General features: G+C 63.9%; 223 protein-coding genes, 2 tRNA genes and 1 pseudogene. 123 read left to right on the forward strand and 103 right to left on the reverse strand.

What is annotated here, in order from left to right; all coding sequences use genetic code 11:
• The first annotated feature begins 101 nt into the window (after positions 1-101).
• The 13 genes from AMS69_RS06090 (at position 102) to flaJ (ending at position 13,114) form a co-directional block, all read left to right on the forward strand.
• Positions 102-707, forward strand: coding sequence for an archaellin/type IV pilin N-terminal domain-containing protein (locus AMS69_RS06090; RefSeq protein WP_053967191.1), 606 nt, complete (start codon positions 102-104; stop codon positions 705-707).
• 90 nt (positions 708-797) lie between these two features.
• The gene (locus tag AMS69_RS06095; RefSeq protein WP_053967192.1) at positions 798-1,373 is read left to right on the forward strand and encodes a DUF7500 family protein; all 576 of its coding nucleotides are present in this window, start codon (positions 798-800) and stop codon (positions 1,371-1,373) included.
• A gap of 128 nt (positions 1,374-1,501) precedes the next feature.
• Complete coding sequence (locus tag AMS69_RS06100) at positions 1,502-1,984, forward strand: hypothetical protein (RefSeq protein ID WP_053967193.1); 483 nt, start codon at positions 1,502-1,504, stop codon at positions 1,982-1,984.
• On the forward strand, positions 1,981-3,975 hold the full coding sequence (locus AMS69_RS06105; RefSeq protein ID WP_053967194.1) for a hypothetical protein: 1,995 nt from the start codon (positions 1,981-1,983) through the stop codon (positions 3,973-3,975). Before AMS69_RS06100 ends, AMS69_RS06105 begins: the two co-directional genes overlap by 4 nt.
• Before the next feature lie 86 nt (positions 3,976-4,061).
• Complete coding sequence (gene cheY, locus AMS69_RS06110) at positions 4,062-4,421, forward strand: chemotaxis protein CheY (RefSeq protein WP_004515265.1); 360 nt, start codon at positions 4,062-4,064, stop codon at positions 4,419-4,421.
• Positions 4,422-5,639 carry a chemotaxis protein CheC gene (locus AMS69_RS06115; RefSeq protein WP_053967195.1) on the forward strand — a complete coding sequence of 406 codons (1,218 nt, stop codon included), beginning with the start codon at positions 4,422-4,424 and terminating at the stop codon, positions 5,637-5,639.
• Positions 5,639-6,160 (forward strand): chemotaxis protein CheD, encoded by a 522-nt coding sequence (locus AMS69_RS06120; RefSeq protein WP_053967196.1) that lies wholly within the window; start codon positions 5,639-5,641, stop codon positions 6,158-6,160. Before AMS69_RS06115 ends, AMS69_RS06120 begins: the two co-directional genes overlap by 1 nt.
• 241 nt (positions 6,161-6,401) lie before the next feature.
• A complete protein-coding gene (locus AMS69_RS06125; protein ID WP_053967197.1) occupies positions 6,402-8,042 on the forward strand; it encodes a FlaD/FlaE family flagellar protein in 1,641 nt (546 codons plus the stop codon).
• Positions 8,026-8,463, forward strand: coding sequence for a flagellin (locus tag AMS69_RS06130; RefSeq protein ID WP_053967198.1), 438 nt, complete (start codon positions 8,026-8,028; stop codon positions 8,461-8,463). Before AMS69_RS06125 ends, AMS69_RS06130 begins: the two co-directional genes overlap by 17 nt.
• A 1-nt stretch (position 8,464) precedes the next feature.
• Positions 8,465-8,917 (forward strand): CARDB domain-containing protein, encoded by a 453-nt coding sequence (locus AMS69_RS06135; protein ID WP_053967199.1) that lies wholly within the window; start codon positions 8,465-8,467, stop codon positions 8,915-8,917.
• Positions 8,914-9,675 (forward strand): ATPase domain-containing protein, encoded by a 762-nt coding sequence (locus tag AMS69_RS06140; protein ID WP_053967200.1) that lies wholly within the window; start codon positions 8,914-8,916, stop codon positions 9,673-9,675. Before AMS69_RS06135 ends, AMS69_RS06140 begins: the two co-directional genes overlap by 4 nt.
• Before the next feature lie 14 nt (positions 9,676-9,689).
• Positions 9,690-11,363 carry a type II/IV secretion system ATPase subunit gene (locus AMS69_RS06145; RefSeq protein ID WP_053967201.1) on the forward strand — a complete coding sequence of 558 codons (1,674 nt, stop codon included), beginning with the start codon at positions 9,690-9,692 and terminating at the stop codon, positions 11,361-11,363.
• 2 nt (positions 11,364-11,365) lie between these two features.
• On the forward strand, positions 11,366-13,114 hold the full coding sequence (gene flaJ / locus AMS69_RS06150; RefSeq protein WP_053967202.1) for an archaellar assembly protein FlaJ: 1,749 nt from the start codon (positions 11,366-11,368) through the stop codon (positions 13,112-13,114).
• 263 nt (positions 13,115-13,377) lie between these two features.
• Here flaJ and AMS69_RS06160 read toward each other — a convergent pair whose 3' ends face one another.
• Positions 13,378-14,475, reverse strand: coding sequence for an aminopeptidase (locus AMS69_RS06160; RefSeq protein WP_053967204.1), 1,098 nt, complete (start codon positions 14,473-14,475; stop codon positions 13,378-13,380).
• Between the two features lie 271 nt (positions 14,476-14,746).
• Here AMS69_RS06160 and gnd point away from each other — a divergent pair, with 271 nt between their 5' ends.
• Positions 14,747-15,646, forward strand: a complete 900-nt coding sequence (gene gnd / locus AMS69_RS06165) for a phosphogluconate dehydrogenase (NAD(+)-dependent, decarboxylating) (protein ID WP_053967205.1) — start codon at positions 14,747-14,749, stop codon at positions 15,644-15,646.
• An 18-nt stretch (positions 15,647-15,664) separates the two neighbouring features.
• Here the strand turns inward: gnd and AMS69_RS06170 are convergent, their stop codons facing one another.
• Entirely contained in the window at positions 15,665-16,114 is a 450-nt protein-coding gene (locus AMS69_RS06170; protein ID WP_053967842.1) for a type IV pilin, read from the reverse strand.
• 143 nt (positions 16,115-16,257) lie between these two features.
• Here AMS69_RS06170 and AMS69_RS21040 point away from each other — a divergent pair, with 143 nt between their 5' ends.
• From AMS69_RS21040 to AMS69_RS06200, 6 genes are all read left to right on the forward strand, one after another.
• Positions 16,258-16,842 carry a 2Fe-2S iron-sulfur cluster-binding protein gene (locus AMS69_RS21040; RefSeq protein ID WP_053967206.1) on the forward strand — a complete coding sequence of 195 codons (585 nt, stop codon included), beginning with the start codon at positions 16,258-16,260 and terminating at the stop codon, positions 16,840-16,842.
• A 45-nt stretch (positions 16,843-16,887) separates the two neighbouring features.
• Positions 16,888-16,960 (forward strand) — tRNA-Arg (locus AMS69_RS06180).
• A gap of 269 nt (positions 16,961-17,229) precedes the next feature.
• The gene (locus AMS69_RS06185) at positions 17,230-18,114 is read left to right on the forward strand and encodes an NAD(P)H-binding protein (RefSeq protein ID WP_053967207.1); all 885 of its coding nucleotides are present in this window, start codon (positions 17,230-17,232) and stop codon (positions 18,112-18,114) included.
• Between the two features lie 58 nt (positions 18,115-18,172).
• The gene (locus AMS69_RS06190) at positions 18,173-19,075 is read left to right on the forward strand and encodes an NAD-dependent epimerase/dehydratase family protein (protein WP_053967208.1); all 903 of its coding nucleotides are present in this window, start codon (positions 18,173-18,175) and stop codon (positions 19,073-19,075) included.
• 112 nt (positions 19,076-19,187) lie between these two features.
• Positions 19,188-20,582, forward strand: coding sequence for a selenium-binding family protein (locus AMS69_RS06195; protein ID WP_053967209.1), 1,395 nt, complete (start codon positions 19,188-19,190; stop codon positions 20,580-20,582).
• 22 nt (positions 20,583-20,604) lie between these two features.
• A complete protein-coding gene (locus AMS69_RS06200; protein ID WP_053967210.1) occupies positions 20,605-20,922 on the forward strand; it encodes a 2Fe-2S iron-sulfur cluster-binding protein in 318 nt (105 codons plus the stop codon).
• Between the two features lie 11 nt (positions 20,923-20,933).
• Here AMS69_RS06200 and AMS69_RS06205 read toward each other — a convergent pair whose 3' ends face one another.
• Positions 20,934-21,170, reverse strand: a complete 237-nt coding sequence (locus AMS69_RS06205; RefSeq protein ID WP_053967211.1) for a hypothetical protein — start codon at positions 21,168-21,170, stop codon at positions 20,934-20,936.
• A 38-nt stretch (positions 21,171-21,208) separates the two neighbouring features.
• Complete coding sequence (locus AMS69_RS06210; RefSeq protein WP_053967212.1) at positions 21,209-22,276, reverse strand: zinc-dependent alcohol dehydrogenase family protein; 1,068 nt, start codon at positions 22,274-22,276, stop codon at positions 21,209-21,211.
• Between the two features lie 87 nt (positions 22,277-22,363).
• Between AMS69_RS06210 and AMS69_RS06215 the strand changes: the two genes are divergently transcribed.
• Both AMS69_RS06215 and AMS69_RS06220 read left to right on the forward strand, forming a co-directional pair.
• Positions 22,364-22,696: a hypothetical protein gene (locus tag AMS69_RS06215; protein ID WP_053967213.1), complete on the forward strand. Its 333-nt coding sequence runs from the start codon at positions 22,364-22,366 to the stop codon at positions 22,694-22,696.
• A gap of 51 nt (positions 22,697-22,747) precedes the next feature.
• Positions 22,748-24,076, forward strand: a complete 1,329-nt coding sequence (locus AMS69_RS06220; protein ID WP_053967214.1) for a M28 family peptidase — start codon at positions 22,748-22,750, stop codon at positions 24,074-24,076.
• A gap of 466 nt (positions 24,077-24,542) precedes the next feature.
• On the opposite strand, the gene AMS69_RS06225 is transcribed toward AMS69_RS06220, so the two are convergent.
• Positions 24,543-25,232: a hypothetical protein gene (locus AMS69_RS06225; RefSeq protein ID WP_053967215.1), complete on the reverse strand. Its 690-nt coding sequence runs from the start codon at positions 25,230-25,232 to the stop codon at positions 24,543-24,545.
• A gap of 135 nt (positions 25,233-25,367) precedes the next feature.
• Between AMS69_RS06225 and AMS69_RS06230 the strand changes: the two genes are divergently transcribed.
• The 4 genes from AMS69_RS06230 (at position 25,368) to queC (ending at position 27,839) form a co-directional block, all read left to right on the forward strand.
• A complete protein-coding gene (locus tag AMS69_RS06230; protein ID WP_053967216.1) occupies positions 25,368-25,658 on the forward strand; it encodes a hypothetical protein in 291 nt (96 codons plus the stop codon).
• A 229-nt stretch (positions 25,659-25,887) separates the two neighbouring features.
• On the forward strand, positions 25,888-26,337 hold the full coding sequence (locus AMS69_RS06235; protein ID WP_053967217.1) for a 6-pyruvoyl trahydropterin synthase family protein: 450 nt from the start codon (positions 25,888-25,890) through the stop codon (positions 26,335-26,337).
• On the forward strand, positions 26,337-27,119 hold the full coding sequence (locus AMS69_RS06240; protein ID WP_053967218.1) for a 7-carboxy-7-deazaguanine synthase QueE: 783 nt from the start codon (positions 26,337-26,339) through the stop codon (positions 27,117-27,119). Before AMS69_RS06235 ends, AMS69_RS06240 begins: the two co-directional genes overlap by 1 nt.
• A 21-nt stretch (positions 27,120-27,140) precedes the next feature.
• Complete coding sequence (gene queC, locus AMS69_RS06245; protein WP_053967219.1) at positions 27,141-27,839, forward strand: 7-cyano-7-deazaguanine synthase QueC; 699 nt, start codon at positions 27,141-27,143, stop codon at positions 27,837-27,839.
• Positions 27,840-27,872: 33 nt separating this feature from the next.
• Here queC and AMS69_RS06250 read toward each other — a convergent pair whose 3' ends face one another.
• From AMS69_RS06250 to AMS69_RS06260, 3 genes are all read right to left on the reverse strand, one after another.
• The gene (locus tag AMS69_RS06250; protein ID WP_053967220.1) at positions 27,873-28,256 is read right to left on the reverse strand and encodes a methylglyoxal synthase; all 384 of its coding nucleotides are present in this window, start codon (positions 28,254-28,256) and stop codon (positions 27,873-27,875) included.
• 58 nt (positions 28,257-28,314) lie between these two features.
• Positions 28,315-28,593: a HalOD1 output domain-containing protein gene (locus tag AMS69_RS06255; RefSeq protein ID WP_053967221.1), complete on the reverse strand. Its 279-nt coding sequence runs from the start codon at positions 28,591-28,593 to the stop codon at positions 28,315-28,317.
• Positions 28,594-28,800: 207 nt separating this feature from the next.
• Entirely contained in the window at positions 28,801-29,460 is a 660-nt protein-coding gene (locus tag AMS69_RS06260; protein ID WP_053967222.1) for a helix-turn-helix domain-containing protein, read from the reverse strand.
• 301 nt (positions 29,461-29,761) lie between these two features.
• Here AMS69_RS06260 and AMS69_RS06265 point away from each other — a divergent pair, with 301 nt between their 5' ends.
• Entirely contained in the window at positions 29,762-31,639 is a 1,878-nt protein-coding gene (locus tag AMS69_RS06265; protein WP_053967223.1) for a type IV pilin N-terminal domain-containing protein, read from the forward strand.
• A gap of 14 nt (positions 31,640-31,653) precedes the next feature.
• Here AMS69_RS06265 and AMS69_RS06270 read toward each other — a convergent pair.
• Positions 31,654-32,136, reverse strand: a pseudogene (locus tag AMS69_RS06270) (deoxyuridine 5'-triphosphate nucleotidohydrolase); the annotation flags it as partial.
• 141 nt (positions 32,137-32,277) lie between these two features.
• Between AMS69_RS06270 and AMS69_RS06275 the strand changes: the two are divergent.
• From AMS69_RS06275 to AMS69_RS06310, 8 genes are all read left to right on the forward strand, one after another.
• Positions 32,278-34,251, forward strand: coding sequence for an aconitate hydratase (locus AMS69_RS06275; protein ID WP_053967225.1), 1,974 nt, complete (start codon positions 32,278-32,280; stop codon positions 34,249-34,251).
• 429 nt (positions 34,252-34,680) lie between these two features.
• On the forward strand, positions 34,681-35,178 hold the full coding sequence (rimI, locus tag AMS69_RS06280) for a ribosomal protein S18-alanine N-acetyltransferase (protein ID WP_053967226.1): 498 nt from the start codon (positions 34,681-34,683) through the stop codon (positions 35,176-35,178).
• Positions 35,179-35,244: 66 nt separating this feature from the next.
• Positions 35,245-35,709 carry a DUF5810 domain-containing protein gene (locus AMS69_RS06285; protein WP_053967227.1) on the forward strand — a complete coding sequence of 155 codons (465 nt, stop codon included), beginning with the start codon at positions 35,245-35,247 and terminating at the stop codon, positions 35,707-35,709.
• 23 nt (positions 35,710-35,732) lie between these two features.
• Positions 35,733-36,146, forward strand: coding sequence for a DUF5809 family protein (locus AMS69_RS06290; RefSeq protein ID WP_053967228.1), 414 nt, complete (start codon positions 35,733-35,735; stop codon positions 36,144-36,146).
• Positions 36,146-36,559: a hypothetical protein gene (locus tag AMS69_RS06295; RefSeq protein ID WP_053967229.1), complete on the forward strand. Its 414-nt coding sequence runs from the start codon at positions 36,146-36,148 to the stop codon at positions 36,557-36,559. Before AMS69_RS06290 ends, AMS69_RS06295 begins: the two co-directional genes overlap by 1 nt.
• Complete coding sequence (locus tag AMS69_RS06300) at positions 36,556-37,098, forward strand: NUDIX hydrolase (RefSeq protein WP_053967230.1); 543 nt, start codon at positions 36,556-36,558, stop codon at positions 37,096-37,098. The genes AMS69_RS06295 and AMS69_RS06300 overlap by 4 nt, the downstream gene beginning before the upstream one ends.
• A gap of 38 nt (positions 37,099-37,136) precedes the next feature.
• On the forward strand, positions 37,137-37,523 hold the full coding sequence (locus tag AMS69_RS06305) for a rhodanese-like domain-containing protein (RefSeq protein WP_053967231.1): 387 nt from the start codon (positions 37,137-37,139) through the stop codon (positions 37,521-37,523).
• A gap of 289 nt (positions 37,524-37,812) precedes the next feature.
• Positions 37,813-38,598 (forward strand): DUF7260 family protein, encoded by a 786-nt coding sequence (locus AMS69_RS06310; protein WP_053967232.1) that lies wholly within the window; start codon positions 37,813-37,815, stop codon positions 38,596-38,598.
• Between the two features lie 42 nt (positions 38,599-38,640).
• Here the strand turns inward: AMS69_RS06310 and AMS69_RS06315 are convergent, their stop codons facing one another.
• On the reverse strand, positions 38,641-39,645 hold the full coding sequence (locus AMS69_RS06315) for a phosphate uptake regulator PhoU (protein WP_053967233.1): 1,005 nt from the start codon (positions 39,643-39,645) through the stop codon (positions 38,641-38,643).
• A 331-nt stretch (positions 39,646-39,976) separates the two neighbouring features.
• On the opposite strand from AMS69_RS06315, the gene AMS69_RS06320 reads away from it, so the two are divergent.
• Genes AMS69_RS06320 through thiE form a run of 7 tightly spaced genes read left to right on the forward strand, consistent with a single transcriptional unit; the run spans position 39,977 to position 48,314 of the window.
• Positions 39,977-41,131, forward strand: a complete 1,155-nt coding sequence (locus tag AMS69_RS06320; RefSeq protein WP_053967234.1) for a substrate-binding domain-containing protein — start codon at positions 39,977-39,979, stop codon at positions 41,129-41,131.
• Positions 41,132-41,183: 52 nt separating this feature from the next.
• Positions 41,184-42,305 carry a phosphate ABC transporter permease subunit PstC gene (gene pstC, locus AMS69_RS06325; protein ID WP_053967235.1) on the forward strand — a complete coding sequence of 374 codons (1,122 nt, stop codon included), beginning with the start codon at positions 41,184-41,186 and terminating at the stop codon, positions 42,303-42,305.
• Positions 42,302-44,956 (forward strand): phosphate ABC transporter permease PstA, encoded by a 2,655-nt coding sequence (pstA, locus tag AMS69_RS21165; protein ID WP_053967236.1) that lies wholly within the window; start codon positions 42,302-42,304, stop codon positions 44,954-44,956. The genes pstC and pstA overlap by 4 nt, the downstream gene beginning before the upstream one ends.
• Positions 44,949-45,890 (forward strand): phosphate ABC transporter ATP-binding protein PstB, encoded by a 942-nt coding sequence (pstB, locus tag AMS69_RS06335; protein WP_053967237.1) that lies wholly within the window; start codon positions 44,949-44,951, stop codon positions 45,888-45,890. The genes pstA and pstB overlap by 8 nt, the downstream gene beginning before the upstream one ends.
• 3 nt (positions 45,891-45,893) lie before the next feature.
• A complete protein-coding gene (gene phoU, locus AMS69_RS06340) occupies positions 45,894-46,571 on the forward strand; it encodes a phosphate signaling complex protein PhoU (protein WP_053967238.1) in 678 nt (225 codons plus the stop codon).
• Positions 46,572-46,573: 2 nt separating this feature from the next.
• A complete protein-coding gene (locus AMS69_RS06345) occupies positions 46,574-47,635 on the forward strand; it encodes a phosphate uptake regulator PhoU (RefSeq protein ID WP_053967239.1) in 1,062 nt (353 codons plus the stop codon).
• 43 nt (positions 47,636-47,678) lie between these two features.
• Positions 47,679-48,314: a thiamine phosphate synthase gene (gene thiE, locus AMS69_RS06350; protein ID WP_053967240.1), complete on the forward strand. Its 636-nt coding sequence runs from the start codon at positions 47,679-47,681 to the stop codon at positions 48,312-48,314.
• Positions 48,315-48,360: 46 nt separating this feature from the next.
• Here thiE and AMS69_RS06355 read toward each other — a convergent pair whose 3' ends face one another.
• Positions 48,361-48,660 carry a hypothetical protein gene (locus AMS69_RS06355; protein WP_053967241.1) on the reverse strand — a complete coding sequence of 100 codons (300 nt, stop codon included), beginning with the start codon at positions 48,658-48,660 and terminating at the stop codon, positions 48,361-48,363.
• Between the two features lie 75 nt (positions 48,661-48,735).
• Positions 48,736-48,990, reverse strand: coding sequence for a glutaredoxin family protein (locus AMS69_RS06360; RefSeq protein ID WP_053967242.1), 255 nt, complete (start codon positions 48,988-48,990; stop codon positions 48,736-48,738).
• A gap of 84 nt (positions 48,991-49,074) precedes the next feature.
• Here AMS69_RS06360 and AMS69_RS06365 point away from each other — a divergent pair, with 84 nt between their 5' ends.
• Both AMS69_RS06365 and AMS69_RS06370 read left to right on the forward strand, forming a co-directional pair.
• Entirely contained in the window at positions 49,075-50,016 is a 942-nt protein-coding gene (locus AMS69_RS06365; RefSeq protein ID WP_053967243.1) for an oxidoreductase, read from the forward strand.
• A 53-nt stretch (positions 50,017-50,069) separates the two neighbouring features.
• On the forward strand, positions 50,070-51,146 hold the full coding sequence (locus AMS69_RS06370) for a hemolysin family protein (protein ID WP_053967244.1): 1,077 nt from the start codon (positions 50,070-50,072) through the stop codon (positions 51,144-51,146).
• Positions 51,147-51,183: 37 nt separating this feature from the next.
• Here the strand turns inward: AMS69_RS06370 and AMS69_RS21045 are convergent, their stop codons facing one another.
• Together AMS69_RS21045 and AMS69_RS06375 are read right to left on the reverse strand one after the other, a co-directional pair.
• Positions 51,184-51,312: a hypothetical protein gene (locus AMS69_RS21045; RefSeq protein WP_274378000.1), complete on the reverse strand. Its 129-nt coding sequence runs from the start codon at positions 51,310-51,312 to the stop codon at positions 51,184-51,186.
• Positions 51,313-51,354: 42 nt separating this feature from the next.
• Positions 51,355-52,587: a hypothetical protein gene (locus AMS69_RS06375; protein WP_053967245.1), complete on the reverse strand. Its 1,233-nt coding sequence runs from the start codon at positions 52,585-52,587 to the stop codon at positions 51,355-51,357.
• A 152-nt stretch (positions 52,588-52,739) separates the two neighbouring features.
• On the opposite strand from AMS69_RS06375, the gene AMS69_RS06380 reads away from it, so the two are divergent.
• The gene (locus AMS69_RS06380) at positions 52,740-52,919 is read left to right on the forward strand and encodes a ribbon-helix-helix protein, CopG family (RefSeq protein WP_053967246.1); all 180 of its coding nucleotides are present in this window, start codon (positions 52,740-52,742) and stop codon (positions 52,917-52,919) included.
• An 8-nt stretch (positions 52,920-52,927) separates the two neighbouring features.
• On the opposite strand, the gene AMS69_RS06385 is transcribed toward AMS69_RS06380, so the two are convergent.
• From AMS69_RS06385 to AMS69_RS06395, 3 genes are all read right to left on the reverse strand, one after another.
• Complete coding sequence (locus AMS69_RS06385) at positions 52,928-54,160, reverse strand: MBL fold metallo-hydrolase (protein ID WP_053967247.1); 1,233 nt, start codon at positions 54,158-54,160, stop codon at positions 52,928-52,930.
• Positions 54,161-54,569: 409 nt separating this feature from the next.
• Entirely contained in the window at positions 54,570-54,875 is a 306-nt protein-coding gene (locus AMS69_RS06390) for a hypothetical protein (RefSeq protein ID WP_053967248.1), read from the reverse strand.
• Between the two features lie 235 nt (positions 54,876-55,110).
• Positions 55,111-55,974, reverse strand: a complete 864-nt coding sequence (locus AMS69_RS06395) for a sulfurtransferase (protein ID WP_053967249.1) — start codon at positions 55,972-55,974, stop codon at positions 55,111-55,113.
• Positions 55,975-56,238: 264 nt separating this feature from the next.
• On the opposite strand from AMS69_RS06395, the gene AMS69_RS06400 reads away from it, so the two are divergent.
• Positions 56,239-57,033: a sulfurtransferase gene (locus tag AMS69_RS06400; RefSeq protein ID WP_053967250.1), complete on the forward strand. Its 795-nt coding sequence runs from the start codon at positions 56,239-56,241 to the stop codon at positions 57,031-57,033.
• A 27-nt stretch (positions 57,034-57,060) separates the two neighbouring features.
• On the opposite strand, the gene AMS69_RS06405 is transcribed toward AMS69_RS06400, so the two are convergent.
• Both AMS69_RS06405 and AMS69_RS06410 read right to left on the reverse strand, forming a co-directional pair.
• A complete protein-coding gene (locus AMS69_RS06405) occupies positions 57,061-58,065 on the reverse strand; it encodes an AI-2E family transporter (protein ID WP_053967251.1) in 1,005 nt (334 codons plus the stop codon).
• A 64-nt stretch (positions 58,066-58,129) separates the two neighbouring features.
• The gene (locus tag AMS69_RS06410; protein WP_053967252.1) at positions 58,130-59,212 is read right to left on the reverse strand and encodes a geranylgeranyl reductase family protein; all 1,083 of its coding nucleotides are present in this window, start codon (positions 59,210-59,212) and stop codon (positions 58,130-58,132) included.
• A gap of 135 nt (positions 59,213-59,347) precedes the next feature.
• On the opposite strand from AMS69_RS06410, the gene AMS69_RS06415 reads away from it, so the two are divergent.
• A complete protein-coding gene (locus AMS69_RS06415) occupies positions 59,348-59,734 on the forward strand; it encodes a hypothetical protein (protein ID WP_053967253.1) in 387 nt (128 codons plus the stop codon).
• A gap of 57 nt (positions 59,735-59,791) precedes the next feature.
• Here the strand turns inward: AMS69_RS06415 and AMS69_RS06420 are convergent, their stop codons facing one another.
• The 3 genes from AMS69_RS06420 to AMS69_RS06430 all read right to left on the reverse strand — a co-directional run bounded on the left by AMS69_RS06420 (position 59,792) and on the right by AMS69_RS06430 (position 63,964).
• Positions 59,792-60,766 carry a hypothetical protein gene (locus AMS69_RS06420; RefSeq protein ID WP_053967254.1) on the reverse strand — a complete coding sequence of 325 codons (975 nt, stop codon included), beginning with the start codon at positions 60,764-60,766 and terminating at the stop codon, positions 59,792-59,794.
• A 41-nt stretch (positions 60,767-60,807) separates the two neighbouring features.
• Entirely contained in the window at positions 60,808-63,033 is a 2,226-nt protein-coding gene (locus AMS69_RS06425; RefSeq protein ID WP_053967255.1) for a pentapeptide repeat-containing protein, read from the reverse strand.
• 163 nt (positions 63,034-63,196) lie between these two features.
• Positions 63,197-63,964, reverse strand: coding sequence for a hypothetical protein (locus AMS69_RS06430; protein ID WP_053967256.1), 768 nt, complete (start codon positions 63,962-63,964; stop codon positions 63,197-63,199).
• Between the two features lie 127 nt (positions 63,965-64,091).
• On the opposite strand from AMS69_RS06430, the gene AMS69_RS06435 reads away from it, so the two are divergent.
• Both AMS69_RS06435 and AMS69_RS19605 read left to right on the forward strand, forming a co-directional pair.
• Entirely contained in the window at positions 64,092-64,388 is a 297-nt protein-coding gene (locus AMS69_RS06435) for a UPF0175 family protein (protein ID WP_004514901.1), read from the forward strand.
• Positions 64,385-64,966 (forward strand): DUF3368 domain-containing protein, encoded by a 582-nt coding sequence (locus AMS69_RS19605; RefSeq protein WP_077067768.1) that lies wholly within the window; start codon positions 64,385-64,387, stop codon positions 64,964-64,966. Before AMS69_RS06435 ends, AMS69_RS19605 begins: the two co-directional genes overlap by 4 nt.
• Here AMS69_RS19605 and uvrA read toward each other — a convergent pair.
• On the reverse strand, positions 64,963-67,959 hold the full coding sequence (gene uvrA / locus AMS69_RS06445) for an excinuclease ABC subunit UvrA (RefSeq protein WP_053967258.1): 2,997 nt from the start codon (positions 67,957-67,959) through the stop codon (positions 64,963-64,965). The two genes, AMS69_RS19605 and uvrA, sit on opposite strands and share 4 nt — an antisense overlap.
• 135 nt (positions 67,960-68,094) lie before the next feature.
• Here uvrA and AMS69_RS06450 point away from each other — a divergent pair, with 135 nt between their 5' ends.
• Both AMS69_RS06450 and AMS69_RS06455 read left to right on the forward strand, forming a co-directional pair.
• On the forward strand, positions 68,095-68,673 hold the full coding sequence (locus tag AMS69_RS06450) for an LURP-one-related/scramblase family protein (RefSeq protein ID WP_053967259.1): 579 nt from the start codon (positions 68,095-68,097) through the stop codon (positions 68,671-68,673).
• 43 nt (positions 68,674-68,716) lie between these two features.
• Positions 68,717-70,117, forward strand: coding sequence for an LVIVD repeat-containing protein (locus AMS69_RS06455; protein ID WP_053967260.1), 1,401 nt, complete (start codon positions 68,717-68,719; stop codon positions 70,115-70,117).
• Positions 70,118-70,137: 20 nt separating this feature from the next.
• On the opposite strand, the gene AMS69_RS06460 is transcribed toward AMS69_RS06455, so the two are convergent.
• The 3 genes from AMS69_RS06460 to AMS69_RS06470 are packed head-to-tail and all read right to left on the reverse strand — an operon-like array spanning position 70,138 to position 72,115.
• Positions 70,138-71,538, reverse strand: a complete 1,401-nt coding sequence (locus AMS69_RS06460; protein ID WP_053967261.1) for a DUF402 domain-containing protein — start codon at positions 71,536-71,538, stop codon at positions 70,138-70,140.
• Positions 71,535-71,909 carry a DUF7532 family protein gene (locus tag AMS69_RS06465; RefSeq protein WP_053967262.1) on the reverse strand — a complete coding sequence of 125 codons (375 nt, stop codon included), beginning with the start codon at positions 71,907-71,909 and terminating at the stop codon, positions 71,535-71,537. The genes AMS69_RS06460 and AMS69_RS06465 overlap by 4 nt, the downstream gene beginning before the upstream one ends.
• A 44-nt stretch (positions 71,910-71,953) precedes the next feature.
• On the reverse strand, positions 71,954-72,115 hold the full coding sequence (locus AMS69_RS06470; RefSeq protein WP_053967263.1) for a preprotein translocase subunit Sec61beta: 162 nt from the start codon (positions 72,113-72,115) through the stop codon (positions 71,954-71,956).
• A 115-nt stretch (positions 72,116-72,230) separates the two neighbouring features.
• Here AMS69_RS06470 and AMS69_RS06475 point away from each other — a divergent pair, with 115 nt between their 5' ends.
• Complete coding sequence (locus AMS69_RS06475; RefSeq protein ID WP_053967264.1) at positions 72,231-72,497, forward strand: thioredoxin family protein; 267 nt, start codon at positions 72,231-72,233, stop codon at positions 72,495-72,497.
• A gap of 48 nt (positions 72,498-72,545) precedes the next feature.
• On the opposite strand, the gene AMS69_RS06480 is transcribed toward AMS69_RS06475, so the two are convergent.
• The 5 genes from AMS69_RS06480 to AMS69_RS06500 all read right to left on the reverse strand — a co-directional run bounded on the left by AMS69_RS06480 (position 72,546) and on the right by AMS69_RS06500 (position 76,056).
• A complete protein-coding gene (locus AMS69_RS06480; RefSeq protein ID WP_053967265.1) occupies positions 72,546-73,298 on the reverse strand; it encodes a response regulator in 753 nt (250 codons plus the stop codon).
• A gap of 266 nt (positions 73,299-73,564) precedes the next feature.
• Positions 73,565-74,233, reverse strand: a complete 669-nt coding sequence (gene npdG, locus AMS69_RS06485) for an NADPH-dependent F420 reductase (RefSeq protein WP_053967266.1) — start codon at positions 74,231-74,233, stop codon at positions 73,565-73,567.
• Positions 74,234-74,282: 49 nt separating this feature from the next.
• Positions 74,283-74,672, reverse strand: coding sequence for a hypothetical protein (locus AMS69_RS06490; RefSeq protein WP_053967267.1), 390 nt, complete (start codon positions 74,670-74,672; stop codon positions 74,283-74,285).
• 78 nt (positions 74,673-74,750) lie between these two features.
• Positions 74,751-75,623: a TIGR01548 family HAD-type hydrolase gene (locus tag AMS69_RS06495; RefSeq protein WP_053967268.1), complete on the reverse strand. Its 873-nt coding sequence runs from the start codon at positions 75,621-75,623 to the stop codon at positions 74,751-74,753.
• A gap of 19 nt (positions 75,624-75,642) precedes the next feature.
• A complete protein-coding gene (locus AMS69_RS06500; RefSeq protein ID WP_053967269.1) occupies positions 75,643-76,056 on the reverse strand; it encodes a UPF0146 family protein in 414 nt (137 codons plus the stop codon).
• A 30-nt stretch (positions 76,057-76,086) separates the two neighbouring features.
• On the opposite strand from AMS69_RS06500, the gene AMS69_RS06505 reads away from it, so the two are divergent.
• Together AMS69_RS06505 and AMS69_RS06510 are read left to right on the forward strand one after the other, a co-directional pair.
• On the forward strand, positions 76,087-76,608 hold the full coding sequence (locus AMS69_RS06505) for an archaemetzincin family Zn-dependent metalloprotease (protein ID WP_004514915.1): 522 nt from the start codon (positions 76,087-76,089) through the stop codon (positions 76,606-76,608).
• 68 nt (positions 76,609-76,676) lie between these two features.
• A complete protein-coding gene (locus AMS69_RS06510; RefSeq protein ID WP_053967270.1) occupies positions 76,677-76,892 on the forward strand; it encodes a hypothetical protein in 216 nt (71 codons plus the stop codon).
• 18 nt (positions 76,893-76,910) lie between these two features.
• On the opposite strand, the gene AMS69_RS06515 is transcribed toward AMS69_RS06510, so the two are convergent.
• Positions 76,911-78,740 (reverse strand): ribosome biogenesis/translation initiation ATPase RLI, encoded by a 1,830-nt coding sequence (locus AMS69_RS06515; protein ID WP_053967271.1) that lies wholly within the window; start codon positions 78,738-78,740, stop codon positions 76,911-76,913.
• A gap of 2 nt (positions 78,741-78,742) precedes the next feature.
• A complete protein-coding gene (locus AMS69_RS06520; RefSeq protein ID WP_053967272.1) occupies positions 78,743-79,039 on the reverse strand; it encodes an EMC6-like membrane protein in 297 nt (98 codons plus the stop codon).
• A gap of 125 nt (positions 79,040-79,164) precedes the next feature.
• Here AMS69_RS06520 and AMS69_RS06525 point away from each other — a divergent pair, with 125 nt between their 5' ends.
• The gene (locus AMS69_RS06525; RefSeq protein WP_004514919.1) at positions 79,165-79,428 is read left to right on the forward strand and encodes a winged helix-turn-helix domain-containing protein; all 264 of its coding nucleotides are present in this window, start codon (positions 79,165-79,167) and stop codon (positions 79,426-79,428) included.
• A 125-nt stretch (positions 79,429-79,553) separates the two neighbouring features.
• Here AMS69_RS06525 and AMS69_RS06530 read toward each other — a convergent pair whose 3' ends face one another.
• From AMS69_RS06530 to AMS69_RS06545, 4 genes are all read right to left on the reverse strand, one after another.
• Positions 79,554-80,117, reverse strand: a complete 564-nt coding sequence (locus AMS69_RS06530; RefSeq protein WP_053967273.1) for a cysteine hydrolase family protein — start codon at positions 80,115-80,117, stop codon at positions 79,554-79,556.
• Positions 80,117-80,938 (reverse strand): YqcI/YcgG family protein, encoded by an 822-nt coding sequence (locus AMS69_RS06535; RefSeq protein ID WP_053967274.1) that lies wholly within the window; start codon positions 80,936-80,938, stop codon positions 80,117-80,119. Before AMS69_RS06535 ends, AMS69_RS06530 begins: the two co-directional genes overlap by 1 nt.
• Before the next feature lie 372 nt (positions 80,939-81,310).
• Complete coding sequence (locus tag AMS69_RS06540) at positions 81,311-83,188, reverse strand: PINc/VapC family ATPase (RefSeq protein WP_053967275.1); 1,878 nt, start codon at positions 83,186-83,188, stop codon at positions 81,311-81,313.
• 193 nt (positions 83,189-83,381) lie between these two features.
• Positions 83,382-85,592, reverse strand: coding sequence for a sensor histidine kinase (locus AMS69_RS06545; RefSeq protein ID WP_053967276.1), 2,211 nt, complete (start codon positions 85,590-85,592; stop codon positions 83,382-83,384).
• 121 nt (positions 85,593-85,713) lie between these two features.
• On the opposite strand from AMS69_RS06545, the gene AMS69_RS06550 reads away from it, so the two are divergent.
• The 5 genes from AMS69_RS06550 to AMS69_RS06570 all read left to right on the forward strand — a co-directional run bounded on the left by AMS69_RS06550 (position 85,714) and on the right by AMS69_RS06570 (position 90,817).
• Positions 85,714-86,793 (forward strand): M20 family metallopeptidase, encoded by a 1,080-nt coding sequence (locus AMS69_RS06550; RefSeq protein WP_053967277.1) that lies wholly within the window; start codon positions 85,714-85,716, stop codon positions 86,791-86,793.
• Between the two features lie 98 nt (positions 86,794-86,891).
• Complete coding sequence (locus AMS69_RS06555) at positions 86,892-88,394, forward strand: carboxypeptidase M32 (protein WP_053967278.1); 1,503 nt, start codon at positions 86,892-86,894, stop codon at positions 88,392-88,394.
• 458 nt (positions 88,395-88,852) lie between these two features.
• Complete coding sequence (locus tag AMS69_RS21260; RefSeq protein WP_449271413.1) at positions 88,853-89,458, forward strand: methyl-accepting chemotaxis protein; 606 nt, start codon at positions 88,853-88,855, stop codon at positions 89,456-89,458.
• Positions 89,459-89,540: 82 nt separating this feature from the next.
• Entirely contained in the window at positions 89,541-90,356 is an 816-nt protein-coding gene (gene ubaA, locus AMS69_RS06565) for an SAMP-activating enzyme E1 (protein WP_053967280.1), read from the forward strand.
• A gap of 89 nt (positions 90,357-90,445) precedes the next feature.
• Positions 90,446-90,817 carry a hypothetical protein gene (locus AMS69_RS06570; protein WP_053967281.1) on the forward strand — a complete coding sequence of 124 codons (372 nt, stop codon included), beginning with the start codon at positions 90,446-90,448 and terminating at the stop codon, positions 90,815-90,817.
• Here the strand turns inward: AMS69_RS06570 and AMS69_RS06575 are convergent.
• Positions 90,814-91,725 (reverse strand): cobalamin-binding protein, encoded by a 912-nt coding sequence (locus tag AMS69_RS06575; protein WP_053967282.1) that lies wholly within the window; start codon positions 91,723-91,725, stop codon positions 90,814-90,816. The genes AMS69_RS06570 and AMS69_RS06575 overlap by 4 nt on opposite strands.
• A gap of 91 nt (positions 91,726-91,816) precedes the next feature.
• On the opposite strand from AMS69_RS06575, the gene AMS69_RS06580 reads away from it, so the two are divergent.
• The gene (locus tag AMS69_RS06580; RefSeq protein WP_053967283.1) at positions 91,817-92,296 is read left to right on the forward strand and encodes an RNA-binding protein; all 480 of its coding nucleotides are present in this window, start codon (positions 91,817-91,819) and stop codon (positions 92,294-92,296) included.
• A 22-nt stretch (positions 92,297-92,318) separates the two neighbouring features.
• On the opposite strand, the gene AMS69_RS06585 is transcribed toward AMS69_RS06580, so the two are convergent.
• Positions 92,319-92,738 carry a hypothetical protein gene (locus AMS69_RS06585; RefSeq protein ID WP_053967284.1) on the reverse strand — a complete coding sequence of 140 codons (420 nt, stop codon included), beginning with the start codon at positions 92,736-92,738 and terminating at the stop codon, positions 92,319-92,321.
• A 145-nt stretch (positions 92,739-92,883) separates the two neighbouring features.
• Between AMS69_RS06585 and AMS69_RS06590 the strand changes: the two genes are divergently transcribed.
• The 3 genes from AMS69_RS06590 to AMS69_RS06600 all read left to right on the forward strand — a co-directional run bounded on the left by AMS69_RS06590 (position 92,884) and on the right by AMS69_RS06600 (position 95,075).
• On the forward strand, positions 92,884-93,243 hold the full coding sequence (locus tag AMS69_RS06590) for a cell division protein SepF (protein ID WP_053967843.1): 360 nt from the start codon (positions 92,884-92,886) through the stop codon (positions 93,241-93,243).
• Positions 93,244-93,366: 123 nt separating this feature from the next.
• Positions 93,367-94,311, forward strand: a complete 945-nt coding sequence (locus AMS69_RS06595; RefSeq protein WP_053967285.1) for an ABC transporter ATP-binding protein — start codon at positions 93,367-93,369, stop codon at positions 94,309-94,311.
• Entirely contained in the window at positions 94,308-95,075 is a 768-nt protein-coding gene (locus AMS69_RS06600) for an ABC transporter permease (protein ID WP_053967286.1), read from the forward strand. Before AMS69_RS06595 ends, AMS69_RS06600 begins: the two co-directional genes overlap by 4 nt.
• A gap of 388 nt (positions 95,076-95,463) precedes the next feature.
• On the opposite strand, the gene AMS69_RS06605 is transcribed toward AMS69_RS06600, so the two are convergent.
• Together AMS69_RS06605 and AMS69_RS06610 are read right to left on the reverse strand one after the other, a co-directional pair.
• Complete coding sequence (locus tag AMS69_RS06605; RefSeq protein ID WP_053967287.1) at positions 95,464-95,856, reverse strand: DUF5611 family protein; 393 nt, start codon at positions 95,854-95,856, stop codon at positions 95,464-95,466.
• A 38-nt stretch (positions 95,857-95,894) separates the two neighbouring features.
• Entirely contained in the window at positions 95,895-96,746 is an 852-nt protein-coding gene (locus AMS69_RS06610) for a DUF7093 family protein (RefSeq protein WP_053967288.1), read from the reverse strand.
• A gap of 149 nt (positions 96,747-96,895) precedes the next feature.
• Between AMS69_RS06610 and AMS69_RS06615 the strand changes: the two genes are divergently transcribed.
• The 4 genes from AMS69_RS06615 to AMS69_RS06630 all read left to right on the forward strand — a co-directional run bounded on the left by AMS69_RS06615 (position 96,896) and on the right by AMS69_RS06630 (position 99,924).
• Positions 96,896-98,251 carry a PKD domain-containing protein gene (locus AMS69_RS06615; protein WP_053967289.1) on the forward strand — a complete coding sequence of 452 codons (1,356 nt, stop codon included), beginning with the start codon at positions 96,896-96,898 and terminating at the stop codon, positions 98,249-98,251.
• Between the two features lie 63 nt (positions 98,252-98,314).
• Complete coding sequence (locus tag AMS69_RS06620) at positions 98,315-98,710, forward strand: hypothetical protein (protein WP_053967290.1); 396 nt, start codon at positions 98,315-98,317, stop codon at positions 98,708-98,710.
• Positions 98,707-99,381: a hypothetical protein gene (locus AMS69_RS06625; protein ID WP_053967291.1), complete on the forward strand. Its 675-nt coding sequence runs from the start codon at positions 98,707-98,709 to the stop codon at positions 99,379-99,381. The genes AMS69_RS06620 and AMS69_RS06625 overlap by 4 nt, the downstream gene beginning before the upstream one ends.
• Before the next feature lie 249 nt (positions 99,382-99,630).
• Positions 99,631-99,924, forward strand: a complete 294-nt coding sequence (locus AMS69_RS06630; RefSeq protein WP_053967292.1) for a DUF6432 family protein — start codon at positions 99,631-99,633, stop codon at positions 99,922-99,924.
• A 19-nt stretch (positions 99,925-99,943) separates the two neighbouring features.
• On the opposite strand, the gene AMS69_RS06635 is transcribed toward AMS69_RS06630, so the two are convergent.
• Positions 99,944-101,122, reverse strand: coding sequence for an MBL fold metallo-hydrolase (locus AMS69_RS06635; RefSeq protein WP_053967293.1), 1,179 nt, complete (start codon positions 101,120-101,122; stop codon positions 99,944-99,946).
• A 70-nt stretch (positions 101,123-101,192) separates the two neighbouring features.
• Here AMS69_RS06635 and AMS69_RS06640 point away from each other — a divergent pair, with 70 nt between their 5' ends.
• Positions 101,193-101,795 carry a hypothetical protein gene (locus AMS69_RS06640; protein WP_053967294.1) on the forward strand — a complete coding sequence of 201 codons (603 nt, stop codon included), beginning with the start codon at positions 101,193-101,195 and terminating at the stop codon, positions 101,793-101,795.
• On the opposite strand, the gene AMS69_RS06645 is transcribed toward AMS69_RS06640, so the two are convergent.
• From AMS69_RS06645 to AMS69_RS06660, 4 genes are all read right to left on the reverse strand, one after another.
• On the reverse strand, positions 101,792-103,402 hold the full coding sequence (locus AMS69_RS06645) for a hypothetical protein (RefSeq protein ID WP_053967295.1): 1,611 nt from the start codon (positions 103,400-103,402) through the stop codon (positions 101,792-101,794). The genes AMS69_RS06640 and AMS69_RS06645 overlap by 4 nt on opposite strands.
• Positions 103,399-104,139: an ABC transporter ATP-binding protein gene (locus tag AMS69_RS06650; RefSeq protein ID WP_053967296.1), complete on the reverse strand. Its 741-nt coding sequence runs from the start codon at positions 104,137-104,139 to the stop codon at positions 103,399-103,401. Before AMS69_RS06650 ends, AMS69_RS06645 begins: the two co-directional genes overlap by 4 nt.
• Before the next feature lie 75 nt (positions 104,140-104,214).
• Positions 104,215-105,588: an RNB domain-containing ribonuclease gene (locus AMS69_RS06655; RefSeq protein WP_053967297.1), complete on the reverse strand. Its 1,374-nt coding sequence runs from the start codon at positions 105,586-105,588 to the stop codon at positions 104,215-104,217.
• Positions 105,589-105,654: 66 nt separating this feature from the next.
• On the reverse strand, positions 105,655-105,939 hold the full coding sequence (locus AMS69_RS06660) for a DUF7562 family protein (RefSeq protein WP_053967298.1): 285 nt from the start codon (positions 105,937-105,939) through the stop codon (positions 105,655-105,657).
• A 129-nt stretch (positions 105,940-106,068) separates the two neighbouring features.
• Here AMS69_RS06660 and AMS69_RS06665 point away from each other — a divergent pair, with 129 nt between their 5' ends.
• The 4 genes from AMS69_RS06665 (at position 106,069) to AMS69_RS06680 (ending at position 110,673) form a co-directional block, all read left to right on the forward strand.
• A complete protein-coding gene (locus AMS69_RS06665) occupies positions 106,069-107,649 on the forward strand; it encodes a bacterio-opsin activator domain-containing protein (RefSeq protein ID WP_053967299.1) in 1,581 nt (526 codons plus the stop codon).
• Positions 107,650-107,905: 256 nt separating this feature from the next.
• Positions 107,906-108,877, forward strand: coding sequence for a phytoene/squalene synthase family protein (locus tag AMS69_RS06670; RefSeq protein WP_053967300.1), 972 nt, complete (start codon positions 107,906-107,908; stop codon positions 108,875-108,877).
• A 48-nt stretch (positions 108,878-108,925) separates the two neighbouring features.
• Positions 108,926-109,651 carry a lycopene cyclase domain-containing protein gene (locus AMS69_RS06675; RefSeq protein ID WP_053967301.1) on the forward strand — a complete coding sequence of 242 codons (726 nt, stop codon included), beginning with the start codon at positions 108,926-108,928 and terminating at the stop codon, positions 109,649-109,651.
• Positions 109,642-110,673 (forward strand): Brp/Blh family beta-carotene 15,15'-dioxygenase, encoded by a 1,032-nt coding sequence (locus AMS69_RS06680; protein WP_053967302.1) that lies wholly within the window; start codon positions 109,642-109,644, stop codon positions 110,671-110,673. The genes AMS69_RS06675 and AMS69_RS06680 overlap by 10 nt, the downstream gene beginning before the upstream one ends.
• Positions 110,674-110,864: 191 nt before the next feature.
• Here the strand turns inward: AMS69_RS06680 and AMS69_RS06685 are convergent, their stop codons facing one another.
• Positions 110,865-111,455: a 50S ribosomal protein L15e gene (locus AMS69_RS06685; RefSeq protein WP_053967303.1), complete on the reverse strand. Its 591-nt coding sequence runs from the start codon at positions 111,453-111,455 to the stop codon at positions 110,865-110,867.
• 256 nt (positions 111,456-111,711) lie between these two features.
• On the opposite strand from AMS69_RS06685, the gene AMS69_RS06690 reads away from it, so the two are divergent.
• Together AMS69_RS06690 and AMS69_RS06695 are read left to right on the forward strand one after the other, a co-directional pair.
• On the forward strand, positions 111,712-113,658 hold the full coding sequence (locus tag AMS69_RS06690; protein WP_053967304.1) for an aldehyde ferredoxin oxidoreductase family protein: 1,947 nt from the start codon (positions 111,712-111,714) through the stop codon (positions 113,656-113,658).
• A gap of 36 nt (positions 113,659-113,694) precedes the next feature.
• Positions 113,695-114,060 (forward strand): hypothetical protein, encoded by a 366-nt coding sequence (locus AMS69_RS06695; protein WP_053967305.1) that lies wholly within the window; start codon positions 113,695-113,697, stop codon positions 114,058-114,060.
• A gap of 14 nt (positions 114,061-114,074) precedes the next feature.
• Here the strand turns inward: AMS69_RS06695 and AMS69_RS06700 are convergent, their stop codons facing one another.
• The 3 genes from AMS69_RS06700 to AMS69_RS06710 all read right to left on the reverse strand — a co-directional run bounded on the left by AMS69_RS06700 (position 114,075) and on the right by AMS69_RS06710 (position 115,185).
• Entirely contained in the window at positions 114,075-114,443 is a 369-nt protein-coding gene (locus AMS69_RS06700; protein ID WP_053967306.1) for a hypothetical protein, read from the reverse strand.
• A gap of 10 nt (positions 114,444-114,453) precedes the next feature.
• Entirely contained in the window at positions 114,454-114,708 is a 255-nt protein-coding gene (locus AMS69_RS06705) for a hypothetical protein (protein ID WP_053967307.1), read from the reverse strand.
• Positions 114,709-114,816: 108 nt separating this feature from the next.
• Positions 114,817-115,185 (reverse strand): hypothetical protein, encoded by a 369-nt coding sequence (locus AMS69_RS06710; protein WP_053967308.1) that lies wholly within the window; start codon positions 115,183-115,185, stop codon positions 114,817-114,819.
• Between the two features lie 91 nt (positions 115,186-115,276).
• Here AMS69_RS06710 and AMS69_RS06715 point away from each other — a divergent pair, with 91 nt between their 5' ends.
• Positions 115,277-115,678: a MoaD/ThiS family protein gene (locus AMS69_RS06715; protein ID WP_053967309.1), complete on the forward strand. Its 402-nt coding sequence runs from the start codon at positions 115,277-115,279 to the stop codon at positions 115,676-115,678.
• A gap of 24 nt (positions 115,679-115,702) precedes the next feature.
• On the opposite strand, the gene AMS69_RS06720 is transcribed toward AMS69_RS06715, so the two are convergent.
• Positions 115,703-115,975: a ubiquitin-like small modifier protein 1 gene (locus AMS69_RS06720; RefSeq protein ID WP_053967310.1), complete on the reverse strand. Its 273-nt coding sequence runs from the start codon at positions 115,973-115,975 to the stop codon at positions 115,703-115,705.
• Between the two features lie 164 nt (positions 115,976-116,139).
• Here AMS69_RS06720 and AMS69_RS06725 point away from each other — a divergent pair, with 164 nt between their 5' ends.
• Positions 116,140-117,102 (forward strand): C-terminal binding protein, encoded by a 963-nt coding sequence (locus AMS69_RS06725; protein ID WP_053967311.1) that lies wholly within the window; start codon positions 116,140-116,142, stop codon positions 117,100-117,102.
• 63 nt (positions 117,103-117,165) lie between these two features.
• On the opposite strand, the gene AMS69_RS06730 is transcribed toward AMS69_RS06725, so the two are convergent.
• Positions 117,166-117,567, reverse strand: a complete 402-nt coding sequence (locus AMS69_RS06730; RefSeq protein ID WP_053967312.1) for a hypothetical protein — start codon at positions 117,565-117,567, stop codon at positions 117,166-117,168.
• A 95-nt stretch (positions 117,568-117,662) separates the two neighbouring features.
• Between AMS69_RS06730 and AMS69_RS06735 the strand changes: the two genes are divergently transcribed.
• Positions 117,663-118,448 (forward strand): helix-turn-helix domain-containing protein, encoded by a 786-nt coding sequence (locus AMS69_RS06735; protein WP_053967313.1) that lies wholly within the window; start codon positions 117,663-117,665, stop codon positions 118,446-118,448.
• A gap of 231 nt (positions 118,449-118,679) precedes the next feature.
• Positions 118,680-119,699: a transcription initiation factor IIB gene (locus AMS69_RS06740; protein WP_053967314.1), complete on the forward strand. Its 1,020-nt coding sequence runs from the start codon at positions 118,680-118,682 to the stop codon at positions 119,697-119,699.
• Between the two features lie 69 nt (positions 119,700-119,768).
• On the opposite strand, the gene AMS69_RS06745 is transcribed toward AMS69_RS06740, so the two are convergent.
• Positions 119,769-120,095, reverse strand: a complete 327-nt coding sequence (locus AMS69_RS06745) for a cupin domain-containing protein (protein ID WP_053967315.1) — start codon at positions 120,093-120,095, stop codon at positions 119,769-119,771.
• A 494-nt stretch (positions 120,096-120,589) separates the two neighbouring features.
• Here AMS69_RS06745 and AMS69_RS06750 point away from each other — a divergent pair, with 494 nt between their 5' ends.
• Positions 120,590-121,549: a S49 family peptidase gene (locus AMS69_RS06750; RefSeq protein ID WP_202904524.1), complete on the forward strand. Its 960-nt coding sequence runs from the start codon at positions 120,590-120,592 to the stop codon at positions 121,547-121,549.
• The gene (locus AMS69_RS06755) at positions 121,542-122,585 is read left to right on the forward strand and encodes a DUF4350 domain-containing protein (protein ID WP_053967316.1); all 1,044 of its coding nucleotides are present in this window, start codon (positions 121,542-121,544) and stop codon (positions 122,583-122,585) included. The genes AMS69_RS06750 and AMS69_RS06755 overlap by 8 nt, the downstream gene beginning before the upstream one ends.
• Before the next feature lie 29 nt (positions 122,586-122,614).
• Here the strand turns inward: AMS69_RS06755 and AMS69_RS06760 are convergent, their stop codons facing one another.
• The gene (locus AMS69_RS06760) at positions 122,615-123,145 is read right to left on the reverse strand and encodes a hypothetical protein (RefSeq protein ID WP_053967317.1); all 531 of its coding nucleotides are present in this window, start codon (positions 123,143-123,145) and stop codon (positions 122,615-122,617) included.
• A gap of 195 nt (positions 123,146-123,340) precedes the next feature.
• On the opposite strand from AMS69_RS06760, the gene AMS69_RS06765 reads away from it, so the two are divergent.
• Positions 123,341-125,683 (forward strand): PAS domain S-box protein, encoded by a 2,343-nt coding sequence (locus AMS69_RS06765; RefSeq protein WP_053967318.1) that lies wholly within the window; start codon positions 123,341-123,343, stop codon positions 125,681-125,683.
• A 32-nt stretch (positions 125,684-125,715) separates the two neighbouring features.
• Here the strand turns inward: AMS69_RS06765 and AMS69_RS06770 are convergent, their stop codons facing one another.
• From AMS69_RS06770 to AMS69_RS06815, 11 genes are all read right to left on the reverse strand, one after another.
• Entirely contained in the window at positions 125,716-127,032 is a 1,317-nt protein-coding gene (locus AMS69_RS06770) for an ABC transporter ATP-binding protein (RefSeq protein WP_053967845.1), read from the reverse strand.
• Entirely contained in the window at positions 127,025-128,200 is a 1,176-nt protein-coding gene (locus tag AMS69_RS06775) for an ABC transporter ATP-binding protein (RefSeq protein WP_053967319.1), read from the reverse strand. Before AMS69_RS06775 ends, AMS69_RS06770 begins: the two co-directional genes overlap by 8 nt.
• Positions 128,200-129,237, reverse strand: coding sequence for an ABC transporter permease (locus tag AMS69_RS06780; RefSeq protein ID WP_053967320.1), 1,038 nt, complete (start codon positions 129,235-129,237; stop codon positions 128,200-128,202). Before AMS69_RS06780 ends, AMS69_RS06775 begins: the two co-directional genes overlap by 1 nt.
• 3 nt (positions 129,238-129,240) lie before the next feature.
• Positions 129,241-130,194 (reverse strand): ABC transporter permease, encoded by a 954-nt coding sequence (locus AMS69_RS06785; protein ID WP_053967321.1) that lies wholly within the window; start codon positions 130,192-130,194, stop codon positions 129,241-129,243.
• A gap of 9 nt (positions 130,195-130,203) precedes the next feature.
• A complete protein-coding gene (locus AMS69_RS06790) occupies positions 130,204-132,120 on the reverse strand; it encodes an ABC transporter substrate-binding protein (protein ID WP_238378353.1) in 1,917 nt (638 codons plus the stop codon).
• Positions 132,121-132,491: 371 nt separating this feature from the next.
• On the reverse strand, positions 132,492-132,818 hold the full coding sequence (locus AMS69_RS06795; protein ID WP_053967323.1) for a NifU family protein: 327 nt from the start codon (positions 132,816-132,818) through the stop codon (positions 132,492-132,494).
• Between the two features lie 172 nt (positions 132,819-132,990).
• Positions 132,991-133,413 carry a metal-dependent transcriptional regulator gene (locus AMS69_RS06800; protein WP_053967324.1) on the reverse strand — a complete coding sequence of 141 codons (423 nt, stop codon included), beginning with the start codon at positions 133,411-133,413 and terminating at the stop codon, positions 132,991-132,993.
• The gene (locus AMS69_RS20110) at positions 133,410-133,592 is read right to left on the reverse strand and encodes a hypothetical protein (protein WP_155119939.1); all 183 of its coding nucleotides are present in this window, start codon (positions 133,590-133,592) and stop codon (positions 133,410-133,412) included. Before AMS69_RS20110 ends, AMS69_RS06800 begins: the two co-directional genes overlap by 4 nt.
• A gap of 466 nt (positions 133,593-134,058) precedes the next feature.
• Complete coding sequence (locus AMS69_RS06805; protein WP_238378354.1) at positions 134,059-134,886, reverse strand: hypothetical protein; 828 nt, start codon at positions 134,884-134,886, stop codon at positions 134,059-134,061.
• 217 nt (positions 134,887-135,103) lie between these two features.
• Positions 135,104-135,736, reverse strand: coding sequence for an ArsR/SmtB family transcription factor (locus tag AMS69_RS06810; protein ID WP_053967326.1), 633 nt, complete (start codon positions 135,734-135,736; stop codon positions 135,104-135,106).
• Positions 135,737-136,152: 416 nt separating this feature from the next.
• Entirely contained in the window at positions 136,153-137,061 is a 909-nt protein-coding gene (locus AMS69_RS06815; RefSeq protein WP_053967327.1) for a serine/threonine-protein kinase RIO2, read from the reverse strand.
• 740 nt (positions 137,062-137,801) lie between these two features.
• Here AMS69_RS06815 and AMS69_RS06820 point away from each other — a divergent pair.
• A complete protein-coding gene (locus tag AMS69_RS06820) occupies positions 137,802-139,034 on the forward strand; it encodes a DolP-mannose mannosyltransferase (RefSeq protein WP_053967846.1) in 1,233 nt (410 codons plus the stop codon).
• Here the strand turns inward: AMS69_RS06820 and AMS69_RS06825 are convergent.
• From AMS69_RS06825 to AMS69_RS06840, 4 genes are all read right to left on the reverse strand, one after another.
• On the reverse strand, positions 139,031-140,215 hold the full coding sequence (locus tag AMS69_RS06825; protein WP_053967328.1) for an AI-2E family transporter: 1,185 nt from the start codon (positions 140,213-140,215) through the stop codon (positions 139,031-139,033). The two genes, AMS69_RS06820 and AMS69_RS06825, sit on opposite strands and share 4 nt — an antisense overlap.
• 82 nt (positions 140,216-140,297) lie before the next feature.
• Complete coding sequence (locus AMS69_RS06830; protein WP_053967329.1) at positions 140,298-140,717, reverse strand: acyl-CoA thioesterase; 420 nt, start codon at positions 140,715-140,717, stop codon at positions 140,298-140,300.
• Positions 140,714-141,238 carry a peptide-methionine (S)-S-oxide reductase MsrA gene (gene msrA / locus AMS69_RS06835; RefSeq protein ID WP_053967330.1) on the reverse strand — a complete coding sequence of 175 codons (525 nt, stop codon included), beginning with the start codon at positions 141,236-141,238 and terminating at the stop codon, positions 140,714-140,716. Before msrA ends, AMS69_RS06830 begins: the two co-directional genes overlap by 4 nt.
• A gap of 61 nt (positions 141,239-141,299) precedes the next feature.
• Positions 141,300-142,937: an NADH-quinone oxidoreductase subunit D gene (locus AMS69_RS06840; RefSeq protein WP_053967331.1), complete on the reverse strand. Its 1,638-nt coding sequence runs from the start codon at positions 142,935-142,937 to the stop codon at positions 141,300-141,302.
• Positions 142,938-143,025: 88 nt separating this feature from the next.
• Between AMS69_RS06840 and AMS69_RS06845 the strand changes: the two genes are divergently transcribed.
• From AMS69_RS06845 to katG, 4 genes are all read left to right on the forward strand, one after another.
• Positions 143,026-143,703, forward strand: coding sequence for a helix-turn-helix domain-containing protein (locus tag AMS69_RS06845; RefSeq protein ID WP_053967332.1), 678 nt, complete (start codon positions 143,026-143,028; stop codon positions 143,701-143,703).
• Between the two features lie 135 nt (positions 143,704-143,838).
• The gene (locus AMS69_RS06850; protein WP_053967333.1) at positions 143,839-144,315 is read left to right on the forward strand and encodes a cupin domain-containing protein; all 477 of its coding nucleotides are present in this window, start codon (positions 143,839-143,841) and stop codon (positions 144,313-144,315) included.
• Positions 144,316-144,442: 127 nt separating this feature from the next.
• A complete protein-coding gene (locus AMS69_RS06855; protein WP_053967334.1) occupies positions 144,443-145,237 on the forward strand; it encodes a lipoate--protein ligase family protein in 795 nt (264 codons plus the stop codon).
• A gap of 247 nt (positions 145,238-145,484) precedes the next feature.
• Complete coding sequence (gene katG, locus AMS69_RS06860) at positions 145,485-147,632, forward strand: catalase/peroxidase HPI (protein WP_053967335.1); 2,148 nt, start codon at positions 145,485-145,487, stop codon at positions 147,630-147,632.
• A 38-nt stretch (positions 147,633-147,670) separates the two neighbouring features.
• Here katG and AMS69_RS06865 read toward each other — a convergent pair whose 3' ends face one another.
• The gene (locus AMS69_RS06865) at positions 147,671-148,420 is read right to left on the reverse strand and encodes a helix-turn-helix domain-containing protein (protein ID WP_053967336.1); all 750 of its coding nucleotides are present in this window, start codon (positions 148,418-148,420) and stop codon (positions 147,671-147,673) included.
• A 209-nt stretch (positions 148,421-148,629) separates the two neighbouring features.
• Between AMS69_RS06865 and AMS69_RS06870 the strand changes: the two genes are divergently transcribed.
• From AMS69_RS06870 to AMS69_RS06880, 3 genes are all read left to right on the forward strand, one after another.
• Positions 148,630-148,944, forward strand: a complete 315-nt coding sequence (locus tag AMS69_RS06870; RefSeq protein WP_053967337.1) for a hypothetical protein — start codon at positions 148,630-148,632, stop codon at positions 148,942-148,944.
• 119 nt (positions 148,945-149,063) lie between these two features.
• A complete protein-coding gene (locus tag AMS69_RS06875) occupies positions 149,064-149,897 on the forward strand; it encodes a deoxyribonuclease IV (RefSeq protein WP_053967338.1) in 834 nt (277 codons plus the stop codon).
• A gap of 89 nt (positions 149,898-149,986) precedes the next feature.
• Positions 149,987-150,733 (forward strand): class I SAM-dependent methyltransferase, encoded by a 747-nt coding sequence (locus AMS69_RS06880; protein ID WP_053967847.1) that lies wholly within the window; start codon positions 149,987-149,989, stop codon positions 150,731-150,733.
• Here the strand turns inward: AMS69_RS06880 and AMS69_RS06885 are convergent.
• From AMS69_RS06885 to AMS69_RS06905, 5 genes are all read right to left on the reverse strand, one after another.
• Positions 150,711-151,295 (reverse strand): hypothetical protein, encoded by a 585-nt coding sequence (locus AMS69_RS06885; RefSeq protein WP_053967339.1) that lies wholly within the window; start codon positions 151,293-151,295, stop codon positions 150,711-150,713. The genes AMS69_RS06880 and AMS69_RS06885 overlap by 23 nt on opposite strands.
• On the reverse strand, positions 151,288-151,719 hold the full coding sequence (locus AMS69_RS06890; RefSeq protein WP_053967340.1) for a CopD family protein: 432 nt from the start codon (positions 151,717-151,719) through the stop codon (positions 151,288-151,290). Before AMS69_RS06890 ends, AMS69_RS06885 begins: the two co-directional genes overlap by 8 nt.
• Before the next feature lie 39 nt (positions 151,720-151,758).
• Positions 151,759-152,613, reverse strand: coding sequence for a hypothetical protein (locus AMS69_RS06895; RefSeq protein ID WP_053967341.1), 855 nt, complete (start codon positions 152,611-152,613; stop codon positions 151,759-151,761).
• Positions 152,614-152,946: 333 nt separating this feature from the next.
• On the reverse strand, positions 152,947-153,597 hold the full coding sequence (locus AMS69_RS06900; protein ID WP_053967342.1) for a DUF7095 family protein: 651 nt from the start codon (positions 153,595-153,597) through the stop codon (positions 152,947-152,949).
• Positions 153,598-153,696: 99 nt separating this feature from the next.
• On the reverse strand, positions 153,697-155,175 hold the full coding sequence (locus tag AMS69_RS06905) for a phytoene desaturase family protein (protein ID WP_053967343.1): 1,479 nt from the start codon (positions 155,173-155,175) through the stop codon (positions 153,697-153,699).
• A 168-nt stretch (positions 155,176-155,343) separates the two neighbouring features.
• Between AMS69_RS06905 and AMS69_RS06910 the strand changes: the two genes are divergently transcribed.
• The 3 genes from AMS69_RS06910 to ncsA all read left to right on the forward strand — a co-directional run bounded on the left by AMS69_RS06910 (position 155,344) and on the right by ncsA (position 158,239).
• Entirely contained in the window at positions 155,344-156,369 is a 1,026-nt protein-coding gene (locus tag AMS69_RS06910; RefSeq protein ID WP_053967344.1) for a DUF2332 domain-containing protein, read from the forward strand.
• A gap of 87 nt (positions 156,370-156,456) precedes the next feature.
• The gene (locus AMS69_RS06915; protein ID WP_053967345.1) at positions 156,457-157,155 is read left to right on the forward strand and encodes an alpha/beta hydrolase; all 699 of its coding nucleotides are present in this window, start codon (positions 156,457-156,459) and stop codon (positions 157,153-157,155) included.
• An 88-nt stretch (positions 157,156-157,243) separates the two neighbouring features.
• A complete protein-coding gene (ncsA, locus tag AMS69_RS06920) occupies positions 157,244-158,239 on the forward strand; it encodes a tRNA 2-thiolation protein NcsA (RefSeq protein ID WP_053967346.1) in 996 nt (331 codons plus the stop codon).
• Between the two features lie 80 nt (positions 158,240-158,319).
• Here the strand turns inward: ncsA and ftsZ are convergent, their stop codons facing one another.
• From ftsZ to AMS69_RS06935, 3 genes are all read right to left on the reverse strand, one after another.
• A complete protein-coding gene (ftsZ, locus tag AMS69_RS06925; RefSeq protein WP_053967347.1) occupies positions 158,320-159,558 on the reverse strand; it encodes a cell division protein FtsZ in 1,239 nt (412 codons plus the stop codon).
• Between the two features lie 2 nt (positions 159,559-159,560).
• Positions 159,561-159,737, reverse strand: coding sequence for a ribbon-helix-helix domain-containing protein (locus AMS69_RS06930; RefSeq protein ID WP_004515010.1), 177 nt, complete (start codon positions 159,735-159,737; stop codon positions 159,561-159,563).
• A 236-nt stretch (positions 159,738-159,973) separates the two neighbouring features.
• Positions 159,974-160,597 carry a double zinc ribbon domain-containing protein gene (locus AMS69_RS06935; protein WP_053967348.1) on the reverse strand — a complete coding sequence of 208 codons (624 nt, stop codon included), beginning with the start codon at positions 160,595-160,597 and terminating at the stop codon, positions 159,974-159,976.
• Between the two features lie 265 nt (positions 160,598-160,862).
• Between AMS69_RS06935 and AMS69_RS06940 the strand changes: the two genes are divergently transcribed.
• Positions 160,863-160,936 (forward strand) — tRNA-Tyr (locus AMS69_RS06940).
• Between the two features lie 265 nt (positions 160,937-161,201).
• On the opposite strand, the gene AMS69_RS06945 is transcribed toward AMS69_RS06940, so the two are convergent.
• Complete coding sequence (locus AMS69_RS06945) at positions 161,202-162,383, reverse strand: pyridoxal-phosphate-dependent aminotransferase family protein (protein WP_053967349.1); 1,182 nt, start codon at positions 162,381-162,383, stop codon at positions 161,202-161,204.
• 259 nt (positions 162,384-162,642) lie between these two features.
• Between AMS69_RS06945 and AMS69_RS20410 the strand changes: the two genes are divergently transcribed.
• Both AMS69_RS20410 and AMS69_RS06950 read left to right on the forward strand, forming a co-directional pair.
• Entirely contained in the window at positions 162,643-162,789 is a 147-nt protein-coding gene (locus AMS69_RS20410) for a hydrogenase maturation nickel metallochaperone HypA (protein WP_162230986.1), read from the forward strand.
• 122 nt (positions 162,790-162,911) lie between these two features.
• Positions 162,912-163,901, forward strand: a complete 990-nt coding sequence (locus tag AMS69_RS06950) for an aldo/keto reductase (RefSeq protein WP_053967848.1) — start codon at positions 162,912-162,914, stop codon at positions 163,899-163,901.
• 659 nt (positions 163,902-164,560) lie between these two features.
• On the opposite strand, the gene AMS69_RS06955 is transcribed toward AMS69_RS06950, so the two are convergent.
• Positions 164,561-164,896: a hypothetical protein gene (locus AMS69_RS06955; protein ID WP_053967350.1), complete on the reverse strand. Its 336-nt coding sequence runs from the start codon at positions 164,894-164,896 to the stop codon at positions 164,561-164,563.
• Between the two features lie 520 nt (positions 164,897-165,416).
• Between AMS69_RS06955 and AMS69_RS21050 the strand changes: the two genes are divergently transcribed.
• Positions 165,417-165,653, forward strand: coding sequence for an acyl-CoA dehydrogenase family protein (locus AMS69_RS21050; RefSeq protein WP_053967351.1), 237 nt, complete (start codon positions 165,417-165,419; stop codon positions 165,651-165,653).
• A 19-nt stretch (positions 165,654-165,672) separates the two neighbouring features.
• On the opposite strand, the gene AMS69_RS06965 is transcribed toward AMS69_RS21050, so the two are convergent.
• Positions 165,673-166,116, reverse strand: coding sequence for a MaoC/PaaZ C-terminal domain-containing protein (locus AMS69_RS06965; protein WP_053967352.1), 444 nt, complete (start codon positions 166,114-166,116; stop codon positions 165,673-165,675).
• Between the two features lie 276 nt (positions 166,117-166,392).
• Here AMS69_RS06965 and AMS69_RS06970 point away from each other — a divergent pair, with 276 nt between their 5' ends.
• A complete protein-coding gene (locus tag AMS69_RS06970; RefSeq protein ID WP_053967353.1) occupies positions 166,393-167,202 on the forward strand; it encodes an SDR family NAD(P)-dependent oxidoreductase in 810 nt (269 codons plus the stop codon).
• 40 nt (positions 167,203-167,242) lie between these two features.
• On the opposite strand, the gene AMS69_RS06975 is transcribed toward AMS69_RS06970, so the two are convergent.
• Positions 167,243-167,938 carry an HAD family hydrolase gene (locus AMS69_RS06975; protein WP_053967354.1) on the reverse strand — a complete coding sequence of 232 codons (696 nt, stop codon included), beginning with the start codon at positions 167,936-167,938 and terminating at the stop codon, positions 167,243-167,245.
• A 168-nt stretch (positions 167,939-168,106) separates the two neighbouring features.
• On the opposite strand from AMS69_RS06975, the gene AMS69_RS06980 reads away from it, so the two are divergent.
• A complete protein-coding gene (locus tag AMS69_RS06980) occupies positions 168,107-169,324 on the forward strand; it encodes an acyl-CoA dehydrogenase family protein (protein WP_053967355.1) in 1,218 nt (405 codons plus the stop codon).
• Between the two features lie 140 nt (positions 169,325-169,464).
• Here the strand turns inward: AMS69_RS06980 and AMS69_RS06985 are convergent, their stop codons facing one another.
• Both AMS69_RS06985 and AMS69_RS06990 read right to left on the reverse strand, forming a co-directional pair.
• Complete coding sequence (locus AMS69_RS06985) at positions 169,465-170,535, reverse strand: phosphotransferase family protein (protein WP_053967356.1); 1,071 nt, start codon at positions 170,533-170,535, stop codon at positions 169,465-169,467.
• A 43-nt stretch (positions 170,536-170,578) separates the two neighbouring features.
• Positions 170,579-171,373: an enoyl-CoA hydratase/isomerase family protein gene (locus AMS69_RS06990; RefSeq protein WP_053967357.1), complete on the reverse strand. Its 795-nt coding sequence runs from the start codon at positions 171,371-171,373 to the stop codon at positions 170,579-170,581.
• A 170-nt stretch (positions 171,374-171,543) separates the two neighbouring features.
• Between AMS69_RS06990 and AMS69_RS06995 the strand changes: the two genes are divergently transcribed.
• Together AMS69_RS06995 and AMS69_RS07000 are read left to right on the forward strand one after the other, a co-directional pair.
• Entirely contained in the window at positions 171,544-173,199 is a 1,656-nt protein-coding gene (locus AMS69_RS06995) for a long-chain-fatty-acid--CoA ligase (protein ID WP_053967358.1), read from the forward strand.
• A 146-nt stretch (positions 173,200-173,345) separates the two neighbouring features.
• A complete protein-coding gene (locus AMS69_RS07000) occupies positions 173,346-174,407 on the forward strand; it encodes a zinc-dependent alcohol dehydrogenase family protein (RefSeq protein WP_053967359.1) in 1,062 nt (353 codons plus the stop codon).
• Between the two features lie 49 nt (positions 174,408-174,456).
• Here the strand turns inward: AMS69_RS07000 and AMS69_RS07005 are convergent, their stop codons facing one another.
• The gene (locus tag AMS69_RS07005) at positions 174,457-175,926 is read right to left on the reverse strand and encodes an aldehyde dehydrogenase family protein (RefSeq protein ID WP_053967360.1); all 1,470 of its coding nucleotides are present in this window, start codon (positions 175,924-175,926) and stop codon (positions 174,457-174,459) included.
• Positions 175,927-176,008: 82 nt separating this feature from the next.
• Between AMS69_RS07005 and AMS69_RS07010 the strand changes: the two genes are divergently transcribed.
• Entirely contained in the window at positions 176,009-177,172 is a 1,164-nt protein-coding gene (locus AMS69_RS07010; RefSeq protein WP_053967361.1) for an acyl-CoA dehydrogenase family protein, read from the forward strand.
• Between the two features lie 55 nt (positions 177,173-177,227).
• Here the strand turns inward: AMS69_RS07010 and AMS69_RS07015 are convergent, their stop codons facing one another.
• Entirely contained in the window at positions 177,228-177,998 is a 771-nt protein-coding gene (locus tag AMS69_RS07015) for an IclR family transcriptional regulator (RefSeq protein WP_053967849.1), read from the reverse strand.
• 150 nt (positions 177,999-178,148) lie between these two features.
• Between AMS69_RS07015 and AMS69_RS07020 the strand changes: the two genes are divergently transcribed.
• Positions 178,149-179,282: a serine hydrolase domain-containing protein gene (locus tag AMS69_RS07020; RefSeq protein ID WP_053967362.1), complete on the forward strand. Its 1,134-nt coding sequence runs from the start codon at positions 178,149-178,151 to the stop codon at positions 179,280-179,282.
• 121 nt (positions 179,283-179,403) lie between these two features.
• Positions 179,404-180,702: a DUF362 domain-containing protein gene (locus AMS69_RS07025; protein WP_053967363.1), complete on the forward strand. Its 1,299-nt coding sequence runs from the start codon at positions 179,404-179,406 to the stop codon at positions 180,700-180,702.
• Positions 180,703-181,140: 438 nt separating this feature from the next.
• Here the strand turns inward: AMS69_RS07025 and AMS69_RS07030 are convergent, their stop codons facing one another.
• Positions 181,141-184,191 (reverse strand): FAD-binding and (Fe-S)-binding domain-containing protein, encoded by a 3,051-nt coding sequence (locus AMS69_RS07030; protein ID WP_053967364.1) that lies wholly within the window; start codon positions 184,189-184,191, stop codon positions 181,141-181,143.
• Positions 184,192-184,293: 102 nt separating this feature from the next.
• Between AMS69_RS07030 and AMS69_RS07035 the strand changes: the two genes are divergently transcribed.
• Complete coding sequence (locus AMS69_RS07035; protein WP_053967365.1) at positions 184,294-184,674, forward strand: VOC family protein; 381 nt, start codon at positions 184,294-184,296, stop codon at positions 184,672-184,674.
• Positions 184,675-184,715: 41 nt separating this feature from the next.
• On the opposite strand, the gene aceB is transcribed toward AMS69_RS07035, so the two are convergent.
• Complete coding sequence (gene aceB, locus AMS69_RS07040) at positions 184,716-186,023, reverse strand: malate synthase AceB (protein WP_053967366.1); 1,308 nt, start codon at positions 186,021-186,023, stop codon at positions 184,716-184,718.
• Between the two features lie 493 nt (positions 186,024-186,516).
• On the opposite strand from aceB, the gene AMS69_RS07045 reads away from it, so the two are divergent.
• Positions 186,517-187,281, forward strand: coding sequence for an IclR family transcriptional regulator (locus AMS69_RS07045; protein WP_053967367.1), 765 nt, complete (start codon positions 186,517-186,519; stop codon positions 187,279-187,281).
• Positions 187,282-187,769: 488 nt separating this feature from the next.
• On the opposite strand, the gene AMS69_RS07050 is transcribed toward AMS69_RS07045, so the two are convergent.
• Positions 187,770-188,105, reverse strand: a complete 336-nt coding sequence (locus AMS69_RS07050; RefSeq protein ID WP_053967368.1) for a hypothetical protein — start codon at positions 188,103-188,105, stop codon at positions 187,770-187,772.
• 97 nt (positions 188,106-188,202) lie between these two features.
• Here AMS69_RS07050 and malA point away from each other — a divergent pair, with 97 nt between their 5' ends.
• The 4 genes from malA (at position 188,203) to AMS69_RS07070 (ending at position 196,313) form a co-directional block, all read left to right on the forward strand.
• Positions 188,203-190,197 (forward strand): alpha-amylase MalA, encoded by a 1,995-nt coding sequence (gene malA / locus AMS69_RS07055; protein WP_053967369.1) that lies wholly within the window; start codon positions 188,203-188,205, stop codon positions 190,195-190,197.
• A 126-nt stretch (positions 190,198-190,323) separates the two neighbouring features.
• Positions 190,324-194,859 carry a glycoside hydrolase family 15 protein gene (locus AMS69_RS07060; protein WP_053967370.1) on the forward strand — a complete coding sequence of 1,512 codons (4,536 nt, stop codon included), beginning with the start codon at positions 190,324-190,326 and terminating at the stop codon, positions 194,857-194,859.
• Between the two features lie 50 nt (positions 194,860-194,909).
• Positions 194,910-195,854, forward strand: a complete 945-nt coding sequence (locus tag AMS69_RS07065) for a sugar phosphate nucleotidyltransferase (RefSeq protein WP_053967371.1) — start codon at positions 194,910-194,912, stop codon at positions 195,852-195,854.
• A 129-nt stretch (positions 195,855-195,983) separates the two neighbouring features.
• Entirely contained in the window at positions 195,984-196,313 is a 330-nt protein-coding gene (locus AMS69_RS07070; protein WP_053967372.1) for a DUF7510 family protein, read from the forward strand.
• Positions 196,314-196,321: 8 nt separating this feature from the next.
• Here the strand turns inward: AMS69_RS07070 and AMS69_RS07075 are convergent, their stop codons facing one another.
• Positions 196,322-197,377 (reverse strand): glycosyltransferase family 4 protein, encoded by a 1,056-nt coding sequence (locus AMS69_RS07075; RefSeq protein WP_053967373.1) that lies wholly within the window; start codon positions 197,375-197,377, stop codon positions 196,322-196,324.
• Between the two features lie 140 nt (positions 197,378-197,517).
• Between AMS69_RS07075 and malQ the strand changes: the two genes are divergently transcribed.
• On the forward strand, positions 197,518-199,008 hold the full coding sequence (malQ, locus tag AMS69_RS07080) for a 4-alpha-glucanotransferase (RefSeq protein ID WP_053967374.1): 1,491 nt from the start codon (positions 197,518-197,520) through the stop codon (positions 199,006-199,008).
• 6 nt (positions 199,009-199,014) lie between these two features.
• Here the strand turns inward: malQ and AMS69_RS07085 are convergent, their stop codons facing one another.
• The 5 genes from AMS69_RS07085 to AMS69_RS07105 form a co-directional block, all read right to left on the reverse strand.
• Entirely contained in the window at positions 199,015-199,866 is an 852-nt protein-coding gene (locus tag AMS69_RS07085; RefSeq protein ID WP_053967375.1) for a translation initiation factor eIF-2B, read from the reverse strand.
• A gap of 86 nt (positions 199,867-199,952) precedes the next feature.
• Positions 199,953-201,176: an FAD-dependent oxidoreductase gene (locus tag AMS69_RS07090; protein ID WP_053967376.1), complete on the reverse strand. Its 1,224-nt coding sequence runs from the start codon at positions 201,174-201,176 to the stop codon at positions 199,953-199,955.
• Between the two features lie 238 nt (positions 201,177-201,414).
• Entirely contained in the window at positions 201,415-202,191 is a 777-nt protein-coding gene (locus tag AMS69_RS07095; RefSeq protein ID WP_053967377.1) for an SDR family oxidoreductase, read from the reverse strand.
• Positions 202,192-202,287: 96 nt separating this feature from the next.
• Positions 202,288-202,965 carry a helix-turn-helix domain-containing protein gene (locus AMS69_RS07100; protein ID WP_053967378.1) on the reverse strand — a complete coding sequence of 226 codons (678 nt, stop codon included), beginning with the start codon at positions 202,963-202,965 and terminating at the stop codon, positions 202,288-202,290.
• A gap of 86 nt (positions 202,966-203,051) precedes the next feature.
• Positions 203,052-203,573 carry a hypothetical protein gene (locus AMS69_RS07105; RefSeq protein WP_053967850.1) on the reverse strand — a complete coding sequence of 174 codons (522 nt, stop codon included), beginning with the start codon at positions 203,571-203,573 and terminating at the stop codon, positions 203,052-203,054.
• A gap of 379 nt (positions 203,574-203,952) precedes the next feature.
• On the opposite strand from AMS69_RS07105, the gene AMS69_RS07110 reads away from it, so the two are divergent.
• Genes AMS69_RS07110 through AMS69_RS07140 form a run of 7 tightly spaced genes read left to right on the forward strand, consistent with a single transcriptional unit; the run spans position 203,953 to position 210,861 of the window.
• Complete coding sequence (locus AMS69_RS07110) at positions 203,953-206,190, forward strand: type II/IV secretion system ATPase subunit (protein WP_053967379.1); 2,238 nt, start codon at positions 203,953-203,955, stop codon at positions 206,188-206,190.
• Entirely contained in the window at positions 206,180-208,072 is a 1,893-nt protein-coding gene (locus AMS69_RS07115) for a type II secretion system F family protein (protein WP_053967380.1), read from the forward strand. Before AMS69_RS07110 ends, AMS69_RS07115 begins: the two co-directional genes overlap by 11 nt.
• Positions 208,069-208,794 (forward strand): DUF7289 family protein, encoded by a 726-nt coding sequence (locus AMS69_RS07120; RefSeq protein ID WP_053967381.1) that lies wholly within the window; start codon positions 208,069-208,071, stop codon positions 208,792-208,794. The genes AMS69_RS07115 and AMS69_RS07120 overlap by 4 nt, the downstream gene beginning before the upstream one ends.
• Positions 208,787-209,233 (forward strand): DUF7266 family protein, encoded by a 447-nt coding sequence (locus AMS69_RS07125; RefSeq protein ID WP_053967382.1) that lies wholly within the window; start codon positions 208,787-208,789, stop codon positions 209,231-209,233. Before AMS69_RS07120 ends, AMS69_RS07125 begins: the two co-directional genes overlap by 8 nt.
• Positions 209,230-209,934 carry a DUF7263 family protein gene (locus AMS69_RS07130; protein WP_053967383.1) on the forward strand — a complete coding sequence of 235 codons (705 nt, stop codon included), beginning with the start codon at positions 209,230-209,232 and terminating at the stop codon, positions 209,932-209,934. Before AMS69_RS07125 ends, AMS69_RS07130 begins: the two co-directional genes overlap by 4 nt.
• On the forward strand, positions 209,927-210,331 hold the full coding sequence (locus AMS69_RS07135) for a DUF7262 family protein (RefSeq protein WP_053967384.1): 405 nt from the start codon (positions 209,927-209,929) through the stop codon (positions 210,329-210,331). The genes AMS69_RS07130 and AMS69_RS07135 overlap by 8 nt, the downstream gene beginning before the upstream one ends.
• Positions 210,328-210,861 carry a DUF7261 family protein gene (locus tag AMS69_RS07140; RefSeq protein ID WP_053967385.1) on the forward strand — a complete coding sequence of 178 codons (534 nt, stop codon included), beginning with the start codon at positions 210,328-210,330 and terminating at the stop codon, positions 210,859-210,861. Before AMS69_RS07135 ends, AMS69_RS07140 begins: the two co-directional genes overlap by 4 nt.
• 59 nt (positions 210,862-210,920) lie before the next feature.
• Here AMS69_RS07140 and AMS69_RS07145 read toward each other — a convergent pair whose 3' ends face one another.
• Entirely contained in the window at positions 210,921-211,433 is a 513-nt protein-coding gene (locus tag AMS69_RS07145) for a hypothetical protein (RefSeq protein ID WP_053967386.1), read from the reverse strand.
• Between the two features lie 151 nt (positions 211,434-211,584).
• Here AMS69_RS07145 and AMS69_RS07150 point away from each other — a divergent pair, with 151 nt between their 5' ends.
• The 3 genes from AMS69_RS07150 to AMS69_RS07160 all read left to right on the forward strand — a co-directional run bounded on the left by AMS69_RS07150 (position 211,585) and on the right by AMS69_RS07160 (position 214,586).
• Positions 211,585-213,189, forward strand: a complete 1,605-nt coding sequence (locus AMS69_RS07150; RefSeq protein ID WP_053967387.1) for a cryptochrome/deoxyribodipyrimidine photo-lyase family protein — start codon at positions 211,585-211,587, stop codon at positions 213,187-213,189.
• A 69-nt stretch (positions 213,190-213,258) separates the two neighbouring features.
• Positions 213,259-214,074 carry a helix-turn-helix transcriptional regulator gene (locus AMS69_RS07155; RefSeq protein ID WP_053967388.1) on the forward strand — a complete coding sequence of 272 codons (816 nt, stop codon included), beginning with the start codon at positions 213,259-213,261 and terminating at the stop codon, positions 214,072-214,074.
• Positions 214,075-214,352: 278 nt separating this feature from the next.
• The gene (locus AMS69_RS07160) at positions 214,353-214,586 is read left to right on the forward strand and encodes an HTH domain-containing protein (RefSeq protein ID WP_004515058.1); all 234 of its coding nucleotides are present in this window, start codon (positions 214,353-214,355) and stop codon (positions 214,584-214,586) included.
• 203 nt (positions 214,587-214,789) lie between these two features.
• Here AMS69_RS07160 and AMS69_RS07165 read toward each other — a convergent pair whose 3' ends face one another.
• From AMS69_RS07165 to AMS69_RS07175, 3 genes are all read right to left on the reverse strand, one after another.
• Positions 214,790-215,344 (reverse strand): hypothetical protein, encoded by a 555-nt coding sequence (locus AMS69_RS07165; RefSeq protein ID WP_053967389.1) that lies wholly within the window; start codon positions 215,342-215,344, stop codon positions 214,790-214,792.
• Entirely contained in the window at positions 215,341-216,108 is a 768-nt protein-coding gene (locus tag AMS69_RS07170; protein WP_053967390.1) for a nucleotide-binding protein, read from the reverse strand. Before AMS69_RS07170 ends, AMS69_RS07165 begins: the two co-directional genes overlap by 4 nt.
• 61 nt (positions 216,109-216,169) lie before the next feature.
• Positions 216,170-217,648 carry a cobyric acid synthase gene (locus tag AMS69_RS07175; RefSeq protein WP_053967851.1) on the reverse strand — a complete coding sequence of 493 codons (1,479 nt, stop codon included), beginning with the start codon at positions 217,646-217,648 and terminating at the stop codon, positions 216,170-216,172.
• A 168-nt stretch (positions 217,649-217,816) separates the two neighbouring features.
• Here AMS69_RS07175 and AMS69_RS07180 point away from each other — a divergent pair, with 168 nt between their 5' ends.
• Both AMS69_RS07180 and AMS69_RS07185 read left to right on the forward strand, forming a co-directional pair.
• The gene (locus AMS69_RS07180; RefSeq protein ID WP_053967391.1) at positions 217,817-218,458 is read left to right on the forward strand and encodes a SatD family protein; all 642 of its coding nucleotides are present in this window, start codon (positions 217,817-217,819) and stop codon (positions 218,456-218,458) included.
• Positions 218,455-218,895: a hypothetical protein gene (locus AMS69_RS07185; RefSeq protein ID WP_053967392.1), complete on the forward strand. Its 441-nt coding sequence runs from the start codon at positions 218,455-218,457 to the stop codon at positions 218,893-218,895. The genes AMS69_RS07180 and AMS69_RS07185 overlap by 4 nt, the downstream gene beginning before the upstream one ends.
• Here the strand turns inward: AMS69_RS07185 and AMS69_RS07190 are convergent.
• From AMS69_RS07190 to AMS69_RS07205, 4 genes are all read right to left on the reverse strand, one after another.
• On the reverse strand, positions 218,892-219,542 hold the full coding sequence (locus AMS69_RS07190; protein ID WP_053967393.1) for a cob(I)yrinic acid a,c-diamide adenosyltransferase: 651 nt from the start codon (positions 219,540-219,542) through the stop codon (positions 218,892-218,894). The genes AMS69_RS07185 and AMS69_RS07190 overlap by 4 nt on opposite strands.
• Positions 219,543-219,611: 69 nt before the next feature.
• On the reverse strand, positions 219,612-220,328 hold the full coding sequence (locus AMS69_RS07195; RefSeq protein WP_053967394.1) for an adenosylcobinamide amidohydrolase: 717 nt from the start codon (positions 220,326-220,328) through the stop codon (positions 219,612-219,614).
• Positions 220,321-221,379, reverse strand: coding sequence for a threonine-phosphate decarboxylase CobD (cobD, locus tag AMS69_RS07200; protein ID WP_053967395.1), 1,059 nt, complete (start codon positions 221,377-221,379; stop codon positions 220,321-220,323). Before cobD ends, AMS69_RS07195 begins: the two co-directional genes overlap by 8 nt.
• 53 nt (positions 221,380-221,432) lie before the next feature.
• The gene (locus tag AMS69_RS07205) at positions 221,433-224,495 is read right to left on the reverse strand and encodes a PAS domain-containing protein (RefSeq protein ID WP_053967396.1); all 3,063 of its coding nucleotides are present in this window, start codon (positions 224,493-224,495) and stop codon (positions 221,433-221,435) included.
• Positions 224,496-224,573 lie beyond the last annotated feature (78 nt).

Consider the following 224,573-nt stretch of genomic DNA (forward strand, 5'->3'; position numbering starts at 1 on the left):
CAGCCCTTCAAAACGCCATTATCAGGTTGGATAATTTGGGGGGAGGTATTATTACTGGCGAAAAGAACGGTTGCATAGGGTCAGACAGACCCGGATCAACAATGCTAACGGAACTAACGAACGACGACGACCGCGGGCAGGTCGGTATCGGCACCCTGATCGTGTTCATCGCGATGGTGCTGGTGGCGGCAATCGCTGCGGGCGTCCTGATCAACACGGCTGGCTTCCTCCAGAGCAGCGCCGAGGAAACCGGCCAACAGAGCAGTGACCAAGTGACGAATCGGCTTGAGGTCGTGACCACGGTTGGGACCGTCGATGGCGGCGCGGTAGATACAGTTGAAGTGACGGTCAAACGAGCACCCGGTGCTGCGAATATAGACCTTGGAAGTACTATCGCACAGTGGGTCAGTTCGGACGGGTCTTACGACCTAACTCAGGGAGCTTCGGCTGACAGTTCGACATTTAGCGTGTCGGACGTACAAGATGACGACAACTCTATTTCTTCAAGTAACGTCCTCAACGACCCTGCAGACCGGGCGAAGCTGACGTTCTCTGCGAACGATATCATCGGTGACGGTACCGCTGGCACGGGTCTGTCAGAAGGCGCAACGGCAACTGTCCGACTGAACACCCAGTCTGGTGGAACCAGCACGGTTCGACTGGTCGTCCCGGAGACCCTGTCTGGTAATTCTGCAGTCACCCTCTAGATTCGGTCATCTATTCGGTTTGACGCAGTTCTCTTTTCATCCACCCTGACCAGCGACGGAGTTATACGATAGCCTCACACACTAGTAGCTATGGCTCGGCGGTCAGACGAACCGAATCCGGAAGAGGGCAAGGTACTTTCGCCCGAAGAGCTCGATATCGCCGACGACGAGCACGTCACTGAAATCGACGAAGGCCGCTACGTCGTCTCGTCGGATGTCCGCACTGACGACTCCTACGGGAACCAGGTCTCATCGGATTCGGCGTCTGAATCATCGCCGTCTCCTGCACCAGACCCGGAACCGTCGACGCCCAAATTCTCCGATGCGAACGTCCACGAGTGGCTTGCCGAACAGATGGCCGACTCAAACGCCAGATACGGCTTCGACGTGACCGCGAAGTTCGACGGCGACGTCGACCAGCAGCAGCTTGCTTCCAACGACATTGTCACCGTTTTCGAGAGCTTCATGCTCTGGTACGGCCGCCAGATGGACGGATCGACACCGGTCGAAGAAGTGCTAGGTATTCTGCTGTCGGAATCGAACGTTCCGGTTCGCTACCCGCCAGCGGTCATCAAGCAGCTCGTCCGGTCGACACAATTGACGCCGGACGATTCCATCGCTGATCTCCTGGAGGCCGTCGAAGATGCCGACGGCGCGGAACTCTGATACGGACCGCTTGTACGTCATTGCCACACGACGGCCTGCAATCGAGTAGCTGTTGCGGTCAACAGGACAGCAGTCTAACCAGCCGACGGGGGATTTAAATCTGGGCGCGGCAGTGTGTAGGGTAGATAATGGTCCCGCGTCAGCCACCGACGGTTGTTGCCCTGTTTGTTCTGGTAACGCTCGTCGTGACGGGACCGCTCGTCGGCGTCGACGCTGTCAGAACGCAGCCGACGACTATCGGTGACGGGACGGCGGCCATCAGTTCCGTCCAACTGCCAACATCGGAGATACGGATCACGGACGGCCGGTTCGGAACGGACGTTGCGTATCTCCGGGTACCCGATGCCAGCGTAACCGTTGCTTCTGTCACGGGCCGCCCGAGGCTGCTGTATCAGGTCGCGGTCCCTGCGCTCGACATCTCCCGCGAAGACGAGCAGGTCCTCTCGGAGGGCCAGTCTGGAACGCATCGACTCGCGCCAGGCGACAGAGCGGTACGACCGTCGACACTGGAGCGGGACGTGTACAGGGGAACCGTCCTGCTTCGGGTCCAGAGCTTCGAAACCGCTGAGACAATCGTCGCTGAAAACGTGACAGTGCAGGTGGACCGATGACCCGAGACGCCGAGTGGTTCAGCGGTCGCTGTCGACAGTTTGGAAAGGCTGTGTTCGGCGACCGCTACGGCTATGTCCTCTGGCTCGGTCTGCTCGTTACGTTTGGGCTCTACTGGCGCGTCGGCATTTTCATCACCGACACGTACACCACAGCCAACGCGCTCGTCGCTGTGTCGAACGGGCAGCTCCACATCACAGAGACGCCGTACACCTTGACACTCGGCGCACAACCGGGCCTGCACGAGTCCGGCAGCAAGCTGTACGGACGAAACTACGGGCAGATCCTGCTAGCTGTCCCGCTGGTCTGGGCCCTTCAGGCGTTGTCTACCTTCATTACACCCCGGCTATTGCTTCTTGGGCTCTGGTCGGGCACTGCACTCGCTTTCGTGTCTCACGTCAGCGTGCTCGGGCAGCGCCACACCAATACCGCGAGACGCACTGTTCTGTGGGTCGGTAGCAGTCTCGTCGCCGTCCTGTTTCTGGCCGGTGCGCTGACAGCGACAGCCCTCCCGGACACCGCGCTCCCGATAGCTGCGTTCCAGATTTCAACGATGCTTGCAGCGGCGACGACCAGTGTCGTTCTCTACCGCCTCGTCGGAATCTGGCATGACCGCTCAGTTGCCCTGGCGGCTGGTGCTGCAATCGGTGTCGCCTCGTCTGTCGGATTCTGGGCTTCGCTTCCGAAACGGCACGTCATAGTGGGACTGTTGCTACTGATGTCGGTGTACCTGTTCGCTCGGAGCCGGCTTGCGTATGCTGACGCCAGCTTTCGGGAGGCACTCGGCTTTCGCGCCGGTGCGTACGCCGCCGCTGGACTGGTAACTTGGATCCATGCCTTCGAGGGATTCTTCCTCGTGGTGACACTGGCCATCGTGGACCTTGTCACTGCGCGCCGAAATTCGCTCGTCCACCTCGCTGGTATCGGCCTCGCGCTCTTCCTTGGATCGGTCCCAATGCTCGTGACGAATTTCCTTATCTCCGGCAACCCGGTCAAACCGCCGCGGTTGCTCCCCGCCGTCGGGGGTGCGAACGTCGAGTTTACACCCGGCGGCGATGCCGGGACGGGTGGCGAGAGCGCCGCTGGCGGAACTGAGGGTGCTGGAGGGGATAGTGGCGCTGGCGAGACTGGTAGTGGGGATTCCACCGGGACAGGTGGTGAATCCGGAACGCCGATACTCACACCGGTTTTCGGCCTGTTCGAACGTGTTCTGGGACCTGCGGCACCTGCGATGGTGTTCGTCTCGGATGCGGTCAGTCATGGCCTTGACGTGTTAACTACGCCAAAGCGAATGTCCCAGATATTCCTGCGGAGCGGCTCCGCGCCACGGATCGACTACGCCCCCAATTCATACGAAGCGATCGAACTCACGATGCTCGAGGCCGTCCCGCTTTTCGGCGCGGTCGCGGCACTCCCTGTGGTCCTGGGCCGATCAGCTAATCAGCGCATGCGGCAATGGAGTGTCCGTCCGTCACAGTACTCGCCCCGAACACAGACCGATCTGCTCGTTACGGCTCTCGCGGCTGTGTTCACGCTCATCTATCTGAGCCGTCTGCCGCTGCACACACAACTCACTGTTCGATACCTGCTGCCGACGGTCTCGATCATTATGTACGGCGTCGTTCGGCTTCCCGCAGTTCACGAACCCGTCAGCGAGGCGGGGGGGTGGCTCGCCGGCGGGTACGCCGCGAGTACAATCGGTGGTCTCATCCTCGGACTCGGTGTCGTTGCCGGACTCGATCTGGCGCTTGGAGAGTCGGTACAGTTTCACGCACTCCTCAATCTCGGTGGGGCAGCAGTCTGTGGCGGGACTGTGCTGGGCCGCACACTCGTTCCTGATCGGGTCCCGTCCAGAGCGGTCGCACTGGGGCTGGCACTTCCGGCGGGACTGACGACAGCGTACCTCCTCCTGTCGGGGCTCGTGTACTTCCAGTATGGCTCCTTCGCGCTCGATTTCATCCGCGTTCTCACACGCCATCTCCCTGCGGTGTAACTTGGTTTCGGAGCCCACCGATATCACACGCGATAATTTACGGGACACCTTTATCTTACCCATCACGGTATGTAGGCTTGATAGGCATGCCAGACGTACTGATCGCCGACGATTCAGAGTTTATGCGTAACCTCCTCCGCGAGATTCTCGAAGAAGATCACGAGATCGTTGGGGAGGTCGAGAACGGAGTCGAAGCTGTCGAAGTGTTCAAAGAAGAGGGGCCAGACCTGGTGATGATGGATATCGTGATGCCGATCCGGGATGGCATCGAGGCCACGGACGAGATCAAATCTTCTAATCCGGATGCGAACGTCATCATGTGTACAAGCGTTGGCCAAGAAGAGAAGATGAAGGAGGCGGTGAAAGCGGGGGCTGACGGGTATATCACCAAGCCGTTCCAGAAACCCAGTGTGATGGAGGCTATCGAGGACGTCGTCCCCTCATAGATGAACGTCGATATTCAGTCGCTCGGCACGTTCAACCAACTCGCTCACGAAGGGGCTGAACAGGCCACGCAGTCGATGGGCCAGATGACGGGTATCGATGCCGTCGTCGACGTAACCAAGATCACGCTGCTCGACAGAGCAGATGTCGGCGAGGAACTGGCCGGCCGGGACTTCGTCGGGGTCGAGTTCTCCTTCGATGGCGTTTTGGAGGGCGATACCGTGCTTGCCTTCGACGTGGACAGCGCCGGAACGATCACCGAGGAGATGATGCCCGGTAGCAGCGACGACGAGGCGATGGCCAGAAGCGGTATCGAAGAGATCGGCAACATCATGATGAGCGGGTTCATCGATGGGTGGGCCGACTTCGTCGGTGCAACCATCGACCACTCCCCGCCGATGTATGTCGAGGAGTCCGGCAGTGATGTGCTCCCCGATGCACCCGCTGACGCCGACCATCAGCAGGTGTTCGTGTTCAAATCCGAGATCGAATGGATCGACGAGTCGGTGAACTTCTACATCTACATGCTCCCTGAGTACGAGTCGCTCACGGAGATGATGGTAGAGCACGTCGACACGGACGGCGACGCCATCCCCATCGACAAGCTCCAGACGTTCAACGAGATGACGACCAGCGGCACCCAGAAAGCCGCTGACAACGTCGAAATGATGACCGGTATCCCGACCGAGTCGGAGGTGACACAGATCAGCTTCGCCCCCATCGAAGACGTGCCGAAACAGATCGGCACGGACACCTTTGTCGGGACGGTCGTCGAGTTCACCGGGACGCCCAGTGGCTACCTCATGGTACTGTTCGACGAGGTCTCTGCAATCAACGTCGCGGAGGCGATGATGCCCATCGAGATGGACAGCGACGAGCTAACCGACCAGCACAAGGCTGCCATCGAGGAACTGGGGAATATCATGACGAGCGGGTTCGTCGACGGCTGGGCGAATGTCCTTCAGACATCGGTCGAACACACGCCGCCGAAGGTCGTCCATGACATGGGGCGGGCGATCATGGATCCGCTTGCGGCACAGGTCGGACAATATCAGGAACACGCGTTCATCATCGACTCGCAGATGCAGACCGACGACATTGAGTTCCAGGCAGAGATTCACGCCCTGCCCAACGAGAAAGAGTTGCGCGCTGCCCTCAACGACCTTGATGTCGAGCGGGCGACCGAGACGGGCGCGGATGTCGAACAGATATTCAAATAATGAAAGTATACGATGGTACCCAAACAGAGAGCCCCGAACAAAGTACGCCCGAACGTATCAAGGTCGGCATCGCCGAGTACAAGGTGACCACAGAGCCGGCCGTGCTGACCACGAGTGGGCTCGGCTCCTGTATCGGGATCGCAATATACGACACCCGCAAGACGGTGGCCGGTCTCGTTCACGTCATGCTTCCGTCGGCGGCCGATATCGACGGCGGGAACCATGCGAAGTTCGCGGACACAGGCATCGAAGCACTCATCGAGGCCATGGCGGATGCCGGGGCGTCGACGGAGGCGATGGAAGCCAAAATCGCCGGTGGGAGCGATATGCTCGACTTCTCGGAGAGTGGCTCCTCTATCGGGTCGCGAAACGCGAAGAAGGTACGCGAGACGCTCGATGAACACGGTGTTCCCGTTGTCGGTGAAGACCTAGGTGGTGACCACGGCCGGTCCGTCAAACTCGAAGCCGACACCGGTAATTTCACCGTCAAAAGCGCGAACACGGACTCGATAACACTGTGATATCTGCGGACAGTCTCCGTGCCTGCCGTTCGGCGTCAGACGGACGACAGCCGTTCGTCTGCCGGGGGCGCACTGGGACAATCTGTTCTCCGATTGTCTGGTCGGAATTAATCTGAAATGTAACGGGCTAGTACTTGGGCTGTTAATTTACCGTATCTGAGCCGGGAAAATGGGATATTATTATCAAATATGATACGCTAAGGGGAATATTCAAGAGTAGAAACAGCATGAGATACAACAGATGAGTAGTCCTGCTCTCGTGCCACTGGCTCCAGCCGTCTCACCGGAACTGGTTGGACTGGCACCAGCCCTCTTTGTTCTGCTGACCGGCGGGCTGGTCGGTATGAGCATCAAAAATATGTTCGATTCGATTCTGTCGGACGACGAGAGCGCGGACACGAGTGAGGACGACGGTGGCGGTGAGATGGCCGACGGCGGCGGTCTGATGGCCGATGACGGCGGTGGCGACGATCTCGGCGGTCTCGGCGGTCTCGACGATGGCGGCGACGACATGGGTGGGTTCGGCGACGACGAGTTCGGCGACATGGAGGACGCGAGCGGGCCTGACACTGACGAACTAGAACACCGGCTCGACGAACTGGAAAACGAGGTCGGCAGCCTCTCCTCGACGGTCAACACGGTGCGGACAGAAAACGAGAGTATCTCGGAGTCCGTCGAAGAAACCGAGGAGAACGTCCGGAAGCTGCTCGACATCTACGAGATGGTTACCCGTGGCGTCAACCCCTTCGCCGACGATGTCGATGGCGGCATGGGTGGCATGGGCGAAGGCGGCGGTTCCTTCGGCCTGTTCGATGATGACGGGAGCGACGACACCGAGGAGGACATCAACGACGATGTCGCCAACGCCGACGCAGAAGGGTTCTTCGACGAAGACTTGACGGAGGACACAGGCGGCGATATGTCGATGGACGACGGCGGCGTCGACGATATGTTTCCCGACGACGGCGACGATATGGGCGGCTTCGAGGACGACGGCGGGTCGTTCGACGAGGAGTTCGACGACTTCGACGACACGGAGGACGACATGAGCATGGACGATGGGATGAGCATGGACGACGAGGAGAGTATGGACGACGACAGCGACGACGGCGACGGCGGCAAATCGTTCGCAGAGCTCAAAGACGAGTACGAGTCCGGCGACGCCGAGTGGGCCGAAGGTGAGGAGCCTGAGGACGAAACGGACGACGATGACGACCTACTGGCGGACGACGATGATGATCTGCTGGCCGACGAGGACGACGACCTGCTCGGCGAGGATGATTCGGATGACGATGCAAGCGGGCTAGAAGACGACGACCTCTTCGACGAGGTTATCGAGGACGACGGGCTCGACGACGGTGAAGCGGCGACGGAATCTGAACCGGAGCCTGAGCCGGAACCCGAGCCCGAGCCAGCCGTAGAACCGGAGCCGGAGCCCGAACCTGAGCCCGAGCCGGAACAGACCACGCAAACGGACACGACAGCCGCTGGTCACGACGATGCAGCAACGGTAGACGACGATTCAGACGCAGGCGCGGACGACGACGGAAAACCGTACCTGGCGACGATGCCGGAAGGGTTCGCGGCGGACCTGATTATCGTCGAATGGCTCGAGTTCCTGGTCCAGCACTCGGGCTACCGTGAGACGGCTCGCGCCATCGACTACTACGAGACTATCGACTGGATCGACGAGTCGGTCGCGGACCAGCTCAAGGCGTACCTCCGGGGCTTCGACGACGTGAACGACACCGGGGATGGGCTGTCTATCGACCACCACACCGAGAGCCTACACTACATCTCGCAGCTTGACAGTGACAGCGGCGCTGACGCCGTTGCGCTCTCGAAACTGGTGGGGGGTGGTTCCGATGGGATTCAGCGTTAGCGGCTCGGCGGCCGTCATTTTCGTGGCTGCCTTCATCGGCTTCGGGATGTTCTACTCCGCGGCCGCGAACAGCTTCGAGCGAGTCAACGATGCCCGCGAGGACCAGCGCGACCGACTGCTCGATCAGCAAAACACTGACATCTCGCTTGTCTCGGCGACGTGGAACAGCAGCGGGAACGACAATCTCGTCGTGACCGTCGACAACACCGGTTCGGAGACGCTGTCGGTCGATGCAACCGACCTGCTGGTCGACAACGAGTACCGCGCAGGTTACGGCACGACCGTCGACGGTGACGGTTCGACGGACATCTGGGCGTCACAGGAGCGGTTGACGATTACCGTCTCCTCGCTCAGTAGCCAGCCTGACCGGGTGAAAGTCGTCACCGAGAACGGTATCGCCGACACGATGGTGGTGAGCTAACATGGCGAGCGTCTCCGTCTCACACCTGATCCTGTTCATCGCGTCGATGGCCATCGCCGCGAGTGTGGCTGGCGTCTTTACGAGCAGTATCGGCGAACTGAGCAACGCTGTCTCGGAACAGGGGGTGGACGTGAGCAGCGATGTCCGGACCGATGTGGAAATCATCTCCGACAGCGGCAGCGACAGTATCTACGATAGCGGCGACGAAACGATCACGATACACGTCAAAAACACTGGTTCGGAGACGTTGGCCCCGGTTCCCGGACAGGTGGACCTGTTCGTGGATGGGGTTTTCGCCAGTGACTACACGGTGACGCTGGAGCCGGACGGTGGCAACATCTGGCGGCCCGGTGAGGTCGTCCGCATCGATATCAACGACAACCTCAGCAGCGGCGACCACCGTCTCAAGCTCATCGTCAACGGCGACGAGGAGGTGTTCGAGTTCAACACATGAGTATCGCAAGTACTGACCTATTCTCGCTTGGACTGGACGATCACGACCGGCTGAACAAGGAACTGGGCGGCGGTATCCCACCCGGCAGTATCATCCTCGTCGAGGGGGACTACGGGGCCGGCAAATCCGCCATGAGCCAGCGGTTCACCTACGGCCTCTGTGAAGAAGGCCACGAGGTGACCTACCTCTCGACGGAGCTGACCGTCGGGAGCTTCCTCGACCAGATGCACTCGCTGTCGTACGACATGGTCGACCACATCCTCGACGAGAACGTGCTGTTCCTACACGCCGACATCGGCGAATCGAACGCTCTCACCGGCGGTGACGAACAGTCAGACCGGAAGGAACTCCTCAAACGGCTGATGGAGGCCGAGGTGATGTGGGACGCCGATGTCGTTGTCATCGATACGTTTGACGCTATCCTCCGCAACGACCCCAAGTTCGAGGCCCTCGTCCGGCAAAACGAGGAGCGACAGGCCGCCCTGGAGGTCATCTCGTACTTCCGGGACGTCATCTCACAGGGCAAATGCATCATGCTCACTGTCGACCCGTCAACGCTGGACGAGGAGGCCATCGGTCCGTTCCGGGCCATCGCAGACGTGTTCATCGAACTGGAGATGATCGAGGTCGGCAACGACGTGCGCCGGCAGATCAACGTCCTCCGATTCGCCGGCATGGGTGAGCAGGTCGGTGACACCATCGGGTTCTCGGTGCGTTCGGGAACCGGCATCGTCATCGAATCGCGCAGCGTCGCCTAGAGGTGAGTTAAGATATGACAGATCACGGACGTGCGAAACCGTCGGACGAACTTCGACAGATGGCAGCGCGGCGGCCCCACCTGCGGGACCACCTGAAGAAGTTCAAACAGATCACCGGTGAGTTCCCGATGCTCATCGACGAGGCTGACGACGAGTACGAGACCAACCGGCCGAACGTGCTCTACCCGGTCGGTGGCCCCATCTTCTGTCATATCTACGGCGACGTGGGTCAGGACATGAAGTACTACGCTATTGAGCCGGAACTCGACGAGGACGAGCGGGCCGTCTTCGGGAAGGTCCGGAACCGCCTGCTCCAGCGCAGCGTCAACAAGCCTGCGCCGGAAAACGAGGCCCAGTTCGACGACCGCATCGAGGAACTGCTTCAGGAGACCACGAAAATCCGGGACGAGGACAGCGACAGCGGCGTGCTCACGCGCCTGTCGAACCTGACCGACGTGAGCAGCGTCGAGGTCACACAGGAGACCTACGAGAACATCCTCTACCGGCTGAACCGCGACATCGTCGGCCTCGGCCCGCTCGAACCGGTCATGCGCGACCCGGCCAACGAGGACATTCACGTTATCGGCCGTAGCGAATGCCACGTCGACCACGGGGTCTACGGCATGCTGGAGACGACTGTCGAGTGGCAGAGCGAGGAGGCCTTCGACCAGTGGCTCCGCAACATGGGTGAGCGGATGGGCGATCCGGTCTCCGACTCGGACCCCATCGTCGACTCGACGCTCCCGGACGGGTCGCGTCTGAACCTCATCTACTCCGACGACGTGAGCCTCAAAGGGCCTTCACTCACGATCCGTCAGGGCGACGACGTTCCGCTCTCGATTTTCCAGATTACCAAGTGGATGACGCTGTCGCCGCAACTGGCCGCGTATCTCTGGCTCTGTCTGGAGAACGAGCAGACCGTGTTCGTGGTCGGGGAGACGGCGTCCGGGAAGACGACGACGCTGAACGCCATCACCTCGTTCATCCCCGACGACGCGAAGATCTACACCGCGGAGGACACCGCCGAGGTGCTGCCCCCACACAACACCTGGCAGCAACTCCTGACCCGTGAGGGCGAAGACGAGGGGACCAGTATCGACATGTTCGACCTGGTCGCCGCTGCACTGCGTTCTCGCCCCGACTACATCATCGTCGGGGAGGTTCGTGGTGAGGAGGGTCGGATGGCGTTCCAGGCGGCCCAGACCGGTCACCCGGTGATGCTGACGTTCCACGCGAGCGACATCGTGTCGATGATTCAGCGGTTCACCGGCGAACCCATCAACGTTCCCGAGACGTTCATGGATGTGGCCGACGTGGCGCTGTTCCAGAACCGCGTCAAGCAGGGCGATCAGGTCCTGCGCCGCGTGACCAGCGTTCAGGAGATAGAGGGCTACTCGAAGGAGATGGACGGTGTCGTTACCCGGCAGGTGTTCAACTGGGACCCCGTCGAGGACGAGATCATCTTCCAGGGGATGAACAACTCCTTCGTCCTCGAAGAGCAGATCGCGACCCTGCTCGGCTACGAGGACACGCGTGACATCTACGACGACCTCGAATTCCGTGCGAACCTCATCGAACGCGCCATTCAGGAGGGGATTCTGGGGTATCACGAGGTCAACGACTTCATTTCCGACTTCCAGCGTGACGGCGTCGAAGGGATTCCGTTCAATATGGCACGGCCCGACTAACGATGGCACAGGGTGAAGCCGAGAGCGACCTCGATCTGACGATATCCGAGACGATCCAGTCGCTCGTTGAGTCCTACCGCCAGATGACGATTCCGCTGGAGCGGTATCTCTTTCTCATCCTCCTACCAGCCGTCGCCTTCTTCATTATCTCGACGGTCGTTGCCCTACTGCTGGAGCAGCCCTTCGCAGTCCGAGCACCGATCCCCCTGCTCGGCTTCCTCGTGATGGCGTCAGCGATTTTCTACCCGAAAATCCTCCTGAGCCAGCGTAAACGCGAACTCAACAACCGGTTTCACCTGCTCATCACGCACATGACTGTGCTGGCGACGACGAAGATTGACCGGATGGAGGTGTTCCGAACGCTGGCCGAGGAGGACGAGTACGGGGAACTCGCCATGGAGATGCACCGCATCGTCCAGCTGGTCGACACCTGGAACCTGAGCCTCGACGACGCCTGCCGTCGCCGCGCCAAACAGGTCCCGAGCCGCGCCGTGTCGGACTTCTTCGACCGCCTCGCGTACACCCTCGGGGCCGGACAGGGACTCGACGACTACCTCCTGACCGAACAGGAGCAGATCATCCAGCACTACTCGACGGTGTACAAGAGCTCCCTCGACAGCCTGGAAGTGATGAAGGACCTCTACCTGTCGATGATCCTGTCGATGACGTTCGCGCTGGTGTTCGCCGTCGTTCTCCCGGTGCTGACTGGGACGAATCCGACGATGACCGTCAGCGCCGTCATCGTGATGTTCGTGTTCGTCCAGACCGGGTTCTACCTCGCCATCCGCTCGATGGCTCCCTACGACCCGGTGTGGTTCCACCCGGTCGATTACCCGTCGCCGATTGAGTCAAAGCTCAACAAGTCGATGGCGGCCGGCGTGGGGCTGTCGATGCTGCTCGTGTTCATCACGCTGGGCGGGATGCTCGGCATCTCGCCGATCACGCTGAACGACCTCTTCTTTATGTTCGATGAAGTGCCGCTGCCGCTGTATGCCGCCGCGCCGATCACGCCGATGCTCATCCCCGGTATCGTCTTCCGGCAGGAAGAACAGCGCATCAAGGACCGGGACTCGGAGTTCCCGAACTTCATCCGCGCGCTCGGTGCAACCGAGGGCGCGAAGCAGTCTACCACTGGGGCGGTGCTTCGCACGCTCCGAAAGAAAGACTTCGGCGCGCTCTCACCGAACATCGATAACCTCTACAAGCGGCTGAATATGCGGATCGAGCCGACATCTGCCTGGCGCTTTTTCACCGCCGACTGTCGGTCCTATCTCATCCAGACCTTCTCCGAGATGTATCTTATCGGCCGCGAGATGGGTGGGTCGCCAAAGCAACTGGGCGAGCTCATCTCCGAGAACATGAATCAGGTGCTGCAGCTCCGCCAGAAGCGCAAGCAAGCGACGACGACGCTCGTCGGCCTCCTGTACGGGATGACCGCCGCGTCGACGTTCGCGTTCTTTATCGGCCTGCAGGTCGTCAACATCCTCGCGGGCATGTCGCTCGACCTGAGTACCGGGAGCCGTCTTGACGCCGCCTCGCTCATCAACACCAGCGTCTACAACATCCCGCTCATCGAGTTCCTGCTCATCATTATCATCATGTTCGGCGCGATGCTGTCGTCGCTGATGATCCGAACTGTCGACGGCGGCCACAACGCCAACACCTACATGCACTTCGTCATTCTCACATGGATCGGCGCTATTACCGGGACGTTCACGAAGTGGCTGGTGTCGCAGTTTCTCGCCATCTAGTACCTTTTTACTGCAGGGGGTTCCCGCAGCGCCGCAGGCGCGAGGAAACCCCCTTTGCAAAAATCCACGCTAAAAACGGCCTCCGAGTCGCGCTCTGCGAGCGCGCTCGGAGTGAAACCACGCGCCGTCGCCGCGCGGTACGGTGCCAGTGTCACGGCCGCGGCGACACCTGCCCTTCCCCGAGTCGCGCCACGGAGGGCGCTCTCGGCCAACAGCATCGCGACAGCCGCCGCCGACCGACGGCACAGCCAGCACCGCAGCGACTACGCCTCGAAGCCGTCTTCCCACCGGAACAGCCCGTCTCGCTGGACGATTTCGCCGTCGACTTCGAGCCGCGATCCCTCGCCCATCGTCGTGATGAGGTCCTCGTGGACGGCGCTGTCGTTGCCGGACTCACCTTCGGGGAGACAGGCGTCGTACGCGCGCCCGAGCGCGAGGTGGACCGTTCCGCCCATCTTCTCGTCGAAGAGGATGTTGTCGGTGACGCGGTCGACGCCGCGGTTCATCCCGACCCCGAGTTCGCCAAGCTGGCGGGAGCCGCCGTCGGTGCCGATGATTTCCTCGATGACTGCCTCGCCCTGCTCGGCCGACCAGTCGACGACGACGCCGTCTTTGAACGTCAGCTCGACGTTTTTCACCCGGCGGCCCTGTATCGTCATCGGCACGTCGAACGTGACGACGCCGGCGGTGTCGTAAGGCGCGGTGAACACCTCACCCGAGGGGAGGTTGTGGGAGTCGTAGGCCACACTGGCGGCGGAGTTGACGGCGACCCGACCGTCGATGAACAGCGTGAGGTCCGTGCCGTCAGCGACGAGACGGACCGTCTCGCCGTCGTCGAGAATGTCTTTCAGTCGGGCCTGTTCTTCGGCCAGCGCCTCCCAGTCCCGAAGCGTCGCGTCGTAGACGAAGTCCGCGTAGTCGGCGTAGGCCATCCCGGCCTGCTGGGCCATCGCCCGCGTCGGGTGCTGGGTCGACACCCAGTCGGTGTCCAGCCGGGCCTCCCTGATTTCTTGCCGGGCCGTCGAGTACGCCTGCCGCCGGTCGCTGTCCACGTCGGCCGTCTCGGTGGTATTCCGCGATCCCTTCAGGAACAGCACACTGTCGGCTCGCTCGTACAGCGCCAGTTCGTACTCGGGGTCCTCGGTGAACGACCCGTCGTGAGCCTGCAGATAGGCCCGTGTGAGTTCGTCCGACTGGTACGTCGACAGGAGGTTCGCGCCGCGGTCGCCAAGCTGCTCTGCCACGGCGACGGCGAGGTCGTGGGCACCGTCTTCAACGGCCACGACCACGTCGTCGCCCGCCTTGATGCGTGCGCTCCAGTCGACGAGAATCCGAGCGTGTTCGCGTATGCGGTCGTCCATGCTCTCACCAGGAGTGGCCGGAACAAAACGGCGGTGGTCCTCGGAATATCACGTACGATGTGATTGTATTCCGTAGATTTTTTGCATTCCAGAGTCGGAGTATCCAGTGCAGCACGGGACAGCGTTACGTGGCAATTGCTGGCTTCCCACGGCCGCTTCCGAGGCAGTTGGGTGGCGACGGCGCCATGACTGACGACGGCACGGGTGGTGTTCGTGCCGCGCTTTTCTGTCGAACCGCAACCCCTACCTGTTCGGTCGGCGACTCCTCGGTATGGAACTTGGCGTCATCGGACTCGGACGCATGGGCCGCATCGTCGTCGACCGCGTACTCGAAGCCGGCCACGAGGTCGTGGTCTTCGACATCGACGAGGAGAGCGTCGCTGACGCGGCAGACGCCGGCGCTCGGCCGGCCTCGTCTATCGCGGACCTCGCGGAGAAACTCGGCTCGGAGAAACGCATCTGGCTGATGGTCCCGGCCGGAGACCCGGTCGACGCTGCGCTGGACGAACTGATTCCGACGCTCGACGGCGATGATATCGTGGTCGACGGCGGCAATTCCTACTTCGAGGACTCGGTTCGCCGCGCCGAGTCGACCGACGCGGCCTACCTCGACTGTGGCACGTCCGGCGGTCCGGCGGGTGCGGAACTGGGCTTCTCGCTGATGGTCGGCGGCCCGCAGTGGGCCTACGACGAACTGGTGCCGGTGTTCGACGCCGTCGCCACCGGCCCCGACGGCCACGACCGGATGGGGCCGGCTGGCTCGGGCCACTACGTCAAGATGGTCCACAACGGCGTCGAGTACGCACTGATGCAGACCTACGGCGAAGGCTTCGAACTGCTGGCGAACGGGCGCTACGACCTCGACCTCGAATCGGTCGCCAACACATGGAACAACGGGGCCGTCATCCGCTCGTGGCTGCTGGAACTCTGCGAGGAGGCGTTCCGAGAAGAGGGCAACGACCTCGGCGACGTGGCCGACCGCGTCGAGGGCGGGTCGACCGGGACGTGGACCGTGCAGGAAGCGCTCGAACAGGAAGTCCCGGTGCCGCTCATTTACCAGTCGCTGGCCGAGCGGTTCGGTTCGCGGGCCGACGACGGCCGCTTCTCACGCCGTCTCGCAAGCCGCCTCAGGTACGGCTTCGGTCGCCACGACGTCCCACGACGGGAGTGAGTGTGCTACCGTATCGCGTCAGGATTCGCTTGCCGGAGCGGTACTTCTTGCGAGCACTGTCGTCTGGTCGTCTCCGTGCCAGACGAGGCTGACTTCGGCTCCGCCCTCGACGCTAACGCTCGACTGATCGCCGACAGTCACCTCGCCGTCGTCATCGTCCCACTCAACTGTTGCTCCGTCTGTCACTTCGATGGTGAGTTGCTCCGCGCTGATCGTATCACCACCGTCGTGTGTCACGACAGCAACTACGTCGTCTGTTGTCTGCTCGTACTCGAACGAGAACGAGGCCTGTGGGGCCACAGCTACGTCGCCCCCACCGCTACTTATGCCAAGCACGAAAGATGCAATCACCGCCGCGACGATGATGATAACCGGAATCAGGATGAGTAAGACAGCCATACTGACGCCCAGTCCGACGAGTACTTTTCCAGCGGTGCCGAGATCGTTCCACGAGTCTTTTAGTCCCACAGCCATCACAATTAATTGATAGTACTAAACGCTATGGAAATTAATCACCTCGTCTGGCACACAGCCGTCTGATGGGTGGGCCGTTCGCGGGCGGCTGCGGGTGAAACAACAGCTAATTAAACCAGTATTCCATAGTCGTGCACATGGTAGAACTCGTTGGACTCGCCGCCGGGGCCACGCTCACCCTGCTCGTGGTCGCGCTCCACTACGCCAAAGGGACCGGTTGGGAGGCACCGGAAGATATCTCTCAGGAGGTCCTCGAGCAGCGGGCAGCGACAGTCCCTGAGACGGACTTTCCGGAGCCGTACAACCGCTCTATCGGCGGTGGCGGTGCCACAGCGATTCCGGCCGGTGAGGCCGAAGGCGAACTCGGCGAAGGTGAAGAGGCCGAGGAAGAAGACGACGGCTTCGATCCCGACGATATCGCCGACGATGAGGTCGAGTACTACGAAATCGAATTCGCCAAGGAAGGCGAGACAATCGAGGTCGCCAACAACGAGACGATTCTCGATGCCGGCGAAGAAGAAGGCTGGGACCTTCCCTACGCCTGCCGCGAGGGCCAGTGTATCTCCTGTGCCGGCCACATCGAGGACGGCCCGGCCGAGGACTACATCCGCCACAGCAACAACGACTCGCTGATGGACGACGACATGGAAGAGGGGTACTGTCTGACCTGTGTCGCGTACCCGACCAGCGAGTTCACTATCGAGACCGGCGAATCGCCCTGACGGGTTCACAATCGTTAAGACGGACAGTCTGATAGCGTTTCTTGTGGGCGGCTAGTTCAGCGGACAGAACGCCTGGTTCCGGACCAGATGGTCGGGGGTTCAAATCCCTCGCCGCCCGTACAGCGAACCCGAGTTTTACGAGCGGTGAGCGAACCGACAGCGAGGATTTGAATCAGGGGGTGTAGCGGCGCGGAACGACCGTGGTTCAAATCCCTCGCCACCAGTGATTCTGACGACGAACGGACGTGAGGAGTCGAATCTCGAACCGAAGAGTGGTTTGAACACGGGAACCCAGCACCCGTACTCTGTTTCTTACGGCCCCCGGTGACTGTCGCGGCGCGGGAATCGCCGCAACGTCCTTGAGGTTCCGACACAAGGTACGAACACATGCGTGTGCTCGTCGTGGGTGCGACCGGATTCATCGGACAGCGACTGGTTCGTGCCCTGAACGACGCAGGCCACGACGTGGTGGCGTTCTCCCGGAGCGCGAGCGAGGAATCGTTTCCCGACGGGGTCGAGCCGTTCGAGGGCGACCTCGGCGACCCGGAGTCCCTCGATGGGCTCTGCGATGATATCGACGTTGCGTACTACCTCATCCACTCGCTCACTTCCGAGAACTTCGCCGAGTTGGACCGTCGCTACGCCCGTCGGTTCGCCGACGCGGCGTCGGCTGTGGGCGTCGACAGGGTTGTCTATCTCAGCGGTATCAGCGGTGACGAGGCGAACCTCTCGCCTCATCTGGCGTCGCGGCGCGAAGTCGAGTCGGTGCTGGCGGAGGGGTCGTTCGACCTGACGGTACTCCGGGCGGCGGTTATCATCGGCCCGGAGAGCGCGAGCTTCCGGATTGTCAACGACTTGACCGACCGCCTGCCGCTGATGCTCGTCCCCAAGTGGGTCAGAACACCGTGTCAGCCCATTGGTGTCGACGACGCGATTAGCTACCTCGTGGCGTTGCTTGATGCCGACGAGACCCGTGGCGAGACCTACGACATCGGCGGGCCATCAGTGTGGTCCTACGAGTCACTGCTGAAACTCACCGCGGCAGAGAAGGGCAAGCGACTGTTTATTATCCCCGTGCCGGTGATGACGCCGGGTCTGTCTTCACACTGGCTTCGATTCACGACAGACGTACAGTACGCCATCGCCCGGCCGCTGGCCGAGAGTATGCGGAACCCGGTCACGGTCGACCCGGCGATGGACCTGCAGGATGTTGTGCCGATCGACCAGACGCCGATCAAGGATGCCGTCCGGAAGGCGCTCGCTGCGGCGTGACGATACCTCGACGTGTCCCTGCGGAACTCCTTTGAATCTGTCTGCTGCATACTCTCCCATGCCCGAATCGGTCGCCGTCACCGGCGGTAACGGCCGCGTCGGCACGCATGTTCTCGAATATCTGGATGCAGCGGGATACCGGACGGTCAATCTCTCCCGTGGTCGGCGCGACGAGACGCACTCGGACGCATACATCGAGACTGACCTGCTTGAGGTGGGCGACGTGTACGGAGCGCTCGCAAAGAGCGATGCCGACGCGGTCGTCCACCTCGGAATGATTGCCACGCCCGACCATACGCCGGGACACCGGACCTACGAGAGTAACGTCATGTCCAGCTATCATGTACTGGAGGCCGCTGGCGAACTGGGCGTTGATACGGTCGCTCTGGCGTCGAGTTTCAGCGCTATCGGCGGCGGGTTTGAACCGGACGCCATCACGCTCGACTACCTCCCGATTGACGAGGACCACCGGCTCACACCATCGAACCCGTACGCAATGGGGAAACAGACACTGGAGGTCGCCGCCGACGGGTTCGCCCGCCGGAGCGCGAACGCACCGCAGACCATTACCTCGCTCCGGTTCCCGTGGGTGGTCGATGACGACCTCGCCCGCGAAACGTTCGTCGAAGCCGACCGTACTCTCGCCGGGCTCCGGGACTCGGAGCATTTCCATACCCAGCGGAACACGCTCTGTGGGTATGTCCACGCTACCGACGCCTGCACGCTCGTCGAGGCAGCCATCGAGGCGTCGTTCGACGGCCACGAGCGGTTCTGGGTGTCAGCCCCGGACACGAGCGCCGAGACACCGAGCGCCGAACTCGCGGCGGAACTGTACCCCGAGGCCGACTACCGAGGACAGACGGGTGCGGGCAGCGACCCATATGCAGCACTCATCGACACGTCGAAAGCCCAGCAGCTACTCGACTGGGAACCGACCTGGCGTTGGCGACAACTGGCGTGAAGCTGGCGGTGGCTCGTGCATCGAGCCGGACACTGCCATTACCACGCCGCATGTAGCGGCCGTTTCATCCGGAACACGTCACTAAAACGTAATGTGTCTGTAAATAACAGGCATGAGCGACGCAGAGCAGCCAGCCGAGACCGGAACACACGAGCATCACAACCACGACCACGAGGGACCGGGGTATGCCACTCCGCAGGCCGCCATCGAGGAAGCAGAACCCGAACAGACAGCGTACGTGATGGGCCTGCACGTCGGTCAGGACGTCGACGCGCCGGACTTTCTGGCCGTCGTCGATGTCGACCCCGACTCAGACACCTACAGCGAAATAATAAACCGGGTCAAGATGCCGAACAAGGGCGATGAACTCCACCATTTCGGGTGGAACGCCTGCTCCTCCTCGTGTCACATGGAGGGGCTGGAGCGCCGGCATCTCGTCATTCCCGGCCAGCGGTCCTCGCGCATCCATATCGTCGACACCAAGGAGCGACGCGACCCCGAACTGACGAAAGTCATCGAACCGGAGACGGTGTACGACCACGACCTCTCCGCGCCCCACACCGTCCACTGCATCCCCGACGGTGAGATCCTTATCTCCATGCTGGGCGACGCCGACGGCGATCTTCCCGGCGGTTTTCTGGAACTGAACGACGACTTCGAGGTGCAGGGCCGGTGGGACCCGCCCGGTGAGATCGAGATGAACTACGACTACTGGTACCAGCCCCGCCAGAACGTGATGCTGTCGACGGAGTGGGCGGCCCCGAAAACCTACTACCCCGGTTTCGATCTAGACGATGTCGAGGACGGCAAATACGGCCAGCGGCTCAACTTCTGGGACTGGGAGGCCGGGACCGTCGAGCAAACTATCGACCTCGGCGAGGACGGCCTGATTCCGCTTGAGGCCCGCTTCCTGCACACACCCGAGAGCACGCACGGCTACGTCGGCGCGGCGCTATCCTCGAACATCATCCATTTCCACGAATCGGACGGTGAGTATCACGCCGAACCGGTCATCGAGTTCGACGACCGTGAACACGAGGGGTGGGACATGCCGGTGCCAGCACTGGTGACGGACATCCTGATCTCGATGGACGACCGCTACCTCTTCGGGTCGAACTGGCTCCACGGCGAGGTGTGGATGTACGACATCTCGGACCCGTCGAACCCCCGAAAGGCAGATTCCATCTCTATCGGCGGCTACTTCGGCGACATTCAGCAGGTACAGGGCCGTGACATCGTCGCGGGTCCGCAGATGCTGCAGCTCTCGCTCGACGGCGAGCGGCTGTACTGGACGACCTCGCTGTTTTCGTCGTGGGACAACCAGTTCTTCCCCGAGGAGGCCGAGCAGGGGTCGGTGATGCTCAAGGCCGACGTAGACCCGCGAAAGGGGACGATGTCGCTGGACCGGGAGTTCCTTGTGGACTTCGGCGACCTGCCCGAAGGCCCCGCTCGCGCCCACGAGATTCGGTGGCCCGACGGAGACTGTACCAGCGACGTGTGGCAATGAGGGCAACGCGACCGAACGGCCGATGACCGAGGTCCTGCTGGACTGGCGGGACAGCGACCGGACGGAGACGGTTTCGGTGCCGGACGGCGAGACGATACTCGATGCCGCGGCGGCCGCGGATATCGGGCTGCCGTTCGGCTGTCGGACTGGTGCGTGCGGGACCTGTACCGCTCGGCTGCTGTCCGGCGACGTGGTGCATCACCGCCCGCCGCGGGCACTCAAGGACCGACATCTTGCGGACGGCTACGTCCTGCTCTGTATCGCCGAGCCGAGGACTGACGCGCATCTCGCCGTCGGTGCGACGGTGCAGGCCGAACTGGTTCCGAACCCCTGGAAGTGACGGGGTGTCGGTTAGGTCCGGTGGTGGCCTGACAGCGCCTGCTGGAGTACCTGTCCCAAGAACCCGATTGCCGGGACGACAAACACTGTCGCGTGGACCCACGCGTCGTAGGTGATATCGCTTGGCTTGGTCACGAGAAAGAGGCCGTAGAGGACGAGCATCACGATAACCCACAGGACGGTGATGACCAGAAACGGGACGGCGTCCCGGACTGGGTCGACGACAGCGTCACGCAGTATGTCGGACATGCGTGGGTTGTCAAGCTGAAGCGCTAAAAGCGTACCCGCTACCGGCCGAACTCCGTTACCAGTTCGATGCCGTCGGTCCCGTAGTCGGTCATCGCGGCCAGCCGCTCCGAAACTGCCTCCAGCGCCACCCGGCGGGTGACGAGCGTTCCGGGGTCAAGCGTCCCGTCGGCGACCAGACGGAGAAGTTCGTCGTACCGCGACGGCGGCATCCCGCGTGAGCCGAGCACGTCGATATCCCAGCGGGTAATCCAGTCGGTCGGCAGCGCAACCTCGCCGCGTTCAGCATCGGTCGTCAGCCCGACCTGAACGTGCGTTCCCCGTGGTCGGAGGCATCGAACGCTGTTCCGGCAGGTCTCAGCCCGGCCCAGCGCGTCGACGGACACCTCTGTGCCGCCGTCGGTTTCAGCCTCGATAGCTGCTGGCACGTCCTCGACAGCGCTTGCGTCAACAACGGTGTTCGCACCCGCCTCGCGGGCCATCGCCAGCGCCTCGTCCCGGATGTCGACGGCGATGACGCTCGCACCCAGCGCCGACGCGATCTGGACGGCCGCCAGCCCGAGGCCGCCACAGCCATGCACCGCGACGCGGTCGCCGGCAGCGATATCGGCCCGATGTGCCAGCGCGTGGAAGGCCGTGACGTACCGACAGCCCAGCGCTGCCGCGGCGTCGAACCCCACACCGTCGGGCAGTGTCACGAGGTTGTAGTCGGCCTGCGGGACGGCGACCCGCTCGGCGAACGCGCCCGGAACGTCGGACTCGAAGCCCAGCGCCCACCCGCTCGTACAGACGTTGCCGTGACCGTTTCGGCAGTAGCTACAGGTCCCGTCGCCGAGGTTGAACGGGACGACGACGCGGTCGCCGGACGACACTGTCGTCACCCGGTCGCCCGTTTCGACGACGCGGCCCGCCGGCTCGTGGCCCAGTACCTGTCCTATCGGCACGTCGTCGTCGGCCCAGTCGCCGTGGCCCTGCCAGGCGTGCCAGTCGCTCCGACAGATCCCACACGCCTCGACCGCGACGACGGCCCCGTCCGGGTCCGCCATCGGGGGGTCCCGGTCCTGGACCGCAAGCGGTTCGCCGTACGCCTCAAGCACTGCGGCGCGCATAGGCCTGCTTCGCGCGCTCCGGACAAAGTATTGGAGGGCGATGCTACTGGGAGCGTTATTTTATACGCCGGACCAGTTATCTCGGATATGACCCTCCTCCCGGTTGCCGTCGCCCTGTTTGTGTCGCCAGTCGCAGTCGCGCTGGTGTACGCCGACGCCAGGCGGCGCGACCTGTCTCAGCGGTACTGTACCGTCGCCGCCTCCACCGTCGGTGTCGCCAGTTTCGGCGGGTTTCTCGCCGCAAGTGTCCTCGGTAGCGAGCTCCTTGCGGCGTACTATCGACTCTTGAACCAGCCGGCTATAGCCGTCACGCCGCTTGACCTCCTTTTTTCGCTGCTCATGGTTGGACTCGCCAGCACTACGCTGGCAGTCATAGGGTATGGGTTGGCCAGTCGGTACGGCCCGCTCGCGCCGTCGTGACCGCGGCCGATTACCCCCAATTTCAAAGCCGGCACGGCCCCACCGAGACGTATGGACGACACTGACTGGATCGGCCAGACGTTCACCAGCACGGTCGGGTGGGACCACCTGGAGGCGCTGGTCGACATCGGGAACCGGATGGCAGGCAGCGACGGCGAACGGAGGGCTGCCGAAGCGACCCGAGACACGCTGGCGGCGTACGCCCGCGACGCTCGGCTCTCCGAGTTCGGGATTCAGGGCTGGAAACGCGGCGATAGCGCCGTCCACGCCGATGGGTCACCGGTCGCGACACAGGCCCACGAATGCATCGCCCTCCCGCGGTCGCCGTCCAGCGAAGTGACCGGCGAACTGGTCGACATCGGTCACGGCCTCCCGGAAGATTTCGAGGACGCTGACTGTGAGGGCCAGATAGTGCTGGCCCGCTCTGACGTGCCCGACTGGTACGACCGGTATATCCACCGGCGGGAGAAGTACTACCGCGCCGTCGAGGCCGGCGCAGTCGGATTCATCTACTGTAACCACGTCGAAGGCGTCCTGCCACCGACCGGGAGCGTCGGCACGGCTGAGGCACCCATCGGCGAGATTCCGGCAGTCGGCGTCGCCAGCGAGACGGGCGCGCGACTGGCCCGCCGCTACGCCGGTGATGATGTCACCCTCAGCGTCAACTGCGAGACGCCCGCTGCGACGAGCCAGAACGTCCACGCCGAACTCGGACCGGACACGGACGAACGACTGCTGGTGACCAGCCACGTCGACGCCCACGACATCGCAGAGGGGGCGATGGACAACGGGGCCGGGACGGCGATGGTCGTCGAGGTGGCCCGCGCCTTGGCCGGCCGCGAGGATGCACTGGCGACCCGCGTGGAGTTCGTCGCTTTCGGTGCCGAGGAGGTCGGTCTGGTCGGCTCGAACCGGCTGGCCGCCGAAACCGCTCTTGACGGCGTAACGGCCGTGCTCAACTTCGATGGTGTCGTTCAGGGACGCACGCTGAAGTGTTACACCCACGGCTTCGATGCGCTTTCGGCCGCTGCCGAGGACGTGGCCACCCGTCTCGACCACCCCATCTCGCTGACGCCGGAGCAGGGTCCCCACAGCGACCACTGGCCGTTCGTGCAGCGGGGCGTCCCTGGCTATCACGTGACCAGCGAAACCCCCGGCGAAGGGCGTGGCTGGGGGCACACCCATGCCGATACGCTGGACAAACTGGAACCCCGGACGTTCCGCGAGCAGGCCATCCTCCTGACCGAACTCGCCGTGACGCTTGCTGACGACTCAGTGCAGCCTGTTCACAAAGACCCGGCGGAGATCGCCGACGCGCTCGAAGCACAGAACCTCGCCGAAGGGATGCGAAGTACCGGTGACTGGCCCTTCGACGACTGACGCGACGCCTCTCCTGTCACCGCCACGTTTGACTCTCGCGACCTGCAATAAAGAATTACCAGAACTCTAGCAGTTTCGCTCCCTCCTGCGTTCCGGCGTTCTGGTCGCTGAAGACGGACTATAATGATTTACTCAGTATAGAAGTAACATATTCCGTAGGTTATTTACCATATGGGTACATGGAAACCGATGGCAGGTTGAGTGGTCTACGTACTGTAGCCCGTATGTGAACGCCATTGCCGGCGTTCACTGCCAAGCTCCCATGCTCTATCGGCCTCGCGGAGTCCGAGGCCGAGTCGACGTGAGTAACCATACCTGCCGTCGTCAGTCAACACCAACACCAATACCTGACACAACGGCCGTCCACGTGCCAAGACGGCCGCTGTGTCCACTTTCGGACGATACTACTCCAAACACCGACTGGTAACGTAGACTGTACAACACAGCACGTAGCGACAGGCCCGCTCTATGAGTCGTACGCCTGCTCTACGTCAGCCTTCGCTGACGGAATGACCTGCTGTTCAGCGTGGCGCATCGACCGCAACGCCTCGTCGGTGAATTCGACGTTGAGCGTGGGCAGGGCCCGTGCGAGACCGCCCAGCACCTCGCCGGGGTCGATGGTGAGTTCGAAGGCGAAGGCGTTCTGGTCCTCCCGCAGCGGAACGGAAAACTCGAAGTGCGTCTGAACGATATCTGTCGCCGTCTCCTGGTCGTATGTGTCAGTGACAGCCGTCCAGAAGTCGTCGCTGTCGGCGGCGACCAGCGGCGCGAGGTCGTCTCCAAACGACTGCTGTCGGGCCAGCAGTCGCTCCCGAATCTGGTCTCGTCGGTCGCCACGGACGGTGTCACGGAGCGCGTTCCAGTAGATATCGCGGGCCAGTACGTCGTCAGCATAGGCGTCGAACGCCGAATCAGCGGCAGCGTAATCCAGCACCGGCTCCAGCTGGTCGAGTATCTGCTGCTGGTAGGACTGGAGTTTCGGCCGGATAACGTGGCGTTCTAGCGGACGGCTGTTGTTCAGCAGTTTGCTCGCAACGCGGCCGCCGCTCCCGTTTGACCCGCGTAGCACGGCTGCAACATCGAACGCCGCGTACGTCTCGTCGACGAACTGCGAGAGGTAACGTTCGAACTCCCGTTCGACGGCACGTCGTGTCACACCCAACCCTGTGGGCTACAGTGACCTATCCCTTACGCCGGTTCCCCCGCAGTGATAGTCGCCCACGACGCGGGCCGGCGCTCACTGCCGTCCGACCAACATGACCGTTATCACTGTGTATGCCTAACAGCGTTTGTGTCCAGTGACCTGCCCAGCGACGTACACGCGGTGCTGACACAACTCGCTGAAGAGGGTGAAACGGCGATTACTGCAGCGGAGTTCGATACGGCTCGACAGACAGTTGCGACGGCCGAGACGGTCAGCCGGAACAAACTCCCGGAGTGTGAGTTACGCTCGCAGTTGCTCCACGGCTGCGAGCAAGTGTCCGCCGCGCTTGATACCAACGAGCACGACGCTGCTGCCGAGTATCTCCGAGCGATGAACCGACGACTTGCGGCCGTCGACGACGACTCACTCTCGGAGTGACCGTGATTCCACTAATACACGGAGTGCCCTTCGGAGGTCGCTGAGCGCCGCTCACGAATAAACGTGGTCCGGTTCGCCGCTGTCCGTTCGTTTTCAATGGGTGTCTCTCACTGCGACCCTACTGTCGGACAGTGATGACTCGCCCCTCGCTCGTCTCAGTTCTGTGTTACCGAGGCGCTGGCTAGCCAGCTCCCGTGAGAGTTAAGCCACCGACCGATAATACCGTGGTATGTCTCAGAGACTATCGAAGGCCGATGACACACTCGCCGACGCTGGCGAACGGGAACTCGTCGTCGGCGGTGACCGGCCGCTCCGTATCTCTGCGGGCCATCGATTGCTACATCACGACGGGAAATGCTCGCGCCCGCACGGACACAACTACGAGATAACTGTCCGTGTCACCGGTGAACTCACCGACGAAGGATGGGTCGTCGACAAGGGTGAAATCACGGACGTGGTCGACGAGTGGGACCACCGGTTCCTGCTCGAGGCCGGCGACCCGCTGGTCGAGGCCTTCGACGCCAGTGGCGACGGCGACGCCGTGGTGGTCCTCGACCACCCCCCGACGGCCGAAGTCATGGCCGCGATACTGGAACAGCGCCTCGCCGACCGCCTCCCGGAGACGGTGTCGGATGTGGCCGTCTCCGTTCGGGAGACCAGCGAACTCTGTGTCCGCTGATGCCGGTCGCGAACGACGCGCCCGCGGGCGACATCGAGCGGACCGACGGCGACGCGGAGACCGGCGACCTGCCTATCAACGAACTGTTCCAGTCGCTCCAGGGCGAAGGCCGACTGGCCGGCGTCCCTAGCGTGTTCGTCCGGACCAGCGGCTGTAATCTGCGGTGCTGGTTCTGTGACTCCTATCACACCTCCTGGGAGCCGACCCACGACTGGTTCGCCGTCGACGACGTACTGGCCGCCATCGAGGAGTACGACGCCGACCACGTCGTCCTCACCGGCGGCGAGCCGCTGATTCACGACGCGAGCGAGGACCTGTTAGAGCGGCTGGCCGACCGGGGGTATCACACCACTGTCGAGACCAACGGGACCGTGGTTCCGGACGCCCCTATCGACCTCGCCAGCGTCAGCCCGAAACTGGCCTCTAGCACGCCGACGGCCGACCGCGACCCCGACGGGGACGGCGAGTGGGCGGACCGCCACGAACAGCGCCGACTCGACGTGCCGACACTGGCCGAACTCGTCGAAACCTACGACACGCAACTGAAATTCGTCGTGACGGGCCGGGAAGACATGGCCGAAATCGAGCGCCTCCTCGAGCGGGTCCGCGACGCCGCGTCCGCACGCGTGCGGGACGACGACGTGCTACTGATGCCGGAAGGACAGACGCGCGACCAGCTCGAATCGACCCGGGAGACCGTCGCGGACCTCGCGCTGGAGTACGGCTACCGGTACACGCCGCGGCTCCACGTCGACCTCTGGAACGACGCACCGGGAACGTAACTGCCTGCTACCACTCTACCTATGACTGACGACACCCGTGCTGTCGTGCTCGCCTCCGGCGGCATGGACAGCGCCACGGCGGCCTACGAGGCACAGACCCGCGGCTACGACGACCTGTACCTGCTGCACACCAGCTACGGGCAAAACACAGAGGACCGGGAGTACGCGTGCGCCAGCGCGCTGGCGGACCACGTCGATGCGGCGGACTTCCTCCACGTCGAGACCGGCCACCTCACCCAGATAGGCGACTCCTCGCTGACCGACGACGCGATGGACGTGGCCGATGCCGACACCGACAGCGACGAGATTCCGACCTCGTACGTCCCGTTCCGCAACGCGAACCTGCTGTCGATGGCAGTCTCCTACGCCGAGGCCAACGACTGCGGGGCGGTCTTCATCGGCGCACACAGCGAGGACTTCTCGGGATATCCGGACTGCCGGCCCGCCTTCTTCGACGCCTTCCAGGGCGTCATCGACGCCGGCACGAAACCCGAGACGGACATCGACCTCGTCGCGCCCTTCGTCGAGTGGTCAAAAACCGACATCGCCGAGCGCGGCGTCGAACTCGGTGTCCCCTATGCGGATACGTGGAGCTGTTACCGGGACGACGAACCGGCCTGTGGGACCTGTGACGCCTGCGCGTTCCGGCTCGAAGCCTTCCAGCGCATCGGCGAACGGGACCCAATCGAGTATGCGGAACGACCGACGTACGCGGAGTAAGCAGACCTCGGGCGGTCGTCCCCCGCTCGACGGCTAGTCGTCGGCCTCGTCCCGGGCCAGCCCTTCGAGGACGTACTCGGCCGCGGTTCTGGTCGTCGCCAGCGGCACGTCGTGGACGTCACAGATGCGAAGGAGCGCGGAGATGTCCGGCTCGTGAGGCTGTGCCGTCAGCGGGTCCCGAAGGAAGACGATGCCGTCCATCCGGCCCTCGGCGACTTCCGCGCCGATCTGCGTGTCGCCCCCCATCGGCCCGCTCTCCTTGCGCTCAACCGTGAGGTCGGTCTCTGCCATGATGCGCTTGCTCGTCGTGCCGGTCCCGACGAGGTCGAACTCCGAGAGTGTCGATTCGTAACTCTGTGCCAGATCGATCATCTCTGGCTTCTCGTCGTCATGTGCGATGAGCGCCACGCGAGTCATACTTGGCGCTCTCGGGCCATCGACTTATCTCATTTGGACGTCGGCGCGTCAGCGCCGGTTACCCGTCGACAGAAATCTTTCCGTCAGCGGTTATTGTCACGTCGTGCCCTTCGACAGCGAACGTCAGCGACTCCGTCGTCCCCTCCCCGACAACCGCACGGAGCGACTCGCTGTCGACGTACGTATCCAGCCTGTCAATATCATCCGCATCCAGATCTGTCGCTTCGAGTACCGCATCGGCAATAACATCTCCTGCGGGTTCGGGGCTCACCCAGTCGTCGGACCCCTCTGTGGCCCGGTTCCGCAGCATATACACAGTCCCCTCGTTCGAGCTCATACTCCAGTATACGCTCCCTTCTCTTATAACAGCGGATGAGCTGTTTCACTGTCTGAAGTAACCGGCGTGCCGATGACGGACCACTCTTCGACACTGTCGGCGCAAACGCGGCTACTTACCATTATGTCGCCCCAGACCAGCTGCTCACAGCTGGTCGGCGTCCCACCACCATCGCGTTCTCCCACCCGGAAGTCGCTCTCGTTCCGGTTACTCCGGCGGTGAGCCGACAAGCGGCCGCTCAGGGGCCGCCAGCGTGTTCTGTACCAGCGTTCGGGTCCCCCGCCGGAGCCGCTCCGAAGCGGCCTGGCTGGAGATACCGAGTTCGGCGGCGAGGTCCGAGAGAGAGGACTCCCGCGGGACGGTGAAGTACCCGCGATTGAGCGCGAGCAACAGCACTTCTCTCTGTGGGTCCGTCACGCCGAACTGCGGGGAGGCTTCCGTGTCGTCAGTAATGGTCTGAATGTCGATGGTGATATCACTGGACACGAGTGCGTCACGGAACGACAGCACCGAACTCTTCTCGGGGAACCGGGCCCGGAAGACCCAGTCTTCGCCGGTCTGTGCGGCGCCGAGCAGGAACCCGTCCGCGTTCAACAACGCTTCTCCGATCGTGTCGATTGTCGTATCAGTTGTATGTAGGGTGTACCAGTGACCATCTCCTTCTGCCGCTACGTGGGCATAGTCGGTGATACTCTCGTCCTGGGCCAGATTCGCTTCAATGGCGGGCCGCTCAACGGGGCCAATCCAGGCGACGGCACGACAGTCGCCGCTCTCGCAGTGCAGTCGCTGTATCCGTATCGCTGCTTTACTCAGCGTTTCAGCTGTTCGCTGCAAGAGGGGGGCATCGATGTGAAATTCTACTATCATGTCTCACTGTCACGCAGCAACGGTGATAAACCCCGGTCAGACAGTTGTCGTACCTGAAAACGGTGCTTGTGTAATTTCCGGGTACTGAAGGCTGACGGCGGTGTGGACCGGGGTATAGTCGATTCAAGCACCAATGGATAGCACTCGGGAAATCCACTTAAATTCACAGCATGGCCTACCATGTCTCAACCATCAGCACCCTTTTGAACGCGAATGAGTACTAGTACAATATCCGCTCTGCCGACGCCTGCTGACATCATCGGTCGACGGTTCCACACAAGGCGCTGCGGTCGGACTTGACATGACTGACTCATCCCGCGGTCAATCGGAGACGGTCGGCATCGTGTTACTGACGGCTGTTATTGTCGTCATGGTCTCGGTGCTGGGTGCCGGTGTTCTCTCGTCCGGGCCACAACCGACCGCGGAGCCGCTGGTGGACCTCGACATAGATATCACGAACACTACCGTCTTGATCACACACAACGGCGGTGACACTATCGACGGCAGGGCATTCGACGTTAGTATCCGAAACGAAACTGCGAGTCAGCGCTATGAGTCAGCCGTCACCGGGCCGTTCGAACCGACCGATACCGTGCGACTATCTCATTCCTATACCGGCACTGTCACCGTCCTCGCCGTTGCTGTCGACAGCAATACGGTCCTCGGTCGGGAGAGCCGAACGGTAGCTACTGATCCGACGCCGACCACGGACACAGCGACCGCGACGCCAGCGCCGGAGACTGAGACACCGGCTACGGAGACTGCGACGCCAGCGCCGGAGCCACCGGCTATCGATTCGGCGACACTCCCCGGAACACCGATAGATGACACAGAAGCTAACAACAACGTCGAACGCACGTTGACGCTGACTTTCGATACGGAGATGGACCAGACTGTCGCGCCGAGCATCGAACTCGACGGCGTTACCGAAAGCTCGGCGACAGCGGTGACCGCGGACGGGACCTGGACGACGGCGAAAACGTACGAGGTCCCGGTCCGGTTCGCCGACAACGACGTGGACGAGACTGTCGACGCGAAGGTGTCGGAAGCGCAAGACGCCGACGGAACCGAAATGTCGCCACAGACTGCCTTGTCGTTCGTGCTCGACAGTCGCTCGCCAGGCGAGGTGAACAACGTCGTCGTCGAACCCGACGCCATCACCAAGGCGAACCAGAACGCCGTGGACGTGACTATCACAAATCCGGATTCGCTGGACGGTGACGAGACAGCACGCGTCACGCTGACTGACCAAACCGGGAACGACATCACGCGGTCGGCGACTATCGACCCGGCGACTGACGAGACGACGCTGACGTTCGACACGAGTTCACTCGCTGACGGGACAGTCACGCCAACGGCGGTCGTCGAAGACGACGTTGGGAACCGCGGCGATTCAGTCACGAACGACCAGACGCCGAAGGACACGACTGCTCCGGTGGTCGATTCTGTCACCGCGACCGAGACTGGCAGCCGAACGTTCACCGTGACGCTCGAAGCGACAGAGCAGACCTCGATGCAAGCGAGTGACGTGACACTGGGCGTGTCCGGACCCGGCACTGTGGAAAACGTCGAGCAAGTAAACCTCGACAACAGCGGCTCGTCGTTCACCTACAAAGTCAGGTACACCGTGAGCCAGCCCGGCGAATACACGGTCACGCTGTCGAAACTGACGGACGCGTACGGTAACGACGGCGCGACCGGCCAGACCGCGACCGTGGCGCTGGGCGACGCGGCCGACTTTATCAGGTACACCGGCGATGCCGACACGTTCGGCAGTGACGGCTCTGGTGTCGCGCTGTCGATTGAAAACACGGCTTCGACGGCAGTCAGTGTCAGGAACGTCACTGTCAGTACGGACGCTGCCAGCACGCTGTTCGAGAGCGGGTCCGGTAGCACCCAAACTGACCACGAAATCCGTGTCGTCGGCGCATCGACGGGGGTCTGGGACACGAACAAGGAACGCAACGCCGGGAAAGACGGCTATCAGATCGGGAGTACGGCGGTGCTATCTGACGCCGCAACGGTTTCCGGAACTTCGACGGCTGAGGTCACAATGTACGAATTCCTGACCTCAGGAAAGGGTAACTCCGGGAAGCCCGTCGACATGGCCGGGGAGGAAATTACGATCACGCTCGGATTCAGCGACGGGAGCGAACTGACGTTCACCGTGACGCCGTAAGCGGCCCGTCGCAACTACAGGTTCTCGCCCTGATACGACCCCTCGTACGTCCCCTCGTGAGCGGCGTCGGCGAGCACGAGCTGTGCAATCCGCGCCCCCTGTTCGAGTTCTATCGGATGGTGGACCTCCAGTAGCCCCTCTCCCCGCCCCTCGTAGCCGGCGTCCCAGACGGCCGTATCGAGCATACAGGAGTTACGGAGCAACGACGACCGCGGGAGGAGAAAGCCGATGTGGCCATCTGGAATGACGACTCGGTCGGCGTACTCGACGATGTAGCCGCCGCGGTCGAGGTGGTACATCCCGTCGCTGGGTTCGATCTCCTGTCGGTCGCCGACAGTCTTGCCGCCGCGTTCGATGCGCCCCGGTTCGACCTGTTCGTAGATTGCCCCGAGCGTGAGGTCGACGCCGTTCGGTTGCACTTGTGCTTCTCTCAGGTCGCCGAGGGCATCGGCGACGAACCGCCCACTCTTGAACATACGCGGTTCTGTGCGAGTGTCGTGGAAAGACCTGCCGGTCTGGCCACCCGCTGTCCCGTCCTGTTGACTCGCTTCCGAGTGACGGACGGCACGGATTTTTATATGAAAAATACGACGGAATACGCGGGATTTATACCGCCGCGCCATCCATTGACGCACGTTATGGGACAGACGCTTACGGAAAAAATTCTCGACGACCATCTCGTCGAAGGGGAACTTACACCCGGAGAAGAGATCGGGATCGAGATCGACCAGGTGCTGACACAGGACACGACCGGGACGCTCGTCTGGCTGCAGTTCGAAGCGCTGGGCCTCGAAGAGGTGCAGACGGAGCTGGCCGCACAGTACTGTGACCACCAGACCTATCAGTTCGACTTCAAGAACACCGACGACCACCGCTTCCTCCGCTCTGCGGCGGGCACGTTCGGGGCTCACTTCTCACGCCCCGGCAACGGTATCTGTCACAACGTCCACAAGGAGAACTTCGCCGCACCCGGCAAGACGATGCTCGGGTCCGACTCGCACACGCCGACGCCCGGCGGCCTCGGCGAACTCGCCATCGGGTCCGGTGGCCTCGACGTCGCCGTCGCAATGGGCGGCGGTGCCTACTACATCGAGATGCCGGAAGTCGTCAACGTCCGCCTCGAAGGCGAACTGCCCGACTGGGCGACCGCCAAGGACGTCATTCTAGAGCTGCTCCGCCGGCTGTCGGTCAAGGGCGGCGTCGGCAAGGTGCTGGAATACACCGGCCCCGGCGTCGAGACGCTGACCGTCCCCGAGCGGACCACCATCACCAACATGGGGACCGAGCTCGGTGCCACCTCGTCCATCTTCCCGACGGACGACCAGACCAAGGACTACCTCGAACGCCTCGGCCGCGAGGACGTCTTCGAGGACATCGGCCCCGACGAGGACGCCGAGTACGCCGACGAGATCGTCGTCGACCTCTCGGACCTCGAACCGCTCATCGCCGAGCCGTCCATGCCTGACAACGTCGTGCCGGTCTCCGAGGTCGAGGGCGTCGACGTCGAGCAGGTCATGATCGGCTCCTGTACGAACGGTGCCTACGAGGATATCCTCCCGGCCGCGAAGATGCTGGAAGGGCGCAACATCGACAAGAAGACCGAGATGATCGTCGCCCCCGGTTCCAAGCAGGCCTCCGAGATGCTGGCCCGCGAGGGCTGGACCGCGGAGATGATGGCCGCTGGCGTCAACTTCTCCGAGGCGACGTGTGGTGCCTGTATCGGCATCGGTCACGTCCCGGCCTCCGACTCCGTCTCCCTGCGGACCTTCAACCGCAACTTCGAGGGCCGCTCCGGTATCGAGGACGACAACGTCTACCTCTGCTCGCCGGAAGTCGCCACCGCGGCGGCCATCAAAGGCGAAATCGTCGATCCGCGAGACCTCGCCGACGAACTCGGCGACCTCGAGGCACCCGGTCTGGAGATGCCCGACCAGTACATCGGCAACTCCGAATCGGACCTCATCGCGCCGGACAACGCTGTCGACGACGAACTCATCAAGGGCCCGAACATCGGCGACGTGCCGCTGAAGGACCCGCTGGAGACTGAAGTCGGTGGTGAAGCTCTCCTCAAGATGGAGGACAACATCACGACGGACCACATCATCCCGGCCACACAGGACATCCTGATGTACCGGTCGAACGTCCCGAAGCTCTCCGAGTTCACGCTCTCGCGCGTCGACGACACGTTCGCGGAGCGCGCACTCGACGCTGACGGCGGCGTGCTCGTCGCTGGCGAGAACTACGGTCAGGGATCCTCCCGTGAACACGCGGCCCTGTGCCCGATGTACCTGGGTATCGAGACCGTCCTTGCACAGAGCTTCGCCCGCATCCACAAGGCGAACCTGTTCAACTTCGGCATCGTCCCGCTCACCATCGACGAGGAAACCTACGAGAAGATCGAGGAAGGCGACGACATCGAGATTGTCGACGACGCGGCCGAGGCCGTCAAATCCGGCCAGACGGAGTTCACCATCCGCGTGAACGACGACTGGGAAGCAACCGGCCAGCTCGACGCCTCCGAGCGTGAACGCGAGATCCTCGCCGCCGGTGGCAAGCTCTCGCACACGAAGCAGCAGCACGACGAAGGCGGCGCCGCACCCGCAGACGACTAAAACACGGTCGCTCTCCGACCGCGATTTTTTCGAGCAGTGAAGCCACAAACAGCGCGGCATCCGCTCTGGTCGATCGGCATTCGGGTTCCGGTGACCGGGCTGGCGACAGCGCGAGACCGTCTTTTTGATTCGACATACTCGTAGCGACGCTGTTTCACGGCGAAGCGGGTCCCGGTTACGGCATAGCGGTCCCTAAGACAGGCCCAGGTAGCGATGGAAAAGTTTGGAAAGAGGGGTGGGGGTGGGGGTGGTGGCACCCAAATGGGTGCGACTACAACTACACTCGTCAGACTAAAGAACCTTCCGCATTTCTAACCTTCCCTCGGTCCCATCGATGCATGAATTATCAGTACCTATCGACAAACAGTCAGAACTCGGGTATCTTCGGTCGGCGGTAACACATATGTAGGTCCACACCGAAATGCATACGTGACAACGGTCGCTCCAGACGGGCCAGAGACGCCGGGTGCGCCGGCGGTTCGGCGCGCTGTCCGTGCGGACCTCATCGAGGTCCACCGCGTCGAGCAGGCGTCGTTTCCACAGCCGTGGCCGTTTTCTGCACTCGAGAGCTATCTCGGCGAACCGGGGTTTCTCGTCGCCGAAACCGGCAACGACGATGGCGACCCGCCCGCCGTCGCGGGCTACGTCATCGCGGACACGGTGCCGAACCACGGTACTCCGCTCGGCCACATCAAGGACCTCGCGGTTCGGCCGTCGTACCGTCGGCAAGGGGTTGCAAGCGCGCTGTTGACGCGCGCACTTGAGGTTATCGGCGAGACGGGTGCCGGCTCAGTCAAGCTGGAGGTCCGGGCCGACAACGACGGCGCACGAAAGCTGTACCGGCGCTTCGGGTTCGAGCACCGCAAGACGATTCCGAACTACTACAGCAACGGCGAAGACGCCCTTGTGATGGTCCGCCTGCTGTAGGTGGTCGCTGCGCTTCGCCGAGACCCCGACTGCATATACGGCTCCGCATCCACGGTTCGCACACTGATGGGATACGCCTGTCCAGTGTGTGACGACCCGCAAGCCGACGACGTGCATCTGGCGAATCACCTCGCGTTTACGGCGATGACCGGCGGTGACGACCACGAAGCGTGGCTCGACGAGCGCGTCCCCGGCTGGGGCCAGCTCGGTGAGGCCGAACTGTCCACCGAGGTCGTCGAGTACGCCGAGGTGACGGAGTTCCCACAGGTATTTGAGGACACCGTCGACCGCAGTGATGATGGGCATAGCCACGACCACGGACACGGTCACAGCGACCTGCCACAGGGGGCGGACCGCCACCGTGGGTCGAACGCGCTCAGCGATCACGACAGCGAGGTGCTGGCCGAGGCACGCGATTTGACGCGGGAGATGCTACGCGAGAGCGACGACGAGAGCGATGGCGACGCCACCGATAGCGATACATCGGTCGACAGCGACGACACTGACACAAACGAAGACGAAACCGAGTAGTCCCGCCGGCGGCAAGTGGACGTATGGACACTGAGGGGCAGTTCGCGCCGGCATCGGCAGCCGAGGCCAGTGAGCGCTACGATGCGTTCGGGCCGACGGCGCAGGTCGTCGTCAAGGAAGTCGCGAAGGCGATGGATCTCGACCCGGAGACCTACGAGGAGCGGGTCACGAGTGAAGTCGTTGCGACCGCCCGCGACGTACTGTTCGCAGAGTCGCTCGCAGTTCAGGTCGGGACGATGGACGAGTTCGAGGAGTGGCGCGAAGACACAGACTGCGAGGTGACGCTGGTCGGCGCGGAGACCGTCGACAACGTCGTCTGGCACGCCGCCCCGTTCGCAGAGCAGGCCGTCGCGGCGACGTTTCAGGATGAACGCCGAGCCGCCGTCGGGACGCTCCGGCGGCAGGCCTTCGGCCGCATCTACCGCGAGGTCGTCTGATGCGCCCGGTCACACGGAACACCTTGCTCGGCATCATTGCTGTCGTCGTGCTGTTGCTGGCGCTGGGTGCGCTGCCGGGCCTGCTCAAGAGCGGCGATCCCTACTACGCTGTCGCCACGCCGAGCGACGGCGAGTACAGCGTCGAGAACGGCACTGCCATCAACTGGAGCACCCAGTCCGAGCGGCGCTTCCCGTACACGAGCGCGGCGCTAGCAGACGCGTCCCAGTCGGCGGCCGGGCAGTCCGAGCCGTACTGGCGCGGCCCGTTCGGCTTCAAGGGCGCGTTCACCCACTCGCCGTTCGACGAACGCGACGCCCTGCGACAGCAGTACGACGGAGCTGTGACTGACGACGGTGTCGTCGTCCGGCACAACGGCACGTTTTACCACGTCGCGGTCCGACAGGACGTATGACCCGCGAACCGGCCCACGAGTGGCCCGTCGTCGAGACCGAACGCGAGTACGAGACCGGCTGGTACACCGGCGGCTACGACCGGGTTCGCCAGCCCGACGGCTCGGAGAAGGACTACTACTGGGCCGAACTGCCCGACGCGGCCGTCGTGGTCGCGACGACCGGCGACGAACTCGTCATGGTCGACCAGTACCGCCCGACCATCCGCGAGCAGTGTCTCGAACTCCCGGCCGGTATCGTCGAGGACGACGAGTCCTACACGACCGCCGGCGCGCGCGAACTCCGCGAGGAAACCGGGTTCGAAGCCGCCGGCGTCTCGCTCATCGAGGAGTTCTCGTGTTCGACCGGCGTACTCCGCCATCGGCGCGGCATCGTCTTCGCCGAGGGGCTCGAACCGGTCGACCGGGAACTCGACGACAATGAATTCCTCTCGGTGACGACCGTCCCCATCGACGAAGCGCTGCAGGTCGCCCGGCGCGAACCGGCCAACGACGCGACCATCGAAGGCATCTTGCTAGCGCAGGCTGACGGCTTGCTGTAGCCGGTGAAGGTTTAGGCATCGGCCGCTAGCGGCTGGGTATGGACGGCGAAATCGACACCGACGAGCTACGGTCGAAACTCGACGAGGAGGCGGTCCGGGTGGTCGATATCCGCTCGCCCGGCGCGTTCGAGCGAGGCCACATTCCCGGAAGCGAGAACGTCCCGTTCCCGTCGCTCGTTGACGAAGTCGAACGGTTCGACGGCGACGACGAGGTTGTGACAGTATGTCCGAAGGGGAAGTCTAGCGTCCAGGCTGCCCGGCTTATCGCGTCGTATGAAGGCTTTGATGGCGACGTTGTGAGCTTTGAACCAGGGCTGAACGGCTGGGACGGCCCACTGGAACGTGCAACTGCTGACGGGGAGGCGACGGCAGACACTGCAGCTGCTGACGGAGATTCCGACGAAGGCCCTGCTGCACCGTTTTAGCTGCTGTTCGGAGTGAAATGGTGGCTCAGGAATAGTGCATCGTCACAAGGGGCTCAGCGGGGGTAACATCTCGTCATCGCCACCAGCAGGTCGTAGTCCCCCACTCGGGAAAAGTGCATCCGTTGCGGACGGGGTGAGCAGATGGACTGCCAGCACCCGTTCTGGCAGCGAACTGTCGCTCTGAGCGTAGCGGACCACTGCCGACTTCGCCGGTAGGGGTACGATTGTCTATATAGCGAACATATAAAATACCTATACGACGAGAGCAAACACTCCGGCTGAGTGTTCCGTGTCTAACTCCGAGACAAGCCAGCCGCGAACCGAGCAGGCGCTCGCTGTCGTTCAACGAGAAATCGACTGTGTCAAGGCAGAACTGACGGCGTTCAGGCGCTTTCGGACCCAGCTTGTATCTATCGAGCCGACGGCACGGTCCGCAGGCTCTGTCGACACCTCTGCGGGAGGGATGTCGGCGCTCAGTGCCCGACAGCCGAAACCCGATACGAGCCTGCGTGCCGTCCGAGACGCATACCGAGAGACGGTCATGGCCGTGCCACATTTCGAAGCCGAGTACGATGACTCGCTGGAAGCCAACATGTCGATGGAGTTCGGCCCGGAACTCGGCACGCAGATCGCCACGGGAGCGTGCCTGACTCCACAGTTGTACGAGGCGCTGCTGACCGCAAGTGAGGGGGCACGCGACGAGCGCGAGACGTTGCTCCCGGCGCTCGAACGCGAGCGGGAGTCGTTACAGTCAGTGCGAGCAACGCTTGACGACTGTGAACGCCGCGGGGCCGCACTCGGTGCGAACGCGCGCAGAACGACTGACCCAGCCCGGCTCGACAGCATCGACAATCAACTCGCCGAGATCGAGAGCGAGTGCGAGGCAGTGGCAGCGACCCGCCAGCAACAGCTTCACAGTCGGTCGACCGCCGCTCTCTCCGGTGTCGACGGAACCAGTCTCGTTCGGTATCTCTACGACGACTGTCCGGTGACGTGTCCGGCACTCGCTGATACCGTCGCGTGCCTCGATATGATAAGGCGGCATCGTCGTCACTGCATCGTTTCGACACGCTAAGACCGCAGGGTGGCTGCGTCTGATTTGTATATCGCCGAGCGGTCAGGACTGTGGCCGCGGTGCGGCCTTCTGGAGGGCGCTCTCGGCGATATTGCCGCCGTAGTCGGCGGTCCGGGACAGTGAGTCGACAATGAGGCCCAGTACCTGGGCACTCTGTGGGTCGAACTCGCGGATCTGGCCGTCGACTTCGCGGGCGGTCTCGTCGACGTCAGGGATCTGACTCCGGGCTTCGTTTGCCAGTTCGACGGCCGCGTCAGAGTCGTCGGTCAACAGGGCGTCCATCGCGGTTTCGGGGACGGCGATAGCTTCTGCTTCCAGTTGATCGAGTAGGTCGGCAGTTTCGCCGGTGATCTCTCCGATTTCCTGTGAGAGGCTGGCGATCTTCGTCGCGTGGTCGGCGATACGCTCTAACTGGCGGGCGCTGGACTGGAAGTCGAAGACGGTCTCCCGCGGGAAGCCGATCTCGTTAGCCGCTGTCGGGTTCCGGAGGACGGTTCGGAACACGCGCGAGACCATGTACCAGAGCCGGTCCACATCGTCGTCGCGTTGCATCACGTCCGCTGCGAGGTTGTCGTCGTCCTCGATGAGCGCCTCGACAGCATCGGAGAGCATCGTCAACGAGACCAGTCGCATTCGTGTAATCGCGTTGTGGACCGACAGTTCCGATGAATCGAGCAGGTCCTGCAGGACGACCCGGTCAGTCGTCTCCTCGATCATCTCTAAGCCGACCAGTCCCTGGGTCGCATCGCGGATGATGCGTCGCTGCTCGGCCGTGATCCGGGTCGCCTCGAGTTGGATGATGTCGAAGCCGCTGACGTACATCGTCATTACCGCCCGCGTGAGTTCGTGCCTGTTTTCGAGTCCCTCCACGTCGAGACTCCCTTCAACGCGGTCGTTGTCCCGCTGCGGAGCGAGCAACAGCAGGTCCCGTTCAGCGTGGAATTCGACGACGCTGCCAGCGCTCACGTCGTTCTCTGTTGCCCACTCTTTGGGGAGGGAGACGGTGTACGTCGACCCGCCTGTCACCTGGACCTTGCGTGTCTCCATGTGACTGGCACTCGTTCACGGGATGGTATAAATCCACTCATATCTATATACTATATCGGATCTCTAATATCTGGGGACATATCTTCCGGCTAAACGTCGATAATACGACGATATTCGCCGGTATAGGCAATTCAAACGGGTAAAAATGCTAGACCTGGCGGCTCATCGGCATCGGCCATATTCGAAGCTCTAGAGGCATGATAGCAGCGTATTCGCCGATATATGTCTGCCTGTTCGTGAGTGTTTATCATACTACGTCTATATAGTAGAACTTCCATAAATATAGCTATCTTAGCAGGTTACTTATTACCTGTCCCGCTGGGTTCTGGTGATGGCGCACGACCCAGACGGGCTGTCAGACTTCGTATCGCGGCGGAAATTCATCGCAACAACGGGTGCGACCAGTATCGCTGCAATCGCCGGCTGTTCCAGCGGCAGCAGCGACTCCAGCTCGGACGGAAGCTCGGGTGGGAGCGCGGACACCGAAGCACCATCGACGGAGATGGACTCGGCGGAGACGGAAGCGACCGAAAGCTCAAGCCAGGAGAGCATGGGCCCGCTCGAATCTGGCGGCTCCTCGACGGTGTACCCCATCGCCAACACCGCGGCCTCTTACTGGAACGCCAACCGGCCGGCCAGCGACAGTGAGTACTGGCCACACGGCGAGTACGACATCGACACGGACAAGAATCTCGCTGACTACTGGGCAGGCCTCTACGGGTTCGAGGCCGGCGGCGAGGACGGACCGCCGTTCCAGTTCACCGTTGGTCTCTCCCACTCCGGGACCGGCGTCGAGAAGGTCATGAACGGCCAGAACGATATCGGTAATTCCTCCGGGAACGTCGAGGACGAACTCCCGGACCGGGACTCCTACGAGCAGTTCGTCGACCACGTCGTCGGGGTCGACGGCCAGCCGCTTGTCGTCTCTCAGGAGATCGCCGACGCTGGCGTCGAGAAGATAACCGGCGACCAGCTCAAAAGCCTCTACAAAGGTGAACTCACCAACTGGAGCGAACTCGGCGGTCCGGACCGCGAGATTCAGGTTCTGGGCCGTGTCAAGGGCTCCGGGACGCGAACCTCCTTCGTCTCCAACGTCTTTGGCAACCCCGAAGAAGACACCAGCGTCGCCAACCGCTACGGGCAGAACCAGCGTCTCGCGCAGGCCATCGCACAGGCCGACAACGCCATCAGCTACCTCGCGCTGGCGTTTATCGACACCGACGGGCTGGCTCCCGTCGCCCTAGAGTGGGAAGGAACGACCTACAGCTATCAGGACGACCAGAACGGCCTTGACTCGAAGGCCTACCCCCTCTCGCGTGACCTCCACATGTACACGTGGGAAGGCACCTCGAAGAAGGAAGCCGCGGTCATCAACATGATCCTGTCCGACTTCGGTCAGGATACGTTCGTCGCGCCGAACAACTACTTCAAGCTCGGTGCGCGCCGTCAGGAAGAACAGCGCGCCAAGCTCCCCGACCAGGCGTAACCGGCTGTACGCAGTCTGACGATTTCGACCTTCTCGGTCGATTTTCGATAATATGACAGAAGACATACCAACGACGGAGAGTGAGTCGGTGTCGGGCGGGGGCAAAATCGATGGCGCAGCGCTTGCGGTCGGCGCGATAGCGACGACGCTGGCGGCGACGATTCTCGTGTTCCTGTTTCGGCCGGCGATAGTGCTGCCGATGCTACTCGCGTTCGTGTTCGTCACGGCGGTCGGCTGGAGTACCTATCAGGCCGAAGTTGCACGCCTGCTCACGCTGGTCGCGACGGTCTTGACAGTGCTGACCGTCGCGTTCATCACGTTCTTCCTGTTTGCGAGCGCGCTCCCAGCGTTTCTCGAACACGGGCTTGGACTGCTACTGATTCCAGAACAGGGCGGGTCAGCTCGCTGGTTCTTCTGGCTCGACATCGTCCTGCCGTCGAATTCGACGTACTGGAACCCGCTCAGCGGGGCGTACTCGCTGATACCGATGATCTGGGCGACGGTAGTCGTCACTCTCATCGCGGGCGCAGTCGCCGGCCCGCTGGGCCTGTTCGGCGCGCTATTTATCGCCGAGGTCGCCAGCGACCGCCTGCGGGAACTCATCAAGCCCGGTGTGGAGATTCTGGCTGGCATCCCCTCCATCGTCTACGGATTCATCGGCTTCCAGGTACTCAACGGCTTCATCCAGACGAACTTCCTCGACGACGGAGCGAGCTTTCTCATCGCCGGGGTCGTCGTGGGCGTGATGGCGCTGCCGACGGTCGTCTCCGTCGGCGAGGACGCCCTCTCCAGCGTCCCACAGTCGATGGGTGACGGCTCCGTCGCCATGGGCGCGACCGAGTGGCAGACGATGAAGAGCATCTCCATCCCGGCGGCGTTCTCGGGCATCTCCGCGGCCGTTATCCTCGGCCTTGGCCGGGCCATCGGCGAGACGATGGCCGTCGCCGCCATCATGGCCTCGGGGACGCAGTTCGCCGACCCGCTGTTCGACATCTTCGATGCCAACGCGACGCTGACCAGCCTGATTGCGACCCAGTACGGGAGCGCATCCGAGAGTACCGTCGACGTGCTGTTCGTCGCCGGTGTCATGCTGTTCGTCATCGTCGCCGGGATGAGCATCGTCTCGCAGTACATCGAGCGACGCATGCAGCGGAAACTGAAGGGGCAACAATGAGTGACGCTTACGCGACAACGGACCAGCTCGTCAGTGCGGATTCGAACATCTACGACCGGGGCCTCGATACGGCGATTGCGCTCAGCGTCGTCGGCTTCACGCTCGGGCTCATTACGCTCGTAAATCTGGTCCCGCCCGGTGCCAGCGGCAGTGCCCTCACCACGGCCCTCGGGACGCTACTTGCGGTCGTCGTCGGAGCAGTCGGAATCACTGGCCTCGCTTCCTTCCTCAACGTCGTCCCGGTCACTTCACAGCGAGTGCGCGGCATCGGGCTGGGCCTCGTTATCTCGACGGTCGCGCTGACTGCCCTTGCCGCGGCTCTTCCGGTGACGATGGCGACACTGCTTGGAACCGTCTTGCTGGTCGAGGCACTGGCGATCACTGCCGCTGGTGTCGCCTCCCGGCTTGCACTCGTGGACACGGAACCGAACATGAGCGCCGGCCTGCTCTCTGGTGGCGCGCTCGGCGCAATCGGTCTCGCAATGGGGGCCGCCGTCGGGGGTGCCCTCACCGGATTCGGCTCGCTTCTGTGGCTTGTCACCGCCGCCGTCGCCGGCGTCGGCCTGTTCCTGCTGGCGATCCTCCCTCGCGAGGACCTCGGTTCGACGCTCCCGACGGCTCTCGTCGTCGGTGCACTCGGGCTGACAATCGTGACCGGCACTATCGGCGTGGGCTGGCAGTGGAGCCCACAGACCCTCTCCGGTGGCTTCACCGGCGGCGCGGTCATCCCCGTGTTCCTCCTGATCGGGACGCTGCTGTCGGCCTGGTCGGCCGCGAAGTGCCGGGCCGGGTTCGGTGCCCGGGGACGCGAGTACGGGGCCTTCCTCGTCATCAACCTCAACGCCTTCCTGATGGTGGCCGTGATGGCGACAATCGTCGTGTTCGTGACCATCAAGGGCGTCGGCTACGCCGTCCACGGACTGTCGATTGGTGCGCTGACCGCACTGGTCCTCCTGACGCCAGCTCTTCTGGCGACAATCCAGTTCGCTCGCTCACCTGCGGGCACGACTGACTGGAACACCGGCGCGCGACAGCTATTCCGGATCCTCCCACTGGCGGCGGTCGGTTCGCTCGCTGCGGTGTTCGCGAGCGTGCTCGTCACTGGCACCCCGCTGCGGTACGCCTACACCTACACCGTCCAGGTCAACCGACAGGGACAGGCGCTCGATACAGCACTCGCAGTGACGCCTAGCACGACAGTCGGGACGCTGCTGCTCGTCCTCCCGGCACTCCTGCTCGCGGTCACGTTCTTCCGGTCGTTCGGCTCGCTCCGCAACGTCGGGACGCAGTCTGATCGAACCGGCTCGATCCGACAGGCCGCCCCGACCGCGGTTCTCGCGATGGTCGCCCTCATCGGCTTCTTCATCGCTTTCGGCCCGACTCCGTTCGGCCTCCCCCTCAACGAGACGCTTGCATTCGCCGCTGTCGTCGCCGGATCGGTCGCCGCGGGCGGTCTCGCGGTCTCTCCGCTCGTCGGCGTGCTCGCAAGCGACGGGCCGACGGTAGCGGAGAGCGCACAGCGGGAGGCCCCGCTGTTCACACTGGGGGTGTTTGGCGGACTCGGGCTGCTGCTGGCGACGCTGTTGCTCCAGCCAGTTGCCGGCATCAATCCGCGGGTTGGCCCGGTGAACCTCGTGCCTGCGGTCGCGCTCGGGGCCGCTGTGGCCTCGCTCGCGCTGGCGACGCTCACCACGGCTGCAAAGCAGTCCAGCGAGGAGACGATTACCCGACGCCTGCTGACTGAGGAGACGCGACTCGGCCTCGTCGGCGCAGCCGGCTTCACCGCGCTGGTGGGCCTGCACGTAGCCGTGACTGGTACGCCGTTCAACGTTCTCGGTGTCTCCATCGCCACCGAGGGAAGCCTCTCGTGGCCAATGGTGATGCAGGCTTACATCCCGCTGGGGGCCGAGCCCGGCGGTATCGTGCCTGCTATCATCGGCACGGTGTGGCTGGTGATCGGCGCAACGCTGTTCGCCGTCCCGCTGGGTGTTGGTGCAGCGGTGTTCCTCACCGAGTACGCCGAGCAGGGCCGATTCACCTCGGTGGTCGAAATCGCGACAAACGCGCTGTGGTCCACGCCGAGCATCGTCTTCGGCCTGTTCGGAGCAGCGTTCCTGATTCCCCGGCTTGGCGGCGACGAGTCGCTGCTTGCCGGGATGCTGGTGCTTGGCTTCATGCTCCTGCCGCTGGTGCTCATCACCTCGCGAGAGTCGATTAAGTCCGTCCCCGACGAGTACCGCGACGCCAGCGCGGCGCTGGGTGTGACCCAGTGGGAGACCATCAAAAGCGTCGTCCTGCCGGCGGCGATGCCCGGCGTCATCACCGGCGTCATCCTCGGCGTCGGCCGCATCGCTGGCGAGACTGCCCCGCTCATCCTTGTCCTCGGCTCGACGTTGAACGCGACGGCCGCCGTCGACGTCATCGATGGGTTCCGCTTCGTCTCGGGGCCACCGTTCATCGTCAATGACGCCTTGCTTTCGGCCTCGGCGTCACTGCCGACGCAGGTGTGGGCCGTCATCGCGGCCGGGGTGTCGGGGTCGCCACAGATGGGATGGGCAACAGCGTTTATTCTGCTGATCGTCGTGCTGACGTTCTACGCGGTCGGTATCACGGCGCGGACGTACTTCCGGAGGAAACTCAACTATGAGTGATAGCATCAACACGGAGCCGAGCACGGACACGCAAACGAACAGCAGACAGACAGTCGACACCACCTCGCCGAGCGCCCAGACGACGGCCGGCGAGAGCGACGAGCGGATCCGCGAGGCGTGGCGGCAGTACGACTTCGACGGCAACTCGAAGCTCTCGGTCGAGAACCTCGACGTGTGGTACGGCGACGACCACGCGCTGAAGGACGTCTCGATGGAGATCCCCGAGAACAGCGTCACGGCGCTTATCGGGCCATCCGGCTGTGGCAAATCGACGTACCTGCGGTGTCTGAACCGGATGAACGACCGCATCAAGGCCGCTCGCGTCGACGGCTCAGTCGAACTCGAAGGCACCGAGATCTACGACCCCAACGCCAACCTCGTCGAACTGCGCAAACGCATCGGGATGGTGTTCCAGTCGCCCAATCCGTTCCCGAAGTCGATCCGGGAGAATATCTCGTATGGCCCGCGCAAGCACGGCGACATCAACAAGGGCCTGCTCGCGCGTCTGTTCGGCCGCGACGACACGGAGGCCGAGGCCGAACTCGTCGAGCGCTCGCTGAAGCAGGCCGCGCTGTGGGACGAGGTCAGCGACCGTCTCGACGATAACGCGCTCGGCCTCTCAGGCGGGCAACAACAGCGCCTCTGTATCGCGCGCTGTCTGGCCGTCGACCCCGAGGTCATCCTGATGGACGAGCCGGCCTCGGCGCTGGACCCCATCGCCACCTCGAAAATCGAGGACCTCGTCGAGGAACTGTCGAAGGATTACACCGTCGTCATCGTCACTCACAATATGCAGCAGGCCGCCCGCATCTCCGACCAGACCGCTGTCTTCCTCACCGGCGGCGAACTCGTCGAGTACGACGATACCGACAAGATATTCGAGAACCCCGAGAGCCAGCGCGTCGAGGACTACATCACCGGCAAGTTCGGGTAACTCATGTCGCGCGAGTCGTACCAGCAACAACTGGACGAACTCCGGGAGAACGTGGTCGAGATGGGCGACCTCGTCGTTGAGCGACTCGAAGCGGCGCTTGCGGCCCTCCGGACGGTCGACCGGGAGATGGCGCAGTCTGTCATCGACGGCGACGACGAAATAAACGAGCTGTATCTGGCGCTGGAAGCCGACTGTATCGACCTCTTTGCCCTCCAGCAGCCGGTCGCAACGGACCTCCGCTTTGTCGCCGCCTCGTTCAAGATCATCACTGACCTCGAACGCGTCGCGGACCTCGCGACGAACCTCGCAGCGTACGCACAGTCGGCCGACCGTCGACTCGCTCCTGAGGTCGATGTCGACACCATCGGCCGCGAGGCCACCGACATGGTCGAGCGTAGTATCGACGCCTATCGACGGGAAGCCGTCGAGGACTGTCGCGCTATCGCGGCTGACGACGACGCGCTCGACGCGCTCTGCCAGCGGGCCAGCGAGACCGTCGCCCGGAACCTCATCGAGCGGGAGGCTGACGGCGACGACGGCTGGGCGGTCGAGCAACTCCTCGACGACGTGTCCCGGCTCCTGCTCACGGTCCGTGACCTCGAACGCGTCGGCGACCACGCGGTCAACATCGCGGCACGCACGCTGTACATGGTCGAAACTGACTCGGAACTCATCTACTGACTATGGACACCCGAAAGATACAGACCGTCGGCGGCGGGACCTACACCGTTTCGCTCCCAAAAGAGTGGGCCGAATCGGAGAACTGTACGGCCGGGACGACGGTGAACCTCCACACGCACATCGACGGGCTCCTGGTAATTCAGACCCCTGAGTCACAGACAACGGCGCGGAACCGCCTCACACTGGAAGTCGGAAACGACGACCCGGCGGAAATAGAGCAGCTGTTGCGGGCGGCCTACGCCGCTGGCGTCGAATCTGTGGCCCTTGAACTCCCCGATGGCTACAGCGACGAGCAACATCGGGCCATCGAACGCGTCACCCGGAACCTGACAGGCGTAACCATCGCCGAGGAGACCGGCTCCACGGTAACGGTCCAGACGTTGCTCGACGCTGGCGAGGTGTCCGTCAGCCAATCGGTCCGCCAGCTCCAGTTCGTCGCCCTGTCGATGCACCGGGACGCGATGGCCGCGCTGACGACCGGGACGACCAGCGACCGGTGGGGTGACCGCGACGAGCAGGCCGACCGGCTGTACGCCATGATCGACCGCTACTTCGAGCGAGGACTGGCCCGACTCGACGAGATAGACGCGCTCGGGCAGACCCGTCCCGAACTGTTCACCCTCTGGGGGACTGCGAACGAACTCGAACGCGTGGCCGATCACGCCGAGCGCATCGGGACCGTCGCCGACCGGCTCGACGGCCAACCCGACGAGCGTATCATCACAGCCCTCGACGACATCGCACAGGATGTCCGCGCCGTCGTCGAGGACGCTGTCCGAGTGATCATCGGCGACGCCTGTGTCGACACCGCCCGACAGACACTGGCCACGCGCCGGGACGTTCGAGAGCGGATAACCAGTCTCGACCGACAGCTGTTCGAGTCCGGTGACGCCGATTACCGGCTCACGCGCGCCCTCGACAGCCTCACCAGAACGGCGGAACACGGCGGCAATATCGCCGAACTCGGGCTTCGGATGGCCGTTCGAGACGGCGCGTTCTCGGACCCAGCGACCGACACTGACGAGGCAAACGCGTCGAGTTCGACAGCCGAAACAGAGTCCTGACCTAACGCACAGCACCCAAGACCCGTCGGTTCCGAGACTCACTATGGTCGACTGGGACGTGTATCTCGTCACGCAGGCGTCGCTCTCGACAGGTCGGACAACCGACGCAATCGTCGCGGACGCGATTGACGGCGGCGTCGGCGTCGTCCAACTCCGCGAGAAGGACCGGACAGCGCGCGAACGCTACGAACTCGGTCGGGAACTGCGGGAACTGACCCGCAAGGCCGGCGTCGCGTTCGTCGTCAACGACCGCGTCGACATCGCACAGGCACTCGACGCCGACGGGGTTCACCTCGGCGACGACGACCTTCCAGTTCCCGTCGCGCGGGAGCTTCTGGGTGACGACGCACTCATCGGGCGCTCGGTCTCAACTGTCGAAGACGCCCGGGAAGCGGCGGCGGCCGGCGCGGACTACCTCGGCGTCGGTGCAGTGTTTGCTACCGGCTCGAAAGACGACATCGATGACGAGGAGTACGCCATCGGCACCGAGCGAGTCGCTGCTATCGCGGACGCAGTAGACATCCCTTTTGTTGCCATCGGTGGCATCACGGCCGACAACGCCGTTGAGGTCGTCAGAGCGGGCGCGGACGGGGTCGCCGTCATCACAGCAATCACGCAGGCCGACGACCCGGAGGCGGCGACGGACGCGTTACACAGTGCCGTCGAGCAGGGGCGATAGCACTGGCCTGTTCGCGGTACCGCCGAGACAGCCCGGTTTGTGGGCGTCAGATACCGAGCAGGTCGGGCGTGACGAGGGTAACGACGACGAGACAGAGAAACACGAGAATCGCGACCGAGCGGAGGACGCCGGCGATCTGTCGTCTGCGCTTTGGCAACGCCTCCGCAACGCCCGCTAATCCGGTTCCGACGACCATCGCGAGTAACCAGTTGTCCGGGGCAGCACCTTCGGTAACCCAGGCAGACACGTAGAGACCGGCGAAGACAAGCGACCCAGCGAAGTGGACGAGAGCAATCCGTGGCCCGGACGGTTCGCTGAACACAGCGTTGCTGATACTGGAGGGCATCAGCGGTGAGACGTGTCCCAGAATTAATAAATTCGGTGGTAGCCGCGACAGCGGGCCTGTCGTGACTACAGACTGCTACGACGACCGCCGCAGTTTCTCGCGTAACTGTCGCTCGTCGACGTGGTACTTGAACGCCGGCGACTCGTCCACGAAGACGTAGGGAACGCGCTCGCCGTACTCCGCCTGAAGCTCGGGATCTTCGTCAACATCGACGAGGTCTATCGCGATAGCGACCCCCTCGTCGTCGGCAACTCGCTCGATTGTCTCGACGGCTTCCTCACAGAGATGGCAGTCCTCCCGCGTGTAGACGGTGATCGACACGTCGCTCATCACTGGAACACGGGGGCGACAGCATAAGACTCTCACTCTCTGGTCGGCGATGGGTTTCAGTGCTTCGCGCCCGTAACTCCCGCAATGACAGGCTGGACTATCGAAGACATGCCCCCGCTGACGGACCGAACCGTGGTCGTAACCGGCGCGAACAGCGGGCTGGGACTTACAGGCTCGAAGGCGTTCGCTCGCAGAGGCGCGACGGTGGTGATGGCCTGCCGGAGCGTCGACCGCGGTGAATCGGCTGCCGCGGAGATTCGCGACGCCGTCCCGAACGCGACGCTCGATGTCCGTGAGTGTGACCTCGCGGACCTCTCGAACGTCGAATCCTTCGCCGACGGCCTCCGAGACGAGTACGATGCCGTCGACATTCTCTGTAACAACGCCGGCGTCATGGCGATTCCCCGGAGCGAGACGGCCGACGGTTTCGAGACGCAGTTCGGCGTCAACCATCTGGGCCACTTCGCCCTGACCGGGCACCTCCTTGACCTCCTCGGGGCCGCCGACAGCGAATCCCGAATCGTCACGCAGTCCAGCGGCGCACACGAGATGGGCGAGATCGACTTCGAGGACCTGCAGGGCGAGCGCTCCTACGGGAAGTGGTCAGCCTACGGCCAGAGCAAGCTCGCCAACCTCCTCTTTGCCTACGAACTCCAGCGCCGGCTTGGCAACCACGGCTGGGACGACGTGATAAGCGTCGCCTGCCACCCCGGCTACGCCGACACCGACCTCCAGTTCCGCGGGCCCCGAGAGATGGGGTCGACACTGCGAACAGCGGCCATGGGCCTTGCCAACGCCGTGCTGGCCCAATCCGCCGAGCAGGGCGCGCTCCCGATGCTGTACGCCGCCACCGCGGACGATGTTATCGGCGGCGAGTACGTCGGCCCCGGCGGCCTGTTCGACATGCGCGGCCCGCCCGAGTTCCAGCAGTCAAACGCGGCCTCGCGCGACGAGGAAACCGCCGCGCGGCTCTGGGAGGTCTCGACCGACCTCACCGGCGTTGAGTACGACTTCGAGACCGCCTGAGGACGACGGGTAAGCCCCACTTTTTTACGTCGGGACGTGAACCCCGCCGATACATGCAACCAGTCGAAATCGCGCTCAGGCTGCTTGCAGGGGTCGCCCTGATCCTCGCAAACGGCTTCTTCGTCGCCATCGAGTTCGCGCTGACGAGGGCCAGACAGTACGCCGAATCGGAGTTCGACGAACCCGGCCTCCGGCGGGCCTGGGAGATGACCGACGACCTCGAAATCTATCTGACGAGCTGTCAGGTCGGTATCACCGCCTCCAGCATCGCGGTCGGTATCGTCGCCGAGCCGGCGCTGGCGGCCATCTTCGAGCCGTACTTCCAGTCCTCCGCGCTGGCCGGCGTCGGGGCCGGCGCGGCCATCGCCTTCCTCATCATCAACCTCGTCCACCTGACGCACGGCGAGCAGACGCCGACGTACCTCGGCGTCGAGCGCGCGAAGTTCGTCTGCCGGTACGGCGCGACGCCGCTGTACTACTTCGCGTGGGTCATCTCGCCGATTATCAAGGTCGGCGACGGCGTCGCCAAGTGGACGCTCGGGCTGTTCGGCGTCGAGATGTCCGGCGCGTGGCTCGAAGCCGAGGTCGACAGCATCGAGTCCCGCGGTGAACTGCGCAACGAACTCGGCTCGGTTCTCGACCGCGGCGACGTGCCCGACGAGCGCCGCGAGGAGATTATCTCTGCGTTCCGCGTTGGCGACCGTGAAGTCGGCGACGTGATGGTGCCACGCGAGGACATCGTCGCGCTGTCGCCGGGCGACGACGACGCGACCAACGCCGAGCGCATCGCCGAGACGCCCCACACCCGCTACCCGCTCGTCGGCGAGACGCTCGAAGACTTCCTCGGCATCGTCTACATCCCGGCGCTCGTCGACGAGCGCGAGGAACAGGACGGGGCGGGCGGTCTGCTCTACGGCATCGACCTCGAAGCTGTCGCCTCGCCGCCGATGACGATGTCGCCGGACACCACCGTCAGCGACGCCATCGACCAGTTCCAGGCCGAGCGCCAGGAACTCGCGTTCGTGCTCGAAGACGGCGAAGTCGTCGGGCTGGTGACGGTCACGGACCTGCTCGAAGAGGTCGTCGGCGACATTCAGGATCCGATGGACGCCGAGGCCGGCGTCGCCTGACGCTGAAAACAGTTCCCGGTCGACGGCACTGAGACGGCTACCACGGCGGCGTGTAGAAGTAGGCCGTCTCCAGCGGTCCGGGCCCCTCGTTTTCCGTGCCGTGGCGTTCGCCGGCCTCCATGACGACCTCGAAGTAGCGGTCGAAGTCGAGGCGCGCTCGCTCCATACGGACAGGGCTGTCCGTACTGTGGCGTCACTCCCGGGACGCTCAGTCCCCGCCCGCGAGCCGCCCGACCCGGCCGGTGAGCCGGGCCGCGATACCCTCGAAGTGGGCGGTGCTCCAGCCCGCGACGACGAGCGCGCCGACCGTGTTGAACACGAGGTCGTTCACGATGTCGCTCGTTCCGTACTGGGCGAGGACCGCCTCGCCGCCGACGACCGACGCGAGGCCGCCGCTGGCGAACTCCAGTATCTCCCAGCCGACGCCCACCGCGAGGACGAACAGGACGACGAAAGTCGCACGAAATCCTCTGTTGAAATCGACCACCCCGGAGTGGCGTTCGACCGCCCGCGCGATCGCGTATCCCACGCCGGCCACGAGCGATGCCGAGACGGCGTGGGCCAGACTGTCGTACCAGCCAAACGCCTCGTACAGTTCGAGCGCGCCGGCCGCGTGCAGCGTCGAGGCCACCGTGATCCACAGCACAAGACCGGTGTCCATCGCGTAGCCGTACTCCCGTCGGAACAGCGCCGGCAGGAACGTTATCGCCAGCGGGCCGCCGGTGTTGACGAACAGCGTCACGTTGCTCCGGACGAGCGCGAAAGCGGATATCACCCCGAGGACAGCCTGTAGCGTCCGGACAGCGATGCGGTGGTGCTTGCCGTCTCCGGGAAGGGACGCGCCCGACTGGTCACGTTCGGATGGGTCTGCGCCTGAGACGCGCAGTCGGGCGATGCGCGCCGACCGCTCGAAGTACACCTCGAACACGACACCGGCGACGATACCGGCGGCCGTCGCGGTGACGAGGTCCCACATCAGCTCGGTCTGTCCATCGAGAAACGCGGTTCCCAGTAGCGTGTCGGTCGCATAGATACCGACCGCCCAGACGCCCGCGACGGCCATCGTCACGATGACGACGAACACCGTTGCGAACCGCGGCGTCATCGTCAGTGAGGTACACGCATCGAGGACGACGGCCAGAAGCAGTGCGACCCCGGCGATTACGAGGAACGGGGTGACCTGCGGGAAACCGCCGAACGTCCGGACGAGTACCGGGACCGCAACCAGTCCAAGCAACTCCGCGGGCACTGTCGTTTCGAGGTTCCGCGTGGCGAACGGAACCGTGACCGCGATAGCGACGAGGAGTGCCGTGAGTACTGCCCAATCGAATTCGCCACCGGCCAGGAACCGTCCGACGCCGCCGATGAGAATTCCCGTTACCGTCCACGCGCCGAGCGCGTCGAGCCGGTGGGGACCGATAAGAGACTGTAGCGAACCCATCACGACGTGGATACGACACGAGTTGTAATCAAAGCACGGCGGGTTTCCGACATGCTTCTTGAGTTTCTCGCCTTTGTGCCCCCTGTCACGCGACTGACCGACGGCTGTCTGACGAGGATATATTTCTCTGGCCGTTCAACTCCCCGTAATCAATGGACGAAGCGTTTCTAGACCTCGAATCGATTGAGGTCGAACTGGACGAGGAGTTGCTCGATGCGATTGACGACAAGGCGTTCGCCGACCACCGCGACAACCGGGACGCCGCGATTCGCGACCTGCTCGACGAGTGGCTGAAACAGCGTGCCACCGAAGACGCGAACGAGAGCGACTGACTCCTCTCCTATACGGCGATAGTCGCGCCCAGTTCGGGCGCTGTCGCGTCGTAGCCGTCCTCACGGAGCGCGGCCGCGAAGGCCTCACAGCGGTCGCCGTGGTTGACCAGCACTGGCGTGTCCCGATAGGCGTCGAGATATGCCAGCAGCCCCTCGCGGTCGGCGTGTGCCGAAAAGTCGTACTGCTCGACCCGGGCGCTGACCGGCATAATCCGGCCGTCTATCTCGGCACTACCGGTCTCTAGCAGGTCCCGACCCGGCGTTCCCTCGACCTGATACCCGGTCATCGTGATCTTGTTCATCGGATTGCCACGGACCGCAGGAATATACGTCATCGCCGGGCCGCCCGAGAGCATCCCGCTCGTGGTGACGATAGCCGCCTTCTGGTCGGTGATACGTTTGCGCTGGCCGTCCTTCCCAGTAACAAACCGGGCGTGGGATTTTGCCCGTTGAAGCGCGTCCGCATCGCGGACGAACTCGGGGTACTGCCCGAGCATCTCGGTCACCTGCTTCCCCATCCCGTCGACGTAACATGGAATGTCGTGTGCTTCACAGATGAGCAGCATCTCCTGTGTTCGTCCGATGGCGAAGGCGGGGACAACGACGGTGCCGCCCTCCCAGAGCGTCGTTTCGACGCTTTCGACGAAGCGCCCCTCGACCGTTTCTCTGGGGTCGTGAGCGACATCGGAATAGGTGCTCTCACAGATGACCGTGTCCGCGTCCGGACGGGCCGTCGTCCCGGAGACGAGGCGCTGGTCGTCGGTGTGGAAATCGCCCGTGTACAGCAGTCGAGTGTCGCCGTCGTCGACGAGAACGTGTGCGCTCCCCGGAATGTGGCCGGCGTTGTAGAAGGTGACCTCGTAGCCGGCGGCCTCGAACGACTCGCGGTAGCCGTGTGTCTCCGACACCTGCGTTACCCGTCTGACGTTGGTCTCGGTAAACGGACAATTGACTGTCCCTCCGTGGAGTTTGAGTGTGTCTCGGGCGAGTGTCATCGCCAGTTCGTACGTCGGCGGCGTCCAGTGAATCGGTGGTCGTGCGTCGCCCGACACCAGCGCTGGGATGGTCCCGACGTGGTCGAGGTGGCCGTGGGAGACGACGACAGCGTCCGGCGACGGCGTCCGAACGGGAAACTGTGGCGGCGAGTCGGTCAGCATCCCGAAATCCAGCAGCAACGACTCGTCGATGAGGACAGCGCTTCGACCAATCTCACCAGCCCCGCCGAGAAACTGCACATCCATTATCGCGACAGACGCGTCGCGCCCGTTTCCGTTCGTCGGTTCTAGCTGACTCGTGCCGTTAGCCGCCGGGCCAGCGTAATATCTATGAACCGGAACACGACGATATCTCGATGTTTAGTGGGGATGAATCCTCAAGCAGTCATTTTGGGAGATTGTATTGTGTGTAGCTAACACATTGGTTGGGCAGTGTTATCACCCTAGCATAAACAATTATTATACTCGGGGCACATTGTTCACCTGTCATGGCGACACGCCAGCAACCCCCGACGACGTACCACACGTGCAGTTGCGGTGAGGAGTTCGACACGACGGAGGAACTCCTCGAACACGCACGAGAGGCACACGGGCTTAGCGTACACTAACTGGCGTCGCGCCGCTTTTCGTACACAGAGATCCCGACAGCGACAGGTCAGGACGTTTTGTCGATGTCCTGTCGCACGCTGAACCGCGCGTAGCCGCCGTGCGAGAGGTCAAGCGCACCCAGCCACCAGTTCCATCGCTCAGCGAGTTGATACTCCTCGGGCGCGTCCGCGAGGTTGTCGATGACATCTGCAACGGTCAGTTCCGCCCCGAAGTCGGTCACGAACTGGTCTGATTCCGAGAGGTCCCGCGCCTGTCTGGCGACGACCGTAACGATATCGGGATCGGCGTCGAAGGCATCGCGGAGTTCCCGTTCGAGTTCCGTTCGGTCCACACTCGCGTGTAGGATGCGCATTTGACTTGAATGTACGGTTGGGAACGCGGCTGTTTTTCCCAGCCGCGAAACAGCCGTCCGGAACGGATGTCACTGTCTCAGGAACGCTATCGCTCTCGAACAGCGCCACAAAAATCTGAAGGTAAGTCGCTACCGCTCCGATTCGAAGCTTCGTGCGCTACGCTTACTCAGCTTCGCCCTGCTTCGCGGCTCCCGGTGGTCGCCGTTCCGCTACGAGGTCGACTCTTCGCTACGCTCAGTCGTCGGCCTCGCCCTTCTCGATAGGCGCACCAACCAGATTGCCCCATTCGGTCCAGGAGCCGTCGTAGTTGATGGTGTCGTCGTAGCCCAGCAGTTCGTGCAGGGCGAACCAGGCGACAGAGGAGCGCTCACCGATGCGGCAGTACGCGACCGTCGTGGAGTCGCCGTCGATGCCGTACTCAGCGTAGAGCTCTTCGAGTTCGTCGTAGTCTTTGAACGTCCCGTCGTCGTTGGTGACGGCCGCCCAGGAGATGTTCTGTGCGCCGGGGATGTGGCCGCCACGCTGGGCGGTCTCCTGCAGTCCGGGGGGTGCGAGAATCTCGCCGGAGTATTCCTCGGGCGAGCGAACGTCGACGAGCGGCAGTTCGCGCTCGATGGCGTTCTCGACGTCCTCGCGGTAGGCGCGGATGGACTCGCGCGGGCCGGATGCCTCGTAGTCGACTTCGGAGAACTCTGGCACTTCGTCGGTGAGTTCGTAGTCGTTCTCGACCCAGTACTCGCGGCCGCCGTCGAGCAGCTTCACGTCGTCGTGGCCGTAGTATTTGAACTGCCAATATGTGTAGGCGGCAAACCAGTTCGAATTGTCGCCGTAGAGGACGACTGTCGAGTCCTCGCTGATGCCGTGACTGCCAAGCAGCTCCTCGAAGTCTTCCTTGTCGAGGATGTCACGGGTGGTCTGGTCCTGAAGCTGTGTCTCCCAGTTGAAGCCGATTGCACCGGGCGCGTGGCTCTCGTCGTACAGTTCCGTGTCGACGTCCACCTCTACCAGTCGGTGGGCGGGGTCGTCGCTCTGGAACTCGTCCAGATGCTCGCTGACCCAGTCGGCCGAGACGAGCACGTCGTTAGCGTAGTCAGTCATAATGCATCGAAGCGTAAGTCTACCAGACATATATTACTACGACTTTCGGCATGTTCGGCCACTCGTCCACCGTGTCGGCAGACGTTGCCTCTACTGAGACCTGTCGCTATCCAACACGTCTGCCGCCCAGCGGACAGGAGCCATGGCGTTCCATGTCCGGATGTGAGTCCTGCTGTGCGTGCGCAAAATGCGGCAGCATTTGCATCCACCTTCGACCGCCCATCATGAGAGTTTTCAAGCGGACGGAGCGGTTACGCGTGGACGATGACTGATTTCGTCTCTGCGGAGTGGGTGTCGAGTCGGGGCGACGACCTCCGGGTGGTCGACGTGCGAGACGCGTGGGAGTACGACGGCCTCGGACACCTCCCGGGCGCGGTGAACGTCCCCTTCGATTCGTTCCGGGCGGACGAACACGGCGCGGAGTCCGATGCTGGCGAGGGCATGCTGCCCGATGAAGACGAGTGGGCACGGTTGCTCTCGGCAGCCGGCATCTCGCCGGAGAGCGACATCGTGGCGTATGACGACCACCACGGCGTCTTCGCCGCGCGGTTTCTGGTCACCGCAGAACTGTTCGGCCACGACCCCGACCACCTCCACCTCCTTGACGGCGACTTCTCCAGCTGGCAGCTCGAACGCGAGACGTCGAGCGAGACGCCGGACGTCGAGCCGACCGAGTACGCCGTCCAGCGGCCGGCGTCGACGCCGCTGGTCGGCCCGGATACGGTCGCCAAGGCGGCGGACGACCCCGACGCGGTGCTGGTCGACACCCGCGAGGACGAGGAGTACGACGCGGGCCACATCCCCGGCGCAGTTCTGCTGGACTGGCGGGACCTCGTCGATGACGAGACACGGGGACTGCTCGCGCGCGAGTCGGCGCTGTCTGTCCTCGAATCGGTCGGCATCGTCCCCGAGAAGCGCGTCGTCCTCTACTGCAACACGGCTCGGCGCATCAGCCACACCTACGTCGTCCTCCGCCACCTCGGCTTCGAGCGGGTGGACTTCTACGAGGGGAGTCTCACTGAGTGGGAAGCACAGGGGCGGCCGCTGGAGACGAACTGAGGCGGCGTCGCGCTGACAGGCTCCACATTACGTCAGTTTCTGCTGGTCGCCCTGCCGCTCGCTGGTCAGCAGCGACGACAGTTCGACCAGCAGCGCGATGACGACCGGGCCGGCGATGAAGCCGATGACGCCAAGCGTCAACACGCCGCCAGTGAATCCGACGAAGTAGAGGCTGGCCGGGAGTCCCGTCGTGTAGCGGGCGAGCTTCGGTCTGATGACCGCATCGGGGAGGAAACCGACGAAGACGAGGCCGAACACGGTCACCAGGACTGCCCCGGTGATGTTGCCGTTGATAACATCCGCGACAGCGATGGTGAGGACGACGACGCTGGGGCCGACGACGGGAACGAACTGCAGAATACCGGCGACCACCGCCAGTGCGAACGCGCCCTGATAGCCCAGCAGCCAGAAGACGATCCACGCCACGACAAAGGTCCCGAACGCCGTCGCCGCCTGAAGAACGTAAATCGCGTACAGTGTCCCCCGGAGCCGCTGATGGAGTCGGTTGACGACCTCGTGATACGACGCCGGGACCGTCCGATAGACGGCCTTTTTTGGCGCCTGTGGCTGCCAGAGCATCGCGTAGACGAGGATCGCAAACAGGACGGCCTTCAGCGCCAGCACGGGCGATTCAGCGGCTAGATCCACCGCAACAGCCGTGAGTGTCTCCCGGGCGGCTATCAACGTCGGATCGATCTCGACCGGGTAGCTGAACTCGCCGAATTCGAGGGTCACCATCGACGGGAGCTGCTGGAAGAACGAAAACAGGTCGCGGCGGCGGAGATACAGCACAGCCCCGAGCGGGACGATAATGAATGTCCCACTGATGAAGGCAATACCTGTTGTCACAGCCGCCGACAGGCGCCTGTTGAGCCCGTGGCGTCCAAGCCATTCCGAGACGGGGAACAGCACGTATGCGACCGTGATTGCGAAGAAAATCGTCGCTAGCACCCGCGCGAGCAGGACTGCCGTCAGGCAGCCGGTAAGAACGAGCAGGCCCGCGAGGACGTAGGTACGTCGGCGTGTTACCACGCCCGTCCTTTTTTATCGGGCGGTAAAAACGTTATCTGCACACCCCAGAGCGGTAACACGTCCGTCAGGACCGGGAGAACAGCGCTGCTAACTGCTCCCGGGAGAACAGCGTTGTCGGCCGGTCCATGTGGACGCCGATTTCGCCCTCGAAGGCTTTCATCCCGGCTTTCTGTATCGGCTCCGGCGCAGAGTAGCCAGCCCGAACCGCGTGACCGAGGCGGATCTCCTGTCGGAGGTCGTCGCGCCACGCGCGCTCGTACTCGCCCAGCGTCGCCGGGTCGTCGGGGTCGATCTCTCGGGCCGCGTGGTCGGCGGCAGTCATGCCGTAGCGGATGCCGCCGCCGGTGAAAGGCTTGGTCTGGGCCGCGGCATCGCCGACGAGGAACGACCGTCGGCCGGTGACTCGCTTCGGCGGGCCGATGGGGATAAGTCCAGAACAGCGGCGGTCGGTCTCGACCCCGTAGCCGTCGACGAACTCTTCGAACCGCCCGCGGGCGTCGTCGCCCGGCGGGACGGCCAGCCCGTACTCGACGCCGGCCTCGCCCCGCGGGATGCGCCACGCGAAGAAGCGTGGGACGGTGAGGTGGACGTCCACGAAGTCGCCGTGGTCGACCTCGTCGCTGAACCCGAGGACGCCATGCAGCAGTTCGTCGGGTTCGGGAAGGTCGAGTTCCCGCCGGACGCGGCTCTTCGGGCCGTCACAGCCGGCGACCATCTTCGCGCGGTGGGTTTCGACGCTGTCGTCGCCGCGTACTTCAACGGTGACGCCGTCCCTGTCTTCGGAGACGCCGACGACGGAGTGGCCCTCGCGCACGTCCGCGCCGGCATCGCGGGCCACGTCGGCGAGGTGCTTGTCCAGACCGACGCGGTCGATGACGTTCGAGATGACTTCGTCCTTGTAGAAGGGGTGGTCTTGACTTCCGGGACCGCCAGTGTGAAACCGAGCGCCCGAAATCTCGTTCTGGAACAGGTCGTCGCGGGCGTCCTCGGTAAACTCCCAGATATCTGTGCTCACGTGGCCCGAACAGGCCAGTGGCTTGCCGATCTCCCCCTGCTCGAACACCACCACGTCGAGCCCCCGGCTCGCCGCCTGACGCGCGTACCGGGACCCAGCCGGACCCGCGCCGACCACCACAACATCGTACATACACGTTCTCTCGGTGTCACGAATCAAATAGCTTCTTGATTCGTACGGATTGCTGGCACTGTCTCACCGCGTCAGTACCCGTCGTGTCTTCGACGAAGCAGGACGTATTTGTCGGCGTAACCCCTGGTATGGCCTATGGCAGAGTATCAGCCCGGAGTGTGTAATATCGGGGCGAACCAGCGCCGCACCCGCCGACTGTCGGCCATTGGGTCATTCGCGGTCGCTGCTGGCATCGCAGTCGCCGTCGGAGTCGGCGCAGTCCCTCGACTGTCGCTGTGGGCGACTGTCCCCTTCATTTTCGGCGGGTACCTCGGCGCGTTTCAGGACTACTTCCGGTTCTGTGTCGCGTTCGGAGCGCTGGCCCGCTACGACCTTTCGGGGTCCGGAGGGGAAAGCGGCCGCGTAGACACGAGTGAGGCTGTTCGCGCTGACCGGCGAAAAGCGGCGAAAATCCTCCTGCTCTCTGCTGTTGCGACGGTCGTGACGGCCGGCATCGGGTCCGTGGCTGTTACCGCCGTGTAGGGCTTCTGTCTGCTGTGTGTTCTAGGTGTCACCAAATCCGCTCAGGCGGTGGCGGTATCAGACGACGGCCAGCCCGCTCGGGACTTGCTCGTAGTCGGTCGGCCAGTCCCCGTCGTCGAGGTCGCGTCGCGTCCACGCTTCCCCGCGGTTCGACTGGAACAGGCCGTGGTTCGTCAACGCGAGAAAGCCACCGTCCGGGTCGGCGGCGAGGACCGGACGGGCCAGCCCGTCCGGCCCCGGCAGGCCGTCCATCGATTGTGTCCAGCGCTCGCCGTTCCACCGATACACGTAGCTCTCGCCGCTGGTGCTGTGAGCCGACCGGGGGCCGCTGGCCGCCGAGACGACGACGCGGTCCGGGTCGTCGGGGTGGACGGCCAGCCCCCACACGTACCGATGGGCCAGCCCGTCCTGCGGGTGGGTCCACGTCGCTCCCCGGTCGGTCGACAGCGCGAAGCCGTCGCCGGCGGCGGTGTACACCCGGTCCGGGGCGTCTGGGTGGGTGGCCAGCGTATGGTTGTCCCGCCGAGCATCGTCGGGATGGTCGACCCACGTTTCGCCGCCGTCCGGACTACGGATGAACGCGCCGGCCTCGATGGCGGCGTACACCTGCTCCGGATCGTCTGGGGCGAGCGCGAGCCAGCGGACGTGGTGGGTGTGTGGCCGCGGCGGGAACGACCACCGCGACGCCGAATCGAGGTCGGTCACCCCCGGCCGCTCTGTCCACGTCTTTCCGCCGTCGGCCGAACGGTAGACCGCGCTCGGCTCCGTTCCGGCCCACACCACGTCAGGGTCCTGTGGGCTGCCCGTCACGCTCGTCACGCGGTCGCCGGCGTCGAGGACCGATTCCCACGTCGCACCGCGGTCGGTTGTCCGCTGGAGGCCGGCGTCGGCTGTGCCCGCGAAGGCACGCTCCGGCTCCGCCGTTCTCGCGGCGACGCACTCGATGTCGTGACCGAGAAAGCAGTCGTCCCAGCCGGTGTCGCTGTCCCCGACGAGGACGCGGTCCCCGAGTGCGGCGTAGACGGTGTCCATAGCCGACTGTACGAGGCCCGAGCGAAGAAAGCTGGTGGTGGTCAGCGACTGACCGACCGCGTCAGCGCGAAGACGTACAGCGCGACGAAGAAGCCGCCGAGGAACGCCTCGGACTGGGCCAGCAGGGAGACGGTCGGATCGCTGACCTCGCCGACGCCGCCGAGGAAGAAGGCGATGAACGAGCCGAGACTGAGCTGCGCGTACTGGCCCACGCTCCCGAACAGGTCCGGCGCGAGAGCGAGGTACAGGCCCGCGTAGGCGGCGATGAGTACAGCCGACGCCGCCAGCGTGTACGACGCCCGCTCGCCGTAACCGGTGGTCACGAACAGGAACGCGTTCATTCCCCAGCGGGCGAGCGCCCGACCGCGCTCTCGCAACGACGCCGCACTGTTCCGGACCCGCTGGGAGTGACAGCGCCGCCGGTACGCCATCTGCGACATGAAGAACTCGGAGGCGGCGGTGTTGTCGGCGATGTCGTTCGCGCCGTTTTTCGCCCGCAGGTACGTCACCTCGCCGGCGGCGGCCTCAATCCGCCCCTTCGTGGCCGTCGCAAGTCGCTCGGCGGTGGCGCGGGCGGCTGTCGGGAGCGCGTGGCCGCTGGCCTGCTCGGCCGCCACATCGAGTGGAGTCGGCGGTTCGTCGGCCGTCGCGGCTGTGTTGTCATCGCTAGTGGTCGAACCCGCCCCGTCCTCGCCGGTGGCTGCGACTCGCGGGACAGCGCCCGGCTCGGCAGCTTCACCGTTCCCGCCGCCGTCTGCCAGGGCTTTGACGGCCTCGTCGAGGGCCGACGGGTACGCCAGCGCGGTCCGCAGGCCGTCCCACAGTCCGCTGTCGAGTTCGTGCAGCCGATAGTTCGACGCCTCCAAGTCGAGGGCATCGTCGTCGCGGAAGTCGAAGCCCGCGAACCGCGTCCGGTAGAACGCGACGTAGTCGAGGACGCTCTGCGTCCCGTCGCCTTCGAATCGGACAGTGCCGAGCGTCGCTCGCTCGGGGTCATACACCACTGCGCCTGTATCCGGCTGGCCGAGCGTGCCGTCTTCGACTGTGGTCTCGGAGAGCGAGACGAGTCCGACGCCGTCCGGTCCGACGGCCGCTGGCCGAAGGTCGACCGCGCCGACGGTGCAGCCGTGGAGTCGGACGGTGCCCGTACAGGCCACATCTGTCGCGCGCAGTCGGTCGATTTCGCTGTCCTCGAACTGCGGACTCGCCAGCGTCGCCCCGTCCAGGTGGAGATCGGTGACGGCGGCGTCGACGAACGACGCGGCGACTAGCGTCGTGTCCGTGGCGTCGAGTCGCTCGACGGTTGCGCCCTCGAAGTCGGCATCCACGAGCACAGCGTCGTGGACGACCAGCTTCATCGAAATCGCCGCGTCGGCGAACGTCGCGTCGGTGAGCGTCACGTCGGGGAGATAGAGCCGCTCGGCCTCGACCCGCTCGAAGACGGCCTCGTCGTAGCTGCTCTCGTTGAAGTAGCCGCCGCTGAACGTCGCGCCGTAGAACCGCGCCGTGCCGAACTCCGCCTGTCGGAAGTCCGCTTCGTCGAAGGTCGCGTGGTAGAAGTCTCCGGTCCCGAACTGTGCCTCGTCGAAATCTGCCATCTCCAGCGTGGCGTGCTGGAACGAGCCGTCGTCGACGGTCACCCGGTCGAAGGTGGCGTCGGTCATCGAGGCCCGGTCGAAGGTCGCAGTTCCGAGTGTCGCGTCACGGGCGTCAATCTCAGAGAGCGTTGCGCGCTCGAACGCAGCGGTGTCCAGTTGTGCGTTCCTGAGGTCGACGCGGTCCGCCGTCACCCCGGTAAACACCGCCTCTGCAATCGTCGCGTCTTTCGCGTCGATCTCGTGGTACGTCCCGTCGAACGTCGCCGTGTCCGTGACCGTCGTGCCCCGGAGGTCGAGGCGCTGGCCGAACTCGCTGTCGGTACAGTCAAGCCGGCCGATTGTCGCGCCGCGGAGGTCGACCGGATGGTTGTCGGCGGCATCGACAACCGCGTTCGACAGGTCGAGACCGTCGAAGGTGGCTCCGATGAACTGTTTTGCTCGCTTGCGGTCCTGGCGACTCTCGGGAGGGTCTCCAGCAATTGAATCGAGGAACGCTTCGGACACGGCCACGTCGTCGGGAATGGCCTCGGGCTGGCAGTGGAACGGACAGCGGTCCCTGCCTTTGATTGCGCCGTGTGGACACTTCCACTCCCGTTCGGGTTCGCCCTCGAACTCTGAGAGGGTGTAGGTGAACGTACAGCGACTCTCGGCGTGTCCCGACCAACCCATCGTTGCCAGAAACGGTCGACAGGCAAGGTGATAAGCGCTTCCACACTCTCGCGTCGTGGGGCTGCCGTCTTGCTCACCGGCCGGCGCAGCCTGCCGGACTCGCTCTAGGTGGGCGGCCCGGCGTTTCCGGAATTGTCCGTCGATTGTGATACAGAAACCGTGCCTACGGCGTCCACCAGCGCAGGCCGACCATCACGAAGATGATCGCCAGCTGCATTAGGCCCTGCAGGCCCCCGAGTCTGGCGTTTCGCATCCCGATCTCGGAGACGAGGTCGACGTCCGGGGTCTCGGAGACGACTTGCCGGTAGATGCGGACCTCGCCGGGCAAGATGACGCCGAAACCCTGCACGGACAGCACGGTCACGATAGCAAGCGTGGCGATGATCCACCACGAGGTCATCGCGAACTGCGGGAGCGCGGTCGCCAGGTACGCGCCGGACCCAGCGACGGCGACGCCGAGGACGCCCAGCGTCTTCGGGTCGGTCAGCGCGTCGAACTGGTAGCCGACGAGGAGGACGACGGGAATCAGCGTCGCGGCGGTCAGCAGCGCCAGCCACGGGTCGGCGTTGGGGAACTTCCCGAGGCGAAGCGCCAGCAGAATGCCGCCGGAAATAGTCACTGCCGCGAGCGTCGGCATCAGGAACGTCATCTTGGGCGTGAACGACGTGAAGAAGTCGGCTCGTGCCTCGGGCTCCTGGCCGCCCAGCACCGGTCCCAACACGAGGCCCATGAACAGGTCGATACCGGTCCACAGCACCCCGGCCATCACGTGTACGTAGGTCAGCGCGCGGATGTTTCCGCTGGCGAGTGCCCCCGCGAACGCGATAAGCGGGATAGCAACCGCCCCGACGGCAAAGGCGGGGTTCGCCTGTTTCGCCAACCCACCGATACCCCGTTTTCGTTCGACGCGATCCGCTGTCGACTGGGCCATGAGTGGCTGTAACAGGGTTCGCTAGCGTGAAAAGCGTTGGTGGCTCGTATGGAGATTTATACGAAAGTACGGCCCAATCTGGGTGTCTGGCCGCACGCTTAATACGATGCAATGCGTTGTATTTCATATGGAGAACGTCACGACTCGAATGAGTGATACGGAACTCGATCTGGTGGCGCGTCTCGCTGAGGCGAAAGGAGAGAGTCGGAGCGATGCCATCCGGCAGGCAATCCGTCAGGGTGCCCGCGAGGAACTCATCCGTGTCGCCCTTCAGCGGTATCAAGAAGGAGACGTGGGGATGCGCGGTGCGGCGGAGTTAGCGGGACTCACCATCGCGGAGATGATGGCCGAAGCGAATGACCGTGGGGTGCTGTCGAACTACGATGAGGCCGACCTCGCAGACGACGTGGATGCGCTACGATGACCTGGAACGGGCGGGTCGTACTTCTTGATGCGAGCGTTATTATTACATTAGCTGAAACCGGATCGACTGATTTACTCGATTCCGTGCGTGGCGGATTAGTCGTCCCTCGGGCGGTAAAATTCGAGATCTCGAAAGAGCCTGCTAAATCAGCACTCGACACCTGCATAGATGAAGGGAACATCGTTCAAACTAATATTCTCGCTTGGGCTGGAGAGGAAGATAAGGATAAACTCGTGTCCGATTCAGCAACTCGACTCGGGAACGATCCTGGGTCGGTTATCGATACCGAAAGTAAAGTTCCAATGATCGTCAACGGCGATGTTGCACTGCTCACCGGCGCTCAACTTGCGGACGAGTGTGTCGTCATCACCGATGACAAACCGCTCCGGCAGGCTTGTAAGTCGATATCGATACCCGTTTCGGGGACAATCGGTGTACTCGTTCGTGCCGTGGAAACCAGAGATATCGAACCAGACGCTGCGAAGGAGACGCTCTATGCGATGGATGAAGTCGGGGCTCGCCTCAGTGCAAGTCTAGTGAAGCGAGCGGAGCGATTGATCGACGACGCGGCCGATTAGTCGTCGTCAGCCGCCGGCTGGGCCACGTCGCGGTCCGCTCGCGGCCCCTCCAGGTCGACGTTCGGCAGCAGGTCGCGGAGGTACTGACCGGTGTAGGACGCCTCGGTGCGGGCCACGTCCTCCGGCGTCCCCTGCGCAACGAGTTCGCCGCCGTTCTCCCCGCCTTCGGGACCGAGGTCGATGATCTGGTCGGCGTTCTTTATCAGGTCGAGTTCGTGCTCGATGACGACCACGGTGTTGCCGTCGTCGGTGAGTCGGTGGAGCACGTCGATGAGCTTGCGCTCGTCCTCCGGGTGGAGCCCGGTGGTGGGTTCATCCAGCAGGTACAGTGTCTCGCCCGAATCCTTCTTCCCGAGTTCCTCGGCGAGTTTCACGCGCTGGGCTTCGCCGCCCGACAGCGTCGTCGAGGGCTGGCCCAGCCGCATGTAGCCAAGCCCCACGTCTTTCAGCAGTTCCAACCGCCGGCGGATACCGCCGTGGCTCTCGAAGAAGTCGTAGGCCTCCTCGACGGTCATCTCCAGCACGTCGGCGATGGTCGCGCCCTTGTAGGTCACGTCCAGCGTCTCGTCGTTGTAGCGCGCGCCGCCACACTCCTCACAGGGGACTGTCACGTCCGAGAGGAAGTTCATGTCGATGGTGACCGTGCCTTGGCCGCCACAACCCTCACAGCGGCCGCCCTTGACGTTGAAGGAGAACCGGCCGACCTCGTAGCCGCGCTGTTTCGAGAGGCTGGTCTCGGCGAACAGCTCGCGGATGTGGTCGAAGACGTTGGTGTAGGTCGCCGGGTTCGAGCGGGGTGTTCGGCCGATGGGTGACTGGTCGATGAGCCGCACCGTCTCGATGTCGTCGAGGCCGTCGATGGCGTCGTGCTCGCCGGGGTTCACGTCGGTGTCGTTCATCCGACGCACGAGCCCCTTGTACAGCACGTCGTGCATCAGCGTGGACTTGCCCGACCCCGAAACGCCCGTGATGGCGGTGAACGTCCCCAGCGGGATGGATACGTCGAGGTCCGCAAGGTTGTGCTGGCGCGCGCCCCGAACTGTGAGTTCGCCGTCGGCCTCGCGCCGGCTGTCGGGGACGGGAATCGTCCGCTCGCCAGAGAGGTACTCCCCGGTCACCGACGCGTCGGTGTCGATGACCTCGTCCATCGGGCCGTTGACGACGACCTCGCCGCCGCGCTTGCCCGGGCCGGGCCCCATGTCGATTATCTGGTCGGCTCGGCGCATCGTCTCGGTGTCGTGTTCGACCACGAGCAGCGTGTTCCCGAGGTCACGCAGTTCCTCTAAGGTGTTCAGCAGCCGGTCGTTGTCGCGCTGGTGCAGGCCGATAGAGGGCTCGTCGAGGACGTAGAGGACGCCGACGAGGCCGCTGCCGATCTGAGTCGCCAGCCGAATACGCTGGCTCTCCCCGCCCGACAGCGTCGAGGCCTCACGGTCCAGTGTCAGGTAGTCCAGACCGACCTCGGTCATGAAGCCAAGGCGGGCACGGATTTCCTTGAGAATCTCCTCGGCGATCTTCCGGTCGCGGGCCGAGAGGTTCCCCTCCATCCCTTCGAAGTGCGCCAGCGCGTCGCTGATAGACATCTCGTTGACCTCGGTAATCGAGGTGCCGTCCACGAGCACCGCCCGCGACTCCGCCTTGAGCCGTGTCCCCTCACAGGCCGGGCACGTCGTCGTCGCCATGAACTCCTCGATGTGCTCGCGGGCGCGATCGGAGTCCGTCTCGACGTGGCGGCGTTCGAGGTTCGGGATGACACCCTCGAACCGCTCGGTCTTCTCGCGGGTCCCGTTTTTCGTCCGCCACTCGAAGTGGACTCTGCTGTCGGTGCCGTAGAGGAACTGCCGCTGGATGTCCTCGTCGAGTTCCTCGAACGGCGTCGAGAGGTCCACGCCGAAGTGTTCGGCGACGTTGTCCAGTTGCCGCGAGTAGTACGTCCGGTCGTAGCTCCAGGGCTCGAAGACGTGCTTGAGCGGCTTCGTCGGGTCGGTGATGACGAGGTCCTCGCTGACCTCCTTCGTCTCGCCCAGCCCCTCACACTCCGGGCAGGCCCCGTGCGGTGAGTTGAACGAGAACGAGCGCGTCTCGATTTCGGAGATGTCGATACCGCAGTGCGTGCAGGCGAGGTCCTCCGAGAGTTCGACAACGAGGCGGTCGTTCCCTCGCGGGCGCTGCCCGCTCGCGTCGTCCGAGGCGCTTCGCGCCTCGCTCGCGAGGTCCCCCGTTGCCCGGGCGTCTGACCCGCCGAGCGTCTCCGAAGCCCCCTCCGCCGGGTCCGGCAGGATGACTTTCAGCGTCCCGTCGGCCTCTTCGAGCGCGGTCTCGACGGAGTCGGTGATACGCGAGCGGGCGTCCGGCGATATCTTCACGCGGTCGACGACCACGTCGATTGTGTGGTCGTAGTTCTCGTCCAGTTCGGGTCGGTCCAGCGTGAGGTCGAACGCCTCGCCGTCGACCTCGACGCGGCTGTACCCCTCGCCGACGAGGTCGTCGAACAGGTCCTCGAAGGCTCCCTTCTGGTCGCGGACGACCGGCGCACACAGTTTCGCTCGGGTTCCCTCGGGGAGTTCGAGAATCCGCGACACCATGTTCTGGGCGGACTGCTCGCCGACTTCGCGGCCACACTCTGGACAGTGTGGCGTGCCGACGCGGGCGTACAGCAGGCGGAGGTAGTCGTGGAGTTCGGTGACAGTCCCGACCGTCGAGCGGGGGTTGTTGGCGGCGTTCTTCTGGTCGATGGAGATGGCCGGCGACAGCCCCTCGACGTTCTCGACCTGTGGCTTGTCCATCTGCCCCAGGAAATTCCGTGCGTAGGCGGAGAGCGATTCGATGTAGCGCCGCTGGCCTTCGGCGTACACCGTCTCGAATGCGAGCGAGGACTTGCCCGACCCCGACAGCCCGGTGACGACTGTCAGTTCCTCGCGGGGAATCTCCACGTCGACGTCCTTGAGGTTGTGTTCCTCGGCCCCTCGGACCTCGATGATATCCTTGCTCATCTTTGCATCTTCGTTGGCCGGCAGGAGGGAAACCCTGTCGGTTCGAATGCCGATAGACGACGCCTCGCACCTGACTAATTTTATTTTAGACAGTGTGGCGAAAGATTTACCACGAATATCGAATATGAGATTAGTATGGGAACGAGCGACTACGACATCGCAGGGATTGACCTCTCCGACGACAGCTACACAGTTGAACAGAGTCTGGTCCGAAACAAGTACAAAGCGATGGACGCCGCCGGGAACGTCGTTCTCCGCGGGAAACAGAAGATGCTGAAGATGAAAGAGCAGTTCCCGTTCGTCGACGCGAACGGCGACGAGGTGTTCGAGGTCAACGCCGGCGGCATCATCGACGTGGCCGGCAACTACGTACTCACCGACTCCAAGACAGGCGAGGACATCGTCATCCTCGACAACGACTACTCGATCTTTCAGGACACGTGGAAGATTCGGGACGCCAGTACCGAGGCGAAAATCGCCGAAATCAACTCTCAGGGTGCGCTCGTGACTATCGCCCGCAACGTCGTCCCGTTCGGCGGGTGGATTCCCCACAAGTACGAGATCACCGACCAGGACGGCAACCACGTCGGCAACATCGACGGACAGTTCTCGCTGAAGGACCGCTACGAGATTACCATCGACGACGCCAGCACGGTTCCAAAAGAGCCGATCATCGCCGCGGCGATGGTTATCGACGCGATTCAGGGGAACTGACGCCACCGGAATCCTTCTTGCCCTGGCTCTCTCAGGGACGGCTATGCGCCGCCGGACGGTCCTCCGACGACTCGCCCTCGCAGGAACAGGCATCGGGCTGGCTACGGGAACGACCCACGGTCATCCAACGCCCACCGGTGATGGAACGGCCGAGCCAGCGGCCGCCGACACCCCAACCGGCGGGGACCCGCTGGGCGTGCTGGAGATGGAAACGGTGTACGAGGTCGTCACCAGCCCCGACGGCCACACGGCTTACGTCGCGACGGGGGACGGAATCGCGCTCGTCGACCTCGTTGCGCCGACCAGCCCCAGACTGATCGGTCGGCAGACGGGCCTGCTGGCAGAGAGCGACGACGGGCCGATACAGCGCGTCCAGGACCTCGCCGTCAGCGGCTCGCGGCTACTGGCCGCCGGGCCGGCCCACCCCGCCGACGGAGCCCACGGTGTCGTGGTTTTCGACGTAAGCGACCGGCAGGAGCCGACACGAATCGCGGGGCTGGAACTGGACACACGGATTCACAACTGTCACTTCGACGGCCGCTACGCCTACCTGACCGCGAACAACCGCGACGGGAATCCATTGCTCGTCGTCGACACTGAAACCGAGCAAGAAGTCGGCGAGTGGTCGCTGTTAGACGCCGGTGACGCCTGGCACGACGTACCGACGAGTCTCTGGCCGCTCCACGACGTGTGGGTGCAGGACGACCGGGCCTATCTGGCCTACTGGGACGGCGGAACGTGGATTGTCGACGTGTCAGACCCGACCGACATCTCGCTGGTGGCGAAGGTCCGCGGACGGGACCCGGAGACCCTCGCCGCCATCGAGGACCCCGGCACCGAACGGAGCGAACCGCCGGGCAATGACCACTTCGTGACGGTCGACGAGGGCGCGTCGCTGCTGGGCGTCGGCGGCGAGTCGTGGGACCTCGGCGACGACGACAGCGGCGGGCCGAGCGGCATCGAACTGTACGACATCAGCGACCCGGCCGACGCCGAACTCCTGTCTACGCTGGACCCGCCGCCGACCTCGGACCCGTCGCCGGGGGGCATCCTCACGACAGCCCACAACTTCGAACTGACGGCCGACCGCTGTTACTCCGCGTGGTACAACGGTGGGGTCCGGGTCCACGACCTGACCGACCCGACCGCGCCCGACCTCGCCTTCGAGTGGCGCGACACCGAATCGACCTCTTTCTGGACCGCCCAGCGGGCCGCCGGCTGTTTCGTCGCCGGGAGTACGAACGCCAGCCAGGGGACGGAGGTCCAGCCCGGGCTGTACACGTTCCCGGACCCGCAGATACGGACCCCGACGCCGGAGGGGTCGGGCACCGACGATGCGGCGGACGGCACTTCCCTCGGTGTCGGCGGTCCCGGCTTCGGCGTCGGGTCGGCGGTCGCCGCGGTCGGGCTGGCGGCCTGGCGCGCCCGACGCCGGCGGGACTGACGCCGTGCCGCGTCGCTGGCTCACTCCAGTGCGCTCTTGACAGCGGCGGCGACGCTCCGGGCGCGCTCGGCCAGCTCCTCGGAGATGTGTCCGCACTCGACGGCCGCGTCGAGTTCGTCGTCGTCGACCCGCTCAACGGTTCCGTCGGCGTGTTTCACCACGTCGACGTGCAGGTCGACGTACCGGGCGGTGTCGGGGAACACCTCGACGGGCGTACAGACGTTGACGTAGGTCCCTTTCTTCTCGCCGTCGCTGTCGCGGTACACCGTCGGATACCACCACCGTCCCTCCTTGACTTTCGTCTCGGCCACGTCGCCGGCCTCCTTGGGCACGCCCAGCGCGTCGTAGGTGCCGCCGGGGCTCATCTCCCGTTCGATGGTCACCGTCCCGTCGTCGTCGACTGCCTGGACCTCGCCGTTGCCCAGTGTGATGAGCCGGCCGTCGGGCTTGCCGTGGCCCAGCGACAGCGACCCGCCGACCTGCGGGCCGAACTGCCGGGCCGTCACGGCGAAGGGGAAGTCCGTCTCGCCGGTCTCGGGGTCGTCACACAGCGCCTCGACGTAGTCGACGGCGGCGCTGGCCGCGCGGTCGCCGGCCTTCACGCGGTGGTGGCCCGGCATCGTCGGCGTCACCTCGCGGCGGGTCTCGTCAAGGGCGAAGCGGCTCTCGCGGCCGAACCACAGCCACGTCGTCGCCAGCCCCTCGTCGTCCCGGGCCGGCGCGCAGTCCCCGGGCGGGTCGGCTCCCGCGAGCGCGTCGTCGATGGCCGCCGCGCGGTCGTTGGCGGCGTCCAGCGCCTCGGCCAGGGCATCAAAGCTCGCGTCTTCGCTCGCCGCCTCCCACGAGACGCCCCAGCCCTCTCGGGGGTCTGCGGCGATTAGGTCAAGCATCGCCGGGCCGCCGGTACCTGACGACGGCCCGCTTCCGCCGCGGACGAGCGAGAGGAGGTCCCCGCGGACGGCGATGGTCGTGTCCAGCACGGGCCGGCCGTTCGTCCACGGCGCGCTCGCCTCGACGACCTGCACCCGGAGCGTATCCCCCGTCTCGATGCGCTCCTCGGACGCGGCGTACGGGAGAAATCCTTCGCCGTCGCCCAGGTCGACGACCGCCCCGCTCCCCAGCGTCTCGGTCACGGTGCCCGCGTACACCGCGCCCTTGGGCGTCGGGTCGTCCCAGTGGAGCGTGTCTCGCCCGAGGTCCGTCAGGCGGTCCGTGACGGCGGCGGCAACGTCGCGGTCACCGACGACGCCGACGCCCTGCTGGTCGTCCGTCGTCGTCACGGTGACTGCCGCCCGCTCGTCGGCGAACGCGCCGTCGAAGCGGTCCTCGATGGGGCCCGACGCCTGGACGACCTCCTGGCCAGCCTCGCGGAGTAGTCGGGTCAGCGCCGTCGCGTAGATGCCCCTGACCCGGACGGTCATAGCGCGTCCTCGTCGGCGGCAAAGCGGACCCGCCCGTGGACCGTCGGCCCCAGCGAAAGTTCTACTTTCTCGTCGCTCAGGACCCGTCCGCCCTCGACCGGGACGCCCCAGGTGTCAAAGCGCAGGTAGCCGCGGATGTCGTCGGCGTGGGTGAACAGGTCGCAGTACTCGACGGTATGTTCCTGAATATCGCTGGAACTGTGGGCGATGTCCATATCCGAATACACCGTCTCGCGGCCGTCGAAGAAGTCTTCGAGTTCTCCGGCCGCGTCGTCAGTGGCTTCGATCACCGTGTCGGAGGCCGCTTCGATGGTCGCTTGCTCAACGCCAGCATCGCGGAGCGCCTGCTGTTCGCGCTGCGTGAAGTGCATACCCGCGAGTCAGTGGCGGGGAGAGGAAAACAGTGCGGAATCGCCTACACGACCATCGCGTTCAGCACGAGCATCAACAGCCCGAACATGACGCCGGTCGCGACGATTGTTCGAGGGTCGATACGGATCGTGTTCTGGTCTTCGGCGTCGAAGTACCGGACCAGTCCCGCACTGGACATCAGTCCGCCGCCGTCGCTGCCACTCATACTTCAGGGTGGTGTATCACCAACACTAAGCCTTTCGGGTCGTCCGCGATTGCGTACGAGAGGTACATATGGATAACCCTTATCAGATACCGCGGGCTAACACGAATAGAGTACTATGACGGTTACACTGAAGGACTTCTACGCGGACTGGTGCGGCCCTTGCAAAACGCAGGACCCGATCCTCGAAGACCTCGAAGAGGAGTGGACTGACGTTGAGTTCGAGAAGATCAACGTCGACGAGGAACAGGATGTTGCTAACGAGTACCAGGTACGCTCCCTGCCGACGCTCATCATCGAGAACGACGACGGCATCGTCGAGCGCTTCGTCGGCGTCACACAGGCCGACGACATCAGCGACGCGCTGCAGCAGGCTTCGGCGTAACACAGTCGTTTTTGCGGTTCGTGACACGGTCCGGTAGCGACCGCTGGCTCACTCCTGTTCGGCCAGCCTCGAATCGTCAATTTCGTCGACGGCAATCAGCATCCGGCCGCCCTCAAGCGCCGTCACCATCTTCGACTCGGTGAACGTGGTTTCGTCGGCCCGCAACCCTTTGCTCTGGCCAGTCCACTTCCCGCCGCTTCTGACGACAGGGATGACGTGCGTTCTGATGTGCTGGACCTCGTTGCTCGGGTGGAGTTCCGACCAGTGCTTGCCGACGAGTTCCTCCGATCCGTAGCCGTAGTACGAGGCGTAGGTTTCGTCGACTCGCTCGAAGCGTTCGTCTGTGCCGATGACGCCGACGCCGCTGAGTTCGACCTTTCCGTCGGGCTCGAAACTGCCCCCCGAGTCGACGGCGTGTTCGACCCGGCGGATGAGCGACGTGTACTGGTCTGTTCCGACGGATTTCTTGAGGTAGTCGGTGACACCGGCCTGAATGATTTCGGCGGCGATGTCACCGGTCTCCTCTCCGGAGAACAGCAGCACCGGCAACTCCTGATGGGTCTCCCGAACGGCTTCGAGGAAGTCGATGCCGTTCATCTCCGGCATGTTGTAGTCACTGACGACACAATCGAAGTCCGTCTCCGGCGACCGAATCAGCGACAGCGCGGTCTCGGGGTTCGTCTCCGTTGTGACGACGCAGTCGAGGCCGCTGTCGTCCCGTTCGAGATACGTCTCGACGAGGGCTCCCAGCGCCGCGTCGTCGTCGACGTGGAGTATCGATAGGGAGTCACCTGGCTCCATTCCTCATCGTCGGGGCTGGAATTCATAAGTAACTGATGGCTACTTTGAGCCATTTGATAATCAACTCGCAGGTGCGGGGGCCGCGGCAGCGATGACATGCTGCGGACGGTCCGGCAGTTGTGGCAAGCATACCGCGCGAGCGTAGCGAGCGCGGTTTCACTTCTCGCGACCAGCGGGAGCGAGACGGACGGTTTTAGCGTAGATTTTTGCAAGGGGGGTTCCCGCAGCGCCGCAGGCGCGAGGAAACCCCCTGCAGTAAAAAGGTACTATTGGAACTTCACGCCGAGGTCGTGCATCCCGTCGTTGTGGCGGGCGACGTTGATGAGCAGCGGCGTCAGCCCCTCGATTTCAGCGGCGTTGGCGAGCGGCCCGCCGTCAAGCGCACGGATGCCCTCGATGCCCTCGGCGAGTTCACAGACGGTGTCTTTGGCGTCGGTGTCGTCGCCGACGACGATGGTGTCCCAGTCGAGGTCGGCGTCGAGGTTGGCCAGTCGGCCGGCCGCGAGGTTGTGGAACGCGCCGACCACGGGGGTGTCGTCGGGGGCGGCGTTTTCGGCCAGTTGCGTGACGCTGCCGGCCCCGGGGCGATTGTAGTGGAACCCGTCCTCGTCGCGTTGCATCCCGACCGCGGGGGCGACGAGCGTGGCGTCATCGAGTTCGTCGGCGACGGCGTCGATGGTGTCGGTGAGGTGGTACGCCGGGACGGCGGCAACGACCACGTCGGCGCGGGCGGCGGCCTCCTCGTTCACCAGGCCGGCGATCGACGGGTCATCGTGGCCGCGGCTGGCCAGCTCTGCCTCGTACTCCTCGGCTTTGTTCGCTGCCTTCTGTGCTTTCCGGGAGCCGATGATGATCGTGTGGTTGGTATCGTCAGCCCAGCGGAGGGCGAGGCCTTGGCCGATGTCTCCAGTACCGCCAAGCAACGCGATGTCCATATCTACGGCGTAGGCCGACCACTGAATAAACGTTGTGTGACAGGTTCACTCAGGTGTAGGTCTCCCAGGCCCAATCGAACCCCCCAGCGAAGGCAATATACAGTGCGCTCCCGAGGCCCACCAGATAGCTGAGCCACTGGGTCGCAATGCCAGCGACTGACGTGTCCCCGAGCGCGAGGGCAAAGACAGTCGAGAGCGGGACCATGACGAAAAACAGGACGATGATGAACATTCCGACACGGCCCGGTCGATGGACAGATTCGAGGATATGACTGTGTTCACGCATCGTCCAGTAGGCCGCACCGAGACCGAGTAGCTGGCAGATAACGGCATACAGCGGCACCAGGTCGATCGACGGCTCGCGGATGACCGCGCCCCCGACGAGCCCGGCCCAGATGCTCACCAGCAGCGCCCAGCCGAACGTCGGCAGTCGTCGCATACCCGGGGTCTCTGTCCCGGCAGTGAAACCGTTGCCGTTTGCTGCTGGCCGGGTGGTAGCTGGCGACCAGACTCCCGATTATGCCGTGTCGAGCAGTTCGGGCAGGTCGGTGATCGACTCGACGACGGCGCTCGCGCCGTTGTTAGCGAACGTCTGTCGGCCGGCATCGCCGGTCAGCCCGCCTGTCAGGACGCCGATACCGTAGTAGACGCGGTCGTCGTCGGCTTCGTCGGCGTTGACTGCCGTCGCCACGTCGTCGAGGGTGTCCCCGGCGAAGGCAACCCGCTCGGCGTCGAAGCGTTCGGCGAGCGTCCGCAGGGCGGCCGGGTGGGGCTTGCCCTCCTCCCAGTCGTCCATCGTGAAGCGGTGCTCCGCGGGCAAATCGAGGCCGACTCGGTCGAGCGCGATGTCGGCCTCGGCCGCGGGCCGGCCGGTGACGACGCCGACGGCGAAGCGGTCCTGCAGGGCCGACAGCGTCTCGTCGTCGACCAGCAGCGGCTCGTCGTGGATGTAGCCCGGCGCGGCAAACGGCGGCTCACCGCCCTCGATGTCCCGGTAGAGGTCCGACCCGAGATACAGCGTCTGGAACACGTCACGGAGCCGGTCGGGGTTCCAGGCGTCGAAGACTCGCGTTTCAGCCGGGTCGTCGAGCAGGTCACGGACTACCGCCTCGGCCGCGTCGAGGCCGCCGCCCCGCTCGGCGATGGCGTCGGTAAAGGCCGCCAGGTCGGAGACGGCGGACTCGCGGCCGGCGAGGACGAAAAGCGCCGCGGCGTCGGTCAGTTCCCAGTCGTTGTTGAACCCGCCGGCGTCCTTGAACTGCTGGATCGCCGCCTTCTCGATTGTATCGCCGTACACCCGGTCGATGGATTCGACGATGGCGCGGCGATAGGAGTCGGCTACGTCCACCAGCACGCCGTCGATGTCGAGGACGACCGCGTCGACTTGCATGGGCGAGCGAAGGCGGGCCTCACTCAAGCGCCTTGCTATCTCGCGCCCGGTACAGCGTCTCCCCGCCCGGGAACTGCTCCCGGTCGACGGCGACCGTCGGCTGGTCCCCGCCCAGCGTCGTGAACCAGAACGCCGCCCCGGCGGCGTCGGCGACTGCCAGCGTCGGCCGGTGCAGTTCCGGCGGGAGATTCCGGGCGAACACGACATCTGCATCCGCATACACAGACCGGTCGGGGTCGAGGATGTCATCAACGACGAACGCGACCCCGTCGGGGACCTCCCGCTCGACGATGTCCGTCGCCGTCACGTCGACGCCCCGCTCGACCAGTCGGCCGGCTACGTCAGGGCGGTTTCCGATGCCGACTTCGACGACGGAATCGACGGACGCCAGTCGGTCAACGAGCGGGCCGGTAGTGTCGGTCACGTCGTACAATTTATGAGATGCGGGCGCATATGCGTTCCCATGCACGTCGACATCGTGCCGGTGGGCGAGGTCTCAGCCCAGGTCAAACGTGAGGCCTCGGACGGACTTCGTTCTGTCTACGACTGTGAGGTCTCGATGCACGAGCCACAGTCCATTCCTGCCGGCGCGTACGATGGGGATCGCGACCAGTACCGCGCAGAGGAGTTTATCGACCTCGCCCGCCGGGTCGGCTCTGGCGGCAAAAACATCGCTATCACGCCGAAAGACCTCTTCTACCGCCGTCGAAACTACGTTTTTGGACTCGCCTATCTCGGTGGCTCCGGCAGCGTCATCTCCACGTACCGGCTCCAGACCTCCTCCGACGGCGGGTTCTCGAACCGCTCGGCCGGCGAAATCTTCTCCCAGCGGGTCCGCAAGGAGGTCGTCCACGAGGTCGGCCACACGCTCGGACTTGAGCATTGCGACAACAAGCGCTGCGTGATGAACTTCTCCCCCACCGTCCGACAGGTCGACGTGAAGGAGGTCTCGCTGTGTGGCTCGTGCCAGCGGAACGTCCTGTAGTTTGCGAACGGATACCAAACTGATTCGGTACAGCACCTACACTTCTGTGGGACTTGTACACATACGCGATGAGCAAGAGTCAGTCCCCCGAACGCGTCGCGGAACTGCGAGAGGTCTTCGTGACGGTCACCGGCGACGAATCGATAACCGAACGCCAGGCCGACGAGCAATCCGACCGCGAACTCGACCCGGACGAGGAGTTCGACCCGGCGGAAGTCGCCGACGGCCTAGACGACGCAGTCGCGGGGTCCGAGACGGACGGCGGCAGCGATCCGGCGGCCTGACGCCGCCGCTGGGTGAGCCTACGGGGCGTAGTAGTACTCGCCGGCGTTCTTCTGTTCGCGGTCCAGTTGCGAGTCGGGCTTGTTGATGCGCGGCCGTGAGGTCCGCTCGTCCCGGCGGAAGGTGATATCGAGGTTCTTGAGGAACTCGTTCATCCCCTCGCGCATGCCCTGTGGTGGCGCGGCGTGGCCGCTTTTGGCCGGCTCGCCATCGAAGACGAGCAGGCGGTCGGCCAGCAGGTCGATCATGTAGATGTCGTGGTCGATGACCATCGCCGTCGCGTCGTGGTTCTCGGCGTAGCGCCGGATGGCCGATGTCGCCATGACCCGCTGTTCCACGTCGAGGTGCGCCGAGGGCTCGTCGAGCAGGTAGAGGTCGGCGTCCTTCGAGAGGCAGGCCGCGATGGCGACCCGCTGTCGCTCCCCGCCCGAGAGGTCAGTGAGCTGCTGTTCCATCACCGACTCCAGCTGCAGCGGCTGTGCGATTTCGGTGTTCCAGTAGGAACTGCCGAAGTCGTCGGTAATCGACGCGAGGAACGCGTCGACCCGCATCGGCTGGTCGATTTCGATGTACTGGGGCTTGTAAGCGATGTCGAGGCTGGTGTCGATTTCGCCCGCAGTCGGTTCGAGCCGCCCGGCGAGCATCTTCGCGAACGTCGACTTCCCGATGCCGTTCGGGCCGACGACGCCCAGTACTTCGCTCTCGCGGATGGTGCCGGCCTCCACGTCCAGCGAGAACTCGCCGTCGCCGTAGCTCTTCTGGAGTTCGGGGTACTCGATGACCACGTCGCCAGTGGAGGCAGTCCGTGGCGCGTGTTCCTCGAACTCGATTTCCGTCTGGCGGACCCGCATGTTCTCGTTTTCGAGGTAACCGGAGAGGTATTCGTTGATGCCCTTCTTCGTCGATTTGGGCGGTGTGATGATACCGAACGCGCCGGGCGTCCCGTAGGCGACGTTGATGTTATCGGCGAGCAGGTCCAGGATGGCGAGGTCGTGCTCGACGACGAGCATCGAACGGTCCTCTTCCTCGGCGAGTTCGCGGATGAGCCGCGCGGCGGTCATCCGCTGGCCGATATCCAGATACGGCGTTATCTCGTCGAGGAAGTAGAAGTCGGCGTCACGGGCCAGCGTGGCGACGAGCGCGACGCGCTGGAGTTCCCCGCCCGAGAGGTCGTCGATGTGGTTGTCCACGACCGGGCCGATGCCGGTCCGCTCGATGAGGTACTCCAGTTCGCCCCGCTCGTCGGTCTGGTCGAGTAGCTGCCGCGCCTTGCCGTCGAACTGGTCCGGAATCCGGTCGACGTACTGGGGCTTGCGAGCGACGGTCACGTCGCCGTCGCGCATCTGTTCGAGGTACTCCTGCAGGGCAGTCCCCCGGTACTCGTCGAGAATTTCGTCCCAGTTCGGCTCCTCGCCGTAGCGGCCCAGATTTGGCTGCATCTCGTCGGCGAGGATGCGGACGGCGGTGGTCTTCCCGATGCCGTTCGGGCCGAGAATCCCGGTGACCTGTCCCTCGGCGGGGCTGGGCAGCCCGTACAGCGCGAAGGCGTTCTCCCCGTAGCGGTGGACCGGGTCGTCGGTCAGTTCCTGCGGGAGATTGATGATCTCGATTGCGTCGAACGGACATTTGTTGACGCAGATGCCACACGATTCGCCCAGGCAGATCTCCTCGGAGATGCGGACCTGGTCGGGCTGGCCCTCGAAGGGTTCGTCCTCCTCGTACTCGTCTTCCCGCTTGACGATGCATTCTTTCCCGCTGCGGTTGGGCGGGCAGTAGTTCATGCACTCGTAGTTACAGCGGTCGGGCTGGCACCGCTCTAAGTCGACGACGGCGATACTGTCCTCGGCCATCGTTACGCTCCCGTCGTCAGCAGAATGCCCCACGAGACGAACCACAGCGAGAAGGTCATGAAGCCGATATAGAGCACGTCCTTCGTCGAGAGGTCGTCCGTGTCGATGCCGATCACCCGCAGAATCGGGAACTGTGCTGCGATAGCGACCGCGAGGACGAGCACGCCTTGTGGGTCGTTCGGCGCGGTCGCTAGCGCGTTGGAACCGAACGCGGCGGCGATGCCAGCGACGGCTGTCAGCGTCGTGACAGTGAGCCCCCGCATATGAGAGCTCATCCCGTCCGCCGTTTCCGTAGCCATACCACACGTTCCACTACCCGCAACCAAAAGGTGCGCGGTTCAGCACTGTGACGCGGCCGCGAATGCGTGCGCCGTCGAGACTGACTCCTCAATCTTTATGCGCCCGGCGCTTGTGATTACGCGTAATGACGGACTCTGATGGGGAAGCCATCGCAGACCTTCCGCCGAGCGCAAAGCTCGTGTACAAGGTTCTGGAGTACGACGGCCCGCTGACACAGAAAGGCATCGTCGAGGAGTCGATGCTTTCGGCACGGACCGTCCGCTACGCTCTGGAACGACTCGACGAAGTCGGTGTTATCGAAGAAGACGTGTACTTCGCTGACGCGCGGCAGAACCTCTACGAAATCATCGACCAACCGGCGGAAGCGGATGCCGCTGTCTCGGACTGACCGCTTTCTCGCTTGGCTGTTTCGCGACGCGACTACGCGCTATAGCAACAATTGAAACGATTCACACACCGAGCGCACTGCAGTCGTGCGATCGGGTGTGCATTGAGTTTCAATGGCTACTATACTTACAGCGACGCGACCACGTCGTCCGTCGGGGCGATTGTTGCGAACTCACCGCGTAGTTGCGCCAGCGCAGTTCGGTGGACGAGGTCTGATTTGAACTGTTCGCCGTCAAGCGACCGGTCGAACGTCGCTGTCGCGTCGCCCGGAACGACAACGTCGAACCCCCGGTTCTCGGCCATCCGCGTCGTCGTCGAGACACAGTGGTCGGTCGTCAGGCCACAGACGACGAGCGTCTCGTGGCCCCGCTCGCGGAGCCACGCCGCCAGTCCGGTATCGACGAACGCGCCGTTGACGCGTTTCACGAACGTCGCCTCGTCCGGTTCGGGGGCCAGCCCAGACTTGAACGCGAAGCCCGGTTCGCCACGCTGGAGCGGCGAATCCGGCTCCGTCGAGTCGTGTCGGACGTGAACCACGGGCAGGTCGCGCTCCCGCCACGCTCCGAGCAGGCGTACCGCGTTCGCCTCGGCGTCGGGGTTGTTCCGGGTCCCCCACCGCGACTCGTCGAACCCCTGTTGGAAGTCGACCAGCACGAGCACCGGGTCCGCGGAAAGCGAGAGCGGTGCCATCAGTCGGCTGGCTCCGGAGTGGGCGTCTCGATGAGCCACCTCGATTTCGGATGCTCGCGCGTCACTGTCATCGGGCACTCGTCGGGGGCCTGTGCCTCGTCCGAGGACAGCATGTACTGTGGCCATTCGCGGTCGCCCTCGACGCCCCAGTCGCCGATGTCGGCGTGCGGACAGACGCCGTCGTACTCCTCCAGTCGTCCCTGAATGACATCGCGGGCGTGCTGGCCGGCCTCGGTATCAGCCGTCACATTCAGGTCCTCGAACAGCGCGCGGGGCTGGAACGTGATCTCCAGTCCGACCGGACAGTAGCGGCTCTTTCGCGTGTCGTAAAACGGCGCGCGGCAGGTCGGAAACATCGGCTTGCCGCCGAAACAGAACTCCCAGTGCGGGTCGTCCGGATTGGTCGGAATATCCTCGGGCCACGGCACCGGGTCGTGGACGTGGAGGAACTGGAGGATATGCCAGAGTCGGTCGTGGTACTCAGCCTCTGTCAGCGGCCGCCCGGGCGGCCGGAAAAACGTCACCAGTGAGGCGCGCTCGCTGTGGTCCTGGTAGGTGTCGAGGTATTCCAGTAGCGTCTGGCCGAGGTCGAACAGCGCGGCGGGGTCACTCATCGACGGGACGGCCGTGTACAGTGGGTCCCCGTCCCGGACTGACTCCGCGCCGAAGAAACAGGGGAACGGCGTGTCGTTTCGTTCGCCGGTCAACCCCTCGCTGAAGGTCCGCCAGTGGTCGGCGACCCAGTCGGGCGCGACCCCGCGCTCGACCCGGTCGGCCAGCGTCGCCTGGTCCACGAGCCTGCCGACGACTGCGTCGGTCATGTGTCGGTAGTGGGGCTACACCGGAATTTAGCTGTCGCTTTCGGCGCGTTCCCCGGCGTGTTCTATACGTTTAGCCACCGATGTCTCGCCGCGCTGGACGACTGGACAGCAGGGTAGACGAATATCCAGCGACTGGTCCGTTCGGTCCTTCTCAGGACGGGACGACGGTAATCGTGCTGCCGCGGTCGATGGCCCGCTCCACGACCTTTTTCTGCGTCGGGTTGCTTCGTTCGCTTCGCTCACTGCAGGAACCACTCCTGGAAAAACGTCGACGAAAAAGACCGACGGTTCGGCCTCCGGCCTCACGTCGGTGAACCCCCTCGCTTCGCTCGGCGGACAGGTAGCAGAATCGGTTCTGACAGCCGGGCTATTCTACGACGGCACGACGGTAATCGTGCTGCCGCGGTCGATGGCCCGCTCTAACTCTTCGGCGATGCCCGACCCGCGCGAGACCTGTATCTCGCCGCCGCGTGAGACGGTCGCGGTGAACAGGTACTCGCCGTCGGCCTGCAGTTCGACCGTATCGCCGGCGTGGCCGTCGAGCGGGACAATGACGTGCCGGGAGGTGACCTCCGGCTGGACGATTTCGCCCTGCTTGCCGCCGGACTCGGTCTGGGGACCGCCCGACGGGCCGGACGGCCGTTCCTCGAAGGTCCGAACGTCGATGTCGATGCCGAGGCGGTTCTCCACGTCGGAGATGCGACCCCCGCCCTTCCCGATGACCTGCGAGATGTCGTCGTCCTCGACCCAGACGACGGCGGTGTTCGGCCCGCGGAGTTCGACCTCGACGTGGCCCCGCGCGATGGAGCGAATCTCGCGTTCGACCTCCTGTTTGGCGAGGCGGTCGACGCCGGAGTCCTGCTCGTCCTCGTCGTCGTTGAGCGGGACGGTGACGACTTGGCGGTTGAACGTGTAAATCTCGTATTCGGGCCGACCGGTTTCGAAGTCTTTGACCATGATGACCGGTCGCGCGAGGTCCTCCTCCATCAGGCCCTGCGGGACCTTGACCTCGGTCGAAACGTCGTAGACGGTGTGGACCTCACCTGCCTCGATGTAGACGACGGTGTCGACGATCTGGGGGATGAGCCCGAGTTCGACGCGGCCGATGAGCCGCTGGAGCGCGTCGATGGCGCGGGTCGCGTGGACGACGCCGACCATGCCGACGCCGGCCAGTCGCATGTCCGCGAACACCTCGAAGTCGTCGGTCTTTCGCACCTCGTCGTAGATGGTGTAGTCCGGCCGGACCATCAGCAGCGAGTCGGCCGTCTTCTCCATCGACCCGCCGAGTTCGGTGTACTGCGTGATGTTCGGCCCCACCTGCAGGTCCCGCGGTTTCTCCATCGTCTTGACCGCGTAGTCGGCGTCGACGAGGAACTCGCCGACCGCCTGCGCGAAGGTGGACTTCCCGGCCCCGGGCGACCCGGAGATGAGGACGCCGCGCTGGTGTTCGGTAAAGCGGTCCCGAAGTTCGTCAGCGTACTCGTAGTCGTCGAGTTCGGTCTTGACGATGGGCCGGACGGCCGTGATTTCGAGCGCGTCCGAGAAGGGCGGTCGCGCAATTGCGATGCGGTAGTCCCGGAACTGGGTGATCGTCATGCCGGGTTCGTCGAGTTCGAGGAAGCCCTCGGGCGAGGCGCGTGCGCTCTCCTCGATATCGGCGGCGTACTCCCGGAGTTCGCTCTCGGTCGCGGGGTCGTCTCGAACCGGCGTGTACTGCATATCGCCGATAGACCCCTTCTTTGCGTAGGGCTGGACGCCGACCTTGAGGTGGACGCTCATCGTCCCCTCGTCGAAGAAGTTCTCGATCTGCAGGCGGTCGACGGTCCGTTTGACCGGCTCGACGAACTCCACGGCGAGCCCTTTCGCGCGGGCGACCTCGGCCTGTACGTCGTCGCTGGTCACGAGCGTCGCGTCGCGGTCACCGGCGATATCGCGGATGAGCGCGTCGATCTGTCCCTCGCCGGCCTCCCGTTTCTCGATGGCGTCGGGCCGCCGGCCGACGTACTCCACGTCGATGAGGCCCTCTTCGGCCAGGTCGACGAGCGTCTGGAGTTCTTCAAGCCCCTCCCAGCCCGTCTCGCGGCCGTCGTTCGCCTGTGCTTCGAGTTCGCCGACGACGGCCTCGGGAACGACAACCGTCGCGCCGGCAAAGCCCATGCCATCGACATCCGTGTCGGGGTCGGCATCAGCCGTCACTTGGTCGGACACGCGGCCGTCGATGACCACGCTCGTGTCCGGTACAATTTCCATACGCGAACGTTGGAGACTGCCGTTGATAAGGGTGTGGAGTCCGCACGGCTACGGGCTACGTTCGCTGGTGCCCGGCCGTGGGTCGAGCGTCACCGCACTCGTCGGCCCGAATCGCGTTCCTCGGTTCGCTGTGGCACGTCGCCAACGCTATCGCGGACATCCTGTTGTGCGGCACAGCGGACCCGCTCCTGAATCACTCAGCCGCGTCAGCGGTCGGGAGTTCGACGACGGCGACGGCACCCCGATCCCCGTCCGCACGGTCCTCGAACCAAACGTCGCCGCCGTATCGGTCGAGCATCACGCGGACGAAGTAGAGGCCGAACCCGACAGACCCAGAGCCATCGGACGTGACTGACTCCCGGAAGATTTCGCTTTTCTGGTCGTCATCGATGCCGGGACCGTTGTCGGCGATACGGAGAGTAACGGCCCCCGAATCCACGCTGGCGGAGACGGTGACTGTCGGTGCCTCGCTGTCGTTGTGCTCGACGGCGTTCTGGAACAGGTTCTCGACGACCGACCCGAGCAGGCTGTCGGCACGGACAGCCGGGAGCGAGTCGGCTTCGACGGTGACAGTCAGGTTGTCGTGGCCCTGTCGGAACTTCGCGGCCTTCTCGGCGAGGACCGCTTCGAGGTCGACCGCTTTGAGGTCGCTGTCGTCCTCGCCCGCCACGGTCTGTGTCACCGACCGGACCTCCTTGGCCATCCGCGCGAGGTCATCCGTCCACTCGTCGATGGTCGCCACGCGGTCGGCAGCCTCCCCCTCGACGAGTCCGTCGAGTCGGTCGACGTGACCCTGAACAACCATCAGCCCGTTGAGCAGGTCGTGTCGCAGAGCACTGTTGAAAAACCGGAGTTGCTCGGAGCGCATCTCCAGTAGTTCGCGGCTCTCCCGGAGCGCGTGCTCCTTTGCGACCCGGTCAAGCGCGTTTTCCGTCGTCGTCGCAAGCGTATCGGCGAAACGACAGTCGTCGTCGGTGAACCCATCGTGGTCCGGGCCTGCACTGATCCCCAACACGCCATGGTCTCCGAGCGGGTACAGTAGCGACCCGCCGATGTCGACGGGCAGTTGGGTGTCCGACGTTTCTATCGGCGCGCCGCGTCTCGCTTCACCCGATTCGAACACCTGCCAGACATCGCTGTCTCCCGGCTCAACGGCAGGGTTTTCGGGCACGTCTCCGCGTCTGTATGCGTCGGCGAGCGCGTCGGTGAATACCGCTGACCGAAGGACGTTTGCGTCCTCGTCGTACACCATCGTTCCCGCGTAGGGGTACTCGAGTAATTCGTCGACGGCAGTCACCGCGATTTCCAGCACTTCCTCGGGTGTCTCGGCGCTGAGGAACCGCTGGGAGACTGACTGAAGACTCGTGAGCGTTCGCTCACGCTGCTTCTGGAGCGTGATATCCCGTAACACCAGGACATACCCCTGTTCGCGGTCGTACTGGTCACGGATCGGTGTCTTGTTGAGGTCGTACATCTTGGCTTCGCCGCCGTCCGTGCTGACTGTCCCGTCCGCCAACACGTGCTCCTCCCCGTTCCGCGCGGCATCAAACAGTCCGGGGAGAACACGGTTTATCGGCGTCCCGACCGGTGACTCTCCGTCGAGGAGCTGGGTCCCGGCCGGGTTCGCGTCGATGAGCCGTGCCGACTCATCGAGTATCATGACAGGGTCGTCCATCTCTTCGAGGACGATGTCTGGCGCGAGCGGTTCGACGCTAAGGAAGTCATACCGGAAGAGCGCGAGTGCGATGAGGACGGCCTCGACAGAGAAAAACATCGAGGTCAGATTCAGTCCCGGATGCGGACTGAATCCGGCCTGGAAGGCGATGTTCCCGACGAGGGTAACCAACACCGCCAGCAGTATCACCGCGGTCTGGCGCCGGAAGATGTTCTGCGAGGAGATGAGAAACCGAGCCAGCAGGCCCAGCGAGACGAGGATAGGTGGGTACGCGAAGAGGAGCGGCCAGATAGAGGACGGCCCCTGTGACGCGACGACCGGTAATGTGAGACCGTTGACCGTCCGAACTGGGATACCACTGAGAGTCACCGTCTCCAGCACCACTACTCCGCCGACGACTGCGTAAACGGCTACGAGTGCCCGTCGCCGTCCGCGGGTGAGCACCGCATCGTGGCCGGTATAGACAAGCGTGAAAAGCAGGAAGTACGCCGGTGCGAGTAAGAGCAGTCCGGTGGACGCAGCCAACAGGACGCCTGAAATCGGTGACCGTGGAGCGACGACGGTCCCGGCCGCACAGAGGCCGGCCAGCCCCGGTGGAATCGCCATCATCGATAACGGATGCGAGGCGGGGTGGTCACGATGCCGGCGAGCGACGTAGCCGACACCGAGTCCAGCGAGGCCACCTCCGGACAGCACAGCGGCGACGAGCAAGACGGGCGTAAGCCGCATTACAACTCAATCATCGACCGAATCCCGTGTATCTTCCTCCCCCGTTATCAAATTAGAAACTTACCGGTCCGATACCTGCCGGGTCCGGGGGACTCTTGCCCCACCGCACACTCCCGCTGGTATGAGCGTCATTGACCTCACCGAGGACCTTGTCGCGATTCCCAGCCATGCGGACGAGTCCACGGCAGGGGCGTTCATCGCTGAGTGGCTCCGTGAGCACACGACTGGCGCGGTAAACCGCGACAGCCACGGCAACGTCATCGCCCGCAAGGGACAGGGCGACGACTCGCTCGCCCTCGTCGGCCACCACGACGTGGTCCCGCCGGACGGCTCGCAGGTCGATGCTGACGGCGAGTACGTCGTCGAACAGCGCGACGGTCGCCTCTACGGTCGGGGCGCGGCGGACATGAAAGGGTGTGTCGCCGCGGCGATGCTGGCCTTCCGGGACGCCGACCCCGCCGGCGAACTGGTCTTCGTCTCCTTCGTCGGCGAGGAACAGGGCGGGGTCGGTTGTCAGGCGGCCATCGAGGACGGCTTCGCGCCCGACTACGCCGTCGTCGGCGAGGGGGCGACCGGCTACTCCGCTCCCGGCACCACGGATGTCGCCGTCGCGCACAAGGGCCGGCGCGGGTCGACACTGGTCGCTGAGGGAGCGGCGGCCCACGCGAGCGAACCCGACGCCGGCGCGAACGCCATCTACCGCGCGACCGATGCCGTCGACGTGGTCCGGGGTCTCGACTTCCCGTCGACGTCCGTGCTCGGCCACGAGATGAGCGGGAGCGTCGCAGTCACCGAAATCGACGGCGGATCGGCCTGGAACGTCATCCCCGAGCGCTGTACGGTCACCGTCGACGAGCGGACAGTCCCCGGCGAACGCGCGCCGCTCGACCGCGCTGAAGCCGTCGACGGCGTGACCTGGCGCGTCGACCAGGACCTCCCACCGATGGCCTGTGGCGACGCCGACTTCGCCGACGCGGTGCTCGACGCCGCCGCTGATGCGCAGGACAGCGCGCCCGAACACGTCGTCAAACCGCACGCGACCGACGCCGGCTGGCTCGCTCAGGCCGGAACGGACTGTGTAATTGTCGGTGCGGCCGAACCCGGTGAGGCACACACCGCCGACGAGAGCGTGTCGCTGGCGGTCATAGAGCGGTGTCGGGACATCTACGAGCGCGTCGCCGAGTCGTGGCCGTCCGAGTGACTGTCGACTGTGCCGTGTCGCCATGATAGGGCCTGTTCGTTAGTGCACCCCTTACCGGCGGCATCGGGTCTTTACCGTCGCCGGCCTAACCCCGCCGTATGGCAACAGCGAGCGAGGACAGCGAGTCCACGTACGAGCAGTTCCTCGACCACGTCCGCCGCCTCCACTACGTCCAGGACGCCGGCGGCGTCCTGAACTGGGACCAGCAGGTGATGATGCCCGACGCCGGGACGCCGGCCCGGGCGAAACAGACTTCGGCTATCTCCACGCTCCATCACGACCTGTTGACCGACGACGCTCTGGCCGAGTGGCTGGACGAACTCGACGAGGCCGACCTCGACGCCGAACAGGCGGCCGTCGTCCGGGAGGTCCGCCGGGACCACGAGCGGGCGACGAAGGTCCCCGCCGACCTCGTCGAACGCATTTCGGAGGCGTCCTCGAACGCCCTGCCGGTCTGGAAAGAGGCCAAGGCCGAGGACGACTTCGACGCCTTCGCCGACACGCTCGAAGAACTGGTGGAACTCCGCCGGGAGTACGCCGAGGCCATTGACCCCGACCGCGACCCCTACGAGGTTCTGTTCGAGGAGTACGAGCCGTACCTCGGCATCGACACCGCTGAAGAGGTGTTGACTGACCTGCGAGACGCGCTCGTGCCGCTCATCGACGACATCGCCGACAGCGACGTGACCCTCGCGGACCCGTTCGAGGGGACTTACGACGACGACACCCAGCATGGCCTCGTTGAGACTGCGCTCGACGACCTGGGCTACGACTGGGACCGCGGCCGCCTGGACACCGCCCCGCACCCGTTCTCGATGGGGACGCAGTTCGACGCCCGCGTCACCACCCGTTTCACCCCCGAGGACCCGCTGGACGCGCTGGGGTCGACCATCCACGAGTTCGGCCACGCCACGTACACGCTGGGCCTCCCGCAGGAGGCCTACGGCACGCCGCTGGGCGACAACCGCGACCTCTCGGTCCACGAGTCGCAGTCCCGTTTCTGGGAGAATCACGTCGGCCGCTCGCGCCCGTTCTGGGACTTCTTCGCCGACACCGCCAACGACCGCCTCGGGACCGACGCCACCGCCCGGGAGTTCTACGAAGCGGCCAACGAGGTGTACGACGACAACCTCATCCGGGTCGAAGCAGACGAGCTAACGTATCACATGCATATCATCGTCCGCTTCGAAATCGAGCGGGACCTCATCCGCGGGGACCTCGACGTGGCGGACGTCCCGGCGGTCTGGAACGACAAGATGGAGGAGTACCTCGGCGTTCGTCCCGACACCGACGCCGAGGGCTGCCTGCAGGATATCCACTGGACGAACGGGGCCTTCGGCTACTTCCCGACCTACACGCTCGGCTCGGTGCTGGCCGCACAACTCGACCACCACGCTCGACAGGACATCGACGGCTTCGACGACCACGTCTGTGCTGGCGAGTTCGACCCCATCCACGACTGGCTCACCGAGAACATCCACCAGCACGGTGCTCGCTACCGGACCGACGACCTCGTCGAAGAAGCGACCGGTGAATCGTTCACCGCTTCCCACTTCCTCGACTACGCCGAGGAGAAGTACCGGTCGCTGTACGACTGCTGACACGACGGTCGACGAACGCCGTCCCAGATATCGACTCTGATACTATTGGGCTACTCGTTTTATATTCCCCGCCCATCGTGTCGACTACTATGGCTGAGAGACCGACGGAAAACGTACAGGGGCAAACGGGTGCGGGGCTTGACACTGACATCGAGGACGAGGTCGCGGAGAACATCGATACGGAGGCTGGCTACAACCACACCGCTGCAAGCGAAATCCAGACGATGCTGGCCGAGGTAGAGGGGTCGTCGGTCGGAATCGCGGAGGAAACTGCCGACATCCGCGAACAGGCCGCCGAGCAGTACGAGAGCCTGACAGACATCGCAAACGAGGTGTCGAACCTCTCGGCGTCGGTTGAGCAGATCGCCTCGTCGTCCGAAGAGGTGTCCGCGGCCTCCCGCGAAGCGAAGGAACTCGCCGAGCGCGGGCAGGGGAACGCCGACGAAGTCCACGAGGCGATGGAGAATATCCAGCAGGCGGCCGACAGCGTTGCGGAGGATGTCAAGACGATACAGCAGAGCGTTCAGGAGATCGACGAGATCGTCGACGTCATCAACGACATCGCCGACCAGACCAATATGCTGGCGCTGAACGCGTCCATCGAGGCCGCGCGAGCGGGCGAGGCGGGCGAGGGGTTCGCCGTCGTCGCTGACGAGGTCAAGAGCCTCGCCGAGGAGTCACAGGAGCAGGCGACGACCATCGAGCAGATGATCGACGGCATCCAGGACGACACCGAGAACGCCGTCGAGAGCCTCGAAGAGAGCAACGACGAGATCGACGAGGGGATCGACACGGTCGAGGAATCGACCGAAATCCTCGAAGAGATAGACGACACCGTCCGCGAGGTCAACAACGGTATCGAGGAGGTCGCTACAGCCACGGACCAGCAGGCCGCCTCGACTGAGGAAGTGGCCAGTATGATCGATCAGTCCACGGGCGCAGCCAAGGACATCGCCGACAGCACGGCCGATATCGCCGAGGAATCCGACGAGCAAACAGACCTTCTCACAGACATCAATCAGGCGATGGACGACCTCGTCGCGGACCTCCAGCGCAACAACTGAACAGCCTGCACACGTCGGCCATACAGTTCGAAACACCCGAGACGAACCAGTCGTTTATTCCTCCGGGTGGCATACTGCCACTATGCGACCGGATCTGGACCCAGAACAGCTTGACCGCTATTCCCGGCACATCATCATGAACGACGTCGGGCCGGAGGGCCAGGCCGCGCTGCTCGACACCGACGTGCTGGTCGTCGGGGCCGGCGGCCTCGGCGCGCCGGTGCTCCAGTACCTCGCGGCCGCGGGCATCGGCCGGCTCGGCATCGTCGACGACGACACCGTCGAGCGGTCGAACCTCCAGCGGCAGGTCATCCACGGCGACGACGACGTGGGGCGGCCGAAAGTCGACAGCGCCGCCGAGTTCGTCACCGGCCTCAACCCCGACGTGACCGTCGACCGCCACGAACTGCGGCTGGCGCGGGAGAACGCGACCGACCTGGTGGCCGACTACGACATCGTCGTCGACGCCTCTGACAACTTCGCCACGCGGTTCCTCGTCAACGACGCCTGCACGCTCTCAGGCACGCCCTTTTCCCACGGCGCTATCTTCCAGTTCGAGGGACAGGTGACGACCTTTTCCGGCGACAGCCCCTGCTACCGCTGTCTGTTCCCGGAAGCGCCGCCGGAGGGGACCGTGCCGGACTGCGCGACCGCGGGCGTGCTGGGCGTGTTGCCGGGCACTATCGGGTGTATGCAGGCGACTGAAGTCGTCAAGCTCGCCATGGACTACGGCGAGACGCTGGATGGCCGGCTCATCGCCTACGACGCCGCCGAGATGTCCTTCGAGGAGGTCCCCGTTGCGGCCAACCCCGACTGTCCGGTGTGTGGCGACGACCCAGCCATCGCCAGTGTCGCCGATGCCAGCTACGAGGGGCGCTGTTCGCTCGCCGAGGACTGACCGGCACACGCTCCACCGCTGTTCTCACAGCTGATACTGTGGAACCGAGCTTTATGCGCCGATAGCCGCGAGTATCGGTAGCGACTCCCATGTCCCGCCCTGATCACGCGTCTCACCCTCTCTCGGTTCGCCTCCAGAAACCCGGCTACGTCGAACTTGTCTTTTCGCTGGTACTCGTCTGGGGCTTTGGCGACGCGATGTCGACGCTGTTCGCCGCACGCTTCGCGGGGCCAGGGCTGGAGGCGAATCCCTGGATTCGGGCGCTGCTGTTTCACGAACCGCTGCTCGTCGTCGCGCTGAAGATGGCGGTCGTCCTGTATGTCGGCGTCGTCCTGCTGGAGTGTCGTGACGTGGTCGAGCGGGTCCCGCTGTGGCGGGCCTGGCTCCTCGGTGTCGTCGCTGTCGGCGCGGCTGTCGTCCTCGGCAACACCTACGTCGGCCTGGCCGCGGCCGCCGCTTAGGCCCGAACGGTCCCGAGTTCGACGGCGGCGTCCCGCGGCGGCGTCTCGAACAGGTCCGGGTGGACGAGCGCCGCCAGGAACTCAAGCGTATCGACCAGTCGCGGCCCCGACCGATTCACGTAGTGGTGCCCGTCCATCACGTACGCCCGGCCCTCTCGAACCGCGGACAGGTCGTCGAAGCCGGGGCGGTTGGTCAGGTCGGCGAGGTTCTCACGGGTCTGTGCCACGTCGAAGCCACAGGGCGCGGTCACCAGCACCTCGGGGTCGTACTCGCGGAGTTCGCCCCACTCGCGCGGCCGGGAGTGTGCGCCCGACGCTTCCATCCCGTAGGTTCCGCCGGCCGTCTCGACCATTTCGGGGACCCAGTGGCCGGCGACCATCACCGGGTCCAGCCAGTCCAGCACCGCCACGCGGGGCCGCGTCTCGGCTCGCGCCGCTGTCGTTTCCACCGCCGCGACGCGGTCCCGGAGGTCCGCGACGAGGTCGGCGGCGCGGTCGTCGCGCCCCACCGCCGTGCCGACCCGGTGGATGGACTCGAACAGGTCATCGAGGCTGTGGACATCGAGCGTCAGCACGTCGGCGTCCAGTCCCAACTCCTCGACGGCCTCGGCGACGATGACGTGGTCGACAGCACACACGTCACAGACGCCCTGCGTGACGATGAGGTCCGGGTCCAGTTCGGCCAGCGTGTCGCGGTCGATGGCGTAGACGCCGTCGCTCTCCTCGGCAGCCGCGACCTGCTCGTTGATCTCGCCACTCGATGCCGTCGGGTCGACGCGCGACCGATTGACCGACGGCTTCTCGCGGGCTGCCGGCGGATGGTCACATTCGTGTGAGACACCGACCGGCTCGACACCGAGCGCGTAGACGATTTCCGTCGCCGAGGGCAGGAGCGTGACGACTCGCATACTCCGACCTTGGTCCGCGCGGACAAAAACCTGCGTCCGCCACCTCGCACGCTTCGTTACGCTTACCCTCTGTCGCCGACGAGACGCGGGCATGGAAGTCAAGTCGCGACACCACCTCCGTTCGGACGAGGTCGACACCATCACGACGGCGCTGTCGGAGAACCTCGGTGTCGAACTCGACGCGGATAGCTTCGAGAAGGTCGAGTTCGACGACAGCGACTGGGATGTCGTCCTCGTCGACGGCGACCCACTCGTGCTCTACCTCGATGGTGAGCCGTTCCTCACAGTACAGGGAGCCAACCAGCACCCGCCCGAGAAACACGTCGTCACCGTCGACGCCGGGGCCGTCTCCTTTGTCTCAGACGGCGCGGACATCATGCGGCCGGGAATCACCGTGGCCGACGACGACATCAGCGAGGGCGATCTGGTCGTCATCAACGAGGAGTCTCACGGGAAGTTCCTCGCCGTGGGCCGCGCACAGACCGACGGCGACGACATGGTCGGCGACAGCGGCAAAGTCGTCAAGTCGCTCCACCACGTCGGCGACGACCTGTTCGAGTTTTCGGTGTAGGGTAGTTCTGCACTCGCTTCAGTCACACCAGCGGTCGGAGCCCAAACCGGTCGAAGCCACGGTCTACCGTGACTCTGAGGAGCGCTTCGACTACGCCAGCGCCCACGGCAACGCCGAGCAACAGGGGCCAGACGGTGAGATACGACGACAGCGGGTGGAGATGTGTCCCGTAGAGCCACTTGGATACCGTGTTGCCGAGTAGCCAGACTGTCACAAGCACCGGCGTGACGAGCGAAAGGCGACTACAGAGATACAGCGGGACGGCACCGGTGAGAAACATCCCGACGGCGGCATAGCTGGCACCGAACACGAGGGCCGCTGTGTCGTGTGACGAGAAGTGGACGCCGTTTGCAAACAGCCACGACAGCACGCCGATGGCATAGAGGATGCCACCGACGGCTGCGACGGTACTGGGCGTCGACCTGATGGAGGGCAGGCGCATTGGTGTCGGCGTTCGTTCCGTCATCTAAATAACGTTTTGTGCAGCCCACGCCGATCTCGGTCGTCACCACGGCCGATCAGGGTGTGCTGTGGCGATACGTTCGATGGACGAAAAGTTGAAACGGGTAGCGCACGCCGTGAGTGACATGGGACTGATGAGCAAGATCCTCGGAGAGTCTGGATCCTCTCGGAACACCGAGGATTACGTCGAACTGAACGCGAACGAATTCGAGATGACCGGGACGGAACTCGAACGCCAGGTCCGGATCGCCCGTATCAGCGACAAGCAGGACGTCATCGACATCAAAGACGCCGTCTACGACGGCGACGTGGTCGTCGCAGACATTACGCGCCACTCCACGCAGGACCGCACGATGGAACACATCAGCGACGAACTCAAGCAGGTCGCAAACGAGGTCGGCGGCGACATCGTCCAGAAAGACGACGACCAGCTCATCATCACGCCGGCTGGCGTCGGCATCTCTCGGGAACGACTCGGCCGATAGGAGTGTGCTAGCCCGGTCGGCGAGACCTCGTTGTTCGGTTGCTCTTGTCAGCGTATCTCAGTCTAACTGCCGATTTTCGGGGGCTTCAATGCGTTTTTCGGTGTCGCCACGCTAAGGGCGGCAATGACTGAACCGGCGATACGCGCCAGTGGGTTACAGAAGCGGTACGGCGATGTCCAGGCGCTCGACGACCTGGAACTGACAGTCGAGCAAGGCGAGTTCTTCGGGTTGCTTGGCCCGAACGGCGCCGGCAAGACGACGTTCATCAACACGCTGGTCGGCCTCGTCCACAAGGACCGCGGAACAGCCGAAGTGTTCGGCTTCGATGTCGAAGACGACTACCGCGAGGCCCGCGACCGCATCGGCGTCGCACCACAGGAGTTCAACGTCGACCGTTTCTTCCCCATTATCGAGGTACTGGAACACAAGGCGGGCTACCACGGCATCGGCCGGGCCGAGGCCCGCCAGCGCGCTGAAGACGCGCTGAAGACCGTCGGCATCTGGGACAAGCGGGACACGCGCTTCGACTGGCTCTCCGGCGGGATGAAACGCCGCTTCGTTCTCGCGCGTGCGCTCGTTTCGAACCCGGACCTGCTCATCCTCGACGAGCCGACGGCGGGGGTCGACGTCCAGCTCCGGCACGACCTCTGGGAGATTATCAACCGGATGAACGACGCCGGGACCACAATTCTGCTGACGACCCACTACATCGAGGAGGCCGAACGCCTCTGTGACCGGGTCGCAATCATGGACGAGGGGCGGAAAGTCGAGGTAGCGACTCCCAACGACCTGATGGCCCGTGGCACGGACACTATCGTCCTCGACCTCGCCGAGACCCCGCGGACGGCCCCGCGGCTCGACGTGGAGGGCATCACCGACGTCGAACTGACCGACGAGGGGCTGGCCGTCACCGCGATGGGCGGGAGCCAGACCGCGCCGGCCATCATGCGCGAACTCGAAGCCCGGGGTCACACCGTCACCTCGCTTGACATCCGCCGCGCGTCGCTCGAAGAGGTGTTCGTCGACATGACCCGCGACGACCGCGAGTACGCGGAGGTGTCCGCATGAACGAGAACGCGACGCAGTTCCTGACGCTGGCCCGGCGAGAAGTGCTCCGGTTCGTCCGCCGCCCGTACAACACCTTCCTCCCGCCGATTATCACGAACGCGCTGTATTTCTCCGTGTTCGGCGTCATCCTCGGGAGCCGAATCGGCGAAATCGCGGGCGTGAGCTACCTCCAGTTCGTCCTGCCCGGGCTGGTCGTACTGGGGGCCATCTCCGATAGCTTCGAGAACGCCTCCTTCACTATCTTCCACGGGCGCTGGAACGACTACATCCAGGCCGTCCTCACGTCCCCGATGTCCAACCGCAGCATGGTGGCGGCCTACGTCTCGGCCAGTGCGCTCCGGGGCATCGTCACGTCGCTGCTCATCGTCGGCGTCGGGCTGATATTCACGTCTGTCCCCGTCGCCAACCCCGTGTATCTCGTTTCGTTCCTGCTGGTGATTACCACGCTGTTCGGCGGGCTCGGCATCATCGGCGGCCTCTGGGCGAGCGACTTCGACTACCTCACGGTGATGAACCAGTTCATCCTCCGGCCGCTGGTGTTCTTCGGTGCGGTGTTCTACTCGCTCGAAGTCCTGCCGGCGTTCTGGCGGAACGTCTCGCTACTCAATCCCATGGTATACATGGTTAACGGCGTGCGGTACGGCATGATCGGCGTCACCGAAATCGACCCGAACACGTCGCTGGCCGTCCTGACCGGGACGACCGTGGTCGTGCTGTCAATCGACTACGTGCTGTTCAGGCGCGGCTACGGACTCGCCGAATAGCGCCGCTCTGGTCCGGGCTGGATTCTGCCGTCAATATTGCGCCAATAAAACGGGAGTGCCGTCTCGATAACTGACCTGGCCGCGAATGCCGGATTGGGTCCGCTCCGGCGGGCGGACAAACTATGACAGGCTGCCCCGGAATCCGCGTCCGTGGCAACACGAGGGGTGTCTCGTGCCCCGGATACTTGTGAGCGCCTCCGGGTAAGGCGTATGTGAATGTATGCCACAAGCGTATTTAGATGTGACGCCCGTCTGACGCCGAGTGATACTGGCGGCGCTCGACGACGGGTTCGAAGAATTTCCGAACGGCTACGCGGACCGTGCTGAACACGATAGCGCAGTGCCGGCCTGCCGATGTTCACGGACTGCGCGCACCCGGTTGCCGTCGTTAGACGTTGTCCGGGGCGTCGGCGTCGTCTTCGACCGACCGCTTCAGCGAGTCACGTCGCGCCTTTGCGTCCCGGTCGGTCGCCTCCTCTAGGAAATCGTTCTTGATGGCGACGGCGTCCTCGGCCGCGTCGACATTGCCCTCGGCGATGACCTCTTCCGCCGGCCGCTCGTCGATGTGGAGCGCGAGTTTGTCCTTCTTCGAGCCGTACTCAACGCGGCCCGCGACGACCCGTTCGAACACGGGGTTGTCCGGGTCGTCGACGACCAGCAGGTCGTTGCCTTCGTACTCTTCTGTATCGGTTACTTCGCCGAAGTACTCCTCGACGAACGCTTCCATGTCAGGGACGCGGTCTTCGAGATGCTCGCCCCGTCGCATCTTGTACTCTCGCATGGGCGAGTTTTTGCGAGGGGCTGTCTTACCCTTTGCGTTCACTCCTCGTCACGGGTGATAAGTGACCCCTTGTGACACTCCGGACAGAAGTCCCCGGCACGCAACGATGTCGACTCCACTTCGGTAGTGAATCCACACTCCGGACAGGCGAACTCGCCTTCCGGAACGGTCACGGCGCTGTCGCTGGTCGGCTCGACGCTCGAATTGTCGTCCGCTCCGGTGTCGACCGGCATCGTCTCCGGCGACCAGCCGTCCCCGTCATCTCCCGGCTCATCGGGCCACTCACCGGGCTGTCGGTCGTCGCCAGCCGGCTCTGATTCCTCTTCCTCGCCGAGAATGAGTCCGTCGTCTTTCTCCGGGTCGGTCTCGTCTTCGGTTACCGGTTCCTCGCTCTCGGCGTCCGGGACGTCGACCGTCGTCGACGGTTCGTCCAGTTCCACGTCGCCACTTTCCTCGTCGCCCTCGTCGCTGTCGTCGATGATCTCGGCGTCGTCGGCCGATGGATCGACCGGCTCCCCGCCGTCCGTGTCGTCGAGTCCCGTGTCCCCCGGCGCTTCGACCGGGTCGTCGACGCTGTCCCAGCCGTCAGACCCCTCTGCTCCCTCGTCAGTGGGTTCGGATGTGCCAGCAGCCGGTTCGTCTGCCGGCGATGACTCGGAGCTCGTCGTTTCGGATTCGGACTCGTCTTCGACGAGATCGCTGGCGATATCCGACGGAGTCTCGATGGCCGTTACCTCCTTGTTTTCCGAGACAATCCGTGTATTTCCACACCGCTCACAGGTCTCCCGTTCCTGGATGGTGATGACGACTTCGCTACCCTGCTCTTCGCGCTCGCGCTCGACGGTGGTCTCACCGTACTTGTGCCCGAGGACGGAACATTTGAGACCCATTGCCAGAACTTCCCACCGTGGCGTACTTAAACTCTGCCCGTTGGCTCGACCGCTCGTGACAGAACGCTACCCTGTTTTGCGACGCTGCTATGTTAATTTCAATCTAGTTTGTGAAATTTTATAACTAATACCGGTGCTACGCTACGCCAATGCAGCGGATGACGACGCTCGTGGTGTCGGTCCTCGCCCTCTCGGCGCTTCTCGGTGGAACAGCGATGGCGACCGAGAACCAGCCACCGCTTGCTGACGCCGGACTGGACCAGTCTGTCGAGCGAGCGACGACGGTCCAGTTGGACGCCAACGGCTCGCGCGACCCCGATGGCACAGTTGAAGGATTCGAGTGGACCATCGAAGCGCCGGACGGCACAACACGAACGCCCGACTGCCCGACCTGTGCCAAAACGACGTTTACGCCGTCCGAAACCGGCCAATACAACGTCACTGTCACTGTCACTGATGACGACGGGGCGTCGCGTTCGGACACACTCCACGTCGACGTGGTGGCCGCCGGTGGACCGTCAGTCTCAGTTTCGGCCCCATCCGCAGTTCCCGTTGGCCTCCAGCGAAATCTGACCGCCAACGTGACTGCCGGCGATGCCGACCTCCGAACGCTCGCATGGGTCGTCAACGGCACCGCTCGGAACCAGACACGACTCGCCGGCGAGAACGGGACCTCAACCATCACGCACACGTTCAACGAATCCGGCTCTGTCTCCGTCCGTGCGGTCGCCTACGATGCTGCTGGACGGCGCGGCGTCGCTAACCAGACGATTCGGGTCGCTGGCTCGTCCGGTACTGGTGGCAGTCCTGGTGGTAACGACTGCCCCGGTGGTAGCGGTGCCTACTACGTCGACGGTGAAAACAAGGGCTGTACGAGTGCCGCTATGGCAATCGGCGATACGTGGGTCGACACGGATGGCAAACCAGGGCTGTGGGTTCACGTCGACAACGAGCTCACGCAGGTTATCAAACCGGAAGACATGAACGACCTGTCCGCAGACGGGAAAGGGGGCACGTTCACCCAAGCAACTATCGATGAGGTAACTGAGGAGGTGGACGATAGCCGGGATAACTATGCCGATAGCGGCGGCGGCGACGACGACAGTTACGAGGACACGACTAGCACTGACAGCAACTCTAATAGTGACGGGAATACCCGCCCCGGCTCCAGCGTTCCGAACAACATGATGGACCCGGACGATGATACCAGCGAGGATGAAGATGGTGGTGGCTATGACTGGGACTCCAATGACGACGATGATGACAGTAGTTCCAGTGATAGTAGTAGCGACGACAGCAGTAGTGATGATGACGATGACGACGACGATGGCGGCTTGCTCGGCGGTCTGCTCGGTGGTAACGACGATGACAGTGGTAGCGACGACAGCAGTAGCGATGACGACGATGACGATGGCGGCGGTTGGTTCGGCGGTGGGGGTGATGACGATGACAGCAGTAGTGATGATGATGGCGGTGGCGGCGGGTGGCTCGGCGGCTTCTGGTAACTGTATTTAATTCAGGTATTAAACTTGGGATTTATAACAGATAACGGCTAAGTTTTTAATAGGATGAACCGAAAGCACAAGACCGGAGAGGTATTCGCCTACCTGTTTGCGACAGTTGCAGGGACGCTCCTGCTTCCAGTCGTTGCTCCGGTTATCATGTGGACGAACGCCCGTGGGTATGCAGACGACTACTCATGGTTGCCCGGTATCCAGTCCGGCGGTGGGGTCACGAGTGCCCTAGCCGCGTTCGTCTACGTGGTTGCCTTCGCTGCCCTTATCGGTGGAGTTGCGTTTTTCGCCTCCAGCGGTGGAAGTGTGCTTGATTCACCATCGGCAGGAGCGGACGGTAGTGGATTGGGTGTCAGTGCAACGCCGACCCCAACTGAAGCCCCGACGCTCCCGCCTGTTGAAGAAGAAACCAAGGATGCAGACCCCAACAACGAAACTCAAGAACCATGATGAAGACTAAGACTCTCTTTAGCACTGTCGCTATCGTCCTCCTGATTATGTCTGCCGGGTGTTCGGGCCTCACGGGAGGCAGTGGACCAGCTGAACAGACATCGACGCCAGAGGCCACGCCTACTGCAACGCCCGAAGCCACGCCTACCGCAACGGCAACGGCCGAAGCTACGCCCGAGGCTACTGAAACGCCAACGCCCGAGCCGGTAGTCACTGAGTCTGACAGCGACGAGCCAACCAAGGCAGAGAAGTTTGAGAAGTTCGATGAGAATCTCCGAGATATGTATCGGCTAAGTAACAGAAGCAAATATCTTAAAGGAACAAGAGCGTTCCCGGAGAACGACACGTATCATCTGACGGTTGAAATGCGGGATACTACGAACCGCACTAAAACCGTTAAGGACCGGAGAGATCCGCTCATCAAGTATTATGTTATTGTCGAAGGCTACAATGAAAACGGTAACATCTACCCAGAGCGGGACCACACGTACGTCCCCGATACGTTCAATATAACGTTTGTTACCGAGGACGGTGAAGTGTTCCAGACGTATTACGTGAAATACACTTGGGCGTGGAAGTATTCCACTGGGGACTGGTCGATGCGAGTCCTACTGGGGAAGTATGGCTCGACCGTTGAGGACGGGCCGGGCTACCATGACAAGTGGAAGTAGAGAACCGGCTACCTCAGGATTATGAGCCACAGAGCGTTTTCTGGTGACGACCGGGCCGCTCAGGAGTCAGCCAGATCTATTTTCTGTCGGCGATCGTCAGAAAGAGCCGGTTACAGAAGCTAAGGAGGACGGACGAGCGAAACGGCAAGCCCTGTCTTCGACACCGTTGTTGTACAATTCGCTGCACAAGGTGTGCATATCACAATTCCGAGGGACAAAGATTAGACCCAGCCGGTTTTAGAGGGACATATGAGAGCGAAGCCGGAGTATCGTGACCGGGACGACACTGAGGTTGCGGTGCTCGATGCGCTCGCTGACCGCCGCGACGAGGGGATGACTGTCTTCGAGCTTCGGTCGCGGACGGAAGAGAATATCGACCGCATTGAGGACGCGCTCGCTGCTCTCAAGGCGGACGACCTCATCGAGGTTGAGGATAACGGAGAGCGCACTGTCATTCTCCCGGGAGAGGGTGTGGTGGGTGAGTCGCTGCCGGACAAAGACGAGTCGATTCTCGACCAGATCCGCAAGCGGCTTCCACTGTAGCCGCTGCTGTCACGGTGGGTTACACCGCGTCCGACGGCGCGGCCGCGCAGTTGTTTGGGCCGAGTTCGAATCTGAACGCCGCGTCGTCGTCGGCCGTCTCCGTTCCGAGATTGATGGCAATAATCCGCTCGAAGTTGGCGGGCCGCGGCGGCATATCGTCGCAGGCGTACTCGACGAACGCTTCACGGTCCATGGTGAAGCCCGGAAGTCGGTCCCGGAGAGTGCCCAGCGTAGCGGTGAACGTGCCGTCGTCAGCCGGCGTCGTCGATTCGCTGTAGTGACCCGGAGCGACGAGCGTCTCGTCGGGGAGTGCTGTGAGTCGGTCAGTCAGCGTACGATGGAGTTCGCGGGCGAGGTCACGAGCGCCGTCGGCTCCGGCTTCGAGATCCGGGCGTGCGACGCTGTCGAGGAAGACGCTGTCGCCGGCCAGAAGCACGTCACCGATAGTGAAGCCGGTCATGCCAGTCGTGTGGCCGGGCAGGGGACGAGGTTCCAGCGTGGCTGACCCGACCTGAAGCGGTTCGTCATCGGCCAGCGTAGTCATGTCGTCGACACCGCGAGCGACCGCCCGTTCGGAAAGAATGGGTTCGGCATCGGTTTCTTCGGCGAGACGCCGGACGCCGCTGACGTGATCGGCGTGGACGTGCGTGTCGATAGCGTGGGTAAGCGAGGCGTCGCGGTCGGTAGCATCGGCGATATACCGGTCGGTGAACGCCCGCAGCGGGTCGATGACGGCGGCCGAATCGTCGCTGACGACCATGTAGCCGAGACAGCCCGATGACGGACGACGGTACTGGCGGACGGTTGCGTCGTCGCAGGGAATCTCGCGGGCTTCGTAGAGCCGCGCCCAGCCCTCCATGCCGTCGCTGAGGTTCTGCGCCTCAATGTCGTGTTCAGTGAGCAGGCCGGCGACGAAGGCGCTGGCCTCGCCACGGCCACAAACGACCGTTATCGGGCCGGTGCCGTCGACATCGGCCACAACGTCGTCCACTTCGCCGGTCACCTTTGCTTGGAGGAACTTCGCAAAGGGGAGCTGTGTCGCCGTCACCGACTCGCCGCGAATCCGCCACTGCTCGTACTCGTCGCGGTCACGAATGTCGAGTAACCGGACCGATTCGCCGGTGTCGAGTTTCGACTGTAACGCTGTTGCGGATAGTGATGGCGGGTTCGTGGGCGGGTCAGGGTAGTCTTCGGCCATACCGTCTGTAGCGCTCCCCCGTGGATAAATCGGGCGGGGATTTCAAGCCCTTGCCGTGCCCAGCGGACGTATGGACGCCGAAGCCACTATCGACGCTGTCCGTGACCAGACCGAGACAGAGCGAGACAGACTGGGCTCGGACAAGGTGCTTATCGCAGCAACAGATGCGACACTGGAGTCGGAGGCAGTGCTCACGGCGGCGGCGACCCGCGAGTCAGGGATTGCAGATATCTTCGGCCGGTGGGCAGCCGAGACAGACAGTGACGTAGCGACGCAGTTCGAGGCGGCTGCCGAGGCCGCGATGGAGCGGGCGAACCGCATCGACGCAGACGCCGGTGACCCGGACGGGTTCATCGACCATCAGAAAACGGTGACTGGCACTGCACGGCGCGTCGGGGCCGGCCTCGTCGCCGCGCCGCTGGTCGCCGACCGGTTCTACCTGCAGGTGGTGAGCTTCTTCATCAACGAGGCGGACGAGCGGCAAGCTGATGCGTTCCGCGAGATTCGAGAAGAGGCGTCAGCACTTGACCACGGGGTGACCGCCCTCGAACATCTCTCGGAAGCCGAACGCGAGACGGCAGCGGTGGCCGCGACGGATGCTATCGGAGCGGCGTACGACGACTACGCGGAAACGCTGGAGGCGATGGGACTGGACCCGAAGCCGATCTGCTAGTCGAGTCGGTAGGTTGCGACGCGGTTGGCGGCATAGAGGAAACCGGCGACAGCGCCGGCGACGGCGATCCCGACGCTCGTTATACCGCCTCCGCCGAGGAGCCACATTTTGTCGAACGGGAGTGCGAACAAGTCACGGACGGCGAGCAGGTACGTCACGCTTCCCGGTGCGACGGCCACGCCGAGGACGAGGAAGTACAGCCCGAACGCCCAGCCGCTCGGAACCACTACGTCGTGGCCCTGCACCGACGACGACTCGAACTTCGGGAACACGACGCCGGCCCCAACGGCGATGGCCGGTGCGGCCAGGGTTGCGACGAGTGCGACTGTGAGTCCGACGGCGAGCGTGACTGGCGGCGTTCCGGCGGCGACGCCGAGGCCGGCAACCAGTAGCGTCGTCACTACGACGCCGGGGAGTGCGCCCGCGAGGACAAGTCCGGTGACGAACGCCCGGCCGGAGACGTTGGCGGTCAGTGTCAGCGGCAGGACTCCTTCCTCGCCGCCAAGCGGATTGAGCGAAAACGCAGCCCCGAACGCCGCTGCGCTGGCGAGACCGGCACTGAGCGGGAGCGTCGGCGGGACCACTCTCTCCAGAATGACGATCTGGAGGTGATACACCAGGAAGAAAAACGGCATGATCGCGAACTGCACGGTGATTGGCGCTCGCTTGGCACGGAGCCACGATTTCTGTGCGACAACGCGGGTTGCCGTCGATATCCGTCCTCTCAGCAGACGGTCAGAGAGTGTCCGCTTGTCGGCGTCGAACTCGTGATCGGGCTGGACCGGATCGACGTACCAGGTCCGTTCGGCCAGCCACAGACACACGACCGCGCCGAGGGGGAGCGCACCGAAAATCCCGATTGTGGCGACAGCGGCAGCGACCGGGTTCCCGCCGGTCCCCAGCACGAGCAGAATCACGTCGGCGGGCCACGAGAGCGGGGAGTGGGTCGCCAACCGGAGCACGCGAAACTGTATCGTCGGAACGGCTGTCATCGCGACCCAGCCAAGCGGCAGGAGCAGCGAGACGGCGGCTCCGATACTCGCGCGATGACTCGCGACGAATGTTGAGCGGTTCGCGACCAGTTTCGTTACCAGCCCCAGACCGAAGCCGAGGACTGTACCCAGCAGCACGACCGCACCCGACCCGACGAGGGCCACGACAGCGACAAGTACCCCGGCCTCACCGGCTGCAAGTCCGAGTACCAGCGCCAGAACCGGGATTGCGAGCGCGAGCGACACCCGACCGATCTCAGCGACGAGCAGCCCGGCCGCCGCGTCCTCGTAGGGGACTGTTGTCAGCAGTCCGTCGGCGGCGTCGGGCTCGCCGGCTGATTTCACCGTGTGCTGAAGCGTGAAGAAACCGACGAATCCGAGCAGCCCAACGATACTCGCCGTCGTCGCAAGCCTAACTGAGTGGGGATCACTCTCAGACAGGAAGCCGCCGAGAAAGAACGCCCCAGCGCCGATAACGAGACTGTATACCACGATGCCCAGCCCGCCTCCGAGGAATATGAGCGCGCCGCGTGTTGTCCCCTTGAGCTTTCGCAATGTCCGTCGCAGTTCCGTCCGCGCTATTAGGGCGACGCGCCGGCCGTCCGGCCGTCTCATCGCTCTCCCGGGTGCTCGCTGGTCACGTCGAGGAACACGTCTTCGAGCGTGCTCCCGGACTCGACCCCGTCGGTCAGTTCCGCCGGCGACCCCTCCGCGACGAGGTCGCCGTCGTACAGGACACCGACGGTGTCGGCCAACTCCTCGACGACAGGAAGAATGTGCGTCGAGAGGAAGACGGTGGTCTCCGCGGCCGCGACCTCGCTGATGGTATCACGCACTGTCCGGGCCGCCCGCGGGTCAAGTCCCGAGGTGGGTTCGTCCAGAAAGAGTACCTCGGGGTCGTGCAACAGCGCCTGGACGAGGCCGAGCTTCTGTTTCATCCCCTTCGAGTACGTCTCGACGCGCCGGTCGGCGTCCGCGTCGAGGTCGAACCGGTCGAGCAGCGACTCCACGCGGTTCCAGTCCTCGTGCCCGCGCAGGCCGGCGACGTACTCCAGTTGCTCGCGGCCGGTGAGTTCGTCGTACAGCGGCGGCTCCTCCGGGAGGAAGCCGATGTGTTCGACCACTGCGGCGCGGTCGGCGACCGACTCGCCCGCGACCCGTGCGGTGCCGCTCGTCGGGTTCGTCAGCGTCGTCAGGATGCGAATCGTCGAGGTCTTACCCGCGCCGTTGGGGCCGAGAAAGCCGAAGACGCTCCCGCGTGGGACCGTGAGGTCGAGGTCTTCTATCGCCGAGAGCCCGCTGTAGCGCTTCGTCAACCCCTCGGTAACGATTGCGGGTGCTGGAGGGCACATACTGACACTGCCGTTTCGACTGTGAAAAGGTCTTGTTGTTGTCGAGTGTCGGGTCCACACGCCAGTCTGCCGACGTTACTCTTCGACCGCTGCGTCGGCGGTATCGGCGTCCGCGTCCTCATCTTCGTCACCGTCGTCAGGATTCTCCACCACTTCGATGCCGCGGTTGTTGACTGCGGACGGATCGAGACCGACCTCCTGCAGGAAGTTCTTGTACTCGCGCTCGCACTGCTCGGCGTCCTTCTGGCGGTCGCTGGCGCGGTCACACAGCGCCACGAGGTCCTCGGGCACGTCGTTGGTGTAGACGATCCAGTGGTTGATGAGGTCCGAGAGCCGCCGGATGGGCGAGGTGAAGTGGCCGTAAATCTCGAAGTTCAGGGCGTGGTGGCCGCCGAAGGGGTCGTTCATGTACTTCGCGCGGGGCATCACCTTCATCACAGCCCACTGAATCTTATCGAGCTGGCGACCGGGGGCCTGTTCGAGCGTGGCGTTGACGGCCTTGCGGGGGTCGTCCCAGGCGTCGCCGGGGATGGAGACGCCGTCCAGTTCCTGAATCTCGACCAGCGCCTCGTCCCACTCGTCGGGGCTGGGCTGGGGGTGGACCCGATACATCGCCTCGACGCCGCGGTTCCACATCAGTTCGTGCGTGACGGCCTTGTTCGCCTTCAGCATGCACTCCTCGATGATGGTGTGGGCGCGGTCCCGCGCGGGGTTGAGGACGAGCGACCCCTCCTCCTTGCGCTGCTCGTGCATCCGGTCGGCCAGTTCCCAGACGCGCTCGGTCTTCTCCGCGAGGTCGACGCTCTGGTCTTCGAGGACGTCTTCCGCGGTCTCCGGCTCGTCGAGCAGTCGCTCGGCCTCGGTATAGGTCAGCCGGGCGTCGCTCCGGATGACCGACTTGTAGATGTTGATCTCCTCGTAGCCGAGGTTCTCCTTGTCGAGGTGCATCTCGACGGTATGCGCCAGTCGGTCCTCGTTGGGGACCAGCGAACAGACGGTCTCGGCGAGGACGGGCGGCAGCATGTGGACGGTGTAGGCTGGCAGGTAGACGGTGTTCCCGCGCTCGACGGCCTGCTCCCACATCTTCGTGTCAGGGTTGACGTAGTGGGTCACGTCGGCGATGTGGACCCAGAGGACGATTTCGTCCTCACGCTCCTCGATGGAGATGGCGTCGTCGAAGTCCTGGGCGTCGATGGGGTCCGTCGTCCAGGTCGTCATCTCCCGGAGGTCCCGGCGCTCGTCGACCTCGTCCTCGATTTCAGCTTGCACGTCCTGCGTACGCTCCTTGGCTTCCTCAAGTACCTCTGGCGGAAACTCGTCGGGGATGCCGAACTTCTCGAACAGTTCCTCGCGCTTGTTCTCCAGATGTCGTGCCATCTCCGGGTCGATCTCGACCGGGCCCTGCCCTTCGGCGGTCCCGGCGGCCGCCTGCGCGTCCTCTGTAGTCATGTCACCCGGTACGAACAGGGCGTAGTTATGGCTGTCGGGGTGGGACTGGGCCGTGGCTCCCGCGTCTCATTCCCTGCGAGCGTCGCTCTCTGAGAGTTCCCGGAACCGTTTCAGGAACGTCTCTTGATCGGCCTCGCCCGCTCCGGCGGCATCGAGCGTCGTTTCGAGGCCATCCCGTGGTTGCTGGCACAGCTCGGCAAAACAGGCTTTACAGAGGTGTTCGAACGTCTTGTCACGCCGGTCCCATCGGTCGCCGTGTTTGTCGTACTCGCGGGCCTCGGATCGTAAGATGGACTCCCCACACGCGATGCAGGTGACTGACTCTCCCCGGGAATTCCGGGACCCGAACATACCTGTCAGTTGTCGGTGACACCGTTTAGAGCTTTTCGCACAGGCAACAGTCCCCCGTTTTCGGGCCACACGTTTATTCACCAGCCGCTATTACACAGGGTATCGGCTATTCCGAGCCAGGGACACTGAATGAAGCCACCAGAGACACTCGCTCACTCGACGTTGGACACGCTACCCATCAATATCGCTGTCCTCGACGACGAGGGAACGATCCTGTTCACCAACCGCGCCTGGCGGGAGTTCGCGGGCGACGAGGACGGAGAGATGGAGGGGACGAACTACTTCACGACAACTGATGTCGACGCGGACGAATACGCCGGACAGGCAGTCGGCGGCATCGAATCGGTCATCGACGGTGAGCAGGACCTGTTCACGATGGAGTATCCGTGTCATTCTCCAGAGGAGAAACAGTGGTTTCTGATGCGGGTCGCACCGTTACCCGACGACGAGGCCGGGAGCGCAGTCGTCGCACACATCGATATCACCCAGCGGAAGCTCGCCGAGCTGGCGGCCGAGCGACGGAGCGAGGAGCTCAAAGCCGAACGACAGAACCTCAAACAGCTCGTCGACCGGGTCGACGGGCTGTTGAAAGCAGTGATGGGCGACGTACTGACCGTCGACTCGCGCGAGGCCATCCAGCAGACCGTCTGTGACCGGCTGGCCGAAGTCGACTCCTACCAGTTCGCCTGGGTGTCCGAACTCGATCTGCGCGATGAGACGCTGTCGTCGACGGCGCTCTCCGCGGACCACCCGACAACGCTGTCTATCCCGCTGGACGCCGACGACCCGGTCGCGGAGGCGGCCCGGACTGAGGAGATGCAGGTGGTGACCGGCGACATCGACGACCAGCACAGCCGCCTCGCCGACTCGGACGTGGCATCGGTCGCGGCAGTCCCGCTCGTCTCCGGCGAGTCGCTGTACGGCGTCCTCACTGTCTACGCTGACAGCGACGACGTGTTCGACCCCCGAGAGCAGGCCGTACTGGGGACCATCGGCCGGGCGACCGCGGCGGCCATCGACGCCCGTGAGACCAGCCGACTGTTGACCGCCGACAACGTCACCGAACTCGAACTGCGGGTCACCGACCCTGAGGTGTTCTACATCGACGTGGCGAGCGAACTCGGCTGTTCGATGGAGTACGGCGGGAGCGTCCCCGACGGCGAGGAGACGGTGATGTTCTTCCTCGTCGAGACCGACGACCCCTCCGCGGTCTGTGCCGTCGCCGCCGACCACCCGCAGGTCTCGGGCGTCTCGCACGTCTCGACGGCCGACGACGCGGCGCTGTTCGAGTTCACCGTCTCGGACCCGCCCGTCGTCTCCGTCGTCGCCGACCGGGGCGCACAGACCGGCGACATTCTGGTCGAACCCGGCCAGGCGACGGTGACCGTCGCGCTCCCGGCGTCGATGGAGACGCGGAGCGTGGTCGAGCAGGTCCGGGACCGGTACCCGGAGACGGAACTGCTCTCCGTGCGGGAACGGGACGAGCCACCGGTCTCCCGGCAGGCATTCATCGCAAACGTCGAGGACCGACTGACCAATCGCCAGCTAACGGCGCTCCGGAAAGGGTTTCTCGGCGGCTTCTTCGACTGGCCGCGCGACGTCTCCGGCGAGCAACTGGCCGAGTCGATGGATATCTGCCCATCGACGTTCCACCAGCACCTCCGTGCTGGTGAGCGAAAGTTATTGGAAGAAGTGTTCGAAAACTGGTAACCCGTGCCTTTGAACCCCTCTCTCGACAGCGGACTCCTGACGCGGTTCCCGAAGCAGTTTGGTAGTCTACTTATGCGGATAACAACCGTATATACATGTAGTGATATCGAACCAGTGTCCTCTCTGTCGTCAGCGAACGGACAGGACACACTCCCCCGTGATAGCGGTGCAACCACGGGTCGACCGGACCAGTACGCACAGCCTCCAGACAAGCCCGCGACGAATCGTCCGCCGAATGACCTCCCGATAGCTTTCAATGCACTCCGATAACATTCAAACGAGCAAATCGATACAGCAGGAAACCGGACGGACGTTCCACCTTGCGACACGTCTGCTTCCGGAACGTATCCGCCACCCGACGTACGTCATGTACGCGTTCTTCCGGGTCGCGGACGAGGTCGTTGACCAGCCGGACGGCCCGCCACCGACCGTCCAGCACGAGCAACTGGAGGTGATTCGCGAGGCCGCGCTCGGGAACATCGACCCGGCTGAAACAGACCACGAGGCGGTCATGGCGGCGTTTCAGGATCTCGCCGAGCGTCACGACATCTCCGAGGAAACGATCAATGTCTTCATCGACGCGATGGAGATGGATATCGCACAGGCCCGCTACGAGACGTTCGAGGACCTCCGCGAGTACATGCGTGGCTCCGCCGTCGCGGTCGGGCACATGATGACAGAGGTGATGGATCCGCCACAGAAGGACGAGGCGTTGCCCCACGCAACGGCGCTGGCAGAGGCGTTTCAGCTCTCGAACTTCCTGCGAGATGTCCGCGAGGACATCCACGACTACGGGCGGGTGTACCTCCCACAGGAGACGCTTGACCGCCACGGTGTCACCGAAGAGCAACTGGCCGACGCCGAAGTCGACGACGCCTTTCGCGCCGTGATGCAGGAGGAACTGGCCCGGACCGACGAACTGTACCGCGAGGGCGTCGCCGGTATCCGGTACCTGCCAGAGGACTGCCAGTTCGGCGTGTTGCTGGCCGCAGTCCTGTACGCCGACCACCACCGGCTCATTCGCGACCGCGGCTACGACGTGCTGACGGAGACGCCGGACCTCACCCGCCGCCGCCGGCTTTGGCTTCTCGCCCGCACGTGGTGGCACTGGCGGCGCAACGGCGACCCCGAAGCGACGTTTTACACCGTGAGCGCGGTCTCCGAGCGCGGCCCCGGCGAGACGCCGACAGACGCTCACAGCCACGGGCAGCCCACGTGGCGTGGATGACAGCCGCGCGTCGGGCGTCGTCGCTGACCCGGTGTCGCACCTGAACTAATGTTGCCCACGCCCACGTATCTCCAGTTCCACGCCCTGTTGGTGGTCCCGGTGGTGGCCGGACTGGTACTGACGGCCACCTACCGCCTCGGGAGCCGCCGGGACGTACTCACAGCAACGGCCATACTCACAGGCTTGGCGCTCGTCTACACGACGCCGTGGGACGGCGCGCTCATCCGGCGCGGCGTCTGGTGGTACGGCGACGGGGCCGTACTCGTGCGATTCTGGTCGATTCCACTCGGCGAGTACCTCTTTTTCGTCCTGCAGACCGCGATGGTGGGGCTGTGGGTGGCCCGGTTTCGGGTGGACACGGAGCGCTCGCTGGCGACGCCGCTACGAACGCGGCTCGTCGGGCTTGCCGCCGCACTCGCCGTCATTTTGTTCGGCCTCGTGCTCCTGCGCTCTGACTCAGGGCTGTATCTCGGGTCGCTGCTGGTCTGGAGCGGACCGATCCTCGCCATTCAGTGGCTGTTCGGGTGGCACTACCTCGTCGGCGAGTGGCGCACAGTCGGCCTCGCGACGCTGGTCCCGACGGCCTATCTCTGTGGCATCGACAGCATCGCCATTCGGCTCGGTGTCTGGACCATCTCGAAACAGTACACGACCGGCTACACGATTCCCCTGCTCGACCTGCCGATTGAGGAGGCAGTCTTCTTCCTGCTGACGACGCTGTTCGTCGTACAGGGGGTCGTACTCTACGTCTGGCTCATCGACAGATGGAAGTGACTTACCGCACCGCCGTCGAGCCGTCGGTTCGCTACCGGGTCGCCCTGATTCCCGGCTGGATTGCCAGTCTTGCCGTCGTCGCGCCGGTCCTCGCTGGAGTCTCGATACCGCCCGCGCTCCAGTATGCCCCGCTGGTCGTCAGTGCCGTCCTGCTCGGCCTGCCCCACGGTGCGGTCGACCACCTCGCGGTCGCACGCACCCGCGGGCAGCGCCCGGACTGGCGGGCCATCGCCCGCGTGTTCGCGCTCTACGGCGTCGTCGGCGGAGCCTACGCCGTCGCCTGGTTCCTCGCGCCCGCGGCGGCCTTTGTCCTGTTCATCGCGGTGACGTGGTTCCACTGGGGGCAAGGTGACCTGTACGCGCTGCGTGCGCTGGCCGACGCTGACCACCTCCGGTCGGTACCCCAGCGAATCGGCACCGTTCTGATTCGCGGCGGCCTGCCGATGCTGGTCCCGTTGCTCGCCTTCCCTGACTGGTATCGCCGCGTTGCAACCGATTTGGTGTCGCTGTTCGCGCCCGGTGCCGTGGCGGCTATCGGCTGGGCGTTCCGGACGGACGTGCGAACCGCGCTCGCCGTCGCCTACGGCGCGCTCGTCGTGGCGACGCTTGCCGTCGGGTTCGCCCGCGCCGACGCCCGTCGGCCGTGGCTGCTCGACGCCGGTGAGACGCTGGGGCTGGTCGCGTACTTCGCGCTTGTCCCGCCGGTGCTGGCCATCGGCGTGTACTTCTGTCTCTGGCACTCGCTGCGCCACGTCGTTCGCCTGCTGCTGGTCGACGACGACGCCACTGCCGCGCTCGAAAACCGCGACCCAGCGGCGGCGCTGGCCCGATTCGCTCGCGACGCCGCACCGCTGACCGCCGCCTCGCTCGCCCTGCTCGGCGGGCTGTACTTTCTGGTCCCGAATCCGCCGGGGTCCGTTCCGGAGTGGGTCGCCCTGTATCTGGTGTTCATCGCTGTCGTCACGCTGCCCCACGTCGTGGTGGTCAGTATCATGGACCGCGAACAGGGCGTCTGGGTGTAGTCGGCACCCGCTCTAGGTGGCGCTATGATTGGATGTCTGGAAGAACTGAAGTCGAAAATCACGGTGGGCATCCGCGCAAGCGAAGCAAGGCGCGGTTCACCGAACGCGAGCGGAGCGAGCGTTCGGCCTTTTTCGCCCACGTTTTTGCGCCGAGTGGTGCGCTGCGCGCACCCGAGGCGGAAAAAGGTGGGTTACTTGCCCTTGCCGCGGTTGCTGCGCAGCGACGGCCGGGTCTTCTCACTGCCCTTGCCCTTGCCGCCGAGGCCGCGGTTGCGGCGGCCGGCACCGGTCAGGCCGCGGAAGACGCGGTCGGCCTGGTCGTCGGCACAGATCCACGACAGGTCGTCGTCGTTCTGGATGGCCGGGTGGTTCGGGTCGATGAGGATGACTTCGTGCCACTTCTGGCGGCCGTCCTGACCGACGGAGTAGCTGTTGAGCACGCGCAGGTTCGGGAAGGTACGGGAGGCGCGTTCCTCGGCGACGCGCTGGATGTCCTTCCGGCGGGTGATGCGCGTGACACCCTGACGCTTGGAGCGGCGACCGGCCTTGTGTCGCTGTTTGCGTGCGCTGCCCTTCCGGACTGAGACGCGGGCGACGACGACGCCCTGTTTCGCCTTGTAGCCCTGCGAGCGAGCCTTGTCGAGGCGGGTCGGGCGCTCGATGCGCTCGACGGCCCCTTCGTCGCGCCACTCCTGCTGGCGCTGCCACTGTAGTTCTGCGAGCTGTCCGTCGCCCGGGTTCTTCCAGGCGTCTCGAATGTACGAATATGCGCTTCGTGCCATATGTATTCACCACGGGCGTTGCGTGGTTCAAGTCGCGTCTGCGACTCACATCCCGACCTGCACACGCAGGTGCCCGCTGGTGCCCGTCGTCCAGCGAGTTACCCCGGAGTTTGCCGTTCGGACTCTTAAACGGTTCGGACCTGACCAACGGATGTGAGCCGGTCACGCAGAGACGCGACCGCTGAAAACGTCGGATATCTGTAGTTTAGCAACACAAATCGTTAAGTTGTTCCCAGCCAGAGAGTCATGTATTACCATGACAGACCTTGGTGGCTTTCAGGACCATGTGGCGCGAATCGACCTTGGGGACGGGAACGTAGCCTACGAAGGTATTGACGAAGAAGACGCGAAAAAGTATATCGGTGCGCGAGGGCTCGGCGTGAAATACGTCTTCGATCAGGGGCCAGACGTGGACCCGCTGGGGCCGGACAACCTGCTGGCGTTCATGAACGGGCCGCTGACGGGGACACAGGTGACGATGAGCGGGCGTATCGCCATCTGTACGAAGTCGCCGCTGACGGGGACGGTCACTGATTCTCACCACGGCGGCTGGTCGGGGGCGCGGCTGAAGTGGTCGGGCTTCGACGGACTGCTGTTCGAAGGGCAGGCTGACGAGCCGGTGTACGCGCTCGTCGAAGACGGCGAGGTGGAACTGCGCGATGCCTCGCACCTCTGGGGCCAGGGCGTCCACGACACCATCGACGACCTCGAAGCCGAAATCGAGGGCGGCTCGCTGGGCAAGAATCTCTCCGTGATGGCCATCGGCCAGGGCGGCGAAAACGAGGTCAAATACGCCTGTATCGTCAACGAGGACGACCGCGCGTCGGGCCGCGGTGGCACCGGCTGTGTGATGGGCAACAAGAACCTCAAAGCCGTCGTCGTCAAGTCCAGCACCCGGATGCCCAAGCCGAAGGATCAGGAGACGTTCCAGGAGGGCCACAAGCAGGCGATGCAGGTAATCCAGGAATCCGACGTGACCGCGCCCAACGAGGGCGGCCTGTCGATGTACGGCACGAACGTCCTGATGAACCTCACGGAGGAGATGGACGGTCTCCCGACGAAGAACGCGAAGTACTCATCGACGCGGTCGTACTCGGACGCCGAGGGCGACGGCGAGCGCATCATCGACTCGGAGAACGTCTCCGGCGAGAACGTCCGGGAGAACATTCTGGTCGACGAGCCGACCTGTCACTCCTGTCCGGTCGCCTGCAAGAAGGAGGTCGAGGTGCAGGCGATGCACAAGGGCGAGGAGATGAACGTCCGCACCGAATCCTACGAGTACGAGTCCGCGTGGGCGCTCGGCCCGAACTCCGGCCACGTCGAACGCGACAAGATAGCCGTGATGCTCGAACGGTGTAACGACGTGGGCGTCGACACCATCGATGTCGGCAACACGATGGCGATGGCGATGGAGATGACCGAGGAGGGCAAACTCGACGACCTCGGCGACGGCCTGGACTGGGGCGACGCCGACACGATGATCGATATGATCGATATGATCGCCCACCGTGAGACTGAACTCGCGGACCACCTCGCCGAGGGGCCGGACCACCTCGCCGAGGAGTTCGACGCCCACACCAACTCCCTCGCGGTCAAGGGACAGACGATGGCCGCCTACGACCCGCGCTGCATGAAGGGGATGGCAATCGGCTACGCCACCTCGAACCGCGGCGCGTGTCACCTGCGCGGCTACACGCCGGCGGCCGAGATTCTCGGCATCCCGGAGAAGGTCGACCCGCGAGAGTGGGAGGGGAAAGGCGAGCTGTGTGCCACCTTCCAGGACCTCCACGCGATCAGTGACTCCTTCGACATCTGCAAGTTCAACGCCTTCGCCGAAGGCATCGAGGAGTACGTCCTGCAGTACAACGGCATGACCGGGCTGGACGTGAGTGAGGAAGAGCTGATGGAGGCCGGCGAGCGCATCTACAACCTCGAACGCTACTACAACAACCTCGCGGGCTTCGACGGGTCCGACGACGACCTGCCAAACCGGTTCGTCGAAGGCGACGAGCACGCGATGCCGGCGCAGGGCGGTTCCGAGGGCGAACTCGCGGAGCTCTCGAAGATGAAAGACGAGTACTACGAGGTGCGTGACTGGGAGAACGGTGTCGTTCCCGACGAGAAGCTCGACGAACTGGGTATCGACATCGGCCCCGGAACCGGCGTCAGTTCCGGCGGCGCAGCGGCACCGAGCGACGACTGAGACGGCACCGGCCGCCGAACACATTTCAGTTCTCTAATGCGCAAGGAAGATATCGACGACTTCGAATTTCAGGTAGAGTCTCGACTGACCAGCCACGGCGTTTACGTCACCGATTTCGCCGACGAGGGCGACACGTACCGGCTCACCTACGAGTCGATTTCGGCCGACGAGGCGGCCGTCATCCCCCATCGGGAGATCGGCCGCGTCATCAACGTCTTCCGGGACCTCCACGCTGACGACTGGTCCGGGGTCGACATCGAGGCGACCGTGACGGATCTTGAGGACACTGAACTCGGCGAGTGGTCGGTCGACAGCGAGTGGATCGACGACCTCGAAAACGGCGACCTCTCGGAGACGGATTTCTCCCAGCGCGTGCTGGAGACGATTACGGTGCGGAGCTGACCGCCAGCACGTCGTTACGGGGCGGAGTTGATTGCCAGCACGTCCCTGATTTCAAGCGTCGTCTCGAACTCCTCGCTTCTGTCAAGCCGCCGTCCGTCGCGCTCGAACTGGGCGGCGTGGGCTCGCCGAACCGCGTCCTGTTCGCGGTCGCTCAGGTCGAGTTCTGTGCCGATACTGTCCCAGTGGCCCGATTCGGCACAGACGTAATCGGCCTCTCTGGGGCCGCTGATGCGTTCGTACTCCCTGTGGTAGGTCGCGCGGTTCTCCCGGAGATACGTCTGGACCCGTTCCAGCAGGTCGGGGAGCTGGTCGAGTGGAATGCTCGCACGCGTGCCGGCCAGCAGGATGATCTGCCCCTCGATTGGGTACGACGAGTCAGCCATCGCTGCCCGGTCAGCCGCCCGCTCGCATCGCTTTCTGTGCGAACTTCTCGATGAGCGGCTCCAGTGTCTCCGGCTCGCCGTCGAACTCGATCGTCACCTCGTTGAGCTGCAGGCTCGGGCCGATGGCGACTTTCTCCTCCGAGAGTGTCGCCGCCCAGCCGTCGCCTTCGACGGTCGCGTCGCCGCGTTGCTCGCCGCCGAGGTTCTCCAGATACCCGATAGCGGCTCGAACCGAGATGCCGCGAAAACTCCGTTCACGCTCCATCGTGTGGTCGTTACGGGTGCGGTCGTCTAAACCTATCGGCGGCCCTGTGCTGTTGTGACACACCCGCGCTATCTCGGCTGCGGGCCACCGCTCCCGGATGGATACGGCCTACCCCGGACGGATACCGTCGTCGACGATGCGGGCGTTGCGCTCGCGGTTGATGCGCTCGTCCAGGTCCTCGTGGTCGTAAATCTGGGCGATGACGGCGGCGTGGAGGTCGCGCCAGGCCATCGCGTAGATGGGCGACTGGCCCCAGGCCCGGAGTTCGACGACGTACTCGTCGTAGGCCTCCCACCGACTCTCGAACTGTTCGATGTGGTCGACGACGGCACTGGCCGGCTCTTCGGAGTTGAGCGCGGCGTTGAGTTCCCGCTCCCACCCGCCGACGGCCTGTTCCATATCGCGTTTCGTGTCCTCGCTGTCCGGCGGCAGCGAGTCGACAATCCCGGACGGAATTCCCAGTTCGATATCGTCCATATCGCCACACAGAGTTCGCCGCAAATAAACCCCAGCGATGGGCGAACATGTTCGTCTCCACTGATTTGTAGGGGCAGGGTGTAGCGCACGTATGAGCAGTGAGACACTGGAACGGCAGACCTCGGATCCGGCCCTGACCACCGTCGAGGTCAGGTGTACCGGCCACGTTCGTCGAGTCGTCGGCGAACCGTCGCTCTCGTTCACCTTCGAAGGGAACACGCTACGTGACTTCCTCGATGCGTTCTTCCGGGAGTACGATGTGAGCGAGATGCTCATCGCAGAAACCGAGGCCGACGCCACCACTGAGGGCTGGGCTCCGGAGATGGCGGACCTGCCGGGCGACTGGGCGAAAAACCCCGAAGGCGAACAGACCAGATGTTACGCGCGAGTGGCGGTCAACGGTGAGTTCAACGAACATCTCGACGGACTGGACACAGAATTAGAAGCCGACGACCGCGTCGGATTGATGTTCCCGTTCATCTTCTGCTGTTGATTCGGGAACCGACTGTAGAAGGACTTACCCCCCGGCAACTGGCGGAAACACGCTGAGTTCGTCCCCGTCTTCCAGTGCGGTCTCTAGTCCGTCGAGATGTGTGATGTCCGTTCCGTTCAGGAGAATTGTCAGGTACTCCCGGAGTTCGCCGTCCTCGAACAGGTCCATCTCTGTGAACTCTTCGGAGAGCTGTCGGAGCACGTCGCCGGCCTGCAGGTCGCTTTCGTACTCGCGGTGAACCGTTTTCTGTCCGACGGCTTCCCGGAAGTTGGCGAAAAACCGCAGCTCGATTTGCATATCGCTGGGTTGGCGGTCGAGTGGCTTAAATCACAGCGCTCGGACCGCGTGCTTCGAACGAGAAACGGATTTACTCGTTGTATGCAATCGATCATCGACCTCGAATTCCTATTCGATGAGAACGACTTCGACCCGTTTTAGCGTCCCAGTCCATGACTCCGCATATGGAACGTGTGGTCGCAAGCGATGACCCGATGATAGCTGTCGACCGACTGCGAGCGGAACTTGACGCTGATGTCGTCGTCGCGGAGACTGGCGACGAGGACTCGCTCCGGGACGCCGCCGCCGGGGCAGCGGGACTCGTCGTGGACGTGAATACGCCGGTCACTGCCACGGTACTCGACGCACTGGACGACCTCAAGGTCGTCGCGAGAGCGGGCGTCGGTATCGACAACATCGACGTGGCCGCGGCGGCGGACAACGGCGTGACCGTCACGAACGTCCCCGAGTACTGTACCGATGAGGTCGCCACCCATACGGTGACGCTGCTGCTGGATTGCGTGCGGACGCTCACGGCCTACGACCGCGACGTTCGCGACGGTGGGTGGGGCTGGGAGCGAACCCGGCCGGTACATCGCGTCCGGGGTCAGACGCTGGGCCTCGTCTCCTTCGGTCCCATCGCACGGCGGGTACGCGACCAACTGCGGGGCTTTGATCTCGACGTGATCGCATACGACCCCTACGTCGACGCCGAGGAGATGGCCGATGCCGATGTTGAGAAAGTCACGCTTGAGACGCTGTACGACCGGGCCGACTACGTCTCTCTCCACGCGCCGCTGACTGATGAGACGGCGGAGATGATAGACGCCGACGCCCTCGCGACGATGCGTGACCAGGCAATCCTCGTCAACACCGGTCGCGGCGGCCTCGTCGACGAAGCGGCGCTCCGGACGGCACTCGACGACGGTGAAATCGCGGCCGCTGGCCTCGACGTGCTGGCCGAGGAACCGCCGGCGGCGGACCACCCGCTGGTCGGGCTGGACAACTGTATCGTCACGCCACACGCGGCGTGGTACTCCGAGGAGGCCCGCGACGACCTGAACGCCGCTGTAGCGGCGAACCTCGAGGCTGCGCTGGCCGGCGAGACGCCACCGAACCGAATCGACCCGGAGACGGACTGGCTATAACGCGACGGGTACAGTCGGTCGCTGACACCGGTGCAACGGTCTCCGGCAAGTGGGTGACCGCGCTCAGCAGCGGAGGAATTCCCGACGCTCGTCGCCGAGAGCGCTTTGACCGGTCCCTGCCGTTTTGATATCCCGACCGAGATTAGAGAGGTACGCGCGCAGCCCGGGGTCACAGGTCCCGACTGCTCGGGCCTGACGGTAATCACACCAGAGCGCGACCGGTAACAGCGGGGCCGCGAACAGTCCGGAAAGCGTGACGCCCAACTGGAACGGGTGACCGGCCGGGACAGCGAGCCACGCAGCGGCCACGACCGCCCAGAACACCACCCCGTAGATGAGGGTGTGTCGCCAGTTGTGCGTCGGCAGTTCATATCCACGAACACGCGATGAAGATTTGTCCGACGTGCCGCCGGGAATCGGCTCACCCGGCGACTCGCCAGTAGATGGAGAGAGCGGACACGACATACTCTTTTCAAAACGTGCTTCGGTAATGACGGCTGGTTTGGCATACGCCGAACGAGCCAGTGTGTATAAACGGCTCGGCACGCAACGGGACGTATATGCGAGAGTTCATTTTCACGATCGACTACGAGCGGAACGTCGACCCTGTGATGGACGTGTTCATCGACCACCCGGAGATGCATTCCCGGACAATCGCGTGCAACGTCACGCGGGACGGAATGTGGCGGCTCGAACGCGTCGCCGGCCCGGAGGCTGCGCTCGAACAACTGGACGACGTGTACGACGATCCCGTCCAGTGTACCGAGTGCATCGGGACCCGAAACTGTGAGACCGACTGGACGTACGAGGTCATCGGCTCTGACCCCGGCGTCCGGACGGTGTACAGCTACCGGTCAGAAGCCGGTGACTGTCACTCGATTCCGCGGCTAGCTATCGACCACGTCGGTCGCGGCGTCCTCGTGGAGACTGAACGCCGTGGGAGTCGGTGTGAGTGGCGGCTGCTCCTGTGCAGCGACGCCGGTGTCGACGGCCTGTTTGAGGAGATGAAAGCCGAACTCCGGGAGGGACTGACCGTCGAGTTCCGCCAGCTCAGCTCGCCCTCGTACTGGGTTGACGAGGCCGTGACGCTGGCTGAGCTGCCCCCCGAGCAACAGGCCGCCGTCGAGGCCGCTGTCGAACACGGCTACTACCGGACGCCCCGGGACACTTCGCTCACCGACCTCGCCGAGACGCTTGACGTGTCGCGGTCGACGCTCCAGTACCGCCTCCAGCGGGCCGAGGCGTGGATCGTCCGGTCGTTCGTCACGCGGTCGATGGGGCCGGTTCAGGCCGACGAAGATGTCGCCGAGGGCGGACGCCTCCGCATCGGCCGCTCAGGCGTGTAAACGTCGATATCCCATCCAGAACCGGGCCGAACTGCACTACCCGAATACTGCCGCGTCGCAGATCAGGACGAGATGACAGCGGACGGGGTGTCGTGCGCTGTGGCGCGTCGAACGTCACAGTTAGCTACCACTTATCCGGGGTTCGGCATGTGCCAAACGAGTCGTCATGGGGGATGCACCCCTATAATTGGGTACGACCGCGGGCGTCCCACGCGCTCGCAGAAACACATCATGACGACACGCAGCATCTATTCCCCCGACGAACGCGGTGAGAGTGTGGACGAACAGGCCGAGTCCGAGGCGAGTACCGGCCACGCCTGCCCGGACTGTGGCGGGAGCCTCGTCACCGACGACAGTCGTGGCGAGACCGTCTGCGAGTCGTGTGGTCTCGTCGTCGACGAGGACGAGATCGACCACGGGCCGGAGTGGCGCGCCTTCGACAGCCAGGAGCGCGACAACAAGCGCCGCGTCGGCGCGCCGACGACGGAGATGAAACACGACAAGGGTCTCTCGACCAACATCGGCTGGCAGGACAAGGACGCCTACGGCAACTCCCTGTCGACGCGCCAGCGCGAGAAGATGCAGCGCCTCCGGACCTGGGACGAGCGGTTCCGCACCCGTGACCACGCCGAGCGCAACCTCAAGCAGGCCCTTGGCGAAATCGACCGGATGGGGAGCGCGCTGGGCGTCCCCGAGAGCGCCCGCGAGACGGCAAGCGTCATCTACCGCCGTGCCCTCGACGAAGGAATGCTGCCCGGCCGCTCTATCGAAGGGATGGCGACCGCCGCGCTGTACGCCGCTGTCAGGCAGGCGAACCTCCCGCAGACGCTCGACGACATGGCCGTCGTCAGCCGCGTCGACGAGATGGAGTTCACCCGCGCGTACCGCTATCTCAACCGTGAACTCTCGCTGCAGGTCGGCCCGCCGGACCCCGCGACCTACCTCAGCAAGTTCGTCTCCGAACTCGACGCCGACGACGCCTTCGAACGCCAGGCCCGCGCTCTCATCGAGGCGGGGAAGGAAGCGAACGTCCACAGCGGCAAAAGCCCCGTCGGCCTCGCCGCCGCGGCCATCTACGCTGCCGGCCTGCTGCTCGGCGAGGAGATGACCCAGGAGACCGTCAGCGAAGCGACCGACATCAGCACCGTGACAATCCGCGAGCGCTACCGCGAACTGCTCGAAGCCGAAGCGGAACTCGACGACAGCGCCGTCGACGCGACGACCGGCGCTGAATCCGGCGCGAGCGCCTAAGCACGTCGCGCTGTTTCTTACCCCCGTCCCCTCCCGAACTCTTTCTGCCGCTTCCCCTGCCCAGTCAGTCTATTGACCCGGCAGCGGACAGAGGCTCGCCGTCAGGACGGCGACTTCGTCAGTGTGGTTGTGCGCCCCGTGGGCCTGCCCGCGCTCGTTGAGGACGACCCCCGGCGCGGCGATGACGTCCTCGGTGTCGTCCTGCTGGACCGTCACCTCGCCACGGACCACGTGGAACACGTTCGTCGCCCCGTCGTGTTCGTGTGGCTCGATGGTCGCGCCCGGCCCCAGCGCGAACGCCTTCACCAGCACGTCGTCGGTCACTGCCAGTTCCCCGTCGATAACTTCGCCTGCTGCCGGTTCGGCATCGAACGCTGCCAATCTGTCGAGTGACATACCGGCACGTGGGCCGGCGTCTCCTTAGCCGTTCGGCTGCTGGGAGAATCTGTGTCTGTGTAGTTGCGTGAGTGAACAACCAGAACGCCTCGTCGCGTATGGCCAGCCGATACGGATGGGACTGAAAGGGGTCGATACGCTCCGGGAACCTCGAGGATATAACCACCGCAGGAGGTGACACGACCGAGGAGCGTGGTTCGAGAGACCACAGGTCTCTCGTCATCACGAAAGACACTCTGCGTCTTTCGAACGACCGCGAGCCGTTGGACCGGAACGTATCGGGGGCTTTCTGGCTGTTCAAACTCCCTTCACGGGTCAATCAAGCATCGTAACCTTTCCTGTCCGGTGTCGCCCAGTACTCTGGTCTCCCCCGGTGCCACGGCCCGGAGACCAGTAACCGCTGGTCGCTGGCGCCCAGTCAGTCTGGATGCCGGACTGCGCCGCGATTCCCCGGGCGGGGTTTATTACTCTTTCAGTCCGAACGGGATGTATAGATGTTTGGGAGAGAACAACTGTTCTCGGCGATGACGGCGTCGTACGTGATCGCGGTCACGCTCGCCCTCGTCATCGCCGCGATATTCGCGCCGGTCATCTGGAACGGCGTGCCAAGCGGTGGCGACGACGACCCGAGCGTCGCCGTCATCACCCTTCGCGGCGGCACAACTGACGCGAATGTCAACGCCGTCAAGCAAGACCTCCGCGAGGCACGGACCAACGAATCAATCGAGGCGGTTGTCCTCCGGGTCGACAGCCCCGGCGGCCCGGTCGATTCCAGCGAGGAGTTCTACCTCGCGGTGAACCGGACTGCCAGCGAGATGCCCGTCGTCGCCTATGTCGAAGGCACGGCCGCTTCGGGCGGGTACTACGGTATCGTCCCGGCCGACGAGATCGTCGTCAAACCGAGTTCGAACGTCGGGAGCATCGGCGTCATCGTTCAGGCCCCGCTGAGTCTCATCGAGCAGGTCGAACAGCAGGGCGAGACGTTCGTCCGCTCGGGGCCGGACAAGGCTCAGATAAGCAAGGACGGGCTCCGTGAGGACATCGAAGTCCTCCAGCGGTCCTTCGTCGGGACGGTCATGCGCCACCGGGGCGAGCAACTGACGCTCTCCCGTGCGGAAGTCGCCAACGGGAACACGTACCTCGGAGCCCAGGCGACGCAGAACGGCTTTGCCGACCGCATCGGTGACACTGAGCTGGCCATCGAGCGGGCCGCCGCGCTCTCGGATGACATCGAGGGCGACGGGTACGACGTGGTGTATCAGGGCAGTGGCGGTGCCGAATTCAACGTCATCATCGTCCCTGCCGGCGCTGAAACCGTGCAGGGCGCGAACAACGTGACCTATCTCGTCCACCCCGACGACAGCGAGACGACGTTCCGAGAACCGGTGAAGTACTACGCCGTCTGGGGAATCCCTGCCGAAGACAACAACGCAACGGTGATCCGCAATGACTGAGGGCCGTATCGTCAAGCCGCTTGCTGTGTTTATCGTCGTTCTCGTCGCGATACTGGGTGGGACGTTCCTTCTCGCAGTCGTCAACCCGGGGTCATCGGGGCCGCCCGATGGCCAGTCAATCGACGGTCAGTCCCCGTCACAGTACCAGCCCGACGCTGTCAATGCGCCTGTCGACCCAGAAGAGGGGGAGATATCGGTCGACGCTGAGGCGCGCGGGAAGCGAATACTCGTCGACACGAGCCACGGCAATCAGGTGACCGAATCACAGCTCGAACCGATTACCGAGGCGGTGTTCGAGGCGGGCCACACCGTCGAGTACGGCACGTCCGGCACCGCTTCGTTCGCCGATTCGCTGGGCCGGTACGACGGCGTCCTCATCGTCCAGCCGCTTGGAAGCTACTCCGAAGAGGAGCGCGATGCGCTCCAGGAGTACACGGACGACGGCGGGCGTGTCGTTGTCCTGGCCGAGCCGACGCAGACGCGGCTCTCGACCGGCTTCACCCAGTCGACGACGACAGTGTCGTTCGGGGCCAACAACGCCACCGAGCAGTACGGCGTCCGGATGGGTGCCGAACAGCTCTACAACGTCGACGACGCGGCCAACGACAACAACTTCAAGGCCATCTACGCGTCACCGAGCGATGACGGCGAACTGACCGACGGTGTCGAGACGATTACCTTCGACACCGCCGGCTACGCGGTAGTGAACGGCGACGCCGAACCGAAGTTCACCGCGGCCGAGGGCACCCGGACGCTGGAAACGCGGCGCACCGGAACCTACGCAACAGTCGTCCGTAACGACAACATGGTGTTTGTCACCGACTCGACGTTCATCAGTAGTTCCGAGATATACGACGCCGACAACGAGGTGTTCATCGGGAACCTGCTTTCGTTCCTGCTCGACGGCGAGGCACCCGATCCGGACGGTGGCGCGAGCACGGATCCCGGATTCGGGGCTGGCGGTGATACCTCCAGCTCGGCTGAAACACCAGCGGAGCCGACCCCGACGCCTGCCCCCACTCCGAGTGGGTCCTGACCCCGCTCAATCGGAACGTTCCAGCGAGGCTACTGCTCGCTGATACGGACCGTCGTCTCGCTGTACAGGCCACGCTCGCCGGCGTTGGCAATGCTCAGTTTGGCGCTGAGAGTGTACTCTCCGGCCGGCGCGGGTTCCCACTCGTCGTCGCTGACCCGGAACATCCGGTCCCACTGTCGTCTGAACTGCTTTCGCTCGCCGCGGTCGAACCGGAGGCTGCCGGCCTCGCCAGGCACGCTATCGACGTGGGACGCCTCGGGCACCCCATCGACGTACCACGTCCAGGGCCGCGGCGAGTCCGTCGGGAGCGTTATCGGCACCGGAAGCTCGTTCCGAATCGTCACGACGAACGGCACCTTCGTTCCCGCCGGATACGACATCTGCGGGACCTCGATATCGACCGACACTGCACGGTAGCGGAGCCACGTCGGGAGCAGCAGGTCGCTCCAGGCCCGGCCGTTGATACTGCGTGCGGCCTGCGGCCGCCCCCCGCGCTCGGTGGGCGCCTGTGGCTCTTCGTCGTCGCGGTGGAGCGCACCCGAGTCGTAGATGCGACGCATTGTCCGTATATGGGCCGGTGTGCGCAAAAGTGTTCGTCGAGTCAGTGCGGCTGTTCGGGCGTGTCTGACCACGTTCACCCGCAAAGCAGGAGATGAGCGGACCGTTCACAGCCGGTCACCACGCCACGTATATGACAAATAGCCAAACACACTAAGTAGCCTGCCCTCTCAGGTGTCAGCAAGCCTCTTGTTCTGATGCTAGCACCAAGCGACACGGTTCGGCTGCTGTACGTCGACGACGAGCCGGATTTCGCGGCGACGGCTGCTGCGTTTCTTGAGCGTGAGAACGACCGATTCTGCGTCGAGACGGCGCTGCACGCGGAAGACGCGCTGGAGCGGCTTGCGGAGTCATCATTTGATTGTATCGTGTCGGACTACGACATGCCCGGACGCGACGGTATCGAGTTCCTCGAAGCCGTTCGCGAAGAGTACCCCGACCTCCCGCTCATCCTGTTTACTGGAAAAGGGAGCGAGGAAGTCGCGAGCGACGCTATCTCGGCCGGTGTCACCGATTACCTGCAGAAGGAAGGGGGAACAGACCAGTACACATTGCTGGCTAACCGGGTCCAGAACGCGGTGGCAGCGAGACAGTCCGCGACCGAGGCCAAGCGCCGCCGACATCGACTCGAACAGATCCTCAAGACCGTCCCGTCGTGTGTCGTGCAACTCGACCGCGACGGCCAGTTCGTGTTCGCCAATCAGCGCGCCGTCGACGTTCTTGGACTGTCACAGTCGGCGGTGAAAGACCGGGCATACAACGACCCGAAGTGGGACATTCGTGACCTCGACGGAAACCCGATACCGGACGCGGAGCTCCCGTTTCGGCAGGTGCTTGAGACCGGCCAGCCCCTAGCCGACGCTCGGCACACGATTCACTGGCCGGACGGCACGGAGAAAGTGCTCTCCGTGAACGGTGCGCCGCTGTTCGACGAGGACGGGGCTGTCGAAAGCATGGTCTGTACGCTGACCGATATCACCGACAAACGCGACCGGAGACAGGACTTACAGGAAACCGAACGCCGACTCCAGCTGGCGCTGGAGGCCAGCGAAACGGGTGTCTGGGAGTGGAATTACGAGACAGACGAGGTCGTGTTGAGCGACACACTCGAACGCCTCCTGGGCTTTGAGCCCGGTGAATTCGACGGGACGCTGTCGGCCGTGTTCGACCTGATTCATCCCGAAGACTGCCCTGAAGTCCGCGAGCAGATAGAGCGGGCAGTTGAGACAGACAGCGTCTACGACAGTGAGTTCCGGGTCCTCGACGCGGACGGCAACGTGCGATGGGGGTCCGTTCGGGGACAGCCCCTAGCAGACGACAGGACACTGATGGTCGGCGTCCACCACGATATCACCGAGCAGAAGGAACGCGAGCGTGACCTGCGGATAGCAGAGCGACGCCTCGAAGCGATTCTGGAAAACACCACGACCCCGATGTTCATGAAAGACGACGACGGGCAGTACATCTTCGTCAACCACGGCTATCGGGAGATGACTGGGCTCACTGACGCGGAAATCGTCGGCCGGACGGACTTCGAGTTGTTCCCTGAAGAAACAGCCGAAACGACGTGGGCAAACGACCGTGCCGTCCTACATACCGGGGAACCGCTGGAGGTCGAGGAGCGTGTCGTTATCGACGGCGAGGCACAGCAGTACCTCTCGACGAAGGTCCCGATATACGACACGGGTGAGCGGTCTGACCCCGATACCCCGGTCGCCGTGTTCGGCATCGCAAGCGATATCACCGACATCCGCGAGCAAGAGCGGGAGCTACAGCGTGAGCGCGACCGGCTCGCCGAGTTTGCCAGCGTCGTCAGTCACGACCTTCGCAGTCCTCTGAGCGCCGCACAGGGACGGCTGAAGCTCACCCGTACGACCGGTGATGAGAGCCATCTGGAGGGGATCGAGACCGCGCTCGACCGGATGGAGCGAATCATCGATGACGTGTTGCTCTTGGCTCGCCAGGGACGAGACATCCAGGAGCCCGAGCCGGTTTCGCTCCGTGACGCGGTCGCAAATGCCTGGGAGATGGTCTCTCAGGACGCCGGGGACGGGACCCTCGGCTTCGCCGACACCGTCGAGCGGGACGTGACGATTACCGCCGACCGGCCGCGCCTGCTGCAACTGCTCGAAAACCTGCTCCGGAACAGTGTGGAACACGGTTCTACGAGCCGCTCGACGGGGATCGACGACAGTGCGGAACACGGGTCGGACGAGCCACGTTCACAGGAACAGACGGCTGTGGACCACGGCGCTACCAGCAGCCAGACGAAGCCGGAGGACACAGCCAACGGCAAGTCCGTGACAATAACTATCGGAGTCACCGAAGACGGCTTCTACGTCGCGGACGATGGCCCCGGCGTCTCAGGAGCCAATCGCGGGACACTGTTCGAGGCGGGATACTCGACCGACGCCGATGGCACCGGGTTCGGACTGGCGATTGTCGACCGCATCGCTGAGGCCCATGGCTGGTCGGTCGACGTGACGGAAAGCGCCGACGGCGGCGCGCGCTTCGAGATTACCGGCGTCGAGTTCGAATAGCGGCCGCGTCACCACATTGGTGCCTGTCCGGGCTACCCGGTCCGCGTCGGCGTATCCGGAGACGCGTCGTCGTACAGCAGGCAGGCGATGCGGTGGTCGTCGCCGACATCGAACAGCGCAGGGTTGGTTCGCTCACAGGGGGATTCAAATGCGTCGTTCAGCACTGTCCGTGCGGCTTCGAACGCCCCGTCGTGCAGGTGGTCGAGGACCGTCCCGAACACTTCTTCGGCCTCCCGGTCGCCGACCGTATCGGGGAGGCCGAATTCGGCTCTGACCCGGGCTTCGAGAGTGGGCCGCGAGAGTTGACTCAGGTCTTCATCCTCGACGCCCTCCTGCACTGCGGTCACCGCTTCCAGCGAGTCGGCGCTCCGGAGCCGCTGTTTCAGGTCCATCAATGACCGCCACTCGGACTGGGCCATGTCTGTCCCCGCGGGCTGGATGATCTTCGGACAGCGGGTGTGGAACCGACAGCCCGACGGGGGGTTCAGCGGCGATGGAACGTCGCCGGAGAGGAAAATACGGTCGCCCTCCCAGCCGGGGTCTGGCTCCGGAATCGCCGACAGCAGGGCCTCGGCGTAGGGGTGATACGGCGGCTGGAACACGTCTTCGGTCGGGCCGACCTCGGCGAACTCTCCGAGATAGAGGACGCCGACGCGGTCGGCAATGTGTTCGACGACGCTGAGGTCGTGGGCGATGACGATATAGGAGAGACCGAACTCCGACTGCAGGTCCGTGAGCAGGTTCAGAATCTGGGCCTGCACGCTCACGTCCAGCGCCGAAACGGGTTCGTCACAGACGATGACCTCGGGGTCGACGGCGAGCGCACGGGCAATGCCGATGCGCTGGCGCTGGCCGCCGGAGAACTCGTGGGGGTAGCGGTGGGCGTGTCGCTGATTGAGTCCCACGGTTTCCAGCAGGTCGCTGACGCGCTCGGCCCGGGCCTCGCCCTCGGCGATGTCGTGGATGTCCAGCGGCTCGCCGACGATGTCGCCGACCGTCAGCCGCGGATTGAGGCTGGCGAACGGGTCCTGAAAGATGTACTGGATGTCCTTTCGGAGCGCCCGGAGGCGGTCGTCAGAAGCCGCCGTCAGGTCCTCACCCCTGTACCGGACTGTGCCGGCCGTCGGCTCGATGAGCCGCAGCAGGCTCTGGGCGAGGGTAGTCTTGCCACAGCCGGACTCCCCGACGATACCGAGGGTCTCTCCGGGGTATAGCTCCAGGTCGACGCCGTCCAGCGCCTTCACTTCCTGACTTCGGCCCAGCAGGGTATCGACGAGGCTCCCGCCGGATTCGTAGTACTTTGTGAGGTTCTCGACCTCCAGAACGGGGCTGTCCGCCGTCCTAGCCATCCTGGCGGCCTCCCGCATCGTCGTTGTCGTCCCGGTCCAGTAGGTCCGCGTCTGTCTGGAGGGGGTCCGAGTCAGCGCGGAGTGGTTCCGAATCTGTGCGCACGCCGCGCGGGTCGGGCTGGCTGTCGTCAGGCGGCGCGTCACGGCCTTTCACCTCGACCTCGTAGTCCAGTTCGTTGTCGAGGTCGCCGGTGTAGGCCAGACAGGCCGCCGCCCGGTCGGACAGCCCAACGCTGTCGCCGGTGTCAGGGTCGACCAGCGGCGGCCGCTTGCGCGTACACACCTCCTCGGCGAAGGGACACCGCGGGTGGAAGCTACAGCCCGACGGGACCTCCACGAGGTCCGGCATGGTCCCCGGAATCGTCTGGAGCCGGTTCTGTCGGTCTCCGATTCGGGGGATAGCGCTCATCAGCCCGACGGTGTAGGGGTGTTTCGGGTCGTAGTACAGCTCCTCGACGGTCGCTGTCTCGACGGCGCGGCCGGCGTACATCACCATCACCCGGTCGCACAGCTCCGCGATGACGCCGAGGTCGTGGGTGATGAGCTGAATCGCCGTATCGTACTCGTCGGCGAGCCGTTCCAGGCGGTCCAGAATCTTCGCTTCGATGGTCACGTCGAGCGCCGTCGTCGGCTCGTCGGCGATGAGCAGGTCTGGGTCACAGGACAGCGCCATCGCGATGACGACCCGCTGTTGCATCCCGCCGGAGAACTCGTGGGGGTAGTCGTCGTAGCGGGCCGCCGGTTCGGGGATGCCAACGTCATCGAGCAGCCGAATCGCCCGGTCGCGGGCGGCCCTGTCGTCGTAGTCGAGATGGTGGCGGATCGCCTCAGCGATCTGCTCGCCCACTGTGTAGACGGGGTTGAGCGCAGTTTGTGCGTCCTGGAATATCATCGCAATGTCGTTGCCCCGTACGTCCCGCACCGCGGATTCGGACATCGACAACAGGTCCTCGCCGTCGAAGCGGACGCTCCCGCTCTCGATACGGCCGGGGTCTTCGATGAGTCGCATTACCGATAGCGCAGTGACGCTCTTGCCCGCGCCGCTCTCGCCGACGACGCCGAACTTCTCGCCGCGCTCGATGCGGAAAGAGAGGTCGTCGACGGCGGTGACGACGCCCTCCTCGGTGTAGAAGTTCACCGTGAGGTCCTCGACTTCGAGCAGAGCCATCAGACCTCGCCCCCGCGGGCCACGTCCTCGCCCTCCTGAGCGTCCAGCGCGTCGTTGATGCCGTCGCCGATGAGGTTCATCGACATCACGAACAGGAAGATGGCCCCGCCCGGGAAGACGGTGACCCACCAGGGAATCGACCCGCCCGGCCCCTGGACGATGGTCTCGCGGGTCTGGTCCAGCATCGTGCCCCACTCGGCGGAGCCGGGCGGGAGACCCAGCCCGAGGAACCCAAGCGCCGCCACGCCGATGACGACGGTGCCGATGGACAGCGACGCCTGGACGACAAGCGGCGCGACGGCGTTGGGGACGACGTGTCTGAAGATGACCCGCCGGTCCCGCGCCCCCAGCGCCTTCGCCGCCAGCACGTACTCGTTTTCCTTGACTTTCAGAATCTCGCCGCGTATCAGCCGGGCGTAGCCGGCCCAGCCGATGGCCGTGAACGCGAGTACCAGCTCCCAGTACCCCTTGCCGAGGACGGCGACGATAATCAGCGCCAGCAGGAGGCCGGGGAACGCGAAGATCAGATCGAGTATCCGCATCATCACCTCGTCGACCCGGCCGCCGTAGTAGCCGGCAACCGCGCCGTACACCAGCCCGATGGCGGCGGTGACGAGAACGACGATGAAGCCGATAGAGAGGCTGAACCGGCCGCCGTACAGCACGCGGGAGAACACGTCCCGCGCGGAGCCGTCGGTCCCGAACGGATGGGCCAGCGACGGGGCCTCGTAGGCGCTCACGTCGAGGCCCTGTGCGTACAGGATGGCGCTCGGGTCGTACGGCGCGAGCGAGAACGGCTGGACGGTGACGCCCGCGACCGTAATCGGACGGGCGAACACCGCGAGCAGCGCCATCGCTGTAACGATGTACAGCCCGAGCATCGCGCTACGGTTCCGGCGGAACTCGCGCCAGGCGCGCTCCCAGCGACTCTCCGTCTCGGTGTCTCTCGTCTCTGTCCAGTCGGATAGCGGTTCGCGGGACTCGACGCGGTCGGCGTCGAACCCCGTTATCCGGATGCGTCCTCGGTCCGTACTCATAGGTCAATCATAGCGGATTCGTGGGTCAAGTACAGCGTACATGATGTCTGCAAGCAGGTTTGCGAGGATGATTGTCACGCCGGTAAACAGCGTGATTGCCATGATGAGGTCGACCTCGCGGCCGACGATGGCGCCGACGAAGGCCCGACCGAGGCCGGGCCAGGCGAACACCTGCTCGACGACGACGGCGCCGCCGAAGATGCTCGCGGTCAGGAACGCGGCGATGGTGGTCACCGAGATGAGCGAGTTCCGCAGGACGTGTTTCAACACCACCGTCCGCTCTGGAAGCCCCTTCGCCCGCGCCGCCGTGACGTACTCCTTGTTCAGTTCCTCGGCCATCGACGACCGCATCACGCGCATCAGCGTCGCCGACGACGCCGTCCCGATGGTGACCCCCGGGAGGACGAGATACCACAGCATCTCGGCCGAAAGCAGCGGTTTATCCGGAGCCAAGACGGGCCAGAGGTCCAGCCAGAGCGCGAATACGAGGATGAGCATCAGGCCGAGCCAGAAGTTCGGCAGGGAGATGCCCGACAGCGCGAACACCCGCGAGATGTCATCGCCCAGCGTATCCTTGTTCACCGCCGCGTAGATGCCGGTCGGAATGGCGATGAGCAGGGCGATGGCCCAGCCGAACAGCCCCAGCGCGATGGTCTCGGGGAGCCGGGCCATGATGTAGGGCAAGACCGGCTGGTCGACGCTGATGACCGTCCCGAGGTCGCCCTGCAGGACGTTGCCCATCCACGTGAGATACTGCTGCCAGACCGGTCCGTCGAGGCCGTACCTGGCGCGTATCGCCGCCTCTTCGGCCGCCGAAATCTGCGGGTTCAGGGCGACCATCTGGTCGATTGGGTCTCCCGGCGTCAGGTGGACCAGCGCGAAGGTAAGCACCGAGACGCCGAACAGTATCGGCACCGTCGCCGCCACGCGAACCGCGATGAATCGTCTGAGGCTCATCGTACTGAGTCACTCCCGGTCCAGATACGCAACCTGCTGGTCCGTCGGGTCGTGCAGGCCGTAGGGCAGAATTCCGCCGGAGAACGTGTACGTGTTGTGCCCGACGTAGTCGGTCGACAGCGACGAGACGTTCGTCCCAAAGACGGTGTAGCTGTTCGGGGCCTGCTCGATGAGTCCCCGCCAGACCCGGTCGTACTGCTCGCCGCGGAACCCCGGGTCCTCGACGGCCTCGACCGAGAACCGCGCCTCCGTCGCTATCTCGTCCAGTTCCGGCGTGTCGACCCGCTGGAAGTTACAGCACTGCCCGAAGTTGTCGATAGAGTTGACGGCGTCGTAGAAGCTCCCGGGGTTGAAGGTTCCGGAGAGACCGATGAGGACGATGTTGCCCTGCTGGTAGTACTCCGGGCCGAGGATGCGCTGGACGAACGTCGTGAACTCGAAGGTCTCGACGCTGATGTCGAAAAACTCCGTGTTGCTCATCACCTGGGCGATGAGTTCGGCCTCGCGCACGCGGTCGTCAGAGGTGTTGGTCTCGATGGTCGCCTCGATGGGCGTCTCGACGCCGAGGTCGTCGACGGCCTCCTGCAGCAGTTCGGTCGCGCCCTCAGTGTTCTGCTCGGTCTGCGGGCGCAGTTCCTCGACCAGCGCGTCGTAGTCGGCCGACCCCTCGTCGGCAGCCAGCTCGGGCAGCGGCGTGTACGCCGGGTTCCGGTACCCGTTGTAGATGTTGTCCGCGATCTGGGCGCGTGGAATCAGCTGATTGACGCCCCGGCGGATTCGCTCGTCGTCCCAGGGTGACTGGGTGACAGGGTACTGGAGGAAATTGTACGCCCCGGCGTTGGTCACGCTGAGCCGGTAGTCATCTGCGCTCCGGTACTCGCTGTACGTGTCGCTCGTGAGCCCGTAGGTGAGGTCTATCTCGTTGTTGTTGAGTGCGGCCGCACGTGTCGCGTCGTCGGTGACAATAGAGACCGTGATGTCGTCGACAACCGGGCTTGTCGGGAACCCGTCCGGGCCGTCCCACCACTCCAGCGCGTCGAGGCCGAGGTCGTCCAGCCAGTAGTCCTCGAACGTGCTGAACTGGGCGCGCTGTTCGGCTTCGTAGGACTCGAACTCGAAGGGCCCGGTCCCGATGGGCGTCAGGTCGTTGCGCGGGTCCGCCCCCCTGTCGGGGTACTCTTCGATGTGTTCCATCGGGTAGACCGTCGGCGGGAGCTGGCTGTCGGCCTCGGCGTCTGGCTCCTGGCCGTAGATGTCGACGGTGTAGTCGTCGACCGCCTCCGCGTAGAGAAAGGAGTCGAATGTCTGTGCGGAAATCGAGGAGTTCTCCAGCACTTCGTACGAGCGGGCGACGTGTTCTGCGGTCATCTCCTCGCCGTTGTGGAAGGTGACCCCCTCGTGGAGTTCGGCCCGGTACTGTATTCCGTAGGTCCCGTCTGCGACAGCGTCGGGCGCTTCGTTGACCGTCAGCACCTCGCCGTCCTCGGGGTTCCTGATGATGATCTGGTCGTCGGCGACGAGGTTGCCGTCGTCGTCCGTCTCCGCCGACACCATGTACGGCTCGTAGGCCCCGTCCTCGACTTCCTGGACGTCCATCCGTTCCCACGTCTTTGCGAGCCACGGGTACACAGTCCCCGCGGCGTCCTGCGTGATGAGGCTCTCGTAGACGAGTCCGTGGACGTTGCCGGCCGGCGCGCTGGTGCTGTATGACGGGTCGAAGGAATCGATACCCGCACCGAGGCCGAACCTGAGTGTCCCACCGTCCTGAATCTCGTCGACGGACACCGCTGCCCGTTCCCGGACCGGGTCGAGGCTCTGACCACCCTCGCTTTCGCCGTCCCCGCCTCCGTCGCTGCCGGCGCTACAACCGGCGAGCATCACTGCTGTTGCTGCGCCTGCCGACTTGAGGACACGCCGTCGCGTCACTGTATTCGTGTCTGCAGCTGCGTCATAAGGCATTCCCATTGACCTCGAAAGCTGTGTGTTATGTTGCCCTCCCACACACTTATAGCATAACGGCGCTCGGAGTCAGGCAACAATCGGTATGCGCGAGTCCGGGAGCAAACTACATCGGCGCCGATACAGACTCCGCGAGCGAGCTTTCCCCCGACTGCACTGCGCTGGTGTCTGGTCTCCGACCCCTGCGCGCTGTTCGAGACCACGTCTAAAGATGACGGCACGTGGGATTGGTCGTTCAACTTCGTCCTGATGCCGGGCGCTCCCGGTATGAATAACACTGAGCCCCGGTCGAAGCTGGGGCCGACATCTACAGTTGCGATTCGAGTTCGAGCGGCTGTTCAGAACGGCGGGCTGTAATCCTCGTACTCGTCCATCTCCTCCATGTCGTCGGTCTTCGAGGGCATGACCGCAGCGCGCGGCCCGCCGGAGCGGACGACTTCGACGGCTTCGAGTCCGTCGACGCTCTCGGGGAGTCGGCGTTCGATTGCCTTCATCGTCATCGGAGCGATGCCACACCCCGAACACGCACCGCCGATGGCGACGGTGGCCGTGCCTTCGCTCTCGTCGATGTCGCGGACCTCGAAGTTGCCGCCGTGTTGCTGGATCTGCGGGACGTTGTTGCTCAAGTAGTTACGCGTCTGTCGTTCGAGTCCTTCAGCGCTCATAACAATTCTACATTTGCACCATCATATCATAAATCTGGTGCTTTTGGCATACCTAAAATATCGGTATATAGGGCATTGAACGGCAATATTTTGGCCCACAAAATAATTAGTATCCTAATTCTATCAATTTTTCGCACGGCCTAAAACAAGCTTGGTATGGAGTAGCCGCCGCTCAGGCGGCATCCTCATCCGACGCCACCGAGCCACCCTCTGAACCCTCCTGTCGCTGCCTCGTTTCGGCGTCGCAGGGCAGCGTCGCGGCCAATCGCTCCGCGACCATCGGGCTGACCAGACCGGCCAGTTCCATCGCTTCCGTCTCGTGATCGTCGAGATCGAGAACCCCCCGAAAGAACCACGAGACGGTCACGTACGCCTCGTGTAACTCCGCCGCTTCCTCACGCCCTGTCTCTGTTAGCGTCACCCCCTCATATGGCTCGTATGTGACGAGATCCTCCTCCGCGAGTCGCTGGCACATCTCCGTCACCGCCGCCGGCGACCGGTCAAGCAGCTCTCCCAACTTTCCCGGGGCGACTGGCGGTTCGTCCCGGTGCTGTGCGATGTAAATCGCCAGCAGATACTCCGGTGCCGTGCTCATCGCTCCGACGGATTCGTCCGCTTCCCGCCGCTGCCTGTGGCCGTACCTGTCGTCGACTCCCCTGTCGGCTGCTCACCGGTCCCGAAGGCCACCGCGCAGGCCCATGCCCACAGCCGGGCATGCGACTGTTGCGGGCAGTTACCCATTCCCACCATCTCGCTATTTCCGTCCGCACTCATCAGGCAGACGCCCCCGGTACTGTCGGTAGAACACGAGTGGCCGAGCGACCGTTCGTCGGTGGACGCTCAGCATGACGCCCACAACATACGTCGGTACCACGCGAACGGTGTCGATAGCGACCCCGACGATACGAAACGGTCTGCCATCGATCTCTGCGTGGATCTCCCCCCGTTTGTGCTCCGCACTCAGTACCGTCGCCTGCCATATATTTTAGGCTTGCCTAATAATATAAAACGTCTGCGTTTTTAGGACGGCCTAATCCAACCGACAAGGTCGGTAAGCGGGCGCAGTTGAGCCTGTCGTCCAGAGAATCGAATCTATCGCACTGCACTCCGCTTCACTATCGGGAAGTGGTCGCCGCCGTATCGCTGTCTGCATCGACTCGACCAGTCACGATTTCGGAGGATGGATTTGATGCGTGTCCTATTTACTACATTGAGCGTCGAACTCACTACGCTCGCAACTCTACTCGGACGATTTGTTCGTCGAGTGTGTCTCGCTGTCACAGGCCATGAGTGTCGAAACGGTGTTCGCGGTGAGTTCTCCCTCGCCGTCAATTTCTGCTCGCGTCGAGGACTCGTTACAGTCGAAGTTTTTGGGTGTTACTTGCTCAGTCACCGTCGTCTCTGTTCCGAGCACAGCCATCGATAGGGTGTACGTCCCTTTCTCACTGAAGGTGAGCAGTACCGTCCCCCTGGGTTCAACCGTGTAGACCCCATCGAATTGCGTTGTCGAGTCGTTTTCGACGAGGATTCGGGTCGTCCACGTTTTGTCCGACGGGTTCCGAAGCATGAGCGTGTGGCTAAACTCCCCCGTATCTGCGGGTATCGGATCGTGGCCGAGTGTGTACGACGCTAGCTCATCGGTAAGTGCTGTTTCGGTGACAACACCGGGACACGCCATACGCGTGGAAACACTCATCGAATCAAGCGTGTTGTCCTCCTGAATGCTGACTGTCGTTCTGGCCACATTACAGGTGAACTGACCGGGTTCGACCGTAACCTCTTCAGTCGCATCCAGCTCAGGAATCGTCACACAGGTAGTGTACGTATCGAGATCGGTGAGTGACACGACGATGCTTGCGTTCGCTTCGAGTTCCACCGATTCCTCAAACACGGTCTCGTTGGCCTTCGAAACCGTAATCGTCCCTTGGTGGGCCGCCTCGGTCGGGTTTCCGAACGCGACGTGGTGAGGTTTTCTGAGACCGCGCTCTTCGAGTGATTCGGACCCGAGAGTCCGTTCAGCGGTGTCACCAGCTTCAATTAGTGTTTCCTCCGGCATTTGTTCAGTCACAGTCTGTGCTCCCTCAGCAGTGGCAGCTGTCGTTTCTGAGTCCGTATCAGGTGAACCGCTCGAAGTTGCTTGAGAGGTACAGCCCGCTGTTGCGGTTGTGAGTACAATCCCAGCGCTTGCCAGAAACGTTCTGCGTTCCATACACTACCATGAGAGGGGTCAAGTATCGTCCTATCCCAGATTCAAAGGCGTCTTTGAGTCCTGGAACCCGCTCACATCATGAGGTCTGCATCTTTACCGGACGGTATGTTTGCCAGTACCACGCCACGAAGAGGAACAGAATCGTGAGGACGCCGATTCCGAGGACAACCCCACCGGGGCCAGTACCAAAGGTGACGAGTGGCTCCCAGATAGTTGGCTCAGGTTGCTGAACCGGAGGCTCACCCATTCTAGGTGAAGGGGAGGGGGCCGGTACTGACCGACGCGCATGGACGAGCGCACTGACGATGCCGACGATACCAATGCCGCCGAAAACTCGACGCAATGCAGTCTTGAGTGATGGCGTTGTTCGCTCTGCTCCGGTGAAAAGGACGAGTGCGCTATTCGTTGGTGCATATACATCCATCTCTCGTCCCTGTTCAGAATACCACGTCTCGATTACTTCAACCAAGCCGGCGTCGCTGAGTCGATCTAGATGGTAACTGACGTTCTGTACCGACGTGTCGAGTTCGGTGGCAATTTCCGACGCTGTCGTTGGTTCGTCGTAGATGATGCCGAGAATACGGCGCGCCGTCGTTGAGGTAATCGTTGACAGGACCTGTTCTGCCTCGTCATCCTCGAAATCGATGAGTTTCGGAGCCAAGTCACGGTCCGTAGTTGGTGTGGGCTTGAGCGGTAGAAGCGAGGACATAGTATGGCTCTCTTTTGTGGTGGTATATGACTACGGAAGATTCAAACAGTCGTTTGAGTCCGATACAGTTGGCGTAGCAGCGTTCAGTACGATCAATCTGGGGACCACGAGGTGCCCACCAACGACGAACGGCGACCAGTGGTCCAGCCTTGCGGATAATCACCTTCTCCGGAAACGGGTTACAATGCTGAGCGAGAGTCTATCGAAACGATGGTCGGGAATGGAGCGGCCGCCGTTGAATCGGACGCTGTCCATATCGAGTAGGTCTCGCACGCAATGGAGTATACTCCGAAACTCTGCGATCAGTTGGGTTACCCGATTTGATATCGCAGTATGCGATTTATCGGTGCAATCGCCATTCATCTTCTGCTCGTCGATGAACAGCTAAATCAGGGTGAGCAGCGGCTAAAACACCGCTATTCAGTAAACTCGGTAATAGAATCGAACGCGTCGGCCGCCAGCCGTTCAGCGACTGCGTCCCTGTCCACGTCACTGATTTCCTGTGGATATTTTCGTTCGAAGTAGCTCACAATGTTCTCGACATCGCGAGTTAGCAGTTCCCGGGCGTTTTCGTGGTCGGTCGGGACGGCCTGGGGCCAATCGAAGACGACAACGCCCTCATTCGTGACGAAGACGTTGTACTCGCTCATGTCCGCGTGGACGTACCCCTCGCGGTAGGCCGTCTGCATCTCTTCGAGGACGAGATCCAGAATCGGTAGTACCTGTTCTGTTTCGAGTTTCGTTCGGGAGAGTTCGACACCGTCTATCTTTTCCATGACAATCGCATGGCGGTTCGTGTCGATTGGCTGTGGGACCGCCACGTCCGGATACAGCGTTTCGAGGGCATCGTACTCTCGCTCGGCGGCCTTCCGAGCGGTGTAGAGCCAGGAGACGTGGTCGCGGTCGGCGGTGTACTCCCGCTCTTTCATCACTTCGCGGAAATTGGTGTACCCTTCGCGGTGGTACTTCAGGGCCACCGGCTTGTACGACTGGGCCTCGTACACGTCGCTTTCCTTGCCCACGCCCAGCGGTGAGCCGACACCCTCGATGGTGTCGCGCTCGGCGAAGGTGTGGAGCGCGAGCGTGTCATACCCCTCGAAAGTGAGCTTGAACCCCTCGTACTGGATGGTCTTCCGTTCGACCAGGCCGCGGTCCGCACACCGGTCGAGCCGGTAGTCGACGTCTTCCGCCGTCAGCCGGGAGAACTCGGTCAACTTCTCGCGGGCGACGTACTCCGAGAACCGCATCCCCTGCTCGACGCCGGAGAGCAGATGGAAGTCCTCGGGTTCCAGCTCCGCCATCACTGAAGCCACGTTCTGGACCATTAGCGTTCTCTACTCGATGGACTGGTAAAAGGTCGACGCGTTCGCCGGATAGATCTGATAAACCTTTGAACGCTATACAAAATCTCTCATCTCGTCTCAGACGTTGCTGTATCGGCGGACGCCAAGCGCTCTGCCCGGCGTCGGCTGGCGCAGATGGGCGTGAGGTGCTGCGGTGTTCGAACGCTGCCTGAGACGGCTGCGCTACTATTTCGTATCTGTCTGACTTGACCCGCTACTTCGGTGTTTCGTGACCGAAACCGCACTTCGGTCGATTGATCGTCGAATAAGACCTCATTAACCTACAGAATCACACGTTTTTATTTTGGCATCATACGTCTGTTATCGCTACTGTACTGCCGTTTCCGCATCTCAAAATGTGACTGATAAGGCTCGAAAATGGCGGTAGCTGGTCGCACGCTCCCTTCACACACGATGCAGCTGAAAGAAGCGGTAAGCCGAGTATCGACTCGAAAATATGTTCCTAATCACCGTGACAGTATATGTAAGGCGAACGGCGACTATGTTCGCCGACTGTGTGCCCGTTAAGCTACTCTCTACTTTTCATTATCTAAACGCAAGTGTGTCGTGTGAGCAGACAACATAAAGACGAGCTCAGGGATCTGCTTCGCTCACTTGCGTTCAATTCTCACGACCGTCGGCTCGCGTTTCCGGTGCTGTTTGCCGTCGGTGCGGAACTGTATTTCGTACTGACAATCACACTCGGTTCTGCCCGTCCCCCGATGGCTCCCGACGCTGGCATCTTCCAGCATCTCGGCTGGTATCTGACGCGGGGCGGTCGATTGTACGTCGACGCCTGGGAGCCGAAGCTCCCGCTGTCCTACGAGACGACCGGTGCTCTGGCGATGCTGGCCGGCGGCGACATGTACCGGCTCCACCTCCTCAGCGTGGCGCTGATGAGCGTGGCGGTGTGTGGAATCGTCGGGCTCGTCGTGATACTCGTCCACGACATCACCGGCGACGATGTCGCTGCATCGCTGGCCGGCCTCTCGATGTTCCTGCTGCCGGGGTTCGCCGTCCGGCCCGCCTATGGGTTCAAAGCAAAGTACCTCTTTGTCCTCTGTGGACTCCTGGCGATATACCTGTACACGCGCGAATACCCGGCGTTGAGCGGTGTGGCCGCGGCGGCCAGCGTCGGGTACTGGCAGGCCGCGGCCATCTTCCCGCTCATCGTGGTTGGACTGGCCATCCAGCAGCGAGACGTGCGGGCGCTCGAACGTGTCGTCGCCGGCGGCCTCGGTTTCACTGTGGTCATGCTTGCGCCGGTGTTTCTCGTCTGGCACTCGGTCTCGGAGATGGTCGTCCAGGTGCTGCTCGTGCCGCTACAGACCGAGGAGCAGGCGTCGATACTCGCCCGACTCGTCGCCGGCGTCGTCCATTTCAAGTGGGCGTCGCCGTTCGTGGTACTGGGCGGCCTCGGACTCGCGCACACCGCCCGGTGCTGGCTCAGGGGCGACGACAGCGTGGTCGGGTGCACCGACTGGTGGATTCCGGTCGGCGCGGCGTGGTTCGCATTCCTGATATTCTTCGTCGACTTCGAAACCGGCGGCTACACCGACCTCATTCCGGGGCTCGCGTTCGTCGCAATCGGCGTTGGGATAGCCGCTGCGACACTGCGTGACCGACGACGGAGGCAGGCGCTCACCGCGGTTCTCGCGCTGGTTCTCGTCGTCAACGTCGCCGTCCTCGGTAGCGTCGGTCTCGTCTTCACACCCGTTGAAACGCCGGGACCGGTGCCGATGTCAGACCTCGAAACCACCGGTCTCCCGGAGGCCTACGGGGAGAGCGAGTCGGTGCCCGATGTCCGGTACATCTATTGGCAGCGGCTCGAACCGTCGGCGTGTCACTACCGGCTCTCGGTGATGGAGTTGCGGTGGCTCGACAGAGTCGACTCGTCGGTAGACAGTCGCTGTCTCGACTTGGGGACCGCCAGAGCGAGGCTTGCAAGCGGCTAAGACTCCGTAGAGTCGTAGTCGGAGAGCGAGGTCTGTGTCGTTTCGACAGAACCTGTGATGATGTAGGGGACGATAATCCGGAAGAACTGAGCGGCAAGCACCAGCAGGATCGGCCCCAAGAAGATGCCGTAGAAGCCAAACGCGATGGGGCCGAGGATGTACGCGAACATCAACAGACCGACGTGAGTCAGATCACCGCTGACGTACGGCCGAATCAGGAAATCCGGGATGGTGTCGACGACGACTAGCGTGACCACAAGGAAGAGGACAACCCAGGCCAGGGCTGCCGTCTGTCCTGTGACGACCGCGGAGACCGCAAGCAGTGCGGCCACGGGCAGATAGACGATTTTCATCCCGACCACTGGAATGAGGCTGCCGATGCCGGTGAGCGCGCCGACGAGTGGTGCAAACGGAACCTGCACTGAGCCTGGCGCGACCAGATTGTACAGCGAGAACACGAAGATCCCGATAACGCCCGTCACCAGTGCGTTCAAGATGTTCCCGAAGAGAATCGAGGACAGTTCCTCGTCGACCGCCGCCGCGTAGTTGCGAAGGACACCTGACCCGTCGAAGGTGTCAAGGAACCAGCCGACAAGTCGCGGTCCGTCGGTGAGCAGGTAGTACGTTCCGGCAAACATGATGAACACGCGCAGCAGTAGCGCCGTAAGCATACTCACAGAGCCGATGAGCGTATCGGAGACACGCCCCAGCCACGACTGGACTGTCGCGTTTCGCAACAGGTCGATCACCTCATCCGGCCCCATCGCCAGCACATCTGAGAAGCCGAGGTCGGCGAGCGGCCCCGGTAGCGACCCACCCTGCAGATCTTGAAACTGCGAGAGGTACGCCGCACCTAGACCACCTTCGCCGAAGAACGACTGTAACTCGGGGACAATGAGGACGATCGTGTAGCCGACCAGAAGCACGAACGGTAACAGGAAGAAGAAAATCGTGGCCGCCGCGTGGAGCTGTTTCTGGTAGGGGACGGCCCGACCCAGGAACGATTCGGGTAGCGGGAGCCACCCGAGCCGTCGATAAATCGGTCGGCTGGCGTAGTACAGAAAAACGGTGAACACGAGCGTCGGGAGGAACTGGGACAGGACGAGTCCGACCACGAGGAAGAGTGCTACGCCCGCGATAGCAAGGAGGACGCGCCGTCCGAGGTCGGTACTATATTCCATATGTTTTCAGTACAACATCTCGATAAAAAATAAAACCACCGGTCGGCCCAATGGCTGTTAGTGATCGGGGCAAAACGGGTGGCTACAGCCCCTCGAACTGGGTGATCGCCTCTCGCCAGTCTTCGGGGATCGAGCGCGAGGATTCTGTGTCGCGGTCGTATGTGACGACGGTTGTTTCTCCGGTCGCAGCCACACCATCTTCGGTCCGGACCTCGTACTCGAAGGGGAAGCTCTTCTCGCCAAGACGTGGAACCCGGACGGCAACGGCGACTGCGTCACTGATCTGGACGGGCTGGATGTAATCGACTTCGAGGTTCGCGATGACCATGCCAGTGCCCGACTCGCTGCCCGAGAGCAGCGCCTCGCCACAGTCGACCACGTCGTGCAGGTAGTCGATGCGAGCCTCCTCGAAGTAGGTCGCATACGTCGCGTTGTTGACGTGGCCGTACGTGTCGATGTCCGTGTACCGGACCTCGACGTCCGTCGTGTACTCGAAGCTCATGTCAGCAATTCCGCGTGTTTCTGTTTGAGCTTCTCGATTTTCGGCGGGATAGTCAACTGGCAGTAACTCTGGTCCGGGTTCTTCTCGAAGTAATCCTGGTGATACTCCTCGGCGGGATAGAACGTCTCCAGCGGTTCGACCTCGGTGACGATGTCGCTATCGTAGCCCGGCTGGACTTCCTCGATGAAAGCTTCCACGGTCTCGCGCTGGGTCTCGTCGTGGTAGAACACGGCCGAACGATACTGCGTGCCCACGTCGTTACCTTCCCGGTCTTTCGTCGTCGGGGTATGCGTCGTGAAGTGGACCGCGAGCAGGTCCTCGTAGCTCACCTCCTCGGGGTCGTAGGTGAGCTGTATGCACTCTGCATGGCCCGTTTCCCCGCGACAGACCGCCTCGTAGCTGGGGTCGGCGACGTGTCCGCCAGCGTAGCCCGAGACCACGTCGACCACCCCGTCGATCTGTTTGAACACCGATTCCGTACACCAGAAGCAACCGCCCGCGAATGTCGCTTGGTCAGTCATCACCCGGTGTACGTGCCCGGCATACAAAACTCACTGGCTGTCGTCGCAGATGGATGCCTACCTACCGGTCGACCTCGCCCATGATGGTGTCGAGACTGCCAATCGTCGCCACGAGGTCTGGGACGTATTCACCGCGAGCCATCTCGGACAGCGCCTGCACGTGGGAGAAAGAGGGACCGCGGATCTTGAACCGCGCTGGTGTCTCAGTCCCGTCAGAACGGATGTAGATGCCGAGTTCGCCCTTCGCGGCCTCGACGGCGCGGTAGATTTCGGTGTCAGCGTCGGGCCGAAGCGTGCGGGGCACGTTCGCCTGTATCTCGCGGTCGTCCTCGGGCCAGTCCTCCAGCAGGTCGACGCACTGGCCGATGATCTTCGCGGACTCCTCCACTTCGCGCAGGCGCACGAGCAGGCGCGAGAAGTTGTCGCCGCCCTGCTCGGTGACGACCGACCAGTCGAGTTCGTCGTAGTAGCCGTATGGGTCGTCCCGACGGAGGTCGTAGTCGACGCCGGACGCTCGGGCGACCGGCCCGGTACAGCCGTAGGCTTTCGCGGTCTCAGCCGAGAGGTGACCCGTGTCGACCGTCCGAAGCTGGAGAATCTCGTTGCTGGTGAGCATATCGTGGTACTCCGTGAGCTTGTGCGGCAGGTCGTCGAGGAACGCACGGATCTTCTCGAAAAACGCCTCCCGAGGTTCGGGCAGATCCCAGGCGACGCCGCCCAGCCGCAGGTAGTTGAACATCAGCCGCTGGCCGGTCAGGTCTTCGAGAATGTCCTGAACGAGTTCGCGGTCCCGGACGCCCCACTGGAAGGTAGCGGTGAATTCCCCGACCACGTCAAGCGCGTAGGTCGCGACCGCAAGCATGTGCGAGAGGATACGTGAGAGTTCGCCGCCCATTGTCCGGATGACCTGGGCGTACGCCGGCACCTCGATGTCGGCGAGGTCCTCGGCCGCACGGGCGTACGCCCACTCGTTCAACAGGCCAGCTCCGCCCCAGTCCCACCGGTCCGGATAGGGCATAATCTGGTGGCGGTAGGTGCCCTGCTGACACATCTGTTCCTCACAGCGGTGGATGTAGCCGATGTCGGGGTCGACGGCAGCGACCTGCTCGCCGTCGAGTTGGGCGTTCAGGTGGAGGACGCCGTGCGTCGAGGGGTGGTGTGGCCCCATATTGATATGCATCGTCTCCGGCCCTTCGCGGCGGTCTTCGAGCAGGCGCTCGTGTTCGCGGAAGGAAACGATCTGTGGCTGGTCCTGATTGTAGTCCCGGCTCAGCGGGTGGCCCTGCCAGGTTTCGGGCAGGAGAATGCGCCGGAGGTCGGGGTGGTCTTCGTACTCGATGCCGACGAGGTCGTAGGCTTCCCGCTCGTGCCACGCCGCCGTCGGGTACACGGACGCGGCGGACTCGCTACTCGGCGACTCCCTGGGTGTTGGCACAACGACCGAAAGTTCCTGTGTCGGGTCGTCGTAGCGCCGCAGATGATAGATCGTCTCGAACCGGTCGGCGTACTCCTGGGCCGTCACACAGGCACAGTGGTCCAGACCGGCCTCGGTTCGCAGCGTCGAGAGGACGGCCTGCACCTCGTCCGCGCGGATGACAACGGCTGGGGCGTTCTCGTGGCGTTCGGTGGAGAGGACGTGGTCGGCAATCGGCTCGATAAGCGGATGAACGTCGTCGGCTCGGTGGACTGTCTGGGCCATCTCCGTGGTCGCCCGTTCGCCGGCTGCCGCCCTCGGCCTGTCCCCTCATGCCCGAGGTTATTTTAAATACCTCCTGGAACGGTCAGGTATGAAGTACGTCACGCTCTCGCTGTGGATGGCCCAAGAGGTCCGACACCCGATGCACCAGTTCGTCGTCGACCACGACGGCTACGAGGCGAGCTATCTCCTTCGGGGCAACGACATCGGAGCCGATCCCCAGACTCTGCTGTTTCACGTCGACGGGTTTCCGCCGGAGCCCTATCGGGCGGCGCTGGAACAGGCCGACACCGTCCGGGAGTACGCCATCTCGACGTGCCCCGACGAGACGTTCTACCTCTACGTACAGGACTCGCCGTCGGCGACCGATCACGACCTCGTCGACGCGCTCACGCGGGCCGGTCTGGTCATCGTTTCGCCGGTCGCTTACCGTGCCGACGGCACAGTCGGACTCACACTGGTCGGTCCGGGCGGAACGGTCCAGCAGGCAGTCGAGACGGTGCCAGACGGCGTCTCCGTCGACGTGCGGGAGGTCGGAGAGTACGACAGCCGGCGACTCGACACCGGCGCGGCACTCACCGACCGGCAGTTCGAGGCCGTCGCCGCCGCCGTCGACTGTGGGTACTACGGCAGCCCTCGGGCGGGGAGCGTCGACGATGTCGCCGACGAACTCGGCTGTGCTCCCGGAACTGCCGCCGAACACCTCAGGAAGGCTGAGGCTCATGTGATGGCTGACATACTCGAACAGCGCCCTGAATCGACGGCGTAGTCCCCTCTGTTCGGGAACCGCTGGAGCGGCCGACGACCGTCCCGAAAAACTATAAACTCAAGAAGAGTGTAATCTAGTGTTGGGTTGCGAACACACCACAGGGCCAGCGGCGGCCCAACTCAGGACCACACTACCATGGACACAGTAACCATCGACGACGTACCAGTCGAACGGAACCCGATGCAGGTGCATGACATCCGCAAGCCCGTCTCCAGAAAACTCGGGACCGAGCATTTCGCGGCGAACTACTTCGAACTCGACCCGGGCGATTCTTTCTCGGGGAGCCTCCACCGCCACCACGATCAGGAGGAGGTGTTCTACATCGAACAGGGACAAACCACCTTCGAGGTCGGCCTCGACCGCGAGGAAGTTGACGTGTCGGGCGGTGAACTGATACGCTTCGAACCCGGCGAGTTCCAGCAGGGGTACAACTCCGGCGACGAGCGCGTTATCGGCTGGGCCTTCGGCGCGCCCGGCGCAACTCACGACTGGGACGAGCTAGAATCGAGAGCGCACTGTCCGGAGTGCGACGAAGAAACGACCCAGAGCGTCGCCCTCGCCGACGGCCGGTTCGAACTCACCTGTACCGGGTGCGGGAACGTTCAGGGCTAGGGCCTGCGTCTGTTGTTTTCGTGGGTGGAAACAGGCTTTCCGGCGCTTTGCACAACCATACCTCCGTCGGGCAGCCCAGCGACTGCTAGCCCACAATACATATCGCATCGCGTCACGAAGCCCGGGTATGTCACTGGCCGACCTAGAGTGGCGCGTCATCGGCGAGGAAACACGACCCGGGCCGATGACGATGGCGCTGGAAGCGGCCGCTGCCGAAACCGTCGCCGAGGGCGGTCCGGCAACGGTACGAGTGTACACTTGGCCCGATACGCTGTCGCTTGGCTACGGACAGGACCCCGACACCATCGACTGGGCGTTCTGTGACCGCGAGGACATCGGGGTGACGCGCCGACCCACCGGCGGTGGGGCGATATATCACGACAGCGTGGCTGACATCTCCTACGGCATTATCGCGCCGGCCGACGCCGTTCCGGGCGATCTGATGGCGTGTTACGAGCAGTTCTGCGAGCCGGTTTTAGATGCATTCGAGCGCATGGGCGTCGACGCCACTTTCGCTGACGACGAGCGGTCGGCGGTCCATCAGCCGGCCTGTTACCTGCGGCAACTCCATCCGGCCCACGATATCGTCGGCCCTGACGGCCGCAAACTCAGCGGGAACGCTCAGTATCGCCAGAAGGACGCTGTCATCCAGCACGGCTCCCTGTCCGTCTCGTTGCGTCCCGACCGCCACTGTGGCTGTTTCAGCGCCGACCCCAATTCCGAACGGTTCGGCGAGCGTGTCGGGGCGATAGACGAGTACGCCGATATCGACCGCGCCGAAGCCGTCGAGACGCTCCGCTCGACGCTGGCTGAGTGGGTCGATGCGACCGAGGGCTCGTGGACGGACGACGAACTCGCCCGCGCACGCGAGCACGCAGAGGAGAAGTACGCTGCAGCCGAGTGGATACGGCGGTCGCCCTGACACCACTACGAAACAGTCGAAGCGCCTGAAAAAAGCTAGCAAATGCTAGCGGATTGTTCGGGGTAAAAGGACCATCTGGGTTCAGTAGTGTGCGATGGCTCTCAGCGTCTCCGGCGTTACGCTGTAAAGCCTTCGAGGACGGGATACTATCAACAGCGCGCTCTGTGCGAGAGTACCCTGCTCACCGCCAGTACTTCGCCTATTGCTAAAACCACAGCTAATATCTTCACCCGGCAAGTGTGCGTTGATGGCTAACCGAGAACAAGATTGGTCGCCGAACCAGTTGAATCTGGATCTTCTCGATCAGAACGCGCGTGACGCCGACCCGCGGGGGAACGGGTTCGACTACGCTGAAGAATTTCAGGAGCTCGATCTCGACGCGGTGAAAGCGGACCTCGAAGAGCTGATGACGTCATCACAGGACTGGTGGCCGGCTGACTACGGCCACTACGGGCCGCTGTTCATCCGGATGGCCTGGCACAGCGCCGGAACCTACCGCACCACCGATGGCCGCGGTGGCGCGTCCGGTGGCCGCCAGCGCTTTGCACCCCTTAACAGCTGGCCCGACAACGCGAACCTCGATAAGGCACGCCGGTTGCTCTGGCCCATCAAAAAGAAGTACGGGCGAAAGCTCTCGTGGGCGGACCTGATTGTGCTGGCCGGAAACCACGCTATCGAATCGATGGGGCTCAAGACGTTCGGCTGGGCCGGCGGGCGCGAGGACGCCTTCGAACCCGACGAGGCGGTCGACTGGGGCCCCGAAGACGAGATGGAGGCCCACCAGTCCGAGCGCCGCAACGAGGACGGGGCACTCAAAGAGCCCCTCGGCGCTGCGGTTATGGGGCTGATTTACGTGGACCCGGAGGGACCAAACGGCAACCCGGACCCGCTCGCGTCCGCGGAACACATCCGCGAATCGTTCGGTCGGATGGCGATGAACGACGAGGAAACGGCCGCACTCATCGCCGGCGGCCACACGTTCGGCAAAGTCCACGGTGCCGACGACCCCGAGGAGAACCTCGGCGACGTTCCCGAGGACGCCCCCATCGAACAGATGGGGCTGGGCTGGGAGAACGACCACGGCTCAGGGAAGGCCGGCGATACGATCACCAGTGGTATCGAAGGCCCCTGGACGCAGGCGCCGACCGAGTGGGACAACGGCTACGTCGACAACCTCCTTGATTACGAGTGGGAACCCGAGAAGGGGCCCGGCGGGGCCTGGCAGTGGACGCCCACGGACAAGGAACTCGAAAACACCGTTCCGGACGCCCACGACCCGGGCGAAAAGCGGACGCCGATGATGCTCACGACGGACATCGCGCTCAAGCGGGACCCCGATTACCGGGAGACAATGGAGCGGTTCCGGGACAATCCCATGGAGTTCGGTATCAACTTCGCTCGGGCGTGGTACAAACTGATTCACCGCGATATGGGGCCGCCCGAGCGCTTCCTCGGTCCGGCCGCCCCCGACGAAGAGATGATCTGGCAGGACCCCGTCCCCGATGTCGACCACGACCTGATCGGGGACGAGGCGGTCGCCGACCTCAAAGCGGAAATCCTCGACTCTGACCGCTCCGTCTCACAGCTCGTCAAGACCGCCTGGGCATCGGCATCGACCTACCGCGACAGCGACAAGCGCGGCGGGGCCAACGGGGCACGCATTCGGCTTGACCCACAGAAGAACTGGGAAGTCAACGAACCGGCACAGCTCGAAACAGTCCTTGCCACGCTCGGAGACATTCAGGCGGAATTCAACAGCGGCCGAACCGACGACACGCGAGTCTCGCTCGCTGACCTGATTGTGCTGGGCGGCAATGCGGCCGTCGAGCAGGCTGCGGCCGACGCCGGCTACGACGTGACGGTCCCGTTTGAACCGGGCCGGACAGACGCGACGCCAGAACAGACCGACGTCGACTCTTTCGAGGCACTCAAGCCGAGAGCCGACGGCTTCCGGAACTACGTCCGTGACGACGTCGACGTGCCGGCCGAAGCGCTACTCGTGGATAGAGCGGACCTCCTAGACCTGACTCCCGAGGAAATGACCGTGCTGGTCGGCGGGCTCCGCTCGCTGGGTGCGACGTATCAGGGCTCCGATCTGGGCGTGTTCACCGACGAACCGGGAACGTTGACAAACGACTTCTTCGAGGTCGTTCTCAGTATGGATACGGAGTGGGAGCCCGTCTCGGAGTCGAAAGACGTCTTCGAGGGGTACGACCGAGAGACGGGTGAACAGCGGTGGGAGGCGTCCCGCGTCGACCTGATATTCGGGTCTCATGCCCGACTGCGCGCCATTGCGGAGGTCTACGGCGCTGACGACGCCGAGGCCGACCTCGTCGACGAGTTCGTCGACGCGTGGCACAAGGTGATGTGTCTCGACCGCTTCGACCTCGACTAGATTCCTGCGAGGCGTCGTTTCACTCACTCGCTCCGCGGTCAGAGCGTTTCCTCGATAAACTGAGAGACGATGCGGTCCTCGGCAGTCCGGAGCTGATACTGCACGGTCGACCGAGGCTCGTCTAATATCGATGCGAGGTCTTTGACCGAGACCTCCCGCGGTCGCTCGTAGTAGCCGTGGGTCACGGCGGCTTTGAGTACCCGCCACTGCTGGGGCGAGAAGTTCGTCGCGACGCGTTCGGTGGCCTTCCAGTTTCCGGCACTGGTGATATGGGACACTGAGAGTGTGACGCCATCGCGGAGGTTCGATTCGATTCTGTCGTACACCTTGCCGATGGGGTTTGACCCCGGATAGAGGACGCGCCAGCGGTACTCGTTGCCCGTCCGTCGAGATTCGAAGATAGTCCCCTCACTGACGTGCCGGTGCAGGAAACTCGGCAGCGACTGACAGCCGCTGATCTCACGACGGAGCGTGTACACTGTTCGCGATGTCTCCCCGCGGTCCAGCACGTGGTACGTCCGCGCTGTCTCACAGCTCACGACGTCGAAACACTCGTTACAGCGGTCTTCGTCCAGGAAGACCTCGTCGAACGCATGCAGCGCTTCGGGTGTCCCCTTCGCGTGGTCGAGTCGCCACATATGGTCGTCACCGACGAAGATGGCCGAGGACCATACAGAGAGACTTTCGTACTGTCGAAACACGTCCATCAGGCTATCGGCTCCTGCGTCGAACTGCAGGACGAATTCGAACTCGCGTGTTTCATCGACTGCGGCCTGTGATTCAGTCATTTGGCTATTACTAACTTTAGAGAGTCGTTATAAGTCTGTTACTGGTCCGTCAAGCACAGGTCTGTTTATTTGGTTGACTATTGATAAAACACTCTGTCGGTTCACCCTTGCCCTCACGTTCGCAGGGACGGGACTGCGAGAGCGGACTTTCGACAGCCATGATAACAGACTCACGTCACCGTTTTGTGGCAGCCCGGCCAAGCGGTGGCATGGTCCCGTCCTCCCCTGATGATAACCCCGTCGACACCTCCACCGGCCCTCAGGCAACCGACGGCAGTGTCGAAGACCTTTCCGAGGAAGAACTGTACGCGATTGTTCGGGTGGCTACCGAGGACGCAGTACTTGGCGCGCTCGGCACGCTCATGTTTGTCGGTATCGGCATCGTACTGGTCTCCTGGGGCGCAGCGTTACTAATGTCAGCAACGCCGCTTCCAGCGGCTATCGGCGTGGTACTCGTCCTGTTCGGTGCATACCTCGCGCTATCGAGCCTCCGCATGATCCCGCCCGTCCGCGAGTGGGTCTGAGGCGGTCGGGTATCTCTGTTCACCGGCCTGTCGTCCAGCTCCGACGAAATCCGGATACGAGCTATACCCGACCGTGGCACTCCGGAACCTCTTTTGTCGGGCGTCACCGACCGGTGTGCATGGTACGAGTCGGGGCACACACCTCTATCGCCGGCGGTGTCTACAACGCCGTCGAGGAACAGGTCGAGTACAGCGGCAACTGCGGGCAGATCTTCTCACACTCGCCGCAGGTCTGGCAGGACCCCAACATCGACGACGAGGAGGCCGAACAGTTCCGCGACCTCGCAGCCGACCACGGCGTCGGCCCGTGGGTCATCCACTCGTCGTACCTCGTCAACCTCTGTACGCCTAAAGACGATCTCCGCGAGAAGTCACTCGATTCGATGCAGAAGGAGGTCGACGCCGCCGCAAAGCTTGGCATCGAGTACGTCAACGTCCACCTCGGAGCCCACACCGGCGCGGGCGTCGATGGCGGGCTGGACAACGCCGCCAGCGTGCTGGACGACCTCGACATCCCCGATGGGGTCACAGTGCTGGTCGAGTCCGACGCGGGTAGCGGGACGAAACTCGGTGGCCAGTTCGAGCATCTGGCGACGGTTCGCGAACGAACCGATCAGGACATCGAGTTCTGTCTCGACACGGCCCACATGTTCGCCGCGGGCTACGACCTCTCGACGCCCGAGGCCGTCGACGAGACGCTTGCGACGTTCGACGAGGTCGTCGGGTTCGAGGACCTCGCCTGTGTCCACCTCAACGACTCGAAACACGAGTGCGGGACGAACAAGGACGAACACGCCCACATCGGCGAGGGCCACATCGGCGAAGACGGGATGCGCGCGTTCGTCAACCACGACGCCATCCGCGACGTGCCGCTGGTGCTTGAGACGCCGACCGAGGACGGCAAGAGCTTCGCCTGGAACATCGAGCGCGTCACGGAACTCCGCGGCGACTGATTTCGACCGCGGTACTTTTGAGTGCGACTCGACTCTGAGGAACTGTGCGCAGGTTCTCCGCCGACTACCTCGAAACCACCCGCAGGGGAATGTGGGCTGACTCCCGTGCGGCGCTCTCGGACCTGCAGTTGGACGAGTGTGAGCGCGTTCTCGACGTGGGCTGTGGAACCGGCGAACTGACCCGCGTCCTCCGCGAGGAGACCGACGGGACGGTCGTCGGCCTCGACGCCGACACGGACCTGCTGGCCGCCGCCGGCGACCCGGCCGTCTGCGGAGACGCGACGCGACTTCCCTTTGCTGCCGACAGCTTCGACCTCGTGGTCTGTCAGGCGCTGCTCATTAACCTCCCCGACCCCGAACTCGCGGTTCGGGAGTTCGCCCGCGTCGCCACCGACCGGGTGGCCGCCATCGAGCCGAACAACGCCGCCGTCACTGTCGAATCGACCGTCGACGCGGAGCCGGCGCTGGCCCGCCGCGCCCGCCGGCTCTTTCTCGATGGGGTGCGGACGGACGTTACCCTCGGCGGCGATGCCGCCGACGTATTCCGCGACGCGGGGCTGTCCGTCGTCTCGACAACGAAATACAATCAGGAGCAGCGCATTGAGCCGCCCTACGACGACGCGGCGATACAAGCGGCCCGGCGGAAGGCGACTGGAACGGGGCTGGCCCACGACCGTGAGACAATTCTCAACGGCGAGGCGACGCCCGCCGAGTACGACGCACTCCGGGAGCGCTGGCGGTCGATGGGACGGGACGTAATCGAGCAGATGCAAGACGAGACCTACGAGCGCCGCGAGACGGTGCCGTTCTTCGTTACTGTCGGCGAGGGTCCGTGACCCGCTCGCTACCGAGTTCGGGGAGCAGAGTGCCCGCCAGTCCGTAGACTGCGATGTCCAGCAGACTGGCGAGCAGGCCGACGACGCCCCCGACGACACTGGCGACACCGACCCCGATGAGAAGCACCAGCAGCACCGACTGGAGGCGAACCCCGCCGCTCTGTAGCGTCGAGACGAGTGCCACCGCGAGCAGTCCCAGCAGGAACGTGACGCCCGCGACACTCCCGGCAGCGGTACCGTGGAGTACGAGCGTGCGAACGCCGGCCGAGTCGAGCGGCACCCGGCGGTGGACCCACCGAACGGCCAGAACGAACAGCGCCCAGAGGTAACAGAAGACGGCGACGCCGACGAGGGTGTTCAGCCCGGCGAGCAGGTCGGCGAGGTCGCCGCTCGCGTGGACGGCGAGGACGCCGAGCAGGACGAACAGGGTGGTGTCGAACGTGGCGAGCGTCCACGTCACGAGTGACACCGGTCGCGTGAAACTCTGTTTGCCGTCGCGCGCTGGCTCAGTCTCACTCGCTCTGTTCGCCATCTCCACCTGCTCACGCTGGTCCTCAGCCATGCGCGAGAACCTCCGCGAGGACGACGATGCCGAGGAGGACGGCCGCCGTCGCGCCGTACGCCTGCGAGAGCGTTCGCCGGAGGGCTGGGGGCAGGTCGTCGAGCGTATTCACGCGGTCACCGATCCGAGCGAGGAGTAGCGTGCGGACGACCGAGCCCCCGACAAGGACGACGACGACGGCGAGTTTCACCAGCAAGGTCCGTCCCCAGTCGGTTCCGGGACCCGGCGGTCCGAGCGCACCGAGGTTCCCGACGCCGGTGACTACGAGCACGCCAACGCCGCCCCAGAACAGCCACTCGAACTGCCGCGCGGGCGCGAGCGTGGCGATAGTGCCGCTCCGATAGCTGTACCAGAGACCGGTCGTGCCGCCGACGAGGGCCGCCATCGCGAGGACGTGGAGGGTCCGAATCGGGAGGGCTGCCATAGCTGTCGGTTCAGCGGCACGTCGCAAAGAATGACGGGGTCATCCCGACTGGTCGATTGTCACCACGCCCTCGCCCGTCGTCAAATTGTACCGTGTCGACGGGTCGACGGTCAGGCTGACGACGCCGCTGTCGAGGGCGTCCGGGAGCTTGAACCTGACGACCGTCGACCGAGCAGTGAAATCACTGGTGTACACGCAGGGCTGCGTGTAACAGCCGAACGCGTGGATGCCGTCCGCCGTCTCCTCGATGCGTTTCAGGTGTGGAACGATAGACCCGGAACCCCAGCCGGTCTGGACGACGAGGACGGCGTGACTCCCGAAGTCGGTGTCGGCGGCGAGGCTGTACGCGTCACTGCTGTCGTTCTCGAACCGCTCGATGTCCTCGGCCTCCGTCAGGAGTGTCGCATAGAGCTGGTCACCGTCGTCGTCCGGGGCGCGCGCCAGCCCCTCGCCGGCAAACAGCGTCCCTCGGGTCGACTCCTGTTCGAACGACAGCGATGGCTCGGCCGGCATATTCGCACAGAGATACAGCGGGTCGCGGTCGCCCTCACCGGAGTCGTCGATATTGCACTCGACTGCCTCGACCTCGTATGGCGGCGTCTCGACTCTGTCTAGCCCGTCCGGAAGCCTGTCTAGCGCATCCGTCGGCGTTTCGTCGGTGGGCGTCTCCGGCTCTCCATCGTCGGTGGCTGTCTCCGGCTCTCTATCGTCGGTAGGCGTCTCTGTGCCTCCGTCGTCCGCTTCGGTGTCGGGATCAGTTCCCGGCGACGGATGTGTGCGTGTTTCCGCGCCGCCGTCGCTACCGCCGTTCCCGCCCGGCGCGAGACAGCCGCTCAGGGCACCAATCGCAACGCTACCGAACAGTCCAAGGGCCGCTCGACGCGTTCGTTGCATACGATTCCCTTCCCGTGATAGGGGTGTATCCCTTCTGTTCGCTCAAAACCGCGTTGTAGCTGTCATGGCCAGTGATGTCGCCCGTCGATAGACCCTTGCGGTGTGAGCGGCTACGGACGACACGTGCCGACTCGCGTCTCCCTATGATACCACCGCTCGTCCACCGCTGTCCGGAGTGCCGTCACATGACCTGGAGCCGCCGGTTCACGGCGGTTGCGGACGGCGAGAGCGGCTCGCGGCTCGTCGAATGTCCCGCCTGCGGACACCGGTTCTCGACGGTCGACGCGCCCTGGCTGCAGTAAGTCGGCCTGTCCAGCGCCGGCACGGTGAGCGCTACACCACGTCGCCTCGAACCGTCGCGCCCTCCTGCTGTGCCCGGTACTCTTTGACCGCGTCGGCAGCGTCGCCGGCCGCCGTCTCGTCCATCCCGAGCATCGACAGCGACTGGGTCAGCGTCGGGAAGACGAACTCGTTGTCACGGAGCTTCTGGAACGCGTCGGGCGACCGTTCGCCGTCGAGCCACAGACAGGCCCCCCGGGGGTCCAGAATCTGCTCGTAGTCGTTTCGCATCTTCGCGCCCTTGAGCCGCTGGGTGACGTTGTCCTCGAAGGACGCGTTACACACTTCCAGATGGACCGGCTCGTCGTCGTTCAGGAGGTGGGCGGCGAGGCACTTCTCGGGCGCGGCGTGGCCGTTGGCGTTCGCGCGGATGTACTCGGGGTGCTCGTCAGCCCACGCGGCGCGAACGGTCTTGCCGACCCCGTCGACGCCGTGACTGCGCTGGAACTCTTCGGCGCGCTCCGGCGCGTCTTTGAACAGGATGTCTTTGGTGACGTAGACGTCCAGTCGCTCGACCGGGTCCAGTCCGAGCGCTACGTCGCCGTACACCCACACCTCCCGGACCGGGACCGGCATCGTCTCGTCCTCGACTGTGGCGACGATTTCCTCGACCCGCTCGACTGCCTCCGGACGGTCCAAACTCATTGCTTGCTCTACTGTTTGCGCAGCCTAAACGCTGACTCTCCGTGTCCGCTCCGTCGCGTGTCGCACAGACCACTGTGGCGGTCCGTCCGTGCATGGTGGTCAGCTCCTCACGTGGTCGGCAGCGATTTCGCTCCCTTTGACACAGGCGACGGTGCCAAGCCCCGGCCATGTGGTGTCCCCGGCGAGGTAGAACCCCTCGACGCCCACGTTCTGTGGAACGGCTCCCTGATTCGCGTTTGCCGGCGTCTGCCTGTATCCCCCGACTGCCCCGCGGGGTCTGTTCGTGAACTGCTCGTAGGTGACCGGCGTCGCCATCTCGGAGACGACTGGGTCGGTCCCGAGGTCGGGATAGACAGTCCGGCCGCCTGCAAGTAGTTGCTCGCGAGCGGCTGCCTTCTTTTCCTCGTAGGCCGCCCTATCAAGGCCTTGCCACGGCTCGACTGCACAATGTGTGGACAGCATGACTGCCCGGTGTCCTGCCGGTGCGCTCACGTCGTCACCTGGCGCGGAGACGGAGACGAACATATTGTTCCCGTTGCCCAGCGGTTCGTCGTAGGCCTGGAGAATCTGGTGGTGCGTCCGCTCGCGGCTATCGACCTCGGCTTCCGGGACACCGAGAAATAACACGAGCGCGCTCCCCTCGTGGGCTTGTAACATCGAACAGTAGTCATCAAGTCTGTCGCCGACGACCGTCGGTGCGAGGCTCCTGGTAACGGGAACTGGGACAGTGCTGACGACCTGTTCCGCGCGGATCGGACCAGCCGCTGAGTCGATACGGAAGTCCCCGCCGGTTCCGGTTATCGACCTGACAGTGCGGCCCGTCTCGACCCGCCCGCCGATGTCCGTGTACTGGTCGACGAAGGACCTCCAGAAGCCGTACATCCCACCGGTCGCTCGGCCCAGCCCTGTCCGACGGATCGTCATCCCGAGAACGGCGTTCAACAGCGGCGCGTCATCGACCGTGGCATGGACTGTATCCTCGACGAGCATCGAGACGACTGCTCGGAGCGGTCGGTCGTCGGACACGCCGTGGGCGCGCATCGCGTCGGCCATCGTCCAGCGGAGATATCTGACCAGCGGAAGGTCCCGAAGGCCGACTGCAGTGGCGTTCCGAACGAGATCACCGACGCTCTGTATCGGCATTTTGACGTCTGTTCTGGTGAGTCGCCAGAGCCGCGCTGAGAGGTCATCGATGAAGTCGTAGAACGCCAGCTGTCGCCTGTCGTCGCCGAGTTTCCTGCGCCGCTCGGCGTCCCAATCGGCCTGGTCGCGGTACAGCGTTACCGTTCGGTCCGGCAGCCAGACGTCGTAGGCGTCCTGTATTTCTAGTGATGGCGGCTCGAAGCCGACAGCCGACAGCAGCTGGCCACCGACACCCTCTGGGACGAAATCCACGAGGGTTGTCGCGCCGACATCGAACCGGAACCCCGCTCGTTCGTAGTAGCCTGCACAGCCACCGACGCTGTGATGCTGTTCGAGGACGACCGTCGAGTAGCCGTCTGCCTGCAATCGTGCGGCCGTGCTCATCCCGGCCACGCCACCCCCGATGACGGCCACATCTGCGGACTTAGTTTCCATAGGTGCTAGCCCACGTGACCGTTCCGTCTTCGACCGATGTGAGAGGGCTGACGCGTTTGATTTCGTTTGGTTGGACCAAAACCATTGATTCAGCTACAGGTAGGACGGACTAAATGGTTCTCCTCCAGAAGCCGAACGCTGATTTACCAGTGCTGTGTCGCTACTGACATGTCTACCGTCCAGACGCAGTTCCGGGACCTGACAGAGTGGGCCGAGGGCACCTCGCCGCTGTACGCCTCCCTCTGCCGAGACGCTGCTGAGGACCCCGCCGTTCTTGACCTTGCCTCAGCGGTCCCCGAGGACCGTCAGGCTCCGCACCTCCTGCTCGCTGCGGTCCACTACCTGCTCGACCAGCAGCACGACCATCGGCTGGCCCAGTACTACCAGAGTATCGTTGCGGACCCGCGAGAACCGGACGACGAGTGCTTTCCAGCCTTCCGCGAGTTCTGTTTCGACCATGCCGACGACATCCGGCCGCTCCTTCGGACCCGACGCACGCAGACGAACGCGGTACGGCGCAGCGCAGTCCTCTACCCGGCTATCGCACAGGTGGCCCGCGCCACCGACGGGCCGCTTGCGCTGGTGGAACTCGGGCCAAGCGCCGGCCTGAACATGCTGTTTGACCGCTACCGCTACGACTACGACGGTCTCGTAGTGGGTAACAGCGACTCGCCGATTACCATCGAGAGCAGCGTCCGACGCGGCGACCCGCCGCTTCCGGAGACGCCGCCCGCTATCCGCTCTCGGGTCGGTCTCGACCGCCATCCGCTCGACGTGACTGACGAGGCAGACAGGGACTGGCTCCGCGCACTCGTCTGGCCCGAACACGAGGAGCGGCGCGCCGTGTTAGACGGTGCGCTGACGGTCGCACGGGACGACCCACCCGCAGTTATCGAGGGCGATATGCTCGATGACCTGCCGGTGGCACTTGACGAGATTCCGTCCGATGTCCCGGTTTGTGTCGTCAACACGCTCGTGCTGTATCAGGTTCCAGCGGAACTGAACGAGGCGCTGACGACGGTGCTCGAAGCGCACATGGCCGAGCGCCCGCTGCACTGGCTCACCGGTCGGCGGGACCTGTCGGGCGGCGAGTCAATGGAGCTGGACTGGAAACGCCGGACCGACGATGGCATCGAGACCACGCATCTCGTCGACTACGAGCCCCACGGCGCGTGGCTGTCGTGGCGGCCCTGAGCGCCGCACGGCTTCCACGTCGACAATGCGATCGGTGACTGTCAGGTGTTTACCCGGGCTTATGTCCCCGCCACGGGAACGTTGGGTATGCAGATTCGCGTGTACGACGAAGGGGCTGCCCGAGACTGCCTCTTCGTTCTCGGCTGGGGGAATCGGTGTCGACACCGGAACGTCCAGTGGCTCATCGACCAGCTTGCCACGGCGTACCGCGTCCACGCCGTCGAACTGCCGACACATATCACCGACTACCGGCGGGAGTGGGTGGGTCCGGTCCAAGAGTACGCTTCTGACCTCGGCGGGTTCGACCTGCTCGGGCACAGTGCGGGCGGGCTGACAGCGGCCCATCTCGATACCGATGGTATCGGCAACCGAGTATACCTGAGTCCATGGTGGGACAGTGACTTCCCGGTTCCGGGGCCGGTGCTCGACGCTATCGCCTCGCTCCCGGTTACGAAACCATTCATCCCGGTTGATACGCTAGACGCCGACGCTATCGGCGACCTGGCGACGACCCAGCAGCTTGCGGATGCCCCGTCGTCGGTTTCGCCGGCGTTCCTTCGGACAGTGTTTCGGGCCCAGCGGTCGCTGCCGCCGACCCGGAACACCGCCGCGGCGTTTTGCTCACTTACGGACACAGTTGTCGACCCGCGTGCCGTCGGGGAGCGTCTGCCGGCCGACCGCATCCGACTGTACGACGGCGGCCACGAACTGTTCTCCTCGAGCGGCCGCGAGCAGACCGTCGAGACGGTTCTCGATGCGCTACAGCACGGCCCCGACGCGCTGTGACCGCTGTCTCCGACGATGCCGCGGTAAGCTGCCCTGCCGGACCCGAGACGAAACCCTCTCACCATTGCGGCCACGACTACTCGTCACGATGGAGTGCGACAAATGCGGCGAGAACGCGGTGTTACACGCGGCCTATTCCGGGCTGCACCTCTGTGAATCTCATCTCTGCCGAGCGGTCACAAAACGGGTTCGCCGTCGCATCCGCGAGGACGGCCTCGTGTCCGACGACGCCACTGTCGAGGACCCCGAGACGTGGGTCATCGGCCTCTCGGGCGGCAAAGACAGCGTCGTCCTCACGCAGATTCTGCACGACACGTTCGCCGAAGACCCTCGCATCGAACTGGTTGCGCTTTCTATCCACGAAGGCATCGAAGGCTACCGCGACGCGAGTCTGGAGGCCTGTGAAGAACTGACCGACGACCTCGGCATCGAACACGTCACCGTCTCCTACGCCGAGGAGTTCGGCGTCCAGATGGACGATGTCGTCGAGGACGACCCGGAAGGGATGGCTGCCTGTGCTTACTGCGGCGTGTTCCGCCGCGACCTTCTCTCGAAGTACGCTGCGGAACTCGACGCGGACAAACTGCTGACCGGCCACAACTTAGACGACGAGGCCGAGACGGCGCTGATGAACTTCCTCGAAGGCGACGTGGAACAGATCGCCAAGCACTTCGAGGCGTCGCTGGGGCCGTTTGACTCGTCTGCCGACGCGCCGACGGAACAGACGCGCGAGGCGCAAGACCATCACATCCCACGGGCCAAGCCGCTCCGTGACATCCCGGAGAAGGAAGTCGCGCTGTACGCCCGCTTCAAGGACCTCCCGGCACACATCACCGAATGTCCCCACGCCGAAGAGGCCTACCGCGGCGAGATACAGGACCTCATGCTCGGACTGGAAGAGAACCATCCCGGGACTCGCCACTCGATAATGGCTGGCTACGAGAAGCTCGCCGCGTTAGCCGCCGACACCTACGGCGGCGAGAACAGCGACACCGACTACGGCGAGTGTGACAACTGCGGCGCTCCGACGGCGCGGGACCTCTGCCGGAAGTGCAATCTGCTGGATGCGCTGGAAGCAGTCTGACCGAAGTCCCGTTTGTCAGACACCGCTGAGTAAAAGCGTCGCTCACGACCGAAAAACCGAAAGAAGAATCGCGGGCGTCGCTACTTGTTCGTCCGGATGACGTCAAGTCCGTTGTTCTTCTCGCGCTGATCCTGTCCGCCGTCAGTCTCGCTGTACCCGGCGTTGCGACCGCCGCTGTTCTGACTCCCGCTGTTCGGAGCGGGGCTGTCGAAGTTCTCGACGTTGTCGGACGCGTCGAAGGAGGTGTCGTCGCCGACTTCCTGAATCGCCTCGCGGGACTTGTTGGCCTGCTTCTGGGTCGTCGGACCGAGTACCTGAGCGGACTGGACGCCGGTCATGATGGCCATGACCCGGACCTTGCCCTTGTACTCTTCCTGAATCCGTGCGCCCCAGATGACGTTGGCGTCGGCCTCGAGTCGCTCGGTGATGTTCTGTGCGATGCCCTCGGCCTCCTTCAGCGTGAGGTCCGGACCGCCGGTGATGTGGACCAGGCCGCCGCTCGCGCCGCGGTAGTCCACGTCGAGCAGCGGATGGTTCATCGCGTCCTTGACGACCTCTTCGGTCTTGTTCTTGTCCTGGGTCTCACCCACGAGCATCACCGCGACGCCGCCTTGGTTCATGATGGATGTCATGTCGGCGTAGTCGAGGTTGATGAGGCTCGGCTGGGTGATGGTCTCGGAGATGCCCTTGACGGTCTCGGCGATGATCTGGTCCATCACGGAGAACGCCTTGCCGATGGGCAGGTTCGGGACGTAATCGAGCAGGCGGTTGTTGTCCAGCACGATGATGGAGTCCGCTTCGTTGCGGAGCTTCTCCAGGCCTTCCTCGGCCTTGACCGTGCGGGCCCGCTCGACGTTGAACGGCGTCGACACCATGCCGACGACGATTGCGCCCTGCTCTTTGGCTATCTTCGAGACGACGGGGGCCGCGCCGGTCCCTGTTCCGCCACCCATCCCGGCGGTGACGAACACGAGGTCAGCGTCGCCCAGCACTTCCTTGATAGTCCCCTGTGCCATCTCCGTGGCGCGCTCGCCCATGGATGGGTCACCGCCGGCCCCGAGGCCGTTGGTGAGGGACTTGCCGACCAGAATCTTCGTGTCGGCTTCGATCATCTTGAGGTGCTGTTTGTCCGTGTTGATGGCCACGGTGTCAGCGCCCTCGACGCCGATGTTGTACAGGCGGTTGACCGTGTTGTTGCCGGCGCCACCACAGCCGACGATGACGATGCGCGGGTCACCGAACCCGTCGACGTCCTCGTCGGACATCCGCTTCTTTTCTTGCTCGTCGCGTTCGAGGGCCTCGTTAACGATATCCTGCATCGTTACACCTTGGCCCAGGACCGCTTCTTTTCGGAGGCTTGTTCGGAGCCTTCCTCGGCGAGCATCTCCCGAACCGCCGAGCGAATCGCTTCGCTCCGATTGGGGTACTCGCCCGTCTCGACCATCTGTTCGACCTCTTCAATCTGCTGCTTCGGAATCCGTAGTGTCACACGCTCCATGTTTGGTAGTTCCCCTTGGGTAAGACGGCCCGGGCGGGGTCTGTTTACGCCCCGCACGAGCGTTTACACAGCGAAACCGCAGTACGAGGGCGGCATCCCCTCGCGTTCGCCGCTGTGTAAGACGACCGTCTTACGCAGAATAAACCACTGACCCTGATGTATTAAAACTTACGGGCAGTGTCATACACTTCCTCGTTTACGACGTTTGAAGCCTTCTGTCTGGCGCAAACGCCGATTTAGGTCTGATCGAGCACGTCCGCCGCGGGCGTTCGTCTCCCACAGCCCGGGCAGAATCCCCAGTCTGACCGGAGTTCATCGCCGCAATCACAGAACACCCGCCGGGACGCCTTTTCGCCACAGTTCGGGCAGTAAACGTGGTCAGAGCCCAGATTCTCACCGCATTGCGCGCATGTCTTACGTTCCTCTGTGTCGGTCCTGTCCCGCGTTTTCGGGTCTGTCTTACGCCCATTCGCGTCTGACGCCTGACCATCACTGTGGGGCCGCTCGTCCTCGGGACTTGCACTTTGGTCGGCGGTCCGCAGTCGTTCGGTTTCGGCGTTCGCTGCCCCTGCGCTTACGCCGTCTAACGAGATGTTTACGTTGACATCCTGCGGTTGCGAGGGCGGACGTCGCGTCTGCAGTCGGTCGGCGATGATACTGTCGACGCGTTCTTCGATGAGCTCGTCGATTGTCTCGGCGTCAGTCACGGACTCTGACGACGACGGTGGTTCCGACGCTGACGGTGACGCGTCTCCGAGATACTCTCGAAGCGCCTCGCGCATGACCTCGCTCTTCGAGGCGTCGAACGCCTCGAGTTGGTCGATGAGGTCATCGTCAGCACGGAACGTTATCTTACTCATCGGACTCGGTGAAGGTATTGTACAGGATGGTATTTTAATCTTCCCGCGCTGTCTGACGCCCGTCAGCTACTGGCATGACGCGATACCGTACCTTCCGCTGAGACGCCGTTCGTAGACTCTGTTGCCCTGTCTATCAGACCTCTGAGAGCGGGTCAGACGTGTCTGACACGCATCAGTGTGTCACTCCGCGTCGTGTGACCGTTCGGCGAACCCTCCGTGAATAACAACCCTTAAGTCCAGACGGCGGGGTATTTTCGGGTGTCGACCGCCCTTAGCTCAGACTGGTAGAGCAGTCGACTGTAGATCGACTTGTCCCCCGTTCAAATCGGGGAGGGCGGACTCCTTCTGATGCCGACTGCGAACGAAGTGAGCCAGCGGCGTCTGTCGAGTAACCCACTGCCCGATTTGAGCCTGGAAGTCGCAGCGGCCGAGCAAGGCGAGGCCGACCGTCTTCCTATGTTCAAATTGGGGAGGGCGGACTTGGTTTTCAGCCGGTGTCGAGTGGCTGTGAACTGGCTCGGTGCAGCTGCTGTGCTGTCGAATGCAAGCGTCGAGTATGTTCTCCGATCGGCGAACTACACCTCGAAACGCAGTCAATGCAGCACTAGAACCGCTCGCTCATCGCCGCCAGCCCGGCGTCCACGTCGACGGTCGCGCCCTGCTCGTCGAGCGCGTTGCCCAGCGCCGCGAGCAGGTAGCTGACGTTCTTGCGACGAGCGGAGTGGCCCATGCAGCCGATACGCCAGATGTCGCCTTCGAGCGCGCCGAGGCCGCTGGCGATTTCGAGGTCGTACTCGTCCAGCAGGTGCTGGATGACTGCGCCATCGTCGACACCGTCGGGCACGCGGACGGTATTGAGGCTCGGGAGCCAGAAGTCCTCGGGGGCGTTCATCTCCAGTCCCATGCCCTCGACGCCGGCTTTCAGCGCGCCAGCGACGCGCAGGTGACGATCCCAGCGTTCTTCGATGCCTTCCTCAGCGACGAGTCGCAGCGCCTCACGCAGCGCGTACACGTTCGTAATCGGGGCCGTGTGGTGGTAGGCCCGCTCCTCGCCCCAGTACCCTTCCAGCAGCGAGAGGTCCAGATACCACGACCGGGGCTCCTCCTCGCGGGTGAGGACCTTGTCCATCGCGTCGTCGTTGAGCGTGAGCGGGCTCGCGCCCGGCGGACAGGAGAGGCACTTCTGCGGGCCGGAGTAGGCCACGTCAATGCCCCATTCGTCGACGCGGAATTCGACGCCGCCCAGCGAGGTCACGCTATCGGCGACGACCAGCGCGTCGTTTGCGTGGGCAATATCAGTAAGTTCGGGCACGGATGGCTGGAGGACGCCGGTGCTGGTCTCAGCGTGGACGAACCCGAACACGTCCGGGCTGTGTTCGTCGAAGGCCGTTTCGACCGCCGCCGGGTCGAGCGGCTGGCCCCAGGGGGCGTCGACGGTGACGACCTCGCCGCCCGCACGCTCGGCCATACTTGCCATCCGGCCGCCGAAGTAGCCGTTCGTCGGAACAAGCATCGTATCGCCCGGCTCGACGACGTTGCCGATGGCCGCCTCCATCGCCGCGGAGCCGGTGCCGGAGACCGGAATGGTCCACTTGTTGTCTGTTCGGAACGTGTACCGGAGGAGGTCCTGGACCTCGTCCATGATCTCGATGAACGAGGGGTCGAGGTGGCCGACCAGCGGCGTACTCATCGCCTTGAGTACGCGCGGATGGACGTCGCTTGGGCCGGGCCCCATCAGTGTTCGATCCGGCGGTGTCAACTCACCGACAGCAGGTGCCTCATCCATATCGTCCGTTACCTGGTGACTGGGCATTAAAATCCGTGGTCGCAACTCTCTGGGTGGGACAGGGTCGGTCTCACGACTCCCCCGGAAGGCTAATTGGCCTGCCGTAGAAATGTATAACAGAGATCATATCTGCGCCGCCAGTCACCGGCTGCCACTACCCTCCTCCATAATCGCAACCGCCAGACGCGACTGGCATAAAATGTGTGAACGATCTACTCCGTTTTTACTCTCGTATTGCTAAGGTGGCGTGTGGTCGTCGATGGGATTGTTCGATAACGCGTCCCCTGGGGAGGAACCGAGCCGCCGGTACACCTGTCTGGTGTGCCGGGCGTCGTTCGACGTTCAGTACCACTCGTGTCCGGACTGTGGTGCGTACGACATCCGCCGGACGAAGTGGCTCACGTAGCCCCCGGCGTCCACGTTGGCACGTCCACCGGACTGCCTGCTATCGGGCTACACTGCCCTTTTTTGTTCGGGTTGTCGCCGTGTATCACAGCCACCAAGTGACTGCCGATGGGACAGTCGTACGTGAACCGACGACAGTTAGGGACGACGGGGTACGACGTGACGGATGTCGGACTGGGCACCTGGAACATCGGTGGTGACTGGGGTGACGTCTCGGCGGCGGAGGGCCGGGAAACGATCCGGACCGCGCTCGACGCTGGCGTCGATTTCATCGACACCGCTGACGTGTACGGCGACGGCTTCAGCGAACAGCGCATCGCCGACGTGCTCGACGAACGCGAGGCCCGGGACGAGGTGACCGTCGCGACGAAGGCTGGCCGCCGCCTCGACCCGCACACTGCCGAGCGCTACAACTACGACAATCTCTCCGAACACGTCGACCGCTCACGGGACTACCTCGGGGTCGACACGCTCGAACTGCTGCAACTGCACTGCCCGCCGACCGACGCCTACTACCAGCCGGAGACGTTCGACGCCCTCGCGCGGCTGAAAGACGAGGGGAAAGTCGATCACTGCGGCGTCAGCGTGGAACGCGTCGAGGAAGGGCTGAAAGCCATCGAGTACCCCGCGGTCGAGACGGTCCAGATAATCTTCAACATGTTCCGCCAGCGGCCCGCGGAGCTGTTCTTCGAGGAGGCCAAGCGCCGCGACGTCGGCGTCATCGTCCGCGTTCCGCTGGCCTCCGGACTCCTGACCGGGAAACTCTCCCGGGACACAGAGTTCCCCGAGAATGACCATCGGAACTTCAATATCGAGGGCGAGGCCTTCGACCGCGGCGGGACCTTCGCCGGCCTCCCGGTCGACGCGGGCTTCGACGCGGTCGAGGAACTTCGCCAACACGTCCCCGGGCGGATGACGATGGCCCAGATGGCGCTGCGCTGGATTCTGGACCACGACGCGGTGTCGACTGTCATCCCCGGCTCTACCTCGTCGGCCCACGTCCGGGCGAACGCGGCGGTCAGCGAGATGGATCCGCTCTCGAATCAGGTCCACGGCGCGGTGCGTGACATCTACGAGGAGTACGTCTTCGACGATGTCCACCATCGCTGGTAGTCGCTGCTTCGCCGATTTGTATGATTGCATATGTGTTTTCATGGTGGTAGAGTGCGATTAGTGCAGCAAAAATTGGCCCAAGATTCTGTTGAAGAGGTTGCTGCCGTACTTGAATTATGATAACGAATATGATTAATCTGGTGGCGGAATACATATGAATACAGACAGTTTCTGGATATCGTCGTATCAGAATTCGATAACGAGTCTGACGTACTATCGAGTGTGCTGCGCCTCGCAGTAGCAACTGACCCGCGGCAGTCGGCGGACGTATTAGGAACCGATGCCGGGTGGCCAAACCCGGCGTGAAACCGTCCCGTACAGGGGAGCATGGAACGGTGGGCGTCGGGAGAGTACGAGCACGAAGTGTGCTCGCATTTACTCCTCCGTGCTATCCACTGTTTGTTATACAGCTCTTTATCTGGTGACAGTCGACGGACTGGGTGACAGGAGGCGGCTACCGAATGTCGCTCACGCCAACTGGAAAGACATCGCCGTTGCACACTGCAACTGATGCCCCGGCAGGTGTTACAGCCGTTGGATTTGGCCATTACTGGCCGTTTATGACGAACTAGCCGCTTGCTACCGGCCGAACGTTGGTTCGTAACCACACTCGCTCCGGTGTGGGACAAGTCGGGGCGGCGGATGCGACGCAGTGGTGCTTAGTCCTCGGTCGTGAGTTTCGGGCCTGGCTTCCAGGTGTTGCCTTCGAGGACAACGAGGTCGTAGCGTTCGAGCACTTGGAGCGTATCGACGACCGCTTGTGCATCGAAGGAGACGGTCATGTCCTCGGGCAGTTGCTGAGCAATCGCACTGCGTGTCCCGCCGTCCATTCGGACCACTGTGTCAAGCAACTGTTCGAGGTCGTCGAGCAGTGAGACGAGCGACGTCGACCCATCGTCCTCTGTTGCCAGTTTCGACATGACTTCGTCGTAATTTCCCGATATCTCCATCGATACGGACACTGTTTCGTCTTCGAGGTCTTCTTCGTCTCCCATAGGACCAGATATGTGCACACTTATAGAAATACGTTTCTGTATCCCGAACAACGTGTGTATCTTTCGTCTGTTTCTCCGCAAATCCACTTTCACTATGTGTTTATATATTGGGAATAGTAGAATCAGAAATACGCCGTATAGCAATTTAATTCCCTATACAATACGATATACTATATTGTATGATCTTACACATCTTTTTTCAAGGTCAAAAATAGCTATATGGATATATAAGACGATATTTACTATCATCTATGCGTTTCTACAGCTGTCTGTCCTGTGTCAGGGGCGTCGCCCACGGTCTGGCTGTTTCAGTAAACAGAACGATACCGATAGCTTCGCTGTGATGCCAACAGACACGCGGAATCGAGCGCGACACGACAGGGCTCAGTTCAACGGGATAGCGACTGAGCGGCCCAGTCTGGCTGCTCAACCGGGCTAACTGTCACCCATACTGCTTGGACCGGATAACAAAAGTACGGGTATTATCCTTTTGAGCCTGCGTCTCACGAAACCGAACGGAATGGTCGTGAGCGTCCACCTATGGCGTACTGCGGGAATTATTCCAGTATACGGAACGCCACATCACAGAACGGTCTGCTCGCAGACGGCAGTCCGAGAAGCAGTGCAGGAATTCGGCGACAACGAGATCAAACCTCACGGAGCGGACTGTGACAGGGAGAAACGCTATCCAGCAGAATTGGTGGAGCAGGCGGCACAGTACGACCTCATCACCGACCGCGTGCTGTGGGACCGTTGATGCTGGGAGACTGCGCAGTCTACCGTCGAAGCGTGAGGAACTCTGCCGAGAACACAGCTTCGTCGGCCTGATTCAGCGCGGTGACTTCGGTCCGGACGACGCCCGTCGCAACCGTGTGGTCTCGCCGCTCCGTGTCGACGATCTCGGCCTCGACGTGAATCGTATCCCCCAGAAGCACTGGCCTGACGAACCGAAGCCGGTCGATGCCGTAGAACGCGACCATGTGTCGCTTTTCGGCCTCGTCGCGGGCCTGCCATACCAGCCCAGTGACGACTGAAAACACCAGCGCACCGTGTGCGATGCGTTCGCCGTAGCCCGAGTCGGCCATCCGCTCGGCGTTCGTGTGGAGGTGATTGAAATCCCCGCTGACACCCGCAAAGTTGACCACGTCGGCTTCGGTGATGGTCCGGCCCGACGTGGTAACGCTATCGCCAACGTCGACTGTGTCGAACTCGCCGGCCATCTTACCAGCCCTCACAAGCGGCTGTGAAACGCCGCTCCAGTTTCTGGTCGAGATGCCACTGCCCCGCTGGGACCCGCTGGCCCCGGGACCCTAGTCTGTTGCTATTGCTGGACATACACATGCCTCCGTGTCTCGCACCGGTGTTAATCCTATCGGGGGTCGTCAGTTACTCACGACGCTGCCACAGGGAAACGCGGCACCAGCCGTCCGCTCTGACTGTTCAACGATATTCAACGGAACCCGGCAGAGAGCACTCAGGACGTAGCTTTATTGGGGATGGCCGAGATGTCCGATGCGATGTCAAAGCCACACACGGAGCGGTTTCGCTTGGAGGGACAGCGGGCGATTATTACGGGTGCATCGAGCGGCATCGGCCGGGCAATCGCGGAGGAGTTCGCGGCTGACGGGGCCGACGTGGTTGTCTGCTCGCGCGAGCAGGACAACGTCGGCCCGGTGGCCGACGAAATCAACGACAGCGACCGGCCCGGTGACGCGGTCGCTATCGAATGCGATGTAACAGACCGCGAGGCCGTCGAGGCGCTGGTGGAGGCGACCGTCGACGAGTTCGGTGGGCTGGACGTACTCGTGAACAACGCTGGCGCGAGCTTCATGTCCGGGTTCGACGATATCAGCGAGAACGGCTGGAAAACCATCGTCGACATCAACCTCCACGGGACCTACCACTGCACGCAGGCGGCCGGCGACGCGCTGGCCGCGGACGGCGGCGGGGCGGTCATCAACCTCTCCAGCGTCGCCGGGGAACAGGGCGCACCGTATATGAGTCACTACGGGGCCGCAAAGGCCGGCGTCAGCAATCTCACATCGACGCTGTCGGCGGAGTGGGCCGACCGCGACATCCGCATCAACTGCATCGCGCCGGGCTTCGTCGCCACGCCAGGCGTGGAGTCACAGATGGGTGTCAGCGCCGACAATATCGACCGCGAGGCCGTCGAGCGCCGCATCGGCCTCTCCGAAGAAATCGCCGACATCGCGCTGTTCCTCGCCAGTCCGGCGTCATCGTACATCGTCGGTCAGACGATCACCGCCGCTGGCGTCCCACGGCTCGAAGAGACGCCCGACATCTGAGTATCGGGGAGTCCCAGTAACGGCGGTCAGAGTTGCGGCGTCACTCCGAGACGCCGAGCCAGCCCGGCAACTCGCGGAGGTCGTCGAACGCGATATCCACGGCGGGTCCATCCTCGGCCCCGTAAGCGACCGTCAACAGCCCGGCCTGTGTTCCGCCGTGCATGTCGTGCTCGTAGCGGTCACCGATCATCACGGCCCGTGCCGGTTCGACCTCAGCCTTTCCGAGCGCCGTTTCGAACATCGCCGGGTCCGGTTTGGTCCGCCCGACGGCCTCCGAAGCGGTGTACGAATCCATCGCGTCCCAGACGCCGAAGGTACGCAACAGTTGCTCACCCTCGTCGTCGTCCACATCGCTGATGACGCCCTGATGGAGCGGCGCGTCTGCCAGCTCCTCGATGGCCGCGACGGCGTCGGGGTTGGGCTCGGCCCGTTCGTCGCGGATTCTCCGGAACAGCGATTCCCACTCGGTTTCGTCGGGGTCTACGGCCAGAATTTCGTCGACTGCCCGCCGGTAGCCTTCGCGGGCCGGTCGGAACGCTGTGCCCTCGCGGTCGCCGAAGTACGTTCCGAGGACATCCCGCCATCGGTCGAGGGCCGCGTCGGACCCCGCAGCTGCCGGGTACTCCGCACACAGGCGGTCAACAAACTCGCGGTGGGCCGCCCGGACGGATTCCATCCGAAGGATGACGCCCCCGATATCCCAGAAGACGGCCTCAATGTCTGGCCTCTCGTTCACGGCAGCGGCTTGGACTGGCCCGGGTATGAAACTACCGCCGACGCCCAGAGGCCCGTGGCTGTGTCGCGGTGGGCGTGCCGGGGCCCCGCGCTGTGAAATAAACGACCGACCACGCGTTCGCTGTGCTCCAACACTTATGATGACGACGTGCGAGAACGACACTGTGCCATGATATCGTTCACCGATTCCGAGGCCGCGACTGCGCTTGCCGAGCGCGCCAGAGCGTTGATGGACGAGGTCGTCATCCCGCGAGAGCGCGAACTCGCGGGTGGGACGACGATCTCCGACGCAACAGTTCGCGACCTCCGCGCTGCCGCACGGGAGTACGACGTGTACGCCCCGCAAATTTCCGAAGCACACGGCGGCATGGGCTATGACTTCCGGGACGTGTTGCCGACGTTCGAGGAAGCGGGCCGAAGCCTCCTTGGTCCGATTGCGATGCGTGTTGACGCGCCCGACGAAGGCAATATGCACCTGCTGGAGATGCAGGGGACGGCGCTCCAGAAATCGGAGTACCTCGACCCACTCGTCGAGGGCGAGATACAGTCGGGCTTTGCGATGACTGAGCCGATGCAGGGCGCAGGCTCCGACCCGAAGATGATTCGAACCACCGCAGAGAAAGACGGCGACGAGTGGGTCATCGACGGCCACAAGTGGTGGACGACCGGCGGCGTCGACGCCGATATCCTGCTCGTCTTCGCTCGGACGGACGAGGACGTACATCCGTATCAGGGGTGTTCAGTGTTCATCGTCCCGGCGGACGCCGACGGCGTGGACATCGTTCGAAACGTCCCGCATATGGGCAGCCAGGGCGACCCGAAGGGCCACGCCGAGATCGAGTTCAACGGCGTTCGCGTCCCCGAGGAGCACCTGCTCGGCGAGGAAGGTAACGGCTTCCAGCACGTCCAGCAACGGCTCGGCCCGGCGCGGCTCACCCACTGTATGCGGTTCTCGGGGATGGCCGAACGGGCGCTGTCCATCGCCAAAGCCTACACTACCGAACGGCAGGCCTTCGGCGACTCCGTGGCCGACAAACAGCACGTCCGGTTTGAAATCGCCGAGCAGGAGACACAGATTCAGGCCGCACGGGCGCTGGTCCGGGCCGCCGCGGACGCCATCGCCGCCGGCAATGAAGCCCGTGTCGAGGTGTCGATGAGCAAGGTGTTCGCCGCCCGGGCGACGCAGGACGCCATCGACACCGCCGTCCAGTTCTGTGGCGGCAACGGCATCGGCCGGGACCTCCCGCTTGCGGACTTCTATGAACTGGTCAGGACGTTCCGCATCGTCGACGGGGCCGATGAGGTCCACCTCCGGACCATCGCCCGGGAGGCCTTCGAGGACGTGGACAGCGAGGAACTGCAACCGGTGCGGCGCTACCGCGAGTAAGACAGGGCCGTCAACAGCAACGGTCGATATTCCCCCTCGAACTCCAAGTCGGTCGTCCCAATCCAGAGGTCACAGGCGAGGGCGAGTGCCAGCCCCGCGCCGCCACGACGTTACGATCCCCGTCGAGTCTCCCGTCTCTGTTAGAGCGGTTCGTCGCCCTCGATAATCCGAATCGCGCGGTCAGCCAGCGCCGGGACGCGGTTCTCCATCAGTGGATAGAAGGGGTCGTCGGCGTTGCCCTCCAGATAGCGGCGGTAGAACATCTCGCCGAGAGCGGCGAGCTTGTACACGGCCAGCGTCCGGTAGAACCGCTCGTGTTCGAACGTCAGGCCCGTCTGGGCTTCCCAGCGGTCGACCAGGTCTTGCCGGGTCAGATAGCCCGGCGCTTCGATGAACTCCATCGCGAGGTCGGGTATCTCCGGCTCGGGGTCCTTGGCGTCGCGCCAGTACGAGAGTAGCCAGCCGAGGTCGGCCCGCGGGTCGCCCAGCGTCGCCATCTCCCAGTCGAAGACGGCGGCGAGGTCCGGGTCGGAACCGGGATCAAACATCACGTTGTCGAGCTTGTAATCGCCGTGCACCAGTGTCTCCGGGTGGTCGTCGGGACACTCGTCCTGTAACCACGAGCCGACCCGCTCTAGTTCGGGGACGGTCCGGGACTCGGCCGTCCGTTCGAACGCCCACGCCAGTTGTTTCCCCCAGCGCGTGACCTGACGCTTCGCATACCCGCCTGCGCGGCCGAGGTCGGACAGGCCGACAGCTGACGGATCGACCTCGTGGATAGCCGCGAGAGTGTCCACCAGTTCGGTCCCGACTGCCGCCCGGGCGTCGTCGTTCGCGAAGCGCGCCGGCTCTTCGTCTCGGATGACGGTCCCTTCGACGCGGGCCATGATGTAGAAATCGCTACCGATGACGGACTGATCGTCACAGGCCGCCACCGTCGGCGGGACCGGGACGGCTGTGTCCTGCAGCGCGTCGATGACGCGATACTCCCGCAACACGTCGTGGGCCGTCTCGGCGGTCTGGCCCGGCGGCGGCCGCCTGACGACCAGCTCTCGGTCGCCCCAGGTGACAAACAGCGTCTCGTTGGAGTGGCCCTGCTCGTGGCGCACAACGTCGAACGTCTCGGCTGGGCCTATCTCCCTTGTGAGAAATTCTTCAAGCGCACGTTCGTCGACCAGTCGCTGGTAGTAGTCGCTGCTGTGTTCAGTCATGATTGCTGATTGAGGTGCGTGTCATGAAAAACTGCGGGTCGTGTCACCGTCCAACGAACTCCGGCCGGCGGTCGGTCAGAAACGCCTCGACCCCCTCCTCGTGGTCGGCGGTCTCGAAGACGATGCCCTGAGCCGTCGCTTCGTCGCGCTGTGCGCGGCCGAAGGACTTCTCCAGCCCGTCCTGAAGCAGCCGTTTCGAGTGCCGGAGGGCAACGGTTGGTCCATTGGCAATGCGGCTGACAGTCGCCTCGACCTCGGACTCGAACGCCTCGGCGTCGTAGACGTGATTGAACAGACCCAGCTCCGTGGCTCGCTCTGCGTCGAGAATCTCGCCGGTGAACACGAGTTCTTTCGCGACGTTGGTCCCGACGATTCGTGGGAGCAGATACGACGTGCCGGCGTCGACGCTGAGGCCGACCTGCCGGAACACGAAGCCGATACTGGCCGACTCGCTCGCCAGCTGGATATCACAGGCGATAGCGAGGTTCGCGCCGGCCCCGACGGCCGACCCGTCGACCTTCGCGACGGTCGGAACCGGCAGTGCAACGACTCTGGCGATGGTGTCCCGGGTCCGGCGGGCCAGTTCGCTGACGGCGTCGTCGGTCGGGTCATCGTTCGTGAGCCGCTCGCTCATCCCCTCGATGTCGCCGCCGGCCGAGAACGACTTGCCGGTCCCCTCGATGACGACACACCGGACATCGGACGCCGTCTCGATGGTATCGAGGTGGCGCTCCAGCGCGTCGTATACGGGCTGTGTGAGTGCGTTCCGCGTCTCCGGTTCGTTCAGCGTCAGCGTGGCGATGCCGTCGTCGATGGAGAGCAGTACGGACTCGCTCATCGGATATTCCTCTGTCGTAGCTGCATGGGGCCACTTCACAGGGTTCTGGTATAAATTTACCGCTGGTTTATAGTTTCACCGAACACTAGCTACGCACTGAACTTGTCGCACCAACAGCCGCCGCACTCACAGGACTAGTTTTAACATATCGGTGTGTGTTGACACGGAGTATGCCAGGTGGTGCACCACTCAACCTCCGGTCGTTCCTGTGGCGTGGCGAGAACGTGTTCCCCGACAGCGAAATCGTTTCGCGGACGCATCAGGGGATTCACCGATACACGATAGCGGAGTACGCCGAACGCGTACGGAAGCTCGCCTCTGCCCTCGAACAGGCAGGTATCGAACGCGGGGACAGAGTCGGGACGTTCGCCTGGAACAACCACTGGCATCAGGAGGCCTACTACGGCGTCGCCTGCATGGGCGCACAGGTCCACATGATCAACCTCCTCCTGCCCGACGAGCACATCCAGCACATCGTGGCCGACGCCGAGGACGAGATGCTCATCGTCGACCCCGTCATGCTGGAGAAGCTCGAAGCGGCGTACGACGAGGAGGCGTTCGCCTCTGTGGAGCAGTACATCGTGATGGGCGACACCGTCCCCGAAACGTCGCTGGAGCCGGTCGTCGACTACGAATCGTTCATCGCCGACGGCGACCCCGACTACTCCTTCCCGCAACTGCCCGAGGACCAGCCCGCGGGGATGTGCTACACGTCCGGGACAACAGGGAAGCCGAAAGGTGTCGAGTACACCCAGAAAATGTACTGGACACAGGTCATGTCGCTGATGACTAGCCAGGCCGGTATCAAGACCGACGACGTAGAGCTGACGTACGTTCCGATGTTCCACGTCAGCGGCTGGTGTCGCCCGTTCACGACCATCGCCGCCGGAGCCAAGACGGTCCTCCCCGGACCGAACCCGTCAGCCGAGGACCTGGCGAAGCTGATCGAGGAAGAGGACGTGACCGTCTCCGCAGCGGTCCCGACCGTCTTCATGGACCTGCTTGAGTACGCCCGGGAGTCCGACGTGGACTTCTCCTCGGTTCGGTACTTCACCAGTGGCGGGTCCGCGACGCCGCGGTCCCTGATGGAAGACTACAAGCAGGAGTTCGATGTGGACCTCATCTCCGGCTACGGCATGACCGAAACGTCGCCGGTCACCCACGCCTACGAGCCCAAGCCCGGAATGACGGACCTGCCGGAAGAGGAACTGTTCGACCTGCGGAGCCACTCCGCGGGCCTGCCGATTGCCGGGCTGGAGTTCAAAGTCGTCAACACTGACGGCGAGGAAGTGCCCTGGGACGGCGAGTCGCTGGGCGAACTCTGGATGCGCGGCCCGTGGGTCACACAGGAGTACTACAACGCTCCCGACGCGACCGAACAGGCCGTCACCGACGACGGTTGGTTCAAGACCGGTGACATCGTGCGGGTGAGTCCGGAGGGGTACGTCGACGTGGTCGACCGGATGGACGACCTGGTCAAGAGCGGCGGCGAGTGGATAGCGAGCGTCGAGGTCGAAAACGCTGTTATGGGTCACGACGAGGTCGTCGAAGCCGCAGTTGTCCCGGTCCCCCACGAGCGGTGGGACGAGCGTCCCGCCGCGTTCGTCGTCACACGCGATGCTGTATCCGACGAAGCCGCGTTGCGCCGGGAGATCAAAGACCTCGTCGCCGAGTCGTACCCGTCGTGGTGGGTCCCCGACGCTATCCGTCTGGTCGACGAGATCCCCAAGGGTGCGACCGGTAAGTTCTCCAAGCAGACGCTCCGTGACGAGTACGTCGACGAGTCGATCATCGAAACTGTCGCCGAGAACGCCCCGGCGACGTAAGCAGCCGAAACGTGGCAGCGCTTTCCGGCCGTCAGCCACCGTTCCGACGGCGGCGTTCCCGATACCGTACAGCCGCTGTCACTGAGCCAGCCACGCCAAGTCCAGTCGCAGATAGGTATTTATGATAGCTCTATGACTATTGTCGTATGCGAGCCGCTGTCATTGAGGAGCACGGCGAACCGCTTACGATTCAGGACGTGCCCTATCCGGAGCCCCAGCCGGATCAGGTCGTCATCGAGACCGAGGCCTGCGGCGTCTGCCGGAGTGACTGGCACGCTTGGCAGGGGGACTGGGAGTGGTTCGGCATCCAGACCGGTCCCGGACAGATTCTGGGTCACGAGCCGGCCGGTGTCGTCGCCGACGTGGGCGCGGATGTCGAACAGTTCTCCGAAGGAGACCGCGTCACGGTCCCGTTTCACCTCGGCGACGGGTCGTGTCAGTACTGCCAGCGCGGGCACGCGAACATCTGCGAGACATCGATGCCGCTTGGCTTCCTCGACGCCGCACCGGGAGCGTTCGCCGAGGCGTTTCCCGTCCGCGAGGCAGATTTTAACTGCGTCACACTACCGGACGCCGTCGACTTCACCGAGATGGCCGGCCTCGGCTGTCGGTTCATGACGGCGTACCACGCGCTGACCGACCGGGCGGACCTCAGGCCGGGCGACGCCGTCGCGATTCACGGCTGTGGCGGCGTTGGACTGTCGGCGGTCCACATCGCCGATGCGCTGGGGGCCGAACCGATTGCGGTCGACGTACAGGAGGGCAAACTCGACCGGGCGCGGGCGCTCGGTGCGGCGGCGACCATCAACGCCGCCGAGACGGACAACGTCCCCGGCGAGGTCCATGCTGTCACGGACGGCGGGGCCGACGTGGCACTCGACGCGCTGGGTATCGCCGAGACGTGTCGCAACGCCGTGCAGTCGCTGGGCAAGCAGGGGACCCATGTCCAAGTCGGCCTTACCACCGACGAGGAGGCCGGAGATATCTCCCTGCCGGTGGACACGATGACCCTACAGGAGATCGATTTCCACGGCTCCTACGGGATGCCGCCGATCCGCTACGACGAACTGTTCCGGCTCATCGACGCCGGGACGCTCGACCCCTCGAAGATCGTCGGGGAGACGCTCGCCCTCGATGACGTGCCGAACACGCTTGCCTCGATGAGCGAGTACGAGACGGTCGGTATCCCCGTCATCGACGAGTTCTGAGGCAGTATGGAGCTGACACCGTCGGGGATTCCTGAGATGTGCGGACAGCTCAGAGCAGCTGGTAGTCGCGCTCTTCGTGCTGGACGGATATCCACTTGGTCTCGGTCAGTTCGTCCATGATCCACTCGCCGTTGTACCGGCCGAGGCCGGAGTTTTTCATCCCGCCGAACGGGGCGTTGGGTTCGTCCTGAATCGGGTGGTCGTTGACATGGACCATCCCGGCGTCGATCTGGTCGGCGATGGTCCGGCCGTGTTCGATATCACCGCTGTACACGCCCGCGGCGAGGCCGTACTCGGTGTCGTTGGCGAGTTCGACGGCTTCCTCGTCGGACTCGAACGGGATGACCGGAGCGACGGGGCCGAAGTGTTCGTTGCACGCCGCGGACATGTCGTTGGTACACTCCGAGAGGACGGTCGGTTCGAGGAATAGATCCTCCACCTCGCCGCCCGTCTCAAGCGTCGCGCCGGCGTCGACGGTCTGCTCGATGAACGAGGTGAGCTGTTCGACCTGACTCTCGTTGATGATCGGGCCGAACTCCACGTCTTCGTCGAGTGGGTTCCCGATAGTCAGCGACTCCGCGTGCTCGACGAGCTTCTCGACGTACTCGTCGTAGACGGCCTCATGGACGAGGTGGCGGTTGATCGAGATACACACCTGTCCCTGATGGCCGAACGCGCCGACGGAGCCGGCCTTGGCGGCCGCCTCGATGTCGGCGTCCTCGGTGACGACGAACGGTCCGTTGCCACCGAGTTCAAGCGCCGGGAGGGCAAGCGCATCCCCGGCCTGACTGGCCACGGACCTGCCGACTGCCGTCGACCCGGTGAACGACATCACGCGGGCGGTCGGATGGCCGGCCATTCGGTCGCCGATGTCGGAGCCGTGGCCCGTGACGACGTTGACGACGCCGTCCGGGAGGCCAGCCTCCTCGGCGATGTCGGCCAGCAGGAGTCCGCCGGTTATCGGCGTATCCGTCGCGGGCTTGATAACGACGGTGTTCCCCAGCGCGAGCGCTGGGCCGAGCGCCCGCGTCGTGAGATGGAGCGGGAAGTTCCACGGGGAGATAATCCCGACGACGCCGGCGGGCTCGCGGACGATGTGATGGTCTTTGTCCTCGTGATACATCGAATCACGGACCTCCTCTTCCGGCGGGACCATCTCCAGTGCGCTCTGGAAATCCGCCATGGCGAAGTTGGCCTCGGCAGTTGCTTTGGCCTGAACACTGCCTGACTCCGTCGCAAGTAGTTCGACGATTTCGTCGAGTCGGTCCTGCATCACCCCGATCATCGACTGGACGTACTCGTTGCGCTCCTCGCGCGACAGCGCCGCCCAGTCGGACTGGGCCGCGTCGGCGGCCTGATAGGCATCGTTGATATCCCCCACCGTCCCGGCGGGTACCGCCGCGAGTTTCTCGCCTGTCGCGGGGTTAGTCACCGGAATCGTCTCAGATGCTTCGGCGTCGCGCCACTCACCGTCGATGTACAGTTGGCTCCACGCCGTCTGGCTATCTGGTTGTGACATTCCATAGTGTCGACAGCGCCACGGACTTTTATCCCTTTGGCAGCGGGCAAACGCTTAATTGAACCCCGGCCACAGATCCTGTATGATCGATTACCTCGGTCTCGAAGACGACCTCGGCGAGGAAGAGCGGATGGTCCGTGATACGGCCCGGGAGTTCGTCGAGAACGAAGTCAAGCCGGACGTCGGGCAACACTGGATCGACGGGACGTTCCCGACGGACCTCATCACCGAGATGGGCGACCTCGGGTTCTACGCCCCGAACCTCGATGGGTACGGCCTGCCGGGACTCAGCGAGACGGCGTACGGCCTCCTCCTGCAGGAACTGGAGGCTGGCGACAGCGGCCTGCGCTCGATGGCCAGCGTGCAGGGTGCCCTCGTCATGTACCCCATTCACGCCTACGGCAGCGATGCCCAGAAAGAGGAATGGCTGCCGGCACTCGGCAGCGGCGAGCGGGTGGGCTGTTTCGGTTTGACAGAGCCCGAACACGGGTCGAATCCGTCGGCGATGGAGACGACGGCCGAGCGCGACGCTGACGGCTACGTCCTGAACGGCTCGAAGACGTGGATCACGAACGCGCCCATCAGCGACCTCGCAGTGGTCTGGGCGAAGGTCACGTCCGCCGACGGCGACCCCGTGCGGGGCTTCCTCGTCGAGACGGACCGCGACGGCGTGACGACGAACAAGATCGACGAGAAGCTCTCCCTTCGGGCATCGATTACCGGCGAGATCAGCCTGCAGAACGCCCGCGTCCCCGAGGAGAACGTTCTGCCGGGTGTCGAGGGGATGAAAGGGCCGCTGTCCTGTCTCACGCAGGCCCGCTACGGCATCGCCTGGGGCACGGTCGGGGCCGCGATGGACTGTTTCGAGACCGCCCACGAGTACGCCACCGACCGCGAGCAGTTCGGGAAACCGATCGCCGGCTACCAGCTCCAGCAGGAGAAGCTCGCGGAGATGGCGACCCAGATATCGCTGGGCCAGTTGCTCGCCCACCGGCTCGCCGACCTGAAAGAACGCGGGGACCTCCGCCCGGAACAGGTGTCGATGGCAAAACGAAACAACGCCCGGATGGCCCGTGAGCAGTCGCGGGTGGCCCGCGAGATGCTCGGCGGCAACGGCATCACGGCTGATTACTCCCCCATGCGGCACCTGACGAACCTCGAAACCGTCTACACCTACGAGGGAACGCACGACATCCACTCGCTCATCATCGGCCACGACCTGACCGGCATCCCGGCCTTCGAGTAGGGTCCGTCCGACACATTCCGGACTACGGGACGACGCCCACGCGAATCTGCACTTCTCAATCGTACGTGAGGTCTATCTTCAGTTCGCTGGCTTTCCGTTCCAGCAGGTCGGGGTACGCCGATTCGATGTCGTCCCGGCTCACCCGGCCGCTCGGGCCGAAGACGCTCAACGCGCCGATGAGGTCGTCCTCGTGGTTGTACACCGGCACGCCCGCCGCCCGCAGCCCCTCCATGTGTTCGGCCATGTTGGTCGCATAGCCCTGCTCGCGGACCTGTTCGAGTTCCTCGACCAGTGCGTCCCGGTCGGTAATCGTGTTCGCCGTCAGTCCGTCGAGGCCCGCGGTTTCGACGAACGCATCGATGCGTTCGTCGGGCCACTCCGCGAGAATGGCTTTCCCCGCGGCAAGTGCGTGCAGTGGCCTGCGTTTGCCGATCATCGTGTCGCTCTGGAGCGGATTCCGGCCGCCGGCCCGGTGCAGATACACGCCCTCGAACCCCTCCTCGACCAGAAACAGCGACCGCTCGTCGGTTTCTATCGCCAGCTCGATGACTTTCTGCTTGGCGACGAGATAGCCCGGTCGCCGTATCCGCGGCGGTTCGCTGAGTTGCAGAAACCGCAACGAAAGCCGGTATTCCCCGCCTTCCTCGACGAGATAGTTCATGTCGTGCAGCGTCCTGAGGTGTCGATACACCGTACTCTTGGCCAGATCCGTCTCTGCCCGGATGTCTGCGATTGTCGCGCCTCCCGCGTCCCGAATCAGCGCCAGAATCTCGAACGACGTCCGGGTCGTCGACACCTCGGACGTGCCGTTCCTGTTCCCGAGCATACAGGCTCGTGACCACTCAGTGATATCAACGTTTCGCATAATCGATCATAAGGGTCCGACAGCTCGAATGCAACGAGTAGCTGTCCGCCGTTCGATTCCGCTGTCGAACCGAACCTAACTTGTAGTATGCGCCCGGAATCAACACAGACCATGCCACGGCTTAGCGCAGACGATATCGAACAGCTCCGGGCCCAGTTCGAGCGACAGCTCGATGTCGGACTCCACCACGGCGCACAGCTGACGGTGTACGTCGACGGCGACTTGGTCGTCGATTTCGCTGGCGGCTCTACGGGTCCCGACGGCGACGAAACGACGCCCGAGACACGCCATCTTCTGTTTTCCTGTACGAAGCCGTTTGCTGGCGTCGGCCTGCACCAGCTCGTCGAACAGGGCAAGCTCGACTACGACGACCGGGTTATCGAACACTGGCCGGAATTCGCCGACGACGGCACACAGAAAGCATCGATCACAGTCCGGCAGGTGCTCAGCCACACCGCCGGTATCCCCTTCGGCGAGTTCGACGACCAGGTCGGGCAGTGGGGCGACTGGGACGCCGTCGTGGCAGCAATGGAAGATATCGACCCCGTGTTCGAGCCCGGAACGACACCGGCGTATCACGCCATCAACTACGGCTGGCTGGTCGGCGAACTCATCCGCCGCTGTAGCGGCCAGTCGGTCGAAGCATACGTCGCGGAGAACGTGTTCGAGCCGCTCGGGATGGACGATACGGGTATCGGTCTGCCGGACGACGAACCCGACGACGTGGCGACCCTGACCGGCCACGAGGCGTTCGAGCGGTGTCACGACGTCGAAGAAGGCCTCGAAGACCCTGCCGCAGAGTACGCCGCGGCGTTCAATCAGGCGGCGATGCATCGGGCGGTGATTCCCGCAGCCAACGGCATCGGCACTGCCCGAGATATGGCTCGGTTCTACGCCTGTCTCGCAAACGGCGGGTCGCTGGACGGGACGGAACTGCTGACCGAAGCGACCGTCCACGAAGCGACCACGACCCACGCCGAAACCGAGTCCGACGGCACGCTATCGCGTCCGGCTCGCTACGGACTCGGCGTCTGGACCGGCGGGCTGGCCGCCGACATGTTCGGGGCCGCCAGCAAAGAGCGCATGTTCGGCCACGCCGGCCTCGGCAGTTCGTTCGGCTGGGGCGACCCCGAACTGAACGTCGGGTTCGCGCTCGTCACGAACGGTATCCGCGAGGAGTCCTTCGAACACGCCGCCCGCGTCGGCCAGCTTTCCGACGCCGTCCGACTGTTGTTACAGGACTGACGGCAGCGTCCCACGTATCGTCGCAGGCGTCTTCTGACCGTCTGGAACGAGATTCGTGTCCCGTGCCACGGGAGCGCCGTGTGACCGCGGTTTTTGTATGGCTCGCCCCTAACTCTCTGATATGAACTTCCCAGACCGAGGCGACGTGGACCATCTCATCGACCCACAGCCGCTGCCGGACTTCGCTCGTGTCCGGTACGAGCCGGAGACGGCCGCCGTCGACGACCCGTCGGCTGCGGCGCGGGCCGAAGTGGACCGACTCGACTTTGATGGGCTGGGGCCGGGTGCGACCGTCGCCGTCGCCGTCGGCAGCCGCGGCATCCACCGTATCGACGACATCGCCGAGGCTGTCGTCGCGGCTGTTCGTGACCGGGGCTTCGAGCCGGTCGTCGTCCCGGCGATGGGGAGCCACGGTGGAGCGACGCCGGAGGGCCAGCGCGACGTGCTGGAGAGTCTGGGGATCACCGAATCGCGCCTCGACGCTGACATCGACGCCCGGATGGACACCGAACAGGTCGACACCGTCACCGTCGGTGACACCGAGTGTCCGGTCCACGTCTCGACGGCGGCACAGGAAGCGGATGCCGTGATCGTCGTGAACCGAGTGAAACCCCACACGAATTACAGCGGTCGCATCGAGAGCGGTCTGACGAAGATGACCGTCGTCGGGCTGGGCAAGCAACACGGCGCGAAGGCGTTCCACTCGACAGCTATCAAGGAGGGGTACGTGGAGGCGCTGGAAGCTGCGCTCCCGGTTGTTGAGTCGGCGCTGCCGCTTGTCGGCGGCATCGCGTTGGTCGAGAACTTCCACGAGGAGACGGCCCACGTCGAGGCGATTCCCGCAGGCTCGTTCACCGACCGCGAGCCCGCCCTACTGGAACAGGCGTACGACGAGATGGCGACGCTCCCGGTCGACGACATCGACCTGCTCGTCGTCGACGAACTCGGCAAGGATGTCTCCGGCGCGGGAATGGACACGAACGTCATCGGCCGCTACCGCGTTCTCAACGCGCCGGACCCCGATTCGCCGTCGATCAAGCTGCTCTACGCCCGTGGACTCACCAAGGCGACGAAGGGCAACGGCAACGGCATCGGGCTGGCCGACATCACTCGCAGGGCCGCTGTCGACCAGCTGGACCTGCAGAAGACGTACGCGAACGCGCTCACTAGCGGGTCGACGGCGAAGGCAAAGCTCCCGCTCGTCGCGCCGGACGACGAGTTTGCCATCCGGACGGCGCTGTCCGCGCTCGGCGGCTACGACCCCGACACGGTCCGCATCGTCTGGATACAGACCACACAGGATCTCTCGACGCTCCACATTTCCGAGCCGCTCGTCGAGGACCTGCCGCCCGCCGCCGAAGTCACCGACCGTGAGTCACTCGCGTTCACCGACGGCACTGCGTCGTTTAGCCGGGACTAACTCCTCGGTAGCAGCGGTCCCGCCGTGCGTCTGGAAAAAAAAAATTTCTAACAACTGTACATTCGTTTCTCTGGTCACAGCGTATCAGTGCGATGAAGAGACTGAAATAAGAGCCAGTCCGAGGTGACGCAGGAACCGGAAGCGAGCAGAAGCACGAGCACTTCCATTTAGAGAGAATCGCTACCAATTGCGTGGGTGCCTACATATTTCTCGTGAGTATGGCTCTAAGCGGGAGAAGTATAGAGTTTTTGGCCATATATGGAAGTAAAATACAAATATGATACCGAAAACGAAAAATAAAGTTGTAAAACACGATATAAATAAATTACATTGCGTCAGACACATCTAGATTACTGTCAGGAACATCCAGAACTGGAAAATTACGGACACTGCCAAGCAGGCCTTTTCTCTAGAGAGTGCGAACAGTCGCTGACCCCGTCACACTGACCGTCCGACTGCTGTCGTGTCCGGGAGTCGCTCGGCGACCACTTCGATAGGGTGTGGCGGGATGTCGTCGACGCCGTCGCGGTCGCCCAGCTGCGAGCGGCAGGACCCGCCCGGGGCAACGACGCGGTCACCGTCGCTTTCGTCGACTTTGTCGAACAGCAGCCGCCCGATGGTTTTCGAGAGGTCGTAGTGCTCCTCGTGGTAGCCGAAGCTCCCGGCCATGCCACAGCACGTCGAGTCCAGCGGGTCGACCTCGTAGCCGACCCGTCGCATCACGCCGACGGCGTGGTGGTCCTTGTTGGTTCCTTTCTGGTTGCAGTGGCCGTGGTAGCTGACCGACCCGGCGACTCCGAGCGCCCGGTCCTCGACCGGCAGCGCATCGTCGAGCCGGAAGGTGTCGAGATACTCCAGCACGCCGTAGGCGCTGTCGGCCACCTGCGAGACTTCGGGGCCGTCGAGCAGGTCGCGGTACTCGTCCTGGAACATCACCGCGTCGGAGGGCTCGACGAACACCACGTCCCAGCCCTCGGCGACGCGGCCCGCGAGCCGGTCCGTGTTCGCCTCGGCGCGCTCCCGAGCCAGGTCAAGCATCCCGGTAGAGTACGCCGCTCGACCGGACGGCGCGGTGTCGTCCGGGATGGCGACGTGGACGCCCGCGGCTTCGAGGGTTTCGACCGCGGCCTTGCCGGCGGCCGGGTACGAGTAGTTCGTGTACGTATCGGGAAAGAGCAGGGCTTTCCGGTCGGCCTCGGCCCGCGAGACGGCCGAGCCGCCGCGGTCGTCGAACCAGTCCCGGAGCGTCTCCCGCCGGAAGGTGGGGAGTTCCCGCTCCGGCGCGATGCTGAACACCTTCTGCATGACTGTGCGTGCGCCCGGAATATCTGTCGCCCAGTTCGAGACCGGGGCCAGCGCCGACCCGATCTTCGAGGCGGTGTCGATGTTGGCGAACAGGCGCTCCCGGAGGCTGGTCCCCTCCGCCTGGTGGTGCTGGTGTTTCAGTTCGGTCTTGAGTTTCGCCATGTCGACGCCGGTCGGGCAGTCGCTCTTACAGCCCTTGCAGCCGACACAGAGGTCGAGCACCTCCTCCTGGAAGCGGTCGGTGTGAATCTCGTCTTCGTCTAGGTCTCCGCTGATGGCCGACCGGAGGAGGTTCGCACGGCCCCGCGTCGTCTGGACCTCCTCCTCCGAAGCGCGGTAGGTCGGACACATCACGTCCCCGTCGGTCTGTCGACAGGTGCCACAGCCGTTACACAGTTCGACGAGTTCGGAGAAGCCACCCTCGTCCTCGAAGTCGAGGGTCGTCTGTGGCTCCAGAGACTGGTAGTCGGGGCCGTAGCGGAGGTTCTCGCGCATGTCCGCGCCGACGCCCCGCTCGGCGTCGGGGCCGATGTCTTCCGGCCCATCGCGGTAGACGACGTTGCCCGGGTGCATCCACCACTGTGGGTCGAAGGCCGTCTTGACTTCCTTGAATGCATCCCAGAGCGCCTCGCCGTACATCTTGGGCGTGAACTCCGTCCGGGCCATCCCGTCGCCGTGTTCGCCGGAGAACGACCCTTTGTGTTCCAACACGAGGTCGGTCACGTCGTCGGTGATAGAGTGCATGGCCTCGATGCCGGATTCCTCTTTCAGATTGAGAATCGGGCGGATATGCAGCGTCCCGGAGCCAGCGTGGGCGAAGTATGCGGCCGACGTGTCGTGGTCGGCCAGCACTTCCTCGAACTTCTCGACGTACTCGGCCAGTTCGGCGGGCGGGACCGTTGCGTCCTCGATGAACGGGTACGGCTTGGGGTCGCCGTCCATCGACATCAGGAGCGGAATCGCCGCTTTCCGGAGCTTCCAGAGGTCGGCCTGATCCGCGTCAGTGTAGGCCTCGACCACGTCGAAGGCTGCGCCGTTATCGAGGAACCGCTCGTTTGTCCGCGCGATGGCCGCCTCGAAGTCGTCGTGCAGTTCCGAGTCGTATTCGAGCATCAGCGCGGCCGCCGCCCGGTCGGGAATCGGCTCGACGTACTCGGCGTAGCCGTCGGACCCCGCTGCGAGCCTGAACATCTCGTCGTCCATCAGCTCGACCGCGCTGACGTCGTAGTCGAGGGCCACCGGGACGGCCTTCATCGCGTCTGCGAGCGTGTCGAAGCAGTACAGCGCCAGGGCGGTCTCCTCGGGGACGGTCACGAGCGAGAGTTCGGCCTCGACGATGACCCCGAGGGTCCCTTCGCTCCCGACGAACAGCTTCGCGAGGTTCAGGACCCGCTCCCCGTCGTCGTTCTCGTAGATGACGCGGTCGAGGTTGTAGCCCGACACCCGCCGTTTCAGATCCGGATAGCGCTCCTCGATTTCCTCGGCGTTCTCCTCGACGATTTGCCGGACCGTCCGGTAGATATCGGCCTCCCGGTCGTCTTTGCTCACGATGTCGTCCCACTCCGGCGAATCGATGACGACCTCGCGGGCGTGGATGAGCGAGCCGTCGGAGAGGACAGCTTTCACCGCGTCCGTGTAAGCATCAGTGATGCCGTACCTGACGGAGTGCGCGCCGGTGGAGTTGTTCCCGATACCGCCGCCGACCGAGGCTCGGTTCGACGACGCCGGGTCAGGGGCGAACTTCAGGCCGTACTCGGCCAGTGTGTCGTCCAAATCGTCCTGCACCACACCGGGCTGGATGCGCGCCGTCTGCTCGTCCGGCCGGATATCGAGGATATCGTCCATGTGCCGGGACATATCCAGCACGACACAGCCCGGGCCGACGGTCTGCCCGGCGAGCGATGACCCGGTTCCGCGAGGGAGTATCGGAACGCCGTGGGCCGTCGCCACGTCGACGGCCGCTCGCACGTCGTCGATATCGGTCGGATACACGACTCCGGCCGGTTCGGCGCGGTAGATGCTTCCGTCCGTCGCGTACAGAATCCGGGCGTATTCGTCGAACTCAACCCCACCAGAGACCCGCGAGCGGAGCGCTTCTGCAAGGTCTCGATACGCGTCGACATCCGGTCGGTCCAGGTCCAGCTCCTGTGCTGACCAGGTGTCATCGACGTTTTCAATCGCCATACGGGTATTCAGGGGTAATAATCATTAAAGTCTGTGGCATGCGGTCACAATTCGCTCTGGGTCGCCCGCCAGCTATTTGCCCGAGGGCACTGGAAGCGGTGTATGGGCAGCGCACGCATACTTCACATGTGCCTGAACGTGGCCGACGCCACAGAATCGATCGCATTCTACGAGCAGTTCGGCTTCGAGGAGTCCTGGCAGTTCACCACGCCGGACGGCGAGACGACGAACTACTACGTGGCCGACGACAACGGCGTCGAACTGCAACTCTCCGAGACAGAAGGCGAGACGAGTTTCGAGATGGGGGACGGCTGGGACCACCTCGCACTCGGCGTGGACGACGTCGACGCGACGGTCGACCGCATCGACCACCACGGCGTCGTCAAGGAGCCGGGACCACAGCCCGAGGCCGGCGCGTACACGGCCTTCGTGGCGGACCCCGACGGCCATCACGTCGAACTCATCGAACCGCTGGAAGACTGAGGCTTTCGCGTTTCGAGTGACGAAATACGGACTGCTGACGGTCAGTTTCCGACGGCGGTCGCCCGCTCGACCACGTCGGCCCCGTACATCTCCTCCAGTTCCTCGTGCTGGTCCGGCCGGTGTTCGTAGACGTCCTGGAACAGCGTAATCGGCGTCTGGGCAGCCTGGTAGGTCGCCTCGTCCCACATCCGGTCTTTGCTGACCTCGACCTCGACGCCGTCGATGACCAGCGTCGCGGCCTGTGTCATTGCGATGGCACCTTTGCCGGCTTCCTTGGCGGCCTCGAACTCCTCCATCGAGTCCACGATGTCGTTCATGCTGGGGATGTACGCGGTGCGGTCGAGCAGTTCCTCGGTGAGTTCGTCCTCGTCCAGTTCCAGCCGCTCACCGCCCGCTCGCATGACGTATCCGCCGTCACCGTCCGCCTCCAGTGAGAGGTCGTCGCCGTCGTACACCTGCTTGCCGTCCTGTGCTTCGAGTTCGACCTCCTGCCCGCCGGCTTCGAGCAGCCAGCTCCCGGTCTTGGGCGGGAGCGGGGCCGTGTTCGCCTCCACGACCTGGCCCGGCGTCAGCGACCAGATGCCGGTCATTCCCTTCGCGCGGTTGTCCTGCATCCGCTCGCGGTAGCCTTCGACATCGCGGATGTCGTCGTAGGGCCCGTCGACGGCGATGAGGCCCGCAGCGCTGGCTCCCCGAGAGGTGTTGTGGCGCAGTTCCGGCCACGGCGGGAGTTCGCCGGTGGGCGTCATCGCGCGCATGTCTTTCGTGTAGTCGACCTCGCCGTCGACCAGCAGGAACATGCGTTCGAGGTTGTTCGAGGGCTTGCCCATCTCGTCCCGCAGGTCGCCCATCGCCAGTTCGGCCTCGCCGCTCTCGACGATGACCGACATCGAGAGGCTCCCTTCTTCGAGTCCGTGTTCGTTCTCGATGATGGTGAAGAACTCGTCGGCCTTCTTCCAGTCGTCGATGTCGCCGACCTCAGGAATGACGAAGCCGTCGATGTGTTCGACGGCACCGTTTTCGGGGTCGGCAATCTCCAGCATCTGCTGGAAGCCCTGATAGCGGGTCGACGGCGACTCGCGGTGCCAGACGACGCGCGGGTGTATCTCGCCGGGGAAGTCGGCCCCCTGTTCGGAGACCACGTCGATGATGTTCTCGACGCCCTCCTCGCGCATGTTCGGGGCCGTCGCGTCCTCGTTGTCCGGGACCCAGACGTCCGGGGCCTGCAGGCCGCGGAGCTGGCCCGCGCTTCGCAGCATCTTCGCAGAATCCTCCTCACCGTCCACCGCTGTCGGGGAAGTAAAGAACGTTCTGACGAACTCGCGGTCGTAGTGTCGCGTCACACTCATAACTCGTCTCAAAGAACCAAACGGACCGTGTTAAATCTACCGTCCGTCGTCGACCGAAACACCTCCCAGCGCAGTCGTTCCACCGTCTCCCGATGTATTCGAACATGCGAAATATATCGATTTGACAATCATTCGTGCCCTGTCTGCCCGGTCGACACAGCAGTCGGCGGCGCACACTGATCTGTCGGTACCTCGTGGCCGTTTAGTCGCTACGTCACGGAGTCCCGGCGACTTCGGCCGCTGGAATCGCGCCATCGAACCGGACTTTCCGTTTCGTCTTTTCGAATCTCTCGGTCGGTCGAAACACGCAGTGAGCCTGTCTTGCCGGACGTGCCGCCCCGGAAGCTATAGTAACAATTGAAACGATTTACACATCGATCGCACTGCAGTCGTGCGATCGGATGTGTATTGATTTTCAATGGCTACTATAGGCAGAGCGGTTGTCACAGCCGATACGGCAATTTTATTCGAGCGGCGCAAGAACTGGTGACTAATGACACGGGCAAAAACGGACTCGGTCCGGGCGACGCAGACCTCGCTGGCGGTACTCTCGGGTATCAAAGACCTCGGGGGAAGTGCCACACTGGTCGAACTCGCCGACTCGCTGGAGCCAGCCAAGAGTACGATATACAAACACTTGGTGACGCTGGAAGACGAGGGACTCGTGGTGGAACGGAACGGCGAGTATCGAATCGGGCTTCGATGGCTGGAGTTCGGCGGGATGGCACAGCGCTACGACGGCATCTACGAGGTTGCAAAGCCCGAGGTCAGACGGATGGCCGTCGAGACCGGCGAACTGGCGAACCTGATGATCGAAGAGCAGGGCTACGGCATCTACATCCATACGTCCAGTGGCGACCAGGCGGTCGCGCTCGATACCCGCCTCGGGAAGCGCATCCACCTCCACAAGACCGCCATCGGCAAGGCGCTCCTGTCGAGTTTCGACGACGAGCGGGTCGCGGAAATCATCGAGACTCGCGGGCTGCCGGCCGAGACAGACAACACCATCACAGACCGCGAGACGCTGTTCGCGGAGCTGGAGACGATCCGAGAACGGGGCGTTGCCGACGACACTGAGGAACGGGTCGACGGGACCGGGTGTGTCGGAGTTCCCATCGATACCGGCGACCGCCGCGAGGCCGCCATCAGCATCACCGCACCCATCAATCGGTTGCAGTCCCCGGGCCGCAAGGCCCAACTCATCGACACGGTACAGCAGGCTGCTAACGTCATCGAGGTCAATCTGGCCCACGAGTAACCGCTCTGGTTGCGTTCACAGCAGCTCGGTCGCTCTCTATCGCCGATGGCTGTCTGCTATCGGGGTCACTCTAATACCAGTACAGTTGTTATTCCACAGTCGAGTGCGGTACTCACGGTGGATACGCTGGACTGCATCAGGGAGAGCCACTATACACTCGGTGCTTCCATATGACCCCAGTTCCAGATCGTTGCTTTCGTTAGCAGTAGTTTTTCTCCCTACTTTGTAAAGATATATCCGAAATATGGACTTAAAGTAGTGATTTGAAGTTCTTTTGAGGTGCGTTATAGACGCATATATGGTCAAATTGTTACGTATTCGCGAAATACGCTCAAAGGAGTCTTTCGAGTGTTGACGTAAGCATAGTCTCTCCCAGATATGCGTCTACACATACGTGCCGACGTACCCGTGGCTATCTCGAGTGCCAGAAACAGTGCTCAAAGACCGTCAACTGTGGTTACAAGCCCATTCCTTCGAGGAGCGACCCCTCACCGGTGTCGCAGACTTATCGCGAGGAGAGCGAAGTACGTGATGAGTCCCCAGCACGCCGCGGCGACGACGATTGGACCCACGAAAGCGGCGAGGCCGCCAGCACACGCCAGGAGCCCGACTGCCGAACCGGTCCGCACACCACGGCGCTCCCACAGCGACGACACGGGCGTTTCGAACACGAACAACGCCTCGACAGCGAGTGCCCCGGCCACGCCGACGGCGACGGCGACCCCGGACCAGAGTGTCTCGAGCGTGGCGGTCCAGCGCAGAGACGCGAGGAGGACCAGCCCACACAACAGCGCAAACCCGGCATCGCGTCGGTAGCTGGGCACAGAGACGGTACACGCTGGAGCCAGAAAGCGATGCTGCCGGCGGCGGGACGCTCGCGGCTACCCCAAGTACAAAGACACTGTCAATCGCAGTGAACCTATGCACCATCCTGGACCGCCGCGGTTCGTGGCGACGGGTGACGAGATCGAACTCGCGCCCCGCGACCCGGACCCGACAGCGACATACAGATGGCACATCGCGCGTGCGCCAGTACAGTCCACTGCCACGCTCGGTGACGACCCGGTCGAACAGTTCGTCCCCGACACGCCGGGCAGATACACTATTCGCCTCAACGCGCCGGACGGCAAGCACGACCTCACTGTCCGCGCATTTCCGGGGCAAGTCGAATCGAGCGGCGCACACTCTTCTGGACGCTCCGGTCGCTCAGGCGGTCGAAGCGGTGGCGTCTCCGGCGGACAGAGCGGCTCCGGCCGAAGCGGCAGTGGCGAGTACACCCAGACTGGGGACGGCAGCGATGGCGACGGTGGCGGCGGCCGGCCCCGCCTGACACTGCGGCCGGAAATCGAGGGCGACGAGGCTGTGGTTCAGGCGGACTGCAGTCCCCATCCGGAGGGGTCCGAGAGGGCCGCCGACCTCGCCGTCGAGTTCCTGCTGGACGACCGCGACGACATCGACGCTGACGCGGTGACCCGCGACGGGACGGACCTCCGGATTCCACTGGCCGCGCTCCCGGAGCGCGCCCGCATCCACGCCGTCGCGGTCGGAGACCACGGCTACAGCGTGCCCGACGCCGTCGAGTTCACGCGCACCGCGGACGGCGTCGAGACGGGGGCCGGAGTCGCCGCCAGCCGTCCGTACGACGCGCCCGAGTGGGCCGAAGACGCGGCCATCTACGAGATCTACGTCCGCACCTTTGCCGGGGACAGCGATCAGTCTCCCTTCGATGCGATCGTCGACCGACTGGACTACCTCGACTCGCTGGGCGTCGATGTGCTCTGGCTCACGCCGGTCCTGCAGAACGACCACGCGCCCCACGGCTACAACATCACCGACTTCTTCGACATCGCGTCGGACCTGGGCACCCGGGCGGACTACGAGCGGTTCATCGAGGCAGCCCACGACCGCGGATTCAAGGTGCTGTTCGATCTCGTCTGTAACCACTCGGCGCGGACCCACCCCTACTTCGAAGCGGCCCGCGACGACCCGGACAGCGAGTACCGGGACTGGTACGAGTGGCGAAGCGACACCGAACCGGAGACGTACTTCGAGTGGGAACACATCGCGAACTTCAATTTCGACCATCTGCCGGTCCGCCGGCACCTGCTCGATGCGGTCGCCCAGTGGGCCGAGCTGGTCGACGGGTTCCGCTGTGACATGGCCTGGGCCGTCCCGAACAGCTTCTGGCGCGAGATCCACGACTACTGCAAGGACCGCGACAGCGAGTTCCTGCTACTGGACGAGACCATCCCGTACATCCCCGACTTCCAGGCCGGGCTGTTCGATATGCACTTCGACTCGACGACCTACGCCGCGCTCCGGCAAGTCGGGGGCGGCGGCGACGCCGAGGCCGTCCTCAGTGCCATCGAGGGGCGAGCGGAGATCGGCTTCCCCGAGCATGCGTCGTTCATGCTGTACGCGGAAAACCACGACGAGACGCGCTACATCGTCGACTACGGTCGGGATGCCGCCGAGGCCGCCGCGGGCGCGCTGTTCACGCTTCCGGGCGCGCCGTTGCTGTACGCCGGCCAAGAGTTCGGCCAGCGCGGCCGGCGCGACGACCTTGCGTGGGACCACGCCGACGAGACGCTCCAGTCGTTCGTCAGCGACCTTTCGGCAGCCAGACACGACCAGCCGGCGCTGTCGGCGGATGCGGACCTCGTCCGAATCCCGTACGAGGTCCGGGACGGCCCGTCCGACCGCGTCGTCGCGTACGCACGGGCGACTGCCGAGGACGCGGCTGTCGTGGTACTCAACTTCAGCGACGAGCCGACGACGGTTGAGCTACCGGCCGTGACCGACGACACCGACCTCGTGTCCGGGGAGCGCCGCGGCGGTGCTGGTGACTGGAACGCGACTGTTACAGTCGAGAGCGTGGGCGTGTTCTCGGCTGCCAAGAGCGACCTGCGCCAGTAATCCGCGCGGCCAGGTCCGTTCGACGGCAACGGCTCCGCCCACCGTGGGTATGCAGTCGTGGCCCCGAAGTATCACTAATTTGTCCGAACCACAGGAGTTTATAGAGATTGGTCTGCTTTGATGTGTATGCGGCTTTCGACAGCGCTCAACGAATACAAGCGGACTCGTCACGAGCGCTTTCCAGAGGAGCGCAGGACTGTTTCAGGCTCTTTCTCGGGGCACGGTGATCGACTCGTACACGTCGGCGAAGACGGGACACTGCAGGACTACTCCGATTCGCTCTCCGGACTCTCCGGCATCGACCGCTCCCGACTCGGGGTTATGCTTGGAGACGAAACACGGTGGTTCAGCGACCTGGAGACTATCAGACAGCACTATTACCGCGAGACGCGGCTCGTCGAGACCGAGTACGACGCGGGGTCGTTTACGGTCCACCAGTACGACCTGACGCTGGGCCGGGCACACGTCACACACGTCGCGATGCGTGGGGCGGTTCCACAGAACGCCAAGCTCGTGGCGTTCGTCACACTGGCCCCCGAAAACAGCGACGGCGGCGTCGGCTCGCTGATTCACGAGGACGCCGGGCCCGACAACTCGCGGGTACTGGAGGTGTATCACCGGCGAGAGCACGATTACCTTGCTTCGTCGACCGGGCTAGACGGCGTCGCCGGACAGCGACCGGAACGGCTCGCCGAGATACTTTCCGATAGCCCGGTCGAGTTCCCGCGGTCGGAGCCGGTCGAACGGCGCGACCAGACCCGGCTCACCGGCGATTTCCTCGTGACCGCGCCGCTTGACCGGTCCGGGCGCAGCAAGGACACGACGCTCGTCAGTCAGCTCTCGAACCACGACGAGGTCGACCGGGAGACGGCGCTTCTGGATCTCGCCGACTGCGTGACAGAGCACACGACCTCCGACGACCTCCGGCAGGCCGGGCGGGAGCGAACGCGTATCGACGTGGCCGAATCGATGACACGCTCGGACTCGATACGGATGGACCTGCGGGTGCTCGACCTGCTGTCCTCGCCGACCGGCGGTCGCATCGCCGCCCCGGAGTTCGACCCCTTCTACTCGAACTCCGGCGGCTACGGCTACGTCTGGTTCCGCGACGACGCCTCCGTCTCCCGACATCTGCTCGAAGCCGGCGACCGACTCGATATAGACACCGTTGAGATGTTGCTTGAGAGCGCTGCGTTCCTCTGTGACAGCCAGCTCTCGGACGGCCGGTGGCCCCACCGCGTCTGGGCCGACACCGGGGATATCGCCCCGGGCTGGGCCAACGCCCGGGTCGAACACAACGCCGAATCGCCGGAGTATCAGGCCGACCAGACCGCGACCGTCACTGCCTTCCTCGCGACGTTGCTGCGAACGCATCGCAGCAAGATGGACGCCGAACTGACAGCGACAGTTCGAGGGACTATCGAGGCGGCCGTCGACACGCTTATCGAAGACATCGCGGCCAACGACCTCCCCGAGCCGTGTCAGAACGTCTGGGAGGACTCCATCGGCCAGTTCACGCATACTACTGCGACGTTCATCGAAGCCTTCGCCGCGGTGGGCCGCGCCCCGATGCCCGAGTCGGTCTGTGAGCGGAGTCTGGCGGCAGCCGACCGGTTGCTCGACGGGCTCGATACGCTCTGGGACGAAGACCTGAGCGTGTACGTAATCGGGCTGACAAACGGGACGCCGGACCACCGCATCGACGCTGCGGGACTCCACCTTGCGGACGCGCTGCAGGAGTACGACAGCGTCGAATCGACGATGCTCTCCGACCAGCACCTCACCCGTCTGGCAGACCACGTGAGCACGACGCTCGATACGCTCTTCCGGAACCCCACCGACAGCCGGGTCGCGGGGCTGGCCCGCTACGAGGGCGACCGCTGGCGGACCGGGCACCAGGACAGCGAGAAAGTCTGGACTGTCACGACGGCGATGGGGGCACTCGCCGCGGCTCGCGTGGGCGATATGCTGAACGACCGCGACGAGCGCGGCGACGCGTACCTCGACCGCGCGAGCGACCTGTACGAACTGCTTGAGGAGGACGGGCCGCTCACGACCGATGCCGGATACCTCGCCGAGCAGGCCTTCGACGACGGCGACCTCGACAGCGCGACGCCGCTTGGCTGGTCCCACGCGTTGCGGCTGCACGCGACTGCACGCCTTGGTGAACTGAACGCACTCCCGACGACCTCAGCCGGAACTGAGGGGCCGAGCGAGCGCCCGACCTGGACGACCGGGGAGAAGTACGGCGTCGGCACCGTCGCCGACCACGACGAGCAGGACCCCTCGCGCGTCTGGTTTACGCTCACCGAGGGCGCGCTGACGGAGGCCCGCTACCCGCAGGTCGACCTGATGAACCTGCGGACGCTCGACTTTCTCGTCCGGTGTACGGACGAGACGGACTACGCCGTCCGAACCCACCGTGAGAACCGTCGGACCGACGACAGCGTCAGGCGGCGCGTCGAGCCGGTCGACGACGAGGCGCTCCTCTATCGCCACGTCTTCACCGAGACCGGCGACGGCCGGGGCCACGAGTGGACGCTCACCGTCGACTACGCGACCGACCCCGAACACGACGCTATCGTCGCCGACGTGTCCTTCAGCGCCGACGACGGCAAGACCTACGACGTGTTCTCCGTCGCCGATATCGCGCTCACGAGCACGGTTACCGAGGACCGCGCCATCAGGTACGGCCAGCCCGGGAGCTACCACCTCGTCGGCCGGAATCCCCGGGCCTACACCGACGAGACCGACAACGACCTGCTCGTCGACGAAAACGGCGACGCCTATTCTGTCGCCGTAGCGATGGCTGCGGCCGGACGCTTCGACTGGGCCACCGTCGGCGCGGCCGGTAGCGACCGTCTCGACGGGCTGTACTCCGACGGCGAACTCCCGGACCCCGTCGAGGCCCTCGACGGGACGAACCTCGTTCTCATCGGTCGGCTGGATTCGGGAACGAAAGTCAGCGACACGGTCGCGCTCGGCTTCGCGAGACAGGCTGACACCGCCGCCGCGCTGGGCGAAGCCGACGGCGCGCTCGACCGCGGCTACGAGACGGTCCGTGCCGAGTACGCCGACAGCTGGGCTGAGTTCCTCTCGGACAAGCAACTCCCGGACTCGGTTGCTGACGACGAAGCGCTGGCGAACCAGTACCGAACCGCGCTGATGACGCTGCTAGCCGTCGAGGACAAGACCTACCACGGGGCGTCTATCGCCTCGCCGTCTGTGCCGTGGGGCGAAGCCGTCCACGCCGAGGAGCCCAAGGGCTACGGCTACAACTTCGTCTGGTCACGGGACCTGTATCAGGTCTTTACCGTGTTCGACGCCATCGGGTCGCTGGACATCGCCACGGACCAACTGGAGTACATCTACGAGTACCAGCAGGACGAGGCCGGCTTCATCCCGCAGAACACCTACGTCAACGGGACGACCCGCTGGGGCGGCGAGCAGATGGACAACATCTCGTTCCCGCAGGTGATGGCCTACCGCCTCGCCGAGGCGGGCGTCGACTTCGAGGACACCGAGTACAGCTACGAGAACGTCCGGCGGTCGGCCGAGTACGTCGTCCGTCACGGCCCCGAGACCGCACAGGAGCGCTGGGAGGAGGAGGCCGGCTTCTCGCCGTCCTCGATTGCGGCCGAGATCGCGGGGCTCGCGTGTGCGGCGAAGCTCGCGCTCGACACCGGCCACAAGGCCGACGCGCTCGTCTGGCTGGCGCTGGCCGACCAGTGGGCGAACAACGTCGAGGCCTGGACCGCGACCGAGACTGGGACCGAGCGCCACACCAACACGCCCTACTACACGCGGATCACGCTCGACGGCAACGCCGAAATGGGCCACCTCCGGACGCTCGCCAACGACGGCCCGACACTTGACGAACGCAACATCATCGACGGCGGCTTCCTCGAACTCGTCCGGCTGGGTATCAAGCCCGACGACGACGAAACGATCCGGAACTCCGTCGTCGAAGTCGACGACACCATCAGCGTCGACACGAAGTACGCGCCCGGGTTCTACCGGTACAACGGCGACGGCTACGGCGAGCGTGCCCGGACCGACCAGGGCGCGCCGTGGACGGTCGAGCACAAGGGGAAGGGCCGCCTCTGGCCGCTGCTCACCGGCGAGCGCGCCGAGTACGAACTCCACCGTGACGACCCGGACCTCCCGCCCGAGAACTGTCTTCGGATGCTGCAGGACGTGGCGAACTCGGGCCGGATGATCGCCGAACAGATATGGGACCGCGGCCACGCGACCGACTACGACTGGGAGTTCGCCGAAGGGACCGGCTCGGCGACGCCGCTTGCGTGGTCGATGGCCCAGTACGTGCGGTTAGCCCACGGCATCAGCGCCGGCGAGCCAGTCGAGACGCCCGCGTTCGTCGACGACCGCTACCGGGAGCGACGGGCCCACACTCCTGATCGCAGCCCCGCGCTCCGCGTCGATACGCAGTTCCGCGGGAACGAACTGGTCGTCTCCGGCGAGACCACCGGTGTCTGTGTCGTCGTCAAAACGCCCGCCGACATCACGTACATCTCTGTCGATGACCGCGAGTTCGAGGTCGCAGTTGACGTCGACCCGGGTGAGAATCAGGTAATCGTTGCCGCCGCAGACGACGAAGACCTGGTCACCGCCGGGACAACTGTCTGGCAGCTCAACCTGTAGACTCTCTCATAAGTGAGAACCACTTTATAATTCGGCTCTGACTGTGGGATATGGACGCGATAGTTCTAGCTGGCGGCTACGCCACACGGCTGTGGCCGATCACGCGGCGTCGGCCGAAGATGCTACTCCCGGTCGGTGAGACGACCGTCATCGACGGTGTCTTGCAGTCCCTCGAAGCTGACGACCGTATCGGGACGACGTATCTGAGTACGAACGAGGCCTTCGCCGACGAGTTCGAAGCCCACATCGACGAGATGGGCTACGAAAAGGTCCAGCTCTCCGTCGAGAGTACGGAAGACGAAGACGAGAAGTTCGGCGTCGTCGGCGCGCTCGCGCAGTTGATCGAGCGCGAAGGTATCGACGACGACCTGTTCATCATCGGCGGTGACAACCTCATCGGCTTCGACCCCTCGGAGTTCCTTGACTTCTTCGAGGAGCGAGACGGGCCGGCACTCGCTGCCTACGACGTGGGTTCACGGGAGAAAGCCAAGTCATACGGACTCGTCGAACTTGACGGTGAACGCGTCGTCGACTTCCAGGAGAAGCCCGACAACCCCAAGAGTACGCTCGTATCGATTGCCTGCTATGCCTTCCCGGCCGACTCGCTCCGCTTCGAGGAGTACCTCTCGGGCGACAACAACCCCGACGAGCCGGGCTGGTACATCGACTGGCTGCAACAGCAGGAACCGGTGTCCGCGTTCACGTTCGACGATGTCTGGTTCGACATCGGGACACCCGAGTCGTACTTCGAGACTGTCGAGTGGAAACTCGACGGCGGGTCGCTCATCCACCCCGACGCGACCGTCGAGAACTCCGAGATCGGGGACACTGTCCACGTGATGGCCGGGGCGGAAGTGACCGACAGCAGCCTCGACCGGACCATCGTCTTCCCTGACGCGGAGGTCAGCGATTGCGATCTCGACGAAACGATTCTCGGTGAGGATGTCACCGTTGAGGGGTACAATATGTCGGGGTCGCTCATCATCAACCGCTGATGGCTCGCGACGACGGGTCCACTGTTCGAATGCAGAACTCCCGATGGGCCACCGCCGGTCATTGCACCGCTGGCGAAGGACTAAGTGACAGAGTGTCGTTTACTCGCGGTAGGCGAGCTACCTGACAACATGGCACAAACAGAAACGGAGCCAGTCTCGTTCGAGATGACAATCGACGAGGGCCGGACCAGAATCGACGTCTCGGGCGACCGCGATACGGCCGTCGTGGTCCGCTCGAAATCGGGCGAAAAGATATACCTGCCGCCGGAGGATTTCGACCGGCCGCCGGAGGACAGGCAGACACCGTACGACAGTCCCTACCAGTCGGCTGACGGGACCGCCGATAGCCCGTATCGGACGCAAACGGACACAACGTCCGTGACAGGGCTGGAGCCGACCGCCGACGGCTACCTGATCGTCCACCCGGAACCGGTCACGGACGTTCGCTTCCTCCGGTAAGCGGCCGGTCAGGCCTCGTTCAGAACCTCGTGGTAGAAGTCGACGTGTTCGTCAGCGACTTCGCCCCAGGTTCGTACGTCGTACTCGATGGGCGTCGACAGCGATAGCGCGTGTTCGATCCCCTCGGCGATGGAGTCCGAATCGGGTTCGACCTCGATGACACAGTCCTCGTTGAGGAGTTCTGCGGCCCCGCTCTCGCAGGCGACGACGCGCGTCCCGACCGACAGCGCTTCGACGATGGTGATGCCGAACGGCTCCGCCAGCGACGGCGAGACGAACAGATCTGCGCTGTTGTAGTAGTCCCCGAGTTCCGACTGGGGGAGATACCCCGGGAAGTAGACCCGGTCTTCGATTCCCAGCAGCTCCGCGAACCGTTCGAGCTGTTCGGTGAGATGGCCTGAGCCGCCGAGTACGAGGCTCACGTCGTCCCGGCCGAGCTTCGAGAGCGCGTACAGCAGGTACGACAGCCCCTTCTGGTCGGTGTGTCGCCCGACGAAAAACAGCATCTTCCCGTCGATGCCAAGCTCCGCCTTGATGTCTCGGCCCGTCGGCGCTACCGACGAGAATCCGTTGTAGATGACTGTCGAGTCGGCGTCGTACTGCTCACGGATCCGGCGCTGTGTGAACTTACTCACCGCGACGAGATGGTCCGTGCGGTTCGCGACCCGCTGTTCCGTCTCGACTTCCCGCTGTGGCGGCGTCACGTTACGATCCGCTGACAGCGAGTGGAACGTCGATATCCACTCGACGTCGTGGGCCGATTTGGCCCGCGACCCGGGATTGTACCCGAACCAGTCGTTCGTGTGGATGATGTCCGCGTCGGCCGCTTCGTCGGCGAACTCTCCAGCTAGCCGGCCAATACGGGTGATGATGTCGCCGCTGCCTGTTGGCACGCCGTGGATGCCGTCGCGGTCCGGCGGCGCGTACTCCGCGGGCAACACCAGCTCGAACTCGACGTCGTCTCTCGGTTCGAGCTGTTCGAACAGCTCCCCGATAGCGGTATCAAGCCCGCCGGTGATGTTGGGTGGGAACCCCCAGCCAAGCATCAGAACGTTCGGTGGCATCTCTGTAACTGACTCTCGTCATAGCATCAAATGGATACAATATATATGTTTGCGTGCGCCCCTCTCCGGACCCCACAGGTAGTCACGGCGGCAGTCAACAACCCCGCCCATTGAAATGCCTGTCAGGGCAACAGGTGCGTATGCAATTCGAACGGCAGAGTGGCGTGTTTCTCCACCTGACGTCGCTCCCGGGGCCACACGGCATCGGTGACCTCGGTTCCGGCGCACGGGCGTTCGTCGACTTCCTCGACCGGGCGGACCAGTCGCTGTGGCAGTTCTGCCCGCTCGGTCCCACAGCGAGCATCCACGGGAACTCCCCGTACCAGTCGTCGTCTGCCTTCGCCGGCAACCCGCTGCTCGTCGACCTCCGCGACCTCGTCGACCGCGGCTATCTCACCGCGGCCGAGGTCGAACCGCCGGATGACTTCTCGCAACAGCACGTCAACTACGACCGCGTGACCGAGTTCAAGCAGCGCCGCCTCCGGACCGCCTACGAGAGTTTCGACGAGAGCGCGGACGAAGCTGACCGGAACGCTTTCGCCGAGTTCTGTGACCGCGAGGCCGGCTGGGTCGACGACTATGCGCTGTTTACGGCGCTGAAAGCCGAGTTCGACGATGCCGGCTGGATGGATTGGCCGGACGACATCAGGACGCGCGAGCCGGCGGCCATGGAGCGATATCGGGAGGACCTGGCCGACGACATCCGCTACCACAAGTTCGTCCAGTGGTGCTTCGACAGCCAGTGGCAGACGCTGGCCGAGTACGCGGCCGAGCGGGACATCGGTCTCGTTGGCGACCTCCCCATCTACGTGGGCCTCGATTCGGCGGATGTCTGGGCATATCCCGAGGTGTTTCGACTCGACGACGACCACTACCCCGCGGAGGTGGCCGGCGTCCCGCCCAATCCCGGCGACGACGGTCAGCGGTGGGGGAACCCGGTGTACGACTGGGAGACGCTCCGTGAGAATGACTACGGCTGGTGGGTCGACCGCTTCGAGCGGCTGTTCGACCTCGTGGACATCGCTCGCATCGACCACTTCAAAGGCTTCGACGAGTTCTGGTCGATTCCGGCCGAGGCCGAGGACCCGGCCGCCGGACAGTGGCGCGACGGCCCCGGCGCGCACTTCTTCGAGACGGTCGAAGGCCGGCTCGGCGACCTGCCGTTTTTCGTCGAGGACCTGGGCTTTCTCGACGAGAGCATCGTCGCGCTCCGGGACCAGTTCGGATTCCCCGGGATGCGCGTGCCGCAGTACGCCGACTGGTGTGAAGAGGGGCACATGTACCAGCCGATGCACTACCCCGAGCAGTCCGTCGGCTACACCTCGACCCACGATACGGACACTATCGTCGGCTACTACCGCGGGCTTTCCGACCGCCAGCGCGACTGCCTCCACTACAACCTCGGCACTGATGGAGACGAAATCAGCTGGGACCTCATCGAGGCGGTGTGGAACTCGAACGCGGTTGTCGCGATGACGACCATGCAGGACCTGCTCGGCATCGGTAGTGACGCCCGATTCAACGTCCCCGGCACGGCGACCGGGAACTGGGAGTGGCGAGTGCCCGCCGATGACCTTGCCGACGACGTCGCCGAGCGCCTTCGTCGGGTCACCGACAGGACAATCCGCTGAGTACCCTTAGAACTGCAGAATGCCGTCCTCTGTGACGACCGTATCAAGCAGGCGGGTCGGCGTCGCGTCGTAGCCCGGATTGCCGATGTCGAACCCCTCCGGCGGTTCGAGCATCACGTCCGACCCCTGCCGGAACGTGTTCCGGAAGGTGAAGCCGCTACCGATGAACTTCGAGGAGGTTCCGACGACGGTCACGGGAACGTCCAGTTCGTTGGCCGTCGCGGCCAGCGGCAACGTCCCGATACGGTTGTACACCACGTCGTCGATGAGGCAGTTCATGCCGACGAAGACGCGGTCGGCCTCCGAGAGGTAGTGGCCCGCCGCACCGTCGACGATAAGCGTCACGTCGGCCCCGTCCCGGTCGGCCAGTTGACGGGCGGTTCGACGGCCCAGGAAGTGCGGCCGGGACTCGCCCGCGTACAGGTGGAACTCCTTGCCGTCGTCCAGCGCCGTCTTGAGCGTCGCCATCACCGTCGAGGAGTTTTCGTGTGTCACCAGCACATCGCCGTCGTCGATGAGCGTCGCCGCCCGCTCTGCCGCGCGGTCCTTGCTGGTCTCGATTTCCGTGACGACCGCCTCGATTGTATCGAGCAACCGTTCTTTGGCCTCCGAGACGGAGTCGAGGTCGGCGTCTTTCAGATCTGTCACGATGCGTTGCTGTGTCGTGTACAGCGGCGCATGCGAGCGGTTCGCCCGCTGGAGCGCGCTGCTGTTGCGTTCGACTACCCGGAGAAAGTCCTCGACCGTGTGGCACTCGCGGTCTGTGAGTTCCCGGAGCGCGTTGGCGGCTTTCACGGCGGCAATCGAGGAGCTCTGTGTTTCCATCTCCTCGATCTGCCGCACGGTCTCGTTTATCATGAGAGCATGTGCGGCTGCCATCCTTATAACGGTACAGTCAGCCGACAGCCCTCGCTTCCGGTTTGAATCAGGGCACTGACCGACGGTTACGCCGACCCGACCACGTCTTCGTCAGTCGGGCCCTGACCGTCGAACTCGGCCACGAGCGCGTCCAGTTGCTCCGGATCGTCGACGCTCGGGAGCGTCTGGTCCGCAGTCCGACAGGCAGCGTCGACGCCGAGGGCGTCACAGACGAGGTCGGCCGTCGCCTCGGCCATCTGCCGGTAGGTGGTCAGTTTGCCGCCGACGATACTCGCCATGTTGCCGACGCCGTCGTCGGTGTGATCGAGCAGAAAGAACCCACGTGAGATGCCGCGGCCGCCGCGTTCGTCCTCATCGGGCGCGTACAGCGGCCTGACGCCCCACCAGGTCCGGACTTCGGGGGCGTCCACGACCGGGGGCAGCATCGCCGCACACTCCGCAATACTCTCCTCGATTTCCCACTGTTCTGTCTCGTACTCGTCCGGGTCCCGGACGGGCACGCTCGTCGTTCCGAGGACAGCCTCGTTCTCGTGTGGCACGACAATGTCGCCGTCGTCGGGGTCCCGACAGCGGTTGAGCACCGGCCCGAGGTCGTCGTATGCGACGGAGACCATCACGCCCCGCGTCGGTTGCATCTCGACGTCGAGGCCGGCCATCGCGGCGAACTCACCAGCCCAGGCCCCCGTTGCATTGACGACGTGGTCGGTCTCGATAGTGTCCCCGACTGTTCCGCCGACCTGCACGCCGACCACTTGCCCGTCCTCGACGAGTACGTCTTCGACGGGCGCGTGTGGGTGTATCGTCGCGCCGTGATTGCGGGCGTCTGCGGCGTTCGCGGCGACGAGCCGCGACGGATAGATGACGGCGTCCGGGACTTCGAACGCGCGCTCAATGTCGGACGCGAGGTCGGGGACCCGCTCGCGGGCCGCATCGGCGTCCAGCGTCTCGACGGGGATGCCGATTTCCGCACAGGCCGCCCGCTTGGCGTCGAAGTAGTCGGGGTCGTCTGCGGCGAGCTGGACGAACAACCCGCCGGTGTCACGGATGCAGGCCCCGGCGATGTCCTTCAGTATCCGGTTTTCGGCGATACACTCCTCGGCACCGACCCGGTCCGCCTCGGCGTAGCGGGCGCCGCTGTGCAACAGTCCGTGCGAGCGCCCGGAGGTACCGCTTGTCAGCCCGTCGCGTTCGACGAGCGTCACGTCGACGCCACGGAGTGCGAGGTCACGAGCGACGCCAGCGCCGGTCGCGCCACCACCGACGACGAGGACATCCGTCTCAGTTGCCATGTGTTCGGTTAGGGCGGCCGACGTAAGGTTCCTCCGGTGACGGGCGTTTTGGCGACTGTACGTCCGTTTCAGCGACGGGGGAAGACTCGCAAACGACGGCGACGAACACGATGTGACAGTGCGGCCAGTTAGCACCTAACAGCCGGTTTCGGCGGCCAGTACTGCGTGTGTCAACTACAGCAGAGCCGGCATTCCGAGCCGACCGTCGCTACATCGTCCGACAACTGCAGTGGTCGTCTCAGATATCCTGTCCGGTCGGCCTGATCAGGAGTTCGTTCACGTCCACGCGGGCGGGCTGACTCGTCGCGTACACGATGCCGCGAGCGATATCGTCGGGATGGAGCATCGGGAGGTCCATCTCCGCGAACCGCTCCAGCACCTGCTCGTCCGGGACGTGCGTCGCGAGTTCCGTATCAACGGCACCCGGTTCAATAACCGTCGTCCGGATGCCCTGGGTCGTCACTTCCTGCCGGACGGCCTCAGTGAACGCGTTCACCCCGAACTTCGTCGCGTTGTAGCCGCTCGAATCGGCCGAGGCTCGGCGTCCCGCGACGGAGGAGACGTTGACGATGTGGCCGCTTTCCTGCTCTTGCATGACCGGGAGTACCGCGTGGGTGAGGTTCATCAGCCCGAGCAGGTTCACCTCGACCATCTGCCTGAGGTTCGACCGGTCCGCCCGTTCCAGCGGTTCGAGCAGCATCACACCGGCGTTGTTGACGAGGATGTCGATGCGACCGTACTCGTCGGTCGTCGCCTCGACCAGCGCGTCGATGTCGTCCTCCTCGGTAACGTCCGTCGGTACAACAAGCGCCTCCCCACCAGATGACTCGATTCGAGCCGCGAGAGCTTCCAGTTCGTCAGCGCGGCGAGCCGCGAGTACGACGCTCGCGCCCGCATCAGCGAGCGCTTCGGCAGTGGCCTCACCGATTCCCGATGACGCGCCGGTGACAATCGCAACGTCGCCTGCAAGTCGCTGTGTGTTCTGGTCGTCGTCTGTCTCAGCGTTGTCTGTCATCGCTGTTCCGTAGGTGCGACGGCCACGAGCGTGCTTCGCTTACTGATAAGCCCGTTTATATAGCAACAGGGGCGGTGCGGTCGAACAGGGTGGCGGCTACTGCGCGAGTGCGTTCCGGAACTGATCGGGGCCGACCGTCGAACTGATGAGCTGTTTTTCGGCTCGACGCAGGAGGTCGGACGCCGCGGCGGCCGACACATCGAGCCTGTCGGCGAGCTCCGCCGTCGAACACCGACGCGGTGAGTCGTAATACCCTGCAGAGAGGGCGACGGATATCGCCCGATACTGCCTGTCCGTGAGCCCAAACTGGTCGCGTTCGCCGGGGTTCTCTGGGTCTGAGGCGATGTTCAGCAGTTCGAGCGGGATGTCGTTGACCGCACACCGGTCCTGTAGCGCACTGAACGCGTCGTAGTCGGAGAACACCTTCTGTTCCCGTATCCCCTCACCAGTGACCGTCGCGTCCATCGCAACCCCTTCGAACTCCTCCGGGTCGTGTGACGCGATGAGACTCGACGCGTTGTTGACGACGACCTTGTAGAACCAGCCGTCAGCCGTCTGTCCGATCTCCGCTGCATCAGTGATCTGTGACTGGGCGTCCAGTTCTCGTTCAAACGCGTCGCGGGAGTCAGCGTCGACGCTAACGGTAAGCAGCAGCTTTCCGTCTTCGAGGCCGACGGCGTTCGAAATCGAGAGTTCGCCGCTCGGAACCGAGTCCGCCACGCCGACTAGCGGCAGCGTCTCGTCCGCGAGGAGGATTTCAGCAACGATAGCCATAGCGTCTCATCGGAGTCGACGCATATAGTCGCCAGCATCGCGAGTACAGGCACGCGCTGCCAGCACTGCTCCGGGTTCACAGACGCTCAGTCAGAACTGGACCCCGTCTCACCTTCCAGCAACTGCTGTAGCTGTTCGATCAGGCCGCTGCCCCTGGCGTATCCGCGGTATACCCGCACGGAATCGAAGCCGGCGTAGCCGTGATGCCCGGAGTCGTCCCGCTCCCAGTACAGCCATGCTGTCTCCTCTCCACCGTCGAGCCCCATCTCATCGACCGGGAACGTGAGAACGAGCGACGAGTGGTCGTCCGCCGAATCGTTCTCTGCTTCCCTAATTTCGCCATCGTCGACGGGTCGAGCACCCTCGCCGTCTTCCAGTGCGAGACGCGAGCCGAACCGATAGCGAACGGGTCGGTCAGTGGGATCGAACGTCTCGCTGTCTCCATCGCTGTTGATAACCTCCGACTGCTTGACTACGACGGTGACGGTTTCGTGGTCCGACAGGTCAATGAAGTTCTCCGCGTTCTCGGGCTGAATCTCGATTGCAATCTCGACCGGGAAATGGGCTGTCGCGACACCGCTCAGGCTCGGCACCGCTGCTGCGGTCACTCCTGCACCAAGTGCACCCTTGAGGATCCGTCGTCGTGTGGCGGTTGTCGACGCTGTCCCAGCATCGTTCGTTGTCGGCTGCGTTTGTTTCATCCAAATGAACTGAACCGCGGGCACGGTTATGATAATTCTGGTGCATATCCCGAAAATACGCATTCCAAGCGACAGCACGCCTGCGAGACCACGTCCATCGCCCAAAATTGACGATTATTCGATATTATCAACCGACCCTACTCTGTTGGGATTATGTAGTGTTGAGAAACCACTCCCATCGGACCTGTTCTCCATCCATATTATCTCTACCAGTCATTATATTTTAATTAAATTCCGCAAAACTAAGTCTACAACTTTAAGTACAATAGCTGGGCTAAAACTGCGTATGACTGCACAGGCTGCCGCGGAGACCGCACCGGAGGTTCCCGCACCGACGCCACCGGATGCCGCAGACGCCTGGTACGCGCCGGACGTTCGTGAGCAAGACGAGGTGTATCCGGGCGTCGTCGTGACCGTTCGACGAGAGCAAAATGGGTTCCGGTACGACGTCCGTGATCCCGTGCTCTCAGCGTCAGAAGCTGACGCACTGTCGACTGTCGAGGGGCACTTCGCAGGTGCGAACATCGAGCGGCCACGGACGCGTGAAGGGGCAGTAGAGCGAATGAACGGGGGGTTCGATGCGAAACACCGCCGGGTCATCGACCGCTTGATCGACGCGTCCCCGGCGAGTCGTCGCCGAATCGAGTATCACGCACTCTCGTCGCTGGCGTGTTTCGACGACCTGACTCCGTACGCGCTTGATTCCCGCATTGATGTCGCCGACGTGACTGACGACGGTGTCGTCGTCCACACCGATGATTACGCCCCGGCCGAGACCGACCTCGGACCGGACCCGGCGTATCTCAACCGGTTCGCGAGCGAGCGTGTCGAGCGCCACACTGTCCGATTCCACGGGTTCGAGATACCGGTCGTCGTCTATCGCGAGCATCTCCTCGGCGCGGACCCGTTCACGACGAAGTACGCGGTTCGAGAGCCGGACCTGCTCCCCGGCGACGAACAACTCATCGAGGTATGCAAGGAGCGCGTCTGGGAAACCGGCGTCGACGGCGTTGTCGAAAATCGTGTTGCGTTTGTCCGGGAGCGCGCTCGTTCGCTCCTGGCTCGGCAGCTAACCGTCCGCAACACGACTGAATGGGTTGACGCTGCCCGCTACCGGCTCCGGTCGGCACTGGCCGAACTCGATCTGGCTGTACCGCCGGTTGACCACCGGTTCGCTGACGACCGCCTCGATGACCTGCTGTACTACGTACTTCGGGATCTAGTCGGCTACGGGAAGCTCACTGTCCCGATTCGGGACCACACGCTCGAAGACATTGAGGCGAACCGGGTCGACGAACGCGTGAAGGTCCTCCCGCGCGCTGACCTCGGTCACGACGGCCGCGTACCGACCAATCTCGCTTTCGATTCAGAGGCCGCATTCGTCAACGTTGTCACGCAACTGGCCGCCGACGACGGCGTCGAACTCAACGCCTCGAACCCGAGCGCGAAAGTCAATATCGACCCCGACGGCGACGGGCTCCACGACGCTGACGACACCATCCGCTGTGCCGTTGCTCTACCGACTATCAGCGAAGGCGGGCCCCACATCTCTATTCGGAAACAGTCGAGCGATGCGATGACACCGGTCGATCTGGTCCAGCGTGATTCGCTGCCGACGGAACTGGTCGCGCTGCTGTGGCTCCTGTATGAATCCCACGGCGTCGTCCTCTTTTCGGGACCAACCGGAGCCGGCAAAACGACCCTTATGAACGCCCATATGCCGTTCATCCCGTATCGGGATCGCCCAATCAGTATCGACGAAGGGTCACGCGAAGTCCGAATTCCCCACGAGACGGGTGTTTCGCTCACTACTCGGGACCACGAGCGGGACCACCGTCGCGTGACGATGGCCGATCTGATGACACAGTGCAATTATCTGAACCCAGATGTCGAGGTCATTGCAGAGATCAACACAGCCGCATCGTTCGAAACCTTCGCTGAAACGCTCAACACAGGCCACGGCGTTATCGGGACGACACACGCCGATGACATCGAGTCGCTGGTCAACCGCGTTATCGAGAAAGGCGTGCCGACCTACCTGCTCAAAGAGATTGACCTCATCGTGTTCCCTCGGCACGTCGATGGGGAGCGCTACGTCGGCGACGTGGTCGAGTTCGCTGACGACCCGTCTGTCGTCGAAGGTGGGAACAACCGGAGTGGGACGATACACAAGGACGGGACGACAATCCACTGGAACAGCGTCTGCCGGCGGCGGCCCGACGGGACCTTCGAATTCGCCTACGACCATCCGCAGTTCGGCGATGACCGGCGGCAGGTCGACACTGGCATCTTCGACCGACTCTCGGACCTCCGTGACGAACCGGTCTCAGCTGTCGAGGACGCGTTTCACCGTCGCCACCGGTATGTCCAGTACCTCGTTCAGGAGGGTCTGACTGATTTTGACGACCTGTTCAGCGTGCTAGCCGACCTAGAGACGAACGAGGCAGCTACCGTCGAGCGACTGCGGCGACAGACTGGCACCCCCGACAATTCGCACCTGGAGGTCGGTACGGGTGACGACTGAGGGAGGCGGGACACTCGGCTTGCTCGACCGGGGCCTGTACGCCCTGTTCGCCCACCACGCCGAGGACGACCGCCACGCAAGCACGCGCGACCGCTACCGGGCCGCCTATCCAAGCGCCGGCTTCGGCGTCTACGTCGCCAGAGTGTACGGACTCTCGTGGATAGCGCTCTGTGTCGGTGTTATCGGAACTGCCACGATAGCGATGCTCGTGCCCCCGGCGACCTTCGACTCGTTCGTCGCGGTGCTCCAGCAGAGTCTTCCGATCATCAATCGGCTGGCGCTACCAGAAGTCCCTCGGCTTCTCGTGGCCACTATTCTCGGAACGGTCGCTGGACTCACGCTCAAACGGGGCGTGTTCGTCGCCGGCAACCGGTATCTCTCGTGGGTCGCAAGCGCGCGGCGTGCGGACATCGCAGCGACGCTCCCCGGCGCCGTCCGCTACCTCAGAGTTCTCGCTTCCGGTACCCACGACCGGCGCGAGATGCTCCGCGCCGTTGCCGAACAGGACGCCTACGGTGAGACGGCGGTCGCCTTCCGACGCGCGCTTAACCAAGGCATCCTCACCGGTAGTCTCGACACCGGTATTGAGCGAGTCGCCAGCGAGACACCTTCACGAGACCTGCTGGCCCCGTTTCTGCTCAAGTTCCGCGAACACGCGAATCAGAGCGCCGAGGCGCTTGAGGGATATCTGGAGATGGAGGGGCGCTTGCTCTCGCACGAGCAGAGCCGACAACACGAGCGGGCGACTGGCTATCTCGAACTGCTCGCGGAGTTGTTTGTCGTGTTGCTGGTGTTACCCGCGCTCGTTGTACTCATCGTTACTGTCATGGGAATTCTCGCGCCCGGCCTCTCCGAGCCTGTTGCGACGCCACTGGGCGAAACGACCGTTCGCGCGATCGTCGTCTACGGGAGCGCGGCGTTCGTGATGGCCGCCGGGTTGCTGGCGGCGTTCGTCGTTGCGACGCTCCGCCCGCGGAACACGGCCGCCCCGAGCTATGGCCTGCCGGATGGCCCCGTCGCAATACTCACGTCGATTCCCTCAAACCCTGCAAGTGCACTCCTCGCCTGCATGCCGTTGGGTGTGGTCGTTGCGGCGGGCCTCTGGTCACTGGGCTACCGTCCGGTCAACGTCGCGCTTCTTTCGTATACCACCGTCGGCGTCCCCGTCGGTTTGGTAACGGTCCGCCGGGCCAGAGCGGATGACGCGAAAGACCGGGAGATACAGGACTTCGTTCACGCCGTCGCCGGCCACGTCGCGCTGGGCCGCCCGTTTCCAGAGGCGGTCCGACGTGTCGCCGACGACGTGGAACTCGGTGCGCTCGCCAGCGATGTCCAGTCGCTCGCGTTCACGCTTTCGCTCGGTGACAGTCCCGGCGACGCCGCGGCTGACAGGCGGGCCGCGGCACTCGACCAGTTCGTCGGCCGCGTCGGGACGCCGATGGCCGAACAGACCATCGGGCTGGTCGTCGGCGCGCTGGATACGGGAAGCGATGCGGAGGATGTGTTCGAGACGCTCCAGACAGAGATAGGGCAACTCTACCATCTGCGGAAATCCATCCGGTCAGCCCTGCTCGTCTACGTTGCGGTCGGTTGGACGACGGCGTTGCTCGTCATCGGCATTACCGTCGCTGTCAACGTCTACGTCCTCGATAGCTTCGCACAACTGTCGTCGGTCTCTGGCGGTGCGAACATCGCCTTCGACCCAAGCGCGATCAAACCCGTCCGGGAGCAACACCGATTCTACGTCGTCACGCAGGCGACGATGCTGGCCTGTGGTTGGTTCGCCGGCACGGCGAGCCGCGGCGCCTACGAAGCGCTGTTGCACTCCTCGGGGCTGGTACTCGTCGCATATGTCGTCTTCGCGGGGGCTGGTCTGATTTGAAACGCGATACCGACGCCCAGTCACACGTTGTCGGCGTGGTGTTGCTGCTGGGGCTGACCGTTGTCGCGCTCGGTGGGTTGACGGCCGTCGTCGGGACTGTCGTCGATGGCCACACTGCAACCGCCAACGAGGCCCGCGTCGCTAACACGTTCGAGACGACGTTCCGACCAGTGGAGCAGACAGGCCACCAGACGGCCCGTGTTCGGTTTACTGACGGGCGGCTGACCACAGTCGAACGAGAGCTCCGAGTCCGCAACGACTCTGGCGTCCAGCGAACGGTCCCCATCGACGCAGTGATCTACGATTCCGGCGACGACCGTGTCCGTTTTCTCGCCGGGAGTGTCGTCCGCGGGACCGCGGGGAACGCGTGGCTCGAAACGGACCCGCCGGTAACGGCGACACGGGACGACACAGCGGTCATCGTCGGCGCACCGATTGTCAACGCCAGCGGCGGCACAGTGTCTGGAACCGGCGGTGTGTCCGCGAGCATCCGCCAAAACGTCAGCCACGAACGCGAACAACTCCCGGCTGACAACTACAGCGTGGCTATCGAGACGACGACGCCACGGCCGTTCACCGACTATTTCCAGCGTGTCGGTGCAACCACGCGAGTCAGGGACATTGACGGTGATGGCGTCCAGAGCGTCGTGGCGACGTTTCCGGGCCGCCGGACGCTGTATCTTGTCCGCCACGATATGCGGACGGAGGTGGGCCATGGATAACCGCGCGCTCAGCACGGTCGTCGAGAAACTACTGAGCATGGGGATTGTGCTGCTGTACATCGGATTAGTGACGACCACACTGTACGGCGGCACTGTCCCGGCGTATCAATCCGCCGTCGGGGCGGAACTCGGCGACCGAACGCTCGCCGAAGCGACGGCCCGCGTCGAGCAGGCTATTCCGCCGGATGCTCGGGCCGTCTCGGCGACTGTTCGGGTATCGCTCCCGGAGACTATCGATGGGGCAGGATACAGTATTCGGACCGATGGGGATGCTCTCGTCCTCGACCATCCTCACCCCGACATCGGTAGCCGAGCACAGCCGGTGTTGCCCGACAGAGTCGATACCTTCGAAGGTGAATGGCAGGCGGGCAGTCCGACTGTGGTCGTTGTCTCCGGAACACAGGGGAACGTGACAGTGACACTGGAGGCGGAGCGATGACCGTGTCGAACCATCGTTCTGACGACACCATGCGCGCCCAGACATCGCTCCCAGCGCTTGGTGTCGCGCTCGTGCTCCTGACCGTTGTCACTGGCATGGGCGTCGCAATGGCCGATACCGCGATTACCGGTGCGGATAGGACCCCCGACGAGCGACGGGTCGCTGCCGCGACTGCTGACCGGCTCGTCGCGGCGGATGGACCGCTGGCCGCCCGGAGCAATGTCCTCAATCAATCCCTGGTAGATAGTTTCGACCGTGCGGCGCTGGAGCGGAGCGCACCGCCGGCCAGTGAGTACGCGGTCAGCGTCGAGTTGGCTGACGAGGAAATCGCACGCAGTGGTACAGTTTACAGCGGGACACGAATCACCCGTCTCGTCGTGGTCGAGTCTCGGGAACCACGGACACTCTCACCCGACCTGGCGACGACCGATGCGGTGACGCTCCCTCGCCGGAGCGCACAGGCCACAGTAACTGTCGACCCGCCGGCGGGCACGACCGTCTGGACGGTCCGCGCTAACGACCGGGTCGTCCTGCACAACCGGAGTGGGTTGAACGGCAGCTACGAGGTCTCGCTGGTGCCCTACGAGACGACGGAACTGCGCTTCCAGCGCGCCGGCCGCCTCGAACCCGGCAACGTGACTGTAGAGTACGACGCCCCGCGGTCGACGAAAGAAACCCTGGTGGTGACCGTCGATGCCTAGAGCCCAACTGCCGCTGTCGCTCGTGGAAGTTGCTCTCGGGACAGTGCTAATTCTCGGCGTCGCACTCGGGTTTGCTCTGGGGACGCCAGCGCCGGACCGACAGGGACCGCAACTTGATGCGTACGCCTCGGACACGGCGGCCCTCCTCGCTACCGACCCGCCGCGACATGGCGGTGCGACACGACTGCAGGAGATCGTGTCGAGTCCGACGGCGTTCGACCGCGAACGGAGCGCGCTTTCGAACCGGGTCGCACGCATCCTGCCCGACAACGTTCTTTTCCGGGTCGAAACGCCGCACGGGACGGTCGGAACACCGACGCCACAGGGCGTCAGCACTGGGACTGCAACTGTGCCAACGGGACACGGAAGTGTTCGAATCATCGTGTGGTACGCATGACCCGGCGTGGACAGCTCGTACTCGTTGCGGCCACGGTCATCGCTGTAGCGCTGGTCCCAATCGTGCTCGCCTCGCTCCAACTGGGCTATCACGACGACGTTCGTGCGACGGCCGACTACGATAACGACCCGTCTGCTGACGCGCTTCGAGTCCTTGAGCGAGCCGTGGCAACCGAGAGCGCGCCCCTCCCGAGCCAATACGCCTGGACCGCGAACGAGTCGGCGGTGACGGCCGTTCGAACTGGACTGGGACCTCGGCTTGACCGACTCCAGACATCCCGCATCGAGGCCGGTGTCCATTACAATATAACTTACAACGGTACTGCCGCACGGCAGTGGAAAGACGAAAACTGTCCGTCGGGACCGGCCCGCCAGTTCGGGGACTGTGCCGCCGACCGCGGCGTCGTCGCGCAGGACCGCGTGGGTCGCACGCATGTTCTCGCCGTCAGCTTCGATGTGACGACAACAACCGAACGTGGCGAAACCACCGTCACCGTGGTTCTGGAAACCAGTGGTCGGTCCTCGCGGTGAGACTGCAAATCAAACATCGTCTCTCGGCACGAGGCGGTAGACGGCCAGTGGCGTGTGCCTTACTCCGTCGCGCCCGGCGTTTCAGTTCGAACCTGCGACCGAATCCGTTCGAACGTCGCCTGCGAGAGGATGCCGGTGACGCTGTCCACTGAGAGGGTATTGATGAGACCAGCCGGCGGGCCAGTGACCAGCAGCGCGCCCGCCTGCGAAACGGAATCGGCCACAGTGAGACCGAAGTCTGCTGTCGCGCGCTCTTCGAAGGAATTGATAGCGTCTTCGGCGAGGTTCTCCTGTGCGGTGCGGTATTCCGCCTGTGCCTCGCTTCGTGTGAGATTCCCCGCCTGGAGTGCAGACTGAATCTCCTGCTGTCGTTCCTGCAACTGCGTCTGGTCCGGTTCGACCACGACAGTCACGGTCGCGGAGTCCGCGTCCGCACTCTGGCGTTGTGACCCTGTCTCCGTGGCCGTTCCGTCGCTGTCGCCACCCTGAAGCGCGTTACAGCCGGCGAGTGACACTGTCGCGCTCGCTCCGGCGAGTTCCATGAATCGGCGGCGTGTGGACTCAAATTCCATTATCGACTAGCACGGGCCCCGCGGTGTAACCCTTCTGATAGCCGGAGACGGGTTCTCGGCTTTGGCAAACACGGCTCTGGTCCCGGGCGACGCAGCCCTGAGAGACGAAAGACAGTGGTGTCTGTGGCCCAATGCTGCATCAACAGCGCGCATGGTGGGACAGGAGTCGGGCGACACGCTGGATGCCCCGCGGCGAGACGCGATTCCAACGCTTGAGAGCGATGCATCCGGCACAGTCGTCTGGCATCGTGAGCACCTTCGGATTCGCGATCAGGCCGCGGTAGCGAGGGCTGCGGCGTCCGAGTACGTACTCCCGCTGTTCGTGTTCGACCCGGCGTTCTACGGCGCGGACGGTCTCGCCTGTGACAGCCGCATCCGGTTCCTGCACGACTGTCTGGTCGACCTCGCAGACCAGTATCACACCGCGACTGGTCGCGGACTTACCTACGCCCACGGGGACCCGGTGGACGTGCTGGGGCGGTTCCGCGAGGCTGGCTGGGACATCGTGACGATGGCCGTTCCGACCGGACGCTACGGTCGGGACCGGGACCGCCGCGTACGAGAACAGTGTGATGTGACTTTCGTCGACGGCGACGGCTTGGTCCGTGACCGAGCGGAGGCTCGCGACGGGTGGCAGGACGACGTGTCGGCGTGGTTCTCCGCTGACCAGTACGACTGGGACCCGAGCACGGTCACTTCACGGAGCTTCGACAGCGGTATCGACATCGACGCGGTCGAAGAACACTACGCAGTCACACCGTCGAAATCCGACGTTCCCCGCGGCGGGACCGGCCCGGCGCGCGAGCGGCTGTCGGCGTTCGTCGAGCGCATCGACGACTACCCGGGTAACATCTCCGCGCCGACGGACGCCCGAGACGGGACCAGCGGGCTTTCGGCGTATCTCGCCTTTGGCTGTCTCTCCGTGCGGCAGGTCATCCAGTACATCGACGAACACGCGCCCGACGGCCGCGGGAAAGAGATGTTCGTTTCGCGGCTGTTCTGGAACAAACACTACGAGCAGAAGCTCGAAGACTGGCCCGGCTGGCTCGACACGGCGGTGAATCCGGTGTTGGAGGGGTTCAACGCGGAGCAGTACGATCCCGATCTGGTGGCCGCCTGGAAGCACGGCCAGACCGGGTTCCCGATGGTCGACGCCTCGATGCGGTGTCTCAAGCAGACGGGCTGGCTCAACTTCCGGATGCGGGCAATGTGTGCGTCGGTGTATTACCATCTGCTCCAGCAGCCCTGGCGGATCGGCGCGGACTGGTTCTACCACCACCTCATCGACGCGTCTGCGGCGATCAACTACACTCAGTGGCAGTCCCAGTGCGGACTGGTCGGCAAGCCGGCCCTTCGGCTGTATAATCCCCGCAAGCAGGTCCGGGACCAGGACCCGGACGGCGAATTCATCCGCCGGTGGGTGCCCGAACTCGACGCGCTTCCCGACGAGTACCTCGACCGACCCGAGGGGACGCCGGTCCACGTGCAGGCGTCCTGTGGCGTCGATATCGGCGAGGACTACCCGCACCCGGTCGTCGACTACGACGCGGCCCGACAGGCGTTTCGCAGGCGGTACGAGTCAGTACGTGCCGACGCTGCCGACGCCCTGAGCGATCCGACTGTCGCACGCCGCGCCTCCTTCTCCGGCGGCCGCGAGGCCGCTGCACGTATCGCCGCGGAACACGGGACGGATGCGTCGAACGGCACCGGAAACGACGGGACTCAGACAAGCCTCGACGCCTTCGGCGACGAATAGGCTTGCAGCATCGTCTAGTGTTGCCAAAGGCCAAAGAGGCTAAGATGGTCGCCCACTCAGACATGGTCAATGGCGGAAGGTCCGGACGACACCGTCTTCGAGGATTGCAAGTACCTTACCGGGTCACCACAGCGGTTCGCGGTGCTGGCCCAGCTCCGGGAGCGTCCCGCACGACCCACCGACCTGTGTGATTCAGTGGATGCGACTCGAACCACAATCCAGCGGATACTCGCGGGGTTTTCCGAGCGCCAGTGGGTCGTCAAACGGGACGGTGAGTACCGACTTACCGTGACAGGACAGCGGGTGTTCGACCGGTACAGGGCGCTCGTCAGCGAGGTCGAGCAAGCCCGGGCGGCCGGTCCGCTGGCCGCCCACCTCGGACCTGTCGCGGCGGACCTGCCTGTGGACCTGCTGGAGCCTGACTGTCTCACGACGAGTTCCGAGCAGAATCCGCTGGCCGCGGTCAATCGGTTCACAGACTGGATACACGAAGTCGAGGGTGACGTTCGGGCCATCTCACCTATCGTAACGTCAGTGTTCAACGACGCCGCAGTGGAACTCCTCGAAACAGGGACGCATATCGAGTTCATTATCGACCACAGCGTGCTCGAACGGTCCGCGTCCGATTTCTCGGACGCACTGGAGCGTGGCCTCGAACACGAGAACATCACCACGTACGTCCACGACACCGCGCTTGATATCGGCCTCGCGCTGGACCGGTCGCGAGTCTGTCTGGCGGCCTACGACGACCGGAACAACGTCCGGGCGATAGCGGAATCCGACGTGACAGCGGTGTATCGCTGGGCCGAGACGGTGTTCGACCGATATATGGAGCGATCAGAACCGCTCGCAGCAGTCCTGCCTGTACAAGAAAACAATCCGTGACGGGCTGTATGAGGGCCGAAGGGAGCACTGGTCGGCGCTCCAGCACTCACTGGAGGGCGGGATAGCATACCCCCGACACGTAGTTTGGTCAGCGGGTGTCTATACTTATTCGCTGTAACTGTTTTGGGTACCAATACATGTTACAGGGTCTGTAACACCAAAGAAAGTTCATGCCGTCCGGGACCGTTTTGTGACAACGATAGCCGGTGTTTCTATATTTTCACGCAGAATGAAATAATAGCCGACAGTATAAGTGTGTGGCAATCGTTGACAGAAGTATGTCTCCGCCTGGACGGGAGATCCAGTACACTGAATCGGACGTTATCGAGGTGTTCAAACACCGAAACGATTACGCGGAGCCACTCACGGCATCAGAGGTAGCGGACAGACTCGGCTGTTCGCGCCGGACGGCACTGAACAAACTCCACGACCTCGAATCAGAGACGGATATCACGAGCAAGAAAGTCGGTGGACGGTCACGGGTGTGGTGGATCCCGGTCCGGGCAGACTGATATCGACTGGTGTAGATTGTGTCCGGATGGTGTCGGTCTCGGAGTCGACACGTACCGGTGCACCGCTACGAAGGAGCAGGACCGTCATGACGGTTCGATTTCGGAGTGACGCCGGGGCCGCGTCCCAACGTACACACTGCAGCCCTACCGAGTGTTGGGCAAGTCGTGTCGGCGCTGTCTCGAGCTTTATTTACGCGAGACTGTCAGAAATCCCATTGCTGGGCGCGCTCGCGGGCCTCTGAACGCGCCTGCTGCTTGATAGCCTCGATTTTCTCGGTATCGTCAAGGAACGCTTCGACGGCACTCTGTTCGGCGGTTCCGTCCTCGACTGTTGCCGCATCGTCGTCCGCTACCGACAGTCGCTCGTCGGGGGCCGCCCGTCGGGTACTGTCGGCCAGCGCCGGGTCGCCGCCCAACCGTTCGGCGGGCATCCCGGGCGGGACTCGGAGGTCGGCCGCCTCGTGGGCCGATTCGAGGTCGGCAGCGTCGAGCGCGTATAACGAGACGTGGTACGGCCCGGGGATAGCGAGGTCAGCGAGCGCCGGCGGGCCACCGCGGTCTGTCCCGGTGTGGTAGACCAGCACGGGGACACCGTCGGTAAACGTGATGACGCCCCGCCCATTGCCGTCAAGCAAGAGCGTCTCTTGAGACTCAAAGACGGCGTAGCCGGTCAGCTCGCGGTCGAGCACGTCAGCGAGCGTGTCCCGCGGGTCCGTGACGACGCGGGACTTGTCGAGTCGGCCGCGGGGGAGTTTCATAGTGACTCAGGGATGACGGCGCTCTGGAACCGGTCGGCGGCGTCGGCGGCTGTCCCGTTCTGGACTGTGAGCGCCTCGGCGGCCGCCCGATAGGCCGTTGCGGCCTCGCATTCGGGAGCGTGTGCAAGGAGCGGCCGTCCAGCACGGCGTGCCTCGCGGGCTCGCTCGCTCTCAGGAACCGACGCGAGCGTCGGCCCGTCGAAGTACCGCTCAGTCTTCTCCGAAACCTGCTCGATAGACTCTGACGCACGAACTTTGTTGAACAGGAGCCCCGCTACGTCCGTGTCGTAGGTCGTCGCGTACTCCTGGACCTTTAGCCCGTCCGAGATGGCGGGGATCGTCGGCTGGAGGACGACCACGATACGGTCGGCCAGCACGATCGGAAGGACGGCGGTTCGGCTGTCGAGCGCCGGCGGCGAGTCCAGCAGGATGATGTCTGTGTCTTCTGCAAGTGTCGCAACCACGTCTCGGAGCCGGGCCGGGTCGGCGTCCCTGAAGCCGTCGAGGCTCGTGCCACAGGGAACGACCGTCAGCCCGAACCGGTCGTAGGTGGCTGCCTCGACCGGTGCGTCAGCAGCTAGTACGTCGTGCAGCGTCGTCTCGGCATCGGAGAGTCCGGCGTGAAAGAGGAGATTTGCCATTCCCGTGTCTGCGTCGACGACGGTCACGTCATAGCGGTCGGACAGCGCCATCCCGAGGGCGACGGTGCTCGTCGTCTTGCCAGTCCCGCCCTTCCCACTGGCGACCGCGAACACTTCGACCATTAGGGGAATATTGCGTGCTAGCTGTATATAAATTTCCGGAAATTAAGAGAGTATCAAACACTCATCGGTCCGGCAGTCCGAACGGTCCCAGGTCGACGTGGTCGCGGATGAGCCCAGCCGCTCGTTCGTACGGGTCGCTGTCGGCTCGTTCGGTTGCCTCTGGCAGGGCGATACCAGCACTCTCGAAGGTGTTTCGCACAAAGGCATCTCTGGCAGTGTCGTTGACGAAGAGGTCGTGGAGGTATGTTCCCAGAACGCTGTCGGTCGCCGCTCCGTCGCCGTCGAACGGGTGGGCTACCGTATCCGTCAGTGTCGAGTCGCCCATATGGATCTCGTAGCCCTCGACGGTCCCGCCCGCCCCGGAGAGCGGGCCGACACCATTCAGTTCCCGCCGGACGTGTTCGACGGTCTTCGCCTCGCTGAATTCTGTTGTCACCGGGAGCAACCCAAGCCCCTCGACGCGGTCCGCGTCGCCGGTCCCCTCGACCGCGGCGTTCGTGATCGCTTCGCCGAGCATCTGGTAGCCGCCACAGAGGCCGACAACGGGTCCGTCGAACGCCCGGAGCCGGTCCCCGAATCCAGTGTCGGTAAGCGCTCGCAGATCATCGACCGTGTTCTTACTCCCCGGCAGAACCACCGCGTCGGCGTCATCGAGGGCGGCACCGGGTGGAACGTACGCGACTCTGACGCCGGGTTCGCGGGCGAGCGGCTGGAGGTCGGTGAAGTTCGAGATACGCGGGAGTCGCGGGACCGCAACGGTGACGCTTTCGTCGTCAGCAACGCCGTCACCGTCGCCGACGACGGCTCGCTCGCCGACCGGCGGCAGCGCGACGCTGTCCTCCTCAGGGAGGCCCGGGTCGTCGTAGGGAATCACGCCGACGACGGGGACGCCGGTCCGGTCCTCGAACTCGTCGATGCCCGGGTCCAGCAGCGAGCGGTCACCGCGGAACTTCGTGATGACCGCGCCGGCCACCTGGTCCCGGATGTCCTCGGGGACGAGTTCGAGCGTCCCGACGAGCGAGGCGAAGACGCCGCCGCGCTCGATGTCGGCGACCAACAGCACGTCGGCGTCGGCGAAGCGGGCCGTCTCGACGTTCGCCAGGTCGCGGTCGTGGAGGTTTATCTCGGCGATGGAGCCGGCCCCCTCGGCAACAATCACGTCGTGAGCCTGTGCGAGCCGGTCGTGGGCCGCGCGGGCGGTCTCCAGCGCGTCATCCCAGTGGTCGTCGTAGTAGCCCCGGGCCTCGAAGTGCCCGACCGCCTCGCCGTCCAGCACGAGCTGTGACTCGCCGTCGCCCCGCGGTTTCAACAGCACCGGGTTGTGGTCGGTCGACGGCGCGACGCCGGCTGCACGGGCCTGAACGTACTGCGAGACGCCGACCTCGCCGCCCGGCGTCGCCCGGGCGTTGTTGCTCATGTTCTGGGCCTTGAACGGCGCGACCGAAACAGCACGGTCGGCCAGATAGCGACAGAGCCCGGCCGCGACGGTCGACTTGCCGACGTGGCTGGCCGTCCCGGCGACCAGCAGCGTGTGGGCCATCAGACAGTGCTGGGAGTCGAACACACTGGTGTCTTTCGTTCAGACGGCTAAACTGATATCAATTTAATGATGGGTACTTAAGCGAATCCAGGTTAGCAGTTCACGCGAAATTCAACGTGAAACGGTTTAACCAAAACAAGTAAACCCTATCAGGTTAAGTCAGCGAGTATGGCGGAACGATGGTGCGTCATCGTCGGCGATGTCATCGGGTCGCGGTCGGTCACAGACAGAGAGGCGTTGCGGGCGTCGCTTAAGCAGGGCGTGTCACGAGCGACTGACGCACTTGCCGACCAGACGGTTGCGCCGTTCTCGGTGTTGAAAGGAGTTGACGAAGTCGGGGGGGTCATCAGAAACCCCGGACATGCTTACCGCGCTATCCGGGAACTCACCGAGTCGATACACCCGACTGCGATTCGGTTTGCCGTTGTCCATGGAGAAGTTGACGTGGGGACGACAGCGAGCGAGGTTTCAGAGATGGACGGTCCCGCGTTCCACAAAGCCGATACATTGCTAGCTGACCTCACGGAGAACGGTCGGGCCGTCGCGCTACATGACCCTGCCGTGAAGTCTTGGTTGCTTTCACTGCTTGCCGACCAGATACACCTGCTGTCTGCGTGGAAACAGGAATGGACGCCACACCAGGCGTCAACCGTTCGTGAGTACCGCGAAAGAAAGAGTATGCAAGCGTTGGCTGACGACCGAGACGTATCGATTCAGGCCGTCTCACAGACGCTTTCGCGGGCAAAGGCGGAGATGGTTCTCTCGACCGAAGCAAATCTCGAAGCGGCCATGACGGAAGTATGGGAATGAGTCCTGCGGGTTGGCGGACACCAGTCTCAGCCGTAGTCACGGTCGGTGCTGTTCTTGGTCTCGTCTGGGCGACCGGTGATTTCACCGCGTCTGTATCGTTTCGCTCAGCGGTCGTACTCGGTGCCGGGTACGCTCTGTTGCTGTCGACAAGTGGGGCCATGGTCTCCGGCGCTCTCAAATACGCCGGTGCCGATGTGAGTGAAGAAGAAGCGGATACGGGACGTGCGGTCGGGAAAGTGGAGAACGTTCTGATACTCACGTTGACGCTACTCGGCGCGTACACCGCACTGGGGCCGGTGTTCACCGCGAAGTCAATCGTCCGCTGGCAAGGCATCTCCAGTGGGAACACAACGTATTATCTCACGGGGAGCATCGCCAACGTGACGTACTCGCTAGTCTTTGGCGTCTGTCTCGACTATCTGCTCGGAACCATCTAGAACTCTGTGCCTTTCCGCGCGCCCTGCCCGGCGTCGATGGGGTGTTTCTCCTTGCTGACCTCCGTGATGAGGTCCGCGTGGTCGGTCAGGAACTCCGGCCGCTCGTGGCCGCCCGTCAGCACGAGTTCGAGGTCGACGGGCTTGGATTCGACGAGTTCGATCACGTCCGCCGGGTCGACGAGGCCACGGTTCGCGGCGTACAGGATTTCGTCGAGGACGAGCATGTTGACGCCCTTCTCTGGCGGCCCGTCGGCAGCCAGCGGCTCCGAGAGGTCAGCGTCGGCGCTGGCCTGAATAATCTCCCGTGCCCGGTCGAGCGCGCCTTTCGCGCGGGCCTCGTGTTCGTCGTCCTCGCTGCCGTCGAGGAAGCCGTGCCAGCCGTAGTGGCCGGCGTTCTCGTAGGAGAAGCCCGGAAGCGCCGCGATAGCGTTGTACTCGCCGCGCACGTCCTCGACGGTGCTGGTCCCGCCTTTCATGAACTGCAGGAGGTGGACGCGGTAGCCGTGGCCGACGGCGCGGGTCGCCATCCCCAGCGCCGCCGTCGTTTTCCCTTTCCCGTCGCCCCACCAGATCTGCACCAGGCCGAACTCCTCCGGCACGCTCGGCTCGATTGGTTCGGCGGTCGGGCCGGCCGTGTTGTCGGTCATGCCTGTCTGTTCGACGGGATTCTGTTTAGCCGTTTGGAATGGGGGACCGTCGTGTGATACACTCCGCTCTCACGGCTCGACGACCTCGGTATCCCGGTCGGTAACGACGCCGTACTCCGCGCCGTCGACGGTCGGCAGGGCGTCGTCCCCGTAGCGGGCGGCCAGACCCGCCCTGATAGCGTCGCGGACACAGACGCGGGTAGCGGCCCCGATCTCGGTCGCACTCCCGGCGAACGACGCACGCTCAGCGCCCGGAACACAGCCGACGATGGCCGCGTCCGATGTGGTTCCGGGCACGTCCGCCGCATCCAGCAGCGTCGCGGCCTTCGCCTCAACGGCGCTGGCGAGCAGCGTCGCCAGCGCGCCGTCGTCCAGTTCGCGCTCGACCCCGACGACGAGATTGACCGTCCCGGGTCGCCAGTCGGGACGGTCCGCCGGATTCGACGCGCGCCCGCCGAAGCCGTCCGCTGTCCCCGCTGTCGACATCGGCAACGCGGCGGGGTTCGAGAGGCCCGCTGTCGCCAGCACCGACACCGGCCCGCTCCGGGCACAGCGGGCGTGTTCCATGTGGACGCCGGTGAGCAGTGCCGGGCCGACGGCGAAGCCGGCCCCCGACAGCCGCTCGGCGCGGTAGGCGGCGAGGTCGGTTCGATCGAACCCCTCGGGGACGGTGACGTTGTAGACGGCGTCCGCGGTCCGGTAGCCGCCGTCCCACGCCGTCGAAAGCCAGCGGGCACCCTCGCGTCGAATCTGACAGACGCCGTCCCGAACGGTCGTTTCAAACATCCAGCGCGTCCAGCAGCAGGTCGTTTTCTTCGGGCGCTCTGACAGCGACGCGAATGTGCGAGTCCAGCCCGCGAAACGTCCGGGCGTCCCGGAATGCGATACCAGCCTCACGGGCCGAGGCAAGGATATCATCAACGGACGCGTCGGCGTCGCTGACCGACAGCAGCAGGAACGGCGCATCAGAACGGAACACGTCGAACCGTGCGTTTAGCCGCTCCCGCATCCGCGCTCGCTCGCGCTCGACACGGGCTTTCGTCTCCGCGACGAACTCCGTCTGCCGGTAGCAGTGCGCGCCGACAGCGGCTGCCGCGGCGCTCATCGACCAGGCGCGCCGGGCCGTCGCGAGGCGGTCGCGCTCGTCCCCGGTCCCGACGGCGTACCCCATCCGGATGCCGGGAAGGCCGAACAGTTTCGTTAGCGAGCGCGCGACGACCACGCCCTCGCGACCGGCTAGCGACGGCTCGTCGGTAAAGCCGAGGAACGCCTCGTCGACGAGCAGCGTCGTCCCGGCCGCGCGACAGCGGTCGGCGAAGTTCCGAAGCGCCGCCGGGTCGGCCGCCTCGCCGGTCGGATTGTTCGGATTGCAGACGACGGCGAGCGCGTGGCTCGCCGGGTCGGCGGCAAGCAGTTCGTCGTGCGGGACGAACTCGGGCGTCGCGCCCTGCAGGCGCACCTCGCGGGCGTACTCGCCGAAGCTCGGATACGGAAGCAGGACGCTGTCGCCCGCCCGGGCCGTCGTCTGGATCGCGAGGCGTATCGCTTCGAGGCCGCCGGCCGTGGGTATCACCTGCGATGGCTCGCAGTCGACGAACGCCGCCGCAGCCTCGCGGAACTCGGGGTAGTCGTCGGCCGGGTACGAGCGGGCCGCCTCGAACGCCGCCCGGTACGCCTTCTCTGCGCCCGGTGGGACCCGGGGATTCGTGTTCGCGCTGAAATCCAGCACGTCCGGGTCGTCGCTGCTGCCGTGTGGCACGCGCCCGTCCGGACCGATGGCATCCTCGGGTCCGTCGCCGCCACTCGCCCGCACGCCCTCGACCGAGTCAGGGTCCATTGACAGAGGTTACGGCGGGCGATGTGGAGAAAGTTTCGCGGTGACCCGGCCGGTCAGTCCGGGCCGTCGACGCCGTGGAACTCGAACCGCGCGCCCCCGCTCGCGCTTTCGGCCACGGTGACCGCCCAGTCGTGTGCTTCGGCGATCTCTCGGACGATGGCGAGGCCGAACCCGGTCCCGCTCTCGGCGGTCGAATAGCCGCTCCGGAACACCTTCTCCCGCTCGTCGTCTGGGATGCCGGACCCATCGTCCTCGACGTAAAAGCCCGTCCCGTCGTCGAGCGTCCCGACCGTGACAGTGATTCCACCCGCGGCGGTTTGGGAGGTGCCGGAGACCATCGATCCGTTCGAGTCCGGCGTCAGGTCGCCGTCCTCTGGCTCCGGCGGCGGGGCCGTCGATCCGTGTTCGACGCTGTCATCGGCCGCCGACCGACTGTTCGCGGAACCGTGTTCCACACTGTTTCGGACGAGGTTTTCGAACAGTTGCTGGAGGCGGGTCGGGTCCGCCATGACCGTCCCCTCGATGTCGGTTTCAAGCGTCGCGTCGCCGGTCCGGACGCTCCGCCAGGCCTGTTCGACCGCATTCTCGACGGTAATCGGTTGGACGTCAGTGACCGCCTCGCCCTGCCGAGCCAGCGCCAGGAGGTCGTCGATGAGTTCCTGCATGCGGTCCAGCGACCGCTCGATGGCTTCGAGGTGCTCTGCCGACGGGTCTTCTTTTGCGAGCCGTAGCCGCCCCCGTGCCACGTCCAGCGGGTTCCGGAGGTCGTGGGAGACGATGCTGGCGAACTCGTCGAGGCGCTCCTTCTGGCGCTCGACGTGGGCCTTGTACTCGGCGCGTTCGGTGATGTCGGTGGCGACGCCACAGAGTCCGGTGACGTTCCCCTCGGCGTCGTATATCGGGTTCTTGAGCGTGAGGAAGGTCCGCGTCCCGTGGGGCGTCGGGACCTCCTCCTCCCGCTCGATGGACTCGCCGGTCTCGATTACCTCCCGGTCGTCGGCGCGTATCTGCCGGGCGATTTCGTCCGGAAACAGTTCCGCGTCGGTCTTCCCGACCACGTCCATGGCCCCGTCGACGAGCACCTCGCGGAACCGCTCGTTTATCCGCTGGTACCGCCCGTCGCTGTCTTTCAGGAACACGAGCGCGGTCGTGGTTTCGAGAATCGTCTGGAGCTGTCGGTTCGTCCTGGCAAGCACCTCCTCGCGCTCCTTGCGGGCCGAGATGTCCCGGCCGATGGCGGCCGTCCGTCGCTCCCCTTCGGGCGTCTCGACCCGGCCGAAGACGAACTCGTAGGGGACGGGGTCGCCTCCGTCGTCTACCAGCGGGACCCCCATCGTGGTGTCGCCCGCCCGACACGCCTCCCTGATGGTCTCGCGGTCCTCGGGCCGGAAGAACGCGACCCCGTCCATCGAGGCCAGCTCCTCGCTGTCGTAGCCCGTCGCGCGTTCGAGCGACTCGTTCCAGCGCCGGACCCGGCCGCGCTCGTCCAGCAGGAAGAACACGTCGTCGACGGCGTCGAAGATGTCGTCGGTGAACTCCTTGTACCGACTGAGCGTTCGCTCCCGCTCCCTGAGTGCCTGCGTCGCCTGTTTCTGTTCAGTGATGTCCAGCGTCGCCCCGCGGATGATGTCCGTCCGGTCGTCGGGCTGTTCCGAGATAACGCGGAGCCAGCGCTCCTCGCCCTCCCCGGTGACGATGCGGTACTCCTGTGTGAGGCCCTCGCCTTCCTCGATGAGCCGCTCCGTCTCGGCGGCGACGCGGTCGCGGTCGTCCGGGTGGACGAAACTAAGCACCTCGTCCGGGGTCATGGCGTCCCGGGGCGGTATCCCGAATATCTCGAAGAGCTGGTCGGTCCACGTCGCCTCGTAGGGCGGCTCGGCGATGTCGAGTTCCCACCCACCCACGTCCGCAATCTGCTGGGCGTGCCGGAGCAGGTCCGTCTTCCGTTCGAGCTCCGCTTCCTGTCGCTTCTGGTCGGTGATATCGACCATCGCGCCGCGGCACTTGTCGAACTCGCCGCCCTCCTCGACGGGGACGCCGATGGACCGGACCCACCGCGTCTCACCGTGCGGGGTCTCGATTCTGGCTTCGAGGTCGAACGGCTCCCCCTCGGTCAACAGCGCCGACAGGGCGTCCTCGACCCGCTCGCGGTCGTCCGGGTGGAGCAACTCCCCCGTCTGCTCGACCGGGATCTGCTCGTCGGGGTCGAGGCCGTGCAGGCGGTAGAACCCCGCCGTGGGGGTCCCCTCGTAGGGCGGGCCGTCGGAAACGTCGATTTCCCAGCCGCCGACAGAGGCGAGCTGTTCGGTCTGTGCGAGCAGGTCGCGCGTCCGTTCGAGGGTCTCGGCGCGCTCCCGTTTCGCCGTCACGTCGTGACCCGACGCGACGAGCGAGACGATGTCGCCCTCGTCGTCCCTGACCGGCCGGATGTACCCGTGGTAGCTGAACTGTGCCGGCCCGGCGGTGGTGTGGTCGATGTCCACTTCGACGTACTCGCCGTCGGCAGCGCGCTCGACCCACTCCTCGACTTCGGTCGAGTGGCCCTCGGGCCACCACGACAGTTCCCAGAAAGGCTGTCCGACGACCGCCTCGCGCGGTGCGTCGACCGCCTCGAGCGCCGTCTGGTTCGCCTTGCGGACCGTCCCGTCTGGATTGAGGACGCCGACCAGCGTCTGTGGGTCCTCGAAGACGGCCTCGAACCGCCGTTCGCTCCGCTCGCGCTCCCGGCGGGCGCGCCGCCGCTCGACGGCGTTCCGGACGCGGTTCGCCAGAATCGTGTACTGTTCCGTGCCCCCGTCTTTCTGCAGGTAGTCCGTGACGCCCGCCGTGATGGCCTCGCTGGCGACGGCCTCGCTGCCCTTCCCGGTGAAGAGAACGAACGGCAGGTCCGGATAGCGGTCCCGGACGGCGTCGAAAAGCTCCAGACCGTTTCGCTCGGGCATCTCGTAATCGCTGACGACGCAGTCGATGCTGTCGTCGAGACGGTCCAGACCGTCGTCGGGGCTCGTCGCCGTCACGACCGTGAGGTCGTCAGCCACCCGTTCGAGATACTCGGCCGTCATCTCGGCGAACCCCGCTGCGTCGTCGACGTGGAGCACACGGATGTTGTCGGCCATTACCGCACACAACGTTCCCCGGAATCATATTTGCTTGCCAACACGATGCCGCTCGACCGCACCGGAGCGTCCTGTCAC

This window comes from Haloarcula rubripromontorii, from assembly GCF_001280425.1.
In the GTDB taxonomy this organism is placed as follows: Archaea; Halobacteriota; Halobacteria; order Halobacteriales; family Haloarculaceae; genus Haloarcula; species Haloarcula rubripromontorii.

Bases quoted from the DNA above. Each gene is read 5' to 3' on its own strand.
- AMS69_RS06575 (WP_053967282.1), bottom strand. From the start codon at position 91,725: ATGCGAGTCGTCACGCTCCTGCCCTCGGCGACGGAAATCGTCTACGCG.
- AMS69_RS06505 (WP_004514915.1), top strand. From the start codon at position 76,087: ATGCACGTCGACATCGTGCCGGTGGGCGAGGTCTCAGCCCAGGTCAAA.
- AMS69_RS06555 (WP_053967278.1), top strand. From the start codon at position 86,892: ATGGCAACAGCGAGCGAGGACAGCGAGTCCACGTACGAGCAGTTCCTC.
- AMS69_RS06215 (WP_053967213.1), top strand. From the start codon at position 22,364: ATGACCCTCCTCCCGGTTGCCGTCGCCCTGTTTGTGTCGCCAGTCGCA.
- cheY (WP_004515265.1), top strand. From the start codon at position 4,062: ATGCCAGACGTACTGATCGCCGACGATTCAGAGTTTATGCGTAACCTC.
- cobD (WP_053967395.1), bottom strand. From the start codon at position 221,379: ATGGACCCTGACTCGGTCGAGGGCGTGCGGGCGAGTGGCGGCGACGGA.
- AMS69_RS06970 (WP_053967353.1), top strand. From the start codon at position 166,393: ATGGCCGAGATGTCCGATGCGATGTCAAAGCCACACACGGAGCGGTTT.
- AMS69_RS06160 (WP_053967204.1), bottom strand. From the start codon at position 14,475: ATGGACGACCGCATACGCGAACACGCTCGGATTCTCGTCGACTGGAGC.
- AMS69_RS06090 (WP_053967191.1), top strand. From the start codon at position 102: ATGCTAACGGAACTAACGAACGACGACGACCGCGGGCAGGTCGGTATC.
- AMS69_RS06185 (WP_053967207.1), top strand. From the start codon at position 17,230: ATGCGTGTGCTCGTCGTGGGTGCGACCGGATTCATCGGACAGCGACTG.
- AMS69_RS06460 (WP_053967261.1), bottom strand. From the start codon at position 71,538: ATGACCGTCCGGGTCAGGGGCATCTACGCGACGGCGCTGACCCGACTA.
- AMS69_RS06120 (WP_053967196.1), top strand. From the start codon at position 5,639: ATGAAAGTATACGATGGTACCCAAACAGAGAGCCCCGAACAAAGTACG.
- AMS69_RS06595 (WP_053967285.1), top strand. From the start codon at position 93,367: ATGACTGAACCGGCGATACGCGCCAGTGGGTTACAGAAGCGGTACGGC.
- AMS69_RS06625 (WP_053967291.1), top strand. From the start codon at position 98,707: ATGATGAAGACTAAGACTCTCTTTAGCACTGTCGCTATCGTCCTCCTG.
- AMS69_RS06720 (WP_053967310.1), bottom strand. From the start codon at position 115,975: ATGCAAATCGAGCTGCGGTTTTTCGCCAACTTCCGGGAAGCCGTCGGA.
- AMS69_RS06760 (WP_053967317.1), bottom strand. From the start codon at position 123,145: ATGCGTCGCATCTACGACTCGGGTGCGCTCCACCGCGACGACGAAGAG.
- AMS69_RS07205 (WP_053967396.1), bottom strand. From the start codon at position 224,495: ATGGCCGACAACATCCGTGTGCTCCACGTCGACGACGCAGCGGGGTTC.
- AMS69_RS06495 (WP_053967268.1), bottom strand. From the start codon at position 75,623: ATGCAAGTCGACGCGGTCGTCCTCGACATCGACGGCGTGCTGGTGGAC.
- AMS69_RS07195 (WP_053967394.1), bottom strand. From the start codon at position 220,328: ATGTTTGAAACGACCGTTCGGGACGGCGTCTGTCAGATTCGACGCGAG.
- AMS69_RS06885 (WP_053967339.1), bottom strand. From the start codon at position 151,295: ATGGCTGAGGACCAGCGTGAGCAGGTGGAGATGGCGAACAGAGCGAGT.
- AMS69_RS21260 (WP_449271413.1), top strand. From the start codon at position 88,853: ATGGAGAATATCCAGCAGGCGGCCGACAGCGTTGCGGAGGATGTCAAG.
- AMS69_RS06520 (WP_053967272.1), bottom strand. From the start codon at position 79,039: ATGGCTACGGAAACGGCGGACGGGATGAGCTCTCATATGCGGGGGCTC.
- AMS69_RS06590 (WP_053967843.1), top strand. From the start codon at position 92,884: ATGGGACTGATGAGCAAGATCCTCGGAGAGTCTGGATCCTCTCGGAAC.
- AMS69_RS06765 (WP_053967318.1), top strand. From the start codon at position 123,341: ATGCTAGCACCAAGCGACACGGTTCGGCTGCTGTACGTCGACGACGAG.
- AMS69_RS06845 (WP_053967332.1), top strand. From the start codon at position 143,026: ATGAAGTACGTCACGCTCTCGCTGTGGATGGCCCAAGAGGTCCGACAC.
- AMS69_RS07090 (WP_053967376.1), bottom strand. From the start codon at position 201,176: ATGGCAACTGAGACGGATGTCCTCGTCGTCGGTGGTGGCGCGACCGGC.
- AMS69_RS07150 (WP_053967387.1), top strand. From the start codon at position 211,585: ATGGTGGGACAGGAGTCGGGCGACACGCTGGATGCCCCGCGGCGAGAC.
- AMS69_RS06935 (WP_053967348.1), bottom strand. From the start codon at position 160,597: ATGAGTAAGATAACGTTCCGTGCTGACGATGACCTCATCGACCAACTC.
- AMS69_RS07100 (WP_053967378.1), bottom strand. From the start codon at position 202,965: ATGGCTATCGTTGCTGAAATCCTCCTCGCGGACGAGACGCTGCCGCTA.
- AMS69_RS06430 (WP_053967256.1), bottom strand. From the start codon at position 63,964: ATGGCCCAGTCGACAGCGGATCGCGTCGAACGAAAACGGGGTATCGGT.
- AMS69_RS06320 (WP_053967234.1), top strand. From the start codon at position 39,977: ATGGCGCACGACCCAGACGGGCTGTCAGACTTCGTATCGCGGCGGAAA.
- AMS69_RS07085 (WP_053967375.1), bottom strand. From the start codon at position 199,866: ATGATAAACGAGACCGTGCGGCAGATCGAGGAGATGGAAACACAGAGC.
- AMS69_RS06190 (WP_053967208.1), top strand. From the start codon at position 18,173: ATGCCCGAATCGGTCGCCGTCACCGGCGGTAACGGCCGCGTCGGCACG.
- ftsZ (WP_053967347.1), bottom strand. From the start codon at position 159,558: ATGCAGGATATCGTTAACGAGGCCCTCGAACGCGACGAGCAAGAAAAG.
- AMS69_RS06300 (WP_053967230.1), top strand. From the start codon at position 36,556: ATGACCCGCGAACCGGCCCACGAGTGGCCCGTCGTCGAGACCGAACGC.
- AMS69_RS06700 (WP_053967306.1), bottom strand. From the start codon at position 114,443: ATGGCTGACTCGTCGTACCCAATCGAGGGGCAGATCATCCTGCTGGCC.
- AMS69_RS06610 (WP_053967288.1), bottom strand. From the start codon at position 96,746: ATGGGTCTCAAATGTTCCGTCCTCGGGCACAAGTACGGTGAGACCACC.
- AMS69_RS06915 (WP_053967345.1), top strand. From the start codon at position 156,457: ATGCAGATTCGCGTGTACGACGAAGGGGCTGCCCGAGACTGCCTCTTC.
- AMS69_RS06815 (WP_053967327.1), bottom strand. From the start codon at position 137,061: ATGGTCCAGAACGTGGCTTCAGTGATGGCGGAGCTGGAACCCGAGGAC.
- AMS69_RS06640 (WP_053967294.1), top strand. From the start codon at position 101,193: ATGGACGCCGAAGCCACTATCGACGCTGTCCGTGACCAGACCGAGACA.
- AMS69_RS06715 (WP_053967309.1), top strand. From the start codon at position 115,277: ATGAGCAGTGAGACACTGGAACGGCAGACCTCGGATCCGGCCCTGACC.
- AMS69_RS07020 (WP_053967362.1), top strand. From the start codon at position 178,149: ATGCCACGGCTTAGCGCAGACGATATCGAACAGCTCCGGGCCCAGTTC.
- AMS69_RS06205 (WP_053967211.1), bottom strand. From the start codon at position 21,170: ATGTCCGACATACTGCGTGACGCTGTCGTCGACCCAGTCCGGGACGCC.
- AMS69_RS06435 (WP_004514901.1), top strand. From the start codon at position 64,092: ATGGAGAACGTCACGACTCGAATGAGTGATACGGAACTCGATCTGGTG.
- msrA (WP_053967330.1), bottom strand. From the start codon at position 141,238: ATGACTGACCAAGCGACATTCGCGGGCGGTTGCTTCTGGTGTACGGAA.
- AMS69_RS06840 (WP_053967331.1), bottom strand. From the start codon at position 142,937: ATGGCCCAGACAGTCCACCGAGCCGACGACGTTCATCCGCTTATCGAG.
- AMS69_RS06550 (WP_053967277.1), top strand. From the start codon at position 85,714: ATGAGCGTCATTGACCTCACCGAGGACCTTGTCGCGATTCCCAGCCAT.
- AMS69_RS06740 (WP_053967314.1), top strand. From the start codon at position 118,680: ATGACGACACGCAGCATCTATTCCCCCGACGAACGCGGTGAGAGTGTG.
- AMS69_RS07025 (WP_053967363.1), top strand. From the start codon at position 179,404: ATGAACTTCCCAGACCGAGGCGACGTGGACCATCTCATCGACCCACAG.
- AMS69_RS06385 (WP_053967247.1), bottom strand. From the start codon at position 54,160: ATGGATGTGCAGTTTCTCGGCGGGGCTGGTGAGATTGGTCGAAGCGCT.
- AMS69_RS07190 (WP_053967393.1), bottom strand. From the start codon at position 219,542: ATGACCGACAACACGGCCGGCCCGACCGCCGAACCAATCGAGCCGAGC.
- AMS69_RS06865 (WP_053967336.1), bottom strand. From the start codon at position 148,420: ATGACTGAATCACAGGCCGCAGTCGATGAAACACGCGAGTTCGAATTC.
- AMS69_RS06600 (WP_053967286.1), top strand. From the start codon at position 94,308: ATGAACGAGAACGCGACGCAGTTCCTGACGCTGGCCCGGCGAGAAGTG.
- AMS69_RS06415 (WP_053967253.1), top strand. From the start codon at position 59,348: ATGGCAGAGTATCAGCCCGGAGTGTGTAATATCGGGGCGAACCAGCGC.
- AMS69_RS07065 (WP_053967371.1), top strand. From the start codon at position 194,910: ATGGACGCGATAGTTCTAGCTGGCGGCTACGCCACACGGCTGTGGCCG.
- AMS69_RS06785 (WP_053967321.1), bottom strand. From the start codon at position 130,194: ATGAGCCTCAGACGATTCATCGCGGTTCGCGTGGCGGCGACGGTGCCG.
- AMS69_RS06615 (WP_053967289.1), top strand. From the start codon at position 96,896: ATGCAGCGGATGACGACGCTCGTGGTGTCGGTCCTCGCCCTCTCGGCG.
- AMS69_RS07030 (WP_053967364.1), bottom strand. From the start codon at position 184,191: ATGGCGATTGAAAACGTCGATGACACCTGGTCAGCACAGGAGCTGGAC.
- AMS69_RS06995 (WP_053967358.1), top strand. From the start codon at position 171,544: ATGCCAGGTGGTGCACCACTCAACCTCCGGTCGTTCCTGTGGCGTGGC.
- AMS69_RS06955 (WP_053967350.1), bottom strand. From the start codon at position 164,896: ATGGGAGACGAAGAAGACCTCGAAGACGAAACAGTGTCCGTATCGATG.
- AMS69_RS06395 (WP_053967249.1), bottom strand. From the start codon at position 55,974: ATGACTGACTACGCTAACGACGTGCTCGTCTCGGCCGACTGGGTCAGC.
- AMS69_RS06145 (WP_053967201.1), top strand. From the start codon at position 9,690: ATGACAGATCACGGACGTGCGAAACCGTCGGACGAACTTCGACAGATG.
- AMS69_RS06420 (WP_053967254.1), bottom strand. From the start codon at position 60,766: ATGGACACCGTCTACGCCGCACTCGGGGACCGCGTCCTCGTCGGGGAC.
- AMS69_RS06250 (WP_053967220.1), bottom strand. From the start codon at position 28,256: ATGACTCGCGTGGCGCTCATCGCACATGACGACGAGAAGCCAGAGATG.
- AMS69_RS06470 (WP_053967263.1), bottom strand. From the start codon at position 72,115: ATGAGTGGCAGCGACGGCGGCGGACTGATGTCCAGTGCGGGACTGGTC.
- AMS69_RS06240 (WP_053967218.1), top strand. From the start codon at position 26,337: ATGCCGGTCGCGAACGACGCGCCCGCGGGCGACATCGAGCGGACCGAC.
- AMS69_RS06355 (WP_053967241.1), bottom strand. From the start codon at position 48,660: ATGCCCTCCAGTATCAGCAACGCTGTGTTCAGCGAACCGTCCGGGCCA.
- AMS69_RS07110 (WP_053967379.1), top strand. From the start codon at position 203,953: ATGACTGCACAGGCTGCCGCGGAGACCGCACCGGAGGTTCCCGCACCG.
- AMS69_RS06515 (WP_053967271.1), bottom strand. From the start codon at position 78,740: ATGGCCGAGGACAGTATCGCCGTCGTCGACTTAGAGCGGTGCCAGCCC.
- AMS69_RS06370 (WP_053967244.1), top strand. From the start codon at position 50,070: ATGCAACCAGTCGAAATCGCGCTCAGGCTGCTTGCAGGGGTCGCCCTG.
- AMS69_RS06545 (WP_053967276.1), bottom strand. From the start codon at position 85,592: ATGCGGCTTACGCCCGTCTTGCTCGTCGCCGCTGTGCTGTCCGGAGGT.
- AMS69_RS06125 (WP_053967197.1), top strand. From the start codon at position 6,402: ATGAGTAGTCCTGCTCTCGTGCCACTGGCTCCAGCCGTCTCACCGGAA.
- AMS69_RS06985 (WP_053967356.1), bottom strand. From the start codon at position 170,535: ATGACTGAACACAGCAGCGACTACTACCAGCGACTGGTCGACGAACGT.
- AMS69_RS07135 (WP_053967384.1), top strand. From the start codon at position 209,927: ATGCCTAGAGCCCAACTGCCGCTGTCGCTCGTGGAAGTTGCTCTCGGG.
- AMS69_RS06285 (WP_053967227.1), top strand. From the start codon at position 35,245: ATGGGATACGCCTGTCCAGTGTGTGACGACCCGCAAGCCGACGACGTG.
- AMS69_RS21045 (WP_274378000.1), bottom strand. From the start codon at position 51,312: ATGGAGCGAGCGCGCCTCGACTTCGACCGCTACTTCGAGGTCGTCATG.
- AMS69_RS06820 (WP_053967846.1), top strand. From the start codon at position 137,802: ATGGCTCCCGACGCTGGCATCTTCCAGCATCTCGGCTGGTATCTGACG.
- AMS69_RS06630 (WP_053967292.1), top strand. From the start codon at position 99,631: ATGAGAGCGAAGCCGGAGTATCGTGACCGGGACGACACTGAGGTTGCG.
- AMS69_RS06135 (WP_053967199.1), top strand. From the start codon at position 8,465: ATGGCGAGCGTCTCCGTCTCACACCTGATCCTGTTCATCGCGTCGATG.
- AMS69_RS07075 (WP_053967373.1), bottom strand. From the start codon at position 197,377: ATGCCACCGAACGTTCTGATGCTTGGCTGGGGGTTCCCACCCAACATC.
- AMS69_RS06490 (WP_053967267.1), bottom strand. From the start codon at position 74,672: ATGCGACGACTGCCGACGTTCGGCTGGGCGCTGCTGGTGAGCATCTGG.
- AMS69_RS07125 (WP_053967382.1), top strand. From the start codon at position 208,787: ATGGATAACCGCGCGCTCAGCACGGTCGTCGAGAAACTACTGAGCATG.
- AMS69_RS06375 (WP_053967245.1), bottom strand. From the start codon at position 52,587: ATGGGTTCGCTACAGTCTCTTATCGGTCCCCACCGGCTCGACGCGCTC.
- AMS69_RS06290 (WP_053967228.1), top strand. From the start codon at position 35,733: ATGGACACTGAGGGGCAGTTCGCGCCGGCATCGGCAGCCGAGGCCAGT.
- malQ (WP_053967374.1), top strand. From the start codon at position 197,518: ATGCAATTCGAACGGCAGAGTGGCGTGTTTCTCCACCTGACGTCGCTC.
- AMS69_RS07160 (WP_004515058.1), top strand. From the start codon at position 214,353: ATGTCTCCGCCTGGACGGGAGATCCAGTACACTGAATCGGACGTTATC.
- npdG (WP_053967266.1), bottom strand. From the start codon at position 74,233: ATGGACATCGCGTTGCTTGGCGGTACTGGAGACATCGGCCAAGGCCTC.
- AMS69_RS06645 (WP_053967295.1), bottom strand. From the start codon at position 103,402: ATGAGACGGCCGGACGGCCGGCGCGTCGCCCTAATAGCGCGGACGGAA.
- AMS69_RS07130 (WP_053967383.1), top strand. From the start codon at position 209,230: ATGACCGTGTCGAACCATCGTTCTGACGACACCATGCGCGCCCAGACA.
- AMS69_RS07155 (WP_053967388.1), top strand. From the start codon at position 213,259: ATGGCGGAAGGTCCGGACGACACCGTCTTCGAGGATTGCAAGTACCTT.
- AMS69_RS07045 (WP_053967367.1), top strand. From the start codon at position 186,517: ATGACACGGGCAAAAACGGACTCGGTCCGGGCGACGCAGACCTCGCTG.
- flaJ (WP_053967202.1), top strand. From the start codon at position 11,366: ATGGCACAGGGTGAAGCCGAGAGCGACCTCGATCTGACGATATCCGAG.
- AMS69_RS06100 (WP_053967193.1), top strand. From the start codon at position 1,502: ATGGTCCCGCGTCAGCCACCGACGGTTGTTGCCCTGTTTGTTCTGGTA.
- AMS69_RS06450 (WP_053967259.1), top strand. From the start codon at position 68,095: ATGGGAACGAGCGACTACGACATCGCAGGGATTGACCTCTCCGACGAC.
- queC (WP_053967219.1), top strand. From the start codon at position 27,141: ATGACTGACGACACCCGTGCTGTCGTGCTCGCCTCCGGCGGCATGGAC.
- gnd (WP_053967205.1), top strand. From the start codon at position 14,747: ATGGAACTTGGCGTCATCGGACTCGGACGCATGGGCCGCATCGTCGTC.
- AMS69_RS06580 (WP_053967283.1), top strand. From the start codon at position 91,817: ATGGAAGTCAAGTCGCGACACCACCTCCGTTCGGACGAGGTCGACACC.
- AMS69_RS06980 (WP_053967355.1), top strand. From the start codon at position 168,107: ATGATATCGTTCACCGATTCCGAGGCCGCGACTGCGCTTGCCGAGCGC.
- AMS69_RS06390 (WP_053967248.1), bottom strand. From the start codon at position 54,875: ATGCGCATCCTACACGCGAGTGTGGACCGAACGGAACTCGAACGGGAA.
- thiE (WP_053967240.1), top strand. From the start codon at position 47,679: ATGGTCGACTGGGACGTGTATCTCGTCACGCAGGCGTCGCTCTCGACA.
- malA (WP_053967369.1), top strand. From the start codon at position 188,203: ATGCACCATCCTGGACCGCCGCGGTTCGTGGCGACGGGTGACGAGATC.
- AMS69_RS06475 (WP_053967264.1), top strand. From the start codon at position 72,231: ATGACGGTTACACTGAAGGACTTCTACGCGGACTGGTGCGGCCCTTGC.
- AMS69_RS06535 (WP_053967274.1), bottom strand. From the start codon at position 80,938: ATGACCGACGCAGTCGTCGGCAGGCTCGTGGACCAGGCGACGCTGGCC.
- AMS69_RS06380 (WP_053967246.1), top strand. From the start codon at position 52,740: ATGGACGAAGCGTTTCTAGACCTCGAATCGATTGAGGTCGAACTGGAC.
- AMS69_RS06895 (WP_053967341.1), bottom strand. From the start codon at position 152,613: ATGCAACGAACGCGTCGAGCGGCCCTTGGACTGTTCGGTAGCGTTGCG.
- pstC (WP_053967235.1), top strand. From the start codon at position 41,184: ATGACAGAAGACATACCAACGACGGAGAGTGAGTCGGTGTCGGGCGGG.
- AMS69_RS21050 (WP_053967351.1), top strand. From the start codon at position 165,417: ATGGTCGTGAGCGTCCACCTATGGCGTACTGCGGGAATTATTCCAGTA.
- AMS69_RS06675 (WP_053967301.1), top strand. From the start codon at position 108,926: ATGTTGCCCACGCCCACGTATCTCCAGTTCCACGCCCTGTTGGTGGTC.
- AMS69_RS06315 (WP_053967233.1), bottom strand. From the start codon at position 39,645: ATGGAGACACGCAAGGTCCAGGTGACAGGCGGGTCGACGTACACCGTC.
- AMS69_RS06670 (WP_053967300.1), top strand. From the start codon at position 107,906: ATGCACTCCGATAACATTCAAACGAGCAAATCGATACAGCAGGAAACC.
- AMS69_RS06605 (WP_053967287.1), bottom strand. From the start codon at position 95,856: ATGCGAGAGTACAAGATGCGACGGGGCGAGCATCTCGAAGACCGCGTC.
- AMS69_RS06850 (WP_053967333.1), top strand. From the start codon at position 143,839: ATGGACACAGTAACCATCGACGACGTACCAGTCGAACGGAACCCGATG.
- AMS69_RS07060 (WP_053967370.1), top strand. From the start codon at position 190,324: ATGCGGCTTTCGACAGCGCTCAACGAATACAAGCGGACTCGTCACGAG.
- AMS69_RS06735 (WP_053967313.1), top strand. From the start codon at position 117,663: ATGCGAGAGTTCATTTTCACGATCGACTACGAGCGGAACGTCGACCCT.
- AMS69_RS07180 (WP_053967391.1), top strand. From the start codon at position 217,817: ATGGCGGAACGATGGTGCGTCATCGTCGGCGATGTCATCGGGTCGCGG.
- AMS69_RS06695 (WP_053967305.1), top strand. From the start codon at position 113,695: ATGCGCAAGGAAGATATCGACGACTTCGAATTTCAGGTAGAGTCTCGA.
- AMS69_RS06705 (WP_053967307.1), bottom strand. From the start codon at position 114,708: ATGGAGCGTGAACGGAGTTTTCGCGGCATCTCGGTTCGAGCCGCTATC.
- AMS69_RS07015 (WP_053967849.1), bottom strand. From the start codon at position 177,998: ATGCTCGGGAACAGGAACGGCACGTCCGAGGTGTCGACGACCCGGACG.
- AMS69_RS07035 (WP_053967365.1), top strand. From the start codon at position 184,294: ATGGGCAGCGCACGCATACTTCACATGTGCCTGAACGTGGCCGACGCC.
- AMS69_RS06305 (WP_053967231.1), top strand. From the start codon at position 37,137: ATGGACGGCGAAATCGACACCGACGAGCTACGGTCGAAACTCGACGAG.
- AMS69_RS06510 (WP_053967270.1), top strand. From the start codon at position 76,677: ATGAGCAAGAGTCAGTCCCCCGAACGCGTCGCGGAACTGCGAGAGGTC.
- AMS69_RS06220 (WP_053967214.1), top strand. From the start codon at position 22,748: ATGGACGACACTGACTGGATCGGCCAGACGTTCACCAGCACGGTCGGG.
- AMS69_RS06260 (WP_053967222.1), bottom strand. From the start codon at position 29,460: ATGATAGTAGAATTTCACATCGATGCCCCCCTCTTGCAGCGAACAGCT.
- AMS69_RS06140 (WP_053967200.1), top strand. From the start codon at position 8,914: ATGAGTATCGCAAGTACTGACCTATTCTCGCTTGGACTGGACGATCAC.
- AMS69_RS06825 (WP_053967328.1), bottom strand. From the start codon at position 140,215: ATGGAATATAGTACCGACCTCGGACGGCGCGTCCTCCTTGCTATCGCG.
- AMS69_RS06210 (WP_053967212.1), bottom strand. From the start codon at position 22,276: ATGCGCGCCGCAGTGCTTGAGGCGTACGGCGAACCGCTTGCGGTCCAG.
- AMS69_RS06465 (WP_053967262.1), bottom strand. From the start codon at position 71,909: ATGCACTTCACGCAGCGCGAACAGCAGGCGCTCCGCGATGCTGGCGTT.
- AMS69_RS06480 (WP_053967265.1), bottom strand. From the start codon at position 73,298: ATGGAGCCAGGTGACTCCCTATCGATACTCCACGTCGACGACGACGCG.
- AMS69_RS06905 (WP_053967343.1), bottom strand. From the start codon at position 155,175: ATGGAAACTAAGTCCGCAGATGTGGCCGTCATCGGGGGTGGCGTGGCC.
- AMS69_RS06910 (WP_053967344.1), top strand. From the start codon at position 155,344: ATGTCTACCGTCCAGACGCAGTTCCGGGACCTGACAGAGTGGGCCGAG.
- AMS69_RS06635 (WP_053967293.1), bottom strand. From the start codon at position 101,122: ATGGCCGAAGACTACCCTGACCCGCCCACGAACCCGCCATCACTATCC.
- AMS69_RS06870 (WP_053967337.1), top strand. From the start codon at position 148,630: ATGGTCCCGTCCTCCCCTGATGATAACCCCGTCGACACCTCCACCGGC.
- AMS69_RS06105 (WP_053967194.1), top strand. From the start codon at position 1,981: ATGACCCGAGACGCCGAGTGGTTCAGCGGTCGCTGTCGACAGTTTGGA.
- AMS69_RS20110 (WP_155119939.1), bottom strand. From the start codon at position 133,592: ATGAGTGCGGACGGAAATAGCGAGATGGTGGGAATGGGTAACTGCCCG.
- AMS69_RS20410 (WP_162230986.1), top strand. From the start codon at position 162,643: ATGGGATTGTTCGATAACGCGTCCCCTGGGGAGGAACCGAGCCGCCGG.
- AMS69_RS07005 (WP_053967360.1), bottom strand. From the start codon at position 175,926: ATGTCACAACCAGATAGCCAGACGGCGTGGAGCCAACTGTACATCGAC.
- AMS69_RS06810 (WP_053967326.1), bottom strand. From the start codon at position 135,736: ATGTCCTCGCTTCTACCGCTCAAGCCCACACCAACTACGGACCGTGAC.
- AMS69_RS06410 (WP_053967252.1), bottom strand. From the start codon at position 59,212: ATGTACGATGTTGTGGTGGTCGGCGCGGGTCCGGCTGGGTCCCGGTAC.
- AMS69_RS07175 (WP_053967851.1), bottom strand. From the start codon at position 217,648: ATGGCCCACACGCTGCTGGTCGCCGGGACGGCCAGCCACGTCGGCAAG.
- AMS69_RS06890 (WP_053967340.1), bottom strand. From the start codon at position 151,719: ATGGCAGCCCTCCCGATTCGGACCCTCCACGTCCTCGCGATGGCGGCC.
- pstB (WP_053967237.1), top strand. From the start codon at position 44,949: ATGAGTGATAGCATCAACACGGAGCCGAGCACGGACACGCAAACGAAC.
- AMS69_RS06620 (WP_053967290.1), top strand. From the start codon at position 98,315: ATGAACCGAAAGCACAAGACCGGAGAGGTATTCGCCTACCTGTTTGCG.
- AMS69_RS06875 (WP_053967338.1), top strand. From the start codon at position 149,064: ATGGTACGAGTCGGGGCACACACCTCTATCGCCGGCGGTGTCTACAAC.
- AMS69_RS07000 (WP_053967359.1), top strand. From the start codon at position 173,346: ATGCGAGCCGCTGTCATTGAGGAGCACGGCGAACCGCTTACGATTCAG.
- katG (WP_053967335.1), top strand. From the start codon at position 145,485: ATGGCTAACCGAGAACAAGATTGGTCGCCGAACCAGTTGAATCTGGAT.
- AMS69_RS06900 (WP_053967342.1), bottom strand. From the start codon at position 153,597: ATGAGTTTGGACCGTCCGGAGGCAGTCGAGCGGGTCGAGGAAATCGTC.
- AMS69_RS06945 (WP_053967349.1), bottom strand. From the start codon at position 162,383: ATGGATGAGGCACCTGCTGTCGGTGAGTTGACACCGCCGGATCGAACA.
- AMS69_RS07140 (WP_053967385.1), top strand. From the start codon at position 210,328: ATGACCCGGCGTGGACAGCTCGTACTCGTTGCGGCCACGGTCATCGCT.
- AMS69_RS06880 (WP_053967847.1), top strand. From the start codon at position 149,987: ATGTGGGCTGACTCCCGTGCGGCGCTCTCGGACCTGCAGTTGGACGAG.
- AMS69_RS06680 (WP_053967302.1), top strand. From the start codon at position 109,642: ATGGAAGTGACTTACCGCACCGCCGTCGAGCCGTCGGTTCGCTACCGG.
- AMS69_RS06365 (WP_053967243.1), top strand. From the start codon at position 49,075: ATGACAGGCTGGACTATCGAAGACATGCCCCCGCTGACGGACCGAACC.
- ncsA (WP_053967346.1), top strand. From the start codon at position 157,244: ATGGAGTGCGACAAATGCGGCGAGAACGCGGTGTTACACGCGGCCTAT.
- AMS69_RS06425 (WP_053967255.1), bottom strand. From the start codon at position 63,033: ATGGGTTGGTCGGGACACGCCGAGAGTCGCTGTACGTTCACCTACACC.
- AMS69_RS06255 (WP_053967221.1), bottom strand. From the start codon at position 28,593: ATGAGCTCGAACGAGGGGACTGTGTATATGCTGCGGAACCGGGCCACA.
- AMS69_RS07185 (WP_053967392.1), top strand. From the start codon at position 218,455: ATGAGTCCTGCGGGTTGGCGGACACCAGTCTCAGCCGTAGTCACGGTC.
- AMS69_RS06540 (WP_053967275.1), bottom strand. From the start codon at position 83,188: ATGGAAATTGTACCGGACACGAGCGTGGTCATCGACGGCCGCGTGTCC.
- AMS69_RS06200 (WP_053967210.1), top strand. From the start codon at position 20,605: ATGACCGAGGTCCTGCTGGACTGGCGGGACAGCGACCGGACGGAGACG.
- AMS69_RS06655 (WP_053967297.1), bottom strand. From the start codon at position 105,588: ATGACTACAGAGGACGCGCAGGCGGCCGCCGGGACCGCCGAAGGGCAG.
- AMS69_RS06360 (WP_053967242.1), bottom strand. From the start codon at position 48,990: ATGAGCGACGTGTCGATCACCGTCTACACGCGGGAGGACTGCCATCTC.
- AMS69_RS21040 (WP_053967206.1), top strand. From the start codon at position 16,258: ATGGTAGAACTCGTTGGACTCGCCGCCGGGGCCACGCTCACCCTGCTC.
- AMS69_RS06235 (WP_053967217.1), top strand. From the start codon at position 25,888: ATGTCTCAGAGACTATCGAAGGCCGATGACACACTCGCCGACGCTGGC.
- AMS69_RS06665 (WP_053967299.1), top strand. From the start codon at position 106,069: ATGAAGCCACCAGAGACACTCGCTCACTCGACGTTGGACACGCTACCC.
- AMS69_RS06800 (WP_053967324.1), bottom strand. From the start codon at position 133,413: ATGAGCACGGCACCGGAGTATCTGCTGGCGATTTACATCGCACAGCAC.
- AMS69_RS07095 (WP_053967377.1), bottom strand. From the start codon at position 202,191: ATGACAGACAACGCTGAGACAGACGACGACCAGAACACACAGCGACTT.
- AMS69_RS06730 (WP_053967312.1), bottom strand. From the start codon at position 117,567: ATGTCGTGTCCGCTCTCTCCATCTACTGGCGAGTCGCCGGGTGAGCCG.
- AMS69_RS06855 (WP_053967334.1), top strand. From the start codon at position 144,443: ATGTCACTGGCCGACCTAGAGTGGCGCGTCATCGGCGAGGAAACACGA.
- AMS69_RS06770 (WP_053967845.1), bottom strand. From the start codon at position 127,032: ATGGCTAGGACGGCGGACAGCCCCGTTCTGGAGGTCGAGAACCTCACA.
- AMS69_RS06455 (WP_053967260.1), top strand. From the start codon at position 68,717: ATGCGCCGCCGGACGGTCCTCCGACGACTCGCCCTCGCAGGAACAGGC.
- AMS69_RS07165 (WP_053967389.1), bottom strand. From the start codon at position 215,344: ATGAAACTCCCCCGCGGCCGACTCGACAAGTCCCGCGTCGTCACGGAC.
- AMS69_RS06585 (WP_053967284.1), bottom strand. From the start codon at position 92,738: ATGCGCCTGCCCTCCATCAGGTCGACGCCCAGTACCGTCGCAGCCGTC.
- AMS69_RS06745 (WP_053967315.1), bottom strand. From the start codon at position 120,095: ATGTCACTCGACAGATTGGCAGCGTTCGATGCCGAACCGGCAGCAGGC.
- AMS69_RS06725 (WP_053967311.1), top strand. From the start codon at position 116,140: ATGGAACGTGTGGTCGCAAGCGATGACCCGATGATAGCTGTCGACCGA.
- AMS69_RS06780 (WP_053967320.1), bottom strand. From the start codon at position 129,237: ATGAGTACGGACCGAGGACGCATCCGGATAACGGGGTTCGACGCCGAC.
- AMS69_RS06830 (WP_053967329.1), bottom strand. From the start codon at position 140,717: ATGAGCTTCGAGTACACGACGGACGTCGAGGTCCGGTACACGGACATC.
- AMS69_RS06400 (WP_053967250.1), top strand. From the start codon at position 56,239: ATGACTGATTTCGTCTCTGCGGAGTGGGTGTCGAGTCGGGGCGACGAC.
- AMS69_RS07145 (WP_053967386.1), bottom strand. From the start codon at position 211,433: ATGGAATTTGAGTCCACACGCCGCCGATTCATGGAACTCGCCGGAGCG.
- AMS69_RS19605 (WP_077067768.1), top strand. From the start codon at position 64,385: ATGACCTGGAACGGGCGGGTCGTACTTCTTGATGCGAGCGTTATTATT.
- AMS69_RS06345 (WP_053967239.1), top strand. From the start codon at position 46,574: ATGGACACCCGAAAGATACAGACCGTCGGCGGCGGGACCTACACCGTT.
- AMS69_RS06930 (WP_004515010.1), bottom strand. From the start codon at position 159,737: ATGGAGCGTGTGACACTACGGATTCCGAAGCAGCAGATTGAAGAGGTC.
- AMS69_RS06690 (WP_053967304.1), top strand. From the start codon at position 111,712: ATGACAGACCTTGGTGGCTTTCAGGACCATGTGGCGCGAATCGACCTT.
- ubaA (WP_053967280.1), top strand. From the start codon at position 89,541: ATGCGACCGGATCTGGACCCAGAACAGCTTGACCGCTATTCCCGGCAC.
- AMS69_RS06130 (WP_053967198.1), top strand. From the start codon at position 8,026: ATGGGATTCAGCGTTAGCGGCTCGGCGGCCGTCATTTTCGTGGCTGCC.
- AMS69_RS06095 (WP_053967192.1), top strand. From the start codon at position 798: ATGGCTCGGCGGTCAGACGAACCGAATCCGGAAGAGGGCAAGGTACTT.
- AMS69_RS06685 (WP_053967303.1), bottom strand. From the start codon at position 111,455: ATGGCACGAAGCGCATATTCGTACATTCGAGACGCCTGGAAGAACCCG.
- AMS69_RS06115 (WP_053967195.1), top strand. From the start codon at position 4,422: ATGAACGTCGATATTCAGTCGCTCGGCACGTTCAACCAACTCGCTCAC.
- AMS69_RS06755 (WP_053967316.1), top strand. From the start codon at position 121,542: ATGACTGAGGGCCGTATCGTCAAGCCGCTTGCTGTGTTTATCGTCGTT.
- AMS69_RS07170 (WP_053967390.1), bottom strand. From the start codon at position 216,108: ATGGTCGAAGTGTTCGCGGTCGCCAGTGGGAAGGGCGGGACTGGCAAG.
- AMS69_RS06295 (WP_053967229.1), top strand. From the start codon at position 36,146: ATGCGCCCGGTCACACGGAACACCTTGCTCGGCATCATTGCTGTCGTC.
- pstA (WP_053967236.1), top strand. From the start codon at position 42,302: ATGAGTGACGCTTACGCGACAACGGACCAGCTCGTCAGTGCGGATTCG.
- AMS69_RS06525 (WP_004514919.1), top strand. From the start codon at position 79,165: ATGACGGACTCTGATGGGGAAGCCATCGCAGACCTTCCGCCGAGCGCA.
- AMS69_RS06660 (WP_053967298.1), bottom strand. From the start codon at position 105,939: ATGTTCGGGTCCCGGAATTCCCGGGGAGAGTCAGTCACCTGCATCGCG.
- AMS69_RS06570 (WP_053967281.1), top strand. From the start codon at position 90,446: ATGTCCCGCCCTGATCACGCGTCTCACCCTCTCTCGGTTCGCCTCCAG.
- phoU (WP_053967238.1), top strand. From the start codon at position 45,894: ATGTCGCGCGAGTCGTACCAGCAACAACTGGACGAACTCCGGGAGAAC.
- AMS69_RS06710 (WP_053967308.1), bottom strand. From the start codon at position 115,185: ATGGACGATATCGAACTGGGAATTCCGTCCGGGATTGTCGACTCGCTG.
- AMS69_RS06650 (WP_053967296.1), bottom strand. From the start codon at position 104,139: ATGTGCCCTCCAGCACCCGCAATCGTTACCGAGGGGTTGACGAAGCGC.
- AMS69_RS07010 (WP_053967361.1), top strand. From the start codon at position 176,009: ATGATCGATTACCTCGGTCTCGAAGACGACCTCGGCGAGGAAGAGCGG.
- AMS69_RS06775 (WP_053967319.1), bottom strand. From the start codon at position 128,200: ATGGCTCTGCTCGAAGTCGAGGACCTCACGGTGAACTTCTACACCGAG.
- AMS69_RS06265 (WP_053967223.1), top strand. From the start codon at position 29,762: ATGACTGACTCATCCCGCGGTCAATCGGAGACGGTCGGCATCGTGTTA.
- aceB (WP_053967366.1), bottom strand. From the start codon at position 186,023: ATGAGTGTGACGCGACACTACGACCGCGAGTTCGTCAGAACGTTCTTT.
- AMS69_RS07070 (WP_053967372.1), top strand. From the start codon at position 195,984: ATGGCACAAACAGAAACGGAGCCAGTCTCGTTCGAGATGACAATCGAC.
- AMS69_RS06750 (WP_202904524.1), top strand. From the start codon at position 120,590: ATGTTTGGGAGAGAACAACTGTTCTCGGCGATGACGGCGTCGTACGTG.
- AMS69_RS06795 (WP_053967323.1), bottom strand. From the start codon at position 132,818: ATGAGCGCTGAAGGACTCGAACGACAGACGCGTAACTACTTGAGCAAC.
- AMS69_RS06275 (WP_053967225.1), top strand. From the start codon at position 32,278: ATGGGACAGACGCTTACGGAAAAAATTCTCGACGACCATCTCGTCGAA.
- uvrA (WP_053967258.1), bottom strand. From the start codon at position 67,959: ATGAGCAAGGATATCATCGAGGTCCGAGGGGCCGAGGAACACAACCTC.
- AMS69_RS06990 (WP_053967357.1), bottom strand. From the start codon at position 171,373: ATGAGCGAGTCCGTACTGCTCTCCATCGACGACGGCATCGCCACGCTG.
- AMS69_RS06965 (WP_053967352.1), bottom strand. From the start codon at position 166,116: ATGGCCGGCGAGTTCGACACAGTCGACGTTGGCGATAGCGTTACCACG.
- AMS69_RS06195 (WP_053967209.1), top strand. From the start codon at position 19,188: ATGAGCGACGCAGAGCAGCCAGCCGAGACCGGAACACACGAGCATCAC.
- AMS69_RS06530 (WP_053967273.1), bottom strand. From the start codon at position 80,117: ATGGCACCGCTCTCGCTTTCCGCGGACCCGGTGCTCGTGCTGGTCGAC.